Genomic DNA, 230686 nt, shown 5'->3' on the forward strand with positions numbered 1-230686 from the left:
TTAGAAATTCTGGCTTTTAATGCTTCAGGTGTAGTTTTGAAATTACTTAATCCTCTTTTTGCAGCTTCTGCTTCCCATTCTTCGCTATATCCGTCTCCTTCGAAAAGGATTTTTTTAGATTGTTTGATGTACTCTCTTAAAACATTGAAGATCGCATCATCTTTCTTCATGTCTTTAGAATCAATTAATGAATCAACCTCAACTTTAAAGTCTCTTAATTGTTTTGCAACAATTGCATTTAAGGTAGTCATTGCATTAGAACAGTTTGCTGTAGAACCTACCGCTCTGAACTCAAATTTATTTCCTGTAAAAGCAAATGGGGAAGTTCTGTTTCTGTCTGTATTGTCTAAAAGAACATCTGGAATTTTCCCTACTACATTTAGTTTTAAATCGGTTTTCTCTTCAGGAGATAATTTACCAGTAGTTACACCTTCTAATTCCGCTAAAACTTTAGTCAATTGTCCACCAATGAATACGGAGATGATTGCCGGTGGTGCTTCGTTTGCTCCTAATCTATGGTCATTACTTGCAGATGCTATAGCTGCTCTTAATAATGACTCATTATCATTTACAGCTTTGATGGTATTGATAAAGAAAGTCAAAAACTGTAAATTACTCATTGGTGTTTTGCTTGGACTCAACAAGTTGACACCAGTATCTGTAGCTAATGACCAGTTATTGTGCTTCCCTGAACCATTCACACCCTTGAAAGGTTTTTCATGAAACAACACTTTCAATTCGTGACGTTCGGCTACTTTTTGCATTACATCCATCAACAAACAGTTGTGGTCTACAGCCAAATTTGTTTCTTCAAAAATAGGAGCCAATTCAAATTGATTTGGTGCTACTTCGTTGTGACGTGTTTTTACAGGAATTCCTAACAACATACATTCTTGCTCCAAATCTCTCATGTAAGTCAATGCACGTGTTGGAATAGAACCAAAATAATGGTCATCTAATTGTTGCCCTTTTGCAGAAGTGTGTCCTAATAGAGTTCTTCCTGTCATAATAAGGTCAGGACGAGAATTTGCTAACGCTCTGTCTACTAAGAAATATTCTTGTTCCCAACCTAAAGTTGCGGTAACTTTTTTTACATTTTTATCAAAATATTTACATACTTCGGTAGCTGCATCATCCATGACCATAAGAGCACGCAACAAAGGTGTCTTATAATCTAAAGCCTCTCCAGTGTACGAAATAAAAACAGTTGGAATACATAAAGTAGTTCCAAAAATAAATGCTGGAGATGTTGGATCCCAAGCGGTATATCCTCTTGCCTCGAATGTGTTTCTAATTCCACCATTTGGAAAACTGGAAGCATCCGGTTCTTGTTGTACTAATTGAGCACCACCAAATTTTTCTACAGGATCGCTACCGTCATAAGATGTCTCAAAAAAAGCATCGTGTTTCTCAGCAGTTGTCCCTGTAAGTGGTTGAAACCAGTGCGTATAATGAGTCACTCCTTTAGACAAAGCCCACTCTTTCATACCCATGGCGATATAATCAGCTAATTTTCTGTCTATTTTAGTTCCATGCTGTACTGCATCGCGCACTCCTTTAAAAGCATCAGAAGTCAAAAATTGCTTCATTGCTTTGTCATTAAAGACATTTGAACCAAAAATAGTAGATTTTCTATCAGATTCTTCAAATTTAACTGGCTTTCTGGTCGATGCTTCTCTCAAAGCTTGAAAACGTAATGTTGACATAAAAATTGTTTTTAATTAATTAGACCCCTATTATTTTGATGCAAATATAATTTAATTATTACTTTTAGAAAATTTTGCCTCTAATTTTTATGGGCTAAAGACCGAAATTTGTGAAATTAATAAAAATATGTGCTTAAAATCACAACTTAGTAATTTTAAGGCCGTTATTTTCGAAAGTGACAGATTACACAAAAAATCAAAAAGAGTAAAAAGTCAGTAACTTTTCCTTAAAATTTCTAGTTAAGTTAAACAATCAAAAAGTATCTTTACGCAAAATATAAATACCTAAAATTTATGATTGTCTGGATTTCTTTTTTAACCGCTGTTTTGATTTTTCTAGCCCTTGATTTGGGAGTTTTTAATAAAACACCTCACATTATAAGTTCCAAAGAAGCAGGGAAATGGACCGCAATATGGGTTACATTATCTTTTATGTTCTCAGGAGTAATCTACTGGCTTTACACTACGGATTATATTGCCAATCCAGATTCTTTGAAACCTGCTGCCGCATCAATAAAGTTCATCACGGGCTATTTGATAGAATTATCCCTTAGTATTGATAACATTTTTGTCATCGCTATTATTTTTTCTGCATTTAAAATTCCACAAAAATACCAACATCGAGTATTGTTTTGGGGAATCTTAGGTGCAATTATATTTAGAGGTTTAATGATCTATTTTGGCGTTTTACTGATTAATAAATTTTCATGGATGACCTATATTTTTGGAGGTTTTCTAATCTACACCGCCATGAAAATGTTATTTAGTGGAGAGGACGAAAAATTTGAACCAAAGAAATCCTTCATTTATAAAGCGCTAAAAAAAGCCATGCCAATTTCTAATCACATCGATGGAGAGCATTTCTTTGTAAAAAGAAGACACATTACAGCTGCTACTCCTCTATTTGTAGCGCTAATCGTGATTGAAGTTATGGATGTCGTTTTTGCGATTGATAGTGTTCCTGCAATTTTAGCCATAACAAGCGATCCGTTTTTAGTTTTTAGTTCTAATATCTTTGCTATTTTAGGACTGCGCTCTATGTATTTCTTTCTGGCTCACATGCTAGACAAATTTGCTCATTTGGAGTACAGTCTTATTGCCATCCTAACTTTTGTAGGTATTAAAATGCTGCTCCATGATTATCTAAAACTGCCTGAATGGGTATCACTGGCTTTTATAGCAGTTTCCCTTATCGCAGGAATAGTTGCATCGCTTAGAAAGAGCAGTAAAGAAATGGTTTAAAACTAAAAAGCACACGCAATAAAAAAAGGAAATCTCTCGATTTCCTTTTTTTATTGCTAAAATTCCTCCTTACAAATTGATTTTCTTAATGCCACTCCCATCAACTTTCAATGCAGACATTACAGAGTCAATATTATTTTTATTAATTGTTTTAGCAAAACCATCTGGTATTACAACAATTCTAAAGGTTTGGTCTTGAGTCCAACTTGCTGGCAATGTATTAAAATTAAAATTTGCCGAAAGATAGATATTCACATTAAATCTAGAATAATCAAAATTGAAATCTAATGCTCCTCCATCATTAAAATAATACGTTTGAGGCATTAACTTCCAAACATCTTGTCCATTTACTACATCATATAAATGGTATACTAAAACAGAATCCGAGGAATAAATTGGCGGATCAAATACGACCAATCTACTATAATTATTATTGGAATTGAATGAAGTGGTAACTTCAAACACTTCATTTCTTGGTCCATTATCTACATCATCATATACTTCTGTTACTTCACAACTTTGTAGTGTCATCATCCCGATGAAAACTAAAAATAAGGTAATTTTTTTCATTCGATTTCGTTTTTATAATTTATATAAAAAACTCTATCCATGAATTGTGCCAAACTTTATTGTGAAGAATATTGTACTTTTGAATTATGGAAAAGGAACTTAAATTATACATGATAATGCTAGGCTGCGTGCCAGAAGGACGGTTTATAGAGCAGCATGATATTTTTTTTGGAATTGGTAATTCCTTAAAAGAATTGATTCCTCATATCAATCTTTTTTGGCCAGAAGCCAAAGGTAAAATTCATATTGATGTTTGGCGAGAAGTTTCTTTAGTTGATGACTTCGTTATTGAAATTGTTCCAAAAAATACTGAAGCACAAGTTACCCCAGAGCAATTATTTTTCATGAATTTAGGAGGGTATAAAGAAAATGAATTTGAAGAATACCATTATAAAATGATTACAGTTGCTGCTAGTTTAGCATTAGCATCTAAAAAATCAAGAAAAACTGCATTTTACAAACATTGTGGTTTCAAAGAAGCACCTTCGCATATTGACGATCAATACGGAATTGATATAGATGATATTTACAATGTTGCAGATATGCTGCCAGCGCATTTCAAAGCTTTATATTCGTTAAAAATCACAAAGTCAGAAATACAATTAGAGCAAAATCCACTGCATATAGGCTATTTGAAATTGAAAAAAATCAAAGAATAAACAAATAAAAAGGCCTTTCATAATTATCTACGAAAGGCCTTTTAAAATTATTATAAACACAAAGTCTATTTCAACACTGTAGCATTATTTTTTAAAATCTTGCTAAAAAACAGCACATGAGAAGGCAACGCATTTTCCCAGTATTCCCAAGTATGCGCTCCTGGACGTTCTGTGTAATCGTGAGCAACTTTACTATAAACAAGTCTTCGGTGTAACTCGCGATTGGATTCAATCAAAAAATCATCTACACCACAATCTATAATCAATTCCAGTTTATTGCTTTTTATTTTATCCACCATATTCAAAACCGCATTAGCTGCATATACTTCCTGAGGAGCACCTTCAGTTCCAAAAATAGGTTCCATTAACTTCGTAACTCGTTCCTTAGATTCCGGATTAATCATACTTCCCATATCTACCGCTCCACTCATGCTACCTGCGGCACAAAAAAGTTCCGGATGTCTTGTAGAAAGATATAATGCCCCATGGCCTCCCATGGAAAGCCCAGTAATTACGCGCCCTTTTCTGTCATTTATGGTTCGATACGTGTTATCTACTTTCGCAATAACTTCTTTCGTGATATAAGTTTCAAACTGGCTTCCTTTATTTACTGGACTATCTAGATAAAAACTGAATGTTTCCCCTTCTGGCATTACAATTATGATATTATATTGATCAGCTAAATTGTGTAATAAATTCTTATCCGGAGTTTTGGATAACCAATCATTAAAATGGCCATAAGCGCCATGCAATAGGTAAAGAACAGGATAATTAATTTTGCTTTTAGCATAAGAACTTGGTAAAACTACCGCAGCTTTATACGTTTTATTCATTGCCAAACTAGGAATTTGCAGCGTATCGGCTTTTGCCGCATAAGAATCGGCAACATAGCCAAAAAGAAAAAATAAGAATACAATTTGAAGTTTTTTCATTTGAACGTTTTTTAGATGATTGAAAAGTAAATATAATACTTTAGAATAAATAAAACTAAGCCACAATAATTACTAAAAAAAAGCCTCTCATTACTGAAAGGCCTTTTAAAAATATTTAATGCAAACTCTTACAACCCGAAAGCGGGATAAGCGATTCACACACTTTTTGCGTTGCAAAAAGTGGTTCTCTGCTTACATATTTCTTCTATACTGTCCACCTACTTCAAACAAAGCCGAAGTAATTTGTCCCAAAGAACAAACCTTCGTTGCTTCCATTAAATGTTCAAATAAGTTTTCGTTTTTAATGGCAGCTTCCTGAAGCGTATTTAAATGCTCATTTACTAAATCTTGATTCGATTGATGCAAATGGTTCAACATATCAATTTGGTATTGTTTTTCTTCTTCGGTGGCACGAATTACTTCGGCTGGAATTACTGTAGGGGAACCTTTGGAACTCAAGAACGTATTCACACCAATAATTGGGAATTCACCCGTATGTTTCAAAGTCTCATAATACAAACTTTCTTCTTGAATTTTAGAACGTTGATACATTGTTTCCATAGCGCCAAGAACGCCACCACGTTCCGTAATTCTATCAAATTCCTGTAAAACTGCAGCTTCCACTAAATCTGTCAATTCTTCGATAATGAAAGCTCCTTGAATTGGATTTTCATTTTTAGCCAAACCTAATTCTTTATTGATAATCAACTGTATCGCCATCGCACGACGTACGGATTCTTCCGTAGGCGTTGTGATTGCTTCATCATACGCATTGGTATGCAATGAATTACAGTTATCATAAATCGCATATAACGCTTGTAAAGTCGTACGAATATCATTGAAATCAATTTCCTGTGCGTGCAAAGAACGTCCCGAAGTCTGAATGTGGTATTTCAACATTTGCGCACGTTCGTTAGCTCCGTATTTATTTTTCATGGCTTTCGCCCAAATTTTACGTGCCACACGACCAATAACGGCATATTCCGGATCTACTCCATTCGAGAAAAAGAAAGATAAATTTGGTCCAAAATCATTGATATTCATTCCACGACTCAAATAATATTCCACATACGTGAAACCATTAGAAAGTGTAAATGCCAATTGCGTGATTGGATTTGCACCCGCTTCTGCAATGTGATATCCTGAGATAGAAACCGAATAGAAGTTTCTAACATTCTTGGTAATGAAATATTCCTGTACATCTCCCATCAATCGAAGGGCAAATTCAGTAGAGAAAATACAAGTATTTTGTGCTTGATCTTCTTTTAAAATATCCGCCTGAACCGTTCCACGAACTTGAGACAACGTTCTTGCTTTGATTTCGTCATACACTTCCAAAAGCAAAACCTGATCTCCGGTAACACCCAAAAGCATCAACCCTAAACCATTATTTCCATCGGGTAAATCGCCTTGATAATGAGGTCTTTCGACTCCTTTAGATGCATATATTTTGTTGATTTTTGTTTCAACTTCTTTTTCAAGATTATTTTCTTTGATGTAAAACTCACATTGTTGGTCAATCGCAGCATTCATGAAAAATCCTAACAACATTGGTGCTGGTCCATTGATAGTCATACTCACCGAAGTCATGGCGTGAACCAAATCGAAACCAGAATATAATTTTTTGGCATCATCCAAACAACAAATAGAAACTCCTGCATTCCCGATTTTTCCATAAATATCAGGACGCACATGTGGATCGTTTCCGTATAAAGTCACACTGTCAAAAGCTGTTGACAATCGTTTTGCAGGCAATCCCGCGCTCACATAATGAAAACGTTTGTTGGTTCTTTCCGGTCCGCCTTCTCCAGCAAACATACGAGAAGGATCTTCTCCTTCACGTTTGAAAGGATACAAACCAGCGGTGAAAGGAAATTCTCCAGGAACATTTTCCTGCAAACACCAACGTAAAATATCACCCCAAGCTTTATACTTTGGTAATGCAATTTTTGGAATTTGAGAATGCGAAAGTGACTCTGTATGCGTAGCCATTTTTATTTCTCTGTCACGAACTTTAAATGTATAAACTGGATTTTTGTACTTGTTTACTTTTTCGTCCCAAGTCAAAATGATTTCCCAATTGTAAGGATCCAAATCCATTTTTACTTTGTCAAACTGATTCAGTAAAAGATTCAAAAAGATTTTGTCCTCAGCAGCACCTGGTTTTTCAGATTCTAAAGCACTTGGCAAAACGGAATCATCATTAATTCCAGCTTTGTTTAACTCAGGAGTTTTTTTAGCTACGGTTTCAATCGTTTTGAAAATTCCATATAATTTCTGTGCAACTTGTTCTTGACTTACAGCCGTAACATCATATTTACGATTGCTTTCAGCAATTTCAGATAAGTAACGCGTTCTGTGCGGCGGAATAACGAAAATTTTCTCGCTCATTTCACGCGTGATTTGGAACGTAGATTTCAAATCAGAATTTGTTTTTTCATGGACTTTATCCATAATTGCTTTGTACAGCGTATTCATTCCAGGATCGTTAAACTGCGAAGCAATCGTCCCGAATACCGGAAGTGTATCTAAATTAGCATCCCAAAGATTGTGGTTGCGTTGGTATTGTTTTTTCACGTCTCTCAATGCATCAAGAGAACCGCGTTTGTCGAATTTGTTTATTGCTACCAAGTCGGCAAAATCAAGCATGTCGATTTTTTCCAATTGGGTTGCAGCACCAAATTCTGGTGTCATCACATATAAAGATACATCAGAATGGTCCATGATTTCCGTATCAGATTGCCCGATTCCAGAAGTTTCCAAGATAATGATATCATAATTTGCCGCTTTAATCACTTGAATCGCATCAGCAACATATTTAGACAAAGCCAAATTGGATTGACGTGTAGCCAATGAACGCATGTAAACACGAGGATTATTGATGGCATTCATTCGAATCCTATCTCCTAATAACGCACCACCCGTTTTACGTTTAGATGGATCTACTGATATTAATCCGATCGTTTTTTCTGGAAAATCAATTAGAAAACGACGCACTAATTCATCCACCAATGATGATTTTCCTGCTCCGCCTGTTCCTGTAATTCCAAGAACCGGAATCGTACTATTTTCATTCTTTTTTTGGATGGCTTCCAAAGTTTTAGCAGCAACATCCGGAAAGTTTTCTGCTGATGAAATAATTCTGGCAATTGCTTTTGAATTTTTTTCTTCTAAATGATTAATTTCATCCGTCAGCTTATCACCAACCGGATAATCCGATTTTTGTACCAAATCGTTTATCATTCCTTGTAATCCCATCGCACGGCCATCATCTGGAGCATAAATTCTGGTGATTCCGTACGCTTGCAATTCAGCAATTTCTGAAGGTAGAATTACACCACCACCGCCGCCAAATATTTTGATTTGGCCCGCTCCTTTTTCCTGAAGCAAGTCATACATGTATTTAAAATATTCGTTATGTCCTCCTTGATAGGAAGTTATCGCAATTGCATTCGCATCTTCTTGAATCGCGGTATTAACTACTTCTTCCACGCTGCGGTCGTGACCTAGATGAATCACCTCAACACCAGTAGATTGAATAATTCTACGCATGATATTGATTGCTGCATCGTGACCATCAAAAAGGGCTGCTGCGGTTACAATTCTTACTTTATTAACAGGGATATACGGTTTTACGGGTTCCATTTTATGAATATGATAATTTAAGTGTGCAATTTACAATTTTATTTTAAAAATTATTTGATGTTGCTGCTCGTTGTTAATAAATAAGGAAGAATTTTGTTATTTAGCCCCGATTGCAGCGACATCTCCCGATTTAGAAAAACAAGGCTTTTTTTTAGCCGTAGTTTTTATTTATCGGGAATACAGCGGAAAGCGGGACAAATCGTCATTAATACTACTAAACTTTGTGCTGCTAAAGAATAGTTGGCTTTGTTTTTGAATAAGTAGTATTTTTACAAATGCCGGAAGGCGAATTAATCAATAAACAATTTACGATGAAGAAAATTTTAGTTTTAGCAGTAGCAATTTCACTTTCCAGTTGTGCCGAAATGCAACAAGTTATGAATCAATTCCCGCAAACGCAAGGAATTGGCGGTGTTGATATTGCCGGCGGATTAAAGGAAGCACTGAATAATGGGATTTCAAAACAGGTGACCAAACTGACCGCTACCGATGGTTTTTACAGAAATGAAGCCGTAAAAATTTTATTGCCGGAAGAATTGAGAAAAGTAGACGCGGGTTTGAGAAGAATTGGATTGAGTTCTTTGGCTGACGAAGGTTTGAAAGTATTAAATCGTGCTGCCGAAGATGCGGTAAAGGAAGCTACGCCAATATTTGTTGACGCTGTTAGAAACATGACCTTTATGGATGCCAAAACGATATTGATGGGCAATGAAAGTTCGGCTACGAATTATTTACAAAACAGCACTTCAACGGCTTTATACGGAAAATTCAATCCGGTGATTAAAAATTCGTTTACTAAAGTTGGTGCCGATAAAGTTTGGACTAACATTATTACAAAATACAACAGCATTCCTCTTGTAAATAAAGTGAATCCTGATTTGACGGATTATGTTACAAATCAAGCGTTGAATGGTGTTTTCAAAATGGTAGCCGTTGAAGAGAAAAACATCAGAACGAATCTAAGTGCCAGAACTTCTGTTTTGTTACAGAAAGTTTTTGCAATGCAGGATTACAAATAGATTGAAATTTGGCTGTTTTTTTTCAAACATAAAACCGCCAAATTCAACTTTTTTATAAGTACAAATTCATCTAGTTTTGAAAAATACTATTCATTACTAAGAACAAAGCTGAAAACAGAACGCTAATGCAAAAAATTACAATCCTAATCCATTGCGAAGATCAGAAAGCAATTATTGCCTCCGTTACGAATTATATTTCGTCCATTGATGGCAATATTATTTATTTAGATCAACATGTTGATGCCGATGAAAATGTATTTTTCATGCGTTTAGAATGTGAATTCAGTGCTAAAAATTGGAATATTGAAGCCATTAAAACTGATTTTCAAGCCAAGTTAGCTTCTCCGTTTAAGATGTCATGGGAAATATATACACAAGATGAAAAACCAAGAATGGCTTTGTTTGTTTCTAAATACGACCATTGCTTGTATGATATTTTAGGACGTTACAGCGCCGGCGAATTGCCTCTTGAAATTCCTTTAATCATCAGCAACCATGAAGATTTGAAAGCAGTGGCAGAACGTTTTGCTATTCCGTTTCATTATGTTCCTTTCACGAAAGATATAAAAGCAGAGGGCGAACAAAAGCAGTTGGATTTATTGAAGCAATACAATATTGACTTTATTGTTTTGGCGCGCTACATGCAAATTATCACACCCAATTTGATTGCACAATACAAGAATCAAATTATCAATATTCATCACTCTTTTCTTCCGGCGTTTCCTGGGGCAAAACCGTATCATTCTGCTTTTAAACGCGGTGTGAAAATCATTGGTGCTACCAGCCATTATGTAACCGAAGGATTGGATGAAGGTCCGATTATCGAGCAGGATATTGCCCGAGTTTCGCACAGCCATTCGATAGAAGATTTTATTATGAAAGGGCGCGATCTGGAACGTATGGTTTTGGCCAGAGCAATAAAATTGCATGCCGAAAGAAAAACAATGGTTTATGACAATAAAACGGTGGTGTTTTTATAAATCCTCAGCACAGCACTCTCCAAGCCAAAGGGAGCAAAACCCGTCGAATTAAGGAATCTACGATATAAAAAAAGCTCACTTTTGGCGAGCCTTTTTTTACAAAAAATCGAAATTTTATCTTTCTAACAAATCAACATCAACTCCTAATCCTTCAGCAACTCCCGCTCCTATTCGGCCATCAACTCTATAAAAATGACTCAATTGTCGGTTAACAATTTCTTCTTTTTTGGGACCTTCGATACCTGACATGTGCGAAATGATATTATGTATCGTGTTCTGTTGCTGCTCAGGAGCCATGATTTTGAATAAATTTCCCGGTTGCGTATAATGATCGTTTTCTCCTTCGCAATTTCTGTCGTACCAATCCGCAAAATCACTGAAAACTTCCATTGGTGGTTCTTTATACGTTTGATCAATTTCCATGGAATCAAAACTATTTGGGAAATAATTCGGGTTACTGCCTCCATTTCCATCCACTCGCATTTGTCCGTCCCGTTGGTAATTATTAGTTGCAAATGGACAACGGTTGACTGGAATTTGCTCATAATTAGTTCCCAAACGATAGCGTTGCGCATCAGGATAGGACAACAATCTGCCTTGCAACATTTTATCTGGTGAATATCCAATTCCGTCAACAATATGTGCCGGTGCAAATGCCACTTGCTCAATGTCCTGAAAATAATTGTGTGGATTTTGATTTAATTCTAGCACACCAACATCAATCAGAGGAAAATCGGCGTGAGGCCAAACTTTAGTTACATCAAATGGATTTAAATAATAGTCTTGAGAATTTGCCTGTTCTTCGGTCATGACTTGGATTTGTAGATTCCATTGTGGAAAATTTCCCGAATCAATATTTTCAAACAAATCACGCTGTGCAAAATCCATATCACGCGATTTCATTTCGGCTGCTTCTTCATTGTTGAAATTTTTGATTCCCTGCGCTGTTATGAAATGAAATTTCACATAAGTGCGTTCATTTGCTACATTAATCATTGAAAATGTATGACTCCCAAAACCGTGCATGTGACGATATCCATAAGGTGTTCCTCGATCTGACATAAGTATCAATACCTGATGCAAACTCTCCGGATTTAATGACCAATAATCCCACATCATCGTTGGTGATTTCATATTGGTGTATGGATCTCGTTTTTGAGTATGGATAAAATCTCCGAACTTTTTAGGGTCTTTCACAAAGAAAACCGGTGTATTATTGCCCACCAAATCCCAATTCCCGTCCTCAGTATAAAACTTGATTGAAAAACCACGCGGATCTCTTTCGGTATCCGCTGAACCTCGTTCGCCTCCTACGGTAGAAAAACGCATGATTACTTTTGTTTCTTTTCCAATTTCAGAAAATAGTTTGGCTTTTGTGTACTTCGTGATATCGTGGGTTACGGTAAATGTTCCAAATGCGCCAGAACCTTTAGCATGAACCACGCGCTCCGGAATTCGCTCTCTATTGAAATGCGCCATTTTTTCGTGAAGAATATAATCTTGTAAAAGTAACGGTCCGCGTGAACCAACAGATTGAGAATTTTCGTTTTCTACAAATGGCCTTCCAGACGCTGTTGTAAGTTTTTCATGTGATTTCATATTAAGGTAATTTAATAGTTTTCATCAAGGAATAACAAAATACAAAACACCACTAAATTGATACTGCCTACAAAAGCAACATCGAAAAAGCAGTATTTTTCAACAGAAGAAAGTGAAATTTGAATAGGTAGAAATGGGGTAATTTCGAAATATATTCTGAAACAAAAAACGTTTCCAGAAACAACATATTAAAGTTAAAGAAACTTAACTTATGTACAACAAAGTAATAACAAAATCTTAACAGCAAAACGTTTCCTTAAGTGTGATCTTTGCAGAGTAATAAACTGGTTATTTATTATTTTGGTTTTGGTTAGTTAAAGAATTGCCTGCATGTAAATGCAGGCTTTTTTTATTTGGCCGTATTTATAAAAGAAAGTACCGCATCGTTAAAAGCATTAGGTTGTTCCACATTGACTACGTGTCCACATTTTTCTATCACAAAGAGTTTCGACGATTTATAATGATTCTCCACCACTTTACGAACCGATGGTAAAAACATATAATCTTCTTCACCCATCACATAAAGCGTAGGAATATTCAATTCGACTTGACGGAACCATTTCAGCACCGGGTTTATTTCGGCAGTGAGTTTAAACCATTTTATAAATTCTTTTTGGTATAATTTCTTGGCCTCGTTTATAAAAAGAACACGAGATTGCTTGTGACTTTTTTTAGGCATGATGACAAAGGCAAAAAACTTGTATAAAACGAGATAAGGCAATACATATTTAAACATATTTCCCAATCGCATCAATACTTGAGAACGGAAATTCATTTTCAGGATTGCACCGCCCAGAATCATACTTTGCACGCGTTCCGGATACATTTCGGCCAATTGTCTGATGAGGATTGTTCCCAATGAAATACCAACAAAATGTGATTTTTCAATTTTTAAATAATCTAGTACTTCCAGAATATCATTGGCCAAAGCCGAAAAAGTATATTTCTGTTTGAAAGCTGTCTTTAAAGTGGGCTTTGATTCTCCGTGACCTCGTAAATCCAATAACAATACATTATATTGTTTCTTGAAATCGCGAATTTGCTTGAACCAGATAGAAGAACTTCCGCCGGCACCGTGTACAAAAGTGACCCACTGCTCGGTGTTTTTATTTTCGTAAATGGTGTAATTGATCACGTATTTTTTTTGTAAAAATAGAACTTTAATTTTAAATCCCAATCTTAACAAAAAATATTGCTTGTTTTATAATTGTATGCAGTAAATTTGCAAAAAAATTACACCGATGATTGGATTATTGAAAGAGAAAAGTGAAATAGAAAAGCTTAAAAGAGAATACCAAATACTTGCTGAATTAAATTTCGACCTAGATAAAAACCCTTTAAAACCTGTTGTAGCTCAGGAAGAATTAATTTTAGAGGAATGCGAATTATAGTTTTTGATGCATTTTTTTAAAATAGTCAAACGCTTTTAACAGCCTACTTCCATACCAGGAAAACATTTCACCATCCACAAACACTGTCTTTGCATGATGCGTAAAACGACCTATCTCAAAAGCATCTTCTTCCTTGAAAGGATACGGCTCTGAGGATAGGAAAACCAAATCAGGATCGCCTTCCAGACGAATTTTTTTGAGTTCGATTTCCGGATAACGCCCCGAAGTTTGGTAAATATTCTGAAAATGGTTTAGTTTAAGCAATTCGTTGATGAAATTATCCGAACCAGCGACCATAAAAGGGTTTTTCCAAATAAAATACGCTACTTTTTGCTGCGGTTTATCTTTGATGAATTTTTTAAAATCGCTCAAGGCAAAAGACAATTTATCGTTCCATTTTTGGGCTTCAGTTCTGCAATTAAAGAGCTGACCAAAGTCGGTTATCATTTGAAAATTCTCTTCAATCGTGATGATATTTGTTACCCAAACCGGACAAATTTCACGCAATTCATCCACCATTTCAGCTGTATTTTCCTCTTTATTACAAATGATAATATCCGGTTGCAGCAATCTGATTTTCTCGTAGTGCACTTTTTTGGTGCCGCCAACAATTTTCTTGGTTAATTTAAAATGATACGGATGCACACAGAATTTTGTAATTCCGATGATTCGGTCTTCGAGACCTAGATCATAGAGTAATTCCGTTTGAGAGGGAACTAGTGAAATAATACGTTTTGGAGATGTTTCAAATGAATGAGTTATTCCTATTTGATCGATTAAAGTTTTTTGTTTCAAGTTTAGAGTTTAAAGTTGATAGTGTTAAAGCATCAATTTACCGCTTTTTTACCATTAAGAAATTAAGAAAAATTAAGTTTTTACAAATAAGCGCATTCTGAAAAAATAAATTGTTAAACATAAAAGTCATTTAAGTTTTTAATTTACAATTAATTTATGCAGTCAAATAGTTCATTTTAGAAAGTCATAGCTTTATAAAGAACGCTTTTAACTTATATACCTTCTTAAGTACTATTTAGCAAGCTAACATTCTTTAACTTACATGACTTATATGTTTCATAATTAAAGGCTTTATGTTTTATGTTTTGGTTACAACCTGAAACTTTAAACTTTAAACTTTAAACTCATAATTTGTTCCATTTCCTGTTGCATTTTCAACGCTTCGTCTCTAGCCTTTTGGGCAAAATCAGTTCTATTTGAGGCGTAAATAATTGCTCTGGAGGAATTGATTAATAATCCAACATTGGCATTCATTCCGTATTTGCAAACTTCTGAAAGACTTCCTCCTTGTGCGCCAACTCCCGGAACTAGTAAAAAACTGTCAGGAACAATTTTGCGGATTTCAGTAAAATATTCCGCTTTAGTAGCACCTACAACATACATCAGGTTTTCGCTGTTTTTCCAAGTTTTAGACGTTTCTAACACCTGTTTGTACAATTCTTTTCTTCCCGAAGCGTCGGAAACATTCAAAGTCTGAAAGTCGAATGCACCTTCATTGGAAGTCAAAGCCAACATAATCGTATGTTTATTTTCGAAAGCTAAAAAGGGTTCTACAGAATCTTTTCCCATATAAGGAGCAACAGTAACGCTGTCGAAATTCAAATCTTCAAAGAAAGCTTTCGCATACATTGATGACGTATTTCCAATATCTCCGCGTTTTGCATCAGCAATTGTGAAGATTTCTGGATAATTTTCGTTCAGATACTTAATTGTTTTTTGCAGTGACATCCACCCTTTTATACCATGAGCTTCATAAAAAGCAGTATTGGGTTTATAGGCGACAGTAAGGTCATGAGTTGCATCAATAATCGCTTTATTAAACTCAAAAATAGGATCTTCTGATTCTAATAAATACGATGGGATTTTTGTCAAATCAACATCTAAACCTACGCATAGGAACGATTTTTTTTGTTGAATTTGTTGGATAAGTTGTTGTGTTGTCATTTTTATGTAGTTGTGCGGCAAAATTACAAACATAGAATCAATATCAGTTACAATCCTACAATAAAAATTCAAATTTATATTCCGAAATCAAAACGCATTATTCCGGCATTACGTAAATTGAAAACACAGAAAACAGCTCTTAATCCAAAGCCAAAAACCAGTTAAAAACAGCATTTCATTACATAAAAAAGCAACTGAAAATAAAGATTTATAACGCTGAAAAAGCAGTTATATCCACGAATAATTTTTACGAATTGCCCAAAAAAAAGAACAATTTAATCTTAAAATATCTGTTAAAAAAATCACAAAATTAACGATTGTTGAACTTTTTTAAAATTCAACACCAATTAAATCCGAAAATTTTTCTATTTTTAAAAACCTAATAATCAAAACTAAACCTTTATGAATTAATTCAAATTTTGCATTAAAGTTCGAAAATCAGCTATTTCTGATTCTATAAAATGGTTTTAAGAAAATTTCAAAAATGAATTTGAAAGCAACCTTTTTATATCTTTACCGTTAAACAAAAGTCTTATGAAAGTATATTTAAAATTTGATTATGCTCAACTGACAAAAAAAATTGTTCAGGAAAAACTATCCGAATTGGGGTATAAATTTAATATTATCGGGTTTGGCGAATTTAATTTTTTAGAAAAAATACCTTCTTCAAAAGTAACCGAAATCACCGCTATTTTCAAAGAATATGGCATAGAAATAGTTGAAAATCAGAAAAGTGTTTTGGTCCAAAAAATAAAAGACGCCATCGTTGAAATGGTCAACAGTGATAAGCCGCTAAACATAAAAAGCTCCGTGTATATTGCGGACAAATTAAATCTTAGTTACGCCTATTTGTCTAATGTTTTTTCAGAAGTCACGTATACTTCTATTGAAAATTTTATTATTATTCAAAAAATAGAATTAGCGAAACAATTGATGATCAACACTCCACTTAATTTGACTGAAATTTCCATTCAATTGAATTACTCCAGCGTAGCACATTTGAGTACGCAATTCAAGCATACCACTGGAATGACGCCTTCTGCTTTCCAGCGCATTATTTCGAAACGAAGAGAATTATCCAATAAAAACAACAATTAAACCAATAGTATATGACTACTGATTTCATAAATATTTGCCTTGCAGACGATGACGAAGATGACAGATTGTTTTTTACGGATGCATTTGATGAATTAAAAATAAACACCAAAGTAAGTACCTTTAACGATGGTGTCGAGTTAATGGATTATCTGAACCATGAAGATTCTGTTTTGCCAAATGTATTGTTTCTGGATTTGAACATGCCAAAAAAGAATGGCGTTGAATGTTTATTGGAAATCAAAAAAAATGAAAAGCTAAGTGATATTGCCATTGCAATTTATTCCACCTCATCATCTGAAGAACATATTGAAGAAACCTTTATAAATGGTGCCAATATCTATATTAAAAAACCAAATGATTTCGAGGATTTAAAAAAAATACTTTCTGAAGTGGTGACCATCAATTGGCAATACCACACTTCTGGCTTGAACAAAGATAATTTTTTAATGAGAATGTAAAATGAAATATATTCAACTTCATAAATCACCAGTTTTTCTAAAAATAATTTTTGTTATCTCGGTAGCGATTATTTTTTTTATTGGCGGAATTACTTTTAAGCACATTACGGTTTTAAAAAAATCGTCCGCTTTTGTAAGTAACAGCCACGAGGTGAATGCTGAACTTGAACGACTTATTTCCTATATAAAAGATGCCGAAACCGGGCAAAGAGGTTACCTTTTAAGTAATGATAAAAGTTTTCTAACACCATATCATAATTCAAAAGATTTGGTGAGAAAATCATTTAAAAGAGTTTCTCGACTGACTGCACACAGCAGAACCCAACAAAGCAATTTAAAAAAACTGTTGTATTTTATTAATAAAAGACAAAACTACCTTTCTAAGTCACTTTATATGATTGAGCAGGGGAAATATGAAAAGAACATTCTTAAAAACAATTTAATTATTGGTAAACAAACAATGGATTCTATTCGTCACAAAGTAGAAGATATGATGATTACCCAGCAAAAACTTTTAAAAAACAGGCAAAAAGAGTATGAATTAACGATGAATTATACACCGTTACTGATTTATTTGACGCTTATAACAACATTGATTTTGATTACGATTGCTTTTATTAAAATGAATCGGGATTTAGTGTTACTAAAAATCACAATAAACACGCTCTCGGTAGCGAATGAAGCCAGTAATCTTGCGGAAATAGTGGGTGGTTTTGGAAGCTGGCAATTAAATTTCGAAACCAATACCTATACTTTCTCTGACAATGAATATCGATTGTTGGGTTGCGAACCCCAATCTTTTGTAGCCAGTTTAGAAGCGTATTTGAACTTTATTCATCCTGAAGATTTAGAATATGTAATCGAAAATACCAAAAGTATTCTTACTGATAATGACCTCGCTCCTTTTACCTACCGAATTATCCGAAAAGATGGTGAGATCAGACATTTTAGAACATTAGGCCGAACAGTTACAATTGCCTCCGGAGACAAAACCTTTATAGGAACCACGAGCGATGTTACCGAAGAAGTGTATGCTCAAAAATTTATCGAAGATCGTAACAGGGAATTAGAAAGCAATAATAAGGAACTTACCGCATTCAATTACATTGCCAGTCATGATTTGCAGGAACCTTTGCGCAAAATTGAAACGTTTCTTTCTCGATTAGTCAGCAAAGACTATGATAATTTATCGAAAGCGGGACAACAATACGTGTCCAGCATTCAATCATCAGCAAACAGAATGCGAATTCTAATTCAGGATTTATTGCAATTTTCAAGAACAAATAAAGCAGAGAAAGTTTTTGAAGAAGCGGATTTAAATTCTTTATTGGAAAATTCAAAACAAGAATTAGCTCAAATTATAGAAGATAAAAAAGCGTTAATTGAAAATAATGAATTGCCGATTTTAAACGTAATTCCGTTCCAAATTCAACAGTTGTTCACTAATTTAATCAGCAACTCCCTAAAATACAGCAAAGAAGATACAACTCCAATTATCAAAATCAACTGTTCGACGATTGTTGCAAATGAGGAAGAAATTTTACCAAGTAACAACACTAAATACCACAAAATCACTGTGGCTGATAACGGAATTGGTTTTGAACAGGAATATGCTAAAAAGATATTTATCCTTTTCAATCGACTTCATAACAAGAACGAATATGAAGGAACTGGAATTGGACTCGCTATTTGCAAAAAAATAGTAGAAAACCACAAAGGATTTATCTTTGCGAAAGGAACCACCAATGAAGGAGCGACTTTTACCATATATCTTCCTGCATAATTCAAAAGATTATTTTTAACCTATTTGGTACCATTATTTAGAATAAAAAGCTCCGAAACTGTTTAAAAATAAACACATAAAACATAGCAAAACAGAGTTGGATTTCCCTTTTTTGGTCATAACGCTTTGGTTTACAATTCTAAATTGAAACGTTTTAAAAGCAAAACCTACAAACTATGTTTCTATGTGTTTCAAAAAAATAAACTTGATTTACTTAATAGTTTATTCTTCACATTACAGATTCCTATTTGATTTCACGCAATATTCTTTCCTTGCGTTTTATAACTTTCCTTTATTTTCTCAATAGCAATAAAAGAATTAAGGTACACTAAACCCTATTCTGACGGGCATTATTTCAAGATTTTATAACCTCATATTTAAATTCTGTAACAATATTCGAAATTGATGTAACACGCAATAACTATTGCCATCGCATCTTTGTAAAACAAAAACAAACAATTAAAAAATATACAAAGATGAAAAATTTAAAGAGAGTATTAGCCGTTGTTTTAGTAACACTAGGAACTACAAATGCAATTCAAGCACAAGAAAGTGGCGCATCATTAGGAATTAAAGGAGGTTTGAACATGTCTAATTTATATACAGAAGATGTTGACGACCAAAATGTTTTGGCCGGTTTCAATATTGGTTTATTCGCACAACTTCCTATAACTTCAAGCCTAGCATTGCAACCAGAAGTTAGTTACACTACCAAAGGAGCGGAATTGCAATACGACAACGCATTTGCAGAAGGAACAGGAAAATTCAGGCTGAACTACATTGAAGTTCCTGTATTGTTGAAAGCAAATCTTACTAAGAATTTCAATGTGCAATTTGGTCCTTACGCAGCATTTCTAGTAGACTCAAAAATCACCAACGAATCAGCTAATGGATCGTACAACTTTGAAGAAAATGTTGATGAAGACGATTTAAATAAATTTGATTTCGGTGTTGCTGCTGGAGTTGGCTTTGATTTTGACAGCTTTGGAATCGGAGCCAGATACAATTATGGATTAAGCACTGTTGGAAAAGAAAGAACAGTTCTTGGACAAACCTACACGTTCCCAGATTCTAAAAATAGCGTTTTGAGTGTGTATGCAGCTATAAAATTTTAATAATTAACCACAAAATCAAAACATCATGTCAAATCTATTATACGCAGTTGCAGTGGTACTAGTAATCCTTTGGGCGTTAGGATTCTTCGTTTACAGCGTGGGCAGCATGATTCATGTTTTATTGATAATAGCAGTAATAGCCATTTTACTGCGAGTAATAAGAGGATAAATAATTTAAATTTTTAAAAAACTAAAGTCATGAAAAATAATAATGTAGCACTAGGATTACTTGGGGGATTAGCAGTAGGAACGGTATTAGGAATACTATTTGCTCCGGCGAAAGGTTGTGAAACCAGAAAAAAAATCGTTGATAAAAGTACGGACTTAGCAGAGTCGCTTAAAGATTCATCGGGTAAATTATCCAATGTGATTTCACAAACAATAAATGATCTAAAAAATGAATCCCAACAATTGTTAGGAAATACAAAAGAGATCATTAAGGCAGAAATTGCAAATGCAGACAACTTGAAAAACATTAATAAGCCAACGATTTAAGAGATAATTTCCGTTCAGCGGAAGTGTATAAAAAGTATAATTCAAAAATTAATCTCAAAAATTTATTAATTAAAAAACATTATTATGAAAAGTAAATTCGATATAAAAACAGTTTTCACAACGTTAGCTATCGTATTAGGAATAGCGACGACAAGTGCGCAGGAAGTACAAAATTACGATCAGGGATTTCGTCTTGGAGTTGGAATCAACGGAGGACTTCCTCTTGATAATCCGTACGATTTCAATTTGGGTGCCGATGCAAGACTTCAATATGATTTATCCCAAAAATACTCGTTAACCCTAACCACAGGATTCAGCAACATGTTTGTGTCAGGTGACAACAATGACTTGGGTTACATTCCTGCAAAAGCAGGTTTCAAAGCTTTTGTCCTTAAAGACCAATTGTATTTAATGGGAGAAGTTGGTGCCGCATTTGCAGTGACAAACGGATATAATGACACCTCTCTATTGTTAAGTCCAGCCATTGGATATGCAACAGATAAAATTGACATCAGTTTACGATACGAACATTTTAATGACTTTCCGGTAATTAAAAACGACGTTGTCAAAGATGGTTTAGGACAAATATCGCTACGATTAGCATACGGTTTCAAATTATAAGAAAAACCCAAAATGAAAAATTCAGTACTACTATTCGGTTTTTTTTTCCTGACAATCACTTTTACCTCGTGTAAAAGTGAACAGGAAAAGAAAGCCGAATTGGTTACCAATAAATACGTTCGCTTTATAGATTCTGTTACCCAAAAAACCACTGCTGATGCAGCGGCCAATTGGTCTACTATTGAAAAATATTTCGAAAAACAATCCACTGAACTCAATAGCACGATTGACGACTTAGAAGATACAGCGGACTTTGATGCCAAAATTGATTCAGCGACAGCCAAATATGAAGCGTTCAGACATTCTATTTGGCAACAAAAAGGAATTTTAAAAGGCGCAAACCTTTCAGAAAAATAATATTGGTTAGTTATGAATACAAAAAAACCAGCGGAAAGAAATTTTCCGCTGGTTTTTGTATGGTATCACATTCTGGTTTCTTAGAAAACCTCGCTTGCTTCTTTCAGTTTTTCCATGTTGTTGACTAATGCCAACTCATCTACAATTTTCTGAATGTCACCATTCATGATATTTCCTAAATCGTACAAAGTCAAACCTACGCGGTGATCCGTTACACGACCTTGAGCGTAATTATACGTACGGATCTTTGCAGAACGGTCACCAGAACTTACTTGAGACGTACGTGTTGTAGCATCTTCCGCTTGTTTTTTAGCTAATTCCTGTTCGTACAAACGGGAACGCAAAACGCCAAAAGCTTTATCTTTATTCTTGTGTTGTGATTTCTGATCCTGACATTGCGCCACCAAACCAGTTGGAATGTGTGTCAAACGAACCGCTGATTTCGTAGTATTTACAGATTGTCCACCAGGTCCTGACGAACAAAAGAAATCCACACGCACATCATTCATATCAATTTGTACGTCAAATTCCTCCGCTTCCGGAAGCACCATAACTGTCGCTGCAGATGTGTGAACACGTCCTTGCGTTTCCGTTTGCGGTACACGTTGCACACGGTGAACTCCCGCTTCAAACTTCAAAGTTCCGTAAACATCCTCACCCGTAACTTCAAAAATCACCTCTTTAAATCCACCCGAAGTTCCCTCGTTCATATCGACAACTGAAGTTCTCCAACCTCTGTTTTCACAATATTTCGTGTACATACGGAACAAATCCCCGGCAAAAATACTCGCTTCATCCCCACCCGTTCCGGCACGAATCTCCACCATGACATTTTTAGCATCTTCGGGATCTTTAGGAATCAACATAAACTTGATTTCTTCCTCCAGTTCCGGCAATCTTTCCTTCGCTTCTTCCAGTTGCATTTTGGCCATTTCGGTCATATCAGCATCACTGTTATCGGCAATTATTTCGTTTGCTTCATCGATATTCGCCATCAAAATAACGTATTCATCGCGCTTTTCAGCCAAAGCTTTTAAACTTTTGTACTCTTGATTCAATTGCACATAACGCTTCTGATCCGAGATAACATCCGGCTGAATAATCAAATCCGAAATCTCATCGAAACGTTGTTTTACTATTTGAAGTCTATCTAACATTTTCTTAGTCCTTTATTTAGACTACAAAATTACGAAAAAAGTATTCAGTTTGCAAGGCTCCCAATTGAGATTGTCATTGCGAACAATGAGGAAAGAATTGTTTGGCAATCAGGAGCTGTTTCCTGCTATTCGCTATATCTTTTTCTGGTCTGGTCTCGTCCCAAAAGACGAGACCAGACCAGAAAAAGGATGCCGCTTCTATCAGGGCTATGGCATTTGTGTTAAAATAACTGCGTTTACGGTTTTCCTTAAAATCACTGAAGCAAAAGAAGTTAGTTTTGGGCAGCCATTTAAACTTGATAATTTTTTATCAGTATTTTCGGAAGAAAGTTATATATTTGAAAATAACTAAAAACTTACGTTTGTAAGACCTATCGCTGAAAATTTGGGGTGATAGGTATTATTTTATCATACATATAAGTTAGTTAGCAACAATTCAAAAAAATGATAATGAGGATACCTTTAATATTTTTAAAATAATTCATGTGAAAAATTTAGAGTTCAAAAAAGCACTTAATCAAAAAGAGTTAGAGAGTATTTTGCGCAACCATGTTTATAATCTTAAAATTCCTACTGAAAGTTATGAAGTAAATCTTGACCTAGTTGGACTTCACAAAATCGTAGAGAATAAGCAACTAAAATGGGAATCATCGGATAATAGAGGAAATTTTTCCGAATCAATATCATTTTTTAACCAAGTTTTGAATACAATTGAGAATGTTGTAATTAATTCACAGCACACAGATAACAATAGCCACCACAACATTTTAAGTTCTCTCGCACAAGTTAACGATTATGTGTTTTTACCTGATTCACCGAAATCAATATTTCTGCAACATATTATTTTACACAACGATGTAGAGGAATTTCGCGGTGCATTCGCAGCCATCACTAGTACTTTAGACTATGGCCAACTTGGAAATAAAAATTATTTTAAAGGTGCATTTTTAGCAATTCAATTCGAAACAGCTGATGTTGATGTTGCAACCAGACGAGAAGCTGAAGAAAAATCTTTTTCACAGGTTAGAGCTGAATTTGAGCAGGAAATTTATCGCAATCTCACCAGCTTTGAAAACTTGGTTGATGACACTAAAAGCAAAAGTTCAGCAGAAGTAGAAAATTTGAGAAACGTCTCAAATATTTGGAACACGCAATTTGAAAAACAACTTATTGATTATAATTCTAAAGTAAAAGCTGAAATTGACAAGAGTCACATTGCAGGTGGAAATCTTTTAAAAAAATCGTTAGACAAAAAAATTCAACTTGAACAAGCGTATCGCGAACACATGAAATTTAAGGCACCAGCTGAGTATTGGAAGGAACGAGCATCTTTTCTTAATCTAGAAGGTAAAAAATTTATGAACTGGCTGATATCCCTGACTTTATTGGGTATCCTTATGCTCTTTTCATTACTTTGGTTAACTCCAGAGGATATGCTTGCAAACATATTTTCAAAAAAACCTGTTAGAGCAATTCGATGGTCAATCATTTTTATTACTCTAATTTCTCTACTTTTTGTTGGTATTCAAGCTCTCAAAAAAGCTATGTTTTCAAGTTTCCATTTAGCTCGTGATGCAGAAGAGAGAGAAAAATTAACAGTGTTTTATCTTTCGCTTATAAAAGATAGTACTATAACTCAAGAAGATCGTAGTTTGGTTCTTCAGGCTTTATTTAGCCGAGCAGATACGGGTATGCTCAAGGATGAAAGCGGTCCTACGATGCCAGGTATAATTGACAAATTAAAATAAAAAAAATTTTTGCTAACAGACGTTTGGAAGTATTTGGGTTTTATGCTTAATTTAAAATTTGTCTTGTATTTGTAAATTTAGCGATAAAACCAAAACAAATCTTAATTTAGTAATAATCCCGCTACAATACTAGAATGTAGGCAATTAAATAAAAAAAAAGAAATGAACGAAACTCTAATCACAGAAGTTCCATACAAAGAAATTGCACTTTTAATTTTAGGAACTTTAAGTACTTTTCTTATTTGGCGAATTCAACACCAAAAGGACAGAATCAAAGACATTGAAAATCTTGTATCTGAAAAAAAATACAGACTCTATTCTGAATTAATTTACATATTCTTTGACATCTCAAATGGAGAAAAACTTGGAAAGAAAATAACTGAACGTGAAATATTAAAACGAATTTTAGACATAAAAAAAGATATGTTTATTTACGCTCCAGACGAAATTTTTAAAATGTTTACTAATTGGACTTTAGAACTAAATAAAGAAAATGGTGCAATTAATCAATTCAAGACTTATTTTCAATTGATTAAACTTGTTAGAGCTGATATGGGACAAAGTAAAACTAAAATTGAACTTGACGATTTCATGTTATTCTATATGCAGAATGAAGAAGAATACGCAAAGTTTAAGCTAATTCATAATTGGTAAATCAACTGCCTAAAATGGCTATTACAACTGATATTTCTCCGTTAGAGCTAGCGTCCCGCTCGTAAACACAAACAAAAATAAATACATTATTAATTGTAATTAGCAAAAGAGGGCTACAGAAACATCAAGATAATTTTAAACTGAACCTTAACACTAAAAAAGAATGCATAATAAACAAAGACACGGATGCTTAACAGCTTGGTTGATTTATTTAATCATTGCATATTCATTTAGTGCTGTTTTCTATTTTTTCAAAACAGAGGAAATGTCCAACATTGCACAATACAATATTTCAGAAAACATGATGTTGCTTTATGGTTCATTTGCAATATTGGGCGTCATTTTCTCGATAATGCTACTTAAATGGATAAAATTGGGATTTTGGGGCATTTTAATTATCAGTGTGATATTATTTATAGTCCAATTACTAAATAGTGACAGAGTTATGTCTCCAATTTTTATTTTGCTTTGCTTAGTAATACTCTATGGTTTATTACAATTCAAAAAAGCGAATGTAACAGGTTGGAATAATTTAGAATAAACTTCACTCGTGAACACAAACAAAACAACAATATTACAGAAAATATTTTTTGTAGCTATTTTGCATTTACAAACAGAAAAACAGTAATCTTTGTGGACGCCCCGATCGCTCGTATATCCACAATGGTTAGCGCAGTTTTGCAAACTGTGCCCACAAAGGGAAGCAAATAAAATAATAGCCAAACTGGATGGGATTGCTTCGTTCCTCGCAATGACGCAACACAATCCCACTGTTGGCCCGAGCGTCCCGCTCTTGAACACAAATAAAAGCCAATGATAGTTTCCATCACTAAAATCGAGTTAAATTCATACTTAAAACTGGTTCCTTTTTTTAAGTTAAATGGACAAATCATAGCAGAGCTTCAACAAGCCAACTGCAAAAAAAACAAAGTAGCCGGCAGTTGGAACGGGAGAGTTTGGTACACTATGACGTTATGGGAAAATGAAAATGACATTAACGCTTTTTATCGCAATGGCACCCATCTGGCAGCGATGAAACAATCCGGAAAATTCTCCTCCAAAATTGAATCTCGTCGCATTCAGAACGAGGATTTGATACCTTGGAAAGAAGCAAAGAAATTGTTCGGTAATAATTAATCTTAAACCCGCACTTGCTTCCGATGCGTTTATTTTAATACTTTTATAAAACTAAAAATCCAATCGCTCTAATATCCACAATCGTTAGCTCAGTTTTGCATTCTGTGCCCACAATTAGGAGCAAATAAAATAATAGATAAACTGGATGGGATTGCTTCATTCCTCGCAATGAATTAAGCCTACCGCCAACAAATAAACCATAAAATAGCAAATAAACACTAAACCATTAAAAAACCAAACCAATGAAATTACTACTAACCACATTACTTATATTGTTCAGCTTTACAACATTTGCGCAATCGAATGGATTTGCCGGTGATTACAATCGTACACTTACTACGACAGAAAATGACATTTTAGACTATAAATTAACTTTAAGTCAGGATGGAACATTCGTATTTCATTATTATTCTAAAATTAAAAACGGAATTCCAACTGAAGTAAATAAATACGGAAAAGGAAAATGGACCGCGAAAGACAATGTGATTAGTTTCTCTTCGAACAAACAAGAAGACTTTGATGAAAAATACACATTGGATTTCAATACATCCAAGGCGAGATTTGTCACGAAAAATCCTAGAGATAAAAGTGACCGCATCATTAAGACCAAACTTACGTTTGTAGAATCAGAAATTCCCTGGATGCAAAGAATGGATGTTTTTAAGATATAAATTTGCATAATAGCTTACCCAGCTCTCCGAAGTGTGAATCAGTCGCAATAACAAAATAAAATCGTAATCGCTCTGCGAAGGTCACTATTCCAACAATCTACAAACACAGGAAAATAAAAGTTGCTAAAATAAGAATGGCATATAGTAATAGGTAAGAAGTCGGGAGACTTCGCACAGCACTCAATTAAATATTATGATTGCTTAACCAAAAAATCCCAACACAAACATTCTACACTAATACATAAACCCAAACAACCAAACTGGAATTATAGTCCCATACCCAATTTCTATCATATCTTTAGCAATGTATGAATCTGGAATATCTATAATTTGTTTTCTGGTTTTGTTTTTGCCTCCTATTTCGAAAGTGTACTTTTTATTGACCAGAAAATCGGATTGAGCAGACAGATTAATTTCGTGCAAATCTTTGAATTGATTTAGGAAGAACGTTTCTCTAACATTGCCAATATTGATATTCTCTTTTGCCAAAACATACATCAAATTGGTATTGTTCAAGAACAATTTTTCGGGTTTTGTCAAAACGCCTATTCCTGATGTGTCTTTGTACAATTCGTTGACTAATCCTGCACGGTCTAGAATTTTTATCGCCTGAATTAAGGTGTTTCTAGAAACGCCTACTTTTTCGCTTAACTTGGTAATATTGGGCGTAAATGGAGCACTCGTTGCAACAGTTATCAATAATTTTTTCAATTTGACCAAAGTTTCATAATTCAAATCTTCGACCGCATTAATATCTATTTCTATGATTAAATTTATAGTGTTGCGTAATTTTTGAGGATAATCATTCTCACTTTCTTTGAAATACGGATACGCTCCCATTTGCAAATATTTTGCAAAAAGAGGCAAGGGCTTCAGCTCTTCCAAAATTTTTGAAGCTATTTCGTTGTGATTACTCAGAATTTCTTCTAAAGAAAAAACGGGGAATTTTTTATTGGCATCCAACTCAATAAATTCCCGAAAAGATAGCTCTTTTAAGGTATAGGAAACCGCTCTTCGACTCAAATCTGATTCGGCTTTGTAAATTTCCAGCATTGAAGAAGAAGTAAAAACAATGCTTAAAGCGGGGAAATTGTCATAAATTAATTTTATCTCTCTAGACCAATTGGGATATTTATGCACTTCGTCCAATAACAAATGAGTGCCGCCAAATTTTACAAACAGCTTTGCCAAATCATATAATTTATTTTCAAAAAAATAAATATGATCCAAACTTACATATAGTGTGCTTTTTAGTGGTAATTTTCTTTTTGCAATTTGCAACAATAAAGTCGTTTTTCCTGAACCTCTAGCGCCTTTTACGGCAATTAATCGGTTATTCAAATCCATTCTATCAATCAAATACCGTTCGAATTTCAAGGATACAAAAGTGATTTTTTCTTGAAATTCTAAAATAAGATCTTCCATACTGTTGTTTTTAAACAGCAAATATAACTAAAATTGTTAAACATAAACAACAATTTTATATATTTTATGTTGTATTAAAACAACGTTTTTATAATTGTCTGAGAGAAAATTATCAGTAAATAATCATAAACGAAGTCATCTACTGTATTTTCTTTCGTTAATATGAAAATTGAACGAAATCTTTTAGCTCTGATGGAACCGGCATCCCACGCTTTTTCGCGTGGATACAGTGTACAGCAGGACGGTTCGTTATTGAAAAAATCGTTCTGCTCCTAAAAAACAACGCAACCTAGCCGTTCATAACTCCTACCGATTTATTTTTAATACCAATTTCTAAATTCCTAATTTGCGCCCTTAAATCAGAAGGAGAAAAATGAAGGTCTGTATTGCCGAGAAACCAAGTGTAGCCCGCGAAATCGCATCCGTTTTAGGAGCCAATACCAAGCACGACGGCTATTTTGAAGGCAATGGTTATCAGGTAACCTACACTTTTGGGCATTTATGTACCTTGAAAGAACCGAACGATTACAAACCGCACTGGAAAAGTTGGGACCTCAACAACTTACCGATGCTTCCCGAGAAATTTGAGACGAAAGTGGTGGAGAATTCAGGTATCCAGAAGCAATTCAAAATCATAAAAAGTTTATTCGACAAAGCCGAGATGGTCATCAACTGCGGGGATGCCGGGCAAGAAGGAGAACTCATTCAGCGTTGGGTCATGAACGAAGCGCAGTACAAAGGCGAGGTACAACGCTTGTGGATTTCGTCCCTGACCACCGAAGCCATCAAAGAGGGTTTCCTGAACCTGAAACCATCTGCCAATTATGATAATTTGTATTATGCAGGTTTTTCCAGAGCCATTGGCGACTGGTTACTCGGTATGAATGCCACGCGATTGTACACCGTAAAACACGGCGGCTACAAGCAGGTATTGTCTATTGGAAGAGTGCAAACCCCTACTCTAGCAATGGTCGTGGACCGTTTCAAGGAAATTGAAAACTTCAAACCGCAACCGTATTGGGAGTTGCAAACTTTATATCGAGAAACGCTTTTCAGTTATGAGGAAGGGCGTTTTTTGAAAAAGGAAGATGGTGAACTATTGGCCAATAAAGTAAAGGAAAGTGAGTTCGAAATTGTTTCTGTCGAAAAAAAGAATGGTAATGAGTTTGCACCAAAACTATTCGATTTAACAGGCTTACAAGTGTATTGCAATACTAAATTTGGCTTTACGGCAGACGAAACACTTAAAATTGTCCAAACTTTATACGAACAAAAAGTAGTCACGTATCCCAGAGTCGACACCACGTTTTTACCGAATGATATTTATCCAAAAGTACCGGGGATTCTGAAAAACTTGACAAATTATACTGCGTTGACGCAACCGCTTTTGGAAAAAAAGATAAAAAAATCACCCAAGGTTTTCAACGATAAAAAAGTAACGGATCACCACGCCATTATTCCAACGGGGATTCAAAGTAATTTGCAATACAATCAGCAGCAAGTGTATGATATTATTACAAAGCGATTTATTGCCGTGTTTTATGACGATTGTTTGGTTGCTAATACCACAGTAGTCGGGAAAGCTGCCGAAGTTTTATTTAAAACCACCGGAAAAGAAATCTTAAAAAAAGGATTTCGTGTAGTGTTTGAAGATCCTAATACAAAAGAAAAAGAAGCCGATATCTTGCCGAGTTTTGTTGTAGGCGAAAAAGGGCCACACCAACCTTCGTTTTTAGAAAAGGAAACCAAACCACCGAATCAATTTACCGAAGCGACTTTATTGCGCGCCATGGAAACCGCGGGAAAGCAAGTGGATGATGAAGATTTACGCGAATTGATGAAAGAAAACGGTATTGGTCGCCCGTCCACGCGAGCCAATATTATTGAAACGCTTTTTAGACGCCAATACATTGTAAGAAACAAAAAACAGGTTTTGCCAACACCTACGGGAATTAAACTGATTGATACGATTCAAAATGAATTGGTAAAATCGGCAGAACTTACCGGTTCTTGGGAAAAGCAGTTGAAAGATATTGAAAAAGGAACGTTTACCGCGGGTTCATTTATTAAGAACATGAAACACATGGTTGAAACTTTGGTGTATGAAGTACGAAGTGAAACCAGACGCGCCAATATCTCCCATGCTGGAACTATTCAAAAAGAAGTGGCAAAAGTCGAGAAAAAGAAAGCAGCCGGAATTTTGGCGGAAGCCTGTCCGAAATGTAAAAAAGGAACACTAATAAAAGGGAAGTCTTCGTTTGGCTGTTCCGATTATAAATCAGGTTGCACGTTTTTATTGCCATACACATTTGCAGAGAAAAAAATATCCGAGAATCAATACTTGCGATTGCTTCAAAAAGGATCTACCGTAAACTTAAAAGATTTCAAAACGGATGCTGGCGTTGTGGAAGGTTTACTTCGCTTTGACGAAAATTTCCAACTCAAATTAGAACCCAAGAAAACTTTGGTGAAAGCTATTCCGGATGAATTAACCTGTCCGAAATGCCAGAAAGGAACTGTGCTAAAAGGAAAAATGGCTTATGGTTGCAGTAACTATAAATCAGGCTGCGATTTTAAAGTGACTTTTGATAAGGTCAGATTGAAACTAAAAGATCAAATACCTACGAAGGAATTGGTTTATACTATTTTGAAAGCCAGTGTTTAATTTTTCACCATATAAGTCATATAAGAATCATTTAAGTTTGGTTTTAAAAGAAAGATTAATACCCTTTCTTAACTGAAATAACTAATATTTTTTTGATATTCAAAACATATAAGTCATGTAAGATTATTGAAGTTAGCTGCCAAACAATTGCTTATATGTCCATAAATAACTTATATGTTAATTTTTGAGAACGTTGTAATTTTTAGTAGAAGTTTGTATTTGATAATATCTATTACGATTTTAAGAATTACAAAACTAAAAATAAAACACACCTATTCTATTTTTTCATAATTTAGCTCCATATAAATAAACCAAAAAATCTAAGCTTATGTTTCAAAAAACGACCTTTATACTGCTTTTGCTTGCCTTGGTTTCTTGTAAAGATTCTGATGCAAATGAAAAAGAAAAAATCAAGGCTGCCAATTGGCTTTTGGGAAATTGGGAAAACAAAGCCGCTGATGGTACTCTGACCGAATATTGGAAAAAAGTAAACGACAGCACCTTTCAAGCGCAATCTTATTTCGTTAAGGAGAAAGACACATTGCATTTTGAATCGATCACCTTGCAGCAAAAAGGCGAAGTGCTAACCTATACTGCAACTGTAGAAGGACAAAATGATGACAAACCCGTTGCTTTCAAGTTGACAACTGCAACAGAAAAGCAAATGGTTTTTGAAAATCCAAAACACGATTATCCTCAAAAAATAAGTTATACCCAAATTACTCCTGACAGTTTAGTGGCTAAAATTTCCGGAATCCAACAAGGAAAACCAAGTTCCGAGCAGTTTTCGATGAAAAAAATCAAATAAACTTTAACATTTTATACTCCAATGACAACCTTGCTCGAAAAAGCAAGGTTTTTTTATGCTTCTAAGAAACTGATTTACAAGTTCATAAAAAATATTTTATTTTACTATCTATATTAAGTCTAAATAAGTTTTGTTAAAACAAAATGCACTTCTATATTTGCATTATTATTTTTACTTAATCTAAATAAATGAAAAAGTTACATACTATTTACCTGTCAGTTTTACTTTTTGGCGCAACTGTTAGCGCCCAAGAAAAAAAAGAGCAAGAAAAAGATTCTCTGAAAACGTTGAAAGAAGTTATTGTAAACTCCAACAAATACAAGTACAAAAGAGAAAAAAGTACTACCGTTTCCAGAATGCCATTAAACAATATTGAAAACCCACAAGTTTACAATACTGTAACCGCTGAGTTAATGAAAGAGCAATTAGTTACAAATTTTAATGATGCGCTAAAAAATGCTACTGGAATAACACGTCTTTGGGAATCAACCGGACGTGGCGGCGATGGTGCTGAATATTTTACAATGAGAGGTTTTTCGGTTCAGCCGACTATGATAAATGGTTTACCGGGAATTAATAACGGAAGTATTGATCCTGCAAACGTGGATAATATTGAAGTTATTAAAGGACCTTCAGGAACTTTATTTGGAAGTAGTTTGATTTCTTACGGAGGCTTGATAAACATTGTAACTAAAAAACCTTATTCCAGATTTGGCGGAGAAATCAGCTATAATTCCGGAACTTATGGAATGGACCGACTTACAGCCGATGTAAATATTCCATTGAATTCAGATGTTGCCCTGCGTATCAATACAGCATATCAAAAAGAAAATTCGTTTCAAGATGCCGGTTTTGGAAAATCATTTTTCTTTGCACCTTCCTTGAGTTACAAAGTAAATGATAAACTTTCGTTCTTGATAAACACCGAATTCACTAATAGAAATTCGTCAAATGCACCGATGCTTTTCTTGAACAGAAATTCGGCTCTATCTTTTGATTCGATGGAATTATTTGAAAGAAATTATAAAAAATCCTTTACTTCAAACGAGTTGTCCATCAGTAATCCAACATTTAGTTTACAAGCTCAAATGCTTTACAAACTCTCTGATCAATGGACTTCGCAAACGGTATTGTCCAGAAGTAATAGCAAAACTAACGGCTATTATTCCTATTTATTCGACGCTTCAAACGGAAACGATTTTACACGATACATTTCGAAAAGAAATGGAGAAACTTTCGCAACTGATATTCAGCAGAATTTCATTGGAGACTTTAAAATTGGAAATTTAAGAAACCGATTAGTCGCAGGTATTGATTATTACCAATCGAATATTATGAATGGAAGCACTGGTTGGGTTGGAAACGGAATTGTTTCATTAATCGATGGTGGAGATACTGGAGATTTAACCCAAGCGGGAGTTGATAAGTTATTAGTCGGTTCGTTTGAAGGAAACTCAACAGCCGAAGTGGAAGTTATCAGTGCATACGCTTCGGATGTGTTGAATATTACCGATAAATTTTCTGCGATGGCGAGTTTGAGAATTGACCATTTCAAATCGACAACCGCTACCGAAGAAAGAAGCCAAGCAGCCGTTTCACCAAAATTCGGTCTGGTTTATATGTTGATTAAAGATAAAGTTTCTGTTTTTTCCAATTACATGAATGGGTTTGTGAATGTCACGCCAAGAGAAGTTTCAGAAGTGGATGGTTCTAATCCGAGAATAAAATCTTTTGACCCGGAACAAGCCAATCAGTATGAATTTGGATTAAAAACAAACTTATACAAAGACATCATTTCGGCATCCATCAGCTACTATAATATTGATGTTAAAAACAGATTGATGACTGATCCAAACAATATCAACAACGCTATACAAGGCGGAGAAGTTAACAGTAAAGGTGTTGAGGTTAGTTTTACGGCAAATCCAGTAAAAGGATTTAACATCATTGCCGGATTCAGCAATAACAAAAGTGAAGTTACCAAAGACAATCCAGGAGATGGTTATTTAGGACTAAGACCCGAAGAAGCCGGACCAGAAACGCTTGTAAATTTATGGGCAAATTATACGTTGACTTCAGGAAAATTAAAAGGTTTCGGAATAGGATTTGGTGGAAATTATGCCAGCGAATACAAAACAATGAACAGAGCCAATATTGGAACCTTTGAATTGCCGAGTTATGCCATAGTAAATTCGGCTGTATCGTATTCAAATGATAAATTCAATCTTGCTTTGAAATTGAATAATGTATTCAACGAAAAATATTATTCAGGATGGTCGACAGTAACTCCACAGCGTTTGAGAAGTGTCACCGCCGGTTTAACCTATAAATTTTAAGTTTCATAATTGGTTTTTGTTTCACTAAACTCCTCATTTCGGTGGGGAGTTTTATTCTTTTTTTAAATGAAAAATAATAACATCAAAAAAGCAATCCGAAAAATCCATCTTTGGCTAGGTTTGTCCTCTGGATTACTCGTTTTTATAATCGCCATCACAGGATGTTTGTATGCCTTTCAAGAGGAAATACAAAACATCACAGAAGAATATCGTTTTGTGGAACCTCAAAATGAATCTTTTCTGCCTCCATCTCAATTGGAAACCATCGCCAGAAAAGAAGTCCCAAATAAAGTGCTTCACGCTATCAAATACAATGAAAAAAACAATTCCGTTGAGGCGATATTTTTTCATTACGAACCCAGTTATCATTATACGACTTACCTAAATCCTTACACTGGAAAAGTCCTGAAAACGATCAATAATGAGGAAGGTTTCTTTGCATTTATCCTCGACGGACATTTTTATCTTTGGCTGCCGCATGAAATTGGGCAAACTGTTGTGGCATCTGCAACTTTAATATTTCTAATCATGTTAATTTCAGGTTTTATTCTTTGGTATCCAAAAAATAAAAGTGCCGCCAAACAACGCTTTTGGTTCAAATGGAAAAAAGGCACCAAATGGAAACGAAAAAATTACGATTTACATAACATCACTGGTTTTTATGTACTCATCATCGGAATTATTTTTGCTATAACGGGATTAGTTTGGGGATTTCAATGGTTTGCGTATTCCTATTACACCTTGTCCGGTGGTGAAAAATCATTACTCTATGAAGAACCGCTTTCGAAAAAAAACCAGAAAACTACAACTAGTTTAACCGTAAAACCATTAGATGCAGTTTGGCTCCAAATGCAAAGAGAATATCCGTTGGCCAAATCCATTGAAATTCACCCTCCGGAAACGAATATGTCCCCAATAGCGGCAAATGCAAATAGCGATAAAGGAACCTATTGGAAAATTGACTATCGGTATTTTGATCAATACAGCTTGAAAGAGATGAGTGTTTCTCATATTTGGGGAAGAAAAACAGCCGATAAAATTGCTGATAACCTGATGAAAATGAATTATGATATTCATACCGGAGCGATATTGGGATTACCTGGAAAAATATTCGCCTTTCTTTGTAGTTTACTAATTGCGAGTCTTCCAATATCCGGATGCTACATTTGGTGGGGACGAAACAGAAAAAATAAAACAAGGGTTTTGAATTAAATCTATTTCTATAATTTCAAGTTCCTGCGTTAAACCTTTCCGACTGTTTGACATCTAAAGTAGTGGTAATTAAAAGATACCTTTTCAAATCATCTAGAGAAAGATCAAAATACAAACTTTATAATTCATTAAATATTTCCAGATAATTGAGTCCATAATAATTGGAATTATACTATTTATTTTTACATTTGTGTTATTTTTATTTATTCTAAATAACTTAAATAATTTTCTTTACAATAATAAGAACCTTTATAAAAAAATTATGAAAAAGAATCTTTTCATCTCTTTTGCCTTATTTGCCACTTTATTTGTGAGTGCGCAGCAAAAAAATACACTTTTGGAGCAATCTTTTTGGAAAACAAATCCGGATGTAAATGCTGTAAAAGCTGAAATAGCGAAGGGAAACAGTCCTTCAGCCTCCACTCCAAATGCTTTTGATGTCACTGTTATGGCTATTAATAATGATGCACCTGCAGCAACCATAGAATTCTTACTGGAACAAGCCGGGAATGAAGTCAATAAATTGACACATGACAATCGTATTTATTTACACTGGGCCGCCAATAAAGGAAATGTAGCAATTGTAGAATACCTTATCAGTAAAGGCTCATACCTTAATCTAGAAGACAGCAAAGGAGAAACTCCGCTAACTTTTGCGGCAGTTGGAGGTCAAAGCAATACCGCATTGTATGAGGCTTTTTTTAAAGCTGGAACTGATCCAAAGAAAAAGTATAAAGAGGGTATCAACCTGTTATTAATGGCGATTGCATCCGATAAAAACCTGACGCTTTCAAACTATTTCACGACCAAAGGAATGTCAATTAAGGATACTGATAGTGATCGAAATACTGCTTTTGATTATGCTGCGAAATCAGGCAACCTACCATTATTGAAATCCCTGTTAGAAAAAGGAGTAAAAGCTACTGACAATGCATTGCTGTTTGCAGCACAAGGTTCCCGTAGAGATGTGACTCCTCTTGAAACCTACAAATATTTAGTTGAAGATTTAAAAATCAAACCAACTGTTACAAGCAAATCGGGTGAAACGGTGCTTCATTTATTGGCAAGCAAAGCCAACCAATCCGAAATCATTACTTACTTTTTGTCCAAAGGCGTAGATGCTAACAAAGCCAATAACGAGGGAAATACAGCATTAATGGCAGCAGCCTCAGCTAGAGATATTGCCGCATTAGAACTGTTGTTGCCAATAGTAAAAAACAACAATGTTCAAAATCTAAAAGGAGAATCAGCATTGACAATGGCTGTAAAAGCTGGAACTCCTGAGGCAGTAACAGTACTTTTAAACAAAGGAGCTGATGCAAAAGTATTGGACAAAGACGGAAACAATTTAGGATATTACCTGATTCAATCCTACAGACCATCAGGACGCGGACAAGAGGCAACCACTCAAGATCCTTTTGAAACCAAAATAAAATTACTTCAGGATAAAGGTTTAAACTTGGCAACTCCTCAAAAAGATGGGAATACATTGTATCATTTTGCTGTAATTAAAAACGATTTGGCTTTATTGAAAAAAATCGCCGCTTTAAACATCGATATCAATGCCAAAAACAAAGATGGCTTAACGGCTTTGCACAAAGCTGCTATGATTTCAAAAGACGATGCTATCTTGAAATATCTTATTTCTATGGGCGCTAAAAAAGAAATTACCACTGATTTTGATGAAAGTGCATATGCTTTAGCCAAAGAAAACGAATCGTTAACAACTAACAAAATAGTTCTAGAATTTTTAAAATAATAGTATAAAATCGCCGTGATACAAAATCACAAAAAACAATAAAAAATGGCGCTACCATATTCCTTAAAAAACAAATATTATCTCATATGAAATCGATCCTAAAAATTAGTTTATCTATAGCGTTCCTATTCCTTTTGTCGTTTCAAGCTTCCGCACAATCCAGTAAATACAAATGTATGCTCCAAATGTCAAACTACATGGGCGAAGGCGCTTATATTGTAGTTTCACTTGTAAACGCTAAAGGCGAATATGTAAAAACACTGTATGTAATGGGTGACGATAAAAAATGGTACAAAACCCTTAAAGAATGGAACAAATTCTATTCTAAAAAACCAGAAAATATCAGTGCCAAAACTGGTGCTTCGGTAACTGGTGGCGACCGCAGCATCACTACAATAGAAATTGAAGATGCTAAAATCAACAAAGGATTTAAATTGCGCTTTGAAACTGCAGTAGAAGATCATAAATATTACACCACTGATTTAGAGATTCCACTGACAACAGAAGGAATAGCAGCAAAAACAGAAGGTAAAAACTACATTCGCTACGTAAGATTGAACAAAATCTAAAAAAACAGCTTTTACATTAAACCATATAAGTCATATAAGCTTTTACAAAACGTAAAACTTATATGACTTATATGTTAAAATTTATTACAAATGACTCTTTCTTTTTGGCGTTACGCACACTTGGCTTTGGCACTGTTTTCTGCAGCATTTTTAGTATTGGCATCCGTAACTGGTGTCATCCTTGCAGTCGATGCTATACAAGAGAAAACACCGCCATATAAAGTAGAAAATTTCGATAAAATAACCCTAGGAGAAACTTTGCCAATGTTACGCAAAACCTATCCTGAAATAACCGAATTGAGTGTAAACCACAATCAATTTGTAACCCTGCAAGGTATCGACCAGGAAGACAATGATGTCAATGCCTATATTGACGCAAGAACTGGAAAAATACTGGGAGAACCCATCAAAAAAAGTGAGTTTATCCAATGGACAACAGCGCTCCATCGTTCCTTATTCCTTAAAGAAACCGGGCGTTTTATTGTGGGCTTTATTTCCTTATTGTTGGTATTGATTTCTATTTCGGGTTTTGCTTTGATACTCAACCGCCAAAGAAGTCTTCGCAGTTTATTTTCTAAAATTGTGAAAGAAAATTTCGCTCAATATTACCATATTTTTTTAGGACGATTATCGCTGATTCCGATTCTGATTATTGCACTTTCGGGAACGTATTTAACCTTGGAAAAGTTTAATTTTTTCGTTGAAAAAAAAGATTCTGAAGGAAAAACCGAAATGGTTGCAACCGTACCTGTTTCAAAAAACGAGACTACTACTTCTGTTTTTAAAAACACGCTTCTTACTGATGTTCAAAAAATTGAATTCCCATTTTCTGATGACCCCGAGGAATATTATATCATTACATTAAAAGACCGAGAAATCGAAGTCAACCAAATTTCCGGAACGATTGTAAGTGAAACTCCTTTTCCGCTGCAGAATTTAGCATCGAATTTGAGTCTTGATTTACATACCGGTCGCAGCAGTATTTTATGGGCGATAATTTTAGGAATCGCGAGTTTGAATATTCTATTTTTTATCTACTCGGGTTTTGCCATGACGTTAAAACGAAGAGCGAGTCGCATTAAAAACAAATACAAACCTGAAGACAGCACATTCATATTGTTGATTGGTTCAGAAAATGGAAGCACACTATTATTTGCTAATGCGATTCAGAAGCAATTGCTTGCGCACGGAGAAAAAGTCTTCCTTACTGAACTGAATAATTATTCGGATTATCCAAAAGCAAAACATCTTATCGTATTTACTTCAACCCACGGATTAGGCGATGCACCATCTAATGCGAGCAAATTTATTTCGCTCATCAACAAAACGGAACAACAGCAAAAAATCAATGTTTCTGTAGTAGGATTTGGTTCTCAAGCATATCCAGATTTTTGTGGTTATGCACAGGAAATTGATGTGTTGTTAGCAAAGCAAAACTGGGCGGAACGTATAGTAGAATTACAAACCGTAAACGACAAATCTGCAGAAGAATTTGTAGGTTGGGTGAAATTATGGAGTGCCAAAACAGGAATTCAACTTTCGGCAACACCATCACTTTATAATGAAGTTCCGAAAGGTTTGGAAAAAATGACAGTACTTGATAAAACTGCCATTTCTGATACGGAGCATACTTTTTTACTGACGCTGCGTGCTAGTAGTAACGCTAAATTCACTTCGGGTGACCTCTTGGCAATTTATCCTGCAAACGACAACCAAGAACGCCTCTACTCTATCGGGAATCATAACGGCAACATACAATTAGTCGTGAAATTACATCCTTTAGGGTTAGGTTCCTGCTATTTATATACTGTAGAACCGGGATCTGTTTTTAAAGCACGAATCATTAAGAACCAGACTTTTCATTTCCCGAAAAAAGCATCTAAACTAGCGCTGATTTCAAATGGAACAGGAATTGCTCCTTTCCTTGGAATGATAGAACAAAATAAGAAAAAAACCGAAATTCATTTGTATTGCGGTTTTCGAAAAGCAACTGAAACTGTTTTAGGGTATGAAAAATTTGCTACTGAAATGATTCAAAAACAGCAACTTAAAAATTTTAATATAGCTTTATCTCGCGAAGCGAACCATCATTATGTAATGGATCTAATCAAACGAGATTCTGATTTTTTCATTGATTTGCTAACACAAGGAGGCGTTGTAATGATTTGCGGTTCGCTTGCGATGCAAAAGGATGTAGAAGCTGTTCTAGATATACTTTGTCTTGACAAAACTGGGAAAGGAATTGCTGATTATAAAACTAAAGGACAAGTGCTGACGGATTGTTATTAGTGGAATTATGTTATTTTGTCATTGCGAGGAACGAAGCAATCACATTAGTTGCTCAACTTATATGCTTATGCTAGTGCGATTGCTTCGTTCCTCGCAATGACTACTGATACTTTTATTATGAAATTCCAATTCCTGTTTTTCCTTTTACTAATTTGCGCTTTCACAAGCCACAGCCAAGTCTTACGAAAAAGAACCAGCTTACTTATGGGCGGTCGATTTGACATTTCCATCGTTGACAAAGATTCATTATCGGCAGAACAAAACATAGATGCAGTTATTAATGAAATTACCCGAATCGAAAATTTAATTTCCGATTGGAAACCAGACTCACAGGTTTCTGAAGTGAACCAAAATGCGGGTATTCGGCCAGTGAAAGTAGATAAAGAAGTTTTTGAATTAACGCAAAGAGCGATTCAGTTTTCTGAAATGACGAATGGTGGTTTTGACATCAGTTTTGCGGCAATGGATAAAATCTGGAAATTTGATGGTTCCATGACACAAATGCCTTCGGCGGAAGCCATTCAGAAATCAGTTGAAAAAGTGGGCTACAAAAATATAATCTTGGATAGCGTACAATCCACTGTTTTCCTGAAACTAAAAGGGATGAAAATTGGTTTTGGCGCTTTAGGAGAAGGATATGCTACCGATAAATGCCGCGATATGATGCTTGCAAAAGGCATTAAAGCCGGAATTATAAATGGTTCAGGTGATATGAGTACTTGGGGGAAACAGCCCAATGGAAAACCTTGGAATATTGGAATTACGAATCCCTTTCATCCTGAAAAACTCGTTGCAGTTGTACCATTAAAACAAGATGCTGTAACCACTTCGGGCAGCTATGAAAAATTTGTTGTTTTTAATGGCAAACGCTATTCGCATATTATTAATCCGGCAACAGGTTATCCTGCAACGGGATTATGTAGCGTGACGGTTTTTGGACCAAATGCTGAAACGGCGAACGGTTTAAGTACCTCCTTAATGGTTTTAGGTAAAACAGCTGGACTACTTTTACTCAACAAATATGCTGATTATAGCTGCATCATGATTACGGATGATGGAAAAGTGGTGAAATCAAAAAACTCCCGAATCAAGAAATTTAAGGCTCGACTTTAATTCTTCTAAGCTTAAACTTCCGAAATTAAATACTAGCTCCACAAATATAAACTTCCTATTTGTGGTGAGGAATATTTAATTATAATACTCCTTCTTTGATACAAATTTTACAAATCAGAGTTTACTATCAAAAATCTGTAGCATAAAAACGGTAACACACAACGCTCCTATTTGGATTACTCCTTTAACAAAAATTAACATAAAAGATATTCATAGTCTTTTTGGAGAAGAATTTTCATAATCTAGAAGTCAAAATAACCAAAAAACACTAGACAAAGGCCTAAAAAAGCATCTGTTATTTTAAAAAATGCTATTATAAACAAACACAAATAGCTAAACTATAATTAGTTAAATAAAAAATAAAATATTATTAATATTTAATCTAAATAAGTTTTGTCAAACCAAACTTGGGTTTTATATTTGCATCGTTATTTTTAATTATTCCAAATAAACACTCATGAAATATATTTTCCTTCCCACATTAACACTTTTATTTAGTTTGACTTGTTTAGCACAAGAATCAGTGAATACATCTGACGATAAAAATTTTGAAGATCCTTTCGAATCCATAACGGATACCATAAAAAACAAAAAAGGAGGAGTACTTAAAGAAGTTGTTATCACAGCCAACAAAGAGAAAAAGGCAGTTTCAGCATTAAGATCAGGATTAAAACCAATGGACACTCCGCAAAGTGTTCAGGTTATTGGAGCTGAAATAATCGAGCAACAACAAGCCATTCGCCTAAGTGAAGTTATCAAAAATGCCAATGGTATTTATGTAGGTTCCGCACGTGGTGGCGCTCAGGAATCATTTTTCTCAAGAGGATATGATATGTCAGCCAACAATATGTTTAAAAATGGTTTCCGTTATAATGCAGGTTCTATCCCGGAAATTTCAGGTTTAGAAAAAGTGGAATTTCTTAAAGGTGGTTCTGCCTTATTGTATGGAAACGTTGCTCCGGGTGGAATTTTAAATTTGGTTACTAAAACCCCTTCTTTCAAGAGCGGTGGAGAAATTACAATGCAAGCAGGTAGTTATTCCTACTACAAACCATCGATTGATTTTTACGGCCCTTTGAATAAACATATCGCTTATCGATTTAATGCTTCTTACGAAAACTCAGAAAGCTTTAGAGATGTTGTCAAAAATGAGCGTATTTATGTAAATCCTTCATTCCTTTTTAATGTAAGCGATAAAACTCAAATTACGGTACAAGGTGACTATTTAAGTGCCGATTGGACTCCTGATTTTGGGACTGGAATCATTGGTAAAACAATTTTAGATTTGCCCCGAAACACGTATTATGGAGCGCTATGGTCAACTGGTAAAACAAAATCATCTAGTGCTTCAGTATTGGTCAATCATGATTTCAACAACAACTGGAAATTAAGTTTTAATTCTTCTTTTCAGTCTTACAACAGAACTCAAAAATCGACTGCACAGTTAAGCTCGATTGATGTCAACGGGAATTGGAAACGTGGCTTGACACAAGCTGATGCTTCTGAAAAAATATTTGGAGATCAATTGAGTTTACAAGGAACCTTCAACACAGGAAGCATCAAACACCAAATATTTGCCGGAGTTGACTATGAAAATTCTATGGCACCGAGTTATACTTTTGGCTTTTATGCAACTCCAAATGGTACAACTGCTTTAACTACTGAAGCAACTGCCATAAATCTATTCAATTATGATTACAGCACACAAAGCTTAACAGCACCATATACAACTCGAGCCACACAACTGGCTACTACAGATACGCAACGTTTTGGAGTATATGCTCAAGATTTAATTTCGATTACTGATTATGTAAAGGTTTTGGCAGGACTGCGCTGGTCATGGCAAGAAAGTGAGGTTACAACCTCTAAAGAAGTAATAGGAAAAGTAAATGGTGTTGACACGATTACAACAACCCTTGAAAATGCAATTCCTACAACGGGAACTAAAACTTTGAACAGAGCTTATTCTCCAAAAGCAGGACTGGTAATTCAACCAAATAAAGATTTATCACTGTTCGCCAGTTACTCGAACTCATTTACTCCAAACACAGGAACAACGGTAGATTTACAACCATTAGATCCTTCTATAATAGATCAATTTGAGGTGGGTATCAAAAAAGATTTCTGGAAAGGTATTTTGAGTACCAATGTAACAGCATATCAAATCTCAAACAATAATTTAGCTCAAACTGTTTTGTTTGCGGCTGATGGTGTAACACCTAATGTAAATACCAATTTAAAAGAACTGGTAGGGGGAACAAAAGGAAAAGGAATTGAGATAGATGTTACAGCAAAACCAACACTTGGTTTGAACATCATTGCTGGATATAGCTTCAACGAAACCAAAATTTCTAAATCATCAGGGACAAGCGGAAGTCTTGTAGTAGGCGATATTTTAGCAAGAACACCAAAGCACACAGCTAATTTGAGTTTTTTCTACAAATTGCCTAACGGGAAATTAAAAGGACTAACTTTTGGAGCTATCGGGAACTATATTGGTGACCGCACAGGAGGTTGGAATGACCGTTATGTATGGACAGAAAACAAACCTGTAACTACTCCAAAAACATATACTGTGACTATTGAAGACCGTGACATTCCATTAGAAGGATATACAACAATTGATGTTTCAGCAGGTTATGAATGGAAAAAATTCTCCATATTGTGTAAATTATCTAATGTGACAAATGAGTTGAATTACACGGTACACGAAAATTACAGTGTAAACCCAATCGCTCCACGTCAAGTATTGACAAGCTTGAAATATAAATTCTAAAACCTTACAAAGGTTGTATTTTATCCAAAGTTTTTCTGCTTCTTTCCTTTTTTTGTAAAGCAGAAAACTTTGGATTTTTTAATTAAAAAATCCCATTTCCTTTTTGACAGGAAATGGGATTCTATATTTCTAAAAGAACTTAACTCTTACTTCAAACCTGCCAAACTGTGTTCGATAGTTTCAATTTTTGCCAAAGCATCCGCTTCTTTTTGTCTTTCATTTGCCAGAACTTTCTCTGGCGCACCAGCCACAAATTTCTCATTTGCCAGTTTGTTTTGTACTGATTTCAAGAAACCTTGCGTGTACACTAATTCAGCCGAAAGTTTAGTAATCTCGGCTTCTACATCAATGTTTCCGGTGATTGGAATAAAATATTCATTCGATTTCACACGGAATGATAATGCACCGTCTACTTTATCCGAAACATATTCTAATAAAGTGATGTTCCCTAATTTGGTCACAACCGAATCAAAATAAGTGGAAGCTTTATCATTGTTTACTACTTTCAGTTCGATGGTGTCTTTGAACGGAATATTCTTGTCTTTACGAATCGTTCTTATCCCAGAGATTACTTCAATTGTATTGTCAAAATCAGCAATTAAAGCTGCGTTAAACGGTTTCATTTCCGGCCAAGTTGAAACGATTAAGGCTTCTTCTGTAGTTCTTTCGGCAAGAATCTGCCAAATTTCCTCTGTCAGGAACGGCATAAACGGATGCAATAATTTCAAGTTATTTTCCAGCATTTCTATGGCTTTCGCCAAAGTTACGCTGTCAATTGGCTGTTGGTATGCCGGTTTTATCATTTCCAAAAACCAAGAACAGAAATCATCCCAAACCAATTTATAAATTGCCATCAACGCATCGGAAATTCTGTATTTCTCGAAATTGTCTTCAATTTCTAGAAGCGTTTGTTGCAATTTGGCTTCATACCATTCAATCGCTACTTTCGATGATTCCGGTTGCGGAATAGCATCCGAAACTTCCCAGCCTTTGATTAGTTTAAAGGCATTCCAAATTTTATTCGTAAACGCTTTTCCTTGGTTGCACAATTCTTCATCAAACATAATGTCGTTTCCTGCAGAAGCACTTAAAAGCAATCCCACACGAACACCATCGGCACCAAACTTTTCAATCAAATCTAAAGGATCAGGTGAATTTCCTAATGATTTAGACATTTTACGACGCTGCTTATCACGCACTAAACCAGTTAAATACACATTTGTAAATGGTTTTTTGCCTGTGTATTCATATCCTGCAATAATCATTCTCGCCACCCAGAAAAATAAAATATCCGGACCGGTTACTAAATCATTCGTTGGATAATAATATTTAAAATCTTCACTTTCAGGATCCATAATTCCACCAAAAACGGACATTGGCCACAACCAAGAAGAAAACCAAGTATCAAGAGCATCAACATCTTGCTTTAAATCTTTTGCTTCAAGTTTAAGGTTTAAAGTTTTCTCTCTCGCTAACGTTAAAGCGTCTTCAATGTTTTCAGCGACCACGAAATCTTCTTTTCCATCGCCATAGAAATATGCAGGAATTTGCTGTCCCCACCACAATTGACGCGAAATATTCCAATCGCGAATATTATTTAACCAATGTGCGTACGTATTATTAAAACGTGCAGGATGCAATTTGATTTCACCATCTTCCAAAACAGATTTGATTGCTGGTTTTACCAAATCTTCCATTTTTAAGAACCACTGATCAGATAAACGAGGCTCGATTACCGCTTTGGTTCTTTCAGAAGTTCCTACTTTATTTAAGTGTGTTTCTGTTTTTGCTAAAGCGCCAATAGTTTCTAATTCTTTGGCGACAGCCTCACGAACTGCGAAACGATCTTGTCCTTGATAGTGTAATCCAAAACTATTCAGCGTAGCATCTTCGTTGAAAATATCAATAATTTCCAGATTATGCTTCTCTCCTAGCGCTTTGTCATTCATATCGTGAGCGGGCGTCACTTTCAAACAACCAGTTCCAAATTCGATATCAACATATTCATCCTCGATAATTGGAATTACTCTTCCACAAATAGGCACAATCGCTTTTTTACCTTTCAAATGAGCAAAACGTTCATCATTTGGATTGATACAAATCGCGGTATCTCCAAAAATAGTTTCCGGACGTGTGGTTGCAATCGTAAGGAAATCTTCACTTCCTTCGATTTTATACTTTAAGAAATATAATTTTCCTTGTTGTTCTTCGTAAATTACTTCTTCGTCTGATAAAGTAGTTTTCGCTTCGGGATCCCAGTTTACCATTCGGTATCCTCTATAAATCAGTCCTTTGTTGTATAAATCTACAAAAGAACGAATTACCGACGCTGACATATCAGGATCCATCGTAAACTTAGTTCGTTCCCAGTCACAGGAAGCTCCCAGTTTTTTTAATTGGTCTAAAATTACACCACCATATTTGTCCGTCCATTCCCAGGCATGCGCCAAGAATTCTTCGCGAGTCAAATCATTTTTATTGATTCCTTCTGCTTTTAATTTGGCTACCACTTTTGCTTCAGTAGCTATTGAGGCGTGATCCGTTCCCGGAACCCAGCATGCATTGAAACCTTTAAGACGTGCTCTTCTAATTAACACATCTTGAATTGTATTGTTCAACATGTGACCCATGTGCAAAACCCCAGTAACATTTGGAGGTGGAATCACAATGGTATATGGTGTTCTATGATCCGGCTCCGAATGAAAATAATTATTTTTCATCCAGTAGTCATACCATTTATTCTCAATTGTTTTAGCGTCGAATTGTGCAGGAATTGTCATTTTATTGTGGATCATTTAATCGTTAAATTCAATTATTTGTTGGTTCCTTTGATTGGTTAACCAAATCAACAAATAACCTTTTAGACTTTGGTCTGATATTTGTAATTGTAATCTGGAACAAAAGTAAATAATTATGTAGACTATAAAAAGGGAAATAAAAATTTGTCCGTTAATTAAAACAAAGTATATTTACTTTAATGAATCTAAAAATTTCAAAATGAAAAAAACAATAGCTTTATTCGCATTCGCTTTAATCAGCAGTATCGGTTTTGCTCAAAATGGTCCTAAAATTGTGTTCTCTGCCAAAGACAACACAATCGATTACGGAAAGGTTACTAAATCAGAAAATGGATCCCGAGATTTCATCTTTACAAATACTGGAAACGCACCATTAATCATTACTAACGTTTTATCAACTTGTGGATGTACAGTTCCTACAAAACCAAATGAACCAATCATGCCGGGGAAAACAGGAAAAATTACAGTGAAATATAATATGGCTCCAGGACCAATCCGAAAAACAATAACTGTAGAATCGAATGCAGTAAATTATGAAGCAGGAAGAGTTGCTATTAAAATAAAAGGAGAAGTAATTTCCAACTAATACATCATCAAATTAAACTAAAAGCTTCTGAAAAATCATTCAGAAGCTTTTTTTATTACAAAATATCATCCAGTTTAAACCGGAATTTCAAGATTTCACTTTCACGTTCCACCTCAATAGTAATCCACTTATCATCTACTGACTTAAAAAGAGAATTGATTTCCTGTAATGAATATTTGTACGGAGTGTTGTTATTAATGGAAACAATTATATCCCCTTTTTGCAATCCTGCTATGGCCGCTGGCGAATTTTTGCGGACATGTGCTATTTCATAAATAGGTTTTAATTGAAATTTATATTTAAAATCAGTACTAACGGTGACTCCACCCTCATCATTGTATTTAGTGCTGAGCGGAACCGTTTGCATTCGGACAGTTTCCTGAACCCACTGCAGACCATTATGTTGTATTTCGACACCACTTTTATTATAGCTAAATAAAGCCTTGTAATCTCTGTTCTTTTTCAGATACATTTGTTCATTTTGATAATTGAAGACTACAGTAAATCGTTTCATAATCTCACCGCCTACTGAACCCATTCGGTCTGGGACCATGGTAACATTTCTAATCGAAATTGAGTCTGGAAAGGCCACCACGGGATTGATAAATTCAAAATCTGCCATCTCAAATTTTTGTATCCTGCCTCTTTTACCTTCAACGTCACCGCTAAATCCCTTGCCTAAAAAATCATCAAAGTTTTTCTCTGGAATTTTAATAAACTCTGATTTATCAGGAAACAACCAAACTGCATCGCTATTGCCAATGTCTATTAACAATTTGACTTCAACCTTGCGATTATCCTGATAGATAGTGCTTTTCAAATATGGTTTGGATTTTTCGATAGCAATAGGAACAGCGGTAAACTTTTTTTCAAATTTAGATCTGTTTTTAGCTGTGTCTTTATAAACAAAAACTTTCCTTTTCTGGTAATCAATTTCGACTAAATTATTTCGGAAAAATTGATACCCAATAATGCCGTTTACAGGAATCCCAATATTAGAAGACAAATTAAAATCTGGGTCTAAAACAATATAGAGCATGTGATTCTTATTTTTTAAACTACCAAATTCCAAAATATTATTAGTAGATTTTAATCCTTCAACAGCGACTTGGCTTCCCAAACCTTTTAATAATATTTTTTCAGCGTTAAAAAAACGGACTTCTTTTTTATCTTCCAAACTGAATAATATCGTTTCAGCAACACCAGTATCTAACAAAAAATTAAGTTCGATGCCATTGACTTTGATTGGTACAAAAACCAAATTATTAATCAATTTAAATGGCATGCTGACCTTATTCACCTCTTTTTCAAACTGAAATCCTTGCTGCGCAAAAACTACAGAAACGAACATACAAATGGGAAATAAAAAAAGTGGTTTTTTCATCATTTTACTTTTCCATAAAATTAATAAATAAATCACATCAAAATGCAGATTTAACAATATATACCGCTTTTGATTATAATAAATTCGGAAAAAAAATTGCAAATTTGCAATTCAATAATTAAGACTATGCCAAAAATATCAAACAAAGGCAGACAAATGCCAGAATCACCAATACGAAAATTGGTTCCCTACTCAGAAATTGCTAAGAAAAAAGGAAATAAAGTATACCATTTAAACATTGGGCAACCGGATATAAAAACTCCCGAAGTTGCGATGAATGCTGTTAAAAATATTGATTTAACTATATTAGAATACAGTCATTCTGCCGGAAACGAAAGCTACAGAAAAAAATTATCGGCTTATTACATCAATCAAGATATTTCAGTAAATATCGAAGACATTATTATTACTACAGGCGGTTCAGAAGCACTTATGTTTGCCATGGGTAGCACGATGGATCAGGGTGATGAAATTATTATTCCGGAACCATTTTATGCAAATTACAATGGATTTTCTACCGCATCAGGTGTTACCGTAGTTCCTGTAATTTCAACCATTGAAACCGGTTTTGCTCTTCCTGCAGTAGAAGATTTTGAAAAACTGATTACTCCAAAAACAAAAGCAATACTTATTTGCAACCCAGGAAATCCAACGGGTTATTTATATTCGAAAGAAGAAATTATGAAACTGGCTGCGTTAGTCAAAAAACATGATTTATTCTTGGTTTCTGACGAAGTATATCGTGAATTCACTTATGATGGAGATGTACATTACTCTGTGATGAATGTTCCCGGACTTGAAGAACACGCTATTATGATTGATTCTGTTTCAAAAAGATACAGCATGTGTGGCGCAAGAATAGGATGCATTGTTTCTAAAAATAAGGAAGTGATGGCTACTGCTATGAAATTTGCGCAAGCAAGATTAAGCCCGCCAACCATTGAACAAATAGCAAGCGAAGCAGCTCTGGACACTCCAAAAAGTTATTTTGACGAAGTAATTTCAGAATACAGAGAACGCAGAGACACTTTGATTGAAGAGTTAAATAAAATAGAAGGTGTTATTGTTAGCAAACCAAAAGGTGCTTTTTATTGTATCGCACAACTGCCGGTGGACAACGCTGATGCATTTGCACAATGGCTTTTAGAAAGCTATGACTTAGATGGCGAAACAGTAATGGTAGCGCCTGCAGCAGGCTTTTACTCTACTCCAGGAATGGGATTAAATCAGGTTCGAATCGCTTATGTTTTGAAGAAAGCCGACTTAATTAGTGCAGTAAGAATCCTTAAAGCAGCAATTCCTGTTTATAATGCATCCCTAACAAAAGCATAATTAAACAAGAAATTTTAGATTTACCATTCCAGTAAATTGATTTCTATATATAAAGGCAATAGCGAATTCGTTATTGCCTTTCTTTTTACTTAAAAAAAAAGGAATGATAAAGCCCTATAGAACCGATAAAGTAGTCTTAAATAGTGAGACCGATAGAAATTCTTAAATTTTTATTATTTATCTTTACCGCTTAAATATTTATACCAACAATAATAGTTGCTTTTAATGATAAAAAACGAAGAATTTCAAGACGAAATAGGAGATAATCATGTTAGTTTATCCGCAAAAAATCCAGTAAGAGATGATGCTTTTGACATTTCTGATGATGATAAAATTGAAAAAATAAAAAAAGATGTTGAGAGTATTCTAATTACACTTGGAATGGACTTGACTGATGATAGTTTAAAAGGCACGCCCAATCGTGTTGCAAAAATGTTTGTAAAGGAAATTTTTGGAGGTTTAAATCCTGCTAAAAAACCGAAAGCTTCTACATTTGACAATAATTATAAATACGGTGAAATGTTAGTTGAAAAAAACATCATCGTATATTCTACCTGCGAACATCATTTATTACCCATTATAGGAAGAGCACATGTTGCTTATATTTCTAGTGGAACAGTTATTGGCTTATCTAAAATGAACCGTATTGTTGAATATTATGCCAAAAGACCTCAGGTTCAAGAGCGTTTAACGATGCAAATTGTTCAGGAATTACAAATCGCTTTGGGTACAGAAGATGTAGCTTGCGTGATTGATGCCAAACACCTTTGTGTGAATTCAAGAGGAATCAGTGATATTGAAAGTAGCACTGTGACATCAGAATTTGGTGGAAAATTTAAAGATAGTGTAACTCGCAGAGAGTTTTTGGATTATATTAAATTAGAAACAAAGTTCTAAAATAGAAATAAATTTCATAGTACCGATAAGCCCTAGCCCTGATGGAAGCGGTATCCTTTTTATGGCTTTTTTTGTCATAAAAAGATTAAGCGTACAGCAGGAATAAGCTCCTAAAAAATAAAAAATGCCATTATATAGTAGCCAAAATCTAAAAATATACAATTCTCTTTCGGGAGAAAAAGAAATATTTACACCCATTCATGAAGGAAATGTTGGGATGTATGTGTGTGGACCAACGGTTTACAGCAATGTGCATCTTGGAAACGTGCGTACTTTTATGTCTTTTGACGTAATTTTCAGGTATTTTTTACATTTGGATTACAAAGTGCGCTATGTTAGAAACATTACGGATGTAGGTCATATTGTGGATGATGTGGATGAAGGTGAAGATAAAATTGCAAAAAAAGCACGTTTGGAGCAGCTGGAGCCGATGGAAGTTGTACAGCGTTACACTGTTGATTTTCATGATATTTTGAATGAATTTAACTTTTTGCCACCAAGTATTGAACCAACGGCGACGGGTCATATTATTGAACAAATTGAAATTATAAAGACTATCATTGAAAAAGGAATTGGTTATGAAGCCAATGGATCGGTTTATTTTGATGTGGTAAAATTTAATGAAACCAATCATTACGGACGATTAAGCGGCCGTAATATTGAGGACATGCTTGCCAACACCCGTGATCTTGACGGACAAAGTGACAAAAGAAATCCACAAGATTTTGCACTTTGGAAAAAAGCGGAAGCCCAACATATTATGCGTTGGCCTTCGCCTTGGAGCGATGGATTCCCAGGATGGCACTTAGAATGTACTGCAATGAGCACTAAATATTTAGGGAATCATTTTGACATTCACGGTGGTGGAATGGATTTAAAATTTCCGCATCATGAGTGCGAAATTGCTCAAAACGAAGCTTGTACCGGTCAAACTCCAGTTAATTATTGGTTACATGCCAATATGCTTACTTTGAACGGTAAAAAAATGGCGAAATCTACCGGAAATAATATTTTGCCAAGAGAAATATTGACTGGAGAGAATACGATTTTGAGTAAAGCTTTCTCCGCATCAGTTGCACGATTTTTCATGTTACAAGCACATTACAGAAGTATTCTTGATTTTTCTGACGACGCTATTGTTGCAGCTGAAAAAGGATACAAACGACTAATGGAAGCGATGAATTCATTAAAAGAAATCACTGCTGACACAAAAAGCACGATTGATATTTCTGGATGGAAACAATCCTGCTATGATGCGATGAATGACGATTTTAACACGCCAATTTTAATTGCGCAGTTGTTTGAAGGCGTACGTTTTATCAATTTATTAAAGGATGGAAAAGAAACTTTGAATACCGAAGACTTAAACAATTTTGCAAAAGCAATGCATGCTTTTGTTTTTGATGTTTTAGGATTGGAAGATGAAAAAGTTTCGGACAGCAATAACGATAAATTAGAAGGAACGGTAAATATGCTTATCGAAATGAGAAAACAGGCCAGAGATAATAAGAATTTTGCCTTGTCTGATCAAATTAGAGACCAACTGATTGCTTTAGGAATTCAGTTAAAAGATGGCAAAGAAGGAACAACATTTAGCATTTAAGTGTTAAGTAATCCGTTTTTAATGATTAGCGCAAAATTTCAAATAGAAACTAATAAAATATGATTTCTAAAATCCTCATATTTCCTTTTGTACTATTAGTTCGCTTTTATCAAGTTGCAATTTCTCCATTTACACCTTCCGCTTGCCGATTTGAACCGACTTGCTCTTCCTATATGATCCAAGCATTACAAATTCACGGTTTGTTTTATGGAGGATTTTTGGGAGTAAAACGCATTTTGAGTTGTCATCCTTGGGGAAGAACAGGCTATGATCCTGTTCCAAAGAAAACATGCACTCATAAAGATTAGATTTTTTAGTACGAATTTTACTTTTAATCTCTATTTTTACGACAAATAAAAAATACACAATATATGATACACGCTTTAAACATCGTTTGGAATCCATCAGAAGGAATTGATTTAGGCTTTTTTATCATTCGATATTACAGCTTAATGTTTGTAATTGCTTTTGGATTAGGCTGGTACATCATGAAAAACATTTTCGAAAGAGAAGGTGAATCGATAGAGAAATTGGATTCTTTGTTTATCTGGACTGTATTAGCCACCTTAATTGGTGCTCGTTTAGGTCACGTATTCTTTTACGATTGGGAATATTACCGCAATCATTTATTGGAAATCATTTTACCGTTTAGATTCAGTCCAAGTTTTGAATTCACAGGATATCAAGGTTTAGCAAGTCATGGCGCTGCAATTTCGATTATTATTGCCATGTATTTTTACAGTAAAAACGTGTTGAAAAGACCACAATTATGGATTTTAGACCGTGTTGTTATTCCTGTAGCAAGCGGCGCAATTTTCGTGAGATTAGGTAATTTTTTCAATTCGGAAATTATTGGTCATGAAACAACTTCTCGCTTTGGAATAAAATTCATAAAAGATCATTTTAGCCCGATGGATGCTGTAAATGCAACTCAAATTGCGAATCCTAAAGATGCTTATACGGCCATTGCAACAGATCCTAAATTTGCCGCTTTATTGGAGCAAGTTCCCTTAAGACATCCTACGCAATTGTATGAAGCATTTAGCTATATTTTCGTTTTTGCTATTTTGTTTTTCATGTATTGGAAAACAGAAAAAAGAAAATATACCGGTTTTATTTTTGGTTCATTCCTTGTTCTTCTGTTTACGGTTCGTTTTATCGTAGAATCTGTTAAGGAAAGTCAAGGAGGATTTGAAAGCGCTTTAGGCCTGTTTTCAACCGGTCAATGGCTAAGTATTCCGTTTATTCTGATAGGATTGTATTTTATTTTCACAGCCGACAAAGAACTAACTAATTAAAACAAAATAAGCACTTATACAAAAAGCGTTATCTACATCCAGTAGGTAACGCTTTTTTTATAGCGGGATTGAAACCCCAAAGTCAATATTTTTAGTGTTGTAACCCGAATTAGTTTTTTGCAATCCTGCATTTGATACATGACGAATATTTGGTCTTACATCAAAAGTTACTTTATTATATTTGAAAGTAAACCCTAAAGCTAAAACATCTGAGAAGGCAAAACCTTTGGATAAACGTTCGGTTTCGGTATCGGTAATCATTGGACCAACACTCCCAAAAACGTAGACACTGCATGATTTAAGGACCGGTTTCCTCATCAGAAAACCAATATTTAGTACATAGTCTCTAATATTCTTAAGCTTTGTAAATCGCTCCCGTTTAGCCAAATAATCCGGATCATCAGGTTCAATAAAATACAAATTTGTTAATTGATGTGTGCCGAAATTAAGTTCAGGTTGAAGTAAAAACTCATAGCTAAAGTTCCTTGTTGATTTTATTTTATAAAAAAGTTGCACCTTGAAATACTCATTAGTATAGGTGTAATTTCTATTCTTAAATTCATTTCCAAATCCGTATGCAAAACCAAATTCAAATTTACTGTGCTTGTCTTGCGCATAGAATGGAATTGAACCAAAAATAGCAACTACAAAAAGAAGTACTTTCTTATACATAGATTTAGATTTAAAACTCCACAATTCTTTATTACCAACTGTTAAATTACAAATAAAAACTCACATTGGATTACAGTCAAAAAAAAAGAGATTCAACTTTCGTTGAATCTCTTTTTAAAATATATTGAAAAGATTTACTCTTCTAAATGAGCTTTTTCTACTTTGTTTTTATCTGCTTTCGAGATGGTATCCACCAAAACCGGAGTTGCAATAAACAGTGAAGAATATGTTCCTACGATGATACCTACCAACATAGCAAATATAAATCCTCTGATAGATTCTCCACCAAAAACAAACATGATTAATAAAACAACAATCATTGTCAATGATGTATTAATTGTTCTTGACATTGTTGTATTAATAGATTGGTTTACAATTTCAGCAAAAGTACCTTTAGTTTTTCCGGCTAAATACTCACGAACCCTGTCAAATACAATAACAGTATCATTCATAGAATACCCAATAACGGTTAGAATCGCAGCGATAAAGTGCTGATCGATTTCCATTCCAAAAGGCATAAATTTGTAGCACAAAGAGTAAATACCCAACACAAAAATAACATCATGCGCAATTGCTGCAATCGCACCTAAACTATATTGCCATTTTCTGTAACTGATCATTAAGTATAAAAACACAATAGCCATTGCTCCAAGAACAGCCCAATATGCATTAGTCTTAATGTCTTCCGCTACAGTTGGACCCACTTTTGAGGCTTGTAAAATACCTAATTTTTTACCGTCATATGCATTTACAAATTTTTCATAAGTCATATCGGCAGTAAAATGTTGCTTTAAAGCGCCAAACAACAACTTATTCACTTCTTCATCCGCTTTAATTCCTGGCTCTTCAACTTTGTATTTAGTTGTTATTTTTAATTGGTCAGTACTACCAAAAACTTTTACTTCTGCACTACCGTCAAAAACTTTAGCTAATTCTGCTTTTACCGCTTCCGTTTCAATTGGTTTTTCGAAACGTACTTGGAATGTTCTTCCTCCTACAAAATCAACACCTTGATCTAAACCATTTGTTGCCAACGAAATTACGCTTATAATAACAACTATACTAGAGAATAAATAAGTCCATTTTTTCACTCCTAAGAAATCAAAATGAAAGTTGTTAAACATATTCTTAGAGAAACTTGTAACAAACGTCAAATTATTCTTTTTAGCGATATTCAAATCAATAAAGATTCGTGCAATAAAGATTGAAGTAAATAATGACGTTACGATACCAATCAATAATGTTGTAGCAAAACCTTTAATTGGTCCTGAACCAAAAATAAACAATACAGCTCCTGTTAAAATATGCGTTACGTTAGCATCCGTGATAGATGACATCGCACCTCTCCAGCTGTAGGAAGTTTTAACCGCTTCTTCCAGAGTTTTACCAGCACGTAATTCTTCTTTTGCTCTTTCATAGATAATGATATTCGCATCCACTGCAGTACCCATTGTAAGCACAATACCTGCAATACCCGGCAATGTAAGAACTGCTCCAAGACTTGCTAAAATTCCGAACAAGAAAAGTAAGTTAACCGCCAATGCAACATTTGCATACCAGCCCGCTCTTCCGTAATAAATCATCATCCAAAGTGATACTAAAAGTAATCCGATCAAAGCAGAGTTAGTTCCGTTATCAATCGCTTCCTGACCTAAGGATGGTCCTACCACTTCTGACTGAACGATATCAGCAGCAGCTGGCAATTTACCTGCTCTTAAAACATTTGCTAAATCTTTAGTTTGTGTAACATCAAAAGCTCCAGAAATTTCAGATCTACCACCTGAAATTGGGCCAGTAGAAACTCCCGGTGCAGAATAAACTATATCATCAAGAACGATAGCAATATTACTTTTTTGAGTATATGCTCTACCGGTTAATTCTTCCCAAGCTTTAGCACCTTGACCGTTCATTTGCATAGAAACAGCCGGTTTACCAGTTTGATCGAATGTATCACTTGCATCAGTAACTACGCCACCACTCATTGCAGGTACGTTGTCTCTGTTTCCTTTTAATGCATATAATTCTAAAACTTCGATATCTTTAGCTTTAGCATCTTTAATTGTAGTTGGAATTCCCCAAACAAATTTTGCATAACGTTGTTCACCTGACAATAAAATTCTGATGTCAGCTCTTTTCAAATAACCGTTGATAACTGCAGTATCTTTTGGAGAGAAAAGTCCTAAAACTGGACCTCCACCTTGACCAATGATTTTATCAAATAAAGGATTTTCTCCCTTTTTAGCTGTAGTTGAATCTTTAGTATCTGTTAGTAATGCACTTAAAGAATCTTTTACAACTGGTTTTACTTCAGTAGTTTTAATTTCAGTTTTTTTCAATGACTCGTTAGCAGCCATTAAAAAGTTTCCAATTTCTTCAATTTTATAGGTTTCCCAAAACTGTAATTGAGCTGTACTTGATAATAATTTTTTAGCACGATCCACATCTTTTGCTCCAGGAAGTTCAACAAGAATTTGACCTGAATTTCCTAGCTTTTGAATGTTAGGTTGCGTTACACCAAATTGATCGATACGTTTTCTTAAAACGCCAAAAGCACTTTCTACAGACTCATCTACTTTTCTAGAGATAACCTTTTTTACCTGCGCATCTGTCATTTGAAAATCTACTCCACCTTCACCTTGCAAACTTCTGTTTGCAAAAATATCAGGAGATGCTAATTTTACAGTTCCTTTTGAATTTGCTTCAAAAGCATCAAAAAATTTGTCTAAATATGATTTATTACCTTGTAAATCTGCAGAAGCATCAGCCAATGACTTATTGAATACTGGGTTTTTAGAATTATTAGATAATCCTTTTAAAATGTCTTTTACAGATATTTGAAGTATAACATTGATACCACCTTCTAAGTCAAGACCTTTGTTGATTTGTTTGTCACTAACTTCGTTGAACGTAAAATCGGTAAAACCAAGATTAAATACTTTCTCTTTACCAATAGAATCTAAATATTTTACTTCTTTGTCAGCATTTCCATTAGCAAAAGATTTTGCATCGTTTTTTACTTTACTTGCGACAAAAGTGAAAGAAAGTTGGTAAATACTTACCAATGCAAATAGAATTGCGAAAAATTTAATAAGTCCTTTATTCTGCATTATTACTAAAAATTAATTATTTTTATTTATTTATTTTTGCTTTAAACCCTATAGAATAACACTTTACATATATTCTTATATTAAAAAAAGAATATACCGAGTTACCTCATTTTTTTTAAACCGAGCAAATATATAATTAACGTTAAGATTAACCAATTTATTTATTGATTAATCTCAAGAAAAAGACTGCAATGATGCAGTCTTATCTTTTTATATGTAAATTTTTATACTAAAATCGATTTTAAAGCGTCATTCATTTGTCTGACAGCATCTGCACTTTTAGCAAATAAGGCTTTTTCAGCATCATTCAGTTTAATGTCAAGAATTTCTTCTACTCCATTTTTACCAATAATACATGGAACACCAATACAGATATCATTTTGACCATATTCTCCTTCAACAAAAACAGAACATGCTATCATTTTCTTTTGGTCATTCAAAATACTGTCTACTAAGAAAGCAACAGAAGCTCCAGGAGCATACCAAGCCGATGTTCCAAGAAGTCCTGTAAGTGTAGCTCCACCAACCATAGTATCTGCAGCTACTTTCTGCAATTCTTCTTCCGATAAAAATTGAGAAACTGGTATTCCATTATAAGAAGCTAATCTTGTCAATGGAATCATAGTTGTATCACCATGCCCACCAATAACCATTGCTGAAATATCATTAGCCGGTTTGTCCAAAGCTAAAGACAAATATGTTCTAAAACGAGAACTGTCTAATGCTCCACCCATCCCTATAATTCTGTTTTTTGGTAATCCCGTAGATTTCAATGCCAAATATGTCATCGTATCCATAGGATTAGAAACCACCACAATAATAGTATCCGGTGAATGTTTCAATACATTTTCAGCAACCGTTTTCACGATTCCTGCATTGATTCCTATTAATTCTTCACGCGTCATTCCTGGTTTTCTTGGAATTCCTGACGTAATTACAACTACATCACTTCCTGCTGTTTTAGAATAATCATTGGTAACGCCTGATACTTTGGTATTAAAACCTGTATTAGTAGCGCATTGCATAATATCTAATGCCTTACCTTCAGCAAAACCTTCTCTAATATCCAATAACACAACTTCGCTCGCAATTCCTCTATAAGAAATCACATCCGCACACGTCGCTCCTACATTTCCTGCTCCTACAATGGTAACTTTCATATTTTAAAGTTTATTCGGTTATTTGTTAATCTTTGTGGTTAATTATTTAATAGACCATTTACTAAGCGTCAATATTTGCGTAAACTGCATTTTTCTCAATAAATTCTCTTCTTGGCGGTACTTCGTCACCCATTAACATAGAGAAAACTCTATCGGCTTCCGCCAAACTGTCAATAGTTACCTGACGCAAAGTTCTGAAATTTGGATCCATTGTAGTTTCCCATAACTGCTCCGCATTCATCTCTCCAAGACCTTTATAACGCTGAATTCCTGCGCTTCCGCCCATTCTTTCATTCGCTTGATCACGTTGAACGTCATTCCAAGCATATTCTTTCTTATTTCCTTTTTTAACTAAATATAAAGGTGGTGCTGCAATATACACGTGACCTTCTTCGATTAATTCTTTCATAAAACGGAAGAAGAACGTTAAGATTAAAGTAGAAATGTGACTACCATCGACATCGGCATCACACATAATAATTACTTTATGATAGCGTAATTTTTCAATATTTAAGGCTTTACTATCTTCAGCAGTTCCTATTGTAACTCCTAGAGCAGTAAATATATTTCTGATCTCTTCATTTTCAAAAACCTTGTGATGCATTGCTTTTTCTACGTTCAAAATCTTACCACGTAAAGGCAAAATAGCTTGAAACGCACGATCACGACCTTGTTTTGCAGTTCCACCTGCAGAATCTCCCTCGACAAGGTATACTTCACATTTTGCCGGATCTTGCTCTGAACAATCTGATAATTTTCCTGGCAATCCACCGCCACCCATCACGGTTTTGCGCTGTACCATTTCACGCGCTTTTTTGGCTGCATGACGCGCTTGCGCTGCAAGAATTACTTTTTGAACAATGATACGGGCATCATTTGGATTTTCTTCCAAATAATTTTCAATCATTTCGCTCACCGCTTGACTTACCGGAGAAACAACTTCTCTGTTACCAAGTTTGGTTTTCGTTTGTCCTTCAAATTGTGGTTCCTGAACTTTCACCGAAATAATAGCCGTCAATCCTTCACGGAAATCGTCTCCTGAAATGTCAAATTTCAGTTTGTCTAACATTCCCGAAGCATCTGCATATTTCTTTAACGATCTTGTAAGACCGGTTCTGAACCCTTGCAAGTGCGTTCCTCCTTCATGTGTATTGATATTGTTTACGTAAGAAAAAATATTTTCCGTGTAACTTGTGTTATAAATTAACGCAACCTCAACCGGAATTTCTCCTTTTTCATGATCCATAGAAATTACGTGTGCAATAATTGGCTCACGGTTTCCATCTAAGTAACGGATGTATTCTTTTAAACCTTCATCAGAATGAAATACTTCCGAAACAAAATTCCCATCTTTATCCTTTTCTCTTTTATCTGTAAAAGTGATCGTGATTCCTTTATTTAGAAACGACAATTCACGCATACGAGCGGATAAAGTATCATACGAATACTCTATTGTTTGCGTAAATATGCTTGGATCCGGATAAAAAGTAACGATTGTTCCTCTTTTTGTCGTTTCACCAATTTGTTTAACTGGATATAAAGCTTTTCCTTTTTCGTATTCTTGTTCGTATATTTTACCATCACTACTGTGAACGGTAGCTCTCAAATGGTTTGACAATGCATTTACAACAGAAACCCCAACACCGTGAAGTCCTCCGGAAACTTTATAGGAATCTTTATCAAACTTTCCTCCGGCACCAATTTTAGTCATTACAACCTCCAATGCAGAAACACCTTCTTTTTTATGAATACCTACCGGAATACCACGTCCATTATCCTCAACCGAAACGGATCCATCTTCATTAATATCAACTATTATGGTATCACAATGGCCTCCCATTGCCTCATCGATAGAGTTATCTACAACCTCATACACTAAATGATGTAGTCCTCGAACACCCACATCTCCAATATACATCGAAGGACGCATTCTTACGTGCTCCATTCCTTCTAATGCCTGAATACTATCTGCTGAATAACTGTCCTTCTTGATTTCTTCGCTCATATATATTTTATTGTAAAAAATGTAATTTTTGTATAACACGCAAATATATAAAAACGCAAATTAGATAACCGTTAAAATCCCTTTTTAAGCCCTTAAGTTATTAACATTTGTTCATATAATTACAAAAAAAAAGCTCTCGAAATTGAGAGCGTTCTTCATTTATAAAAAATTCAAATTTTTGTTTCAAACCACAACTCCTGTTTTGGCAATTCCAATATCTGCCCGAACGTGAGCTGCATTGGCTCTTCCGCTTGGATCTAGGTTTTCTTGCCATTTTGGAATCCATTTCCTAACTGTTTGCGCGGCACTTATTTGCGGATAATATTTATTAAATATTGACCTATAAAAGTAGGCTTCTTTAGTGGTTGGTGAGTTATAAGGAAATTCGGCTGCAGCTCCGGCTAATTGCTCGTCCGTAACTTGCGTTGCACAATATTCAATCAATTGATCGATCCAATTGTATCCTACTCCATCCGAAAACTGTTCTTTTTGTCTCCATAAAACTTCTTCTGGAAGATAGGGATTATCCGGAGTATCAAACGCTTTTCTTAGAATGTATTTTTCTTTTCCATCATACGTTTTAGGCATCTTTTCTTCTGCTTTGATGCGAATTGACACATCTAAGAACGCTTTATCCAAAAACGGAACTCTAGTCTCTAAACCATGCGCCATCGTTGATTTATCCGCTCTTAACAAATCAGCCGTAAATAATTTCTGTACTCTTTCAATGGTTTCCTTTTGAAAATCCTCTGCCGAAGGCGCATTTCTAAAATACAAATATCCACCAAAAATTTCATCAGCTCCTTCACCTGAAAGCACCACTTTTACACCCAAATCCGTAATCGCTTTCGACAAGAAATACATTGGTGTACTTGCTCGTACCGAAGTCACGTCATACGTTTCTAAATGCCAAATTAGTTTCTCTAAAATTTCAATTCCTTCTTCGACAGTAAAGTGAATTTCATGATGCTCTGTGCCTAAATACTCAGCAACTTTTCTGGCTGCCGCAGCATCTGGCGCATCAGCGTTCAAACCAATTGAAAATGATTGTAATTTTTTGCCGCTTTCTGCCAATAATCGCGAAGCAATTGCTGAAGTCAACGAAGAGTCTAATCCTCCAGAAAGCAACACACCAATAGGCACATCGCTCATTAATCTTTTACGAGTCGCTTCGGTCAAGGTTTCTCTGATTAATTCCAAATCTAATTCTTGGTCGGCTTTTAAATAATCTTCATATTCCGGTTTGTAATATTTTACAAAACCTGTTTTTGCCGTATAATAATGTCCCGGAGGAAAAGTAGAAAATGTTTTACATTGATCTGCGATAGGTTTCATTTCGGAGGAGAAATAGATTCGCCCCCTTTCGTCCAAACCATAATACAAAGGCTTCACTCCCATTGGGTCTCTACCGGCAATAAAATCATCACCATCCACCACCACAAAAGCCCAGTCTCCGTCCAGCATATTGCAAAAATCGTATCCAAACTCCTCGTACAAATGCACAATAACCTCTGAATCTGATTTTGTTCTAAAAGTATGATCTTTCAAAAAACCATCTCTTAATTCCTGATGATTGTATATTTCGCCATTATGAACCATATAGGCGGTTTTTGTACCTTGTATCGGTTGTTTCCCGGAATGCAAATCGATTATCGATAGCCTTTCATGACTTAGAATATGCCCTTTTTCAGTAACATGCAAATCGCTTTCATCCGGGCCACGATGCGTCATTCTTTTTGAAAGTTCTCCAAACAATTGCTCCTCTTTTCCTCTTCCGATAATTGCTAATATTCCGCACATAACGCTGTATTTTTATTTTTTATCCAATTCTAACTCGACAAATATGCAATAGGAGTTACAAATACAAAACATAATCAGTTTATTTAGTTACTATTTAAAACAAAAAAATGAATTTTATCTTAAAAATGTAATTCAAATACCAATAATTAAAATATTCTATTACAACTGAAAATTATTGCTACATTATAAAATAAACAGCATTAATTTTAAACATATAAGTCATGTAAGTCTAAAAAAGTCAGTTTCTTAAATCGTGATTAAAAGGAAAAATAAGTTAAAAAAGTTTTTTGCAAGGCTATGTCACTTACTTAAATGAACTTTTAGTTTGATTTTATTCAAATTAAAAACTTATATGACTCATCTGTTTTAACAATGTATTATACAAAATGCTGTTATTTGAAGAATTAATCGTAAATTATAAAAGGCTGACAATTCAATTATTTTACTTTCTTCCCTTTTAAATAGGTGTTGGTAGGTTTCATTTTCACTATTTTATTTTCTTCCACTTTCATTAAATCCTGGTCGTACATTACAAAATCAGCCCATTTCCCTACTTCCAGACTTCCTTTTTCTTTTTCTTCGAAATTAGAAAAAGCAGCCCAAATGGTCATTCCTCTTAAAGTTTCGGCTCTGGTCAACGCATTTTCCATTTGGAAACCACCTTTTGGATATTCCTTACTGTCTTTTCTCGCAACGGCAGCATGAAAAGTCAGCATAGGATTCACTTCCTCCACAGGGAAATCAGTTCCAAGAGCTACCATTCCTGCTTTTTGAAGTAATTTTTTATAAGCATAGGCATTTTTAAGCCTTTCTTTCCCCAATCTGTCTTCAGCCCAATACATATCGGATGTAGCGTGCGTAGGTTGAACTGAAGGAATAATTCCAAATTTAAAATAATCAAAATCTTGTTCACGCAAAACTTGTGCGTGCTCTATTTTCCATCTTCTGTCTTTGGTTCCAGCCAAAACATCTCCGTAAATTTTCAAAATCACTGTATTTGCGGAATCCCCAATAGCATGCGTATTCAACTGAAATTTTGAAGCCGCAATTTGTTTTGCAACATCGTTTAACCCTGAAATTGGCGCCAACAAAGCACCATATTGGCCCGGCTTGTCAGAATACGGTTTGTGCATACAAGCACCACGAGAACCTAAAGCGCCATCACCGTACATTTTAAAGGATCTTACATTTAGATTATCCGTTTTGTAAATTCCTTTTTTTAGATATAAATCAATATTTTTCTGATTTGCGGTAATCATTGCATACACATTAAGCTTCATCACTTTTGCTTTTTGCAAACTATCCATCAAATGAATAATGTCTGGATCTAATCCTGCATCATTTACGGTTGTCAATCCATAATCAAACATCACTTTTTCAGCATCCAATAAAGCGGCAATTTGTATTTTACGCGTTGGTTTTGGAATTATCTTAAACACTAATTCCATCGGATTATCTACTAAAATCCCAGTTGGTTCCCCGTTTGCAATTTCAATTTGACCACCATCTGCTTTCGTATCTTTCGTGATTCCTGCTAATTTCAACGCTTTACTATTAACGATAATTGCATGCCCGTCAACTCTATTCAATACAACAGGAATATCAGGAAATGCGGCGTCTAAATCGGTTTTTGTAGGATACTTTTTTACTTTCCAATCGTTTTGATCCCAACCATTACCCACAATAAACGTTGGATTTTTATCTTTTTGAAAAGCCTTTAAACGAGTTATTATTTCGTCCATACTTTTGGTACCGCGTAAATCAGCTTCTTGCAAACTTAAACCATAGCTGTAGAAATGGCAATGCGCGTCAATTAATCCCGGATAAATGAATTTTCCTTTCGCATCTATTGTATTCTTGGATTCATATTTTTTTGAAATTTCGCCACTTGTGCCAATAGCCACAATTTTCCCCTTATCAATTGCCATAGCCGAAGCCGTTCCAAAAGAGTTATCTACCGAGTAAATAGTAGCATCGGTAATAATAGTATCAACGGTAACTTTACTTTTTTGATCACAGGAAACCAACAAAAACAAAGCAAGAAATAAAGTAATAGATCTCATAATAAACATTTTAGTTATGCTAATATAAAAAAACTGTACCGAATTATTTTAAACAAACAGAATTAAAAGGAAATTAAATTCTTAACTCGATTGTTTCTATCATTTCCATAAAAAAAACGCTCTCGAAAAGGAGAGCGTTTGTGTATTTGTAAAATCTTAATTAATTGTATTTATGCTTTGTCATATGCATCATCATGCACACTAGCTACTGCTCTTCCGGATGGATCATTCATGTTCTTGAATGCTTCATCCCATTCCAAGGCAATTTTTGTACTACACGCAACGCTTGCTTCTTGCGGAACACATAAAGCTGCTGCATCGCTCGGAAAATGCTCATGAAAAATAGAACGATAATAATATTCCTCTTTTGAAGTTGGCGTTTGCAGAGGGAACTTGTATTTAGCATTTGCTAATTGTTCATCCGAAATTTCAACCGCTACGACTTCTTTCAATGTATCAATCCAACCGTATCCTACACCATCACTAAATTGCTCTTTTTGTCTCCAAGCTACGCTTGGCGGCAACATATCTTCAAAAGCTTTACGAACGACCCATTTTTCCATTGGATGTTCTGCATTGATCATTTTATCTTGTGGATTAACTCGCATCGCCACATCCATAAATTCTTTGTCTAAAAACGGTACACGACCTTCAATTCCCCACGCTGCTAAACTTTTGTTGGCACGCAAACAGTCATACATGTGCAATTTACCTAATTTACGTACGTTTTCTTCATGAAATTCTCTTGCGTTTGGCGCTTTGTGGAAATACAAATATCCTCCAAAAAGTTCATCTGCTCCTTCACCCGACAATACCATTTTGATACCCATTGATTTGATAACTCTCGCCATTAACCACATAGGCGTTGATGCTCTAATCGTAGTCACATCATACGTTTCTAAGTTATATATTACGTCCTTAACCGCATCCAAACCTTCTTGGATAGTGAATTTAATTTCGTGGTGAATCGTTCCTATATGATCCGCCACAATTTGAGCCGCTGCTAAATCCGGAGAACCTTCCAATCCTACTGAGAAAGAGTGCAATTGTGGGTACCAAGCATCAGCAACATCTCCAGATTCAATACGTTTTTGTGCATATTTTTTGGCTACAGCCGAAGTAATAGAAGAATCTAATCCTCCAGAAAGTAATACTCCATAAGGCACGTCACTCATCAATTGTCTGTGAACCGCTGCTTCTAAAGCGACTTTAATTTCGTCAATGCTGGTTACGTTGTCTTTTACGGCATCATAATCAACCCATTCTCTTTTATACCATTGTACAAATTCGCCGTCTTTGCTGGTCATATAATGTCCTGGAGGAAACAATTGGATTTTTGTACAATAGCCTTCTAATGCTTTCAATTCCGAAGCCACATAAAAAGTTCCGTGTTCATCCCAACCTATGTATAATGGAATAATTCCCATGTGATCACGAGCAACAAAATATTCGTCTTTTTCTACATCATAAATAGCAAATCCAAAAATTCCGTTCATTTCATCTATAAAATGAGGCCCTTTTTCTTTGTAAAGTGCTAGAATTACTTCGCAGTCACTTTCTGTTTGGAAGTTGTATTTTCCTTCAAATTGTTTACGCAATTCTCTGTGGTTATAGATTTCACCATTTGCAGCTAAAACAAGTTGTTTATCTTCACTGAACAACGGTTGTTTCCCTGAAGCCGGATCAACAATTGCCAAACGTTCGTGAGACAAAATTGCTTTTTCATTACTAAAAATTCCACTCCAGTCCGGTCCACGATGACGGATAATTTTAGACATTTCTAATACTTGCGGTCTTAAAACTTCCGCTTTTTGTTTTAGGTCAAAGGCACATACTATTCCACACATAACTATATATTTTAAATGTTTTGTTTATTTTGATAAGGCAAAGATGGAGTTATAGTTCTAATTGAAAAACACAAATGCTGTTTTCAGTTATAAATTATAACCAAAAAATAGCATTTATGTTTAAAATGTAATTAAAAGAGAATAAAAAAGGAATCGAAGTTGAGAATTGTAAAATGCGACACAGATGAGACGGATGCAACCATCACAGATTATTAGGGATTTTTATTCAATAGTCTCCACCAAATACTTCGTACCGTTAATCTCAAAAGTAAAACCTTCTTGATTTCCCATAAGTTTATTTCCCAAAGGCGATTGTGGTGATAATGCAATAATATTGATTCCCTCGACATTGATCTTAGGAAGCGCCACACTCAGATACAAATAGATTCCGTTCGCTTTTACCAAGCTCCCTACAATAATCGTTTCAGCAATTGTAGTAGCGTCAATTTTATCCAAAACTGTTTTTTGATCCAATAGTTCTCTCAATTTACGATTGAGTTTTTCCTGCTCAATGTGCATCATTGATAAAGCGGTTTCATGTTTGTCTCCGGCAGAACCTTTGGCATCGTTCTTAGAATCCTCCGTAAGCGCCACAATCATGTCTTTGAAAACATCGATTCGATCCTGAACTAATTGTAAATAATGGGTATGTATTTTTTGTTTGAAAGTCATAATCTAAAGTTTAACCACAAAGTTCACAAAGAAAGCACAATGTTCACGAAGTTTTTTTAGTATATTTTCTGTATTTAGAAAAAGTTTAATCACAAAGAGAACAAAAGGTTGACTTACAATTTTTAATTATATTTTCTGTGATCTTTGTGCTTTCTTTGTGAACTTTGTGGTTAAGTAAAAATTAAAAATCAAATTTATAGTTTGCTCCTAAAATCACCTGAAAACCTTGAACTGGATAATTCAACCATTTTTGATAGGCATTATTAGTGATATTATTAGCTCTGACGAAAGCCGTCAATCGGTCACTGTATTTGTAGCCTACATTTGCATTGACATCAAAATAGGATTTCAAAGTCACAGGAGCAGCATTAGCCGCAAAGGCCGTATTCATCTGAAAATCTTTTCGCTCGCCTACATAAAACACATTTGCACCAGCAAACCATTTCTCTGTTATATTGAAATCAAGATTTGAATTTATTTTTATTGCTGGCATATTCCATGCTTCTTGCTGAAAATCATTAGTGAAACTGCTGAATGTTCCGTTGATTCCAAAAGTTACATCCTCAGAAAAATCAGCTTTAAGTTCTCCATAAAAACTTAATGTTTTCATATCATCGTACACCATTTGAAAGGAATTTCCAAAAGCATAATCTTCATTACCTGTATTTTCATTATAGTCATTGCTTCTAAACAAGGCTTTATTTCTTTCATTCACATACGAAGCTTTCACATTATAACTCACATTATTTGTCAATTTCCCTTTTAATCCGGCAAAAACATCATACTGCTGATCTGTTGGAGTTATGCTCAAAGTCGGAGATAAAAACGGATTTTCGTCTACAAAATCCTGATATGAATTTTGTTTTAAATTTCCTTCGGCACCCGCATAGAAAATCATCAAATCGCCAACAACTTTATACGAAGCATTGAATTTTGGATACACATAAAAGGAATTATTGCTGTTTTGATTATCCATACTGTAAAAAACAGCAGCACCAATATTCAATGTCCAATCTTCCTCCTGCATTACAAAACTTGGTGAGATTCCAAAATTTGTAAATCCGTATTTGATGGCTTCAATATTTGTATTTAAATAATTATTATCGAAACTTCCTCCGACATAATCTACCGTTAAATCCGTTTTCACTGCACTTTCCATCACGTCAAATTCAATGGTTGGTTTTGCATAGAATCGATTTTCTGAAGATCCTGAAGCATCTGAAAAATGACTGTATTTAAGACTTGTTTTATTTAAAACACTTTCATTAAAAGCTACATTTCCGCCCAGCGATATCGTTCTATACGTTTGCTGCGGATCAATTCCATTAATCAATATCACTTGATCCTGTGCTGACAAAGTACTGCCAAATTCCGACGGCAATCCGTACCAATTATAAATTTGGTTTTGATATCCTAAATCCAAATTCCAAGACACGTCTTTTTGATTGGAACCATACATTAAGTCTAAAGAAGTATCATAAAACCGATTTTCTAATGCTACATTTTTGATTCCGCCTTCTGACGAATGATGGCGAAACATTCCACCTACATAATCCGTATTATTTAAATCGTGATTCACGAATAACTCGCCAATAAAGCGTCCGTAATTCCCAACTCCAAAAGTCGCGTAATTTTTAAACAAATGTGCTTGTTTTTCCTTCTCCACTCCTTCTGCTTTTCCTTTAGATGGTGTAAATGTTGACGCTACAGGAAAAGAAAAAATGGAATATTTAATGATTTCTTTTTTGGCATTGCCTTCTTCATCCAGTTCTGGAATTTCTTTGACTTTGAAAGCATCAGAAATTTTTGGCGTATACGGTTTTACAACATTTACCGTTTCGGTTCCAATTTGCTCTTTCTTTTGTGCAAACGAAAATTGTGAGAGTAAAAGAAACAAAATCCCAACTCCAACGCGCCCTGAAGAGAATGGACCGGATATCGTTGTTACCTTATTTGTGAATGATTGTATGTTTAATTGTTTAAATGTCATGTTTTATTTTTTTACTTCTTATTTCTAATGCTTCTAATCTTATTTTTAAACTTCCCACTCGCCTTTTGCAATGAATTGCGTTTTTCCGCCAATATTTATATCAAAATGATTATTCTCTAATTTTCCGTCAAAATAAATTTGAGAAGGTCTGTTTATAAATTCTCCCTGATGATTGATTATTTGAATTTCTTGCACATTATATTTTAACAGAAAAGCCTGCAAACAAGTGCTTGCACTTCCCGTTGCTGCATCTTCAATAAGTTGATTGTTTTCTATACAAAGCATTCTACTGCTTAATTTCGTGTCTTCTAAACAAAAGAAATACAACGCTCTATGACTTGTTTTACAGTTTGCCTGCAACCATTCGTTCATTTTAGTTTTATCCAAAATCAAATTCTCTAAAATTTTTTTATTTTTGACAGGAACAATTACAAACGCGCTTCCTGTGGTTACTTCCTGAATGGGAAATGCATCATCAAAATCAGCACGGCTTAAATTGCTGAAGTTCAAAAAATCTTCTGCCGAAAAAGTATCCAGAAATTCCGGTTGAGCAGCCTGCAGCCAAACCAAATCTCCCGATTGATGCACCGGAATTTCACCTATAGGCACCGATAGTGTAATCTTTTCCGGTTGATGTTTAAAAATCTTATTCATCAAAACCCACGAAGTCCCAATAATTGGATGACCGGCAAACTTCATTTCGTGCTCCGGAGTAAAAATTCTAATTGTTGCCGAATTATTTTCAGCATTTAGCTTGGTTATAAAAGTGCTTTCCGCAAAGTTTATTTCTCGCGCAATTTCTTGCATCTGTTTGTCAGTTAAAGCATCGGCACCTGAGAAAACTGCGAGTTGGTTCCCAGCATATTTTTTCTCTGCAAAAACATCAACGATATAAAAAGATAGACTCATTCAATTTGTTTTTTGACTTTCGATTATTTAAAAATTTACGCTTGATCTAAGTTGTTTTCCAACTTTTAATCCTTGAATTTTATTTTGTAATCGATGAATTTGTTTTAGATTCTTCAGCTTTAATAGCGTTCAATTCTGTTTGTGCATCTGAAACGACATCCGGAAAATCAGTGAAATTCTGAATTACATTTTCTAAAATATAGGTTGCCTGATAACTGTCTTTTAGTCCGTAAAAGTTTTTAGCCATTACCACTAATCCTTTGGCTCCAAAATATTTATATCCGGAATAATTCTTCGCTAATTTTTGAACTGCAGTATTAGAGGCTTCAAATTTTTCGTCTTTATTTTTAAAATAAGCGTCATAATACAAGGCTTCGGCTGCTAATTCTCCTTTGGCAATCGTCATTAATTTTGCGTAGGCAACTTTCGCTTTCGCTTCATCACCGGTTTCAATTGCCGCACGTGCAATTATGATTTGCGCATCACTTTTTACATTATCATCCGTTTTTGGATTCATCAAAACCTTCTCGGCATACATACCTGAATTTGGATAATCTTTCTTATCGTAATACAATTTCATCAAATTAGATTGTGCAAATGTTTTATTCTGTGAAGTATCTGCTTCGTTTTCTAAACGGGTCAAAATTAGAATTGCTTTTTGATCTTCTTTGTTTTTAAGGAAAATTTGAGCCAATCGAGACAATGATTGTTCTGTGAATTCGCTTCTGGATTGTGCAATTACGTATTCGTAATTAGGAATCGATTTGCTCTCTAATCCTTCAGAAAAATACAATTGAGCTAGGTAATAATTAGCTTTCAGAGCGTGAATCCCACGAGGAAATTGGCTTACATAACCACTAAATCCTGCTATTGCCTGTTTTACATTATTTTGTTGAAATTGCTTTTCAGCAGCTTCATAGGTGTCATTATCCAATTCTGCATCCGTTACGGCAACAAAATCCAAAGTACGAACCCAAGTTGCATATTCATCCACTCTGCCATTGTCCACATAAATCAATCGAGCAGTCGCAACCGCTTCTAAAGCCTCCGGAGTTCGAGGGAAATCCGCTGCTACTTTTTTAAATTTCAACAATGCCTGATCATCTTTGTCCGTGTTATAATAAACCAATCCCTGACGCAAAATAGCTCTGGAAGTGAAAGAACCTTTTTTGAATTCCGTATTCAATCGGTCATACGTTTTTACGGCTAGGTCATTTTTATTCTCCGCAACGTATGTATTTGCCAGTTCAAAAAGTGCATCGTCTCTGTATTCTGATTTTGGATACAATTGTAAAAAAGCGTTTAGCTCTTCAATTTTCTTATCGTTTTTAGCTAAAAATCCATAGGAAATAGCTTTTTGGAAATAGGCATAATCCGCATCAACACTTTTAGATTCGATTACTTTCGTGTAGGCCTCCATTGCCGTACCGTATTTTGAAGTCACAAAACGACAATCCGCTAAACGCAAATACGAATCATTCAAACGTACTTTATCACTAGGCGCTTTTTCAATTTGGTTTTGGAAATAATTACCTGCTTGATCGTATTCTTTCAATTTGAAATAAGCGTATGCAATATTGTAATTACTGTTTTTAAATTCCGGTGTTTTAGGAGCTTGGTTGGCACTAACAAATTGCTTGAAACTTGTTACCGCATTTTTAAAATCATTCAAAACATATTCTGTTTCTCCTTGCCAGAACATAGCACGAGCAGTGAAAACAGGATCTTTTTGTTCGCTTAGTGATTTTGTGAACATCTTCAAGGATTCCGAATAATTTCCATCCGTATATAATTCTAAACCTCTATAAAAAAGCACTTTTTGATAGGCTAATTTATTTTCTGGAGATTTATTTTTTTCCAATAAAACTAAGGCTTCTTTATAGTTTTTTGAAGAAATATAAGAATCTATCAGTAATTTTTCAACTTCAGAACGGCTTGCATTATCTGGATATTTTTTCAAAAAAGCTTGTAAAACAGCTGGAACACTTTGATACGAATTACCTAATTCATAACTTAATTTGGCATAATTTAAACTGGCATCTTCTTGAATTGCAGCATCAAAACTCATTTCAGAAGCATTTTTGAAAGCATTCAAAGCTTGTTGTTTTTTATCGGTATTAAGATAACTTTCTCCCAAATGATAATAGGCATTTTGCGCTACGAAATCTTTTCCACCAATGATTTTATTGAACTGAGAAATTGCGTTTTCGTAGTCTTTTTGCTTGTAATACGCATATCCCAATTGGTAAAAATCCGTATTATTCCATTTCCCTTTTTTTCCTTTGTAAGCAACTAAAAATGGAATTGCTTTATCGTACTGTTTCAAATTGAAGTAGCTTTCGCCAATGATTTTATTCAGTTCTGATTTTTCCAAAGGAGTTGATTTAGCCATTGCTTTCTGTCCTAAATCAATCGCTTTTTGGAAATTCCCAAGTTTAAAATTCATATCCGCCTGATAATACGAAAGCTTTTCTTTGTACTTTTCTTCCCCTGAAACTTCATCAAAATACTTTGTTGCCTGTTTGTAATCGTCGCCTTCATACGCCATAAAACCTAAATAATATTTAGCTTGCGAACCATATTCAGCTGAGTTTACCACTTTATTCAAATAAACTGTAGCCTCTTTTTTGTTTTTGGCATTAAAAAAACTGTAGCCTTTTTGGAAATTGAATTTATCTTGATCCTTTCTGTTTAAACTGCTTTCGTCCACTTTATCAAACCATTGTAATGCTTGCGGATAATTCCCTTGATTAAAATGAAAATGTGCTACTTCAATGTATGCCTGATTTTGTTTTACGCTCGTAGGATAATCCGAAACAAATTTTTCCATTAATTCATCCGCATTGGATTGATTGGTTCTAATGGCGCAATTCGCAGCATAATAGGCACAATCTGATTTCAATTCTTCAGTTGCGGCAGTTTCCTTTACTTTATTGAAAATAAGTTGTGCCGATGCATATTGTTCATCTTTAAACAATGAAACCGCTTTATTGAAATCTTTGGAATCGTGAGTATAGATGGTCGATTTCTGTGCTGAAATCGCAGCAGTAATAAGAAAAAATGAGAAGAAATAGCCCCAGGAAAGTTTACGCATTGTGATTTTATTTTAAAAATTCAAATGTATTATATTCTGTCCTCTATAACGAATCACAATTGGCTTTTATTATGAATAATTTTATTACGCTTTAGAATTTAACCATCTTTTCTATAATAAAAGCCAAATCAAACATCAACACTTTCCATTATTTTTAAAAATATTGAAATTCTCCGTAATACAACAGAATTTATTTTGAATAGAACCGTTATCTTATTACTTTTACCCAATAAACAAACGCAAATTATGTCACAATCCGTCCTGTCTTTAAAAAATGTAACGATTTATCAAGAAGCAAAATCTATTCTAACAGAGGTAAACTTGGAAGTAAATCATGGTGAATTCCTTTACATCATTGGAAAAACAGGCTCCGGAAAAAGTAGCTTAATGAAGACTTTATATGCTGATTTACCTCTGACAGAAGGAGAAGGAAACATCGTAGACTTTGACTTGGCAACTTTAAAAGAAGATGACATTCCGTTTTTAAGACGAAAAATTGGAATCGTTTTCCAAGATTTCAAATTACTTCCGGACCGTACTGTAAATGACAATATGTTGTTTGTACTGAAAGCAACTGGCTGGACGGACAACGCAGAAATGCAAAATAAAATTGACGAAGTTTTAGCAAAAGTAGGAATGAGAGATTTTGGCAAAAAAATGCCGCATCAACTTTCCGGAGGAGAACAACAACGTGTGGCCATCGCCAGAGCTTTGCTTAACGATCCGGAATTAATACTTGCTGATGAACCTACAGGAAACTTAGATCCACAAACCAGCGCCGAAGTACTGGAAGTATTGAAGAAAATCAATGCGAACGGCAAAACCATCATTATGGCGACACACGATTATGCATTGCTAATGAAATTCCCTTCGAAAACATTGAAATGTGAAGATTCTAAAATTTTTGAAGTGATTCAGCAGCGAAACGCGTAATGCTTTCGATACTAATTCCGGTTTATAATTACAGTGTTTATCCGCTGATTTCGGAGTTGCAAAAACAATGTTTGGAAATAAACATACAGTTTGAAATTTTGTGCCAAGATGACGCTTCAAATTTATTTAAAATTGAAAACGAAAAAATTAACAGTTTGGAAAATTGTAATTTTTCAATAAACAATTTAAATGTAGGACGAGGAAAAAACATCAACTTTTTAGCCGAAAAATCTAAATATGAATGGCTCCTAATTATGGATTGTGATACTTTTCCAACGCAGAATAATTACATCCAAAAATATATTTCCCAAATAAACGAAGCTGAAAAAGTTGTTTTTGGCGGAATCAAATACCAAAAAGAAAAACCTTCAAACGACCAATTGTTGCGATGGTTTTATGGCAACGCGCGAGAATCAATTTCTGTTGAAAAGCGAAATACCAATCCTAACGGCAGCGCACTGACATCAAATATTATAATCCAAAAAAAGGTTTTTATCTCCAATAAATTTAACGATTCAATCACTAAATACGGCTACGAAGATTTAGTCTTTTTATCTGATTTGAAAAAAAAGGGGATTTTAGTAAAACACATCGATAATCCTACGTATCACTTGGGATTAGAAACTTCCGAACAGTTTTTAGCGAAGACAAAAATCGCTTTAGAAAATCTAAAATCAATTTCAGAAAACAATTCTATATACAATTCCGAAAGCAAGATTTTGAAGGTTTATAACGTATTGAAACAATTGTATTTGACTTCATTTATTTCTACTATATTCAAAAAAACCGAACGGAATTTAGAACACAACTTACTTTCTAAAAACCCATCTTTATTCCTATTTGACATGTACAAATTGGGCTATTATTGCAGTATCGCATCCCGATAATTATTTCGTTACAAGATTTTCGAAAAGGGATTTCCACTGATCCATGATGCATTCTAAATCATAAATTTTGATACTTTCTTGAGCCTTTTTCCCCATTTTTATTCTTAAATTTTCATCTTCAATAAGAAATTCAATTTGTTGAACAAAAGAATCTATATTACCGTTTTCAATGAGAAATCCGTTTTCATTATTTTGAATAATAGCTCTTGGACCGCACGGACAATCGTAAGCAACACAAGGCAAACTCATAGCCATTGCTTCAATAAGTACCATTCCGAATCCCTCGGTTCTAGAAGTCATCACCAGTATTGAGGCTTCTCGATATTTGTCATTAATATTTTTTACAGGGTCAAAAAAAGCAACATTAGTATCAATATTTAAAGTTTTGGAAAGTTTTTGCAATTCTTGATTTTGATTGGATTTCCCGTAAATTTCAAGAGTCCAATCTGGATATTTTTGAATGACTTTTTGCCAAATTTGCAACATTCTGTCCAATCCTTTTTCATAAGAATTACGGCCAACCGCAATCACTTTTTTAGCTTTTAAATCAGAAAAGGTTGTTGGTTCAAACCAAAGTGGATTTGGAATTACAGCTCCGTTTTTCACATTCCATTCTTGTAAACTCGCCTGAGACAACGCCACGTATTGGGTAAAACTATTGGCGAAAAACCCTTTGAAAAATGCTTTAATTTTTGTCGAAAAAAAATATTTTGATGGTTGATTTTCCTCAAGATATTTGGAACCGTGACACTCAAAAATAATTGGTGTATTTGTCTTTAAAATAAAAGGAATTAAATATGCCTTTAAACCATTATCACCAACAATAATAATATCAGGTTGTATATTTTTAATTTTATTTTTTAAACCTTTTGCAAAAGAATTAAAAAACTGTAAAAAGTTACCTTTCAATAGCAAATCGTGATAAATAATATTAGAATTAAAAGAATAAAATAAAGGAAAAAAACCTTCATTTTGAGTTAAAATATGGACTTCATATCCTGATTTTTCTATCCAATAATTCGTTTTCACCGAAAGCACTCTCGCTACACCGCCTTCGCTATTTATGTTGGGAACTATATAAAGAAGTCTCATTTTTTTGATTCCAAAAATGCATCAAAATCCCGAATATAATCGGCTTCTTCAAAAACATCCGAAGCCAAAACTAAGCAAACTGCTCCGGAGGAAAAATTTTGCAATTCTCTCCAAATCCCTGTTGGAATCAGCAAACCCATGTTTGGCTTATTCAGGATAAATGATTTTTTGACTAAACCATCTTGAACAACAACCTCAAAACTGCCGCTTAAAGCGATCAAAAGCTCTTGCTGAACAATGTGAGAATGTCCGCCTCTGTAAGCACTGCTTGGCACATCAAAAAGATAATATACGCGCTTGAATTCAAATGGTAAAAAATCCTTTTGAATGAATGCTAAATTCCCTCTAGTATCTTCAACAACGGGAACTTTTAAGAGTTGTACGCCTATAATGGTTGTTTTCATTTATTGATTTGTAAATAAGCTGATTTTCCTCTGTTCGCACTTTTTAGTGCTGTGTAAACTTGATTTATTTGTATTCTATTATGCTTTAGATCAAAAAAAAGTTTTAAAAAAATTAGTTTTTGATAATGATTATTGGCAACTCTGGTCAAAAATGCGCCCTGAATATAATAGCGTTGTTCAAAATTCAATTTATCATCTGTTGAAACCTCCGGATGTCTTGCGATAACCGTTGGTACGATGATTATATTTTGTTGCTGTTTTTTTAAATCAGACAAAAAAATAGCTTCTTCTCCCATCGAAAAGGAACTTCCAAGACCAAAATCAGTATCGAATTTAGTGTTGAATTGATGAAGTGACTTTGTTCTTAAACTTATTTCAATTGATAAAACACTAAAAATATCCAGATTATTCAGTTGCAATTTTGGTTTCTCAGGATATTTTTTGAACAAAAAACCTTTGGAATCTTCTATTGCTAAACAAATGCTGGTTGCTTCAGGATAATTGTTGTGGGCTTCCAGAATAGTACTTTCAAAATCTTCCTTGAAAACCTCATCGTCATCGGCCAGCAAAATAATTTTTCCATGCGCCTTTTGCAAACCTAAATTCCTACTTTTTGACAATCCTTTTTCAAATGAATTAACAATTCTGACAGAAGGAAAATCTGAAACCAACAGCTTATTTTCAGTCGTTTGATTGACAATTAAAATCGGAAATTCGGAAAAATGACAGAACGGAAACATGGGAATCAAAAAATCCAAAGAATCTCTATTCATCGTAGCCAGTACTATTTCCAGATCTCCTTTTTTAAATTCTTTTGTCAATTTGTTATTATATTTACACAAATATAAATAATTCCGCATTGTAAATGAAAATACTTTTGATTGGCGAATACAGTCGTTTGCATAATTCCTTAAAAGAAGGATTGGTGGCGCTGGGACACGAAGTAATTTTGTTGTCATCAGGAGATTATTTCAAAAAATTCGATACCGATTATTCCTTTCATTCCTCATTTTTATCCAGATATTGGTTGCCTCGAAAGATAAAAAATGTCATTCATAAACTCACTGGAATCGATTTACAAAAAGCTGAAAGAGGGCTTCGTTTTTATCTTTTATTGCCCCAATTACAAAATTTCGATCATGTACAGCTCATTAATTCTGACGCCATTGAAACATTTCCTTTTTTTTCCCGATTTCTCTATAAAAAATTATTCAAGAAAATTAAAAATCGGAGCTTATTGATTTGCGGTGATGAAACTCCGGTTATAGATTATTTGCTAAAAAGAGAAACTGATTACTGCATTTTGACTCCTTATTTTGAAGATAATTCTTTAGAAAAGCATTTTGAATATCCATTGAAATACACCTCCAAAAATTACCGAAAAACCTTTGATTGGTTGGCCGAAAACTGTCAAAACCTGATTGCTTCCGACTTAGATTATAAAATCCCGATGGAAAAAATGGGCTATTCGGTTCATTTTATTCCAAATCCTATTAACATTCAAAAAATCGACTTTCAAGGACAAAAAATCAATGATAAAATTGTTATTTTTCTTGGAATAAATCGCGCCAGTTACATCAAAAAAGGAATTCCGTACTTTGAAAAAGCATTGCAAATTATTCAGGAAAAATATGCTGAAAAAATTACTGTGATTATCAGCGAAAATCTTCCTTACAAGGACTATATAAATTTATACAATTCTTCACAAATCGTGTTAGACCAAATGTATGCTGATGATCAAGGATACAATGCGCTGGAAGCTATGGCAAAAGGAAAGGTAGTTTTTACTGGTGCCGGAAAAGCCTTTATGGAACATTATAATTTAACGGAAAAAGTCAATATTAATGCGCTGCCAGATGTAGACTATTTAGTGAATGAACTTTCCTTTTTGATTGAAAATCCCGAGTCCATTGTAGCTATCGGAAAAAGAGCAAGAGCGTTTATCGAAAGAGAACATGAATATATTAATATCGCGAGTCAGTATCTGGAAGCTTGGAACTCGAAAACAACTTCCTAAACATCCATAAAATTAAAATAAACAAAATTAAATTCGCACAAAAATAAGCCTGCAAAGCTCCTTCGAAAGAAAAAAGTGGCACTAAATAAAAAGACAATAAAAGATACGATACATTAAAAACTATTTCAAGAATAAAATATTTTTTAATACGGGCTTTGACTACGATTTGATAGCCAAACGCTAATGTCATTATCCTTAAAAAATCACCCAAAAGCTGCCAAATCAGCACTTCATTCACTTTTGAAAACGCTGCAGTAAAAGCGATATCCAAAATAATTCCTTTCAACAAATAGACGGCTACTAATGCAGTAAAAAACAGCGGAACGAAAACTTTAAAATAGGACTTCAATTCCATTTTAAAAGCTTCATCTGTAGTCAACGAAGCTAATTTTGGCATGTAGTATAAAGACAATCCTGAACTAAAAACCAACATGTAAAAACTGGAAAATTTATTGGTCGCATCCCAAATTCCCGCTTCTTGAATTGAGTGCGTTTCAATTATAAAATTTCGGATAACCATTAATGTTGCAGGAGCAATTACAGCGCTTAACAATGCCATCGAAGAAAATTTCTTGATAATATTCAGGTATTTCTTTTTTAAAATTTTTCGAAAACTGAATGTAAAATAATAGCTTTTGTCTTTTAAAACAAATGCAAAAGTAACTAATACCATCAGTAATTCGCCTAGAACAACGGCCAGTAATCCTCCGTTTATTGCTTTGTTCACTATTAAAAAAGCGGTGAAACCAAAAATCAGCACATTAGAAATAATTTGGAGAATTACAATTTTTTTATACTTTTCTAAGGCGTTATAAATTGCCATCCAAAATGTATTGATAACTATCAAAGGTAATAGCAATCCAAAAAAACGAATGTGATTCGCAAACGAATTGGTAAAAAATAAAAATTCGGAAATACTATTGGCAAATACTAAAACAAATAAAGCTAATAGCGCTGAAATTATTAGAAAAAACCAAAAAAAAGTAGCGTAAATAACTCCTAATTCTTCCTTATCATCTTTATTTTCAACGAATAATTTTATAAAGGAATTATTAATACCTAATGAAGCTACAGACTTCATCATTGCCGTGAAATTCCTGAAACTCCCTAACAATGCCATTCCAGAAGTTCCCAAATAAACGGATACAATTTTAGTAGCAAAAATTCCCAAAACAAAACTCACCGCTACCGAAATAGAATTAAAAGATACTACTTTTAAAAGTGCATTTTGTTTTAGGGATTTCAACATTATAAATTTCTTATGACTTTAGCTGGATTTCCTGCTGCAAATACATTCGCAGGAATGTCTTTTGTCACAATTGAACCACTTCCAATAACTGAATTTTCTCCAATTGTCACGCCTTTTAAAATTGTTGAATTATAATATATGGCAACATTTTTTTTAATAGTAATTTCAGCAGTTTTAGGAATTCCTGTCATTCTTTCTTGGGCACTTAAATCATGCCCGTCACTATCAATAATAAAACAATTAATTCCAATCATAACCTTATCTTCGATTGTAACTTTCGATTTTGCATAAATTGAGACTCCATTACTAAAAACTACATTATCACCAATTATAACTTCACTTTCCTGATCCATTGACAAAATATAATTGTAATTAGAATAGTAACATGAAGATTCTACGACGCCATTTTGAAAATTTTTACCAAATTGCACCTTCCCATTTCCCTTTAAAAGTAAGGGGAAATATAAGTTAGGTTTTCCCGAAACTCTTTTGCAATCGGAAAGGAATTTATATTTTTTGATTCGCAAAGTAACAAAGCAAAATTGTTTTATTCTACTGATTATTCCCATTTAATATTGATTTAAAATTGCAATAATATGACTCACTTCATCCATTGTCAAAACTGGACTTATGGGCAAACTCAATACTTCATTATGAATTTTTTCAGTAATTGGAAACGACAAATGATTCCAGTCAGATAATGCTTTTTGATTATGTGGTGGAACTGGATAATGTATTACGGTTTGAATCCCATTTTGCTGTAAATAGTCTTGCAAGTTCGTTCTATTCCGCGTTCGAATAACAAACAAATGAAAAACATGATTAGATTGCTTCGTTCCTCGCAATGACACTGTTGGAAGTATTATTTTTTCGTTTTTAATTTCAGACAAATACCGTTTGGCAATTGTTCTTCGCTTTTTATTATCAGCATCTAAAAACGGTAATTTCAAGTTCAAAAAAGCTGCTTGCAGTTCGTCTAATCTTGAATTTACACCAATATAATCATTGTAATATTTGGTTTCCGAACCATAATTTCTAAGTGACTGAATCACTTTGGCTAATTCCAAATCATTTGTGGTAACCGCACCGCCATCACCTAATGCGCCTAAATTTTTTCCCGGATAAAAACTGTACGCTACGCTTGATTTTTGATTGCTGGTTTCTGATTCTTGATTTCTGATTGCACCGTGAGCCTGAGCCGCATCTTCAACCACCAATAAATCCTTTGCCAAAGCAATTTTATGGATTGCCTCCATTTCAGCCAATTGTCCATATAGATGAACAACCAAAATCGCTTTAGTTTTTGAAGTAATCTTTTGAGAAATTAAATCGGGATTGATATTGTAAGTTTCTAATTTTGGCTCGACCAAAACAGGAATTAAATCTGCTTGTAAAATAGCGAGAATACTGGCGATATAAGTATTTGCAGGAACAATAACTTCATCTCCTTTTTGCAATTTACCTAACTGAATATAACCTTTGAAAATCAAAACTAAAGCGTCAAAACCATTTCCAACGCCTACACAATATTTGGTACCGCAATAGTTGGCAAAACTGGTTTCGAATTCCTTGACTTCATTCCCTAAAACATACCAACCATTATCTAAAACTAATTTCAATTTTTCTTGAAAAGCAGTTTCATACGGTTGGTTTATCTTTTTTAAATCAAGAAATGGTATCATATAAAGTTCATTTTATAAAAATCCTGACTGTAAACAGAGCATCCTAATTCTTCTTTTTGTTTCAAAAGTCCGGCATGATATCCTTTTTCGTTGTCCTCATTTACGATTCCCATATCAAAAAAAAGTTTGCCTTCGCTCTTGAATTTTTGAATCAAATTAATGAATAAGAAATCCAACGCACGCAACTCTTCCCCTTTTTTAGTGGTAGCTCCATATTGCGATTTCACAACAGTTTCCGTTTCGAAAAGTGTAATACCTGCAATAATAACGTCATCAAAATATACTGAAAACTGCTTGATATTCTCCGGAAATTTTTCTTTTAATAAGGTAATTTCTTGTAAAGTATGTACGGGTTTAGCATTATACTTTTCCAATAATCTTGGTTCTAAAACCAATTCCCAAAACGATTCCAAATGCTGTTCTTCGACCATTTCTAAATCGAGTTCTTCAATTTTCCTGAAATGTTTTAGCTTACCTTTTGAAATTGTCAAAGGCATGGCTAAATTGATACCGAGATTCATTTCTTTTTTATCCAAAAACGCTCCTCTTTTAAACAGAAAAAAATCTATTTCAGCATTGCCTTTTGAAGTGTAAAACAGCGGAATGGATTTAAAAAAGAACGATTGCACCTCATTTTCTTTAAAAAAAGACAAAATAGAATCCAGAATCTCTTCTACTTTTTCTCCGTTTAATTTAGGAGAATAAACCAATCCGCCATACGTTAAACCTTGATGGGAGTGAACGATGTCTCCTACCTTATTTGCTGGTAAAACAGCTACTAATTTTTCACTATCAAAAACCATCAACGAAAAATCCTCGAATCGATCTTTGTGGTATTCCATAAAATCTCGGTGAAATAAAAAAGTAGCATTTTTGGCCTGACCAATAAAGGCATTCCAATTCGCATAATCACTTTCCTGATATGGTTTGACAGAATAATTTTTCACTGTTAAATTTTAGACTCCGTGAAAGTAATCAATTTTTATTTATGTTCTAAAGTGGGCAAATACCATTTGAATTTCACGGCCATTAAACGAACCGAAATGATAACAATTGAAGTAGTCAAATACAGAATATCATTTTCTAAATTCAGTCTTCTAAGCAGAAAAAAGACAATCCCGCCCAAAATACAAATAGTAGCATAAATTTCTCTTCTGAAAATAACGGGGATTTCAGTACACAAAATATCTCGGATAACACCTCCAAAACAGGCCGTCATGGTTCCTAAAGCAATACAAATTACAGGATGAAGTCCAATATTGATTCCTTTTTCAAGACCAATCAATGTAAAAACCCCCAAGCCAATCGTATCAAATAAAAACAAGGAAGTTCGTAACCTATCGAATTTTTTTCGAAAAAGAATTGCCAAAACAAACCCGATGATGATCACATAAACGTATTTTAAATCCAGCATCCATCCTACCGGAGTTCGACCAATCATGATGTCTCGCAAGGTTCCGCCGCCAACCGCAGTCACAAATGCAATAATAAAAACCCCAAAAGGATCGAGTTTTTTACTCATAGCTGTCAATGCGCCTGACATGGCAAAAGCCATCGTACCGATGATGTCTAATAAATGAAACATTTGGATTGGGATTTTGACAAAAATAGAGAAAATACTCGTGAAATCAGCTTGAAACAACTACAATTAATGAAACTTATGCATCCAAAAAATATTCAAATCGGATTAGAAAACTGGATTTTCTCTATGTATCTTTGTTGCTACTAATTAAATAGTTGAAACTCTTGAAACAAATCACTTCGATACAAAACCCATATATCAAATCTTTAGTGCAATTGCAGGAAAAAGCGAAGGCACGCAAACAGTCCGGTACTTTTTTAATGGAAGGAAAACGCGAAATTTCCATTGCCATTAAAGGCGGTTACGAAATGGAAACGCTATTATTTTTACCAGAGATTTGTTCAGAAACGGATGCCAGAGCATTATCCAAAAATGCGGAACTGATTGAAATCAACAAAGAAGTGTATCAAAAACTGGCGTATCGTGATACCACCGAAGGAATTTTGGCTGTAGCCAAAACCAAATCGATGCAATTATCCGATTTGAAATTATCTAAAAATCCTTTGATTCTGGTTGCCGAAGCTCCTGAAAAACCCGGAAATATTGGTGCTCTGCTTCGAACCGCTGATGCTGCTAATCTGGATGCGGTGATTATTGCGAATCCAAAAAGCGATTTATACAATCCAAATATCGTGCGTTCCAGCGTGGGCTGTTTATTTACCAACCAAATTGCAACCGGAACTACATCAGAAATTATTGCTTTTTTGAAAGAAAGAAAAATCAATTTTTATTGTGCGACTTTACAAAATTCGACTTCCTATCACACGCAGGACTACACAACTCCAACGGCATTAGTCGTAGGAACGGAAGCCACAGGATTGACGGAAGAATGGAGAAAAGAAGCGACCCAAAATATTATTATTCCGATGCAAGGCGAAATCGACTCTATGAATGTCTCGGTTGCCGCAGCCATCTTAATTTTTGAAGCCAAAAGACAAAGAGGGTTTTAGATTTAAGATTGCAGATTAACGATTTTTGATAGCAGATTTAAAAACAAAAAATATGAAAAATAATTTATTCGTTGCAATAGCAGTACTTTCAACCACATTTTCTTTCGCACAAATTAGTCCGATTCAAGTGGATGAATTAGTCGATCGCACTTTAAAAACTTTCAATGTTCCTGGAATTGCAGTGGCAATAGTCAAAGACGGAAAGATTATTCATGCTAAAGGATATGGTGTGAAATCTATTTTGACTAATGAAAAAGTGGATGCGAATACGCTTTTTGGAATTGCATCTAATAGTAAAGCGTTTACAAGCGCCGCTTTGGCAATGTTAGTGGATGAAGGAAAAGTAAAATGGGACGATAAAGTCATCAAATACCTTCCTAATTTCAAGATGTATAATGACTATGTAACGAATGAATTTACGATTCGCGATTTATTGACCCATAGAAGTGGATTGGGCCTTGGCGCTGGAGATTTAATGATTTGGCCTGACGGAAGTAATTTTACAGCACAAGATATCATTCAGAATTTACAATATTTAAAACCGGTTTCGGCATTTAGAACGCAATACGATTATGACAATTTACTGTACATTGTTGCCGGAGAAGTTATTCGCGAAGCAAGCGGTTTGAGCTGGTGTGATTTTGTAGAACAGCGCATGATGAAACCTTTAGAAATGAAAAATAGCGCCGCTTCTTTTTTGCGTTTAAAAGACACCACAAACATCATTGCACCTCACGTTCCTATTGACGGTAAACTAAAAGTAATCAAACGTTACCAAAACCAACTTTTTGATGCGGCAGCCGGTATTTACTCTAGTGTAAATGATTTGAGTAAATGGACCATTATGCAAATGAACAACGGACAATATGGCGCTGATAACAAGCAATTATTTTCTAAGAAAGAGCATGCAGAAATGTGGCAATTACAAACCATAATTCCTGCGGCCACAAGACCTCCTTACAATACTCATTTCAGTGGTTATGGATTGGGCTGGTTCTTAAGCGACGTAAAAGGATACAAACAAGTAACGCACACCGGCGGATTAGAAGGAATTGTTACGCAAGTCACGCTTTTGCCGGAACTGAATCTGGGAATTATTGTATTGACCAATCAGCAATCAGGAGCCGCCTTCAGAGCAATTACCAATACAATAAAAGACAGTTATTTAGAAATCCAATCCGAGGATTATGTGACCAATTATAGTGCGAGTTTAAAAGAAAATGAAGCCTCTGCTGACAAAGTAACCGATGAAGTTTGGGCAACGGTAGCCAAGAACAAAAAGGACAAAATCAAAATCGATTTCAAAAGTTTTACAGGAACATACAAAGACAATTGGTTTGGAGAAGTAGTCCTTTCAGAAAAAAAAGGACGCTTACATTTTGCTTCAAAACGTTCTCCACAACTTACTGGTGAAGTTTTTTTCTACAAAGACACTAATTATGTGGTAAAATGGGATAACGCTTATTTTCATGCTGATGCCCATCTATTTTTTGAATGTGATGCCTCTGGAAAAGCCGTACGATTAACGATGAAGCCTATTTCTGAGCTAACTGATTTTAGTTATGATTTTCAGGACTTAGATTTTAGTAAAGTGCAATAATCAAGTTGAATGTCACATTTGTTATTTGCACCACGAAACCCTTTTTTACTTGCACATCTCCCAACTAATTTCTATTTTTAGAAAATGAACCATGCCGTTATGACAGAAATTGATATTGAAAAAGAAAATAAAGCAATTGCTCAAGAATACAAAGAATTACTTCGTATTAGCTACCAAACGTTAAGTGATGAAGATAAAAAACTCATCCGAAAAGCATTTGACGTTTCCGTAGAAGCACATAAAGAACAACGACGAAAATCCGGCGAAGCCTATATTTTTCATCCCATTGCTGTCGCAAAAATTGTTGCTTCAGAAATAGGTTTGGGTGCTACTTCCATTGCTGCTGCCTTACTGCACGATGTTGTCGAAGACACGCCCACTACTGTTCAGGATATCGAACGTTTATTTAATCCAAAAGTGGCTCAAATCGTTGAAGGATTAACAAAAATATCATTGGTACAAAAAGATCTGAATGTTTCCATGCAAGCCGAGAATTTCCGTAAAATGATATTGACGTTGAACGATGATGTACGCGTAATTCTGATTAAACTAGCCGATCGTTTGCACAACATGCAGACAATGGATTCGATGCAGGAAGACAAGCAAACCAAAATTGCATCGGAAACCTTATACATTTACGCTCCATTAGCGCATAGATTGGGCTTGTATAACATAAAAACCAAACTGGAAGACTTAGGTTTAAAATACACGGAACCTGCTGTTTATAATGATATTGTCAGTAAAATAAAAGAAACTAAAGAAGAGCAAGATGCTTATATCGAAGATATTTCTAATGTCCTGAAAGCCTCTTTAGATGCCGAAGGAGTTGAATATATTATAAAAGGACGTCCAAAATCTATTTATTCTATTCGCAGAAAAATGCAGGCGCAAAACGTAAGTTTTGATGAAGTGTATGATAAGTTTGCGTTGCGTATTGTATACAAAGCGACTCCACATGAAGAGAAATTCGTTGCTTGGAAAATATATTCAATAGTAACGGATCATTACCGACCGAGTCCAAGTCGTTTGCGCGATTGGATTTCTTCGCCAAAATCAACCGGTTACGAAGCGTTACACATTACCGTTATGGGACCAAAAGGGCGATGGGTTGAAGTACAGGTTCGAAGCGAACGTATGGATGAAATTGCCGAAAAAGGATATGCCGCACATTACAAATACAAGAACGGGGCTACTGAAGAAAGTGGTCTGGATGTATGGTTAAATTTACTAAAAGAAGCTTTAGAAAATTCCGAAACAAACGCAGTAGATTTTGTAGAAGATTTCAAAATGAATTTATATTCCAAAGAAATCTTTGTTTTTACTCCAAAAGGAGAAATAAAATCATTGCCAAAAGGCGCCACTTCTCTGGATTTTGCGTTCAGTATTCACTCCGAAATTGGAATTCGAACCAGAGGAACGCGTGTCAATGGAAAATTAGTCCCTTTGAATTTCGAATTAAAAAGTGGGGATCAAATAGAAGTTATTACTTCACAACATCAAAAACCAACCATTAACTGGCTGGATTATGTGACCACTTCGAGAGCGAAAACAAAAATTAAAAACGTTCTAAACGAAAACACCAAGAAAATTGGCGAAGAAGGAAAAGAACTGCTCACCAGAAAATTAAAACATTTAAAGATTACTTTAAGTGAACAAGTGATTAATGAATTAGTCAACTTTTTCAAACTAAAAACAAGCCTGGACTTATTCTACAGAGTGGGAATTGGCGCTATTGAAAACCAACAGCTCAAGGATTACGCTGCGCAAAAGAGCAATACTTTCATTAATTTTTTCAAAAATAAAATGAAACGCTCTCCAAGCAACACTTCGGATGAGGATATTCACAAACCAGTCATAAGCAGTAATTATGACATGCTCGTTTTTGGAAAAGAACACGACAAGCTGGATTATAAATTATCACCTTGCTGCAACCCAATTCCTGGAGATGACGTTTTTGGATTTGTAACAATCAATGAAGGAATAAAAGTGCATAAAAAAGATTGTCCAAACGCCATTGGCATGCAATCAAACTATGCATACCGAATCATGTCAGCAAAATGGATCGATTCATCGCAAGAAGAATTCAAAGCCATTATAAACATCACCGGTATGGATGTTCTTGGACTTACCAACCAATTGACAAAAGTGATTTCGAATAACATGCATGTGAATATACAGAGTATTTCTTTGAGCACCGATGCAGGAATTTTTCACGGTCAGGTAGCCGTAATTGTTCAAAACAATACAATATTGAAAAAGATGATTAATAACATCAAAAAAATTGATGGAATCGATAAGGTAACACGGGAGTATAAAACATAGAAAAGTGGTATTGTTTTTCGGAGTCCGTCTTTCAGATTTTTAAACGCAAACGTAATAAACTTCAAACTAAACAAACCGGAAACTTTAAACTTTAAACTAAAAAAATTATCTTTGCCAGCATATGACACTCATTTCCACAGACAACAACAAAAACCAAGAAATTGTAAAAAATGTTTTTACAATGTACCTTGAAAAAAAAGGACATCGCAAAACCCCTGAACGTTATGCTATCCTTCAGGAAATTTACGATAGCGAAGAACATTTTGATGTAGAAAACCTCTATATCAAAATGAAAAATAAAAACTATCGTGTGAGTCGGGCCACCCTTTACAATACGATTGAATTATTATTGGACTGTGCTTTAGTGCGCAAACATCAATTTGGACAAAATCAGGCACACTACGAAAAATCATACTTTGACAAGCAGCACGATCATATTATCATGACGGATACTGGCGAAGTAATTGAGTTTTGCGATCCAAGAATTCAAAGTATCAAGAAAACAATTGAAGAAATATTCGATATAGAGATTACCAACCACTCGTTGTATCTGTATGGAACAAAGAAACAAAAGAACAACTTGGACGAAGAAAATCGTTCATAAACATAAAAACTAACTACAAATAACATTCAGAATGACGGTAGATTTATTACTAGGATTACAATGGGGAGATGAAGGAAAAGGAAAAATTGTTGATGTTTTAACTTCAAATTATGACATTATTGCTCGTTTTCAAGGAGGTCCAAACGCAGGGCATACTTTGGAATTTGACGGAATAAAACATGTTCTTAGAACTATTCCTTCCGGTATTTTTCATAAAACTGCTGTAAACATTATTGGAAATGGAGTTGTAATTGATCCTGTAGTTTTTCAAAAAGAAATCGAAGGTCTTGAAAAATTTAATTTAGACATCAAAAGCAAATTAATCATTTCAAGAAAAGCGCATTTAATTTTACCAACGCACCGTTTATTAGACGCCGCTTCTGAAGCTTCTAAAGGGAAAGCAAAAATTGGTTCTACATTAAAAGGAATTGGTCCAACATATATGGACAAAACCGGAAGAAACGGACTTCGTGTAGGTGATATTGAATTAGAAGATTTTGCAGATCGTTACAGAGCTTTGGCTGACAAGCATGAAGCAATGATAAAATTCTACGATGTTGCTATCCAATACAATTTAGAAGAATTAGAAAAAGAATTTTTTGAAGCTATCGAAGAACTAAAAAAATTAGATTTTATTGATAGTGAAGAATATTTACATCAAGCTCAAAAAGCAGGTAAATCAATATTATGTGAAGGTGCTCAAGGTTCATTATTGGATGTTGATTTTGGAACGTATCCATTTGTAACTTCATCAAATACTACTGCTGCTGGTGCTTGTACCGGTTTAGGGATTGCTCCAAATAAAATCAAGGAAGTATACGGAATTTTCAAAGCTTACGTGACACGCGTAGGAAGTGGTCCGTTCCCAACGGAACTTTTTGACGAAGATGGTGCAACTATGGCACGTGTAGGAAACGAATTTGGATCTGTAACCGGAAGACAAAGACGTTGTGGCTGGTTAGACTTAGTAGCTCTGAAATATGCGATTCAGGTTAATGGCGTAACGCAATTGATGATGATGAAAGGTGATGTTCTTTCAGGATTTGAAACCTTGAAAGTATGTACAGAATACAATTATAAAGGAGAGAAAATTTCTCATTTCCCTTATAACATCGAACCAGAAAATGTAACTCCGGTTTATCAGGATTTCAAAGGATGGAAACAAGATTTAACAGGTATGACAACTTATGATGAATTACCGACAGAGTTGAAAGAATACATTGCATTCATTGAAAAAGAAGTGGAAGTTCCTATCAAAATAGTTTCTGTAGGTCCAGACAGAAAGCAAACTATTCTAAAATAAGATTACCAAACGTCCCGATAAATCGGGACGTTTTTTTTAGTTAAAAATCCAATCCAAGCGAATGAAAAATCCAACTATCAAAATACAAAAAACCGAATTGCTATCTGACAATTGGTATATCTTAAATAAAGTAACTTTTGACTATCAAAAAAAAGACGACTCGTGGATTACCCAAAAAAGAGAAGTCTATGATAGAGGAAACGGCGCTGCCATTTTATTATACAACACACAACAAAAAACAGTTATTCTAACTAGACAGTTTCGCCTGCCAACCTACCTTAACGGAAATGAAACTGGAATGATGATTGAGGTTTGTGCAGGACTTTTGGATGCAGACAATCCAGAGCAATGCATCATTCGAGAAACCGAAGAAGAAACAGGATATCGCATTTCTAAAGTCAAAAAGGTAATGGAAACGTATATGTCTCCAGGAGCTGTAACTGAAATTTTGTACTTATTTGTTGGTGAATACGATGAATCCATGAAAGTAAGTGACGGCGGCGGAGTTGAACATGAAGAAGAAAATATAGATGTGATGGAAATGTCTTTTGACGAAGCGTATGCTATGATTGAATCCGGTAAAATGCAAGATGCAAAGACGATTATGTTGTTACAATACGCAAAAATTCATAATTTGGTTTAATGAGCAATACTACTAAAGGAGTTTTGTTTGCCTTATTTGCTACCTTGCTATGGTCCGTAAATATGGTAATTGCCAGTGGCATACAAGGACACATCCCTCCTATTGGATTGGCTTTTTGGCGCTGGACAGTTGCTTGCACCGTTTTGGCTCCGTTTGCTATAAAAAGCACTATTGAAAATTTCAAAATTGTAAAGAAACACATTCGGTATCTTACGCTTACAGCAGTATTGGGCATCACTATTTTTAATACGCTGATTTACTTTGCAGGAAAAACAACAAGTGCAGTCAACTTATCTTTAATCGCCATTTCGATACCGTTATTTATTGTTGTCCTCTCCAGGATTATTTTTAAAGAGAAAGTGTCCAATATAAAAATAGTCGGAATTATAACCATAATCTCAGGAGTTTTAGTTCTTATTTCCAAAGGTTCATTAGAAGCATTACTTCATATCAACTTTACTATTGGGGATTTATTAATGCTCGTGGCTTGCTTCTTTTTTGCTTATTACACCATATTAGTTCGCAAAAAACCAGATGAACTAAGCCCAAAAGTATTTTTGTTCAGTGTTTTTGTAATTGGTACAATTTTACTGTTCCCTTTTTATATGTATGAAGAGATCTATTATAAAAAAGTGATTTTTGACACTAAAACAGTCTTGGTAATCACATACGTTGGCATTTGTGCTTCCTTAATTTCATTTTATTTATGGAACGAGGCTATTCGATTAATTGGGACTTCAAAAACAGCTTTAATTTATTATTTGATTCCTGTATTCAGTGGGATTCTGGCGTATTTTTTTCTTAATCAGGCCATTTTGCTCACCCAAATCATAAGCATGGGAATCATTATTTCCGGGTTATTAATTACCAATAAAAAGTAAAAAATATACTTTTTACAAAATAGAAAAGCAGAATGAAAAATAAATTCATTCTGCTTTTTTATTTATAAAGTATTCTAAAAATTTACTATTTATTAGGTTGCGGTGTCATTCTTAAATACGGTTTTACTCTTTCGTAGCCTTTTGGAAATTTAGCAGCAATATCTTCATCCTTAACCGAGGTCGAGATTACCACTTTATCCCCATCTTTCCAGTTGGCAGGTGTTGCTACGCTATATTTAGCTGTCAATTGCAAACTATCAATTACACGCAATAATTCATCGAAATTTCTACCGGTTGATGCTGGATACGTCAATGTTAATTTTATTTTCTTGTCTGGTCCAATTATAAAAACAGAACGAACGGTGAAACTCTCACTCGCATTGGGATGAATCATATCATATAATTCAGCAATATGCTTGTCTTCATCGGCAATTATCGGGAAGTTTACTGTTGTATTTTGAGTTTCATTGATGTCTTTGATCCATTCCATGTGCGAATCTACTCCATCAACACTTAATGCTATTACTTTTACATTTCGTTTTTCAAATTCAGGATAATAATTCGCAACTGTTCCTAACTCGGTGGTACAAACAGGTGTAAAATCAGCTGGATGGGAGAAAAGAACTCCCCAAGAATCTCCTAACCATTCATGAAATTTTATTTTTCCTTGTGACGTTTCTGCTTCGAAATCAGGAGCAATATCGCCTAATCGTAATGTTGCCATAGTAATTTAATTTATTGATTAGTAACACTGTAAGGTATTGAAATAAAAGCAATAAAGCAGAAAACTAATCTTAAAATTGTACTAATGTTTATGAAAAACAGAAAGCAATACTTCCCAAAAATGCAATGAGAAAACCAAATGTCCTAGCCCTGATCGCAACGGCATCTCCCGATTTAGAAAAACAAGGCTTTTTCAGCCGTAGTTTTTATTAATCGGGAATATAGTGCAGAGCAGGAAACAGCTCCTAAAAAGAAGTATTATTTTTTCTTTAAATTAGGTAAAAAGAGCGCTATAATCCCTATCAACGGCAAATAGGCACAAAGATAATACACGTACGTTATGCTGGTGTGATCGGCAAGATTTCCCAATAAAGCGGAACCTAAACCGCCCATTCCAAAGGCAAAACCATAGAAAAGACCCGAAACCATTCCGAGCTTTTTAGGCAATAATTCTTGCGCATAAACCAAGATTGCCGGAAATGCAGAGGAGATTATGATTCCAATTACAACCGACAAAACGCCTGTCCAAAACAAATCAACATACGGCAACAATAAAGTAAAAGGTGCTGCTCCCAAAACCGAAAACCAAATCACATATTTCCTTCCGAATTTATCGCCTAACGGTCCGCCAATTAATGTTCCAAGAGCACAAGAAGCCAAAAATAAAACCAAATGGAATTGCGCTTCCTGAACCGATAATGCAAATTTTTCGATTAAATAAAAGGTAAAATAACTGGACATACTGGCCATGTAAAAGAATTTTGAAAATATCAGAACCAACAAAATTCCCACTGAGATGACAATCTTTTTTTGGGATAAATTGGGCAAATCGATAACCGTTTTCTTTGCACTTCTTAAACTCAAATGGTTTTGGTACCACAGCGCAATTCTGCTCAAAACAATCAATCCGATGATGGCAACAACTACAAACCAAATGATATAATATTGTGAATTAGGAACCACAATTAAGGCGACCAACAAAGGTCCTATTGCCGTTCCTGCATTACCACCCAACTGAAAAATGGACTGTGCCAAACCACGCTTTCCACCTGATGCCAAAAAGGAGATTCGGGAAGCTTCAGGATGAAAAATGGAAGAACCAATTCCTACCAAAACCACCGAAATTATAATCATTTCAAAACTGGAAGCGTACGACAAACATACAATTCCGGATAAAGTAAAAAGCATTCCGAAAATTTGAGAAAAAGGCTTTGGTCTTTTATCCGTATACAAACCAACCAAAGGCTGCAATATAGAAGCTGCCAATTGATAAGCCAACGTAATTAATCCGATTTGAGTAAACGTTAAATTGAAATTTTCTTTTAAAATAGGATATGCAGCCGGAATTACTGACTGCAATAAATCATTCAATAAATGGGCGAACGCGATTGAAAATAGAATGGAATAAACAGTTTGCTGCGCAATAGGAGTTGTTTCTGTTTTAGAAACAGTATCAAGAGATGCATTCATATTTTATAAAACTTTATTACTAATTATTCGTTCAGATGGAGTCTTTAAAATTTAAACATACTGAACCACAAAATACCAAAATAACAAGGTGACAAACGATAATGGGATACCAAAACCAATCATCATACTGCTTAAACGAGGTTTTAAACCGTGAGAAGAGGCTAAAATACAAGCGGTAATCATTGGTGCCATCGCTGACTCCATTATAGCAACTTGAATAACTTTAGAATGCTGTTGCAAAATTACGACATACAACACGTAAATGAGAGCCGGAGTCAGTATTAATTTATACAAAAGTCCCAATCCTAAGAATTTCCAATGCTGGCTTTTTCGTTCAAAACGCAGCTGCAAACCAACAGAAAGTAAAGCCAAAGGCGTTACTCCACTTCCCAATTTTTGGAATAAAAGCTGCAAATATTCATGGAAATCGACATTAAAAACATTCATCAAACAGGCAATCAAAAAAGTTATAAATGGAGGGAAAAGAAGAATCTTCTTTGCGATTTGAAAACCATTTGGGTTACCACTGGAATATAAAGTTGCTACTAAAATTCCTAAGGTAGAAAGTACCACAAAAGAACCGGGTTGATCGACTAGAATAGCAGTTTTCAAACCTTCTTCTCCATATAATGCTTCAATTATTGGGAAACCCAAAAAGGAAGTATTTCCTAAACCTGCCGTTAAAATTAAACACCCTCTAAGTTTTTTAGACCACCCGAATTTGCTACCTAAAAAACTAAAAAATAAATAGGAAACAACAAAACCAATCCAGGCAACTCCAATTGGAAATAATAATTCATTACTCCATTTTATTTTTGGGATATAATATAAAGCCAAAGCTGGAAGACAGATATAAATAACAATCTTGTTTAATAGCTTGTAGATACTTACAGGAAACCCTTTTATATTTTGGAATACAATTCCAAGGAATAGGAAAACAAAGATTAGGATGAAGTTGGTCATAATACCGCAAAGATATTGACTAATGAGAAATAAAATGAATTCAAAAAAATAAAATTTGTGAAATATCCTTCGCAAAAGAGGAACCATCAAAATGAAATGACATTTTAAGAGAATGACCGTCTATTCATGATAGTTTTTATTATTTTTACTATTCTAAAAAATAGTTTTGCCAAATAAAAAACACCATCCAAGCGCCTTAAACGAAAAACCCGGAATTTCTGCTCCAGAAATTATCAGCGCCGTTGCTGTTGGGAATATTCAGCAATTTAGAAAAATACAACCTTCGACAAAAGAACTTTTTGAAGGGATTTTAGACGAAAATATTACTGCGCTGAGTCGTGCCATTACTTTAGTCGAAAGCACGAATGTCAATCATTTGGCTAAAGCCAATGAAGTAATTAATGCGTGTTTGCCTTATGCCAATAAATCCGTCAGAATAGGAATTACAGGCGTTCCAGGTGTTGGAAAAAGCACCTTTATTGAAGCTTTTGGAAAATACCTGACTGGTTTAGGAAAAAAAGTAGCAGTACTTGCCGTTGATCCCAGTAGTACCATATCGCATGGAAGCATTTTGGGTGATAAAACCCGAATGGAAGAATTGGTCAAAGATAAAAATGCTTTCATTCGTCCATCAGCTTCGGGGGAAACATTAGGTGGTGTGGCTAGAAAAACCCGTGAAACCATAACGCTTTGTGAGGCTGCCGGTTTTGATACCATCATCATAGAAACGGTTGGCGTAGGCCAAAGTGAAACCGCCGTTCACAGCATGGTTGATTTTTTTCTTTTATTAAAAATTTCTGGTGCCGGAGATGAATTGCAAGGTATCAAACGCGGAATCATGGAAATGGCAGATGCTATTGTCATCAACAAAGCCGATGGTGATAATATCAAAAGAGCCAATCTTGCCAAACTGGAATTCAATAGAGCGTTGCATCTTTTTCCTGCAAAGAAATCAGGTTGGACTCCTACAACTGCAGCCTGCAGCGCCATAACTCATGAAGGAATATCCGATGTTTGGGAAACCATTCAAAAATTCCTGGAGCTGACAAAAGGGAATAATTATTTCTTTGAAAAACGAAAAGAACAAAACCAATATTGGATGTTGGAAACCATAAACGAACAGTTGAAAACGAATTTTTACAGCAATCCGGAAATTCAAAAATCACTGGAATCAACTAAAAAAGCGGTGCAAAATGATGAAATTTCACCCTTTGCAGCCGCTCAAAAATTATTGGAAAAGTATTTTAAAAAAGACTAAAATATTATTTTATGATCTTTCTTTCTAAATAGGTTTCGTAACCGTATTTAATCATCATTAAGCCTAAGGCGATCTTAGCAAATTTCCCTATAACATACCCTATTGTATGCCCATAATTATAAGCATCACCAAAATTTCCATTAGAACGAATTTCAAAAGGCAAAAAATTAAAAACACCTTTAATTATAAGCAGTGAGCCATAAATAAACATGAAATACATAAATACATTTTTCATTTGAATATGAGTTAAGTAAAACAAAATATTAGTTACTCTTCGTAAAGTTTGATTTCTCGATCATAAAACTCATTCGCAAGAACGATTAATCCTTCCATTTCAGCATTTAATTCTGCCTCGTCTAGATCTTCAGCTTCTTCCATAAACTCTACCTCATCATCTTTAAGATTAATGATAAATCTTGGGTAATCAAGGTGTATGATGAAAATATCTTCGGGAAAATCAGTATTGTCGCCCAGTAAAAATTTTGGTAATTCCATGAATTTAATATTTAAGTAATTTATTATTTTATTTATTCTCGTTTTGCATCACCAACTTTCTTGTCAATCTCGCAAAGCGAATATACAAAAATAAAGCGGCAGCTGTTAATCCCGCTAAAAGTCCTATCCAAATTCCAACAGCTTTGAGTTCTGTATATTTTCCTAAATAATAGGAAATAGGAAAACCAATAACCCAATACGCCACAAAGGTAATATACATAGGGATTTTCACATCTTGCAAACCACGTAATGCTCCCAAAACAACCACTTGAATTCCATCAGAAATTTGGAAAATGGCCGCAATCAATAGCAATTTTGAAGTGATTAGGATGATTTCTTCGTTATCCAACATTTGAGTCGAATCGCTCATATTCAAGAATAGATGCGGTAAAAAATTATGAAATGCCACAAATATTATCGCAAAGATCGTTTCTAATATAATTGCCAAAAGAAAAATAGATCTTGCCACGACAATCAAGTTTTTATAATCGTTCATTCCTTTCGTGTGACTCACTCGGATCATTGCGGTAACACTTAATCCCATAGCTACCATAAAAGTTGAGGATGCCAGAATAAGTGCAATCTGATTGGCAGCCTGACTATTTTTGCCCAAGGAACCGGAAAGCCAAATCGCAGCGGTAAACAACGTTACTTCAAACAACATTTGCATTGCTGAAGGCATACCCAGATTAATAATTTTTTTCAAAATTGACTTGCGGATTTCTTTAAAACTGAAATTCTTAAAATATTTTTTCAATGCTGAGTTTCGTTTCATTAGGTAATGCATGAAAACCACCATCATTATTCTGGACAGAACCGTTCCCAATGCAGCTCCGAGAATTCCTAATTTTGGAAAAATCCAAATTCCGTAAATCAAAACATAATTAAAGAAGATGTGTACCACATTTGCCAAGAAAATAGCATACATCGAATATTTAGTTTTGGCTAAACCATCCGCAAATTGTTTGTAACCCTGATACATAATCACTGGAATCAATGAAAACGCCACCCAGTCAATATATGGAGCGGCCATATCAGCCACTTCTTTGGGTTGGTGCATCATATACATAATTTGTTTGGAAAGCACTGTCAATATAAATAATGCAACTCCTAATACCGTACATAAAAGCAAGCCGTGGTGAAAAGTAGTACGGATTTTTTGATCGTCTTTTTCGGCATCAGCCTCAGCAACTAATGGCGTTATTGCAGTAGAAAAGCCTATCCCTAAAGACAATGCAATAAATATAAAGCTATTTCCCAGCGAAACCGCAGCCAACTCAGTAGAACCTAACTTGCCTACCATGAAATTATCAACTATACCTATTAGTGTATGTCCTAGCATTCCTAAAACAACAGGATACGCTAATTTAATGTTATAAGAAAACTCTTTGAAGTATTTTGATAAATTCACTTTCTATCTTTTTTTGGGCAAATATAATTAGAAGCTTTCAATAGTATCGATAGTATTTCATTTATAACAATTGTTTTTTTTTGGGAAGTTCAACAAAACAAGGAATTCTATAACAAAACAACTTAATTCTATAACTTTTAAAAAACTTGGAGTCTTACTTTTGCACCGTTGTTTTCAACCAAACAAAACCCTTAAAAACAACAAAATATTAAAAAATACAATTATGAAAATCGCAGGAAAAATTAAATTCGCACTAGCACTTACAATCTCAATGATGTTTGCTAGCAATGTAGAAGCTCAAGAAACAAACAAAGCAACAAATTACGATCAAGGATTTCGTTTAGGATTTGGAGCAAATGCTGGATATTCAGTAAATGATCCTTACAAATTGGTATTAGGAGCTGATGTAAGAGGACAATATGATTTATCAAAAAGATACTCTTTGACGTTGACTACGGGTTACACTAATTTATTTGTAAGTAAATCTGATACGTTTCCTGGTCAAACAGAAGGAAAAGATTTAGGTATTATCCCAGCAAAAGCAGGTTTTAAAGCTTTCGTATGGAATGACCAATTTTACTTAATGGGAGAAGCTGGTGCAGCATTTGCTACAAGTAATGTAGACAATACCAGAGACAAAACTTCTTTATTGTTATCTCCAAGTATAGGTTATGCTACTAAATACATAGATATTTCTTTGAACTATACTCACTACAATCATTTTGATCGTTTAAACAGTAACGGTTCTCTTGGTAGAGGAGTTGGACAAGTTGGTGTACGTTTAGCTTATGGTTTCAAACTATAATCCACGAATAATTCCATAAAAAATGCGCTGAAATTCAGCGCATTTTTTTTGTCTATTCTTTTTTCAACATTTCTTTATACATCTCAAAATTAGCTTTTACTTTTTCGTCTAATTGCGGTTCTTTGATATCAGTATATTTTTGCATTTCTTCCCAAATAATTTTGGCCACAACGTAACGTGCCATTTCCTTATCATCAGCAGGAATAATATACCACGGTGCATTTTCAGTAGCAGTTTTATTAATTGCCTCCTCATAATACTGCATATATTCATCCCAATGCTCGCGCTCTTTCAAATCTCCAGGCGAAAACTTCCAGTGATGCTCTACTTCTTCTAATCTTCGCAGCAAGCGTTTGCGTTGCTCTTCCTTACTCAAGTGAAAATAAAATTTCAAAACAATAGTTCCGTTTTGCGTAATGTGTTTTTCAAAATTATTGATTTGCTCCAAACGGTTTTGCCAAAACTGAGGCGTAATATCTTCTACTTTTTCAATTCCAGGCAAATTTTCATTCAAAATATATTCCGGATGGACGCGTGTTACCAAAACATTCTCATAATGCGTTCTATTGAATACTGCAAATTTCCCTTTTTCTGGCAAAGCCAAATAATGTCTCCACAAGTAATCGTGTTCCAGCTCCGTTGAATTGGGTGTTTTAAAACTATGCACCTCAACACCGCGCGGATTAAATTCCTCAAAAACTTCCCGAATCAGACTATCCTTCCCTGAGGTGTCCATCCCCTGCAAACAAATCAAAACGCCGTATCGATTGTGCGCGTACATCACATCCTGCAATTCGCTCAACTTCGCCTGAACCTTATCCAGTTTCTCCTCTTTTGCGTCATCACTGGCGCCATTAAACAAGTTCGTTGGGATTTTGGCTAATTCAATTTTGCCAATCACTTTAAAATCATCAGGATTTATAGACTTCATAAGAAATATTTTATCTTTGTAAACTCAAATATAACAAATTATAAGGAGCATTTTCCAGCTATTCGTTTCAATCTTTTATTATTTTAAAGAAAAATAATAAAAGGATTTCCACTGCTATCTGGGCTAGGCACTCCTTTTCAAAACATATACTATGGAAAAATTCACACTCGAATTACTGTTTCAAATCATCGGAATTGGTTCTGCATCAGGACTCATTTATAAAGACAATTCCCTACTGATTATTGGGGACAACAGCGGTTTTCTTTATGAATACCACATGGATTCCAAAGATTTAAAACGCCATCCATTACTGGAAAACCCCACTGAAAACACACTCAAAAAAGACAAAGCAGATTTTGAAGCCATAACGCATTTCGGAGATAGTTTGTATGTTTTTGGTTCCGGTTCTACTGAGAAAAGAAACAAAATGATACAAGTCAATGCTACTGATAAAAAGATAATCGCCACAAATGACCTCACCGATTTATATGCCGTCATGCAAAATTTTGGAGAAATAAAATCCGAAGATTTCAACCTCGAAGGCGCTATCTATAATGGCGAAAGTTGGTTTTTATTGAATCGTGGCAACGGAAGTTCCAATAAGAATGTCCTTTTCACCATCGAAGGAAAAAATCTGACTAACGATTTTGCTATTCTATCAAACGAATACAAACTCCCAAAAATAAAAGGAGTACGCAGCAGTTTTACCGATGCAATATTAGTTGACAACAACATTTATTTTTTGGCCACAGCCGAAGATACCGAATCTACTTATGATGATGGTGAAGTTTTAGGAAGTCTTATTGGGAGCATTAACCTGAAAACCATGAAAATAGATTTTACCCAGAAAATTAGCAGTACCCATAAATTCGAAGGACTGACTTTATACACCAATTCAAAAGAAAAAATAGAATTCCTGCTCTGTGAAGACAAGGACACAGAAATCTTGGAAACAGATATTTACAAATTGACTTTAGACAAAAAATAATTTATATTTCAGTCAAAATAACAGAACGTTAAATTTAGATTAAATAGAAAATCAAAATAGATTTCAACCGTAAAACGCACTACTTTTACAGTAAACTAAGCCTTTATCGGCCTAAATAATATACAAAATGACAGATTTAAAAAATAAAAATGCCCTAATCACTGGCGCAGGAAAAGGAATTGGAAAAGCAATCGCTTTGGCATTAGCCAAAGAAGGAGTAAATATAATTCTAGTTGCCAGAACACAAGAAGAAATCGATAGTGTAGCGGCAAAAGTGCGTTCTTTGAGAGTAAAAGCACTGGCAATAACCGCTGATGTTGCTGATATTAATTCGGTAAACGCTGCCGTTGAGAAAGCTTTAGCCGAATTTGGAACCATTGATATTTTAATCAATAATGCCGGAATAGCTGCTTTTGGAAAATTCTTAGAATTAGAACCGACCGATTGGGAACGCATCATTCAGGTAAACTTAATGGGAACATATTATGTCACTCGCGCCGTTTTGCCAAATATGATCGAAAGACAAACAGGTGATATCATCAATATTTCTTCCACAGCAGGATTAAGCGGAAATGCGTTAACGAGCGCTTATAGTGCTTCAAAATTTGCTGTTTTAGGATTAACGGAATCATTGATGCAGGAAGTTCGCAAGCATAATATTCGTGTAACGGCATTAACACCGAGTACTGTTGCGACTGACATGGCCAAAGAATTAAAACTGACAGACGGCAATCCGGAAACCGTAATGCAAGCAGAAGATATGGCCGAATTAATCATTGCGCAACTGAAACTAAACCGACGCGTTTTCATCAAAAACAGTAGTATTTGGTCTACGAATCCATAAAATTTTCAACCATGTAAGTCATATAAGTTTTTAAAACCATTAAGGGATTAAGAAAATTAAGCATAAAACTTAATGAACTTAATCCCTTAATAATTTTCTAATCTTTTGCTTAGATGACTTATATGGTTGAAATAGTTTAAACTTACACAAAAGCCGAAACAAAATCCATTCGTACACTTCCATCTTCATCAATTTTCGTCAAATTAATATCATGCAACGTATTTACTAATTCTGGATTCCAAGGTGTTTTCACTTTCACATAATTTTCAGTGAAACCGTGAATATATCCTTCTTTATTTTCACTTTCGAACAAAACAGTTCTATTACTACCCAATTGGCTTTCGTAAAAAGCACGACGTTTTTTCACTGATAATCCTCTTAACATTTTGCTGCGTTTTGCTCGAACATTAGCAGGAACAACTCCTTCCATTGCAGCGGCTTCAGTATTATCTCGTTCCGAATACGTAAATACGTGTAAATACGAAATATTCATTTCATTCAAGAAATGGTAGGTTTCTAGAAAATGTTCATCTGTTTCGCCAGGAAAACCAACAATCACATCCACACCAATACAAGCGTGCGGCATTACTTCCCGGATTTTGTTTACTCTTTCAGTATATACTTCACGTTGGTAACGACGTTTCATCAACTTTAGAATTTCATTGCTCCCTGATTGCAACGGAATGTGAAAATGCGGAACAAATGTTCTACTTTTTGATACAAATTCTATCGTTTCATTTTTCAATAAATTTGGCTCAATAGATGAAATTCGTAATCTTTCGATTCCTTCTACTTTGTCTAATTCCTGAACTAATTCTAAGAAGGTATGCTCGTGTTTTTTATTTCCGAATTCTCCTTTTCCGTAATCCCCAATATTTACACCGGTAAGAACAATTTCTTTGATATTTTGTTTTGAAATTTCTGAAGCATTTTTCAATACATTTTCCAATTCATCACTTCTCGAAATCCCTCTTGCTAATGGAATAGTACAGTAAGTACATTTGTAATCACAACCATCTTGTACTTTCAAGAAAGCACGAGTTCTATCTCCTATCGAATAGCTTCCCACGTAAAAATCAGCTTCGGCAATTTCGCAGGAATGCACTTCGCCAAAATCATTTTTAGACAGATCATTGATATAATCTGCCAATTTAAATTTTTCAGTTGCACCAAGAACTAAATCCACTCCATCTACACTCGCTAATTCTTCCGGTTTCAATTGCGCATAACAACCCACGGCCGCAACAAAGGCTTTGTCATTCAATTTCATTGCTTTTCGCACGACTTGTTTGAACTGCTTATCAGCGTTTTCAGTAACTGAACAGGTATTAATCACGTACATATCAGCCACTTCTTCAAAATCTACGCGGTCAAATCCTTCGTCTTGTAAGTTACGGGCAATTGTAGAAGTCTCTGAGAAGTTTAGTTTACAGCCTAAGGTATAAAAGGCTACTTTTTTTCTGTTTTCCATAAGATAACTCAATTAATGAAATCGTTGTCAAAAAATTGAGTGTGCAAATTTACGAACTAAATTCTGGAAAATGAAATCAATAATTTCTATATCTTAGCATCTTCTTGACCAATAATTTACACTCTAATAGATGAAAAAAATAATTTCAATTACATTACTTTTTATTGCGGTTCAAATAAATGCTCAGAACAACATTGAATGGGATGGAAAATACCAACTGCAGCTTTCCGATTTTCAATCCAGCGCTACTCAAATTGGGAATGTGAAAATCAATAGTATTCATACCGCTTCAAGTCTTGATTTCGCTTTCCAAATGAGCAATATTGAGTTTATGTTTACCAAGAATTTTAATTCAAAAGTGAATTCTACATTCAAGCGTGATGCCGCATCCATTATAGCAATTGATAATAATACAGCAAACTATTTAGTGAATTTTGCACAATATGAATTTGATTTATCCGAACACTATGCCCGTAAATTGCGAAAAGAAATTTACGACCAAAAAGGGACTTTTTCTGACGCCAGTTTTTTACAAGTACTTTATGATGCCATTCAGAAACAATACACTGAGGAACATGCAATTGCTTCAAAAATAACGGACCTTGGACAAAATGAGAAAAAGCTATTAGAAATTAGAACTGAGGTTCTTAAAAGAATACAAGAATATCCTGATTTTTGTAAAAGTTGTAAACCTCCTAAAAAGATAAAATAAAAATCTTTAGCTAGTTCAAATTCTCGATAGCATCCACAAAAAAACCATTAAGAAATTAAGTGTATTAAGAACTGCTCTTAAACTACCTTAATTTCTTAATGGTCTAAATTATAATTTAACAAATCTTAATTCAAGATAAATCGTCTCACCACCTCAGCCACGCCGTGATTATTATTTGACGCTACGATAAAATCTCCTTTATCTCTCAATTCAGGATCTACATTATCAACCCAAACGCCCAATCCAGCATATTCAATCATGGTTAAATCATTCCCTGCATTTCCTACAGCAATAATTTCACTTTGAAGAATATTTAATTTTTCGGCTAAAAATTTGATACTGGCCCCTTTATCAATTCCGTTTTGAGCTACTTCAAGAAAAAAGGGTTTTGACATGCTCACACTAAGATGCGGCATAGCTGCTTTCAAATCTTTCTCTACTTCTTTTAAATAACTTGGCTCTTCCAATAAAATACATTTTACAGCTGAAGATTGCACTTCTTCTTTAAAACTAATTACTTTATTGTGTTCCAAACCTGTGATATTTTTTTCGATTTCAATATATTCAGAATCCGTTTCACTTATAATTTTCCCATTTACGTAAGTAATAATATGTGTCTTACTTTTCAAACTGTAATCATACAATTCATGGATTTGTTCTTGGGTTAACGTTTGTTCAAAAATGATTTTATCTTCCTTCAAATCTGTAATAACAGCACCATTATACGATATCATATATGAATTATCCAATTGTAATTCTTTGGCATATGCAGTCATCGCCGGAGTTGGTCTTCCTGAAGCCAAAACGATATGAACACCCAATTCTCTTGCCTTAGACAACATCACTTTATTTTCGTTTGAAATGGTATGATCGTCGTTCAACAAAGTATCATCCATGTCCAAAACCAACATTTTATATTTCATTCTATTTATTTTATTGTGAATGAGTTAGATACTCATTCTGAATTCTTCAATAACAGGGTTTACTTTTGCAAATTCGGTTTCTTGAACGAACAATTCAACCGCTAAATCCGAATTTCCAAATCCTCCCAATCGAGCCGATTGTATATTATTTTTTACTACCACATTTACACCAATAGCTTCAATTTTTTCTTGTAACGCCATTGCTAAAATTTCACTTCCCGAAAACACTTTCATTAATCCCATTTCACTCTTTATTTAATTATTTTGTACCGTTTTCTTCACCGCCTTCTAATTCCTCAAAATCCTCTTCTGCATCTGCCTCCAAGTTTTCTTCTTCCTCAAAATCTTCATCGTCTTCATCCTCATCTTCTCCATCAAAATCGAATTCATAAGGCTCCTCTAACATTTTCTCTGCAAGAACTTCTATTCGTTCCGTGAATTGTTCCGAAAAAATAATACGTTGGGTTCTCACAATACTATTCGAAATACGCATGATTTTTGTTTCATGACGCAATTTCAAGATTGGATCAGCATCATCCAAAATAAACATTTTCAATCGGTTTACGTTAAATCCAGCCGTAGTAAACATTTCACTCAACTTATTTGGAGTCCCAATCAAAACGTCAATTCCGCTGGAGATATAATTTTTATCGTATTCCATGTCCCCTTTGTCATGGACACCATAGACTTCTAAATTAGAATTCTTTCCGTATTTTTCAAAAAGCGATTCCATTTCCAATACTTTCGCTTTGTCTTCGACAATAATCAAAGCCCTTGGTGATTCTTCGGTTGCGCCTGCCAATCTCTGAATTACATTTAGCACAATTGTTGTTGATTTCCCGCTTCCTTTTGGTGCAATAATAATACAATCCGAACCACTTTTCAGTGTCGAAAATGTTTCTTTTTGCATCGCATTGGCTTCAGTCAAACCGTTTTCAATTAAGGCTAGTTGTAACTCTTCGTTTATTTTTTTTAGTTTCATTTTTTATGATTGAAAGATTAAAAATTAAAAGACTAAAAGATTAAAAGATTAAAACTATTACCAAATCTTTAAATCATTGAATTTTTAAATCATTAAATTAATTTTATTTCGACGCAAATAACTTCACATCATTCTCAGAAATTTCGCTTCCGCCAAGAATAATCAAGCGCTCCACCACATTTCGTAATTCACGGATATTTCCTGTCCAATCGTATTCCTTCAGTAAATTAATCGCTGCTGAAGAGAATTTTTTGACTGCATTTCCTTGCTCCGAAGCAATCTTGTCTGCAAAATGTGAAATCAACATTGGGATATCATCTCGTCTTTCATTCAAAGCCGGAACTTTTATCAAAATCACTGCCAAACGATGGTACAAATCTTCCCGGAAACGCCCTTCGGCAATTTCGACTTTCAAATCTTTGTTGGTAGCTGCAACCACACGAACATCGACTTTGATGTCTTTGTCCGCTCCCACTCTGGTAATCATACTTTCCTGTAAAGCACGCAATACTTTGGCTTGCGCCGAAAGACTCATATCACCAATTTCATCTAAGAAAATAGTCCCTTTATCCGCCGCTTCAAATTTTCCTGCACGATCTTTCACCGCCGATGTAAACGCTCCCTTTACGTGACCGAATAATTCACTTTCAATCAATTCAGATGGAATCGCAGCACAGTTTACTTCAATTAAAGGGAAATTAGCGCGTTCGCTTTTCTCGTGTAATTGATGCGCAACCAATTCTTTTCCGGTTCCGTTGGGTCCCGTGATTAAAACTCTAGCTTCAGTTTGTGCTACTTTCTCAATCATCACTTTGATGTGATTGATAGCTTCGCTTTCGCCAATCATTTCGTAATTCTTGCTGACTTTTTTCTTCAGAATTTTATTCTCAACTACGAGTTGTTTTTTGTCTAAAGCATTGCGAACCGTATTCAATAATCGGTTTAAATCGGGTGGTTTTGAAATATAATCAAACGCTCCCAAACGCATTGTATTGATTGCCGTTTCCATATCGCCATGACCAGAAATCATTACCATAGGAATTTCGGGTTTGATTTTTTTGACTGCTTCTAATACCTCAACACCATCCATTTTTGGCATTTTGATATCACACAAAACCAAGTCGTAATCGTTATTCTTTATTTTTTCAAGACCTGCAACACCATCTTCGGCTTCTTCAACCTGATAAGTGTCATTTTCTTCAGAGAGTATTTTTGTAAGTACTCTTCGAATTGCAGCTTCATCTTCTATGATTAGTATTTTACTCATTTTTGATAATTTGTTTAATCGTTAATTCGGTACTTTGTTTAATCGATTAAAAGAATAACTAAATAACCGAACTAATCTAAATTTAATATTTCAACCAGCGGTACATTTCACTCCATGTTGGTTTTTTGCCGTACATAAGTATCCCAATTCGGTACACTTTTGCAGCAAACCAAACGACGCCAAAGAAGCTTCCGAATAATAGCGTTACTGAAATGGCGATTTGCCACAAAGGTACGCCAAACGGAATTCGCATTAGCATTACGATAGGAGAAGTCAGCGGAATCATTGAAAAAACAACTGCAACTGTGCCATGTGGATCATTGATAACCGTAAAAAATCCAACGTAAACGCTCAACATTAACGGCATAATGATTGGCAACAAAAATTGCTGTGAATCCGTTTGATTATCTACTGCGGCGCCAATTGCCGCGTAAAAGGAACTGTACAGAAAATAACCGCCTATGAAATAAATCACAAATCCAATCAAGATACTTGCAATGGGTAAATTCCATAATTCCTTAATATACATTTGGGCAGTTCCGGTCATTTCTTGCTGTGCAGTCTGCATCATTTCTGGTGAAATTCTGGCTGTAGGCCCCACATTTACTCCAAAAAATACGGAGGCTGCAAACATTAATGATAGTCCGATTATTGCCCAAATAAGGAATTGCAACAATCCTGCTAATGAAGTTCCTATGATTTTTCCCATCATCAACTCAAATGGTTTCACGGAGGAAATTATGATTTCTACTATTCGGCTGGTTTTTTCTTCAATGACACTTCGCATCACCATGTTTCCGTAGATGATTATGAACATCATAATAAGATACCCAAATGCGCCACCAATCCCGATTTTGATTTCGTTAAGTCCTTTGACACTTTCTTCACCAGATGCTTTTGTCAAGCTAATATTCACTTTTGACTGGGCGTTTTTAATAGCCAGCGTATCTAAATGTGCTTTTTCTAAATTATTTTTGGTCAGTTTATTTGCAATTACATCCTGAACATTTTCAATGAATGAAATACTGGGACTGCTGTTTGAAATAAATTGGATTTTACTTTCGAATTCCTTAGTATTACTCGCCTTTGGGATATACAATAATCCTTCATAGCTTTCATTTGTGATACTGTCTTTGAGTAATTTTAAATCTATGAGAGACAAATCAAGGTATTTGTATTCCTCATTTTTATTGTTCTGCGACGTAAATTCCTTTACAAACATTCCCGATTCGTCATGAATGGCAATTCGCTTTGTTTCTGCTTTCATGGAACTTAAATACGCCACAAATGATGCAATTGCTACAAACAGTAACGGACTTAAAAAAGTCATAACAATAAAAGATTTATTCCGCACTTTGGCAATAAACTCTCTTTTTATGATTAATGTTATTATAGACATTTTAGATTATTATATTATTGGACATTTTAGACTGTTAGAATTATAAACCTTTAGATTTTCTAAAAATCTAAGAAGTCTAACCATCTATTGTGTTACTGTTTGAATAAAAATATCATTGACACTTGGAATTTTTTCTACAAAATGTGTTACTTGTCCACGTTGTGTGAGAATATTCAATAATTCATTTGGTGTGGCATTCCCGAGTTGGATTTCCAATTTTAATTCGTTGTTCAGTGATTTAAAATTAGCCGGACCAACAGTGAATTTTTGTGTAATTGCATACATTAACCCTTCTACATTGTCCGATAAAATGCCCACTTCAAAACTATTGGTTTTAAATTGTCTTTTGACATCATCCAATTTTCCTTCAATCAGTTTATTGGATTTGTGTATCAAAGCGATATGATCACATAATTCTTCAACGCTTTCCATACGGTGTGTAGAGAAAATTATGGTTGCTCCTTCTTCTCGCAATGCCAGAATTTCATCTTTGATAATATTGGCATTTACTGGATCAAAACCAGAAAAAGGTTCATCAAAAATCAACAGTTTAGGTTTATGCAAAACGCAAACTACAAACTGAATTTTTTGGGCCATTCCTTTAGAAAGCTCTTGGATTTTCTTGTTCCACCAGCCTTGAATTTCTAATCTTTCGAACCAATACTCGAGTTGTTTTTTGGCTTCAGCCTTAGAAAGCCCTTTCATTTGAGCCAAATACAAGCATTGTTCTCCCACTTTCATCGTGTTATACAATCCTCTTTCTTCGGGTAAATAGCCTATATATTGAACGTGTTTTGGTTGCAATTTTTCACCATCCAAAATAATTTCACCACTATCAGGCAATGTAATTTGATTTATAATTCGGATAAGTGATGTTTTTCCGGCTCCATTTGGACCTAAAAGTCCGTAGATACTTCCTTTTGGAACAGCTAATGAAACCTCGTTAAGCGCCACATAATCACCGTATTGCTTGACAACTTTATTCACTTCAAGAATATTACTCATGCTCATTTTTTAATTGGTGTAAAAGTAAATAATTAGTACCGAAATACTTAGAATAGTTACATAAAAAACCCATCCTTATTTTAACAAGGATGGGGAATATATTTTAAAAAGCATCGAAAAATTGTATCTCAACTTTTATTATGAAAACATGTCTTTCACTTTCTCAAAAAATGACTTGTCTGATTTTTCAGGATTTGGAATAAAATTCTCATCGGTAAGATTTTTTTCAAAAAACTGTTTTTGTTCTTTGTTTAGTGTTTTTGGAGTCCAAACATTTACATGCACCAATAAATCTCCGTTTCCGTACCCATTGATACTAGGAATTCCTTTTCCTTTTAATCTTAGAATTTTACCAGATTGAATTCCTTCTTCCAGTTTAATTCTCACTTTTCCGTTTATAGCTTCGATATCTTTAGAAATTCCAAGAACCGCTTCAGCAAAACTGATGTATAAATCGTAGTGCAAATTCTCTCCTTCACGTTTCAGGAACTCATGCTCCAATTCTTCAATTGCAACAATCAAATCTCCTGGAATACTGTTTCCCGGAGCATCGTTTCCTTTATTAGAAACTTTCAACTGCATTCCGTCAACAACACCTGCAGGTATTTTTATAGAAACTGTTTCATCTTCAAGAATCATTCCTTGTGAATCTGCTTCTGATGGTTTTTTATCTAAAATTTGGCCTGAACCACTACACGTTGGACATGTAGAAGCTGATTGCATTCTTCCCAAAATGGTATTCGTAACACGCATCACTTGTCCTTGACCATTACATGTAGAACATGTTTTATAAGTAACTCCAGGCGCTTGAACTTTACGTTTTACTTTTACTTTTTTCTCAACGCCATTGGCAATTTCTTCTAATGTCAATTTTACTTTGATACGAAGGTTGCTTCCTTTAGCACGACGAACTCCGCCGCCTCCGCCGCCTCCAAAACCACCAAAACCGCCACCGAAAATATCACCAAACTGACTGAAAATGTCATCCATATTCATTCCGCCATGACCACCTCCGCCAAAACCGCCTGAACCATCAAAAGCTTGATGCCCATATTGATCGTATTTGGCCTTTTTCTGAGGATCACTTAATACTTCGTAAGCTTCAGCAGCTAATTTGAATTTATCTTCTGCCGATTTGTCTCCAGGATTTTTGTCAGGATGATATTGTAAAGCATTTTTTCTATATGCTTTTTTAATTTCAGCAGCATCAGCATTTTTTGAAATGCCTAATATTTCGTAAAAATCTTTTTTCATTTTTATTTTTTCTTTTGTTGAAATGCACTGCAATGCGCATCCATGCGTGATATAAATACGCGATTAATCGCGAATCTATTACTGCCCTATTACAACTTTTGGAAAACGAATAATCTTGTCTCCTAATTTGTATCCTTTTTCAAGAACATCAACAATTTTCCCCTTCATCTTTGGCGCAGGAATCTGAGTGATTGCTTCAGCAAAATCAGCATCAAAAGCGTCTCCAGCTTTTACATCAACTTGCTCTAATCCTTTAGAAACTAAAGTACTTTTTAGTTTTTCATAAATAAGCTCCACTCCTTTAGCCAACAATTCGTCATCCGATTTGTTAATTTCAACCAAAGCTCTGTCAAAATCATCTAAAACTGGCAACATAGCCAATAAAACTTCCTGATTAGCGGTTTTGAATAATTCGATACGTTCTTTAGAAGTTCTTCTTTTATAATTTTCGAATTCAGCAAATAAGCGTAAATATTTATCTTTTTCTTTGGCTAAATCTTGCGTTAATTGCTCTTCTACACTTAATTCCTCAATAATCATTTGCTCCCCATTGGCATTATTTTCTAATGTCGCATCATCTAATTCTTGATCGATTTCTGTATTTTCAGTAGTCATAGTATTCGTATTTTTAAAAATATTCTTAAACTTCATTTTTATTCTTTTCTTTGGATTGCAAAAGTACTGCCAATTCTTTTAAAATGTCAAATTGTCACCTTTTTGTCGATTTGACTTTTCTTTTCAACATAACTACTAAAGACTTAAAATTTTAAGATTATTTTAAGATTATCTTGGCATTCTTTATCTAGCTTTGTTGCAACTTTTTATTTAGAACACTTTTAAAAGTTAAAAAACCCAGGGTTTTATTCTAAACAATTATTAATTCACCATTATTTTATATTAAAAAAGCTTCGTTTACCAAAACGAAGCTTTTTTTCTGCTTTTAAATTAAGAATCTGACAATGCATGTCTTACACCTTCAAAATCCAACGAAAGCTGTTCGCCCGTGATTAGATTTTTGAGAGAAAAAGTATTCGAAGCCAATTCCTGCTCTCCTACAATTACTGCAAATGGAATCCCTCTTTTATCAGCATGTTGAAACTGCTTTGCCACTTTAGCATTATCAGGATACATTTCTACTTTAATGCCTGAATTCCTTAATTCTTTTATCGCTTTCATCGCATAAAAAGCTTCTTTTTCACCATAATTGATAAAAAGCGCTTTAGAAGTTGCCGTAACTGTTTCCGGAAATAAATTGAGTTCCTCTACAACCAAATAAATTCGGTCTAATCCAAAAGAAATTCCCACTCCACTCATGTTTTTCAATCCGAAAATCCCGGTCAAGTCATCGTACCTTCCACCGCCGCCAATGGATCCCATTGCTACCGATTTTGGTGGAGCCACTTCAAAAATAGCACCTGTATAATAATTTAATCCTCGGGCCAAGGTTACATCCAAGTCTAAAATTGCTGTTGACAATCCTAGTTCCGTAACGTTGTCACAAATAAAACGCAGCTCTTCAACTCCTTTCATTCCTTCCTGTGATTCTTCAAGCAAAACCGAAAGCTGGTTTATTTTCTCCGAAATAGTTCCTGTGAAATTAAACAACGGTTGTACTTTCAGAATCGCATCTTCCGAAATTCCTTTCTCGATCATTTCTTTTTTTACGCCGTCCTCGCCAATTTTATCCAGCTTGTCCAGCGCTACTGTAAAATCAATCAATTTATCCGAAGCACCGATTACTTCCGCGATTCCGGATAATATTTTCCTGTTATTGATTTTGATGGTTACACCTTCTAAACCCAAAGTGGAAAAAACCGTATCATATAATTGTACCAATTCTACTTCTTGCCACAACGATTTCGAACCTACCACATCCGCATCACATTGAAAAAACTCTCTGAAACGTCCTTTTTGCGGACGATCTGCCCTCCAAACGGGTTGGATTTGGTATCTCTTGAACGGAAATTCAATATCATTTTGGTGTTGCACCACGTAACGCGCAAACGGGACGGTTAAATCGTAACGCAATGCTTTCTCAGAAATACTCGCTGTTAGTTTTGTGCTGTCTTTATTTTCCAAGTGCGTGGCGTTGGCTTTCACCAAATAATCTCCGGAATTTAATATTTTGAAAATCAAACGATCGCCTTCTTCCCCATATTTTCCCATCAGGGTTTCGGAATTTTCAAATGAAGGTGTTTCTATGGGTTGGAATCCGAATTTCTCGAAATTACTTTTTATAATCTGAATGATATAGTGACGTTTTGCCACCTCTGCAGGTGAAAAATCTCTGGTTCCTTTTGGAATGCTCGGTTTTGATGCCATTTTTTGATTATTGGATTTTAGATTTTTAGATTTAGGAATTCTTGAAAAACTCCAAATTCTAATTCTTTGCAAATATCTTATTTTTAAAATAAATCTGTTTACAAATTTTATCATTTTATTACCAGATGCCTAGCCCAGATTGCAGCAAAAATAGGGAAGTGAAAAATAACATTGTTTTCTTGCCTGAAAGAGCGACCAAAGGAAGCTCCTTTTAGGCAATTAAAAACAAATTATTTTCACTGACAGGTTGTAGCGAAAAGCTGGAAATAGCTCCTAAAAAATAAATTAGGATTTTTGAAAAGGAAATTTGTAACAAAAATTGTATTTTCGTGTCAAACGTATATGATGTTAAAATTATTCAAAGAAAATATTCGCATTGCACTAGGTTCTATCAGAACGCAATTGTTGCGAACGGTTCTTACGGTGATGATTATCGCTATAGGAATCACGGCTTTAGTCAGTATTCTTACGGTTGTTTCGGCACTTGAAAATACAATTTCCTCCGATTTTGCATCGATGGGAGCCAATACCTTCAACATTAAACAATACGAAAACACGACTAGAAATCGTGGCGGAGGCGAGCGCGAAATAATAAATCCTATTGTTTCGTATCCTGAAGCTGTAGCTTTCAAAAACAAATACAAATATCCTTTTACGGAAACTTCGCTTTCGTTTACCGCTACTTCTGGTGCTGAAGTAAAATTTGAATCTTCAAAAACGGATCCAGAAAATACAATTGTAGGTGTCGATGAATTTTTCATGACTAATTCTGGTTTAGAAACCAGTGCTGGACGAAATTTTACAGGATTCGATATTGACAACAATGCCTATGTGTGTGTTGTAGGTTCTGATTTTGAAAAAGGATTATTAAAAGATGTGAATCCCATTGATAAAATAATTTCAATCAGAGGAGCTAAATTTAAGGTTATTGGTGTGTTAAAAGAGAAAGGATCAACTTTTGGGAACAGCCAGGATTTACGGGTTTTAATTCCGATACAATTAGCACGTTCCTTATTTACGGCGCCTAATATCAATTATACGGTAAGTGTTATGGTTGGCAAAAAAGAATTGCTGGACCAAGCCATTGACAATGCTAACAGCACAATGCGCAGGGTTCGTAAATTAAGTCCCGTTGAAGACAATAATTTTGGAATCGTCCGCAGTGACGACTTAATTAACCGAATTTTAGGCATCACACAATATTTGGGACTTGCTTCTTGGTTGATAGGCATTATCACCGTTCTGGGTTCTTCTATCGCTTTAATGAATATTATGATTGTCTCGGTAACGGAACGTACTCGAGAAATCGGGGTCAGAAAAGCATTGGGAGCCAAAAAAACGACTATAGCTATTCAGTTTTTCATAGAAACATTGCTAATTGGTCAATTAGGCGGATTAGTGGGAATCATTTTTGGAATCCTAATTGGATTTGGTATTGCAACTGCAATGGATTTTGCATTCGTAATTCCGTGGGGAGCTATAATAGCAGCTTTCATCACCAGTTTCATCGTAGCCATTGCTTCCGGATTATATCCTGCCATCAAAGCCGCTGTATTAGATCCAATTGAAGCGTTGCGTTACGAATAATAGTAGTGTTCAAAATCATTGCATGAAATTTTTCAGGAAAAAAATTTGGGCGTGACCCTATTAAAAAAATGGGCTAATTAACTTGTATAGATAATTAGCCCATTTTCTTAATACGGTCTGGTCATACACGTTACAAGGTAACTAGCTCCTACCCCTCACGCAAACCACCTAAAACCAGAAATTTTAGAGGTATACAACCAAAATTAAATAAGATTCGCTTCGTTCCTAGCGATGACAACTAATCATGCGGTCATTCCCGTAAATATCCTTGCGCAATTCGATGTTTTTGAAATTCATTTTTTCGAGTAAATCAATCATTTCTTTTCCCAAATATTGATTGATTTCAAAATACAACTGACTATTTTCAGAACCATTTTTATGAGCTAATTCGGTTATTTTTTTGTAAAAAATTAATGCGTCGTTGTCCGCTACAAAAAGTGCCAAATGCGGTTCATTGTTCAAAACATTTTTCTTGATTTCCTCCTTTTCTAAATTCCTAACATAGGGCGGATTAGACACAATAACATCAAATTGTTGCCCTAAATCTTCTGTTTCAAGAATGTTCTGGTGGATAAAAGTGACGTTTACTTCATTTATTTCGGCATTTCTTTTGGCTGTAGCCAAAGCTTTTTCCGAAATATCAATCGCAAAAACCTGAGCATTTGGAAGATTCTTCGCCAATGAAATAGCGATGCAACCACTTCCTGTTCCAATATCAAGAATACGGATTTTTTTATTTTCTCCTTTTGACTTTTGACTTTCTAAAATCCATTCAACTAATTCTTCGGTCTCTGGTCTTGGAATTAAAACATTTTCATTGACTTCAAAATCCAAACCATAAAAACTGGTTTTTCCCAAAAGATATTGAATCGGAATCTCCTGTTTCAATTGTTCTAAAATCGAGTTCCATACTATAATATCAGCTTCTGAAAAAACTAAATCAGGATGTAAAGCCAAGTCAATTCTTTTTAATTGCTGTTTGTCCTCTAGAACCAAATAAAAAAAGCTCTCGGCCTCATCTGCATCGTAAATGGGTGTAAGTTGCTGAATAAACTGGCTTCTGTATTCTTTTATTTTCATTTTATAGTGGTATCGATGCTATGAATCAATTCGGCAATTCAACTTTTAAAACTTAAAGCTCTTTTAGCATCCAAACGGGACAACTAACATGACCGGTGCTTCCCATAGGGCCGGAAATATATTCAAAACCTGTCTTTTTGTATAATTTTTGTGCATCAAGCATAAATGGCATCGTTTCCAAATAGCATTTTTCGAAACCAAAATTCCGAGCACTTTGGATACAGACTTCCATCATTTCAGTTCCAATTCCAATTCCGCGTGTTTCAGGCAAGAAATACATTTTCTGCAATTCGCAAATGCTATCCGCCTCGTTTGCAAGTGGAGCAATTCCGGCTACACCTACAATTCTTCCGTTGTTCTCCACAACATAATAAACGGATTTTGGTTTATTGTACTCTTCATACATTAAATCCAAATACGGATCTTCATAAGCTGTCCCTACTTTTGGAATATCCAATTCATCAAAAACAGCACGAATTAATTGTGCAACTTCAGTATTGTCCTCTTTATTTATTTTTCTGATAATGTAGTTTTCCATTTTTTCAAAATCTGATTATACCTGCAAAAATAGAAATTGTTTACTATTATTTTGAAAAGTTTCAAACAAATCCAGACTCGCTTCCGAAGTTTCGATACGGGATTGGGGCTAACCTCAAAAATTACTACTTTTGTAATGTGAAAATACATGAAAAATACATAAAACGGTGCATTGAATTAGCCAAAAATGGTTTGGGAACAACGTATCCAAATCCCTTGGTAGGCAGTGTTATCGTTTATAACGATAGAATTATTGGCGAAGGCTGGCATAAAAAATCAGGAGAACCACATGCCGAAGTCAATGCTGTAAATTCCGTAAAGGACAAATCATTATTGAACAAAGCCACGATTTATGTGAGCCTCGAGCCGTGCAGTCATTTTGGAAAAACGCCTCCATGTTGTGATTTGATTATCAAAAATAAAATTCCAAATGTAGTCATAGGAACAGTAGATCCTAATGTAAAAGTAGCTGGAAACGGGATTAAAAAACTGATTGAAGCCGGAATACATGTCACCGTAGGCATCCTTGAAGAGGAATGTCATGAACTCAATAAAAGATTCTTTACTTTTCACGATAAAAAAAGGCCTTATATCATCTTGAAATGGGCCGAAAGTCAAGATGGATTTATTGCACCCAATGAAAAATTAGAAAAAAAACCGGTGTGGATTACCAATACTTACTCGAGACAATTGGTACACAAATGGCGTACGGAAGAACAGGCTATTTTTGTAGGAACCCAAACAGTTATTGATGACAATCCAAAACTAGATGCCAGAGACTGGTATGGAAACAATCCAATTCGAGTGGTTTTAGACCAAAATAACAGAATCCCAAAAGACAATCATATCCTTGATAATCAAGTTAAAACTATCCTATTTTCCAGATTTGAAACGGCTGTTGAAAAAGAAAATAGTATCTTTGAAACAATCGATTTTGAAAAAAATGTAGCGCAGCAAGTTATTCAATCGTTGTATAAACATAACATTCAATCCGTAATTATTGAGGGCGGAAGACAAACGATACAAACTTTTATTGATGCCAATCTTTGGGACGAGGCACGAATATTTATTGGAAAAGTCCAATTCAAAAATGGAATCAAGGCGCCTAATCTTGTTAATAAACAGTTCGAAAAACATTTGATTTGTGCTGACGAACTTATAATTTCTAGAAACCATGATTAATACTATAATATTTGATTTTGGAGATGTATTTATCAATTTAGATAAGCAAGCCACCATTAATGCTTTTGAAAAATTAGGATTAAAGGAATGGAATGAAGATCTAGATTTTTTGAATAAACAGTTTGAAACTGGGCAAATTTCCCGTGAAAACTTTCTTTTTGGCATTCAAAAACACATTCCCACTGCCAGCATAAAAGAAATATTGTCCGCCTGGAACGCGATACTTCTTGACTTTCCGTTGTATCGATTAGAATTTCTGCAAATGCTTTCTGAGAAATACCGTCTTTTCTTATTATCCAATACGGATGCAATTCACATCGAAAATTTCGAGCAAACGCATGGAGTTTCATTTTACAGGGATTTTTATCAATGTTTTGAAAAAGTTTATTTTTCATTTGAACTTGGCTTGAGAAAACCAAATCCTGAAACATTCAATCATTTGATAAACAACCATGAATTAGCTCCCAAACGCACATTATTTGTGGATGATAAAAAAGAGAATACAGATGCTGCACTCGCATTAGGATTTGAAGTTTGGAATTTACAAGTAGGAGAAGAAGATGTAATCAATTTACTGGACAAAAAGATAATTTGACAGCAATTACCTCAGCGATATAATTCTCATTTAAGTTTCACTCCCTTTTGTATTCAAATTGAAAGACACCTACCACACTATTGAAATCCCATCCGAGCAAATTCTATTTAAAGAAAAAAACAGCAAGTTTTTTGGTTATGCGTATCCAATCAAAACTGATGAAGAAGTAAAACCACTCCTCGAAATTTTGCGAAAGCAGCATCCTAATGCAGGACATTTTTGTTATGCCTACCAAATGGGCAGTGATGCGATAATTTACAGAGCAAATGATGACGGAGAACCAAGTAATAGTGCAGGAATGCCTATTTATGGACAAATTCAGTCCTTTTCGGTTACAAATGTATTGATAGTTGTGGTTCGGATATTTGGTGGAGTAAAATTAGGAGTTGGCGGATTGATTTCGGCTTATAAAACTACTGCGCAAATGGTTCTTGAAAGCTGCAACATTGTCGAAAAAACAATAGATATTCATTTTGAAATCACTTTTGATTACAAAAACATGAATAAAGTGATGCGCGTAATCAAGGAAAAAAAACTGGAAATTGTATCTCAGGAAATGGAAATAGATGAAATTACGACTCTTCCAATGGGTAAAATTGAACTAAAAACACGAAAAAAAAATGCCGAAATGATATTCGACATTTTCAATTCGATGTTTGAAATCAAAATAAATCGGCTTTAATTTCATTACAAAATTGCCTCTTTGGTAATTTATTCCATTGTTTTTAACAATTCCAAAATATAATCTGGAGGAGCCGTTGGACGACCCGTTTTTAAGGACACAAAAACCAGAATAAATTGGGCTGTTGTTAATAACTCATTCGACTCATTATAAATTGCGCAATCAAATTCAATCTTCACAGAAGTCTGACTTTTGAAAACCGTATGAACCGTCAGCAACTCATCATAGCGAGCTGATTTTTTATAATTTATATTCATGGAAACTATAGGCAACGCAATACCGCTTTCCTCCATGCTTTTATATGAAATCCCTTTGTTTCTAAGCCATTCCACCCTTCCTATTTCAAAATATGGAATATAATTCCCATGATAAACAACTCCCATTTGGTCTGTTTCGGAGTATCGAACCCTAACTTCTATTTGATGATCTTTCATTAATTATGAATTAAAAATTTAAACTTTGAACGGTGCCTTACAACAATAATTCGTAAAATTATTACCCTATATATTTTTTTTTACAGAAATTTGTTCACATATTTGTTACCCCGATAATAAATAACAAAACATCTTTTTTTTAGTAAGATAACAATTACCAATTAAAAACAATTTTATAGAATATATGAACAAAACTGCTCAATCAGTATGGGAAAACTGTTTGTCTTTCATAAAAGACAACATCCAAGACCAAGCGTACAAAACTTGGTTCGAACCAATCAAATCAGTTGAACTTACCGATAACGCATTATATATTCAAGTTCCAAGTAAATTTTTCTACGAATGGTTGGAAGAGCACTATGTAAAATTACTAAAAGTAGCCCTTACCAAAGAACTTGGAAAAAACGCTAAGTTACTTTATAAAATCAGAATGGAAAACACTTATGGCAATAAACAACCGTTTACGGAACAGTTGCCAAGTGCGAATAGAGTTCCTATGAAACCGCAGGAAGTTGATGCTCCATTTAAAAACTTAAACCCAGAATTAAAAAATCCTTTTGTTATTCCGGGGATTCGAAATCTAAAAATTGAATCACAATTAAATGCAAATTACAGTTTTGATAATTTTTTAGAAGGAGACTCCAATAGATTAGCACGTTCTGCAGGTATGGCTGTTGCCAATAAACCGGGTGGAACTTCGTTTAATCCTTTGTTGATTTTTGGAGGAGTTGGTCTTGGAAAAACACACTTAGCACATGCTATTGGTGTTGAAATAAAAGACAAATATCCTGAAAAAACGGTTTTATACATTTCTGCAGAAATTTTCACTCAACAATACATAGACTCGGTTAAGAAAAACAACCGAAATGATTTTATTCATTTTTATCAATTAATTGATGTTTTAATCATTGATGACGTACAATTCCTTTCCGGTAAATCTGGAACTCAGGATGTATTTTTCCATATCTTTAATTATTTACATCAAAATGGCAAACAGGTAATCTTGACTTCTGATAAGGCGCCTGTTGATATGCAAGATATTGAACAACGTTTATTATCCCGTTTCAAATGGGGATTGTCTGCAGAATTGCACCAACCGGATTATGAAACCAGAATTTCAATCCTGAAAAACATATTATACAGAGATGGTGTTGAAATCCCTGAAGAAATTATTGAATACGTAGCCCGCAATATCAAATCCAATGTTAGAGAACTCGAAGGAGCTATCATTTCATTAATAGCGCAATCGTCTTTCAATAAAAAAGAAGTGACACTGGAATTGGCTAAAAGTGTTGTGGAAAAGTTTGTGAAAAATGTAAAACGAGAAATTTCCATCGATTATATTCAAAAAATTGTCTCGGATTATTTCCAATTGGATTTAGAAACATTGCAGTCAAAAACAAGAAAAAGACACGTAGTACAAGCTCGTCAATTAGCCATGTTTTTTGCAAAGAAATTTACTAAAGCTTCTTTGGCTAATATTGGTTCCCAAATTGGAGATCGCGACCACGCAACGGTGTTACATGCATGTAAAACTGTTGACAATTTAGTGGCAACTGACAAACAATTCAAAAAGTTTGTAGAAGATATCAATAAAAAATTAACGTTGTAAACGCATCATGTCCGTAAAAATTCTAATGGTTTGTTTGGGAAATATTTGCCGTTCTCCATTGGCAGAAGGCATTTTGGCTTCAAAACTTCCTAAAGAAAAATTCACAGTTGATTCCGCAGGAACTGGCTCTTGGCATATTGGCCATTCACCTGATGAACGTTCTATTGCTGTTGCAAAAAAGAATAAAATCAGTATTTCAAATCAAAAAGGACGACAATTCAGCACAACTGACTTTGACTCCTTTGATTACATCTACGTGATGGATAATTCCAATTATGAAGATGTGGTTAAGCTTGCTGAAAACCAACAACAAAAAGAAAAAGTTGAACTTATTTTGAATGAATTATTTCCAAACGAAAAAGTAGATGTTCCAGATCCTTATTTTGGCTTACCTAATGGTTTCGAAATTGTTTACAACATGTTAGATGAAGTTTGCGAGATAATTGCAAAAAAACTAATAGCGAAGCACGCATAATTTTTCCGTGAAAAATTACTTTGGGTTTATAACACAATCCTGACCACGCCATAATACAAACACATCACTTTTAGGAACATAAATTACACCTATGAAACCAAACGCTGTTTTAGGAAAACTCTATTTAATCCCTACCACAATGGGCGATTGCGATCCTATGGATGTTTTGCCACAAACCATAAAAAGAAGTATTGACCTCATTGATTATTATATTGTTGAAAATGACAAGACGGCAAGAAAATCTATTAAAGAAGTCGATCCTGATAAGAAGCAATCCGAGTTGAAGCTTTTTGTTTTGAACAAACACACTGAAACTAAAGAACATTTAGACTTCATAAAACCTTTATTGGAAGGCTACAATATGGGTTTAATGAGCGAAGCGGGATGTCCCGGAGTGGCTGATCCTGGAGCTGTAATTGTAAAATTAGCCCATGAAAAAGGAATTCAAGTTATTCCTTTGGTTGGTCCTTCTTCTATTCTTTTGGCAATGATGGCATCAGGAATGAACGGACAAAGTTTTACATTTCATGGTTATTTACCTATTGAAAAAGATGAAAAGAAAGCCAGTTTTAAAACGTTAGAAAGAGTCTCTTTTGAAAAAAACCAGTCTCAAATTTTCATCGAAACTCCGTATCGCAACAACAAATTACTGGAAGATTTAGTGCAAACTTTACATCCCGAAACGCATTTATGCATCGCCACGGACATTACCTTGCCTACAGAATATATCAAAACCAAAAAAATTGCGGCTTGGAAAAAAGAAACCATCGATTTACACAAGCGTCCCACGATTTTCATCATTCACAAGATGTAAATTCGAAATGTTTTTTATTAATATTAAAGAACGAAATCAATAAAAATGATCGAACTTACAATTCGCTACAACAATAGTAAACTTTAAATTTTTTGACTCAAGAGAGTTAATAAAAGATAAAACAGTAGTTCTAATCATTAATTCTAATTATAAAAACCTATTTTTATAATTAGAATTAATGATTTTTTTTATGAGTAAACTTCCAAATATCAGCACGAGTATTTTTACGGTTATGTCAAAAATGGCTGCTGAATATAATGCCATCAATCTTTCTCAAGGTTTTCCAAACTTTCCAATTGATGAACGATTAACAGCAATTGTTGCCAAACTGGCCAAAGAAAATGTACATCAATACACGCCAATGTCTGGCTATCCACCGTTATTATCAAAAATAGCGGTATTAATTCAGAACTCTTATCAAAGAACAATTCAGCCTGAAACAGAATTGCTAGTTACCGCTGGAGCAACACAAGGCATTTTTACCACTATAACAGCTTTGGTAAAAAGCAATGACGAAGTGATTATCTTGGATCCAAGTTATGATTGCTATGAGGCGCCCGTATTATTATGCAACGCAAATCCGGTTCGGGTAGCACTGAATGATGATTACACTCCAAATTGGGAAACTATCGAAAAAGCGTGTACTACAAAAACTAAAATGATTATCATCAATAATCCGCATAATCCAACGGGGAAAATTTTAACAGAATCTGATTTTGAAGCCTTGGAAATACTGCTCGAAAAATATCCGGATATCGTACTTCTTTCTGATGAAGTCTACGAATACATCACTTTCGAGGAGAAACATATTTCAGCTCATACACGCGATAAACTATTAAATCGTTGTGTGAGGGTTTCTTCTTTTGGAAAATCATTCCATGTTACGGGATGGAAAATTGGTTATTTAGTAGCACCAGAATATTTGATGAATGAAATCAAAAAAGTACATCAATTTTTAGTTTTTAGCGTCAATAGCATTTGTCAGGTTGCCATTAGCGAATATTTAGATATTGTTTCTGTTTCTGAAATCGGGAAATTATATCAGGAAAAACGGAATTATTTCAGGCAATTATTAAAAGACAGCCGCTTCAAACTTATGCCCTGTGAAGGAACTTATTTTCAAGTGGTTTCGTATGCAGCTATATCAAATGAGAATGATGTTGATTTTTGCAAACGCCTCATTATAGAACATGGCGTAGCTGCAATTCCTATCTCTACTTTTTATACCGATGGAAAAGACCTGAAATTAATTCGATTTTGCTTCGCCAAAGACAATGCTACGCTTGAAGAAGCCGCTAAAAGATTGTGTGCCATCTAAAATCAGAATTGAAATTTATTTTTATTATGCATGCATACTATTTAATTTTATTATATTTACAATAAAAAAATATCGAAATATGAGCTATACAGATAAAATGTTACGCGACGATGCCCTAAAAGGCAAAGTGATTGTCGTAACCGGAGGCGGAAGCGGTTTAGGAAAAGCAATGACCAAATATTTCTTGGAATTGGGTGCGCAAGTGGCCATTACTTCCCGAGATTTAGAAAAACTGAAAAATACTGCTGCAGAACTGGAAACGGAAACCGGCGGAACTTGTCTACCAATTCAGTGTGATGTGCGTCATTATGAAGAAGTGGAAAATATGCTTCAAGAAGTTTTGAAAGCTTTTGGCAAGGTAGATGTTTTACTCAATAATGCTGCCGGAAACTTTATTTCTCCAACCGAAAGATTATCTGCTAATGCTTTTGATACTGTAATTGATATCGTTTTAAAAGGATCCAAAAACTGTACCCTAGCTTTTGGAAAACATTGGATTGACACCAAACAAAAATCATCTACCATTTTGAATATTGTTACAACTTATGCTTGGACAGGTTCTGCTTACGTGGTACCTAGCGCTACTGCAAAAGCAGGAGTTTTGGCAATGACACGAAGTCTCGCGGTAGAGTGGGCAAAATACGGAATTCGTTCGAATGCAATTGCTCCTGGACCGTTCCCAACTAAAGGTGCGTGGGACCGATTGTTACCTGGAGATTTAGCAGAAAAATTTGATATGGCTAAAAAAGTGCCATTAAAACGTGTGGGAGATCATCAGGAATTAGCCAATCTAGCGGCTTATTTAGTTTCTGATTTTTCAGCATATATCAACGGTGATGTCATAACAATTGATGGTGGTGAATGGTTGAAAGGGGCTGGACAGTTCAATTTACTTGAAGCAATTCCAGAAGAACTTTGGGATCAGTTGGAAATGATGATTAAAGCAAAAAAGAATAAATAATAGTTTTATATAAAATAAAAAGAGAGTCATTCACATGGCTCTCTTTTTGTTTCTGCTACTATTTAGTATTTCCTAAGGCAAGTAGAATTTCACTTTTCAGTAAACCACTTCCACCTCCATAATGCTGAACAATCCTAATATTTGGGTTTTTATTTTTGAAAAAAGCACACAATTCAGCTTCACTTTCTTCCTGAATTCCGGAACCCAACAATACAAGTGAAAAATCTTTTTTTAGAAAAATTTCCTTCGCTTCCTCATCATTCATAACGCCTACTCCATTCCAATTCTCGTTTGCATTTATCAATCGGACTACAGTTGCCAAAATTTCGGGATGTCTTCCTATGTATAAAATATTTGTGGTTCCCATCATTTCATCTTTAAAAAAACACAAACTTCAAATGAAATAATTCATTTGAAGTTTGTGTTTGTTTACTTTAAAATTATTGTTGTAAAAATTGCAATTCGATGTTCAAACGAACTTCTTCGCTTACTAAAACACCTCCTGTTTCAAGAGCCGAATTCCAGTTTAATCCCCAATCTTTTCTGTTGATTTTTCCTTCTAATGCAAGAGCCATTTTGGTATTTCCCCATGGATCTTTCATTAATCCTCCATAATCAGCAGCTAATTTCACTGATTTTGTAACGCCGTGTAATGTTAAATCACCAACCAATTCATATTCGCCTTCATTAATTTTGGTAAAAGAAGTAGCACTAAATTTAATTTCTGGAAACTGAGCAGCATCAAAAAAATCAGCACTCAATAAATGAGTATCTCTATCTGCGTTTCCTGTTGTTATAGAATCAATTGCTCCTGTAAATTCTATTTTCGAGTTTTCTAAATTGCTATCTTCTGCTTCAATCGTTGCATCAAATTTTGAAAATTTACCTGAAACATTAGTAAACATCATGTGCTTTACTTTAAAACCAATTTCTGAGTGTGTTGGGTCAATTACCCATTTTGTTGTTGACATAATTTTGATATTTATTAGTTATTTTTATTATTTATTAGATTACAATTGCATTGGAACCTCCATCAATAGGATCTCTGCTTTAGCTGAATTAGCGGTAATTTTAATTGAATTTGTGTCCCAAATCCCTAATCCGTCACGTTCATTTAAAGCGATGTTTCCTATTCTAAAATCACCTTTTAAAACAAAAGCATAAATTCCATTTCCCGGTTTTTTCAATTCGTACGAAGTAGAAAAATCCTTGTCAAACTTCCCAATATGAAACCAAGCATCTTGATGAATCCAAACCCCTTCGTCTTCTGGATTTGGCGACAAAATTTGCTGTAATTTATTGTGACGATCATTTAAATCTAAAGTAATTTGGTCATAACGAGGCGTTACATTTTTTTTATTTGGATAAATCCAAATCTGTAAAAATTTAACCAACTGATCTTTGTTTTTATTGTACTCGCTATGAAAAATTCCGGTACCAGCGCTCATCGCCTGAATATCACCTTCCTTGATTACGGTAGTATTTCCCATACTGTCTTGGTGTTCTAAATCACCTTCGAGCGGAATAGAAATAATTTCCATGTTATCATGTGGATGTTTCCCAAAACCCATTCCTTGGCTGACTCTGTCATCATTTAGAACGCGTAAGACTCCAAAATTCATACGTTCTGGATTTTGATAATTGGCAAAACTAAAGGTATGATAGGATTCTAACCAACCATGATTAGCGTGACCGCGAGTATTTGCTTTATGCAAAACGGAATGAGTAATTATGCCGTCTTTTATTTTATCTGTATTTTCCATTGTCTTGATCTTTAATATTATAATACAAAGTTGCGTCAAAAAAAAAGCGCTCGCATTGAACTAGGACAAGAAATGAAAAAAACTAGAATTTAAAGTTTAGCGATTTTAGTTCTTATTTTACTAAGAAACTCAGCTGAAATTCCCAGATAAGAAGCAATATAATGCTGGGCAACGCGCTGTGAAAGTGTGGGATAATATTCGAGAAACTCTAAATATTTCTCGGTTGCCGATTTAGAAATCGTATTAAATAAACGGTCTTGTGTAACGGCAAGACTTCGTTGCATCAGAATACGGAAAGCACGTTCAAACTTTGGGGCTTTCGAAAATAATTCCTCTTTTGTTTCAGGGCTAAACATAAAAAATTCACAATCTTCTAATGTTTCAATGTACACTCTACTAGGATTATCTTCATAAATACTAAAAGATATATCACTCACCCAAGCATTTTCGATGGCAAATTGCAGAATTACTTCTAAACCATTAGCGTCAATATAATATTTTCGGACACAGCCTTTGATGACAAAAGCTTCAAAATTGCACATTTCGCCTTCATGAAGTAAAATCGTTTTCTTAGAAACCGTTTTATGTTCCAATAAAGAATTGAAAATTTCTAATTCTTTTGGTTCAAAAGTGACATACCGACTTATGTTTTTATTGATTTGTGAATACAATGTTTTAAATTTTAGAAACTAAAGATAGAAAAATGTCAATTAATAACCCCTAAATAAATATAGCAATTTAGCAATATTTCTTAAAAAAAGAAAAACTGCTCCCGATTAAATTCCTATTTTTGTTCCGATAAAAACATAACAAAAAATTTATGCTCATTATAGGAATTGCAGGTGGTACAGGAAGCGGAAAAACAACCGTTGTACATCAGATTATGAATGAATTACCACAAACTGAAGTTGGTATTATTTCTCAAGACTCATATTACAAAGAAAATCACGGACTATCATTTGATGAAAGAGCATTAATTAATTTTGATCATCCTCGTGCCATTGATTTCCCGTTATTAGTGGCTCATCTCAAGGAATTAAAAGAAGGAAACAACATCCATCAACCCGTTTATTCCTTTGTCACACACAACAGAACGGACGATACCGTTTTTACACATCCTCGAAAAGTGATGATTGTCGAAGGAATTTTAATCCTTGCAAATCCAGAATTAAGAGAATTATTTGATGTAAAAATATACGTTCACGCCGATTCTGACGAGCGATTAATCCGACGGATGAAACGAGATATCGCGGAACGTGGCCGTGATATGAATGAAGTAATCAACAGATACCAAACAACATTGAAGCCAATGCATGAGCAGTTCATTGAACCAACCAAAGCATTTGCCGACATCATAATACCAAACGACAAATACAATACCGTAGCCATTGATGTGGTTCGTGCGGTAATAAATCAAAAAATTCTATAATTTAGTTGTAATTTTAATGCAATAATTATTACGAGCTATTTCCCGTCTCGTCCTGAAAACGAGATTGCAATCTTTTAGTAGGTGAATCTTCCTTCGTCAGAATCACCTACTAAAAGGATTTCCAGTTTAATCGGGGCTAAAAAAAATAAAATGACAAATCCGTATAAAGACAAATCTTGGTTTAAATTCCTGAGTAACAAATACGTTTGGGTTTTGTGTTTTTTTTGCGTTTGGATGATTTTCTTGGACAATTATTCTTACTTCGGTCATCGTATTTTGGATCAGCAAATTGAAGATTTAGAAGATAACGCAACCTATTATAAAGAAGAAATAAAAAAGGATCAGGAAAACATCAAGCAATTAAAAAATTCAGAACAAATAGAAAAATACGCCCGCGAAAAATACTATATGAAAAAAGATAGTGAAGATATTTATATCATCGAATTCGAAGGTGACACGATTGAAAAAAAATAAATAATTAAAATATTAATTATTCAAAACCATAATTTAATCAACCACAAAATGGCTACAAACCTTTTCGATGATTTCAATCCCATTTCCTCCAAACAATGGAAACAAAAAATCCAATTTGAACTCAAAGGTGCGGATTATAATGAAACCTTAGTTTGGAATTCTCCGGAAGACATTCAGGTAAAACCTTTTTATCACAAAGATGAATTCACTAAAGCTTTTCCTGTTTCTACAAAAGCAACTGAATTCAAAATTTGTCAAAATATATTTGTTTACGATGTTGAAAAATCAATAGAAAGAGCGCGCGACACATTGAGTCGTGGTGCGGATAGTATTCGGTTTACAATAGAAAACGAATCAATTGATATTACTAATCTTTTGGAGCAATTACCATTAGAAAAAGTTACCGTTTATTTTAATCTTGCATTTATTTCAATCGATTTCGTTAAAAAAATTGATGCTTTCGCAAAAAAAAATAATACTGTTATTTTTTGCAATCTGGATCCAATTGGACAATTAGCCAAAGACGGAAACTGGTTTACAACTAACGAAAAAAGTAATTTTGATACCCTGAATTTACTTTCGGAAGAAACAAAATCAGTGTCATTAATCAGTATAAATGCTGCTTTGTATCAAAATGCAGGTGCCAATATGGTGCAGCAAATTGCTTATAGTTTAGGACAAGCCAATGAATATTTCAATCGAATTGAAACCATAAACCAACCTATTGTTTTTGAAGTAGCCGTTGGTACAAATTACTTTTTCGAAATTGCAAAACTACGTGCGTTGCGATTACTTTTTAATCTGATAGCCAAGGAATACAACCACAATTTAGATTGTAACATTATTGTTTCGCCAACCAAACGAAACAAAACATTATACGATTATAATGTAAATATGTTGCGTACCACAACTGAATGTATGAGTGCAATTATTGGCGGAGCAGATGCTATTGCGAATTTACCGTACGATGCCTTATACCATAAAGACAATGAATTTGGCGACCGAATTGCCCGAAATCAATTGTTGATTCTTAAAAACGAAAGTTACTTTGACAAAGTCAATAATCCAGCTGACGGAAGTTATTATATCGAAAATCTCACCAATCAATTAGCCGAAAAAGCATTGGCTTTGTTCAAAGATATAGAGGCAAATGGCGGTTTCCTGAAACAACTTAATGACGGAATCATCAAAAGGAAAATTCAGGAAAGTGCTGACACAGCTCAGGAATTATTTGATTCTGGGAAAGAAATTCTATTAGGCACAAACAAACATCCTAATAAACAGGACAAAATGAAACATGATTTAGAATTGTTTCCTTTTGTAAAAGTCAAACCAAGAAAAACCTTGATTACACCAATAATCGAAAAACGTCTAGCAGAGAAAATAGAACAGGAAAGATTAGATCTTGAATAACATCCGGAAATTTCGGTTAATCAAAATTAAAAAATTCATCAGCATTCGTGTAATTTGGTACTAAACAAATGAAAAGAAAAAATTTACAACATATAAAATTAGAGAGCACAGCGTTGAAAGTGGAGGATGAAAAGTCTTTGGCTGAAGATTTTCTAACCGCAGAAGGAATCGAACTAAAACCAACCTATTCAGAACAAGATATTGAGCATCTTACTCATCTTGATTTTGGAGCTGGTTTTGCACCAAATTTACGCGGACCTTACGCCACAATGTACGTCCGCAGACCTTGGACTGTGCGTCAATACGCCGGATTTTCAACAGCCGAAGAAAGTAATGCTTTTTACAGAAGAAATTTGGCTGCGGGTCAAAAAGGACTTTCCATCGCTTTTGATTTACCTACACACCGTGGGTATGATTCGGATCATGAACGAGTTGTTGGCGATGTAGGAAAAGCGGGAGTTGCAATTGATTCCGTGGAAGATATGAAAGTATTATTCGACCAAATTCCGCTGGATGAGATGTCCGTTTCTATGACGATGAATGGCGCTGTTTTACCTATTATGGCTTTCTATATTGTCGCTGCCGAAGAACAAGGCGTAAAACCCGAGCTACTATCCGGTACGATACAAAATGACATTTTGAAAGAGTTCATGGTGCGTAACACGTATATTTATCCGCCAACGCCTTCGATGAAAATCATTGCGGATATTTTTGAATTTACCAGTAATAAAATGCCGAAATTCAACTCGATTTCAATTTCTGGATATCACATGCAAGAAGCCGGAGCAACTGCTGATATTGAATTGGCTTACACACTGGCCGATGGATTGGAATACATTAGAACTGGATTAGCGACCGGAATGAAAATTGATGAATTTGCTCCAAGATTATCCTTTTTCTGGGCGATTGGAATGAACCATTTTATGGAAATTGCCAAAATGCGTGCGGGAAGAATGATATGGGCGAAACTGGTCAAACAATTTGAACCAAAAGATGACAAATCATTAGCCTTGCGAACCCATTGTCAAACTTCGGGTTGGAGTTTAACGGAGCAAGATCCTTTCAATAATGTGGCACGAACCTGTATTGAAGCAGCCGCAGCTGCTTTTGGAGGAACGCAATCTTTGCATACCAATGCTTTGGACGAAGCCATTGCTTTACCAACAGATTTCTCGGCTAGAATTGCCAGAAACACGCAACTATATTTACAAGAAGAAACTAAAATCACCAAAACCGTCGATCCTTGGGCCGGCAGTTACTACGTAGAAAGTTTAACGAATGAGCTTGCAGAAAATGCTTGGAAACTTATCAAGGAAGTTGAAGAGCTAGGCGGAATGACCAAAGCCATTGAATCTGGAATTCCAAAACTTAGAATTGAGGAAGCGGCAGCAAGAAAACAAGCCAGAATAGACAGCGGACAGGATATTATTGTGGGTGTCAATCAATACCGATTAGAAAAAGAAGATCCTTTACAGATTTTGGATGTGGATAACCAAATGGTCCGCAAGCAACAACTGGAACAATTAGACCGAATCAAAGCAACCAGAGATTCTGAAAAAGTTCAGGAGTCACTGAAAAAATTAATCCTTTGTGCTCAAACTGGTGAAGGGAATTTACTGGAAATTGCCGTTGAAGCAGCTCGAAACCGAACTACACTAGGAGAAATCAGTGACGCACTGGAAACGGTTTTTGGAAGATACAAAGCACAAATTAAATCCTTTAGCGGTGTGTATAGTAAAGAAATAAAAGACGATAAAAGTTTTGAAAAAGCAAAACAACTGGCAGATGAATTCGCTAAAAAAGAAGGACGTCGCCCACGAATCATGATTGCCAAAATGGGACAAGACGGACACGATCGTGGTGCAAAAGTTGTGGCTACCGGTTATGCCGATGTAGGTTTTGATGTTGATATTGGCCCACTTTTTCAAACGCCAGCCGAAGCTGCCAAACAAGCAGTAGAAAACGACGTGCATATTTTAGGAGTTTCCTCTCTTGCCGCAGGACACAAAACATTGGTACCTCAAGTAATCGAAGAGCTTAAAAAGTACGGCCGGGAAGATATTATGGTAGTTGTAGGCGGAGTAATTCCGGCACAAGATTATCAATTTTTATTTGATGCTGGTGCTGTTGCCGTATTTGGACCCGGTACAAAAATTAGCGAAGCAGCTATTAAAATATTAGAAATTTTAATGGGAAGTTTCGAGTAAAAATAACTCATAAAAATTTTATACATACAAAGCATCAGCCGAAAGGTTGATGCTTTTTTTTGTTAAAACAATGAAAATAAATCATTTAAATCTTATTAAAAAAAATTGAAATTCTATCCTTTTATTAACATTGTTTATGGAATACGTTAACAGTCAGACCTTTAAAAAATAGGTAAATTTACATATACTTGTGATAATTTACATTTTAAATCATTGATAAACAGATAATTAAATATTTCAAAAAAAAAGGGGAAGAAAAGACAAGCCTTAGCATTCATTAGCGTAATACAAGTATTAAAACTCATTAATTAATTTAAAACTAAATATTATGAAATCACTTATTATTATCATTCTTTTAAGTTTTTCTTTCACAGCATTGGCTCAGGTGACGGAGAAAGGAAAAATCAAAATTGAGGAACTGCCTGGTGTAGTCATTAAAAGGGTTGGAACTGATTTTTCAGTTTATATCCCCGATAATAATCCGGATCAAAGGGTCAAAATGGTGGAAGAAAAATTCATCGCTTATGATTTAGGAAAAGATGCAGAGGGTTATGAAGAATATCTTGTGGTAATGGAAGCAAAAAACGGCTCTTTGACCGCTACTTATAATGAAAACGGAAAATTAGTACGCGTGGTAGAAAATTTTAAAAACGTAAGACTTCCCAGTGAAGTTATTTACTCCATTTACAGAACGTATCCTGGCTATTCTATTGTCAATGACAGTTTTTTATACACACAAGAGGACGGAGACATCATCAAGAAACAGTATAATGTTAAAATCAAAAAGGATAAGGAAGTCGTAAAATTATTAGTACGTCCAAATGGAGAAATTCTTAAAGCAAAATAATCCATTTATAATTAAACGGAAAGAGGCTGTCAAATTCATGACAGCCTCTTTTTTATTTAGCAGTAAAAATGATTAAATATTTTTCACTTTTGCATTGATATCGGCAACGATGAAAGAGGTATCATAACCTCCAAACATTTTCATATAAGATCGTATGGAACTTCCGTAAGCATCTCTAAAATTACGTTTTCCCTTGTGTTTAAAATATTTTTTAACAGATCCTGCGCCTCCTAAATGTGCCGCAGCTAAGATACCGGATTCTGTGATTTGAATGCCGTTTAATATTGTGCCCTCGTATTTTTCAATTTCCGTTTTCAACTCCCATTTATTTTTTGCTAAAAGCGCTAAAAATGCTTTTTCCTGCAATTCAGGACTATTCAAAAAAGCGGAGCGATTGTAAATACCAACTGATTTTAATGTTTCTATACCAAACTGGTATTTACCCATATAACCAAGAGAATTGATTTTTTTATATTTATTTTCAGATTCTCTATATCCGATGGCTTCTTTAAATCCAATAAAGAAGTTTCCGGTATAAGGGATGTTTAAATTAGTGTATTCTTCTTGTTCTTCCGATGGATATAAGTAGTGTGTTCCATCTTCTTCATTGATGAGAAACCATGGGTTGGTTTCTAAATTAAAAGGTCTAAAACCTGAGCTCAAAAAAACTGTAATTACAGTCAAACTTGCATAAAAATACCATTTCTTTATCATAAATTGTTTTTCTTCAAAACGCTGTCCCGTTATGAAATTTCTACGCGCAAAGATACAACAAAAATAATTATACTGATAATCAAGTAGTTAAACTTTTCTAAAAATAGATAAAGTGGTATTTTACCTCGTTGAAACGCACAAATTCGATGGTTGGTGCAGGAATTTTAACGGTATTAAAAACCGAAAAAACGGTCTTTAAAAAATGAGAATTGGTCTTAATTTTTGTTAAATCGACATCCAAACTAAGGTAAAATTGTCTAAATCGCCGTGGATTCGAAGCTAAAAAAGTGGCTGGATTTTCAGTTCTTCCAGTAATCATTCCTTCTGCTCCATAACCCAATGCTAAATTCAGCCATTTTGGTATTTTAGAGCCTTTTGCAAAAGAATGTAAATTAACCGAAAGCCAATACGTTTGTCCGTTATAATCTTTTAAAATTTGCTCCGAGAAGGAACTACCCAATACTTCCGGTCGTTCACTTGCATATTTAGTAGTATGAAAAGAGAATTTTGGTGTAATCCGTTGTTCGTGCCACATTAACTCTTGGGAAACGTACATAGCGGTTCCAGTAGCATTAGCAATTATATCGCCAGAAGAAGCGCCCCATTCAGAGGAATAACCGTCTAAAACCTCAACAGCGGTCAGAAATGCAAATCCGAGTCCAGCGCCGTAAAGCAACTGATTTTTTTTAGTAGCACCGCTCCACTGTAGCATTTCGGCACCAAACCGACCTAAATGATACGATGAAAATACATGGCCGGCTTTATCCATTTGAAGCCAATCAGAATTATCATTAATAAAATGAAAATCAGATTTAGGATAATCGGCGTACCAAAGTTGGTTCAAACCTGCTAAAGTTCCGGTCGCCAAAACAGCCTCCGAAATAATCACTGAATTTTGTCTTTTCCTATTTAAAGAATCGGACGGTTTAAAAAAGCTTTCTGCAGTATTTTGAGAATTTCCAATTTGAAATCCAATTAAGCATAAAAAAAGCAAAAGTGTTTTGTATCTCAAAACTATCTTTTCACTCCTTGACTGTTGATCCAATCGGAATATTTTTTGGCGTTTTTATTGTGTTCTTCTAAGGTCGCAGCAAACTCATGGTATCCAAAACGTTCCACACTGGCACAGAAATAGATAAAATTATTTTTCTCAGGATCTAAAACAGCTTCTAATGCGGTGATATCTGGCATAGCGATAGGTCCAGGAGGAAGACCCAAATTCATATACGTATTATACGGATGCGCCATCGTCAAATCATTGTAGAAAACTCTCTTAATAACCTGATTAAAATCATTCGATTTCTTTTTCATCGCAAAAATAACTGTTGGATCCGCTTGCAAAGGCATTCCAGCTCTCAAACGATTCAAATACACGCCTGCAATTCTTGGTCTTTCGTCTTTTTTCACGGATTCTTTATGAACAATGGAGGCCAAAATAGTAGCTTCAATTGGAGAAAGTCCTTGTTTTTGTGCTTTGGCAACTCTTTCCTTATTCCAAAAATTACGGTATTCTTTAATCATTTTATCGCGAAACTTTTCAGCGGTTGTGTTCCAATAAATCTCGTATGTATTCGGAATAAACATCACCAAAACGTTTTCTTCATTGAACCCGTTTTCCTTTAGAAAAATAGAATCTTTAAACGAATTCAATAACGATAAACTGTCGGCTTCAATTTGCGAACCTACGCGTCCCGCTAAATTTTCCACACGTTCCTGATTGTTGAAAGCTAACTTTACTGCCGAATTAAGTCGCAAAGTTTTCACCAGTTCATAACTGTTCATTCCTTTTGTCACTAAAAAACGTCCCGGAATAACATTATCAGAATATCCTCTTTTGCTGGCAACCATGTCAAATCGATCCATGTTTTCGACATAAGGTGCCATTATTTTTTTGACATCATCATATTTAGAATCCGTTGGAATATAAACATAGACTTCGTTCTCCGAAAATTTTGTGTTGGAGGAAAAAATCTGACGTAAAATAACCAATCCGTAAATCATTAATAATGATATTAAAATTACGGAAACTATAGTGATGATTTTCTTTATATTCATATGTGGTATTTTTTTATTGGAGTATTAGTATTTATAATCTTCCTTTTATCTTTAAAAGATTTGGAATTACAACTGTACTTTTTAAAATTTAGTATTAATTAATTGAAAAATAGCTTCGTCTTTGTATTTTCCGTTTACAAAAGTCCAATCTTTTTTGACGCCTATCATTTCGAATCCAAATTTAGTAAAAAGAGCTTTACTTGCTTCATTTTCGGTACCAATATTTGCATATAATTGGTGTAAATTAAGATTATAAAAAGCATATTCTATTAATAATGCCAAAGCTTCGGACCCAATATTCTGTTTTCGGTTTTCGTTATTTTGGATTACGATACCCACTCCTGCCCTGTTATTCTTTGGATCAAAATCAAATAAATCGATTAAACCTAAGGCCGGAAAATCCTGATCCTGACAAATAGCCAATCGCAATTGCTTGGCTTCATAAATATCCTGATGGGCATTTTCTAAATATTGTTTGACTAAAAATCGACTGTAAGGTGTATGTGTATTACTGACTTCCCAAATGCTCTGGTCGTTTTCTATCGCATAAACAAACTCCAAATCATTGGGTTCTAATGCACGTATATAGATGTTGTCGCCTTTTAATGTTTTCATTTTTGATTTAGAATTTATTTAAATCTCGATCGTTCCTTTAAATACAAATTCTGCTGGTCCTTTCAGGAAAACATTCGTAAATTTCCCTTCTCCTTTATCAAAAGAAACTACTAATTTTCCGCCTTCCACATTTAAATCAATGGAAGAAGAATCTGTTTTTCCCAACACATTCATCGCAATTGCTACTGCTGTAGCGCCTGTTCCGCAAGAAAGAGTTTCGTCCTCTACGCCTCTTTCGTACGTTCGTAGCGAAAAAGTGGTGTCGTCAATCTGTTTTACAAAATTGATGTTGCTTCCTGCTTTCCCGTATAAATCTCCGTATCGAATAGCGGCTCCGTTTTCCTTGACATTATAGTTTTCTAAATCGTCTACTAGTTGCACATGGTGCGGCGAACCTGTATTCATAAACACATGATCTGGACTTATTTTTACCGCATCAACATCAATCATTTGTAGTGCAACCAATCCGTCATCGCCAATTGTTGCGTGGTGTAAACCATCTGTGGCAATGAAAGTAGTTTCGTTCTCGATTACGTTCAGCTTTTTGGCGAAAGCCACTAAACAGCGTCCACCGTTGCCACACATAGAACTTTGATTTCCATCTGAGTTGTAATAGACCATTTTGAAATCGGTGGCCGTTGCGAGATTCGAAGCAATCGTGTCATTTTCCAATAAAATCAGCCCATCGCCTCCTATTCCAAAGCGTCTGTCGCATAAACGCTCAATAAGTTGTGTATTCTCTTTTGGAAAAAACTCCGAACGATTATCAATCATCACAAAATCATTTCCTGTTCCTTGGTATTTATAAAATTCTAGTTGCATTTTAATTTGTATTGAGTCCAACAAAAGTACGAACTATTAATGAAATGTTAATCATTGTTAAAGAGCGTTAAACTACATTTTCCGAATCAATTTTAGTTTTATTTTTACGAGTAAATATCTTAATAAACGAATTTAATTATGAAAAAATTTTCAACACTATTTATGGTTTCCCTGTTGAGCGGAGTAGTAACACTAGGTTCATACAAATTATTATTTGACACCAATGGATATTTTTCTAATGATAAAAATTCAGGAGTCACAACGGCATCCGATTCTTACGGAAAGAAAGTAGGATTATCATCGGATGTACTTGATTTTACTGAAGCAGCAGAAAAAACTATTCATACGGTTGTACACGTAAAAAACGTCTCCCGCAGAACGATTACAAATCCCATTTTAGAATATTTTTATGGGTATAAAGGCGGGCAATCCCAGGAACAAGTAGGAACAGGTTCTGGAGTTATCATTTCTGAAGACGGTTATATCGTAACCAATAATCACGTAATTAAAGGTGCATCAGAGATTGAAATTACCTTAAATAACAAAAAATCATATGTGGCAAAACTCATTGGAACCGATTCTAAAATGGATATTGCCTTATTGAAAATTGACGCAAACGAGAAATTACCTTATACTGTTTTTGCCAATTCTGATTCGGTGAAAGTGGGCGAATGGGTTTTGGCAGTCGGAAATCCATATAATTTGACTTCAACGGTAACCGCCGGAATTGTTTCGGCGAAAGCCAGAGATTTAGACACCAGCGGAATCCAATCTTTCATACAAACAGATGCTGCGGTAAATCCTGGAAACAGTGGTGGCGCCTTGGTCAACACGCGTGGTGAACTGATAGGAATCAACACGATGATTTCCTCTATGACCGGTTCTTATGTTGGCTATTCGTTTGCTGTTCCTTCGAATATTGCCCGAAAAATCATTGAGGATCTCATGGAATTTGGGAATGTACAACGTGGAATTCTTGGCGTTGAAGGTGGCGAATTGAACAGTATGACATCCAAAGAATTAGGAATTGGCCAAACACAGGGATTCTACATCAATAAAGTAACTAAAAATTCCGGTGCCGAAAAATCAGGATTAGGAAAAGGCGATGTCATCATCAAATTAGACGAACAAAATGTTGCTACGTTTGCGGATCTTTCCGGTTACATCAATACGAAAAGACCGAATGATAAAGTGCAGGTAACTTATATTAGAGATGGAAAAACTAGAGTGGTTCCAGTAGTGTTGAGCAAAAATGAATTTTTCAATGCGGAATTCAAAGGCATTGAGTTAGAAAACATTGAAGCTGCTGACAAGAAAAAATTCAAAATTGATTACGGTGTAAAAATCAAATCGATTACCAGCCAAAACTTGAAACAATATGAAGACGAGTTGATAGGAAATATTATTTTGAGCATTGACAATATCAAAGCTACCGATGTAGAAACGGTATCTAAACTTGTAAATAAAAAAGAGGAAAGCCAAACGGTTCGAATCGAAATGATAAATAAAAATGGAGAAGTAATGCGCGTCATTCTCTAACACGTTCGAAAAATTCACAACCTAAGCCATCTTGAAAAATCAAGGTGGTTTTTTATTTTATAAATAAATCATAAAACACACTACGAAATCGATTGAAATGGGTACTTTTGCGCAAATTTTAAAAAATACAATCACTTATTTTCATTAAATTTTCAACATGGCAACCACAACTTTATACGAAAAAGAAGTTTCTTTTCAAGCCGACAGGCGACGTGCAGGAGTAAAACTGATTAAAATCATCAGCGATTTATGGTATGACAAATCCATCGAGATGGTCTTATTCCGAAATCAATTAATTGATAGAAATGTCAGTGACATTATCAACCTGCATGAATATGCCGCTGAATTTGTAGGCAAACCCATTTCGGTATTTGATTCGGTTAAAATTGCAAAAGCTATTTTAGAATTGAATTTGCCGCCTGCAAAATTGGACATTGGAAAACTTACGTACGAATATGGTTTAGAAGAAGATAAATATCCAGACGCTAAATATTTCGTCATTGATAAATTGAAAAACGCCAAAAACTCGGAGGACATTCACCCAAAAGATGTCGTACTATATGGTTTTGGTCGAATTGGTCGATTATTAGCCAGAGAATTAATGTCGAAAACCGGAAAAGGAAGTCAAATGCGTTTGCGCGCTATCGTGACACGCGATAAAAATGATGCTACTTCTCTTGAAAAAAGAGCTTCTTTACTTCGTTACGATTCTATTCACGGTGATTTCCAAGGTTCAGTTACTGCTGATACTAAAAATAATGCTTTGATTATTAATGGAACAACCGTTCACGTGATAACTGCAAATGGTCCAGAAGAAATTGATTATACACAGTACGGAATTGATAATGCTTTGGTAATTGACAACACAGGCGCTTTTACGACCCACGAAGCATTGAGCCGTCATTTGGTTTCCAAAGGTGCCGACAAAGTACTACTTACCGCTCCCGGAAAAGGAGTTCCTAATATTGTTCACGGTGTAAACCATAACGAATACAATCCTGACGAAATCAACATTTTTTCGGCGGCGTCGTGTACTACTAATGCGATTACGCCAATTTTGAAAGCTGTTGAAGACACTTTAGGAGTTGTCAAAGGACATTTGGAGACCATCCATGCCTATACAAACGACCAAAATCTTGTGGATAATATGCACAAAAAATACCGTCGTGGAAGAGCTGCAGCCTTAAATATGGTGATTACTGAAACGGGCGCCGGAAGCGCGGTTGCAAAAGCATTGCCGTCATTGGAAGGAAAATTAACATCAAATGCGATTCGGGTGCCGGTTCCTAATGGTTCATTGGTCGTTTTGAATCTGGAAGTAGCCAAAAAAACATCCGTTAAGGACATCAATGCCATCATGAAAAAATACGCTTTGGAAGGCGAATTGGTGGAACAAATCAAATATTCAATGAATAACGAGTTGGTTTCATCGGATATCGTTGGTACATCGCAACCTGCTATTTATGATAGTAATGCCACAATCGTTTCCGCCGATGGAAAAAATATCGTGCTATACATTTGGTACGATAACGAATATGGTTACAGCCACCAAGTCATCAGATTAGCAAAATACATTGCAAAAGTAAGACGTTTCACGTATTACTAGCCTATAGATTACAGGTTGTGGATTTGAGGTTGTAATTTTTTTATTTTTAGTTTTTAGTCTGCTTAGTTTTAAATTTAATACAACCTTAACCCAGCCTGAATTAAATAGAAAATCCGTCGCGTTATCAAACGTGACGGATTTTTTTGTTTATATTTTTATGGCCTTAATACACCAAATTTAGCCACAGATGACACGGATCAAACGGATTTTTTCTAAAGTGTTACTTTCATTTTTGTACAGAATGGAACGGAGATAACGCACATTTTCACTGATTACCAAAAAAGTCTTTTTTGAAAATTCGATTTAACATCCGCAAATTCATCACTCATAATTCATCACTCATAATTCATCACTCATAACTCATAATTCATAACTCATAACTAAAAAAAACTACTCCTTAGCTTTTGTCAAATAATACACTGGAATACCAATCAGCATTATCAGAACACCCCAACCACTGGTGCTGGTTTTAGTATACAACAAAGCGATACAAATTGCCGTGGCAATAATTAGATACAATCCCGGCAAAAATGGATATCCAAAAGCCTTATATGGTCTTTCGGCATTTGGCATTTTCTTGCGCAGAATAAATATTCCTAAAATAGTCAAGATGTAAAATATCAAAACGATGATGACCACAAAATCTAATAAATCTCCGTATTTCCCAGTAAGACATAACGCCGAAGCCCAAATACACTGCGCCCAAATAGACCAAGCCGGAACACTGGCATGATTCAGTTCAGCGGCTTTCTTGAAGAAAACACCGTCTTGCGCCATTGTATAATACACTCTCGCACCTGCCATAATCAATCCGTTGTTGCAGGCAAAAGTCGAAATCATAATCATCACAGCGATTATTAATGTTCCCACCGAACCAAAAATACTTTGCGAAGCCACAACAGCCACACGATCAGATTCAGCTGTAGCAATATCATACAAAGGCACCACGGCCAAATACATGATATTAGCCAAAATATAAATCACACTCACGATTAAGGTTCCTAAAAACAAACTCAATCCCACATTGCGTTTTGGATTTTTAATTTCGCCGGCGATAAAAGTAACACCTTCCCAAGCCACACTGGAGAACATCGAACCTACTAATGCTGCCGAAATTCCAGATATCAAAGCCGTTCCACTGATGGGTAACCACGAACCCGTTTCTACATTTAGTGTTTGAGAAGTCCATGCATTCGTCCAGTTTGCATCCCAAACTTCCGCTTTGGCAGCCATAAAACCAAAAATAATCAAACCTGCCAACGATAGAATTTTGATAACCGTCAGAACCGTTTGTAAAATCTTAGAGTTTTTCACCCCGCGACTATTGATGTAACTCAACAAAATAATAGTAAAAATAGAAACAATCTGGGCCGCATTGAGTTTGAAATCCCCAATCTCATATAAAATATTCTTATCACTTAAAGGTGCATACAAGTAGGCGGCAAATTTGGCAAAAGCCACACCCACGGCAGCAATAGTACCGGTTTGTATCACGGCAAAAAAGCTCCAACCGTACAAGAAACCCACCAGTTTCCCATACGCTTCCTTAATGTACACATATTGCCCACCCGCTTTAGGAAACATCGCGCTCAACTCGCCATAACTCACGGCGGCAATCACTGTAATGGCGCCCGTAAGCACCCACATAGCAATCAACCAACCGGCAGATCCCAACTGGCGAACCATATCCGAGCTTACAATAAATATCCCGGAACCTATCATAGAACCCACCACAAGCATGGTTCCATCAAGTAATCCTAATTCTCTTTTAAAATCGTCTGGTTTTTGGTCTTCCATATTTTTTGGTTTTGGGGTTTTGGTTTTAGTTGGCTAAAGATATACTTTTTTTGGAAATTTCATAAAAAGGATGGGAAAAGTGAGATTGTTCCTTTGGGCGTGACCCTGCAGCAGCTTTGTCGTTCCTCCTCGCCACTTTGGGTAGAGCCGTAGGCTGTATCTTTTTTTTCTTAAAGAAAGAAAATAAAGGATGCCACTTCCCTCCCTCACGCAAACCGCAATAAAAATAACGTTTATTCTTTTCAAGAAAAATTGTAAGAAAAATTTAATATATTTGAGAAAATATAATAAGTCAATCAATAGTGACAATATAACTGACATTAGGTGTATATGCGCTATTTTGTAGCGAGTATATACAAGTCGGTACTAATTGTCAGACCAAATACACTTCATAGCAACAAAACTCAATGACAGATAATATTCAATTAAGAACAAAATTTTGGACAAACTTATGGGAAGATTTAATTTCAAATTTTCTAAAACGTTCTTACGGCCTAAACTTATATAGTCCAAACATTTTAGTTGATGATATTATAACAGAAATTGAAGAAAATGCTTTTAAAAATATCGATAATAAAAAATATTTTTATTCCAAACTGTGTTACTATCTTGAAAATGACTATGTAATAAAACAGCAATTTAATTCAAGTTTTAAAATCTTAAGAACCATATTTAACAGTGACCGAAATAATTACATTTTGGAAACAGCAAAAAGTATAAAAATTGAATTTGAAAAAGGGCTTTACTTTGATAACTGCATAGATTATTTAAAACAAGAACTTTGTAAAGATGAAAATATATCAATAGAATTTATCAATACTATAACTTACATTACCCAAAATTTAATTGTCGAATTTATTAAAAAAGGATATGATTTAGAAGATATTAAAAAGTTTGCAATGAAAGTATTTGACAATTACAATATTCAAAATATTGATAACACAGATTTTTTAACCACAGATTACCCGCATTCATTTAAACATGAAAATTATGGAATAAATGACGAATTCAACAGAGATAAATTTAACAGCGATATTTGTTCATTTATTGATAACCTAACTCTAGAGGATCGAATAAAATCACTTTCTTCATTTTTTTACAAGGAAAAAGAAAAAGTTAACTACATTTTTGTTGTTGAAGGGTTAAAAGGAAATGCGGACCTGAAGATAGGTGATGTCAATTTCTATTCTCTCGATAAAAAAAGATTTGTTGAAGAAAGAGAAAGTTTTGATGATGAAGATTTACAACGAAGAATATCGGATGATAAGGAAAAGTTTATACAAGCATCAGTTGAAATAAATTATCTACTCCCTAAATCTTCATTAGCCAATGCAATTACGAAATTAGAAAATACTTTGGATGTAATAACTAGTTATCATAACACAAAAACACAAATTAAAGTCAATGCATCGAACTATCTGATTTCAAAAAATGGTAAACTTATTTATTCGTCTTGGGGAAGCAATCGTAATGATATGTTTGTTAAGCATCGTAATTCTTTAAATATAAACGAGTTAGATAAAAGTCTAAATGATTTTAAATTTTTATGGGACGAAAATGATTCAAATAAAAGAACAAAGTCAAAATTAATAAACGCAATACACTGGTATAGTAAAGCAGAACAATCTTCAAAACAAGAGGATAAAATGCTTAATTACTGGATTGCTATTGAAAATTTATTTAATCTTGAATACGATATAAAAAATGATATTCTTAACAATAATAAAAAAGGCAAAATTCAATTAGTCCAGGAAGTTGTCGCTTCAGTTCAAATATTTATGTTTATATATGAATATGGTTGGGAATTATATTGGCACTATAACAATATTGTAGACAATCGTTTTTTTAAAAATGATAAATATAATTTCCCAGCGGAATTGATTGCTAAAGCAAATCTAAATCCTCAAGTTGGTGAAAGCATTTATCTTCAAAAATTTATTGAAAGTTTGGATGAAATAAAAAGTTACGAAACTGATTTATTTTTAATTCAAAAAATTGAAACTATAAGCCAATTCTATAATAATGCCATATCAACAAAAAAAATCATTGAAGAACAGATAAAACTTATCGAAAATGATATTTTAATGATTTATAGATTTAGAAATTTAATTGTTCATAATGCTCATTTTGACAATGCACTACTGCCATATCTTGTATGGAAAATAAGGGATTACTCAGGTGATTTGATTAGAAAATTGATTTTTGAGTATAATGAAAATAATGTTGAATTATCAAATCTTATGATTAACTTATTTTTGAAAAAAGAAAAATTCATCAATGATTTAGAAAGCGGAAAAGTAAATTTATTTGAGAAATAAGAAACAACTATTTCACCCCCCGCTCGTGATGAGTGTTAATGGATTAATATGATTTTAGTTTGTGTCAGTCATTAGATTTTTTTTTAAAATATAGTGAGATAATAATTGTGTTCACGAGCGGACGCTCGCGCCAGCAGAGAATCCGAAAAGAATTAAAGTAAAATGAAAGAAAAAACAGTTCGAATTTTTGGATGGATTTCAGTTATATTTTATTCAATAATGGCACTTATAATGTTTCTAATTTTAATTTATGAAACTCTAGAGATTACTGCATTCTTGACTTTAACAATATTTACAGGGATGGCTGTTACCGGCTGGAACGCCCGGAGATTTGGATTGAATGATTTTAAACATAAACTCATAATAAAACTAACAGCTATATTTTCATTGATTTTTGGATGTGTGTTTGCGATTCTATCGCCATTTATTTTTTCCAAGAGTTACGGCATTGGTGACTCATATGAGCCTATTGTCGTTTTGATTGTGATGTTTCTTCCTTCGATAATATCGTCATTAGCAATTCTGATAAAATATAAAGTTCAAATAAATTAAATCCCGACCGCGCTGATATACAACAATCGTTAACGCAGTTTTGCAAACTGTGCCCACAATGAGGAAATAATATAAATAACACTAAAAACTATGAATACATTAAAATTAGGATGGACAGGCCTTGGCAACATGGGAAACCCAATGGTGATGAACCTACTCAAAGCGGGTTTTGAAGTATCCGTTTTCAATCGCACCAAAGATAAAGAAGCGCCATTACTGGCTGCAGGAGCAAAATCAGCAAGCAGTTTACAAGAACTAATGAAAACTTGTGACGTAGTTTTGACGATGTTATCCAATGACGCGGCCGTAAAAGAAGTTTTTGAGGGACCAATGGGTTTATTGTCTAAAACCAATTCGGGCAAAACCATCATCAACATGAGTACCGTTGCTCCGGAAACCTCGCGTTATTTGAAGACCATTTGCAACCAACATAATGTACATTTTATAGATGCTCCCGTTTCTGGAAGTGTAAAACCGGCACAAGACGGAACTTTAGTTATTCTCGTGGGCGCTTCGAATGAAGATTACGAATTAGCCAAACCGATATTTGACGTTTTGGGTAAAATTGCGATTCACGTAGGTGAATCTGGCGTGGCTAGTTCAGCTAAATTAGCCATCAATTACTTATTAGGATTGAACCTTCAAGGAATAGCTGAAACGGTTTTATTTGCCGAGAAAAACGGCGTAAGTAAAGAAGACATGCTCAATATCATCAATCAAGGTGCTTGTGGCAACGGAATCACGAATATCAAAACATCTTCCATTTTGAATGATTCTTACCCGGCAGCATTTGCGCTGAAACATTTAGTCAAAGATTTAAGACTGGCCAAAGAAGCCGGACTCGATTCTCCGTTGATTCATCCATTGTATGACAGTTATGCTACAGCAGAACAAGAAGGATTAGGCGATCAAGATGTTATGGCGATTATCAGCAGTCTAAAAAATAAGTGATATTTGAATAGCAATACATCCAGCTAATAAACTATTATGTTTAATTGGTCTGAACAATAAACAAAAAAGCTACATCTTTAGGAATGTAGCTTTTTTTATTTAATCGAATCAGGAAACGATATTACTTTGTTTTCACTGGTGGCAAGTCAAATGCAGCTGATTCATGCTCAAAACCATTGCGGTGGGAACCATCACAAAAAGGTTTGTTTACGGATAATCCGCAACGGCAAAGACCTAGAGCCGTTCTTCCTTCTAATCCGTATGTTTTTCCTTCACAGTCTGTTATTTCAAAATCGCCTTCTATTTTTATAGATCCATTGCGATTGATTGTTAGTTTTGTCTTACTCATAATGCTTTTTAATTTTTTAGAGTTCAAAGATTGCAAAATATTTCAGGACCATTTTGCTTTGATGCTCTTTTTTATGATTCCAAAACGTAATTTACATTAATTCTATTTTATGTAACTCGATACCGAGGAAGTTTGATTGGGTAAGACTTTCCAGAAATACACTCTTTTCTGAACCAACAATCAGCATCAAATAATCAATCTACTAAACAAATAATTGACTATTTTTAGAACTTTAAATCAATTCATTAATCAAACTCTCATGACAAAGAAAATCGCAATCACCTTATTTTTAGGATTCCTAGTTGGAACAAGCTACGCTCAAAAAATGAACGTCGCCAAACTAGATAGTTTATTTCAGATTTTGGAAGCGAAAGATAAATTCATGGGAAGCATTGCCGTATCACAAAACGGAACGCTACTTTATTCGAAATCCATTGGAATGGATGACATAGAAAGCAATAAAAAAGCGAGTAATTTATCCAAATACCGTGTGGGATCGATTTCAAAAATGTTTACTTCAGCATTAATATTTAAAGCGATTGAAGAGAAAAAATTATCGTTGAATCAAACCATTGAAACTTTTTTCCCAACGATCGAAAACGCCAATAAAATAACCGTTGGTAATCTACTAAACCACCGAAGCGGTATTTATAATTTTACTAGTGCTCCGGAATACATGAACTACAACACCCAACCAAAATCTGAAAAAGAAATGGTGGAAATCATTGCAAAAGGAAAAAGTATTTTTGAACCCAACAGCAAAGCCGATTACAGCAATTCCAATTATGTTTTATTGAGTTATATTCTTGAAAAAACCTATAAAAAGCCATATAAAACCATTTTTAACGATAAAATTGTAAAACCATTAGGCTTAAAAAACACCTATGTAGGAAGCAAAATTAACATTCAAAACAACGAAAGTAATTCCTATTCATTTTCTGAAAAATGGAAAAAAGAACTGGAAACGGATATGTTAATCCCAATGGGAGCTGGCGCAGTGGTTTCTAATCCACAGGATTTGGTGCTATTTATTGAAAAGCTTTTCGCCAATGCCATAATTTCAGAAAGCAGTCTTAAGCAAATGACAACTTTACAAGACAACTACGGAATGGGGATTTTCCAATATCCGTTTTATGAGAAGAAAAGTTTTGGTCATACTGGAGGTATTGATGAATTCAGATCATCATTGTCGTATTTCCCAGAAGACAAATTAGCTGTTGCATTAACCTCAAACGGAAGAACTTATGACAATAATGATATCATGATTGCCGCTTTGAGTGCGTATAACAACAAACCGTTTACAATTCCAACTTTTAAAACTATTACACTAAAAAGCGAAGATTTAGATCCTTATTTAGGAGAATATTCAGATGCTGGATTTCCGATGAAAATCACCATTACAAAAGAAGACACCAAACTTTTTGCACAGGCAACAGGGCAATCTGCCTTTCCATTGGAACCTACTGAAAAAAACAATTTTGAATTTAAAATGGCAGGAATAAAATTAGAATTCAAACCAAATGAAAAGCAAATGATTTTGAAACAAGGCGGCGGAAAATTCACACTGACAAAAAAAAAATAATTCGGCAGAGAAAATCTTGATCATAATTCACAAATAGTAAATTTAAAAACAGGTTATTTTACACTTGACAACATAAAAATTATATTCAAGGCAAGAAACAGCGTTATTTCGATCTAAATTGTACATTTGTCTGTTACGGAAAACTTGTTTTGTAATACCAAAATATCATTCCGATAGTACACCGATTCATTTTTTAACAAAAAATCAATTCTTAATTCTATTATAAACGCATGAGTATCTTAAAAAAAGTAAATGTATTCCGAAGAATTGTAACGCATAACCTAACTAAAAATATTGGGAATTCACAAAAGAATCAAATAATCGATTTATCTCAAAAAATCGAAATCAAAAGGGTTTTAATTTCCAGACCCAATCACAGACTTGGGAATCTGTTACTTATAACGCCACTGGTACAGGATGTAATTGCTACTTTCCCTGAGTGTAAAATTGATTTGTTTGTAAAAGGAGGTTTGGCTCCAATTGTTTTTAAAAATTACACCAATATCAATTACATCATTGAACTTCCAAAAAAACCTTTCAAAAATCTAGTAGACTATTTCAAGGTTTGGGTAAAAATTAAAAAGCAAAAATATGACATTGTCATCAACGTGGATAAAAACTCCTCTTCTGGACGATTATCGGCACAATTTGCAGATGCCAAATATAAATTTTTTGGAGAACTGGATGAGGAAATGCAATTGAAACACACCGATTATGAGCATATTGCAAAATATCCCGTGTACGAATTTAGAAGTTTTTTGACCAAATTGGGGTTCCCAAAAAATGAAAATCCTGTTCCGTCACTAGACCTTAAATTGAGTGCTTCAGAAATTGCTGAAGGCCATACTATCGTTAAAGAACTGGTTAAAAATGACAAAAAGACCATTTGCATATTTACCTATGCGACTTCTGACAAATGTTATTCAGAATCTTGGTGGGAAGAATTCTATGAAAGACTGAATATAGAATATTCTGATTATAATATTATCGAAGTTTTACCCGTTGAAAACATATCCCAAATAGGATTTAAAGCAACCACTTTTTACAGCAAAGACATCCGTGAGATTGGTGCGGTCATTGCCAATACTGAACTTTTTATTGGCGCAGATAGCGGCATTATGCATTTGGCAAGTTCTGTACTAACTCCAACAGTAGGATTATTTTCGCGTCCAAATATAAACATGTACAGACCGTACAATAACAATAGCACAGCTATAAACACGAACATCGGTAACAAAGAAAATTGGATTCAAACCATAAATAACGTGCTGCATAAAAGATAATTAATCAGTATCGCATTTATAAATTTATCATTTGAAATAAAATATTAAAACAAATCGCAGCAACATGAAAACAAAATTTCTACTTCCGCTCCTATTTGCATTTTTTTGCACGGGAACACTTTGGTCACAAAACACTGAAACTTTTACTTTGAAGTTAGATCACATGGCAATTTCAGTGAAAGATCTGGATCGTTCTGTCGATTTTTATAAAAATGTATTGAAGTTTTCAGAAATCACCAACCTTACCAAAAAAGAAGGAATTAGATGGATTTCATTGGGAGATGGAAAAGAATTACATCTTGTGTCAACCATAAAAGAATCCGTTACCATAAACAAAGCGGTTCATGTGGCGTTTAAAGTCACTAATTTTGATGCTTTAATCACTAAGCTGCAAAACCTCAACATTACCTATTCCGACTGGCCTGGAACACTTGATAAGATTACGGTTCGAGCAGATGGAATCAAACAAATCTACATTCAGGATCCTGATGGATATTGGATTGAAATCAACAGTGTTGAAAAATAACCAACTCCAAATACTTACCTTTTAATTTAAATCCCATGGAAGTTGTAATTATTAAATTAACAGCTACTTATGCCATCAATATGTGAAAGATGAAACTTTTACTCTGAATTGTGTAATCCTTTTTACTGTTTTGTTTGCCAACTTTGTAAAAGAATTTACGGAGTCTAACAATCTAAATAAAACGTAGGATTATGAGTGATCAAGCAAACAAACATACAGTTGAAGGAATAGATAAACTAAAAAGTCTGGTTGAAGAAATCAACACTTGTCTTTTTTGTACCAATCTCAAAACGAATGATGGAGCAACCACCAGACCTATGGGAGCTGTAAAAGTATGCGATGAAGGAAATATTTGGTTTTTCAGTGAAAAAAATAGTGATAAAAACAAAGAAATAGAGCAAGATTCTAGTGTTCAATTGTTTTTTGCACATCCCGGAAAAGGAAGTTACATGGTTGTAAATGGTGAAGCATCAATAGTTATCGATCAGGAAAAAATCGAAGAGCTTTGGTCGCCCGTTGTAAATATATGGTTTAAAGAAGGTAAAAATGACCCTAATATTTCACTTATTAAAGTAAAACCAAGCAGTGCATACTTCTGGGACACTGATGGAAACCAAATGATTAACTTTCTAAAAATGGCGGCCTCAGTTGCTACAGGAACTAATTATGTAAGTGGTACTGAAGGTGAAATAAAAATCTAAAACACATAAAAAAACGCCCCAATTAAGGAGCGTTTTGAATATAAATATTTTTATTTTTTCTAAGAAATTATTGTAGCACTCTATTAATTTGAGAAAAGTTTTTTCGATAATATTTCTCTTTGGTTGATGATATTATGACTCCGTTGCTAACTGATGAATGAATGAATTTAATTTCATCTTCACAAACTTCAACGACCATCCCAACATGATTAATTTGGCTTCTACCGTTAGTTTTAAAGAAAATTAAATCACCTTTTTGAGCTTCTTCTGTATTAATTTTAGTTCCAATGCTAGATTGTTCACGAGATGTTCTTGGTAGTTTAATATCAAATGCGCCAAAAGTAGTACACATAAGCCCTGAGCAATCAAATCCTGATTTTGTGGTTCCACCGGTACGGTACCGTGATCCAATATTTTCAGAAGCACGTTCTATCAACTGATCTAAAAAATCATGACTAAAAGTTGGTTTCAAAGTGTTATTAAAATCAATTTTAGTAGTTTGAATATCCGTATTATTGCTAGCATCAGTACTTACAACTTCGCTTTCAGCAGGAACGGTATTCGCCAAAATATTTAATTTGTAGCCTACAGGAAGTCCGTTTTTAACCTCTGGATTTTGCTTTTCTAATTCATTAACGGTAATTCCGTATTGTTTTGCAATGGAATATTTAGTCTCTTTTGGCAAAACTTCACGGATAATCAGATGCGGTGAATTATTTAACGAAGTTTCATTTTGAGAAACCTGATTTACTGCTGTTTTTGACAAATCTGTAGTAATTTGTATAACGACAGCTTCTTCTGATTTTGGGGTGATGGTTTTCAATGAAGTAGCATTTTTTGAAGAAACCACTGGTAACTCTTTACTTTCTTGCGATGCTAAAACCGTTTCTGACAAAGGAGCCGCTGGAATATTTATTTTTTGACCAACTCTAAGTGCTTTTACGCCTATTCCTGGATTGGCTTCATCAAATTCTTTAATTGTAATTCCGTATTTTCTTGTGATGGAATATTTAGTTTCTTTTGGTAAAACTTCCCAACTAAATGTATCTGACTTGGTGGATATCGATTCAGTTGATTGAGGCAAAACAGCCACTTCGTTTTTTGATTCCGTTTGTTTTTTGGGTGCAATCGTCGCTATTTCAGAGGTGGTAGCGTTAGCTGGAATATTTATTTTTTGACCAATTTTTAATTCTGAAGAAGCGAGTGTCGGATTGACTTGGTTTAATTCTTTAACGGAAATTCCGTATTGTTTTGCAATTCCGTAAAGTGTTTCTTTAGCTTGAACTTCGTGTTCTTTAACGGAATTATTTATTGCAATCTTAGTTTTTTCTGTAGTCTTTTTTGTGGAAGCAATAGGAATTAATAAAACGGAATTGAGTTTTAAAAGATTCTTGGCATTGGGATTTAATTTAAAAATAGCGCTTTGTTTTACTTCATATTTCTCAGCGATACTCGATATTGTTTCCCCTTTTACTATAGTGTGTTTTGTGATTTTTTCTTGCGAAAAAAGAACGATACTATTTAAAAAAACTAATGTTACTATTACTCTAAAAGTCATATTCATCTATTTCAAATTACTTACCCCATTGTATTCTTCATAGCGATTTCGGGATATAATTATTAAATCTCGCTTAGGATTGCACTTTTACTATTTTCATTTAAAAAATTGTAAAAAAATTTCTCATCTCTTTGATAAAAGAGAGACTAATTTGTGCAATTATTATTTTGTTGATTTTTTGTTTTGATTGCAAAAGCAACTTAAACAGTAACGCAAGACAATTGTATGCTATTGTTGCGCAGAAAATAAAAATAGGTAGAGAATTGATTTAACTAATAATCAAAAAACTCAAATACAATTTTATTTTTCTTATTTGCTAATTTAAACTATAATATCAAAAAACCTTCCTTTTTTTTTAATTTTAACGTAGTTTAAACACAAACAACTCTTTTTTTTGATTTTTCTACACATTTTTACCGCAAATCTGACGCTTTTTTAAAAATTATTCACTCTTATCGTTGTTGCTACATCAGCCAATAATTTTAGTTTTGCTGACATAGCCCTGATGAAAGTGGAAAGCCTTTTGCAGCAGAATTGCCTATTTTTCCAGAGAAAAAAGAGCGACTGAAAGAAGCTCCTTTTTTATCTTGGAAAAAAGCAATTGTGCAAAAAAGCTTGAAACGGACAGCAGGAAACAGCTCCAGAAATAAAGTGTAATTGAAACAAAAAAACTCCCAAGTTTCCTTGAGAGTTTTTGAAATATAGTATTGAAATGCTTATGCTTTTCCAGCAGCAGCAATCAAGTTTAATGCTGAACCAGCAACGAACCAACCAATTTGTCCTTCGTTATAGGTATGGTTTGCCAAGATAACATCTTTGGTTCCATCAGCGTGAACGAATTCTAATGTTAATGGTTTTCCTGGAGCAAAATCAACTAAATCCGTGAAGTTGATGGTATCATCTTCCTGAATTTTTTCGTAATCCGCTTCATTAGCAAATGTCAATCCTAAAAGACCTTGTTTTTTAAGGTTTGTTTCGTGGATACGAGCAAATGATTTTACCAATACCGCTTTCACACCTAAGAAACGAGGCTCCATTGCTGCATGCTCACGAGAAGATCCTTCTCCGTAGTTATGATCACCCACAACAATTGAAGGAACACCAGCTGCTTTGTAAGCACGCGCTACAGCAGGAACTGCATCGTAAGTACCCGTCAACTGATTTTTCACTGTATTTGGTTTTTGGTTGAATGCATTGATAGCACCAATCAACATATTATTAGAAATATTATCTAAATGTCCACGGAAACGCAACCATGGTCCAGCCATAGAGATGTGATCTGTTGTACATTTTCCGAAAGCTTTAATCAATAATTTAGCTCCTGTAATATTTTTTCCGTCCCAAGGCAAGAATGGCGCTAATAATTGTAATCTTTCTGAAGTTTCACTAACCGCGATTTGAACACCTGAACCATCTTCTGCCGGTGCTTGAAAACCCGGGTCTTCCGCATCAAATCCGTTTTTCGGTAATTCGTCGCCTGTTGGCACTTCTAACATTACTTCTTCACCATCTTCGTTTATTAAAGTATCCGTCAACGGATTGAAACTTAAATCTCCGGCAATTGCCAAAGCCGTTACCAATTCCGGTGAACCTACGAAAGCCAAAGTGTTTGGATTTCCATCGGCACGTTTGGAGAAGTTACGGTTGAAAGAGTGAACGATTGTGTTGCGTTCTTCTTTTTCTGCTCCTTCTCTGTCCCACATTCCGATACATGGTCCGCATGCATTAGCAAATACCGTCGCACCAATCTTATCGAAAGTATCGATAAAACCGTCACGCTCGATTGTATAACGAACCACCTCAGAACCTGGAGTGATTGTGAATTTTGATTTTAATTTTAATTTTTTATCGGTGACTTGTTTGGCTATTGAAGCTGCGCGAGCGATGTCTTCGTAAGAAGAATTGGTACATGAACCAATCAAACCTACTTCAATTTTCAAAGGCCAGTTGTTTTTGATAGCTTCCTCTTTCATTTTAGAAATTGGAGTTGCTAAATCCGGTGTATAAGGTCCATTTAAATGTGGCTCTAATTCGTCTAAGTTAATTTCGATAACTTGATCAAAATACAATTCTGGATTAGCATAAACTTCCGCATCACCTGTTAAATATGGAGCAATTTTATCCGCTGCATCAGCAACATCAGCTCTATTTGTAGAACGCAAATAACGGCTCATAGAATCATCATAACCAAATGTAGAAGTAGTTGCACCAATTTCGGCACCCATATTACAGATTGTTCCTTTTCCAGTACAAGACATTGAAGTTGCTCCTTCGCCAAAATATTCAACAATAGCGCCTGTTCCACCTTTTACGGTAAGAATTCCTGCTACTTTAAGGATAACGTCTTTTGGAGCTGTCCAACCAGAAAGTTTTCCAGTTAATTTTACTCCAATTAATTTAGGAAATTTTAATTCCCAAGCCATTCCTGACATAACATCAACTGCATCAGCACCACCAACACCAATTGCTACCATTCCTAAACCACCTGCATTTACAGTATGAGAATCGGTACCAATCATCATTCCACCTGGAAAAGCATAATTTTCAAGTACTACTTGGTGAATAATTCCTGCTCCTGGTTTCCAAAAACCAATTCCGTATTTGTTAGATACCGAAGAAAGAAATTCAAACACTTCATTGCTTTGTGTTTTTGCTCTGGCCAAATCAGTTACTGCATCAACTTTAGCTTGAATCAAGTGATCACAGTGTACTGTTGTAGGAACCGCTACTTTAGATTTACCCGCATGCATGAATTGCAACAATGCCATTTGAGCGGTTGCATCTTGGCAAGCAACTCTATCCGGAGCAAAATCTACATAATCAGCACTTCTTGTAAAAGCCTTTGACGGCATTCCATCCCAAAGGTGATTGTACAATATTTTCTCTGTTAAAGTAAGCGGACGGCCAACTATTTCACGTGCTTTGTCAACACGAGAAGTCATGTTGTCATACACTTTTTTAATCATTTCAATATCAAAAGCCATATCTAATTATTTTCTGTTATTATATTTTAGAACCACAAGGTACAAAAAAAGGAAGAGCTATTAAAATAAAAAAAGCCTGAGTCTGTTGAAAGACTCAAGCTTTTTGATATAATTAACATAAATTAGTTATTATCTAACCAATAACTTATGAGATGGTGCAAATTGCGTTAGATTTATACCTTTTACCGCAGCTTTGTATTCTTCAATTGTTGGAGTTCTTCCTAAAATTGTAGACAACACAACAACTGGTGTCGATGAAAGTAACGATTCTCCTTTTTTACCTTCTGTATCTTCAACAACTCTTCCTTGGAAAAGACGCGTAGACGTTGCCATTACAGTATCTCCTTTTGCTGCTTTTTCTTGGTTACCCATACATAAATTACAGCCTGGACGCTCTAAATATAGAATATTTTCATATCCTGTACGTGCCACGCCTTTTGGAGCATTATCATCAAATTCGAAACCAGAATACTTTTGTAAAACTTCCCAGTCTCCTTCAGCTTTAAGTTCATCTACAATATTATACGTAGGAGGCGCCACGACAAGCGGTGCTTTAAACTCTACTTTACCATATTGCTCATCTATGTTTTTTAGCATTTGAGAAAGAATCTTCAAATCACCTTTGTGCACCATACAAGATCCAACGAAACCAAGATCTACTTTTTTCACACCGCCATAAAAAGAAAGTGGTCTAATTGTATCGTGCGTATAACGCTTAGAAACATCCGCATTATTTACATCAGGATCTGCAATCATAGGTTCAGAAACGATATCTAAATCGATTACAACTTCAGCAAAATATTTTGCATTAGCATCAGGAGTCAAAGCTGGTTTTTCACCTGATTGGATTGCTGCAATTCTATTATTAGCGATAGCGATTAATCCTTTTAAAACTTGCTTCTCGTTATCCATTCCTTTATCAATCATGATCTGGATTCTGCCTTTGGCAATCTCCAATGATTCGATTAAAGTATCATCCTCAGAAATACAAATAGAAGCTTTTGCTTTCATTTCTGCAGTCCAATCTGTAAAGGTAAAGGCTTGATCAGCAGTAAGTGTTCCTAAATGAACCTCGATAATGCGTCCTTGGAATACATTCTCTCCACCAAATTGCTTCAACATTTGAGATTGTGTCGCATGAACAACATCACGGAAATCCATATATTCTTTCATATCACCTTTGAAGGTAACTTTTACTGACTCCGGAATTGGCATTGAAGCCTCACCTGTAGCTAGTGCTAGTGCCACCGTTCCTGAATCAGCTCCAAAAGCAACTCCTTTTGACATTCTTGTATGAGAGTCACCGCCAATAATAATCGCCCACTCATCAACAGTAATATCATTAAGAACTTTGTGGATTACATCTGTCATTGCGTGGTAGTTCCCCTTAGGGTCACGAGCAGTAATCAAACCAAAATCATTCATGAACTTCATCAATCTTGGAATGTTTGCTTTAGACTTATTATCCCAAACTGATGCTGTATGACAACCTGATTGATATGCACCATCAACAATTGGAGAAATCACAGTAGCAGCCATAGACTCTAATTCCTGAGAAGTCATCAAACCAGTCGTATCTTGCGAACCTACAATATTTACCGTAACGCGCACATCAGAACCTGCATGTAAAACTTTACCTGGAGTTGAACCAACTGCGTTTTTATTGAATATTTTTTCTACTGCCGTAAGACCTTGTCCATCAATAGAAACTTCTTTTGACGGAGCAAATACCGGTACGATATCAATTCCTAAAGTTTTTGATGCAAAAGTTTGTAATTTTTTTCCAAATACAATAGCGTAAGACCCACCAGCTTTAATAAATTCCATTTTTTGAGGCGTAAATGCCTTAGAAATATCAATTAATTCTTTATCGCCGTTGTAAAGTTTTTTTGTTTTTGTATTAATAGTCAGCACTGTTCCAGTTGCAACAGAATAAACTTCTTCTAGAATAGGCTCACCGTTTTCATTACGCAGAACAGCACCATTTGCATCTGTTTTCTTTACCCAGTTTTGAAGATCAAGACCAATACCACCAGTAACATCAACAGTAGTAAGGAAAATTGGGGAAATACCATTAGTTCCAGCAACAATTGGAGCTATGTTTATGAATGGAACATAAGGACTTGCTTTTCTACCTGTCCAAAGAGCCACATTATTCACTCCTGACATTCTTGAAGAACCTACACCCATAGTTCCTTTTTCGGCAATCAACATCACACTTTTGTCCGGATGTTGCGCTTGAAGTGCTTTAATTTCATCTTGAGCTTCAGGAGAAATCAAACATTTTCCATGTAGCTCACGATCTGAACGTGAATGCGCTTGGTTACCCGGAGAAAGTAAATCTGTTGAAATATCTCCTTCACCAGCAACATAAGTAACAACCTTAATTTCCTCAACTACCTCTGGCAGCTTCGTAAAGAATTCCGCCTTAGCGTAACTCACTAGAATATCTTTTGCAATCTCATTACCGCTTTTAAATGCCGCTTCTAAGCGATCAGTATCAGCCTCATAAAGATAGACTTGTGTTTTTAAAACTTCTGCTGCCGATTTAGCAATTGCAATGTCATTTCCTAAAGCTAAGTCAAGCAAAACTTTGATTGACGGCCCACCTTTCATGTGTGATAACAACTCTAATGCAAATGCTGGCGTAATTTCATTTACCACTGTTTCACCAAGAACAATCTCCTTCAAAAAAGATGCTTTGACAGCAGCTGCAGGTGTTGTCCCAGGAACCGTATTATAAATAAAAAACGAAATTGAATCTTCGCGATTTGCGTTATTTGAATCCTTAATTTGAGTGATGATTTCGCTTAGTAAATCAGCGCTATCAATTGGCTTTGGGTTAAGTCCCTGAGTTTTTCTGTCTTCGATTTCCTTTAGATAATCGTTATAAATGTTCATAGTAAATTGTTTTCAATGTTAAAGGCTAATTATTTTAACTTACTCAAAATTACAGACCATAATAGCTGTATTTTTATTCACGACGCAAATTTAGCTCTTTAGGATGATATTTGAAAAAATTTAATAGATGGGGTTTTTTGAAATGATATTATTACTAAATACTGATTTTTACCCCTTAAAATTAATAAATTTTAAAAAATTTAACACTAAATTGATTAATCCCTAATTAATTAATTATATTCTAACGATTATCAAATTAGAAAAACCCTCAGAACTAAGAAAACGTTGTAGTAACTGTCAAAAATCAAGTTTAGAGCACCAAAAAAACGGTTATACCAACTTGGCAATAATCATTTCTTCTGTAATTCCTTCGGCATCGGCTTTGTAATTTTTAATAATTCGATGACGTAAAATCCCTGTCGCAACCGCTTTGACATCTTCAATATCAGGAGAAAATTTTCCATTAAAAGCTGCATTGGCTTTAGCCGCTAAAATCAAATTTTGCGATGCTCTTGGTCCCGCACCCCAATCAAGATAATTTTTCACAAACTCATTTGACAAAGGATTATCCGGACGAGTTTTACTGACTAATGTAACAGCATATTCTATAACATTATCCGCCACAGGAATTCGGCGAATAAGATGTTGAAAATCTATTATTTCCTGAGCGGTGAATAATGGATTTATCGTATTTTTTATATCCGAAGTAGTTTGTTTAACCACTTGAACTTCTTCTGCAAAAGAAGGATATTCTAATTTTATGGCGAACATAAATCGGTCTAATTGTGCTTCGGGCAAAGGATATGTGCCTTCCTGTTCAATTGGATTTTGTGTAGCCAAAACAAAATAAGGCAAGTCTAATTTATAATTTTCTCCTGCAATAGTAACAGAACGCTCCTGCATCGCTTCTAATAATGCAGCTTGCGTTTTTGGCGGCGTACGATTGATTTCATCTGCCAGAACAATATTCGAAAAAATAGGCCCTTTTATAAATTTAAACTGACGGCTTTCATCTAAAATTTCACTTCCCAAAATATCCGAAGGCATTAAATCCGGCGTAAACTGAATTCTCTTGAAATCAAGACCCAATGCTTGCGCCAGCGTATTCACCATCAAAGTTTTGGCTAATCCGGGAACACCTACTAACAATGCATGACCACCGGAAAAAATACAAAGCAAGATTTGATCTACCACAACATCCTGACCTACAATGATTTTCGCGATTTCTTTTTTTAGCTCATTCCTTTTTTGAACTAAATTATGTATTGCTGCTACGTCTGACATGTATGAAGTATTTTAAAATTAAAAAGAGTTAGCATTATGAAATCATAAAACTAACTCTTTTTCTTTATTTAACGAAAACTTTTTTATTACTAATCTATCCCGTGAAGGGCAAAATAGAAGACTATTTTTTAAGCCAATTGTTGGTAAAAGTACAATCTCTATATTCACCAATAATTTTCACATACGTTTCTTTTATTTTCTCATCAAACCATTTTCCAATCGCTGTAATTTGTTTGTTTTTAAGCGCCAATGCTTTGATCTTGATGTAATCTTTTGCATAATCAGCTGCATGCTCATCGATTCTATTTGTTACGGTAATTAATTTGAATTTTTTCTTTCCTTCTTCACCTTGGTCTAAGATTGGAGCTGAAATTTCATTTTCCTTCAAATTAGAAACTTGACTGTAAAAAGTAGGATCCATTTTAGTCAATTCAAAACGAGTATCCTGAGTTTGTGGATTGATTAATGCACCACCATTTGCTCTTGTTTCTTTTTCATCAGATAATGTTCTGGCAGCTTCCGCAAAAGTAATATCTTTATCCTCGATCCTTTTTTTGATTAAAGTAATCATTTCTTTAGCTTCCTTTAAAGCCTGTTCGGTTACTGTGGGTGTCAACAATATATGACGTAGTTCCCTCTCTTGCCCTCTTATTTTTTCAACTAAAATGATATGATACCCAAAAATTGTTTCAAATGGAGCAGAAATTTCTCCCTCTTGAAGGCTAAATGCTACTTCCTTAAATTCTTTAATAAAAGGCGTTTTACGGGTCATTTTGTAGTAACCTCCATTTGACTTTGATCCCGGATCTTGAGTATATAACACTGCTTTTGTAGAAAAACTTGCGCCTTCCTCAACTTCTTTTTTAAACTCATTTAATTTATCAATAACTTTTTTCTTATCTTCTTCCGAAACTTTCGGGGTAATAACAATTTGCGCTACTTCTAATTCCACTCCAAAGAATGGAAGATCTTCTTTTGGAATTGTTTTGAAATAATTACGAACCTCTTCCGGCGTAATTTCTACTTCATCAACAATTTTCTTCTGCATTTCAGAAGTTAACTTTCCTTCTTTTAAAATATCAGAGAAATAGGTTCTAAATTCTTCTTCAGAATCCTTTTTGTAATACTGCACTACTTTTTCCAAAGAACCAATTTGTCCTACCATATAGGCCAAACGCTCTTCTAACATTCCTTTTACCTCAGAATCTGTTACTACAATACTATCCTGAATAGCTTGATGCGCGTATAATTTATCCTCTAATAATTTCCCCAACATTTGGCATCTAGTAATATCTTTTATAGATCCGCCTCCCGCTGAAATTTCAAGATAAGACTTATCAATATCTGAATCTAAAATGATGTAATCTCCAACAGTTGCAATTACACCATCAATTTTTTGTTTACCAGATGATTGGTTTTTCTTGATTGGAACAATCACGGAGTCCTTAATAATTTCTTGTGCACTTGTTATAACACTTGTAAAAAGTAAAAGAAAAAAAGTAAGTGCAATTCTATTATTAATGGATTTCATTTCTATTTTATTTATTGGCATTATTCTAATTTGTATTTGTCGTAAAAATGTACTTATTCTATTGTTATTAAACCTTTTGATAGGTGCCAGAATAATTTTGGCAAATATACACTTTAAGAATCAACAACTGAATTGAAATTTTACAATACAATTCTTAAATATTCTTTAAATTTAAAACGAACAAAAATAGCAATTCAATTACATAATACAAGTTTCCTAACTACTATTAACAAAAAATTATAAACGCATTTATGTATCAGTTGATTTCGTTTGTAAACCATAAAGAAACTGAACGTTAGCAACTAAAAAATAATATAAATTCAGATTATATCTACTTCAATCGATAGTGATTATAATCATCATCCTTGTTTTCTCTTATTTCGCAACTATAATCAACTACCAGTGTTTATGATTATAGTACTTTTTCATTCCATCAAAAAAATCTTGTAATTACCAATAACTTCTCATTTTTGAGGTAAGAAAATCAAAAACACAATTATTAAAATACTCATTTTTAGCTCTCTATTTCAAAAGTTGTGAACACTACAACGTTTTCGTGGTTCATTAAAAAAAATCTGATGCGTATCGTGTAAGAATTTGTATAAATTAGCTAAAAAGTTGCTTTTTTATACAAAATACTAGTTCAAAAATAAATTTATATTATTTTTTTATACTATTTATTTTGATTTTAATAAAATACGTTTTTAAATAATTTTAAAATTTAAATCAAAAGAAAAAACAGCAACCAATCATTTCAATAATATTAATATCGCCCAAAATCTATTAATTAACCAAAATTACCTACTTTATGAAAAAACAAAATTTTAAAATTTGTTTATTATCCGCTTTACTCGTTGGCTTGTACTCGTGTAATTCAAATGATGATCTCGTAACCAATTCGACAGAAGCCGCTGCGCAATTCAAAGTGATTAATGTTACAAATCACGATGGACGTCCGTTCAGCACAGGAAAACAATCAAACACAACAGGCAGATACGTTGCAAATCCTGGTGGTGGTGTGATGATGCAGGCTTTTTATTGGGATGTGCCAGCAGGTGGAACTTGGTGGAATACTGTAAATGCAAAAATCACCGCTTGGTCAAATGCTGGAATTGGTTCTATCTGGCTTCCTCCAGTTTCAAAAGCTCAAAACGGACCATTTTCTATGGGGTATGATCCTACCGATTATTTTGATTTTGGAAACTACAATCAAAATGGCACAATAGAAACCCGATTTGGTTCTCGTACAGAATTAGAGAGTCTAATTACAAAAGTACATACAGAGAACATGCAGGTTTATGCTGATATGGTCCTAAACCACAACAGCGGCGGACAATTAGAAAGCAATCCATTTACAGGAACACAAACCTATACTAATTTTACCGGTGTCGCTTCTGGCAAATTCCCGAGAACGAGTGCTGATTTTTATAAAAACTCTTATGGAAATAATGACGAAGGAGCCTTTGGAGGATTTCCGGATTTAGCGCATGTCGTTCCTAATGTACAAGACTGGCTTTGGAAAAGAGCAGACGGAGTAGGTAAATATTATAAAAATACCATGAAATTTGATGGCTGGAGATTTGATTATGTGAAAGGTTTTGCTCCGTGGGTGATTAAAGATTGGAATGCAAATGTTGGTGGTTTTTCTGTTGGTGAATTATGGGATTCTAACGTAAACCTACTAAACGACTGGGCGAATAATGCCAATAGTTCTGTTTTTGATTTCGCCTGTTATTACAAAATGAATGATGCTTTCGACGGAAATAATCTAAATATTTTGAATGATGACATGATGTGGAAAAGAAATCCTTACAAAGCGGTTACATTCGTTGCCAACCATGACACCGACGAAATTTGGAAAAAAGAGCTTGCTTACGCTTACATCTTAACACATGAAGGATATCCAACCATTTTTTATCGTGATTATGAGGAATGGTTGAACAAAACAAAGATGAACAATTTAATCTGGATTCATAATAACAAAGCTACTGGAAACACCTCGATTTTATTTACTGACACTGACGAATATATCGCACGCAGAAACGGATACAACGGCAATCCTGGTTTGGTAGTTTACATTAACAATTCATCCACATGGCAAGAAAGATGGATTCAAACGAATTGGACAAACGCACAAATCAAAGACTTTACTGGAAATTCGACTTGGCTACCAACAACCCAAGGGGATAAATGGGTTAAAATTCAATGTCCGCCAAACGGCTATTCAATTTGGTCGATTAATATGTAACATAACAATACCCTCAAGGCTGTCTTTTCAGACAGCCTTCTTTTTTATAACTTATTAAATTGTCTCCATTTTTTATTAAATCAAAATCACATGAATTGCAACTTCAAAACCCACCTACTCCAATTAGCGGATACTATTTTTTTAATTGGCATTTATAAATAGTACTTTTGCAAACTATTTATACAAATATGGGCTTTTTAGAAGAAATACAACGCAGAAGAACCTTCGGGATTATCTCACATCCTGATGCCGGAAAAACAACACTTACTGAGAAACTCCTCCTTTTTGGTGGTGCGATTCAAGAGGCAGGTGCTGTAAAGAATAATAAAATCAAAAAAGGTGCTACCAGTGACTTTATGGAAATTGAACGCCAGAGAGGAATTTCGGTTTCTACTTCGGTTTTAGCATTCAATTATAAAGATAAAAAAATAAATATTCTTGATACTCCTGGACACAAGGATTTTGCCGAGGACACTTTTAGGACTTTAACTGCTGTTGACAGCGTTATTGTTGTAATTGATGTCGCTAAAGGTGTTGAGGAACAAACGGAAAAATTAGTGGCTGTTTGTAGATTGCGAAAAATTCCTATAATCGTATTCATCAATAAATTAGACCGAGAAGGAAAAGATGCTTTTGACTTGATGGATGAAGTAGAACAAAAACTAGGTTTAACGGTAACTCCATTAAGTTTTCCAATTGGAATGGGTTATGATTTTCAGGGAATTTATAATCTTTGGGAACAAAACATCAACTTATTTAGTGGCGATAGCCGTAAAAATATTGAAGAAACAATTGCTTTCTCTGATGTTCAAAATCCCGAATTAGAGAAAATTATCGGTCAAAAACCGGCTGACAGATTGCGTGAAGAATTAGAATTGATAGACGAAGTTTATCCTAAATTTGATCGTCAGGATTATTTGGACGGAAAACTACAACCTGTATTTTTTGGTTCCGCATTGAATAATTTTGGGGTTAGAGAATTATTGGATTGTTTTGTTGAAATTGCTCCGTCACCAAGACCTAAAGATTCAGAAACGCGATTAGTAGATCCAAAAGAAGAGAAAATGACAGGATTTGTTTTTAAAATCCATGCCAATATGGATCCAAAGCATAGAGACCGCCTGGCTTTTATAAAAATTGTTTCTGGAACTTTCGAAAGAAACAAACCGTATTATCACGTTCGTCAGAAGAAGAATTTAAAATTTTCCAGTCCTAATGCTTTCTTTGCTGAAAAGAAAGAAATTGTAGATATCTCGTATCCTGGTGATATTGTTGGTTTACATGATACCGGAAATTTCAAAATTGGTGATACGTTAACCGAAGGAGAAATCATGAGTTTCAAAGGAATTCCAAGTTTCTCTCCTGAACACTTCCGATATATTAACAACGCTGATCCAATGAAAGCCAAACAATTGGACAAAGGAATTGATCAGTTAATGGACGAAGGTGTAGCGCAGCTATTTACTCTAGAAATGAATAACCGAAAAATCATCGGAACAGTTGGAGCGCTTCAATACGAGGTTATCCAATATCGTTTAGAGCATGAATATGGTGCAAAATGTACGTATGAAAATTTCCCGGTACACAAAGCATGTTGGGTAAAACCTAATGATCCAAAAAGTGAGGAATTCAAAGAATTTAGGAGAATCAAGCAAAAATTCTTGGCACATGATAAATACGGACAATTAGTATTCCTAGCTGATTCTGATTTTACAATTCAAATGACACAAAATAAATATCCAAACGTAAAACTATTCTTTACATCGGAATTTGAGTAATATTTCAGTTAAAAAATGATTTCTGGATGACAATATGTAATCCAGAAATCAAAGTGAAAAATACATTAAAAAAAAAAACGCTAATTTAAAAATTAGCGTTTTTTTTATGTCTTATAAAAATGATTTTTGGCTTAAGCAACCATACTTTCCAAGTTTACTGCTTTTTTCAAAAAAGCTTTGATTAGTAAACGATTTGGCGCTGTACCTGAAGTAATAACTTGTTTTTTAGTATTAGTTCCTTCTGTAGATATTGTAGTGTTTGGATCTTGCTTAGAACCCATAAACCATAATACGAAGTTCATACTATTTGAAGATGAAACTGTAGAAACATTATCTTTTTTAGTGTTAGTATTAACCTCAATTGTATTTAGATCAGCTACATTTTTTGTAGTTTGAGCAAAAACAGCAGTATTAGATACTAAAATAAAAGCAACCATTAGGAAGCCATTCAACATGACTTTTTTACTTGCTTTTAAAGAAAAATATTTCATAACAATTCGTTTTTTATAATAGACAGAAAACATTTCTCTATCTCGAGAGCGAAAGTATATCATTTATAAACGGACGAAAAATATTTTCGATAAAGGACCAGAATACTCGTTTAAAGCACAAAATTGTTATAAACAACCTAGATTTAATAATGAGTTAATGTTAGCGCATGCAATAAACACGTTAACTTAAAGTAGTAAGATATTGCTAATGCTCAGGTGATAACAAAGCAAAAACCTGAAATCATTTCAATCACGGGTATGTCAAATTTAAAAAAGTTGGAAACTAATAGCAACTCCTCTTATTGAATAATAACTTATAAATAAAAAAGGCTCCATTTCTGGAGCCTTTTAAGAGTATTATGCTTGTCCCGCAGGACCAAAATTAAGCGGAATTGGTGCTTGTTCAGTGTCTTTTATTTCGCCATGAGCGACTTCAAAACGATGAATATTTTCTCCTATTGCTTTTAGCAATCTTTTAGCATGTTGCGGCGTCAAGACAATTCTTGATTTCACTTTAGCTTTAGGAATACCAGGCATGATGCTTACAAAATCTAAAACAAATTCTGATGAAGAGTGATTTATTATTGCCAAATTGGAATAAATTCCTTCAGCAATTTTTTCGTCTAACTCAATATTAATCTGTTCTTGTTGTTGATTAGAATTACTCATATCTTAGTAAATATATTCCTCTTTGTTAGCCATCATATCATTGTAATCTTCTTTCGAACCTACAATTGTATTGTCATATTCTCTCATACCTGTTCCGGCTGGGATTCTATGTCCAACAATTACATTTTCTTTCAATCCTTCTAAGTAATCGATTTTACCTGCAACAGCAGCTTCATTCAATACTTTAGTAGTTTCTTGGAAAGATGCAGCAGAGATAAACGATTTCGTTTGAAGTGATGCTCTTGTAATACCTTGTAAAACTGGTGTTGCTGTTGCAGTAACAACATCACGAGCCACAACAAGATTTTTATCTGTACGTTTCAATAAAGAATTTTCATCACGCAACTCACGAGGCGTAATAATTTGTCCTTCTTTTAATGCACTAGAATCTCCAGCATCCTCAACCACTTTCATACCGTATAATTTATCGTTTTGAACGATGAAATCTTTAGTGTGAATCAATTGATCTTCTAAGAATAAAGTATCACCTGGATCCTGAACTCTTACTTTACGCATCATTTGACGTATTACTACCTCAAAGTGTTTGTCGTTAATTTTTACCCCTTGTAAACGGTATACTTCTTGAATTTCATTAACCAAATACTGTTGAACAGCAGCTGGCCCTTGGATTCTTAAAATATCATCCGGAGTAATTGCACCATCAGATAAAGGTACACCTGCTCTTACGAAGTCATTTTCTTGAACTAGAATTTGGCTTGATAATTTAACCAAGTATTTTCTAATGTCACCAAATTTAGATTCGATAACAATCTCACGGTTTCCTCTTTTGATTTTTCCAAAAGATACAACACCATCAATTTCAGAAACAACAGCTGGGTTTGAAGGATTACGAGCTTCTAACAACTCTGTAATTCTAGGTAAGCCTCCTGTAATATCTCCTGATTTAGAAGAACGACGCGGAATTTTCACCAATACTTTACCTGCTTTAATTTTCTCCCCGTTTTCAACCATCAAGTGGGCTCCAACTGGTAAGTTATAAGAACGAATCAATTCATTGTCTTTACCGTAAACCAATAAAGTTGGAATTAATTTTTTAGATCTAGATTCAGAAATTACTTTTTCTTGGAAACCAGTTTGCTCATCAATTTCAACCATGAAAGATTGACCTTGTTCTAATTCTTCGTAAGCAATTTTACCGGTAAATTCAGAAACGATAACTCCATTATATGGATCCCATTTACAAATCACATCTCCTTTTACAACAGATTGACCGTCTTTAACAAAGATACTTGAACCGTAAGGAATATTGTTAGTACTCAATAAGATACCTGTTCTTTCATCGATTAATTTCAATTCAGTTGAACGAGATACTACAATATCAACTGCATTACCATCACTGTCTTCTCCTTTAACCGTTTTTAAATCTTCAATTTCCAGTTTACCGTTAAATTTAGTAATGATACTAGATTCTTCAGAAATACCACCCGCAACCCCACCTACGTGGAATGTACGTAATGTCAACTGTGTTCCTGGCTCTCCAATAGATTGTGCTGCAATTACACCAACTGCTTCACCTCTTTGTGTCATTTTACCAGTAGCTAAATTTCTACCGTAACATTTTGCACAAATACCTTTTAACGCTTCACAAGTTAATGGAGAACGAACTTCAACTTTCTCGATAGGAGAAGCATCAATTGCTTTCATTATAACTTCTGTGATTTGCTCACCAGATTTCACTAAAACTTCACTAGTCAAAGGATTGATTAAGTCTTGTAAAGCTACACGCCCTAAAATTCTTTCACCTAAAGTTTCAACTATCTCCTCATTCTTTTTCAATGCTGATACTTCAACACCTCTAAGTGTACCACAATCATCGATATTAACGATAACATCTTGAGATACATCATGCAATCTTCTTGTTAAATATCCTGCATCGGCCGTTTTCAAAGCCGTATCCGCAAGACCTTTACGCGCACCGTGAGTAGAAATAAAGTACTCAAGGATAGAAAGACCTTCTTTAAAGTTAGAAAGAATCGGGTTTTCAATAATTTCACCACCACCAGCAGTCGATTTTTTAGGCTTAGCCATCAAACCACGCATACCAGTTAACTGACGAATTTGTTCTTTGGAACCCCTCGCTCCAGAGTCAAGCATCATATACACTGAGTTGAAACCTTGTTGGTCTTCTCTAATGTTTTTCATTGCTAACTCTGTCAATTGAGCATTTGCTGAAGTCCAAACATCAATAACTTGGTTGTAACGTTCGTTATTGGTAATAAGACCCATGTTATAATTCGCAGAAATACCTTGAACTTGTTCTCTGGCGTCTGCTATTAATTTTGGTTTTTGATCTGGAATTCTAATATCACCAAGAGAGAATGACAATCCACCTTTGAAGGCAAATTTGTAACCCATGTCTTTCATGTTATCCAAGAAAGCCGCAGTTGTAGGTACATCAGTCGCGCTTAAAACGTGTCCGATAATATCTCTAAGGTTTTTCTTAGTCAATACATCATTGATATATCCAGCTGCTTCCGGTACTACTTCATTAAATAATACACGACCAGCAGTAGTTTTAATGATTTGGTACACTAAGTCACCTGCTTCATTAAAATGTTTTGCTCTAATTTTCACAGAAGCATTCAATTCTAATCTACCTTCATTCAAAGCAATATTTACTTCTTCAGCAGAATAAAAAGTGATTCCTTCTCCTAAAATTTTAAGCTCAGGAGTTGATAAACGTTCTTTGGTCATATAGTATAGACCCAAAACCATATCCTGAGAAGGTACCGTGATTGGTGCTCCATTTGCAGGATTCAGAATATTGTGTGAACCCAACATTAATAGTTGCGCTTCCAAAATAGCTTCTGGTCCTAAAGGCAAGTGAACTGCCATTTGATCCCCATCAAAATCCGCATTAAATGCCGTACAAACTAAAGGGTGCAATTGGATTGCTTTTCCTTCAATTAATTTTGGTTGGAATGCTTGAATACCTAATCTGTGCAAAGTAGGAGCACGATTCAGTAATATTGGGTGACCTTTAATTACATTTTCAAGGATATCCCAAACTACAGGCTCTTTCTTATCAATTATTTTCTTAGCTGATTTTACAGTTTTTACAATTCCTCTTTCTATCAATTTTCGGATAACGAAAGGTTTGTATAATTCTGCTGCCATATCTTTAGGGATACCACACTCAGACAATTTCAATTCAGGTCCAACAACAATTACCGAACGAGCAGAATAATCCACACGTTTTCCAAGTAAATTTTGACGGAAACGTCCTTGTTTACCTTTAAGGGAATCTGATAATGATTTTAATGGTCTGTTTGATTCTGTTTTTACTGCAGATGCTTTACGAGTATTATCGAAAAGTGAATCTACAGATTCCTGCAACATACGTTTTTCGTTTCTTAAGATAACTTCTGGAGCTTTAATCTCCATTAATCTTTTCAAACGGTTGTTACGTATAATTACACGACGGTATAAATCATTTAAATCTGAAGTTGCAAAACGACCTCCATCAAGTGGCACAAGCGGACGTAATTCTGGTGGAATGACTGGTACCACTTTCATGATCATCCATTCCGGACGATTCTCACGGTTCAAGTTAGACTCACGGAAAGATTCAACAACTTGTAATCTTTTTAATGCTTCGGTTTTACGTTGTTTAGACGTTTCATTGTTAGCATTATGTCTTAATTGGTAAGACAATGCATCAAGATCTATTCTTGCTAATAAATCCATAATACATTCAGCTCCCATTTTGGCAACAAATTTATTAGGATCAAAATCATCAAGATACTGATTGTCAGCAGGAAGTGTATCTAAAATATTTAAATATTCTTCTTCTGTCAAAAAGTCAAGTCTTTGCAAAGATTCACCTTCTGCATTTTTAGCAATACCAGCCTGGATAACTACGTATCTTTCGTAGTATATAATCATATCTAATTTCTTAGATGGAAGACCAAGGATATAACCAATTTTGTTAGGAAGAGAACGGAAATACCAGATATGAGCAATTGGCACAACAAGATTGATGTGACCTACTCTGTCTCTACGTACTTTTTTCTCTGTAACTTCAACACCACAACGGTCACAGATGATTCCTTTGTAACGTATTCTTTTATATTTACCACAAGCACATTCAAAATCTTTTACTGGTCCGAAAATACGTTCGCAGAAAAGACCATCACGCTCTGGTTTGTGCGTTCTGTAGTTGATAGTTTCAGGTTTCAACACTTCACCTCTTGACTCTTTCAAGATAGATTCAGGAGAAGCAAGTCCGATTGAGATTTTATTAAACCTTTTTACAGGGTTTTTATCTTTATTGTTATTATTTCTATTATTCATCATAGTTTTTACTATTGATTTATTTGCAATTAAAAAATTGATTCTCATCTAAGTCGAAAGTTTGAAAGTCTAAGGTCGAAAGTCATACGAGACTTTAAAACTTTATGACATTTGACTTGCGACTAAAAGATTACCTCGGATTACTTCTCTAAACTTCAACAAATTTTTGAAGTGCTAGTTATAAAATCTTTTGAGACTTTATAAAAAATCGGAACGGTTTACGGGTCTAAATCCTAAAAACTCTTATAAATGAGTAATCAGTTTTCAGGTATTGCTACCTAAAAACTGAATACTGAAAACTTTTTTTATTCTTCTAAACGAATGTCAAGTCCAAGACCTTTCAATTCATGCATCAATACATTGAATGATTCTGGTAATCCTGGTTCTGGCATAGATTCACCTTTTACGATAGCTTCGTAAGTTTTTGCTCTACCAATAACATCATCAGACTTCACAGTCAAGATTTCTCTAAGTGTACTTGATGCTCCATAAGCTTCAAGTGCCCAAACCTCCATCTCTCCAAAACGCTGACCTCCAAATTGAGCTTTACCTCCAAGTGGTTGTTGAGTAATCAACGAGTATGGACCTATAGAACGTGCGTGCATTTTATCGTCAACCATGTGTCCAAGTTTCAACATGTAGATAACTCCTACTGTTGCCGCTTGATGGAAACGCTCTCCTGTACCACCATCATATAAATGTGTATGTCCAAAACGTGGTATTCCAGCTTCGTCAGTCAATTCATTGATTTGATCCAATGTTGCTCCGTCAAAAATTGGTGTAGCAAATTTTCTACCCAAGTTCATACCAGCCCAACCAAGTACCGTTTCATAAATTTGACCAATGTTCATACGTGAAGGTACACCTAATGGGTTCAACACAATATCAACTGGTGTTCCGTCTTCAAGGAAAGGCATATCTTCATGACGAACGATACGAGCAACAATACCTTTGTTACCGTGACGTCCCGCCATTTTATCCCCAACTTTCAACTTACGTTTTTTGGCAATATATACTTTCGCTAATTTCAAGATTCCTGCTGGCAATTCATCTCCAACAGTAATAGTGAATTTCTCTCTACGTAATGCACCTTGTAAATCGTTCAATTTAATTTTATAGTTATGAATCAAATCATTAACCATTTTATTAGCTGCATCATCAGCAACCCATTGACCTTTACTTAAGTGAGCAAAATCTTCAACAGCATAAAGCATTTTTTGTGTGTATTTTTTACCTTTTGGTAAAACTTCCTCACCCAAATCATTCATTACACCTTGAGATGTTTTTCCGTTTACGATCAAGAAAAGTTTTTCTACTAATTTGTCTTTTAATTCAACAAATTTAACTTCAAACTCCATTTCAAGTGCTCCTAAAGCATCCTTGTCCTGAGTACGTTTACGTTTATCTTTCACTGCTCTTGCGAACAATTTTTTGTCTAAAACAACACCGTGTAAAGAAGGAGACGCTTTTAATGAAGCATCTTTTACATCACCTGCTTTGTCTCCGAAGATTGCACGAAGCAATTTCTCTTCTGGAGTAGGATCTGATTCTCCTTTTGGAGTAATTTTTCCGATCAAAATGTCACCAGGTTTAACCTCGGCTCCAATTCTAATCATACCATTTTCATCTAAATCTTTAGTAGCTTCTTCAGAAACGTTCGGTATATCGTTCGTCAACTCTTCGTTACCTAACTTAGTATCTCTAACTTCTAATGAATAATCATCCACGTGAATAGAGGTAAAAATATCGTCACGAACTACTTTTTCAGAAATTACAATCGCATCCTCGAAGTTGTATCCTTTCCACGGCATAAATGCAACTTTTAGGTTACGACCTAAAGCTAATTCACCATTTTGAGTCGCATATCCTTCAGATAATACTTGTCCAGGAACCACTCTATCCCCTTTTCTTACGATAGGTTTAAGGTTGATACTTGTACCTTGATTGGTTTTTCTAAATTTAATTAGATTGTATGTTTTTTCATCTGGCTCAAAACTTACCATTCTTTCTTCTTCAGAACGGTCGTATTTGATAGTGATGATATTTGCATCTACATATTCTATAACTCCATCTCCTTCAGCATTAATCAATACTCTAGAATCAGAAGCTACTTGACGCTCTAAACCAGTTCCAACAATTGGAGCTTCAGGACGAATTAATGGTACGGCCTGACGCATCATGTTAGATCCCATCAAAGCTCTATTCGCATCATCATGTTCCAAGAAAGGAATCAAAGATGCAGAAATCGAAGCAATTTGGTTAGGGGCAACATCTGTATAATCTACTTTTGATGGTTCAATTACTGGGAAATCACCTTCTTGACGTGCAATAACGTCTTCGGCAGTAATTTTACCAGTAGCATCCATTTGAATGTTTGCTTGAGCAATTAACATTCCTTCTTCTTCTTCAGCACTTAAGTAAACTGGAGTAGACTCTAAATCTACAACTCCGTTAGTTACTTTACGGTAAGGTGTTTCAATGAAACCCATTCCGTTTACTTTAGCATAAACACCAAGAGATGAAATCAAACCAATGTTTGGTCCCTCTGGAGTTTCAATTGGACATAAACGTCCGTAATGCGTATAGTGAACGTCACGTACCTCAAACCCAGCTCTCTCTCTCGAAAGTCCACCTGGTCCTAGTGCAGATAATCTTCTCTTGTGCGTAATCTCGGCAAGTGGATTCGTTTGATCCATAAACTGAGACAACTGATTTGTACCAAAGAAAGAGTTAATAACAGACGATAATGTTTTAGCATTAATCAAATCTATTGGTGTAAACACCTCGTTATCTCTAACGTTCATTCTCTCACGAATAGTTCTAGCCATACGCGCTAAACCAACACCGAATTGTTGAGACAATTGTTCTCCAACTGTTCTTACACGACGGTTTGACAAGTGATCAATATCATCAATCTCTGCTTTAGAGTTGATCAATTCGATCAAATATTTCACAATAGTTATGATATCTTCTTTGGTCAAGACTTGCTTTTCCATTGGAGTATCTAACCCTAATTTTTTATTAATTCTGTAACGACCTACTTCACCTAAGTTGTAACGTTGGTCAGAGAAGAATAATTTATCTATAATACCACGCGCCGTTTCTTCATCAGGCGGTTCAGCGTTACGTAATTGTCTGTAGATATGCTCAACAGCCTCTTTTTCAGAGTTTGTTGGATCTTTTTGCAACGTATTATGGATGATAGCATAATCACCTTGATTAGCATCTTCTTTATGAAGCAAAATAGATTTAACGTTAGAATCAATGATTTCTTCCACATTATCTTTGTCGATAATAGTATCTCTATCAAGGATTATTTCGTTACGTTCGATAGAAACTACTTCACCAGTGTCTTCATCTACGAAATCTTCATGCCAAGTATTCAATACACGAGCAGCTAATTTTCTACCGATATATTTTTTAAGTCCTGTTTTAGAAACTTTAATTTCCTCTGCAAGATCAAAAATCTCAAGGATATCCTTGTCTCTTTCGAATCCAATAGCACGGAATAAAGTAGTTACAGGTAATTTTTTCTTTCTGTCGATATAAGCATACATTACACTGTTTATATCCGTAGAGAATTCTATCCAAGAACCTTTAAAAGGAATTACTCGGGCAGAATACAATTTTGTACCATTTGCATGGAATGATTGACCAAAGAAAACACCAGGAGATCTGTGTAATTGAGAAACAACTACACGCTCAGCACCATTAATAACAAAGGTACCACTCGGCGTCATATAAGGAATTGTACCAAGATAAACATCTTGAACAATAGTTTCAAAATCTTCATGTTCTGGATCCGTACAATATAGTTTTAACCTTGCTTTTAAAGGCACACTATAGGTTAGACCTCTTTCTATACATTCTTGAATTGTATAACGAGGTGGATCAACAAAGTAATCAAGGAATTCCAATACAAAGTTATTTCTTGTATCAGTAATTGGGAAATTTTCCATGAAGGTATTGTAAAGCCCTTCGTCGCCTCTTTCGTCAGATTTAGTTTCTAATTGAAAAAAATCTTTAAACGATTTAACCTGAACATCTAGAAAATCTGGATAGTCAGGGATGTTTTTTGTAGAGGCAAAATTCAATCTTTCAGTCTGATTTGTTATCATCAATGGACAAAATTTTGATTAAAAAAGTAATTTTTTTGTACAAATATTGACTATTTATACTTTTCTTTTACAACCATTACATCTTTAAAAACCAATTTAAGATAACTACTTTCTTATTATCTGTTAATTTTTTTTCCTCGTAATGGGTAAAATGAATTTGATTTAAAAGACTAAACTTCAATTGCGCAAGCTAGACTTTTGTTATACGAAAAATGGTTTAGGTCATTGGGTGACTAAACCCAAGACCTAAACCTTATTCTTTAAACTGAGTTTAACTATTTAAGCTCAACAACAGCTCCAGCTTCTTCTAAAGATTTTTTAAGACCTTCAGCCTCTTCTTTAGAAACACCTTCTTTTACATTACTTGGTGCGCTATCAACTACATCTTTAGCTTCTTTCAAACCTAAACCTGTAAGTTCTTTAACTAATTTTACAACTGCTAATTTAGAAGAACCAGCTTCTTTCAATACAACTGTAAATTCTGTTTGAACTTCTTCAGCAGCAGCTTCACCACCACCTGAAACTACTACAGCTGCAGCAGCTGGTTCGATTCCGTACTCATCTTTTAATATTGTTGCTAATTCGTTAACTTCTTTTACTGTTAGGTTAACTAATTGTTCTGCGAATTGTTTCAAATCTGCCATTTTTTCTATCGTTTTAAAATGATTTGTAAAAATATAATTTATTTATTGTGCGCGTTTTTTAAATAAAATTAGAGTAAAACCCTATTTTCATTATGCTTCCACTTCTTCTGTAGCCTCTTCGCTTTTTGCGAATTGGTTTTGAAGAGCAGAAATAACTCTTTGTGCTGGTGACTGCAATAATCCAATAAGTTCGCCGATAAGCTCTTCTTTAGATTTAATAGTTGCTAGTGCATCTAATTGATCGTCTCCAATATAAACTTCAGAGTTAATATAAGCTCCCTTTAAAATAGGTTTAGCTGATTTTTTTCTGAAATCTTTGATAATTTTACCAGGAGCGTTTGCTATTTCAGAAATGAATATAGCGCTATTACCAGTCAAAACTGAAGGTAAATCTCCATAATCATTAGCTGAAGCTTCCATTGCTTTTGCAAGCAAAGTATTTTTAACTACTTCTAATTTTATACCTGCTTTAAAGCAAGCTCTTCTCAAGTTTGAAGTTGTTTCTGCATTCATTCCAGAAATATCAGATACATAAACAATGTTTGTACCAGCTAACTGTGCAGTTAAAACTTCAATCGCGATTGATTTTTCTTCTCTAGTCATACTAAAAATTTTTAACTACCAATTATACTGCTTTAGGGTCCAATGCAATTGCAGGACTCATAGTACTAGTTAGGTAAATACTTTTGATGTATGTTCCTTTAGCAGCAGTTGGCTTAAGTTTGATTAATGTTTGAATAATTTCGTGCGCATTGTCAACGATTTGCTCGCTACCAAAAGAAATTTTACCAATTCCTGCATGCACAATACCAGTTTTGTCAACTTTAAAGTCAATTTTACCAGCTTTAACCTCTTGAACAGCTTTTGCAACATCCATAGTTACAGTACCCGTTTTAGGGTTTGGCATTAAACCTCTAGGCCCTAATATACGACCTAATGGACCTAATTTACCCATAACAGAAGGCATAGTGATGATAACATCAACATCTGTCCAACCGTCTTTAATTTTTTGTAAATAATCGTCAAGACCTACATAGTCTGCACCAGCTGCTAAAGCTTCCGCTTCTTTATCTGGAGTAACTAATGCTAATACTTTAACGTCTTTACCAGTTCCATGAGGCAATGTTACCACACCTCTAACCATTTGATTCGCTTTTCTTGGATCTACACCCAAACGTACTGCGATATCAACAGACTCATCAAATTTTGCAGAAGCAACTACTTTTATCAATGCCGCAGCATCTTTAAGAGAATATAGTTTGTTCTTTTCAATTTTTGAAGCAGCCTCTTTTTGCTTTTTTGTCAATTTTGCCATGTCTTTCTCTTAATTAAAAAGGAGAATCTCCTGATACAGTTATACCCATAGACCTAGCAGTTCCAGCAATCATGCTCATAGCAGATTCGATTGTGAATGCATTTAAATCTACCATTTTATCTTCAGCGATTGCTTTGATAACGTCCCAAGTAACGCTTGCTACTTTTTTACGATTTGGTTCACCTGATCCTGACTTTAGCTTTGCAGCTTCCAATAACTGGACAGCAGCTGGAGGAGTTTTTACAACAAAATCAAATGATTTGTCTTTATACACAGTAATTTGTACTGGGCATATTTTGCCGGGTTTATCTTGAGTTCTAGCATTAAATTGCTTACAGAATTCCATGATGTTTACCCCAGCAGCTCCTAAAGCAGGTCCAACCGGTGGCGACGGATTCGCAGCACCTCCCTTAACTTGTAGTTTAACTACCTTACTAATTTCTTTAGCCATTTTTTAAAAAATTTAACATTACAATCATTGGAAGCGATCATAATGGATATTATAGATGTAACAAAAAATTATACTTTTTCAACTTGCATAAAACTCAACTCCAACGGTGTTTTTCTTCCGAAAATCTTAACCATCACTTCAAGTTTACGCTTTTCTTCATTTATTTTTTCAACAGTACCGTTGAAACCATTAAAAGGTCCATCAATAACCTTAATTGTTTCTCCGATATTGAAAGGAATTGAACGGGTATCTGTATTAACAGCCAACTCATCTACTTTACCTAACATTCTGTTTACTTCTGAAATTCTCAAAGGAACAGGTTCTCCACCTTTAATTTCACCTAAAAAACCAATAACGCTTGTTATAGACTTGATAATATGAGGTATTTCACCAATAAGATTCGCTTCAATCATAACATAACCAGGAAAATAAACTTTGTCTTTGATTATTTTTTTCCCTTCTTTCACAGTAACGACTTTTTCAGTAGGAACTAAAACTTGCGAAACATAATCACCCATACCTAACCTTGCGATTTCAGTTTCGATGTATGCTTTCACTTTGTTTTCCTGTCCGCTTACTGCTCTAACGACATACCATTTTTTAATACTATTATCTGCCATAACAAAAAAATTAAGCTTTTATCCAGTTAAAAAATCCAGCTAAAGCTTTTGCGAAAATTTCATCAACTCCCCAAGTTGCCAAGGCGAATAATACTGAAAAAACAGCAACAACAATCGTTAGACGTTGTACCTCAGGCCAAGCTGGCCAAGTTACATTTGACTTTAATTCCTCAAATGCTTCTGATATGTAATTTACAACTTTTGTCATTATGATTTATTTTTTTGCACGGGCGGAGGGATTCGAACCCCCATCAACGGTTTTGGAGACCGCTATTCTACCCTTGAACTACGCCCGTTAGTTAAAAGCCAGCGATTTTTCAGTTATGAAAATCAACTGGCTTTATATAATTTTTAGGATATTAACCTACAATCTCAGTTACTTGTCCAGCACCTACAGTTCTACCACCTTCACGGATAGCGAAACGTAAACCAACGCTCATTGCGATTGGGCTTAACAAAGAAACATTAATAGTTAAGTTGTCTCCTGGCATTACCATCTCTACACCTTCTGGTAAAGTAATAACTCCTGTTACGTCAGTTGTACGAACGTAAAACTGTGGACGGTAGTTATTATGGAATGGTGTATGACGACCACCTTCTTCTTTTTTCAAGATATAAACCTCAGCTTTGAAAGTAGCGTGTGGCTTAACTGAACCTGGCTTAATGATAACCATTCCTCTTTTGATAGATTCTTTATCAACACCACGCAACAATAAACCTACGTTATCTCCTGCTTCACCTCTATCAAGGATTTTACGGAACATCTCAACTCCTGTAATAGTAGAAGTTAATTTTTCAGCTCCCATACCAATGATTTCAACAGCATCTCCTGTATTAGCAATACCTGTTTCGATACGACCTGTAGCAACAGTTCCACGACCAGTAATTGTAAATACATCTTCAACCGGCATCAAGAATGGTTTTTCAGTATCACGAATTGGCTCTTCGATCCAAGAATCTACAGCAGCCATCAATTCAATAATTTTTGGCACCCAAACTGGATCATTGTTCAATCCACCCAAAGCAGAACCTTGAACAACTGGACAATTATCACCATCATATTCATAGAAAGACAATAAGTCTCTAATTTCCATTTCAACAAGTTCCAATAATTCCTCATCATCAACCATATCCACTTTATTCATGAATACAACCATTCTAGGAATACCAACCTGACGTCCTAAAAGAATATGCTCACGTGTTTGTGGCATTGGTCCATCAGTTGCAGCTACCACAAGAATAGCACCATCCATTTGAGCAGCTCCTGTAACCATGTTTTTTACGTAATCCGCGTGACCTGGACAGTCAACGTGAGCGTAATGACGATTAGCAGTTTCATACTCAACGTGAGATGTATTAATTGTAATACCTCTTTCTTTTTCTTCAGGAGCATTATCAATTTGATCAAATGATTTTGCTTGACAGTAACCAGCATCAGATAATACTTTTGTGATTGCTGCTGTTAAAGTAGTTTTACCGTGATCTACGTGTCCGATCGTACCAATATTTAAGTGTGGTTTCGAACGGTTAAAGGTTTCTTTTGCCATTTTACTTAATTTTAATCTTGTTATATATTAATTTTTATTTCCTACTTACTTGAGCCAACTACGGGAATTGAACCCGTGACCTCTTCCTTACCAAGGAAGCACTCTACCTCTGAGCTAAGTCGGCAGAACCCCTTATCAAAGAGCTTAAACCACAATGCTCAGACTATTAAATCTACCTATTGCAACCTAAGATTAATCTTAGTGGGGAGAGCAGGATTCGAACCTGCGAAGTTCACACAGCAGATTTACAGTCTGCCCTCGTTGGCCGCTTGAGTATCTCCCCTACTTTTTATATTATCAAACCTTTACAGTCTTGAGCCGGCGGAGGGACTCGAACCCACGACCTGCTGATTACAAATCAGCTGCTCTAGCCAACTGAGCTACGCTGGCGAATCAATAAAAAAAGTCCGCTATTTCTAACGGACTGCAAATGTAGAGATTTTATCTCTCAATCAAAACATTTTTTCGAAAAAATTTATATTAAATATGAGAACTTATCTTTTCTTTTCTTTTTACCAACATTCGTTCTAGAGATTCTGCAGAAAGTTCCACAGCTTCTTCAAAAGTTTTGCACTGTTTTTTTACTAAAAAATCATCTCCAGGAACATTGATTTTCACCTCTGCAATTTTATTCTCTTTATCACTTGTCTTTTCAACTTTCAAAAAAACATCCGCTGACACGACTTTGTCATAATACTTTTCCAACTTATCCAATCTTTCTTGAACAAAATCTACTAGCTTTTTGTCAACAGTAAAGTTAACTGCATGAACACTTACCTTCATAATCATCTTTTTTAATTGTTAAACACTAAATCATTTCTTTCCCCGCGGATGAGCATCTTTATATATAGTTTTTAGTTCCGCTAAACTGTTGTGCGTATATATTTGAGTAGATGCCAAACTGGAATGTCCCAATAATTCTTTCACCGAATTCAAATCTGCTCCATTATTTAATAAATGCGTAGCAAAAGTATGTCGTAAAATGTGAGGACTTTTTTTCACTTTTTCCGACACAGTACTAAAGTAAGAATTTATTAGACGATACACAAAGGATTCATTTAATTTTAACCCTTTTTTTGTGAGAAAAAAATAATCATTATCAACTATAGTCGACAACGAAGTTCTTTCTTTTACGTATAAAGAAAACTGATTTGAAATTATTGGCAACACCGGAATAATACGCTCTTTATTTCGTTTTCCTAAAACCTTAATTATATTAGATGATAAATCAACATTTTCCATTTTTAGATGAATCAATTCCGCCCTTCGAACTCCTGTGGTGTACAATAAATCAATTATAAGCTTATTTCTAATCCCTTCAAATCCGACCATGCTTTGCATTTGATCCAAAACTGCCGTCATTTCCTTTTCAGAAAAAGGAATCTGTATTATTTTAGGAATTTTGAGTGCTTTGTGTTTCAAAAGCGGACTAACTTCTATTTGTTTTGTTTTTAATAGAAATTTATAAAATGCTTTTAAGGATGCAATTTTTCTATTTACCGAAACATTAGACACTGAGTCATCAACTAATGAAACTATCCAATTTCTAATTTGGCCGTAATTCACTTGTTCGATATTATCCTGATCAAAATGAATTTTATTGAATGACTCAAAAGAATTAATATCGTTACAATAAGCTGTTATTGTATGAGGAGAATATTTTTTCTCCAAAGAGAGATAATCTCGAAATGCGTCTTTATTTGTGGACATAAAAAAACCGTTAGCATCAAAGTTATAAAATTTTGATGACTAACGGTATTTTATTTAATGGAATCGACTAACCCTCTAAGTTATCTCTCATATTTTGGATATAAGCCGCTTTTTGAATTTTGATTCTATTTGTTACTGAAGGCTTAATAAAAGCAGTACGTGCTCTTAGTTGACGAACAGTTCCTGTTTTATCAAATTTTCTTTTGTAACGTTTTAACGCTCTATCGATATTTTCTCCGTCTTTAATTGGTATAATTAACATAATATAGACACCCCCTTTCTTTAGACTGCAAAAGTAGGATAATAAAGTGAACTAACAAGTATTTGCATAATTTTATTTATTTTTACCAATAAAATCTAGTTTATGTGGTTTATTGTAATTTCTATTCTACTCCTTTTTGCAAGTACTTTACCCTATATGCCACTGACACACTGGTTCTATAGGTTTTTTGAGTTTGGGAAAATTCAAATACTTATTTTACAGATTACAACTTTAATCTTTAGCATTATCTTAATAGATGAATATGATGTTTGGATACGCATTCTTCAGGTATTGACTTTAATAAGCATTATAGGGCATCTTACAACCCTTTACAAGTACACTTCATTTCACAAGTCAGTACAAAAAGAACCTTGTGACATTTCTTCAGAAATAATTACAGTCATTTCGGCAAACGTATTTCAAGAAAATAAAGAATATGAACAATTTATAGCTCTGATTAATAAATACAATCCGGATATTTTTTTAACCATGGAATCTGATAAAAATTGGGAAAAGGCACTCTCAGTTTTGGATCACAAATACAAATACAATATCAAAGTAGCCTTAGACAATACGTATGGCATGCATTTATATTCTAAATTAAAAATAACAAATCAAAGTGTTCATTATTTTGTAGCGGATGATCTGCCCAGCATTGAAGCAAAAATAAGAACTGCAGACAATTTTGAATTCACTTTCTTTGCCGTCCATCCACCACCTCCAAGTCCTACTGAGGAAGAAAATTCCAAAGAGCGTGATGGAGAACTTTTGAGTATCGCAAAAAAAATAAAACAAAACGCTAATACTTGTGTTGTAGTTGGGGATTTTAACAATGTGGCTTGGGCAAAATCCTCCATCTTATTTAGAAAAACTAGCGAGACAATAGACGGAAGAATTGGCAGAGGATTTATTTCAAGTTTTCATACCAAATACTGGTTTTTAAGATTTCCTATTGACTTGATGTTTCACACGTCAGATGTATTTATTGATGAATTAAAAAGTTTAGAACATTTCGGATCTGATCATTTTCCGATATATGCAAAATTTTTCATCAACAAGAAAGCTTCTGAACAAGAACATTTAACAGAAAACTTAGAAGAGGGAGAACACGAGGTAGTTCAAGAAATAATCACAGAAGGCATAAATGAAAAAAGCGACAATCGTAACTGATTATCGCTTTTTTTTATGGTTTTAAAACGCTTGCGCTTCCAACAAATTTCTGTAAATCATTATTTTTTTAATTTCAGTAATTCCTCTCCGAAAAGAAATAATTTAGAAATTCTTCATTACGCGCAGTTCTTTATCTAAATTAATTATCGGTAAGCTATTATTTTACAGCTGGCTCATAATTTTGATTATCGATAATCATTTTTCCTAAAATCTCTTTAAGAATTTCTGAAGTTCCACCGCCTATTGGTCCTAAACGACTGTCTCTAAACAATCGTGCTAATGGATACTCCTCCATATAACCATAACCACCTAACATTTGTAAGCAACTGTAAATAGTATCATCTGCCACTTTTGTGGATTTCAGCTTAGCCATGGTAGCCTCCTTGACAACATATTCTCCTTTATCTAAACGAGCGACAGCGGCATAGTTAAACACTTTACAATGTTCTACCTCTGTAGCATGCTCAACAAGTGTATGTCTCAATGCTTGAAACTTGCTGATTTTTTTTCCGAACGCTTCTCTATGTGACATGTAATCTATGGTATAATCTATCGCATATTCAGCTCTAGCATGTGCGTTTATCGCCATAATTAAACGCTCCAAAGCAAAATGCTGCATGATATAAGGAAATCCTTTCCCCTCTTCGCCCATTAAGTTTTCAGCAGGGATTTCTACATTATCAAAGGCGATTTCAGCTGTATCTGATGCTCTCCAACCTAATTTATCTAGCTTTACAGCAGATATACCTTTTAAACCAGTATCCATCAAAAAGATGCTAATCCCTTTGTTACCGAGTTCAGGATTAGTTTTAGCCGCAACAATATAATAGTCTGCATAAACACCGTTTGTAATAAATGTTTTAGAACCATTGATAATATATTTGTCTCCTTTTTTCACGGCGTTAGTACGCATTCCCGCAACATCACTACCTCCAAAAGGCTCTGAAATACATAAAGCACCTATTTTCTTTCCAGCAATACTTGGCACTAAGTAGTCTTGTTTTATTCTTTCGTCACCCTCTGCATTCAAATGGGTCATCGCTAAATATCCATGAGCCCACATTGCAGCAGCAAAACCTGATGACTTAATTTTTTGTAATTCCTCCAGAAAAATAACAGTATAAAATAAATCTAGACCTAAACCGCCATAAGCCTCTGGATATGCAATACCAAAGTATCCCATCTCGCCAAATTTCTCCCAAATAAAGCGCTCTATCGTACCTGTTTTTTCCCATTTTTCAATATGCGGAACAACTTCTTTTTGCAAAAAATCTTTTAAACTTTCTCTAAATGCTTGGTGTTCTTCAGTGAAATAAATTGAATTCATATATTATATATTTTTTTTAACAAATAGTATTAATTGAAACATAATGATGCAGTCATGTTTCAGATTTATTTTTTTTTAAGGTTAAAATAATTAGTGAATAGAAAAGTAATACATCTATTTTAAAATACATTAGAATATTACTGTCAATAGCCAAAAATTTGACACTTCTAATTAAAGTCCAAATATAAGCCAATTAAATTTGCTTTATCAACAGGAAATCCCTTAATTTTTGTTAAATCCTCAATATTCTTAATATTTCCATTCATACTCCGGTACGTTACTATTTCCTTAGCCAGCGAGTATCTGAAATAATGAAACTGCGAAAGCTCCTTCAATGAAGCGTTATTGATTTCTATTTTTTTAAATCGAGGTAAAGCCAAAACTTTGAAATGGGTATTCAAATTTTCGATTACTTCTGGAGATAATCCCCATACCTCCTTCATTTGCTCCATGGAAACAAATCCTCCCAAAAATTCTTTTTGTTTTAAAATACGATTAGAAATAGCATCGCCAATCCCATATATTTTTACTAAATCCTCTTTCGTAGCCTCATTTATATCAATAAGAACAATTTTTTCTTTTTTGGCGAAAGCCTGATTTTGATACGATGTATATTCTTTAAATTTCGTATTCTGTTTTTTATTATTTACCCAATCCGGAAATTTGAAATAAGGAGCCATGACATTTAATAAAGAATCTGACACTTTAGTCACATTTTGAAATTCCTTAGCTGAATTCACATATTTGTTCTCTTTTCTAAAAGCCAGCAAACGATCAATTTCCTGAACGGACATTCCTAATTTATATCCTTTATAATCCGATATAAAATTCGGATTGAAAAGATATATATTCGGTTTGCTATTTTTAGCATCCATTTTAAGGGAATCCATTTCAGGCTGCAAAGAAAGCCATTTTTGTTTTTCAGGATATTCTTTACTCACAGAGCTAAAATCAACAAAAAAATAAACCAGTTGCAAAACGACAATAATTAGAAACAAAAAGAAAATACCTGTGCGTTGTTCCTTAGAGAACTTAAAATAAGTTTGAATCGTTTTGAAACTCATGTTGTACCGATGGTTTTGAACGTTGAAATAATGAGCCTAAAATTAGAAATAAAATTAAGATAAATAACTTTGTAAATAAAAATATTTTAAGTGAAAATCAATATTTTCAATAAGCCCTGTTCAACAAAAATATACGTAATCAATATAAAAAAAGGCAATTCATAACTTTTTACAACTTAAAATTCAATTATTGTTTTTATTTTTTATAAAAAACAATACATTTGGAGCTTAATAACAAACAAAACCATATAACCCATGTCAATTTGGAAAACTAAACCGCTTTCGGTATTGCTAAATGAAGCATCAGAATCTGAAAAAGGATTAAAAAGAACTTTGTCTTCACGTTCATTAGTAGCACTTGGAGTTGGAGCAATTATTGGAGCAGGATTATTCTCATTAACAGGTATCGCCGCTGCAGAACATGCAGGCCCTGCTGTTACACTTTCATTTGTTTTGGCTGCTGTAGGATGTGCATTTGCAGGACTTTGCTATGCTGAATTCGCATCTATGATACCAGTTGCTGGTAGTGCTTATACTTACTCCTATGCTACAATGGGAGAATTTATGGCTTGGATTATAGGATGGGATTTAGTCCTTGAATATGCATTAGGAGCCGCAACAGTTGGAGTGAGTTGGTCCCGTTATTTACTAGAATTATTAAACAAATACGGAATACACCTCCCCCATGATTTAATATGTTCACCCTGGGAAACCTTAAAACTAAGCGATGGAACCATTATAGAAGGCGGTATGATAAACCTTCCTGCTATTTTTATCGTTTCGATGTTGTCTCTATTATTGATAAGAGGAACGAAAGAATCTGCATCGATAAACAACTTCTTAGTTGTAGTTAAAGTAATCGTAGTAATTATGTTCATCGTTTTAGGATGGAGCTTTATTGACACTGCAAATTATACCCCATATATTCCTGAAAACACTGGTGTATTTGGAGAATTTGGATGGTCAGGAATTGCTGCCGGAGCTGGAACTGTTTTCTTTGCTTTCATTGGTTTTGATGCAGTTTCAACAGCTGCACAAGAAGCAAAAAACCCACAAAAAGGAATGCCAATTGGTATTTTAGGATCATTAGTAATCTGTACAATATTATACGTCTTGTTTGCACACGTAATGACTGGACTTGTACCTTACAGTGAATTTGCAGGAGATGCTAAACCAGCAGCAACAGCATTTGCCAGAACTGGATATACCTTTTTACAAACTGGATTAATTGTAGCAATTTTAGCGGGTTATACTTCTGTAATGTTGGTGATGTTAATGGGACAAAGTCGTGTTTTCTACACGATGAGTAAGGATGGTTTATTACCATCATTCTTTAGTGACATTCACTCAAAATTCAGAACTCCATGGAAAACAAATCTTTTCTTCATGGTATTTGTAAGCCTTTTTGCTGGTTTTGTACCGGTAAGTGATTTAGGACACATGGTGAGTATCGGAACATTATTAGCCTTCGTATTAGTATGCATCGGGGTTTTGGTAATGCGTAAAAAAATGCCAGATGCACCAAGATCATTCAAAACACCATTCGTTCCTTATGTACCAATTGCAGGTATTTTAATTTGTTTGGCTTTAATGTATTCATTACCAAATGAAAGCTGGGCAAGACTTGTTATCTGGATGGCATTAGGAGTTGCTATCTATTTTATCTACGGAAAGAAAAATAGCAAATTGAACAATCCTGATAAATAGATTCTTATCATAATTAAAAAAGGGCTTATAAAGTATTCAACTACTTTATAAGCCCTTTTTCTATTTAAAACCATTTACAAATCAAAAACAGAGGTGCGTTTGGCCCTTATCAAATCCTTTAGTCGAATCCAGAAAGCAAGCGTTAGATAAACGGCAAACCACAATCCAGCCGTAACAAACGATAAATAAATGAAAAATAATCGCACACTACTAGCACGCATTCCCAAAGTATCTGCCAAACGCGAGGAAACATGGAAACCGTGTTTTTCAAAAAAAAACTTGAGCTTGATAATTGCTGACATTATATGAGTTTTGAATAGTAAGCAAAATTACAAAATTATGCAATTGACACCTTAGCTAAACCACTAATTGTTTTTTGAGTAATTCTATTCCTATGCGGCACTCTAAACACTTACTTTTATTACAATATTCATTCTTGAGTTGAAGTAAGGATTGCGAATCAAAAGCACTTTTAGAAACGATTCCAAAAGAATGAAACTTATCAATAATTGCATTTTTTTCGGGTGAAACTTCATTTAAGAGTTGAATCAAATCCTCGGAGATTTCTTTTCCTTGACTTTTTGCGAAAGCAAACTGTAGCGGAATTATAGTATTTATCAGAATCAAATCTACAAATGATTTAGAAAGCGCTTTCTTTTTTTTTGGACTTTCTTTATCAAATTGATAATGATTCAACCAATACTCAGAAGTGGAAACTTGAAACAGCTCATAGGTGCTTTTTAAAGAATTCAAGGTGCTGATTTTCGAAAATAAATTCTGCTGACTGTGGTATAAATTAGCTAATTGAGAAAGCCGAATAGTTGGAAAATTGTCTGGACGATGCTTGAAAAACTGAACGGGTTCAATGCAACTTTTTTCCAATTGATATTTATGTAATAAATAGAAATACCTGAATTTTAAATCTTTAAAATAATTATCTTCCTTGTCAAAATCCAATAATCCAGCAGTTCCAAAAATCAAAGCTTCCAGATTCTCAACCTCGAAACTTTCTTTTCTAACAACAGAAAAAGGAATGTTTTGTGCGATTTTCAAAAAGATTTCACCATTGGTGTTTAATCCGAAATTTTTGGCCAAAAGACAAAATAACACCGCTTCCCAATCTTGGTTCGTTTGTTCCAATAAATCAAATATCGGCTTTGATTTTCTTTCCAAGCGTTCAAAAAACAAGCGCTCCTGCCAATTTTTGAATACAAATTCATCAACATGTTTGATTTGTTTTTCACAGAAAATCCAAGATTTTGGAGACATTAAAGATTGGTAGTTCTCAACGGTGCTTTTCTCCACGTATTTTTTGAGTTCTAAAACTGGAATTTCAATATTGTTTTTTCTGAAAATTTCCGTGTTGTGTTCCCATACCACATGAAGAATCACGTTTTCATAGGCTTCATCTCTTTCGTGATGATGCACGTACCAATCTGAAGATTTCAGATGAATTTCTACATTCCCAGCCCATTTTTGATTACCTATAGTTATTTGGGCATTAAAAAAATCAGGTCCGGCAAGTTCTAAATATTGTCCAACATTAATGATTGTAATTTCCTCTCCATTGAAGGTTTTCAAATTCAAGGTATCAAATTTCTTGAATTTCCACAGATAATGAAGGAAATCTTCTTTCATATTGAACATATTAGATTGAAGACTAATGTAGTAAAAAAAGAAACAGTAAATTATCTAAAATAAAAATTCAGAAATTTTTCTAGAAAAAGAGTATGGTAATTGGGAAATATAAGTGTTCCTATTTCATCAGATACAATTTAGCGCAAGCCCGAGCATCCGATAAAGCTTCGTGGTGATTTAAGGCAATGTTCATTTCCCGACAACAATCGCTCAATTTGGTTGGTCGCAATCCTTTGGCTCTATAAATTTTTACGGTGCATTCCCATCGGGAAGCGATATTCAAATCAGCGTAATCCAAATTATAAAGTGCCATTGATTTCGCCAAAACATTCCTGTCAAAACTTTCATTGTGCGCCACTACCACTCTGTTTTGGAGTCTTTTTTGAATTTCAGGATACACTTGTGCAAATGATTTAGCATTCACGGTATCGCGAGGATAAATTCCATGCACTTGAATCGTAAAAGGCGAATACAGATTATTTGGCGGTTTAATCAAGGTAACAAACTCGTCAACAATAATTCCGTTTTCGACGGTTACGATACCTACAGAACAAGGGTGATATCCAGTTGCAGTTTCAAAATCTATAGCAGTAAATGTCAATTTGATTCAGGATTAAGGGTTAGCGGTTTAGGTAATAGATTTACAAAAGTACTATCAATTATAGAAGTTCAAAGCATTCGACAACTTTCTTTTATTTCTTGTTGCAAATTTTAGGCTCAAAAATTTCTATATCAATTAACTGATTAACAAAAAATCCTGCAAGATTAAAAAAACCTTGCAGGATTATGTATAAAAAATAAATTCTTGTTTTGAATTTATTTTATTGAACCAATAATATCATATTTGGTAATAATATGGTGACTTCCATTTTCTAATTCCACTAAAACGGCTTCATTTTCTTTAGTGAATAATTTAGAAACTTCTTCAATAGGTGTTCCGTATTTCACAATTGGAAAAGGTTTCCCCATTACATCTTTAATTGGTTTATCGGCTACATCTTTGTTAGCGACGTAACTTTGAAACAAATCACTTTCATCAACAGAACCAACAAATCCTGTGATATCAATAACCGGAATTTGAGAAATTTTATACTTACGCATTCTTTCTATAGCATGCGAAACTAATTCTTCAGTACGAACCACAATCAATGGTTTATCGATATGATCTTTTATGACATCTTCGGCCTTTGTGATTTCTTCTTCCAGAAAACCACGTTCGCGCATCCAGTCATCATTGAACATTTTACCTACATAACGGCTTCCTGAATCATGGAAAAGCACTACTACAACATCTTCTGGTTTGAAATGTTCTTTAAGCTGTAACAATCCTTTTATAGCCGCTCCGGCTGAATTCCCAACAAATATTCCTTCTTCGAGTGCAATTTTACGAGTATATACCGCTGCATCTTTGTCGGTTACTTTTGTAAAACCATCAATTAGAGAAAAGTCTACATTCTTAGGTAAAATATCTTCTCCAATTCCTTCCGTGATGTAAGAATAGATTTCATTTTCATCAAAAATTCCCGTTTCATGGTATTTTTTAAACACTGAACCATAGGTGTCTATTCCCCAGATTTTAATATTTGGATTTTTCTCTTTCAAATATTTAGCTACTCCTGAGATTGTTCCTCCAGTACCAACACCAACAACAAAATGAGTGATTTTACCATCCGTTTGCTCCCAAATTTCCGGACCCGTTTGCTCGTAATGTGCTATCGCATTTGAAGGATTATCGTATTGATTTACATACCATGAATTAGGAGTTTCTTCTGCTAAACGTTTAGAAACCGAATAATAGGAACGCGGATCAGTTGGCTCCACATCTGTAGGACATACGACAACTTTAGCTCCAACTGCACGAAGAATATCCATTTTTTCTTTGGACTGTTTGTCTGAAATCACGCAAATTAGTTTGTATCCTTTTATGATGGCTACTAACGCTAATCCCATTCCAGTATTCCCCGAAGTTCCCTCGATGATGGTCCCACCAGGTTTTAAACGCCCATCAGCCTCAGCATCTTCAATCATTTTTACGGCCATTCTGTCTTTTACGGAATTTCCAGGATTGAAGGTTTCGACTTTTGCAAGTACCAAAGCCTCTACTTCGGCAGTTACTTTATTGAGTTTTACTAATGGTGTATTGCCTATTGTTCCTAATATATTTTCTGCGTAGCGCATTATTATTTTATTTTAAGATTGTGATTTGTTGTAAATATTGTTGCAAAGATAGTATTTTGTTATAAAATATTCTTGTTTACGGGATTCTGCGTTCGTGATAAAAGCGACATACTTTCCTTGCTTCTTTTTAAGCAAGAAAAGATATAGCGGATAGCGCGATAAAACGCCCAAGAAAAACGATTTGAAAATTTGAACTTTTAAAGAGTAATTAATTGAAGAAGTTCCAGATTAAACCAAATCGAATCGTTAAATCACGAGATGGATTGTTTGGGGAAGCATAAAAATTGTTACCAGTTAAGGCCGAATTAAAATGTTCTACTTTAAAATAAATTCTTGTTCGCTGCACTTTTGCATTGATGAAAAAATCCAGATTTGGATGATTACCAATTTGTTTGTCATTTTGCACAAAAAACTCTCCTATTACAGGATTATAATCATTGGCATAATACTTAGAAAAATAATTCAGTGAAATCCCGGTTTGAAGAAATAGCGCATTTTTGAACAAATAATTAGAATAATAAAACGTATTTCTAGTAACAATTTCAGGAACATTTAAAACAGCTTCGTCTTGTTCTGCTTTTTGATATAAAATTGTATTGTCCAAAGCAAAATTTCCAAATTTTAATTCTCTGCTGATTTTAATCGACAAATAATTGATAGTTCCATCGTATTGCGTTGGTGCCACAATTTGGGTTTTGGCAAGGATTTGCTCTGAATTTGAAATGTTACTAAAATATAAATGATCATTTAAAACTGAAAATTGTACCTCGGCATCAACCCAAGGGGAAACAGCATTTGCTTTGATTGTATTGATTTTTTCATTTTTGAAGTCATTTGACCAATTGTATTGTACAAAACTGCTTTGATGCAAATTATAATTATTATTGGGTAGTTTATTTATATTTTGATATTGAAATGCAAGTTGAATTTCATCATTAAGCTCGTATTGTAATTTAGCATCTAAATTAGACAGCGATTGTGCTGTTACCGATCTGGAGTATAAAAATTTACCATTCCACTTATTGCGTCGATATTCATACTGTCCTCCAGCACTATTGATTTGCTGACTAAAAGAACTAGGTATAGTTCGATTGTCAAAAAAAAGGATTTGATTGTAATAATAATTTGATCTGAAATCATCTACAAAAAACTGGAAAGTTCCCAAAGTAGTATTCTCATATATAAGACCAACTTTGTTATACATTTTGTTATAACGAGTTTGATCATTTATACCACTGTCCAAATAAGATTCTCCAAAACGGAAGACTGTCTCCGAACCTACTGTTGACGGGACAGTTTCCTGATTATATTCGAAAAACTTATTTTCGTAATTAAATTGATGTGTCAAGTACAAATTATTATCACCCTTTTTAGGATTAATCCTAAAATTGTGATCCAGAAAAATCCTTTTTCCTTTTAGAAATGATTTGGCATCATTGAAATAAACTTCAAATCGTTGTCGATTATTATAGTTTGGATCTTCACTTTCAAAATTCTCAATTGTAGTAATCCCACCATTCTCTTCATTCAAAATATCTTGAAAAGTGTAATGAACTTTCGCAAAATAGCTCTTATTTTTAGTGTTGTAATTGGTAGTAAATCTAAAATTACCGGTACTTGACAATTGATTAATATACTCACCCTCTGAACGCAATCCTTTGTAGGCTATAGAAAAATTAAGATTTTCAGAAGTGTTTAAAGTAATAAAAGCATCAACAGACTGCCCTTTTTTGACAGTAGTTTTAAAGTATAATTCGGTAACGGGTGTAGCAACAGAATAATAACGTATTTGATTTGCTTCTAAAAAATTAAAATGTTTTGCTTTAAAACCAAATTCCGGATACGGTGAAAAATCCGTTAAACTATATTGCAAGGTATTGTAGGTTTGTCCATCATTTGCAAACGGCAAGAGTCCAAAAATGTCTTTTCGCAAATAGTTATGGCTATATTCTTTTTGAATAGTAAGAGAAGTATCGATGTAAGTGGTATCGTTTTCTATTGTGATTACTTTGTAGAGATCGATGGTTGCTGTTTTTATGTTTTTGATAGAATCAGAAATTCTAAGCGGTTTGTTTTTTTCTACAACTTTGTCGCTTTTTGCTTGAGCAAAAAAAGTTAGTGGAATAGACAAAAAAAAGAAAAGAAAGATAATTCTCATTTGTGGGAATATATAATTATGCAATTATTAAAATCTTGTAATTGAGCAAAGGTATATCATTAAGAGTTATGAATAAAAAAAGAAGTACAAATATGAATTCAAAAAAAAATAAATTCACTTCATTTAATACTTACTAGGAAAAATTAATTAGACTGACAAAAAATTAAGTGTGATTTCAAAGAAGTAGTCATAGCTAATAAATATATTCTTATTTTTAAACGTCTCAGAGTAAATATTTAAAATTATGAATTTCGAAAAAAACCTAAAATACACTCAATTCGTATATTATTATAAAAAAGGTTTTACTATCAAATTTATAATTTTTAGTCATAAAGTATGCATCCAATAATTTTCTTTATTCATTCTCCGATGTATGAAAAAAATTTCTCCTAGACATTTCCACAATAAGAATCTAAATATAATTTATTTGATAATAAACCGCCAAAATAAAAAAACTCAAAACCCCTGTTTCCAATTAAGAATCAATACACGAACTACTTTAAAAATGGATTCATTAGAATCGATATATCATAAATTACACAAAACTTTTTTTTAGTAATAAGGCTGAATTTTATCAAAATTAACTTAACATTTGTTAATGATAGAATCAGAGATGAAATCTATTTTATACAAAAAAAAAAGAGTGTTTTGCCAATAACAAAACACTCTTTTTACTATTTAGAAAAACGCTTTACGGGTTTATTTCAAAAGTCGTTTTTTCTTCACATCCATATGCTCCAGTACCAGATGCATGTTTAATGATGGAGCAGTCTAATTTATAACTACCTTCATAAGTACCATCATTTTGTCCATCACAATAAATATCTTCCATGACAAGAGTATACTTACCGTTAGGTAAATTAATATTATGAGTATAAACTTTACCTCTACTAGCAGTAGATGAAGCAGGTCCATAAGTTCCAGGAGGTATTGATGCAACTACAGCTCCTGCAGCATTTACGATTTTCCAAGAAGTTTCTTCTGCGTAGGCATCAGTAGTTACAGTTAGCACAACATTATTACAAACTACTTTTTTATTATAATTTATAGTTGCAACATTGTTAAAAGCAGATCCACCAGTAGGAGCTACTAACTTTACAAGAAGAGCATAAGCTATACCATCCTGCAAAGAATTTGTATTTAGAGTTACATCTAAAGTTCCATCATAAGATCCCGCAGGAATATTTGCAACACCTATAGCGTAAGAAACAGCTGCACCAGTTGACTTTTCATCAGCTACCGCTTGATACGTTCTTGCCACATCTGAGATTGTAGTAACACTTACTGGTATAGTTACTTTTATACCCTCAGTAGGAACAGTAATATTATAACTTCTTGTAGTAAATTGAACCCCTTCTTGTCCATTTACATTATCAAATACTACACTTTCGCTTTCGCAACCTGCAATTACCCCTATAAAAAGGGCAATTGCGGTTATCTTTAATAAATATTTTTTCATAATAAAATAGTTAAATTAGTTATTATAACCAGGATTTTGTTGGTCTTTAATACCAGTGTTAGCACTAAGCTCTTGAAAAGGAATAGGCAAAGTAAATCTAAAATCAGTATTTGGTATAGTACAAGCATTGTAAATACTACAATCCGCTGGAGCTCTATCGATAGAAACACCCGCTTTAACACCCAAACGTTTTAAATCTAAATATCTGTGACCTTCAAAACACAACTCAATTCTACGTTGTTTCAAAATTTCAGCAAAAGCAGCTTGTTTACTAGCTGGCACTGCAATAACTGGAGCAGTTCCCGCAACAAAACGAGCATTAGTAACCGCTTGTAATTGAGCAGCAACACCAGTAAAGTTACTAGCCTCAGCAAGAGCTTCCGCTTTTAAGAAATACATTTCCGGAGTTCTAAAAATCTTAATATCATTCAATTGAACAATTCCTCCTGAACCAGGATATTTACCAATAACTAATCTGTTAGTGGCTGGATCTGACGAAGGACTTAAAAAAGCACGTCTTCTAATATCATTTGTATTGTTAAGTAAATTGTATAAAACAGTACTCATCTCATAAAAAGGAGAACCATTTACTGTACTATTAACAGATGCCCATGTTGCATTTATCAATCTATTTCCAGGAACACGCTCTAATTTGAAAATAACTTCATTTTGAGTAGCAGTAGGTATTGCTACATCTGTCCAGATATTCAAATATAAAGAGGTATTTTGATCTGCAACAGTTGCGGATCTAGGAGTCAAAGGATATGCAGCGATTAATTCATCCGCTAAAGCTGTAACTGCAGCATAATTACCTCTGTAGGCAGCCATTCTAGCTCTGAAAGCTTTCACAAAATCAGTTGAAACTAAAGTACGTGAAGGGTTAGCAGCATTAGTAGACAAAGACGAAACAAAATTTAAATCTTCATTTATCAATGCAAAAACTTCACCATTTGTATTTCTTGGCAACTGGTCAGTTACAAGAGGAACAAAATCAAGTTTGATAACACCTAGAGCACTATCACTAGTCAAATCAGTTGAGAAATGACTTAATAATACAAAATGTCCCCAAGCTCTTAAAATGTGAGCTTGCGCCAAAATATCTTTGTACCTAGCTTCATTAGCGGCAGTTGGAGTAACTAAAGCTGCTCCTGCTATAACTCTATTCGCTCTATTTATTAAAGAATAATTAGAATACCAAATATTAGCCGCGTCAATAGATGCTGCATTCAGGTTAAAAACATATTCACCACCATTCAAACCCTGGCCACCATTAGCAAAACCAATGGCAACTTCATCAGTAAAAACAGTACTAAAAGCTATCGGGTTCTCACCAGCAACAGCAGCGTAAACGCCATTAAGACCTAACTGTAAATCATCTACGGTCTGAAAAGTAACATCTGGTCCTAATTCACCAGGTTGAATAATATCGATTGCATCTTCACATGAAGAGAAAAATGACACGATCAATGCTAATAAAATAAAATTAATTTTTTTCATATCTTTTTTTTATTAAAATTCTAATTGTAATCCTACTGAGAAGATTTTCGGTGTAGGGTATTGGTATTGGTCAGCAGTACGTGGGCTTTCAGCATCCCAACCTCTCCACTTAGAAAATGTAACTAAATTTTCTCCTTGAATAAAAGCTTTCACAGTTTTGAATGGTGTTTTATCAAGTAATTTTTTAGGAACATCATATCCAAATGATGCAAATCTTAATCTTACATAAGAAGCATCAACTAAATAACGGTCTGAATTATTTTGCGCAGCATAGTTAGCAGCTCTCAATGAAGGAATATCAGTCACTCTATTATCAGGTGTCCAAGCATTCAACAAATCCGCAGAAACATTAAATACTCCAATGTTATTTGTTGGGTTCTGTAATCCTTGCAAATCATAATCAATTCTGTACACTTCAGCAGCATAAGAAAAATTAGTTGTAAGGAAAAAACCTTTATAAGTTGAATCAAAACCGAATCCACCTTGGTACAACGGAATACGAGACTTACCAGTAAGAACTCTATCACCAGTAACGTTAGGGTTTTCTGTTACTTCACCTGCAGCATTTAAGAAAAGTAAGTTTCCATTTGCTGGATTAACACCTTCGTATCTTGTAAGAAAGAATTCATCAATTGTTCTTCCTTCTTGAATTACTGTAGTACCATTATCAATTACCCCAGTAGTACCGGCAACGTCCAAAATGGTATTCTTATTGTAAGATCCATTAAAATTTAATGTCATATTAAAACCATCTGCATTAGTACTCTTAATTAAGTCATAATTCAGTGTAGCTTCAACTCCTTCGTTCTTTAAAGCTCCAAAATTAGCATTTATTCCATCGGCTGCATTAACACCTGATAATGGCACTCTAAGAAACAAATCTGTAGTTTTCTTTTGATATACGTCAAATGAACCACTCAATCTACTGTTAAAAACTTCAAAATCAAGACCGATATTAGCTTGAGCTGTTGTCTCCCAACGCAAATCAGGCACTGCCAATTGCGAAAGAATAAATGATTGAGAACCATTGTAACCAACACCAGCAACATATAACTCTCTAGTATTATTTAAAGCCAAATATGTTCCATTACTAATATCTTGATTACCTGAAGTTCCATAAGATCCTCTCAATTTAAGAGCATTAATTACTGAACCTTGCATGAAAGCTTCTTTGTCTATATTCCAACGACCACTAAATGAGTAGAAAGTACCCCATTGGTAATCATCCGCAAATCTAGAAGATGCATCTCTACGAATAGTTGCACCAAAACCATATTTGCTATCGTAGTCATAATCAGCAGTACCAAAATAAGAGAACAAACCCGTTTCTTGTTTAGCTGCAGAAACAGCTGGTACATTTCTATCATTAGTAGGCCCATCTATTATGTATCCAGTACCAGCTCCAGGAGAAGTAGTTTTAGGATTTAAACCTCTTTGTGTGAAAGTAAAAGCATTTCTATGTGACTTTATATATTCTATATATGCACCAGCATTAAGAGTGTGTTTTTCGTTAAAAGTACGGTTATAATTCAAACGAGTATTTGAAGACAAAGCTATATCTCTTTCAAAAAACTGATTTTCCGTATCAGATGCAGTAGCGGATGCCGGGAAAAGAAGCGTATTAAAACCTACAGGACTTTGCCAAGTATAAGAATTTCCTTGCGTGTAATCTACCGCTAAAGCCGTACCTACACTTAAATCTTTAGTGATTTTATAACCACCATCAAGATTAATTAAACCTTTAAGTTCATCTAATCTGTTTTCAAAAGTTTTTAGTTTATCAACAAGGAATAATGGAGTCAATAATAATGTTCCCCCTTGTGTTTGATAATCCAACAATAATTGCTGACTTGTGCTATAATCATTTGGTGAAATATATGGAGCACTATTGTTAGCACCAAGCACGTAATTCTGATTTACACCACCAGTACCAATACCATTTGCTTCATTTCTTCTAGAAAAATTGATTGATGTTGTAGTTGAGTATGTAAATTTATCATTATTTGATTTTCCAGTTATATTACTTCTAAAACTGAATCTTTTCAAATCAGAACCTTTTAAAATACCTTCTTGATCAAAATAACCAATCGATGTAAAAGAAGTCATATTTTTTCCCCCACCAGCTAAACTAACCACTTGATTTTGAGTAACCCCAGTTCTAAAGAAATAATCATTCCAGTTTGTATTTACTGCACTTGCAATTTGAGCATCAGTCATTGGACCACCATTTGGACCATTAGTAAAACCTCTACCTCTACCAAAAGTTCTCTCAGTAGCAAGTAATTCTTGAGAGTTCATCAAGTTATAATCGGTTTTTTGTAAAGTAGAAAAACCTGTAGTTGATGAATATTTAACACTTAGTGCTGAATCATAACCACCTTTTTTGGTTTTAACAATAATTACACCATTAGCACCTCTATTACCATAAATAGATGTCGCACCAGCATCCTTAAGAACCGAAACTGATTCGATATCATCTGGATTGATACTTCTAAAGTTGTCAGAATTCAAAGGAATTCCATCAATAACAAATAATGGCTCCACCTTACCATTGATAGAACCTGTACCTCTAATGATAATTTGGCTATTCCCACCTGGCTGCCCTGTTCCTGATGTAATATTCAAACCAGAAACTTGAGCCTGTAAAGTTTGGATAAAAGACGCATTAGGTCTTCCTTCAATAGTTTTAGAACTAACAGTTACAGAAGCAACATTTGATTTTGCTTTTGTTTTTGTAACGTTATATCCCTCAACAATAACATTTTCCAATACTGTAGTATCATCTTCAAGTTGAACATTAATTCTATTTTGTGCTCCAACCACAACAGTGACTGTTTTAGACCCTACAATAGAAATAACTAATCTTTCTCCTACGGAGGCTTTAATGGCAAATTCTCCATTAAAATCGGTTTGTACGCCACGACCAGTACCTTGAACTATGACATTTACCCCTGGCATAGTCATCTGATCAGATTTGGAAGTAACAGTACCCGAAACAGTTTTCTCTTGTGCAAAAGAAAACTGAATAAAAAACGCTAAACATAACGTAAGAATCCAAGTAAACTTTGATTTCATAAATAATTTTTTTGAGTTAGTTAAAAAACAAAACTATTAATTAATTATTAATTAACAAACATTTAATAGTTAATATTCTGAATATTTTTGTTGGAAGAAATTTGTATTCTGAAAAAAAACATCGGCAAACTAGCTTAATTATATGGAGATATTAGAGAATTTTAACAAAAATCATATCGACCCTCTTTAGTTTTTAATAATTTTCCAGCTGGATTGTTTGACACCTTGTTTAATTTTAAAAATATAAAAACCTGGCATTAGAGAAGTTACATCTACAGTATCCACAAAATTACTATTTTGACTATTAATTTTTTTAAATATCTGTCTAACTCCTAACAAATTATACACTTCTAGATACATGTCTTCCGAAATATCAGATTGTACGGATATATTAACCAAATCATCCATTGGATTAGGTGAAATATTAAAATATTTAAAATCAGAATCATTAGTTGACAAAGTATTTTCCTCTAATCCTGAAATTATTAAAGAAAAATCTTGGCTATTTCCACTCAAAATTCCTTTATGACTTACAGTTATGGTATAAAGATCCGAGGTTGGAAGATCAATTTCAACTTTTTCAATATTATCAACCTTGTTATCACCTTGTACTGCAGGTTGATTTCTCACATCATTCAATCTCCATGGAAAAAAAACTTCTGTATTTTTTGTAATTCTAATGTCTAAATCATTTACTAAAACTGGTGTCGTTAAATCTACGGTTCCATTATTTGCAAGACCAGCCTGATCCGTCCAGGAGATAGTTGCAACCAAAGGCTCGCTACCTTTTGCCTTAACTATCTTAGTATAAACACCACCTTGAAACAAAGGAGCTGTTCTGGAATCAAACTCTTGAATTATTACATTGTTATTTGTTTTGTAGGCATTCGAAATCAATCCAACTGCCTTCTCAGCATTCAGCAATCCCCAGCCAAACTTTGGATCAGGTCCTTTAGCATCACCTGCTTCATCTGCACTATGAACCATCAGGCCTCTTAAAGTAGCCGACCTCATAAATCCCGTCGTAATGTTTCTAAAATGTTGTTGAAGCAATAATAAAGCCCCAGTAACACCTGGTGCGGCCATAGAAGTTCCTGATATAGTGCCATACCCTTTATTGTTACCAGCATTAGTTGTCGAATATACATTCACACCTTTAGTTGCAATATCCGGTTTTATTCTATTATCATCAGTTGGACCCCAACTGCTAAAATTTGACATCACTACACTACTTGCATTTACATATCCGCCTGAATCTAAACCTTCAATTGCAGCTACAACAATTGCATTTTTGGCAGTGCTGAAATCTGTTAACAAATCATATCCGTCTTTTGATGCATTAATATTAGGAACCTTATTTCTATCATTCCCTGCAGCAATTACGGGTTGGTAATAAGGAGCGTCAAAAGCAATCTGATCTATATCTCTCGAATCAGCTCTGTAAGCTCCAAAAATAAATTCTGGAAAACTTGCACTTGTAGCAAGTAGTCCATAAGAATGATTAGACAATAACAATCCATTATTTGTTGCTAATTCTGTCATTTCTTCCAAATCCCTATTCCAATTACTAACGTAAGCATAAGCTTCATAGGCAATTCCCTTACCACTACCATTAATAGAATTTGTACCTGAACTAATCATAGTACCTGTTACATGGCTGGAGTGATACGATGTTGGATTAGTATTGTTATCATAAACAAAAGCTCTGCCTCCAAAATCCTCATGAGCTATAGTTGCATTGTCTTGATCCCAAACTCCAACAAATAAATCCTTACCCGTCAAGTTCAAGCCTAAACCTCCATTTGGCCTCAATCTAGCCACCCTAGATGTAAAAGCAGATCCTTCATTTCTTGTAACTCGATACAATGGAAATCCACTTTCAGTAACTTCTTTTAGTTCCGAGTAAGTTCCATCAGGGCTTGCAAATTTAATTGGCCAGCCATTTTGTTTAGCAAGAGCAGCCGCTTTATCGTACTTACTCATTTGACTTTTACCAAATTGGGACTTCAGTTTTTTAAGATTCGAGATATTTGTCTGACTTAAAATGACACTTTTTTCCTTTTCCGTTTGCGAATACGATGAAATAGAAAAAGTCATTACAAACAAAACTATTATTTTAAAAGTATTTTTTTTCATATTTAAAAAAATTAAATAAATTGTATTAAATGCTAAATTATAATAAAAATTAGTTTTTATATGTTAAAAAAACAGATAGCTACCATAATTATCTCCTATTCGAAGTTATTTAGAAACATTTCACAAATTACTTATCAAAATTCCATTTTAACAGAACTAACAACATGTTTCTCCTCCTGCAACCTTACAAACAGAAACTTAAATTAAAAATCCCTTATTAAAGTATAATATAAATTAGACAACACATTAAAAACAAAAAAAAGCTGCAAGAATAAATTCTTGCAGCCTTAAAAAAATTACATTAAATACAATCTTTTGGTTCTACATTCTAAATTTAGTAACCAGGATTTTGTTGTGCTCTTAACGTTGGATTAGAATCTAATTCTAATTGTGGTATAGGCCACAAAAATTTAAAGTTATCGTAAGGAATTGCATTAACACCCAAAGCTCCAGCGTACGGAGTACCTAATGCATATGCGGTTAAAGCAGTTGGACCACTTGAAAATCCGCCGTTAGCAGCTTTTGCAGGAACTCCATCAATTGGAAATAATGGATCTTTTTGTAACCTATGGATATCTGCCCAACGACGCCCTTCCATAAGAAATTCTATTCTTCTTTCTTTTAAAATAGCTCCAAGTAATTGAACATTTGAAGAAAAACTAAGCGCAGTATAAGCTTGCGTTGTTGGATCAGCTAAAGATCTGTTTCTTACTGAATTCAATCTTGCCAAACCATTTGTCACATCGTTATTTCTAGCATAAGCTTCCGCCATATTTAATGCTACCTCAGCATATCTAATAATTGGTGCCGCATCTGTTTTATTCACACCGTCTTTGTATTTTTTAGTGAATTTAGAATTAGGATAGTAACTTCCAATACCAGTTATAACCATAGTACCTTCAGCTCTTCTCTTGTCATCTGCTAACCAACTTGGATCTCTCCAAATAATTGGACTGATAGCTACTAAACCACGACCATTAGAGGCAGCAGGAATTGGAGGATGATACATATTAGCTAAAGCACCATTGGCACCTGGATTATTTGTAGCACCATTAGCTATAGAGAAAATAGATTCTGTATTTGAACTATTACTAGCAAATGGAGTATCAGGATTAGCCGTCATTGAATACAAACCATTTAATTTTGTACCTTCTGCAATTACACCATTCCAATTACGCATGTGCAAATGAACTCTTGTTTTGTAAGCTATAGCAGCTTCTTTGGTAATTCTTTCAATTTTTGCAGCACCAGCTCTAGCACTTTTTGAAAAAAGCAAAGTCTCAGCGTCATCTAAATCTTTAAGAATTTTAGTGTAACATTCAGCAACTGTATTTCTACCTTGAGCTAAACCAAGTTCAATATTTGCCGGAGTGTTATAAGGAATCTCTCTATAAGGAACTCCTAAATTTGCTCCATTATTATCTTGAAAAGGTTTTGCGAAAAAAATCAACAATTCATTGTGCGCAATAGCTCTAAAAAATTTCGCTTGTCCAATGTAGTCATTCGCTACTTCTTGAGTAATAACTCCACTTGCTGCAGCTTTTTCAACACCTTCAATAACAATATTTGTTCTATTTATTAAGCGATAAGCATCCGCCCAATAGTAAACGTTATTCGCAGTAGTTGGATCGTAAGTACCCGTGTAAGTTAGTTGATAAAATGCTGCTAAGTTAACTACATCTTCTCCTCTATTATCTCCTTGTTGAACGTAAGCCGCTCCAAAAACATACCCTCTGGCACCAGCACCATTAAAGTTACCCAATTGAGCACCATTATACATACCTGTTACCGAAAGATCGATTAAAGCAGGAGTCTCGAATGCAACATTTTCTGAGATACTATTAAAAGGACTTAACTCTATGGTACTTTCTTCACTACATGAAGTAAATAAAAGTGAGACCATCATTAACGGAACCGCAATTTTAGCGCTCCATAAGGATAAAAATTTATTTTTATTTTTCATTTTTTTCGTTTTAAAATTAGAAACCTACATTAAGACCAAGAGTAAATATTCTAGATCTTGGAGTACCATTTAAATCAATACCTGTAATTTCCATTTCAGGATCTAAACCTTTATAGTCAGTAATAATTAATAGATTTTGACCTTGTACAAAAAGTCTGAATTTATCTACTCCAATTTTTTCCAAAACTGTTCTCGGTAAATTATAACCTAAAGTTACGTTATCCAATTTAATATAGTCACCATCTTCAACAAAACGAGTAGATGCCTGATTCAAATTGATAAAAGTTTCTCTATCATCTCTCAATCTTGGAGTCCAGCCATCACCAGGATTAGCAGCACTTTGCCATCTACCTAATATTTCGGTACTGTTATTATTGAAATTCATAGTCAATGCATCACGTCTTGTTGAGTTGTGAATTTTATTACCACCACTAAAACGGAACATAAAGCCTAAATCAAAATCTTTGTATCTCATGTTAGAATTGAATGCTCCAAAATAAGTAGGAAGCACATTTCCTAAAATACTTTTATCCGATGTACTCAAAGAAGAAGCAACTGAAACATCCGTAGGATTACTTGGATCAAAAACTCTGTATGCTTGAGTATCTATATTTCCTTGAACTAATGAACCATCCGCTTTGTAATAAACTGGGTTACCATTAGCTGGATTCACTCCCCAATATTTAAAACCATATAATGCATAAGGAGACTCACCTTCTCTTAATATATTGTTTCCAGTATTAAAGTTATCTGCATCTACATAATTAATATCCTGTCCATTAACTAAAGTGTTCACTTTACTTTTAACCAAAGATAAATTAGCCGTCAATGTCCATTCAAAATTTTCAGATTTAACAGCTGACGCTTCAACAGAAATTTCATGACCAGAATTTTTCAATGAACCAATATTTTGTGATATTGAATTATTAGGAACTCCTAAAGATAATGGCTGAGGCACAGCTAAAATCAATCCATCTTGATTATTAATAAAATAATCATAAGTAAATTTCAAGCGATTATTAAAAAAAGCTAAATCTACACCATAATCAATTTTTTCTGAAGTTTCCCATTTTAATTGGTTATTACCAGCCTGAGAATATCCAATTCCATTGTACTCTGCATATTTAGAATTATTGTACAATCCTAAATAAGGATAATTACCAATATCAGTATTACCAACTTCAGCATAAGAAGCTCTTAATTTAAATTCAGAAATAACATTTTCTAAGGGTGTCATAAAAGATTCTTTGTTCACGCTCCAACCTGCAGAAACTCCAGGGAAAGTACCCCATTTGTTTGCAGAAGGCAATGATGAAAGACCATCTTTACGTAAAGATCCTTGAAGAAAATATTTTTCTTTATAGTTATACGTTAATCTACCTGCGTAAGAAATGATTCCGTTTTCAGATATCGAACCACCAGAAACTTGAGTAGCATAAGAACCAGAAATTAATCCTTGATTAAAGAAAGTATCAGATAAACCATTACCTCCACCAAAGAAAGAATTTACTTTTTGTTTTTGTGCTTCATAAATTGCAGTAGCTCCAATAGTATGAGCATCACCAAACGTCTTATTGTATGACAAAATATTTTGAACGTTCCAACGTGTCAAGTTTGCAAAGTTATTTCTAACTAATCCTGCTACACCAGCACCGTCTCCATTAATTGGATTTAAATATTGAAAACCTTCTGTACCAATTGCATCTACACTTCCTTGTGTTTTAAAATTCAAACTAGGTAAAATTTTAAAATCTGCAAACAGACTCACTAAAGATCTATCCACTTTTGATCTGTAAATATTATTGTCTAAAACATAAACAATGTTTGGTAAGTTATTACCAATAACTGACAAGTTTTCACCTTGACCTACACTTCCACCAGCTATATTATAGCCCGTTGGATGAGTTGCATCATATATAGGAGTATTAGGCAATTGACGCATAGCATTAAACATTAAACCTGATAATGAACCTTGTCCAATATTCAATCCATTATTCTGTGTTCTTGACAAAGCAGCATTTACACCAATGTTCAACCAGCTTTTCACTTTTTGGTCTACATTAGCTCTTATGTTATATCTCGTTTGGTCATTTGCTTTTGCAATACCTTCTTGCTCATTGTATCCAACAGAAAAATAATAGTTTGTTTTATCGGTTGAACCAGAAAGTGATAAGTTGTGATCCGTTTGAAAAGCATTAGAACGCAGCACCGCTTTTTGCCAGTCTGTATTAAATGTAGTTCCAGCAGCCCATGGTGAAGCAGCTCTGTTTGATCTTTTTTCGTTTTGAATTTTTACAAAATCATTAGTCCCTAACAAATCTAAGAAATCAATTGGTGAAGCAACTCCAGTGTACGTATTATAGTTCACTCTAAATTTACCACCTTTTCCTTTTTTAGTTGTAATTAAGATTACACCGTTTGCTGCTCTAGAACCATAAATAGCGGTTGCAGAACCATCTTTTAAAATCTCTGTTGACTCAATATCCGCTGGATTAATATCCCCTAAAGCATTTGTATTAGCATACCCTCCTACATCTCCAGTAAAAATCGGCACCCCATCAACAACAACCAAAGGATAACTTCCAGAAGAAATAGAACCTATTCCTCTAATTCTAATTCTAGGAGCTTGTCCTAAAACACCTGAATTAGAAGTAATTTGAACACCCGCAGCTCTACCAGCCAATTGAGATTCAAAACTAGGAGTTGCTAAATTTGCTATAGACTCTCCTTTTATTTGAGAAATTGAACCAGTAAGATTCTTTTTCTTTTGAGTTCCATAACCTACAACAACAACCTCTTCTAAAGTATTATCTGTTTGTTCCATTTTCATGTTAACAGTTGAAGATGCTCCAACATTTGCTGTCATTTCTTTCATACCCACAAAAGAGAAAACTAAAACTTCACCCGCACTAGCTTTAATGGAATATTTACCATCAAAATCTGTTTGTGCACTTCTATTTGTTCCTTTAACAACAACGTTTGCTCCTGGAATAGGTCCGGCAACATCTGAAACTGTACCTGTAACCGTTTTCTCCTGTGCAAACGCAAACTGCATTGACAACGCCAACAGCAACGAAAAAATCCATTTGAATTTTGATCTCATATTAATTTGTTTTGAATTAGTTATTCGGCAAAAATCATAATAATTTCTTAAAGAACCAACTATTTATAAAAATTAACACATTTTATTTTTAGCAATATTCTTTACCAAAACAAACAGAAACTATCAACTTTTAATTTCTATCATTAATTATAGCTAGTGAATTAGATATTTTACTATATTTTTGCCAAAATTAATTTAATGTTAAGTCCTTTCTTTTTAACACCCTATTTAGAAACAGGAACAGATGAAGCCGGTCGTGGTTGTCTGGCCGGACCTGTTACTGCTGCCGCTGTACTGTTACCAGAAAATTTTCAAAACGAGCTCCTGAATGACAGTAAGCAATTATCTGAAAAAGCGAGAGAAAAATTAAGACCTATTATAGAGCAAGAATGCATTTCATTTGCAGTAACCCATCTGGAACCTTTAGTTATTGACGAAATAAATATTCTGAATGCCTCCATAAAAGCAATGCAGGAAAGTATTTTAAAATTAAATCCTAGACCCCTACATATTATAGTAGACGGAAATAGTCCGTTCATTCCTAAAGGCGGAATTAAAAACCGTGGTGGAAAAATTTTTACGGATGCTGAAATTGAAATCTTAAATTCAATTCCGAATGCGAGTATTATTAAAGGAGATTCAAAATACATGAGTATTGCAGCCGCTTCTGTATTGGCAAAAACGTATCGGGATGAATATATGAATCGTATTCATGAGGAATTCCCAATGTATAATTGGAAACAAAATAAAGGCTATCCTACCAAAGAGCACCGAGAAGCAATCCGAATCTATGGGGTTACAAAATACCACCGAATGACCTTTAGATTGTTGCCTGAACAATTAAAGTTAGAAATTTAGATTTAAGATTTCTCAAAAGTCGCTTCAAAAAGGATGGAGAAATGTTTAAGGATTTTTTCTTTGACCTCTTCTTCATTAACTTTTTCTACTCCAAGTTCAACGTTTAATGAAGTTACTGCTTTACCACGAATCCCACATGGAATAATATTATCAAAGTAACCCAAATCAGCATTTACGTTTAAAGCAAATCCATGCATGGTTACCCAGCGGGAAGCGCGAACGCCCATAGCACAAATTTTTCTAGCAAATGGAGTTCCTGCGCCTAACCAAACTCCTGTTTCACCTTCGCTTCTGCCGCAAGCAATTCCATATTCATTAAGAGTAAGAATAATGGCTTCTTCCAGAAAACGCAAATACTTATGAATATCAGTAAAAAAATTTTCTAAGTCTATAATAGGATATCCTACAATTTGCCCAGGACCGTGATACGTAATATCCCCACCACGATTGATTTTGTAGAAAGTTGCTCCTTTCGCTTCCAATTGCTTTTCAGATAACAATAAATTAGTTAAATCACCGCTTTTCCCTAAGGTATACACATGTGGATGTTCCACAAAAAGAAAGTAATTTGGAGTCTCTAATTCAAGTTCTTCTCTGCGATTTCGAATTTTTAAGTCAACGATTCCTTTGAACAATTCTTCTTGGTATTCCCAAGTTTCTTTGTAATCTTTAGTTCCTAAATCTTGAAGTTGGATGGTTTTGTTCATTTTTAATGAGGCGCAAAGGTTTTGAGGAACAAAGGTACAAAGTTTTTAAGATAAGTTACAGACAAGAAAAGCTTCGAATGAATTACTCTAAAATCACTTCCAGATTGGTGCTCTCCGGATTTACTAAACAATCGGTTATCAGAAATTGCAATTCCAGTGATTTTTTGTCATCGCTTATTTTCGCGTTTGCGTTCGATACTGATTTTATTTTTCGAGGAAAATGATATTTGAAAATAAAATTTTGAACAACTTTAAACTTAGAGAAGCGTATTTTTAATCTTTCAATTTCTTCTTGTTGCTTTTTTAATTCTATTGCATCAGTAATTTTGACAATTCTTTTAAAAGTACTGCCGTCAAAAGTAAAGCTCACACTATAATAATGTTCTTCGGCAACCAATGCATAATTATTTTCGATGTCATCCGCGTATTCTTCGGTTTTGTATAAATCAGCCACTTCTGATATTGTAGAGAAATTTTGAGTTATTGTGGTGCGAAATTCTTTTTCGAATGAGCTTTTCTTATTGTGTACTTTTACCGTATTAAATTTTTGAAAAATGGCTTTTTCAAATGCCGGCAATCTGGAAAACGTTTCGGAATGCTTTGCTATTAAATCCTGAAAAACGTAGGTCGTATCCCGAAAAATTTCTTCTTTAGAATATTCCTCACCCATAAGCTGCATGTAACTTTGTTCTTCACGAAGTTTACTGATTTCAATTTTTCCGGTTCCGTCTTGGTTCAAATGAATGGTTTCTGTGACTTGGCAACTGCTTAGAAATACTAATAGAAATAACGCAATATATTTTTTCATTGGGATGTTTACAAATTGATTTGATTTCAAATATACACGATTTGTACTATTTTTCACGCTGTTTTGAAAATAAAAGTCGTAACATAGCCCCGATAGCAGCGGCATCCCACGCTTTTGGGCGTGGATACAGCGAATAGCGGGACAAATCGTCTTGAAAAAACGAAATATTATGCTCCAAAAAACGGTACATTTTAAACTTTAAATTTTAAAACTTATATAGTATCTTTGCGCTCTTAAAATCAGCATAAAATGGCATTATCCGAACAAGAAATATTACGCAGAGAAGCACTTACCGAGTTACGCAATTTAGGCATTGAGCCTTATCCAGCAGCCGAATTTATTACAACCGCTTACTCCAGCGAAATCCTAGCCGATTTCGAGAAGTACGAAGGAAAAGAAGTTGTTTTAGCAGGCCGTTTGATGGGTAAGCGTATCATGGGAAAGGCAAGTTTTGCGGAATTGAAAGATGCTGAAGGTCGTATTCAAGTGTATGTTTCGAGAGATGATATATCGACGGATGAGGAGAAAACAATGTACAATGTGGTTTTCAAAAAACTATTGGATATTGGTGATTTTATTGGGATTCGCGGTACGGTTTTCAAAACTCAGGTGGGTGAAATCTCAGTTCATGTTTATGGATTGACGGTTTTGGCAAAAGCCTTGAAACCACTTCCTGTAGTAAAAACGGATGCTGATGGAAAAACGCATGATGCTTTTGCTGATCCGGAACAAAGATACCGTCGTCGTTACGTGGATTTAACGGTGAACGATCACGTAAAAGAAACGTTTATCAAAAGAACTAAATTGTTTAATGCGATGCGTTCTTTTTTTAATGACAAAGGGTATCTTGAGGTAGAAACTCCTGTTTTGCAACCGATTCCCGGTGGTGCTGCAGCCCGTCCTTTTATCACGCACCACAACTCGCTTGACATGCCATTGTACATGCGTATTGCAAATGAGTTGTACTTAAAAAGATTGATTGTTGGTGGTTTTGATGGGGTTTATGAGTTTTCTAAAAATTTCCGTAATGAAGGAATGGACCGAACGCACAACCCGGAATTTACTGCCATGGAAATATATGTAGCCTACAAAGACTACAACTGGATGATGAATTTCACCGAAAACCTTTTAGAACATTGCGCGATTGGCGTAAATGGAACAAGTGAAGCGACTTTTGGAGAACATACGGTAAACTTTAAAGCGCCATATGCTCGCGTTACAATGACTGATTCTATTAAGCATTTTACTGGATTTGATATTTCAGGAAAAAATGAAACAGAGTTATTTGATGCAGCAAGAGGAATGGGAATTGACGTGGATAAAACCATGGGTAAAGGAAAATTAATTGATGAGATTTTTGGTGCTAAATGTGAAGGAAATTATATTCAGCCAACATTCATCACGGATTATCCAAAGGAAATGTCTCCACTTTGCAAGCAACACCGAGACAATCCAGAATTGACAGAACGTTTTGAGTTGATGGTTTGCGGTAAAGAAGTGGCGAATGCATACTCTGAATTGAATGACCCAATTGATCAAAGAGAGCGTTTTGAAGAGCAAATGCGCTTGTCTGAAAAAGGAGATGATGAAGCAACGGGAATTATCGATGAGGATTTCTTGAGAGCTTTAGAATACGGAATGCCACCAACATCTGGATTAGGAATTGGAATGGACCGTTTGATGATGTTCCTGACCAATAATTCTTCTATCCAAGAAGTATTGCTGTTTCCACAAATGAGACCAGAGAAAAAACAAGTAAAGATTGAACTAGAAGATGACGAGAAATTGATTGTTGTGTTATTGCAAACCAACAACAACCAAATGGAATTTGGCCTACTAAAAATTAATTCTGGATTGAGCGGTAAAAAATGGGATAAAGCCATGAAAAATCTATCTTCTTTGGGATTGACTGAAGTAGTTGTTGATGGAGATACTAAAGCGTGTAGATTAAAAGAATAAGTCTATTCGAGAAATATATTTATAAAAAAGGAGCTTCAATTGAAGCTCCTTTTTTTATTTCTAAAACAATATTGATGTTATTTCGGTTCAAACAAAAAAGTCGGCTCTAATCAAAGAGCCGACTTTTTTTTAAGAATATTTTAGTTTTAGAATCCTAAACCAACAGTCATTGCTGTAGCTTGAATATTCATATCGGAAACTTTAGTAGCTGCGCCAGTTGTCAAGTTAATACTGTACACTGATGTAACATTATTTACTTTCAATAAAGCAAATGCAGCAGCACTATTTCCACCGATATCAAATCCGCTATCAGCATCAACATTAATCCCTAAACTTCCAATAGCAACTAATGTCCCGTTGTTTGGTGGGTCTTGACGATACATCATATCTGTTTGTGAGTCAATTACAAATAAAGTAGTTGTTGTAGCTCCAGCTATATTATTGGTGTAAGCAGCTCCATTCACAAATGGTGTTCCAGGATTTAGATTACCATCAACTAATACTACTGTTCCTAAATCTGGGTGTAAACGTAAGTTTTGACCTGTATTACTCACCAACCTGATTCTATCTACTGTTGGATTAAAATCAAAACCAAAAGAAGTACCTGACAATGCCGTTAATAAAGGAGACCCAATTACTGTTAATGCTCCACTAGCTGTATTCACAGAAAACAATCTGCTTTGATTTGAAATAGCATATAAACCTCCATTTGCAGGTCTAAAATCTAAACCGACAATACTTTCGTTTGAAGCTAAACCAGTTAATGCAACAGAATTATTATTTCCGCTTGTAGGATTAAAGCGAACCAACATATTTCCGGAAGTTGTTGCATATGCAATTGGATTAGTTTTGAATGCTATGCTTATCACTGGAGCTGTGAATTTCCCTACATCAACAGCTTTTCCTGTTGCTAAATCAATTGTGTATAAAGTGGATACACTAGCATTATTTGTTACAGCAAGAGCAGTTGAATTATCTGCTAAAATATCCATGTCCCCTACACCTTGAAAGTTCACGCCTAAGTCACCAACAAGTTGAAGTCCACCATCATTTGGAGGTGTTTGCATATACAATTTATCTTGTTCGAAATCTATATCATACAACATCGTTGCTGTTGCACCAGCCATACTATTTGTATAAGCTACTGCACCAATTTTAGGATTTGTACCACCATTAATAACCCCATCAGTTGCTACAACAGTTCCTAGCTCCGGATGCAATCTTAAATTCTGACCAGATTCTGTTACCAAACGAATTCTATCTACTGTTGGATTAAAATCCAATGAAGCATTAGCTCCGGCAACAATAGGAGAAAACGTTCCAGCGCCTAATGCTGTTGCAGCTCCACTTTTCTCATTAATAAAATAGAGACGACTAGAAGAACCTAAGGCATATAACTGCCCTGTTGCTGGTCTGTAATCAATACTTACGATACTCTCTGATGTAGGTAAACCAACAATTGGAGTGGTCGTAGTTGGAGTAGCTAAATTTCTTGCATTGAATGTAAGAATCGTATTATTACTGGCTAATGCAGTAAAATTAACGTCAGGTGCCGATACAGGCATCATCATTTCATTACTATCATCATCATTACATGAAATTGCAGTAAAAGATAACAGAGCTAGTCCAATTATGGACGCAAATCCTAAATTTTGTTGTTTGTTTTTCATCGTTTATTTATTTAGTTATGTTAGTACATACGAAACGTACTTCATTATGGTTTTAAAATTTTAAAAAAAACTTACATAACTACTAAATCGTAACGTATAACAAGAGTGAAAAACACCTTCAACTTGTACGGTATAAGCGGACTCAAGTCATCTTGAGAACATAATACCAATAACTAAAAAACTTCAATAAACTTTTATGATTTTACAAACTATAATTCAAATTGACACTCCAGCGATAATTCGCTTCTACATTGCCGCCGGTAAGATTTTGATTGATGGGTAACATGGCATTAGCTCCAAAAGAAAGTCTGTCTTTACCAACCTCAAAACCAACTTTCCCGAAAAGAATATCTCCGTTTGTATTTCGTAATTTTTGATTGTACTGGTAATTACTTTCATAAACTTCACCAGCAAAACCCAGTTGTGGAACAATAGAAAAACTATTTTTCTCGTACAAATAGAAAAAAGTTCCAGCGTAATTCAACTGATTCCCAAAACGATAACTCTTTTGGTTTTCTGTTTTTATAACATAATTCAGCATCGAGTTTAAACCAAATTGTTTTCTTTTAACCACATATTCAGTTGCCAAAAGATAATCCCAACTTCCTGTTCCTACCTGAAAACTTGGATTTATACTTCCGGAATTTGCCTCATTAAATTTTCCGGTCGGCGCTTTTATTCCACCTCCCAATTGTAATGTATGTACGAAAAACGTACTGTCTTTATGGGTTTGATACAAACGATACATCGCCAAAACGGTGATGTCGCCAATTCCATTAATGCTTTTGTTACCTGTGGCGGTTTCTCTTTCATGAAAATGAAAGGGCAATAATGCCGAAACCTGAACCTTTTCACTAACCGGGATTCGGCCCCAAACCTGAACGGTGTTGAAATTTTCTTTGTACCAAGGCGAATTGCTGTACAAGCCATCCATGGATTTGTATTGTTGATTGAAATACCGAATCCCAACGAAATTAGAGTTCAACATCGAAGCGAATCCCATGCTTCCGCCGCTAGCGGAGCAACCGCAGGCATCGCAGAAATCCTCATCTTGAAGGAAGGAATGGTATTTTGTAAATGGATTTACGGTATTTAAACTGTCTTTTTCGGTGGCGTTTGCCAATTGAAAAAGAAGTACTAAAAGCAATGTGTATTTTTTCATGTTTGTTGTTTTAGCCCTGATGGAAACGGAAAGCCCACAGCGGAAAAAGCTTGTTTTTCTTGTCCTGAAAAAGCGACTGGAGGAAGCTCTTTTCAGGACATAGAAAAACGGCTTTTGTAGCGAGGACTTGCAGTGTACAGCAGGAAATAGCTTCTAAAATTAATATTCAGAAAAGCGCTTGTCTGTTAGGTATTGCGTGTCTGTCAATGTTTTTAGAAAAGCAATAATTTTTGATTTTTCTGTTGCTGTCAAAGGGATTCCGAGTGATCCGTTTTTATTCAAAATTGGGTCTAAAGTAGCTGAATTCACTATACCGGAATTGTAATGATCCATAACGGCTTCTAATGTAAATAAGCGTCCATCGTGCATGTAAGGCGCTGTTTTTTCTATGTTTCTAAGACTTGGCACTTTGAATTTGTACTTATCCTGAGGCAACTCCGTCACGCGAAAACGACCAATATCATTGTACGCGGGATCAATAGGCAAGCCATTGTTTCTAAAAGAATTGTCCGTAAACAAATCTGTGGCGTGACAACTGGAACATTTTTGGTTGAAAATGGCATAACCGTCCTTCTCGTCTTGCGTAAGTGTTCCACCGGATTCATTGCGACGGTACTTATCGAAACGGGAATTCGAGGACGTCACCATAACCATAAATTGTCCCAAGGCTTTGAGCATGTTTTCGGAATTTATTTGTCCATCCTTAAAAGCAACTTTGAATAGCTTTTGGTACTCGGAATCACCTTTCATCATAGCAATCGCTTTTGCAAAATCGCCATTCATTTCTATGGGACTCGTGAACGGAATAATAGGTTGCAGGTCTAAATGTGATGCTGCACCATCATACATAAAAGTGGTTTGATAAGCCAAATTCTGGATTGGTGGTGTATTTCGCGTTCCTATGGCGTCATCTACTCCATGACTCAAAGTATGGCCGTGATGCGTAAATGCATCTTCCTGAATGTGACAAAATCCGCAGGAAACAATCCCATCCGAGGCCAATCGGCCGTCATAAAAAAGTTTTTTACCAAGTTCAAATCCTTTTTCGGTGGGTGGATTATTCGCCAGATTGTATGCCAAAGGCGGGAAATTTGCAGGAACCTGAAAGTTCAAAGGAACGTCCTGATAGTCTTCGCTTTCATCAGTAGAACAAGACCACAGCAACGGAAAAATGAGCAATATGATATATTTTGCTTTCATTTTATATTTTTTTAAAAAGCGGTCGGAGATTTAATTTCCAACCGCTTTTTGATTAAAAAATTAATCGTTGTGAACGTGATCTATTTTGAACATAGAAGAAACGTTAGTAGTAACCAAAGCCAGTTTAGCACCACCCATAACGGTTGCCGCATCCGTAAGATTGATTTTATTAGTTCCATCTATAACTTGAGACAAATCAGTCATGATGTGCACCTGAGGCGTAATTGTAGTTCGTACCAAAGCATTTTCAGGAAAACTCAAAGTAACTTCAGCATAATTATAATCGGCTCCAGTTTGTCCGGTATGTACTTTAAACTCTTTTGCCGTTGTCACCGTAGGAGCTGTAAAAGTACCTTCGAAAGCCACAAACTTATAACCTGCACTCCAAGACCACATCATTCCGGCAGTTTGGGCTGTTGCCAAGAAATCTCCTTGACCCGTTGCTCCTGCTTCCCACTGCGTTTTATCTACTCCAATTCCGTATTTTACTTTAGTGTAATTTCCAGCAGGAATGTTTGAAAGATTCAATACTAATGTTGCAGGCGTAGCTTCATCTACAATAAAATAGCTTTGACTTTTTGGGTACGTAAATGTAGTTCCATCCTCTTTTGTCAAGACAATATTACTCACAATGTACTTCACTTTTGAAACCGCTACAACCTCAGCATTCGAATTGGTATAGTTCGTATTGAAAGCAAAATTAGCCGATTTATACACGTTGTCAAATTCTAATTTTAAATTTCCGTTTCCGGTAATCATTTCATTATCATCATCATTAGAGCAAGAAAACAAGGTAACTGAGATAGCCATTACAGCTAGTATATTTTTTAATTGAAATTTCATTTCTTAAAGTTTTTTATTTTGAATATAAGTACTGTTTCGCATGCCATATTTGGATTATTATTTCCAAAAAAAGCAAACAAATTTTCATCCGTTGTTTAGAACGGAAGAAATAAAGCATACTACATGCTTAAAAAATTTATGAAATGAAAGTGGGTGGGTGAAAAACAGAAGCACTATTCAAGCGAGCATATAAATTAGAATAATGCGGGTTTATTTTTTCTTTGGTATCAAAAAAAACTGTTGCAATTTCGAAAGATTTGATTTCCTCAAAAATGATTACATCAAGTATAGGAGCAGTTACTTTTTTATCGGAAGAAAGAGGCTTTTCAGCCTCAGAAGCTTTGGCTAATTCTTTCATCAAATGACATTTTCCGTTACATTGCATTTTAGGTTTGTCCTTATTGATACAAAGTACTTTTGAAATGTATTCATAATTCACGATATACTCTAAAACCGGAAGAACGGGTTTTATAAGCATGATCAATACAATTATAAATATGATTTTTTTCACCGTGCAAAATTACTAAATGATTGTTTGATAAAAAATAGTTTTGAATAGAATAATCATAAATAAAATCACTCTATTCAAAACCAAATACTTGAATGCTTTACGCCAATTTTAATTCGGGGATTTCAATCTCGTTTAATTCCAGTTTATACGAATTAAACTGACTGAAAATCTCATTTTTGGTGCTTTCGAAAAAAGGAGTTGCTGCAAATAAATGCTCATAATATCCGATTCCTGAGAGCAAATTATTTTTGAACGAATTCCATTTTTTAATTTGTCCCAATGTTATTTCTTCAGTAACCGCTGAGATTTCATTTTTCAGATAATCCAAATACATTTTTAACTCTTTGACAAATAGATTTGGTCGATTAGTAACCGTCAATACAGATGCGTTTCCATAAATGTGCTGCACCATTTTAGAAAGTGAAACTTCTTTATCAAAATATGCCATGTTGGGCCCCGGACAAATGATTACGCCTTGCGCCTGCCCTTTTATCTTAATGTCATTTTCAAGATACGAAGCATTTGCTAAACCCACACAAAGACAGGCTTTCTCCGTAATACTGTTTTTCTTTTTTTCGAAAATTTCAGCAGTTAAAATATCTTTTTGAAGCAGTAATTCTTCCAGCTTTAAATCTTGATATTTCTTGGAAGACGTACAAATTCCTTTAGCATCGTATTCTTTGCTTAGCGCCAAAAATCGTTTTGGACACGAACTTCCCGCTTTGCTTTCCTCAATTCGTTTCAATTTCAATTTTTCATTCGTCGTTCCTCGCAACGTATTGAAAGGAATTCCCAACGGCGAAATATGACTTAAATAAAGATCATCTTCTTTGGCTCCAGCCAATAAATCTCTGGTGTGCTCATCTACCGATGTGGCTTCAGGAACCAATAAAAAAGGCGAACCCCAACCCACAGAATCCACTTCATAATGATCCAATAGAAAATCGTGCTCTTCAGCAGTTCCTACGCCACCTTGAACCGTAATTTTTAAATCCAAAGGCTGTTCTGGAACATGCATTTCTTTTTGTCCCAATGCTTTCACCATCAACTCATGAGCGGATTGAATCAATTGCTCTTTTTTCTGTTTGAATTCTTCAAGAATTGGTCCCAACAAATAGCCTTCGGTTGCAAAAGCGTGTCCGCCGCAATTCAGTCCGGATTCGATTCGATATTCAGATACCCAAAGTCCTTTTTTAGCCAAAAAATTCCCTTGAATCATCGCCGAGCGAAAGTCACTTACTTTCAACGTAATTTTCTTTTTCAATGCATTATTCGCATCTGGAAAGAAAGCCGAAAAACTTTCGAAATAGCTGTATAATCTTGGATTCATCCCCGCCGATAAAACGACCGAAGACTCTAATGTACTGTTCACAAACCCACGTAGCGCAGCATGTGCGTCATTAAAAATAATGGGTAATTGTTCCTCTTTGATAAAATTATCCTTATCCAATTTGGTCATAATATTGATATCAATATCACCCGGATAAAGGTTTTTCTCCAGATAATTTTTGATGTTTTCTTTGAAAGCGAAACCGTCTTCCATCAAGTTTTGCAGGCCTGCTTTAATGGCTGATTTGTTGGGTAGCATCGCGATGTAATTTTCCAAAGCTGATTTGCTTTCGGATAATTCCGTTTTGAAGTTTTCGAATTTTTCCTTCACGATTTTGTCTACCAAATTCAGATAAGAAGTAATGCGTTCTGCGCGGTAATCATGTATTTTTTGGGTAATTTCCTGATACGGCAAATCGAATTTCTTGCTATAAAAAGCATTCATTTTTTCGATAAGTTCATCATCCATAATTGAAATCACGGACGAAATTCCATACTTTGCTACTCGTATCGGACTATCAATTGTATAAGCAAGTCCCATAACGGGAATATGAAAAGTATGTAGTGGTTTACGTGTTGTCATGTTAAAATGATTTAAATAAATAAACCACAAAAATCGAGAAACAAAACCGTATAAAAACTGATAAATATCATGCTTTCGCTAATGTAAGAATGACTTTGTTGCTGTTTCTGCGAAAAATAATTACACTTAAAAAACTACGGCGATTTTTGAAACAAAATGATAATCTTTTGTTAACGATTAAACTTTTCAGGTCTATTCCTATCTTATATCTATAAAACTTAAAACAATACAAATGAAAAAATTATTTATCGTTGCATTATTAGTTGTCGGAATGACAAGCTTTGCACAAGAAAGAAAAGCAAGACCGGAAAGAGCCAAAATGGAGCAAATGACTCCAGAGCAAAGAAATCAATTGCACTTGAAAAAGATGACTCTAGAATTAGATTTGAATGCTTCTCAACAAAAAGAAATGAGTAAAATCATTGCAGAACAAACTAATAAAAGAGAAGCCCGAATGGCGGAATGGAAAGCAAACAAAGATTCGGCTAAAAAACAACTTACCACTGACGAACGTTTTGCTAAAAAAAGCCAAATGTTAGACGAACAAATTGTGATGAAAGACAGAATGAAAAAAATTCTTTCAGCAGACCAATATAAAAAATGGGATGACATGAAAGGAAAAAGACACAATGGAATGAAAAAAAGAATGGCATACCATCAAAATAGAAAACCAGCAAAAATGGGTGATAAAAAATAATCCATTTACTTAAACTATTTCATCTTAGTTCATAAAAAAAGACCCAAATTTGGGTCTTTTTTTCGTTTAAAATGTTTTCGAAACTTTATCTATCGCTCGAATGGTAAAATCGAGATCCTCATAGGTTAAAGCATCAGTAATAAACCACGTTTCGTAAGCGGATGGTGCAATATAAATTCCTTCCTGCAACAATCCGTGGAAAAATTTCTTGAACGTTTCGTTATCGCCATTTGCAGCGGTTTTAAAATCAACAACCGGAGCTGCGTCAAAATGAACCGAAATCATTGAGCCAATAGTGTTGATTGTAAATGTGACATTGTTTGCTTTCAGCACTTTATCAATTCCTGCAGCCAAATATGCTGTTTTTTCTTCTAATCTTTGAAAAATAGCACGATCACTATCTAAAGCCTGTAACATCGCTAATCCTGCGGCCATTGCTAATGGATTTCCTGACAATGTTCCTGCCTGATAAACGGGCCCTAACGGAGCCAGATAATTCATGATTTCTTCGCGAGCGGCAAAAGCACCAACAGGCAATCCTCCACCGATTACTTTCCCAAAACAAACAATATCAGCCGTTATGTTAAGCAATTCCTGAACACCGCCAGCAGCAAGCCTGAAACCAGTCATTACCTCATCAAAAATCAACAGAATTCCATTATCAGTACATAATTGGCGTAAGCCTTCTAGAAAGCCTTTATTGGGCGGAATACAACCCATATTCCCCGCAACAGGTTCCACAATTATGGCAGCAATTTCATTTTTATTGGCTTCTATTAAAGTAGATACATTTTCTAAATCATTGTATTTTGCAAGCAAAGTATCTTTGGCTGTTCCTGCCGTAACTCCAGGGCTGTTTGGTGAACCAAAAGTAATGGCTCCACTTCCCGCTTGGATTAAAAACGAATCTGAATGACCGTGGTAACAACCTGCAAATTTTATTATTTTATCTCTTTTGGCAAACCCGCGAGCCAGTCGTACAGCACTCATACAAGCTTCGGTACCGGAATTTACAAATCTAATTTTATCAATATTTGGAACCATGGAAACAGCCAAAGCTGCAATTTGCGTTTCTAATTCTGTTGGCATTCCAAATGAAGTTCCTAACTTCGCTTTCTCAATCACGGCTTGTACTACCGGCTCGTAAGCGTGTCCTAAAATCATTGGTCCCCAAGAATTGATATAGTCAATCAAACGGTTTCCATCTTCATCGTACAAGTAAGCACCTTTGGCACTTTTGACAAAAATTGGAGTTCCTCCTACTGCTTTAAATGCTCTTACTGGTGAGTTTACACCTCCTGGTATTACTTTTTCTGCTTCAGCAAAAAGCTGACTACTTCTTTTATATAACATTTATGAATTATGAATTATCGTTATTTTTTAAGTTATTTTACTACCAATTTCTGTCCAATAGAAAGTGTATTGTCCGAAAGATTATTCTTTTGTTTTAAATCTTCTACCTTTAATTCGAATTTTTTCGAAATAGAATATAATGTATCTCCTTTTTGAACAACATAGGAAGCCAAACCGTTACTGGCTATATTTCTGTGTTCCAGCTTTAATTCCTCCACAAGCTGTTTTTCATTCGAAACATAATTGACATCTAAAACCTGATTGTCATATTGATCCAAATTGTAACGTTCAATGTATGAAATTAGTTTATCCGGATATTTTGGATCTGTAGCATAACCCGCAGCTCTTAATCCTCTTGCCCACGCTTTGTAATCATCTTTGGAAAAACCGAAAAGCTTAGCATACCTGCTTCTTCCGGTCAGGAACAAAGCATGATCCTTGAATGATTGCGATGGATTATCATACTTACGGAAACATTCTTGTGCTGAATCATCATCGTGTTTTACACTCTCACCAGTCCAACCTTCGTGGCATTTTATCCCAAAATGATTATTGGCATTTAAGGCTAAATCTCCTCTTCCTGCACCTGATTCTAAAATTCCTTGTGCCAAAATAATACTTGCAGGAATGCCATAATTCCTCATATTTCCCATGGCAACATCTTTATATTGAGAAATATAAACTCTGACAATATCATTAGTGACAACAGTTCTTGAGGTAGAAACAATTGTTTCTGTTTCGTTCTTTTTTTGTTCTGGTCTTGTGGGTTTTGAAATGATGGGTTTTGTGCTGTTACTGCTTACTGGATTCGTTTTTTTAACGGTTCTTACAACTTCTGATTTTGATTTTAAAGGTGCTTTTTTGGTTGTTACAATAACCGGCTTTGTGGCATTACAACCTATCAAAGTCAGTATTATAAAAATTAGTAGGATTTTTTTAAACATTGATATCTATTGTTGGTAATTGTTTGTTTTTTAATTTAATATTCATTCCCTGAATTCCCTGAATTCCACCCGTATGAATGAGCAAAATTTTTGATTCGGCAGGAAAATAATTCTTTTGTATCAAATCTATAACGCCAAAAACCATCTTTCCCGTATAAATAGGGTCTAAAGGAATTTGATTTTCAGTATAAAACTGATTGATGAACTCGATTAATGCTTCATTTACTTTTCCGTATCCACCAAAATGATAGTCCGTTAGTAACTCCCAATTCTCATTTTGGACAAAATTACAAATTTCCTCTTTTAAAAAATCACCTTTTAAAGCAGGAAATCCTAAAACTTTTTGGTGCGGTAAAACACTGTTAATGATTCCCGAAATAGTTCCGCCAGTGCCTATTGAACAACAAATATAATCAAAATCAGCATCTTCCGGAGTTAGTATTTCCTGACAACCTTTGATTGCTAAATCATTTGTCCCGCCTTCTGGAATCAGATAAAAACTACCGACGTTTTGTTTTAAATTTTCAATAAAAGACACTTCACTTTTTAATCGGTATTCTTCCCGAGATATAAATTCTAGTTGCATGCCGCAATTTTGAGCGAATGACAACGTGGGATTCTCAGTAACTTTACCTGCCAATTCATCTCCGCGAATAATTCCTATGGTTTTAAATCCATTCTCTTTTCCTGCAAAAGCCACTGCGGCAATATGATTCGAAAAAGCACCGCCGAAAGTCAACAGCGTATCGTGATTTTCTGTTTTCGCCTGAAGCAAATTGTATTTTAGCTTTCTGAATTTGTTTCCCGAAACAAAAGGATGTATTAAATCTTCCCTTTTGATTTGGACAGAAATAGCGTTCGGAAATGATGTTAGTACCTTTTGATTCAAACCATTTTATTTTTTACAAAGGTAAAATTAATCTATAATAAAAAATGCAACCTCTACAGATTGCATTTTTGGTGCTTTTTTTAATAAATTCTAGTTTTTAATAATCACTTTTTTACCAACAACCAATTTGTCTTTGGTACTCAATTTTACAATGTATATTCCATCTCCTAAACCGGAAGTTGAAAATTTATACGAGGCATCAACCCCTAAATCTTGTTTAACAAAAATCAATTTACCCGCTACATCGTATAAACCACAAGTCTCAAGATCCATCAATAAAGGATTATCGATTGTCAAATTTTTTGTTGAATTATTTTGAAAAATCACAAAACTTTGCTTGGCTGTTTCCTCTACTCCTAAAGTGCTGTTCGTTTTAAAAGTTATTTCAAACTGAGTATTATTTTCTCCTGCCGGCAATTCTAATTCATGAAAGTCATTTGTAATATCATAATATAAATCCCTTACTTTATCGTGTAAATAAACGGTGTTGGCAGCCGTGAAATTAATCATTTCCTGAACCGTAATTTTGTAATTGGCTGCTTTTGCATTTCTAAAACCAATTGGGATTTTTTTATCAATGTCAAAATTTACAGCATTAATCACAAAATCTGCGCCATCTAGAACAAAGTAAACATCAGCCGGAGTGCTGTCACTTGAAGACATCGCGTCCATCGCACGATCAATCCCATCAGTTGCTTCAGGAATCAACGCCAAAGCCAATTGACGCACCCCTTGATTATTCATCAACGTATTGAATTTTATTTGTGGCGTAGGTGCTAAACTTACTGTTGTGTAGTCAAATCCCGATACCGCTTGCACCGGCTCCATGAAACCAGTATTGTTTCTTGTTTTGGTAGATTTTATCATTTTTTCAGGTGCAGGACTGCTTACTGGCTCCTTGACAAACATTCGGTAACTGTTTTTCATCTCTACAAAACCGTTTGCGATGCCATCAATTAGAAAGCCCTGACCAATCGGTGAAAAACGTCTTTCATAAGTTCCTCCAGTTGCACCTGCACTGCCTTCATTTCCTGAACCATCATACGAATAAAAAGTGGCAGGAACATAAACTCCTGTGCTTCCCAAATTACCAGGGGCAAAAGTAGCATAACCTCCTTTATAATCCGCTATATAATGCGAATTCACAGTTTTATCCTGCTCCCAAAAATAAGCTATTCCGCTACAATTTGTTTGTTCAATTAAAAAAGCAGATAAATCGATTGCTGATGGATACGGATTCCCTGTCAATGTAAATTGCTCAATTGCAACAGGAATACTTATTGTTCCATCATTTGGTTTTCCTCTAAAATCATATCGTTGCTTACTTCCGGGATTATTTTGAACTCCGTTTATTGTAAATCCATTTGTTCCTGATGTGCCTTTCATTGTGAATCCTTCTCCAGCATTCAAACTAGAATTAGATCCTACCTGAATCCAACTTGAATATTGTGATGAAACTGTTAATTTATTAATCCAAAACGGTGCTATCGCTAATGGACTTGCCGAACCGTTATAATTATTCATTGGCAATATCGCAGGTTCATTAAAAGTTACTAAACCACTCACATCCTTAAGTTGAGTCACTCCAAAAGGAGAATTTCCAGCCACAGCAATATTTCCTCCCACTGGAGAACACCAATAGTCATATTGAAAATTATTAGTGTTCCCTTCTTGAAAAACAGACAAACTTCCCAGACCTTTATTTGCACCAGCTGAAGTTGAACCCTGCAACAACTGCGCATTTTCCCTTAGATAAAAATTGCTGGTTGCCGCATTTAACTCCAATTGTTGTTTTATAAAAACAACTTCATTACTGGCAAAAACGTAAGTGTTTGGACTTACATACATTTGTGCATTTACATTGCTCTGAATTAAAAAACCAGTCACAACTAGCAGTATTTTTTTTAGTATTTTTGAGTTCATAAGCGGTTGATTTAAATTAATTTGTAACCAATATTTTATTTATTAATCCTATATTTTTCCAATTATCATAAAGCATTTAAAAAACTTACTATGAATCTATTAGATGTAATTTTTTATAGTTTTTAAGCCTTTTTCTTCCCATTTTCAATGAAACCAATCGCATAATTGCTTTTATGGGTTAAATCTACGAAAAAAACACATTAGCAAACCGCATAAATACCGATAAAAAGTACAAATAATCGTTTAAATACATCTTTTTGTATTTAAAATATACAATTTCTTACATAATTAAATTTAAAAACAGAAGGAAATAATCCTAATTGTTAAACAGTGATTTTTTGTAAAAAAAGTGCTTTAAATTTGAAGTGATTGTCTTTTAAAAAAGAATAAAATCTAGCGCTTAGAAAAGCTTTTTTTTTGATTAAAAGAAAAAATTAGAATCTTCCAAGACAAAATTTCTTTTGTATGCAAAAGCTATTTTTTCAAAAACAAGTAGTTACAAAATTGAAAAATAGATCGGTTTTTTAAATAGTCTAAATTTGATTCATTCGAATACGCTTCTCGCTCGAAACTGATATTTCTATAAGCCAAATTTGCATTTTGATACTGAACCAAGCGAATAAGATATTCCATCAAATACCAAATAAAAAAAGGAAGAATTAATAACTCTAGCTGTTGGCGAAGATGGATTTTTTCGTGATTGACTAAAATTATATTTTGTTTGTCTTTAGGGAATTTTACCAATACAAAAGGAAATAGTGTCAATCCACGGAATCCTTTTGGAATTAAATATTTAGCAACAATCAGAAACATTCGCTATAAAATTTATAAATTTGTAATGATAAAATGGTTCTATTTAATGAAAAACTCAATCGTTTGAGTTGACGTTGATGAATCATAAAAACTAAATGAATTTTACAATAGAACATTCCCAAATATGATTGACCAAAGTAATGAAAATAAATTGATAGAAGGGGAAGATTTCTATTACACACCGGAAGGATATAAATGTTTTACCGAAAAACACCATTTAAAACGAGGATATTGCTGTAAAAGTGGTTGCCGTCATTGTCCTTATGGTTTTGATAAAAAAACAGGAAGTAATAAAAAGTAAGCAGTGTTAAAGCCGTATTATTCAGTTTCATTAATTGGATAAATGCGCATTTACAACAACACAATACACATCTAAAACATGACTTTTCAAGAACAAATACAACAGGGGATTCCTTCGGTTTTACCAAAACCAAAACCATACGAAACAGATATAAATCACGCACCAAAGCGCAAAGAAATACTTTCGATAGAAGAAAAAAAACTGGCTTTATGCAATGCCTTACGTTATTTTGAACCGCAACATCACGCCGAATTAATCAAAGAATTCTCGGAAGAACTGGAAACCTACGGCCGTATTTACATGTACCGTTTGCGTCCGGATTATAAAATGTATGCGCGACCAATTGCTGAATATCCTGGAAAATGCGAACAGGCAAAAGCGATTATGCTGATGATTCAAAACAACTTGGATTATGCCGTTGCACAACATCCGCATGAGTTAATTACCTATGGTGGGAATGGAGCCGTTTTCCAAAACTGGGCACAGTATTTATTGACGATGCAATACTTATCGGAAATGACCGACGAGCAAACATTAACTATGTATTCCGGTCACCCGATGGGATTATTCCCTTCCCATAAAGAAGCACCACGAGTTGTTGTCACTAACGGAATGGTCATCCCTAATTATTCTAAACCGGACGATTGGGAAAAAATGAATGCATTGGGCGTTTCTCAATACGGACAAATGACAGCAGGAAGTTACATGTACATTGGTCCGCAAGGTATTGTACACGGAACAACCATTACCGTTTTGAACGGTTTTCGTAAAATAAAATGCAGTCCAAAAGGCGGCTTATTCGTAACTTCCGGTTTAGGCGGAATGTCTGGCGCACAACCAAAGGCCGGAAACATTGCCGGTTGCATCACGGTTTGTGCCGAAGTAAACCCAAAAATAACACACATTCGCCACAGTCAAGGATGGATCAATGAAGTGGTAGAAGACGTGGAGGAACTCGTGAGAAGAGTCGCTTTGGCCCAAGCCAATAATGAAATTGTTTCCATCGGATATCTTGGAAACGTGGTTGATGTTTGGGAAAAATTTGACGAAGAAAACATCCATATCGATTTAGGCTCTGATCAGACTTCGCTCCATAATCCTTGGGCGGGTGGTTATTATCCAGCTGATCTTTCCTTTGAAGAAGCCAATGAAATGATGGCTAATAATCCTGATTTATTTAAAATAAAAGTTCAGGAAACATTACGCAGACACACCACTGCTATCAATAAACATACTGCCAAAGGAACGTATTTCTTTGACTACGGAAATGCTTTCTTACTGGAAGCTTCCCGCGCCGGTGCTGATATCATGGCGGAAAACCACATCGATTTCAGGTATCCAAGTTATGTACAGGATATTATGGGACCCATGTGTTTTGATTATGGTTTTGGCCCTTTCCGATGGGTTTGTGCTTCGGGAAAATCGGAAGATTTAGCCAAAACAGATCTAATTGCTTGCCAAGTTCTCGAAGAAATGGCAAAAACAGCTCCCGAAGAAATTCAGCAACAAATGCAGGATAATATTCATTGGATAAAAGGCGCTCAGGAAAATAAATTGGTTGTGGGTTCTCAAGCTCGAATTCTTTATGCTGATGCAGAAGGTCGCGTAAAAATTGCGGAAGCTTTTAATCAGGCTATTGCAAAAGGCGAAATAGGAACAGTCGTTTTGGGTCGCGATCACCATGATGTTTCCGGCACTGATTCGCCGTACAGAGAAACTTCAAATATTTATGACGGCTCCCGTTTTACAGCAGATATGGCGATACAAAACGTTATTGGAGATAGCTTTCGTGGCGCCACATGGGTATCCATTCATAATGGCGGAGGAGTTGGTTGGGGTGAGGTAATTAACGGTGGATTTGGTATGGTTCTTGATGGTTCAAAAGAAGCGTCAAAACGGTTAGCATCAATGCTTTTCTGGGATGTCAACAATGGGATTTCCCGAAGAAGCTGGGCTAGAAATGAAGGCGCATTATTTGCCATCAAAAGAGCCATGGAGACGCAACCTTTGTTGAAAGTCACCATCCCTAATATAGTAGCCGACAATTTGTTGGATTTTTAAAAATTTGAACGTATCTTTAATAACATTTAGTAATCTAATAATCAAGCCATGAAAGCAATTAAACTCCTCCCAGTACTTTTACTTTTCCTAGCTGCCTCTTGCAGTTCCGTAAAAGTATATTCCGATTATGATAACAAGGTAGATTTTAGTCAATATAAAACATACGCTTTTCATAAAAAAGGTATCGATAAAGTTGAGATTTCAGAATTGGATAAAAAAAGAATACTCAATGCAATAGATCGAGAATTAAGCTTAAAAGGGATGACCAAAAGTGAAAATCCAGATTTGCTTATCAATATACTTACCAAAGAAAGAGAACGAATTGACGTAAACCAATACAACGCCGGTTGGGGTTACGGTTGGGGATGGGGATGGAATCCTTATTTATGGGGAGGCCGCAGCACTTTTGTTTCCTCATCAACAGAAGGAACATTATACATCGATTTAATTGATGCTAAGAAAAAAGAATTGGTTTGGCAAGGAGAAGGCGTTGGTTATTTGACTGAAAATCGTAGTGAAAAAGAAAAACGAATCAACGAATTTGTAGCCAAAATTTTAGAGCAATTTCCACCTAAAGCAAAATAGTTTCCCATCAGAATCAATCATAAAAGTCTACCTTTGCGTAGGCTTTTTTTATACCAAATCATGACACCACAAACCGACATTACTACATTCGACGATATCAAATTACTGGTTGATACTTTTTATTCTAAAGTTCAAAAAGACGAATTTATTGGACCCATATTCAATGAAAAAATAGGCAATCGCTGGCCAGAACATCTGGAAAAAATGTATCGCTTTTGGCAAACTATTTTACTCGAAGTACATTCGTATTCCGGAAGTCCATTTCCGCCGCACAAACAGTTACCGGTTGCCAAAGAACATTTTGACCGCTGGATGGAAATTTTCACACAAACTACCGATAGTTTATTTGCAGGGCCATTAGCCGATGAAGCGAAATACCGCGCTAAAAACATGGCAGAAATGTTCAATTACAAAATTGATTATTTCCGCAATCTTGAAAAAAATCAAACGAACAATTCATAGTTTCTAAAGTGTTTTTTTAATCCAAAATCAGTTCCTTTTTGCAAACAGCAACACATTCCTTTATGCATAAATTATTATTTCTTGCAGTATTTCCAGCTTTTCTATTTTCTTGTTCCAATTTAAAACAAACCGTTGATAGTAAATCAACTCCCAGTTTAAAATTAGTCAGTTCAATTGAAATTCCTTTTGATGAAATGTTTCAGAATACAAAAGTGGGCGGATTATCCGGAATAGATTATGATGCAAAAAACGATTTGTATTACCTAATATGTGACGATAGATCTGTGTTTAACGATTCTAGATTTTATACAGCAAAGATTAATTTGTCCGAAGACAAGATAAAAAGTTTTGCTTTTCAAAACGTAACTTATTTGAAAGATCAAACCGGAAAAAGTTATGGCAATTGGAATACCAGTCCAACCACTTCAGCCGATCCGGAAGATATGCGATACAATCCAAAAACGAATTCTTTAATTTGGAGCAGCGAAGGCGCGCGAGTGATTACTGCCGATAAAGAAGTTTTACAAAATCCTTCTTTGAATTTCATGGATTTAAAAGGTGAATTTCTTGGCAATGTTACCTTACCTGAAAATTTAAAAATGAAAAAACTAGAAAAAGGCCCGAGAAACAACGGGACTTTAGAAGGAATTACTTTTGACAAAAAGTATAAAAATATCTATACCAACATTGAAGAACCCCTTTTTGAAGACGGCGACCAAGCCAATACCAGTAAAGGAGGTTTGATCAGATTTTATCAATTTGATGCCAAAACAAAAAAGAATACCGCTCAGTACGGTTATCAACTGGAACCTATTGCGCTTGAGCCCAATCCGAAAGGAGCTTTTGGAGTAAATGGCGTTTCGGCAATTCAGTATTATGGTAAAAATCAGTTGTTGGTAATTGAACGTTCCTACTCGACCGGAACACAAGCCTGCACGGTAAAAGTATTTTTGTGTGATTTAAAAAAGGCAACTAATGTGAAAAATTACGCTTCTTTACAAAACCAAAAATTAGAATTGGCTTCTAAAAAACTGGCCCTTAACATGGATGATTTGGGGATTTTTATAGATAATATTGAAGGACTTACTTTTGGACCAAAATTGGCAAATGGCAATCCATCCATCATTTTTGTTTCGGATAATAATTTTTCTGATAAGCAGAAAACGCAGGTTTTGATGTTTGAGTTGGTGAAGTAGTAAATCCAAAAAATAGCTATCAATCCTCTATCCAGTTCGCCAAAGAACATAATCAGTACCAACAAAAATGAGAATACACAATGTTTAATTTAGCGGAAGTCAATGAAACATAATTGGAGAATGTTTGAAATTATCCTATCTGGAATTCAGATTTGCCTCGGTATTTTAATATTGTTTTTTGTCTCTTTAACTTGTAATCAATATTATACTTTTTTGTGGAAAAATCCATTAATGGACCATCAGAGCATTGTTCAAATGGCTGTCAGAAAAAATATAACTGTAGTAATTCTATCACTTATTGCTATTTCATCAGCAATACTTTTAATCAAAAACCTATCGAAAGGCTGGGTGATGAGTGTTATAACTTGGATTATGCTTACAATAACATTGATTATTAACTCCTATCGATTAAACCAAAGCAAACCTAATGAGTTAGATTTAATTTCTATATTTATTATAGGAATAATTACAGTTGTATTTATAGCTATTGTATTCGCATTAAATAATATAGAATTCAAACGGAAATACAGCCCAACCATAAAAAACTGGATTTTCATAGCAATTTCTATTGTTGTACTGACAGCTTTAAAATTTTTATAAGCTTAAACGAGAGTGTGACGAACTGAGCAGAATTTGTAAGTGGAATGTATTGATGAGATTACTTCGTTCCTCGCAATGACTGAACGCAACTGAATTATGTTGAATTATCTAATCTCAAATTAAACCCCAACTCCCCTAACCCCGATTACAATGAAAAGCTTTTTGCGAAAGCCGTTTTGATTTTTCTTGTTTATAAAAAGCGACCAAAGGAAGCTCTTTTATGAACTTTTGAAAAATAAACGGGTTTGCAAAAACTTGCAATGAAAAGCGGGAAATAGCTCCTGAAATTCGTACTTTTGCAGTAGAACTACAACGTTTTCGATATGAACTCAACTATAGAAAGCAATCCGTTATTAGACCGATTGCCAAAGCACTTAAAACAATTCATTAAGCCTCAGGATTATAGTGATTACACGCCCATAAACCAAGCGGTTTGGCGTTATGTGATGCGCAAAAATGTAGATTATTTATCAAAAGTAGCACATAGTTCCTACCTCCAAGGGTTGAAAAAAACCGGAATAGAGATTGACAATATCCCGAGTATGTACGGCATGAACCGTATTTTGACCGAAATAGGCTGGGCTGCAGTTGCAGTGGACGGATTTATTCCGCCGAATGCTTTTATGGAATTTCAGGCCTATAATGTGCTTGTAATTGCTTCTGACATTCGCCAACTCGAACATATTGAATATACGCCTGCACCGGATATTATTCACGAAGGTGCCGGTCACGCTCCCATTATTGCCAATCCGGAATATGCGGAATATTTGCGCCGTTTTGGCGAAATAGGCTGTAAAGCGATTTCTTCGGATAAGGATTATCAAATGTACGAAGCCATCCGTTTGCTTTCGATTGTGAAAGAAGCCGAAGATACTCCCCAAGCCACTATTGATGCTGCTGAAAAAGCGGTCGAGGATTTGCAAAATAACATGGGTGAATTATCTGAAATGGCGCAAATCAGAAACCTGCATTGGTGGACTGTTGAGTACGGATTGATTGGAACTGTAGAAAATCCTAAAATATATGGCGCCGGTTTGTTGTCATCAATTGGCGAAAGTGCGCATTGTATGACCAATGAGGTAAAAAAAATTCCTTATGATATATCGGCAGCCAACCAGAGTTTTGACATTACAAAACTGCAACCACAACTGTACGTAACTCCGGATTTTGCTTATTTAAGCTTAGTTTTAGAAGAGTTTGCGAATAAAATGGCACTTAGAACAGGCGGTTTATCGGGAATAGAAAAATTAATTGATTCGAATGCGCTTGGAACAATTGAATTGAGTACTGGTTTACAAATTTCGGGTATTTTTAGTTCCGTAATTGAACATGAAGGTAAGCCAATTTACATACAAACTACTGGAAAAACGGCTTTGGCTTACAGAGAAAAAGAATTAGTAGGTCATGGAACTTTGACACATCCCGAGGGTTTTGGAAGTCCAATAGGAAAACTGGAAGGCATCAATCTTGCCATTGAAGACATGAGTCCAAAAGACTTGAATGCCTATGATATTCTGGAATCTAAAACGGTAAAACTAGAATTTGAAGGTGGTATCACTGTAGAAGGCGAAATTATAACAGGTTCCAGAAACTTACAGGGAGAAATTATTCTGATTCGCTTTAAAAATTGTACTGTAACGCACGGAGAAAAGATCTTGTTTCAACCAGAATGGGGAATTTATGATATGGCAGTTGGTAAAAAAGTGATTTCTGCTTTTTCTGGCCCTGCTGATGTGAATAGCTTTGATTTGATTTCGCATGTACCAACAAGCAAAACCATTAAGGCGAAACATACCGCAGAACGTGATGATTTAGAGGTTTTATACCAAACAATTCGGAACATAAGAGAAACGAAGGATACCGAAACTTCATTAGCTCCAATTTTTGATAAATTACGAACCATTCATCCAAACGATTGGTTGTTAGCTGTTGAAATTACCGAGCTTCTGAATGACCGAAAAGAACCGCAATTATTGCAGGAAATAATGGTTTATCTGGATCAATTGAAAGTAAAAAGACCCGAAGTAGCACATTTAATTACCGGTGGTTTGGATTTGATTTTCGACAAGGAGAAAGCTTAAAAAAAAGGAACCGCAAATTCACAAATTTTAGAAAACTCTAATAATTTGCGAATTTGCGGTTCATGTTTTAATTACAATTTTATTTTTTGTCCGAAATCTTTCTCGGTTTCGATAACTTTTCCTTCGTATTTTAAAGTCCAACCCAACTGACTCGTTGTGATTAATAGTTTAGACAACTCGCTGATTAATCGATTTTGAGCATTTGTTTTCAAGGTTGACTTCTCAATTTTCTTAGCCAAATTCGCTTTTACTGATTTGTTGATTTTATTGTAATCATCACCCGTAAACGGATTCAATTTACTTTGTTCGACATCATAAAACTGGATATCAGGGCTGATTTTTATTTCCTCTTTTGGAATGCTTACAATCGTGATGGTTTTATTTACCTCATCGATATCGTATTTCATTTTGTGCAAATCATACGCAACAGTTACATCGGCATTGACAACAACCAAAGCTTTTTTCTCGAAAGAGAGCATATCCAACAAATATTTTTGCTGATTTTTATAGGTTATCACTTCAGAGAAATGACCTTCGGTAACGACCAATTTACCTACGTTTAGGATTTGTTGCTGAATGAGATTTGTGTTGTACGTGATGTCTTCATCATCGTTTTTCTTAAAATCGCAATATTTGAACAATAAAAATATTCCTCCGATAACTGCTATTGCAATAAGTATTCTTCTAAGCATAATTAAAATTTCATAAATGAATATTGATTTTCCAATTTAGTGATTTTTTCTCTGACTTTGGACTGAAACTTTAAATGACTTTCAGAAATCGGATTAAAAGGCTTGTGCGAAAGACTTTTTTGGACATTCTCCACTTCATCCATCGTAGCAAAGGCAGTTTCAGAAATTCTAGTTTCTTTAAAACGTTTCCAAATATAATCGA

Annotated in this window: 195 protein-coding genes and 4 tRNA genes (2 of these 199 running past the window's edge); 86 read left to right on the top strand and 113 right to left on the bottom strand. The window is 34.6% G+C overall.

Annotation, left to right across the window (positions count from 1 at the left end; genetic code table 11):
• On the bottom strand, positions 1 to 1706 hold the 5' portion of the coding sequence (locus tag IWX80_RS01600; RefSeq protein ID WP_196851894.1) for a glutamine synthetase III family protein. Its footprint begins 484 nt before the window's first position; the window shows 1706 of its 2190 coding nt (coding positions 1–1706); it begins with the start codon at positions 1704 to 1706; its stop codon lies off the left edge, out of view.
• Positions 1707 to 2000: 294 nt separating this feature from the next.
• On the opposite strand from IWX80_RS01600, the gene IWX80_RS01605 reads away from it, so the two are divergent.
• On the top strand, positions 2001 to 2948 hold the full coding sequence (locus IWX80_RS01605) for a TerC family protein (RefSeq protein WP_196851895.1): 948 nt from the start codon (positions 2001 to 2003) through the stop codon (positions 2946 to 2948).
• Between the two features lie 69 nt (positions 2949 to 3017).
• Here the strand turns inward: IWX80_RS01605 and IWX80_RS01610 are convergent, their stop codons facing one another.
• Complete coding sequence (locus IWX80_RS01610) at positions 3018 to 3518, bottom strand: hypothetical protein (protein ID WP_196851896.1); 501 nt, start codon at positions 3516 to 3518, stop codon at positions 3018 to 3020.
• 86 nt (positions 3519 to 3604) lie between these two features.
• Between IWX80_RS01610 and IWX80_RS01615 the strand changes: the two genes are divergently transcribed.
• Positions 3605 to 4177, top strand: coding sequence for a DUF1543 domain-containing protein (locus IWX80_RS01615; protein ID WP_196851897.1), 573 nt, complete (start codon positions 3605 to 3607; stop codon positions 4175 to 4177).
• A gap of 65 nt (positions 4178 to 4242) precedes the next feature.
• On the opposite strand, the gene IWX80_RS01620 is transcribed toward IWX80_RS01615, so the two are convergent.
• Together IWX80_RS01620 and IWX80_RS01625 are read right to left on the bottom strand one after the other, a co-directional pair.
• Positions 4243 to 5109 carry an alpha/beta hydrolase gene (locus IWX80_RS01620; protein ID WP_196851898.1) on the bottom strand — a complete coding sequence of 289 codons (867 nt, stop codon included), beginning with the start codon at positions 5107 to 5109 and terminating at the stop codon, positions 4243 to 4245.
• Positions 5110 to 5301: 192 nt separating this feature from the next.
• On the bottom strand, positions 5302 to 8754 hold the full coding sequence (locus IWX80_RS01625; RefSeq protein WP_196851899.1) for a methylmalonyl-CoA mutase family protein: 3453 nt from the start codon (positions 8752 to 8754) through the stop codon (positions 5302 to 5304).
• A gap of 311 nt (positions 8755 to 9065) precedes the next feature.
• Here IWX80_RS01625 and IWX80_RS01630 point away from each other — a divergent pair, with 311 nt between their 5' ends.
• Both IWX80_RS01630 and purU read left to right on the top strand, forming a co-directional pair.
• Positions 9066 to 9773, top strand: coding sequence for a DUF4197 domain-containing protein (locus IWX80_RS01630; RefSeq protein WP_121364976.1), 708 nt, complete (start codon positions 9066 to 9068; stop codon positions 9771 to 9773).
• Positions 9774 to 9898: 125 nt separating this feature from the next.
• On the top strand, positions 9899 to 10753 hold the full coding sequence (purU, locus tag IWX80_RS01635; RefSeq protein ID WP_196851900.1) for a formyltetrahydrofolate deformylase: 855 nt from the start codon (positions 9899 to 9901) through the stop codon (positions 10751 to 10753).
• A 114-nt stretch (positions 10754 to 10867) separates the two neighbouring features.
• Here purU and IWX80_RS01640 read toward each other — a convergent pair whose 3' ends face one another.
• The gene (locus tag IWX80_RS01640) at positions 10868 to 12352 is read right to left on the bottom strand and encodes a catalase (protein ID WP_196851901.1); all 1485 of its coding nucleotides are present in this window, start codon (positions 12350 to 12352) and stop codon (positions 10868 to 10870) included.
• A gap of 349 nt (positions 12353 to 12701) precedes the next feature.
• Positions 12702 to 13487: an alpha/beta fold hydrolase gene (locus tag IWX80_RS01645; protein WP_196851902.1), complete on the bottom strand. Its 786-nt coding sequence runs from the start codon at positions 13485 to 13487 to the stop codon at positions 12702 to 12704.
• Between the two features lie 106 nt (positions 13488 to 13593).
• Between IWX80_RS01645 and IWX80_RS01650 the strand changes: the two genes are divergently transcribed.
• Positions 13594 to 13743, top strand: a complete 150-nt coding sequence (locus IWX80_RS01650) for a hypothetical protein (RefSeq protein ID WP_196851903.1) — start codon at positions 13594 to 13596, stop codon at positions 13741 to 13743.
• On the opposite strand, the gene IWX80_RS01655 is transcribed toward IWX80_RS01650, so the two are convergent.
• Positions 13738 to 14538, bottom strand: a complete 801-nt coding sequence (locus tag IWX80_RS01655; RefSeq protein ID WP_196851904.1) for an ABC transporter substrate-binding protein — start codon at positions 14536 to 14538, stop codon at positions 13738 to 13740. The genes IWX80_RS01650 and IWX80_RS01655 overlap by 6 nt on opposite strands.
• A 324-nt stretch (positions 14539 to 14862) precedes the next feature.
• Entirely contained in the window at positions 14863 to 15702 is an 840-nt protein-coding gene (pyrF, locus tag IWX80_RS01660) for an orotidine-5'-phosphate decarboxylase (protein WP_196851905.1), read from the bottom strand.
• Positions 15703 to 16236: 534 nt separating this feature from the next.
• On the opposite strand from pyrF, the gene IWX80_RS01665 reads away from it, so the two are divergent.
• From IWX80_RS01665 to IWX80_RS01700, 8 genes are all read left to right on the top strand, one after another.
• Positions 16237 to 16800, top strand: coding sequence for a helix-turn-helix domain-containing protein (locus tag IWX80_RS01665; protein WP_196851906.1), 564 nt, complete (start codon positions 16237 to 16239; stop codon positions 16798 to 16800).
• A gap of 11 nt (positions 16801 to 16811) precedes the next feature.
• A complete protein-coding gene (locus IWX80_RS01670) occupies positions 16812 to 17258 on the top strand; it encodes a response regulator (protein ID WP_113633515.1) in 447 nt (148 codons plus the stop codon).
• A 1-nt stretch (position 17259) separates the two neighbouring features.
• The gene (locus IWX80_RS01675; RefSeq protein WP_196851907.1) at positions 17260 to 19041 is read left to right on the top strand and encodes a sensor histidine kinase; all 1782 of its coding nucleotides are present in this window, start codon (positions 17260 to 17262) and stop codon (positions 19039 to 19041) included.
• A 476-nt stretch (positions 19042 to 19517) separates the two neighbouring features.
• Entirely contained in the window at positions 19518 to 20156 is a 639-nt protein-coding gene (locus tag IWX80_RS01680; protein ID WP_196851908.1) for a porin family protein, read from the top strand.
• A gap of 25 nt (positions 20157 to 20181) precedes the next feature.
• Positions 20182 to 20325 carry a lmo0937 family membrane protein gene (locus IWX80_RS01685; RefSeq protein WP_113633518.1) on the top strand — a complete coding sequence of 48 codons (144 nt, stop codon included), beginning with the start codon at positions 20182 to 20184 and terminating at the stop codon, positions 20323 to 20325.
• A gap of 29 nt (positions 20326 to 20354) precedes the next feature.
• Positions 20355 to 20651, top strand: a complete 297-nt coding sequence (locus IWX80_RS01690) for a YtxH domain-containing protein (RefSeq protein WP_196851909.1) — start codon at positions 20355 to 20357, stop codon at positions 20649 to 20651.
• Between the two features lie 84 nt (positions 20652 to 20735).
• Complete coding sequence (locus tag IWX80_RS01695; RefSeq protein WP_196851910.1) at positions 20736 to 21272, top strand: hypothetical protein; 537 nt, start codon at positions 20736 to 20738, stop codon at positions 21270 to 21272.
• 12 nt (positions 21273 to 21284) lie between these two features.
• A complete protein-coding gene (locus IWX80_RS01700; protein WP_196851911.1) occupies positions 21285 to 21629 on the top strand; it encodes a hypothetical protein in 345 nt (114 codons plus the stop codon).
• Between the two features lie 80 nt (positions 21630 to 21709).
• Here IWX80_RS01700 and prfA read toward each other — a convergent pair whose 3' ends face one another.
• Entirely contained in the window at positions 21710 to 22786 is a 1077-nt protein-coding gene (gene prfA, locus IWX80_RS01705; RefSeq protein ID WP_091174156.1) for a peptide chain release factor 1, read from the bottom strand.
• Positions 22787 to 22871: 85 nt separating this feature from the next.
• Between prfA and IWX80_RS01710 the strand changes: the two genes are divergently transcribed.
• The 6 genes from IWX80_RS01710 (at position 22872) to IWX80_RS01735 (ending at position 26996) form a co-directional block, all read left to right on the top strand.
• Positions 22872 to 23138, top strand: a complete 267-nt coding sequence (locus IWX80_RS01710; protein WP_196851912.1) for a hypothetical protein — start codon at positions 22872 to 22874, stop codon at positions 23136 to 23138.
• 133 nt (positions 23139 to 23271) lie between these two features.
• A complete protein-coding gene (locus tag IWX80_RS01715) occupies positions 23272 to 24534 on the top strand; it encodes a DUF6161 domain-containing protein (RefSeq protein ID WP_196851913.1) in 1263 nt (420 codons plus the stop codon).
• A gap of 162 nt (positions 24535 to 24696) precedes the next feature.
• The gene (locus tag IWX80_RS01720) at positions 24697 to 25188 is read left to right on the top strand and encodes a hypothetical protein (RefSeq protein ID WP_196851914.1); all 492 of its coding nucleotides are present in this window, start codon (positions 24697 to 24699) and stop codon (positions 25186 to 25188) included.
• 163 nt (positions 25189 to 25351) lie between these two features.
• A complete protein-coding gene (locus IWX80_RS01725) occupies positions 25352 to 25729 on the top strand; it encodes a hypothetical protein (RefSeq protein WP_196851915.1) in 378 nt (125 codons plus the stop codon).
• Positions 25730 to 26001: 272 nt separating this feature from the next.
• Positions 26002 to 26325, top strand: a complete 324-nt coding sequence (locus tag IWX80_RS01730) for a hypothetical protein (RefSeq protein ID WP_196851916.1) — start codon at positions 26002 to 26004, stop codon at positions 26323 to 26325.
• A gap of 242 nt (positions 26326 to 26567) precedes the next feature.
• The gene (locus IWX80_RS01735; protein ID WP_196851917.1) at positions 26568 to 26996 is read left to right on the top strand and encodes a hypothetical protein; all 429 of its coding nucleotides are present in this window, start codon (positions 26568 to 26570) and stop codon (positions 26994 to 26996) included.
• Between the two features lie 234 nt (positions 26997 to 27230).
• Here the strand turns inward: IWX80_RS01735 and IWX80_RS01740 are convergent, their stop codons facing one another.
• Positions 27231 to 28421, bottom strand: coding sequence for an ATP-binding protein (locus IWX80_RS01740; RefSeq protein WP_196851918.1), 1191 nt, complete (start codon positions 28419 to 28421; stop codon positions 27231 to 27233).
• A 373-nt stretch (positions 28422 to 28794) separates the two neighbouring features.
• Between IWX80_RS01740 and IWX80_RS01745 the strand changes: the two genes are divergently transcribed.
• The 9 genes from IWX80_RS01745 to IWX80_RS01785 all read left to right on the top strand — a co-directional run bounded on the left by IWX80_RS01745 (position 28795) and on the right by IWX80_RS01785 (position 43948).
• Positions 28795 to 31086, top strand: coding sequence for a DNA topoisomerase 3 (locus IWX80_RS01745; RefSeq protein WP_196851919.1), 2292 nt, complete (start codon positions 28795 to 28797; stop codon positions 31084 to 31086).
• Positions 31087 to 31414: 328 nt separating this feature from the next.
• On the top strand, positions 31415 to 31894 hold the full coding sequence (locus tag IWX80_RS01750; RefSeq protein ID WP_196851920.1) for a DUF6265 family protein: 480 nt from the start codon (positions 31415 to 31417) through the stop codon (positions 31892 to 31894).
• A gap of 188 nt (positions 31895 to 32082) precedes the next feature.
• The gene (locus IWX80_RS01755; protein ID WP_196851921.1) at positions 32083 to 34230 is read left to right on the top strand and encodes a TonB-dependent siderophore receptor; all 2148 of its coding nucleotides are present in this window, start codon (positions 32083 to 32085) and stop codon (positions 34228 to 34230) included.
• A 66-nt stretch (positions 34231 to 34296) separates the two neighbouring features.
• The gene (locus tag IWX80_RS01760; protein ID WP_196851922.1) at positions 34297 to 35442 is read left to right on the top strand and encodes a PepSY-associated TM helix domain-containing protein; all 1146 of its coding nucleotides are present in this window, start codon (positions 34297 to 34299) and stop codon (positions 35440 to 35442) included.
• A gap of 262 nt (positions 35443 to 35704) precedes the next feature.
• Positions 35705 to 37201: an ankyrin repeat domain-containing protein gene (locus IWX80_RS01765; RefSeq protein ID WP_196851923.1), complete on the top strand. Its 1497-nt coding sequence runs from the start codon at positions 35705 to 35707 to the stop codon at positions 37199 to 37201.
• 86 nt (positions 37202 to 37287) lie between these two features.
• Positions 37288 to 37770, top strand: coding sequence for a DUF2271 domain-containing protein (locus IWX80_RS01770; protein ID WP_196851924.1), 483 nt, complete (start codon positions 37288 to 37290; stop codon positions 37768 to 37770).
• Positions 37771 to 37860: 90 nt separating this feature from the next.
• Positions 37861 to 40059, top strand: a complete 2199-nt coding sequence (locus IWX80_RS01775; RefSeq protein WP_196851925.1) for a PepSY domain-containing protein — start codon at positions 37861 to 37863, stop codon at positions 40057 to 40059.
• 117 nt (positions 40060 to 40176) lie between these two features.
• Complete coding sequence (locus IWX80_RS01780; protein WP_196852923.1) at positions 40177 to 41172, top strand: FAD:protein FMN transferase; 996 nt, start codon at positions 40177 to 40179, stop codon at positions 41170 to 41172.
• Between the two features lie 457 nt (positions 41173 to 41629).
• Entirely contained in the window at positions 41630 to 43948 is a 2319-nt protein-coding gene (locus IWX80_RS01785; protein WP_196851926.1) for a TonB-dependent siderophore receptor, read from the top strand.
• Between the two features lie 146 nt (positions 43949 to 44094).
• On the opposite strand, the gene IWX80_RS01790 is transcribed toward IWX80_RS01785, so the two are convergent.
• The gene (locus IWX80_RS01790; protein WP_196852924.1) at positions 44095 to 46728 is read right to left on the bottom strand and encodes a valine--tRNA ligase; all 2634 of its coding nucleotides are present in this window, start codon (positions 46726 to 46728) and stop codon (positions 44095 to 44097) included.
• Between the two features lie 217 nt (positions 46729 to 46945).
• Between IWX80_RS01790 and IWX80_RS01795 the strand changes: the two genes are divergently transcribed.
• The gene (locus IWX80_RS01795) at positions 46946 to 47332 is read left to right on the top strand and encodes a DUF1573 domain-containing protein (RefSeq protein WP_121364654.1); all 387 of its coding nucleotides are present in this window, start codon (positions 46946 to 46948) and stop codon (positions 47330 to 47332) included.
• 55 nt (positions 47333 to 47387) lie between these two features.
• Here the strand turns inward: IWX80_RS01795 and IWX80_RS01800 are convergent, their stop codons facing one another.
• Entirely contained in the window at positions 47388 to 48773 is a 1386-nt protein-coding gene (locus IWX80_RS01800; RefSeq protein WP_334682182.1) for a retropepsin-like aspartic protease, read from the bottom strand.
• Positions 48774 to 48842: 69 nt separating this feature from the next.
• Between IWX80_RS01800 and IWX80_RS01805 the strand changes: the two genes are divergently transcribed.
• The 5 genes from IWX80_RS01805 to lgt all read left to right on the top strand — a co-directional run bounded on the left by IWX80_RS01805 (position 48843) and on the right by lgt (position 53846).
• Positions 48843 to 50048 carry a pyridoxal phosphate-dependent aminotransferase gene (locus tag IWX80_RS01805; protein WP_196851927.1) on the top strand — a complete coding sequence of 402 codons (1206 nt, stop codon included), beginning with the start codon at positions 48843 to 48845 and terminating at the stop codon, positions 50046 to 50048.
• A 225-nt stretch (positions 50049 to 50273) separates the two neighbouring features.
• Positions 50274 to 50945 carry a GTP cyclohydrolase I FolE gene (folE, locus tag IWX80_RS01810; RefSeq protein WP_196851928.1) on the top strand — a complete coding sequence of 224 codons (672 nt, stop codon included), beginning with the start codon at positions 50274 to 50276 and terminating at the stop codon, positions 50943 to 50945.
• Between the two features lie 124 nt (positions 50946 to 51069).
• The gene (gene cysS, locus IWX80_RS01815; RefSeq protein WP_196851929.1) at positions 51070 to 52548 is read left to right on the top strand and encodes a cysteine--tRNA ligase; all 1479 of its coding nucleotides are present in this window, start codon (positions 51070 to 51072) and stop codon (positions 52546 to 52548) included.
• Positions 52549 to 52607: 59 nt separating this feature from the next.
• A complete protein-coding gene (yidD, locus tag IWX80_RS01820; RefSeq protein ID WP_196851930.1) occupies positions 52608 to 52856 on the top strand; it encodes a membrane protein insertion efficiency factor YidD in 249 nt (82 codons plus the stop codon).
• A 63-nt stretch (positions 52857 to 52919) separates the two neighbouring features.
• A complete protein-coding gene (gene lgt, locus IWX80_RS01825) occupies positions 52920 to 53846 on the top strand; it encodes a prolipoprotein diacylglyceryl transferase (RefSeq protein WP_196851931.1) in 927 nt (308 codons plus the stop codon).
• A 57-nt stretch (positions 53847 to 53903) separates the two neighbouring features.
• Here the strand turns inward: lgt and IWX80_RS01830 are convergent, their stop codons facing one another.
• The 11 genes from IWX80_RS01830 to IWX80_RS01880 form a co-directional block, all read right to left on the bottom strand.
• The gene (locus tag IWX80_RS01830; protein WP_196851932.1) at positions 53904 to 54518 is read right to left on the bottom strand and encodes an acyloxyacyl hydrolase; all 615 of its coding nucleotides are present in this window, start codon (positions 54516 to 54518) and stop codon (positions 53904 to 53906) included.
• Positions 54519 to 54652: 134 nt separating this feature from the next.
• Positions 54653 to 57625, bottom strand: a complete 2973-nt coding sequence (gene secDF / locus IWX80_RS01835; protein WP_196851933.1) for a protein translocase subunit SecDF — start codon at positions 57623 to 57625, stop codon at positions 54653 to 54655.
• Positions 57626 to 57849: 224 nt separating this feature from the next.
• Positions 57850 to 58785 carry a malate dehydrogenase gene (gene mdh / locus IWX80_RS01840; RefSeq protein ID WP_073353918.1) on the bottom strand — a complete coding sequence of 312 codons (936 nt, stop codon included), beginning with the start codon at positions 58783 to 58785 and terminating at the stop codon, positions 57850 to 57852.
• A 61-nt stretch (positions 58786 to 58846) separates the two neighbouring features.
• Entirely contained in the window at positions 58847 to 60790 is a 1944-nt protein-coding gene (gyrB, locus tag IWX80_RS01845) for a DNA topoisomerase (ATP-hydrolyzing) subunit B (RefSeq protein WP_196851934.1), read from the bottom strand.
• Positions 60791 to 60973: 183 nt separating this feature from the next.
• Positions 60974 to 62590: an asparagine synthase B gene (gene asnB / locus IWX80_RS01850; RefSeq protein ID WP_196851935.1), complete on the bottom strand. Its 1617-nt coding sequence runs from the start codon at positions 62588 to 62590 to the stop codon at positions 60974 to 60976.
• A gap of 437 nt (positions 62591 to 63027) precedes the next feature.
• Positions 63028 to 64653, bottom strand: coding sequence for an amidohydrolase (locus IWX80_RS01855; RefSeq protein WP_196851936.1), 1626 nt, complete (start codon positions 64651 to 64653; stop codon positions 63028 to 63030).
• Positions 64654 to 64823: 170 nt separating this feature from the next.
• On the bottom strand, positions 64824 to 66500 hold the full coding sequence (gene asnB / locus IWX80_RS01860; RefSeq protein WP_196851937.1) for an asparagine synthase B: 1677 nt from the start codon (positions 66498 to 66500) through the stop codon (positions 64824 to 64826).
• Positions 66501 to 66722: 222 nt separating this feature from the next.
• Positions 66723 to 67172, bottom strand: a complete 450-nt coding sequence (locus IWX80_RS01865) for a hypothetical protein (RefSeq protein WP_196851938.1) — start codon at positions 67170 to 67172, stop codon at positions 66723 to 66725.
• A 181-nt stretch (positions 67173 to 67353) separates the two neighbouring features.
• Complete coding sequence (locus IWX80_RS01870; RefSeq protein WP_196851939.1) at positions 67354 to 69162, bottom strand: TonB-dependent receptor; 1809 nt, start codon at positions 69160 to 69162, stop codon at positions 67354 to 67356.
• Between the two features lie 45 nt (positions 69163 to 69207).
• Positions 69208 to 70071 carry a PhzF family phenazine biosynthesis protein gene (locus tag IWX80_RS01875; protein ID WP_196851940.1) on the bottom strand — a complete coding sequence of 288 codons (864 nt, stop codon included), beginning with the start codon at positions 70069 to 70071 and terminating at the stop codon, positions 69208 to 69210.
• Positions 70072 to 70150: 79 nt separating this feature from the next.
• Positions 70151 to 73165 (bottom strand): tetratricopeptide repeat protein, encoded by a 3015-nt coding sequence (locus IWX80_RS01880; protein ID WP_196851941.1) that lies wholly within the window; start codon positions 73163 to 73165, stop codon positions 70151 to 70153.
• 246 nt (positions 73166 to 73411) lie between these two features.
• On the opposite strand from IWX80_RS01880, the gene IWX80_RS01885 reads away from it, so the two are divergent.
• Complete coding sequence (locus IWX80_RS01885) at positions 73412 to 74098, top strand: cell division ATP-binding protein FtsE (RefSeq protein WP_113633550.1); 687 nt, start codon at positions 73412 to 73414, stop codon at positions 74096 to 74098.
• Positions 74098 to 74985: a glycosyltransferase family 2 protein gene (locus IWX80_RS01890; protein ID WP_196851942.1), complete on the top strand. Its 888-nt coding sequence runs from the start codon at positions 74098 to 74100 to the stop codon at positions 74983 to 74985. The genes IWX80_RS01885 and IWX80_RS01890 overlap by 1 nt, the downstream gene beginning before the upstream one ends.
• Here the strand turns inward: IWX80_RS01890 and IWX80_RS01895 are convergent, their stop codons facing one another.
• Genes IWX80_RS01895 through IWX80_RS01905 form a run of 3 tightly spaced genes read right to left on the bottom strand, consistent with a single transcriptional unit; the run spans position 74986 to position 77302 of the window.
• Positions 74986 to 76077, bottom strand: coding sequence for a glycosyltransferase family 4 protein (locus tag IWX80_RS01895; RefSeq protein ID WP_196851943.1), 1092 nt, complete (start codon positions 76075 to 76077; stop codon positions 74986 to 74988). It abuts the gene before it with no gap.
• Complete coding sequence (locus IWX80_RS01900) at positions 76074 to 76481, bottom strand: sugar 3,4-ketoisomerase (RefSeq protein ID WP_196851944.1); 408 nt, start codon at positions 76479 to 76481, stop codon at positions 76074 to 76076. The genes IWX80_RS01895 and IWX80_RS01900 overlap by 4 nt, the downstream gene beginning before the upstream one ends.
• Positions 76478 to 77302 (bottom strand): glycosyltransferase family 2 protein, encoded by an 825-nt coding sequence (locus tag IWX80_RS01905; RefSeq protein WP_196851945.1) that lies wholly within the window; start codon positions 77300 to 77302, stop codon positions 76478 to 76480. Before IWX80_RS01905 ends, IWX80_RS01900 begins: the two co-directional genes overlap by 4 nt.
• A 44-nt stretch (positions 77303 to 77346) precedes the next feature.
• On the opposite strand from IWX80_RS01905, the gene IWX80_RS01910 reads away from it, so the two are divergent.
• Positions 77347 to 78498 carry a glycosyltransferase family protein gene (locus IWX80_RS01910; RefSeq protein WP_196851946.1) on the top strand — a complete coding sequence of 384 codons (1152 nt, stop codon included), beginning with the start codon at positions 77347 to 77349 and terminating at the stop codon, positions 78496 to 78498.
• Here the strand turns inward: IWX80_RS01910 and IWX80_RS01915 are convergent.
• The 5 genes from IWX80_RS01915 to IWX80_RS01935 are packed head-to-tail and all read right to left on the bottom strand — an operon-like array spanning position 78446 to position 83014.
• Entirely contained in the window at positions 78446 to 79747 is a 1302-nt protein-coding gene (locus IWX80_RS01915; protein WP_196851947.1) for an O-antigen translocase, read from the bottom strand. The two genes, IWX80_RS01910 and IWX80_RS01915, sit on opposite strands and share 53 nt — an antisense overlap.
• Entirely contained in the window at positions 79747 to 80316 is a 570-nt protein-coding gene (locus tag IWX80_RS16945; RefSeq protein ID WP_334682183.1) for an acyltransferase, read from the bottom strand. The genes IWX80_RS01915 and IWX80_RS16945 overlap by 1 nt, the downstream gene beginning before the upstream one ends.
• Positions 80317 to 81429 (bottom strand): DegT/DnrJ/EryC1/StrS family aminotransferase, encoded by a 1113-nt coding sequence (locus IWX80_RS01925; protein WP_196851948.1) that lies wholly within the window; start codon positions 81427 to 81429, stop codon positions 80317 to 80319.
• The gene (locus tag IWX80_RS01930; protein ID WP_196851949.1) at positions 81426 to 82376 is read right to left on the bottom strand and encodes a FemAB family protein; all 951 of its coding nucleotides are present in this window, start codon (positions 82374 to 82376) and stop codon (positions 81426 to 81428) included. The genes IWX80_RS01925 and IWX80_RS01930 overlap by 4 nt, the downstream gene beginning before the upstream one ends.
• A gap of 35 nt (positions 82377 to 82411) precedes the next feature.
• Complete coding sequence (locus tag IWX80_RS01935) at positions 82412 to 83014, bottom strand: trimeric intracellular cation channel family protein (RefSeq protein WP_196851950.1); 603 nt, start codon at positions 83012 to 83014, stop codon at positions 82412 to 82414.
• Positions 83015 to 83175: 161 nt separating this feature from the next.
• On the opposite strand from IWX80_RS01935, the gene IWX80_RS01940 reads away from it, so the two are divergent.
• From IWX80_RS01940 to IWX80_RS01970, 7 genes are all read left to right on the top strand, one after another.
• Entirely contained in the window at positions 83176 to 83961 is a 786-nt protein-coding gene (locus tag IWX80_RS01940) for a TrmH family RNA methyltransferase (protein ID WP_196851951.1), read from the top strand.
• A 52-nt stretch (positions 83962 to 84013) separates the two neighbouring features.
• Positions 84014 to 85561 carry a serine hydrolase gene (locus tag IWX80_RS01945; protein WP_196851952.1) on the top strand — a complete coding sequence of 516 codons (1548 nt, stop codon included), beginning with the start codon at positions 84014 to 84016 and terminating at the stop codon, positions 85559 to 85561.
• 99 nt (positions 85562 to 85660) lie between these two features.
• Positions 85661 to 87883, top strand: a complete 2223-nt coding sequence (locus tag IWX80_RS01950; protein ID WP_121364628.1) for a RelA/SpoT family protein — start codon at positions 85661 to 85663, stop codon at positions 87881 to 87883.
• Between the two features lie 121 nt (positions 87884 to 88004).
• On the top strand, positions 88005 to 88487 hold the full coding sequence (locus tag IWX80_RS01955; protein ID WP_121364627.1) for a Fur family transcriptional regulator: 483 nt from the start codon (positions 88005 to 88007) through the stop codon (positions 88485 to 88487).
• 31 nt (positions 88488 to 88518) lie between these two features.
• Positions 88519 to 89790: an adenylosuccinate synthase gene (locus IWX80_RS01960; protein WP_196851953.1), complete on the top strand. Its 1272-nt coding sequence runs from the start codon at positions 88519 to 88521 to the stop codon at positions 89788 to 89790.
• Positions 89791 to 89851: 61 nt separating this feature from the next.
• The gene (gene nudK / locus IWX80_RS01965; protein WP_196851954.1) at positions 89852 to 90433 is read left to right on the top strand and encodes a GDP-mannose pyrophosphatase NudK; all 582 of its coding nucleotides are present in this window, start codon (positions 89852 to 89854) and stop codon (positions 90431 to 90433) included.
• Positions 90433 to 91314 carry a DMT family transporter gene (locus tag IWX80_RS01970; RefSeq protein WP_196851955.1) on the top strand — a complete coding sequence of 294 codons (882 nt, stop codon included), beginning with the start codon at positions 90433 to 90435 and terminating at the stop codon, positions 91312 to 91314. The genes nudK and IWX80_RS01970 overlap by 1 nt, the downstream gene beginning before the upstream one ends.
• Positions 91315 to 91399: 85 nt before the next feature.
• Here the strand turns inward: IWX80_RS01970 and IWX80_RS01975 are convergent, their stop codons facing one another.
• From IWX80_RS01975 to IWX80_RS01985, 3 genes are all read right to left on the bottom strand, one after another.
• On the bottom strand, positions 91400 to 92038 hold the full coding sequence (locus tag IWX80_RS01975; RefSeq protein WP_091164521.1) for a peroxiredoxin: 639 nt from the start codon (positions 92036 to 92038) through the stop codon (positions 91400 to 91402).
• A 257-nt stretch (positions 92039 to 92295) separates the two neighbouring features.
• Positions 92296 to 93507, bottom strand: coding sequence for an MFS transporter (locus IWX80_RS01980; protein WP_196851956.1), 1212 nt, complete (start codon positions 93505 to 93507; stop codon positions 92296 to 92298).
• A 51-nt stretch (positions 93508 to 93558) separates the two neighbouring features.
• The gene (locus IWX80_RS01985) at positions 93559 to 94470 is read right to left on the bottom strand and encodes an AEC family transporter (protein ID WP_196851957.1); all 912 of its coding nucleotides are present in this window, start codon (positions 94468 to 94470) and stop codon (positions 93559 to 93561) included.
• Between the two features lie 166 nt (positions 94471 to 94636).
• Here IWX80_RS01985 and meaB point away from each other — a divergent pair, with 166 nt between their 5' ends.
• Positions 94637 to 95728: a methylmalonyl Co-A mutase-associated GTPase MeaB gene (meaB, locus tag IWX80_RS01990; protein WP_442899810.1), complete on the top strand. Its 1092-nt coding sequence runs from the start codon at positions 94637 to 94639 to the stop codon at positions 95726 to 95728.
• A 4-nt stretch (positions 95729 to 95732) separates the two neighbouring features.
• Here meaB and IWX80_RS01995 read toward each other — a convergent pair whose 3' ends face one another.
• Genes IWX80_RS01995 through IWX80_RS02005 form a run of 3 tightly spaced genes read right to left on the bottom strand, consistent with a single transcriptional unit; the run spans position 95733 to position 97634 of the window.
• Positions 95733 to 95963 carry a hypothetical protein gene (locus IWX80_RS01995; RefSeq protein WP_196851958.1) on the bottom strand — a complete coding sequence of 77 codons (231 nt, stop codon included), beginning with the start codon at positions 95961 to 95963 and terminating at the stop codon, positions 95733 to 95735.
• A 32-nt stretch (positions 95964 to 95995) separates the two neighbouring features.
• The gene (locus IWX80_RS02000) at positions 95996 to 96223 is read right to left on the bottom strand and encodes a hypothetical protein (protein ID WP_091204000.1); all 228 of its coding nucleotides are present in this window, start codon (positions 96221 to 96223) and stop codon (positions 95996 to 95998) included.
• Positions 96224 to 96251: 28 nt separating this feature from the next.
• Positions 96252 to 97634: an MATE family efflux transporter gene (locus tag IWX80_RS02005; protein ID WP_196851959.1), complete on the bottom strand. Its 1383-nt coding sequence runs from the start codon at positions 97632 to 97634 to the stop codon at positions 96252 to 96254.
• Between the two features lie 223 nt (positions 97635 to 97857).
• Here IWX80_RS02005 and IWX80_RS02010 point away from each other — a divergent pair, with 223 nt between their 5' ends.
• Positions 97858 to 98439 carry a hypothetical protein gene (locus tag IWX80_RS02010; RefSeq protein ID WP_196851960.1) on the top strand — a complete coding sequence of 194 codons (582 nt, stop codon included), beginning with the start codon at positions 97858 to 97860 and terminating at the stop codon, positions 98437 to 98439.
• A gap of 52 nt (positions 98440 to 98491) precedes the next feature.
• On the opposite strand, the gene IWX80_RS02015 is transcribed toward IWX80_RS02010, so the two are convergent.
• Positions 98492 to 99370 carry a PPK2 family polyphosphate kinase gene (locus IWX80_RS02015; RefSeq protein ID WP_196851961.1) on the bottom strand — a complete coding sequence of 293 codons (879 nt, stop codon included), beginning with the start codon at positions 99368 to 99370 and terminating at the stop codon, positions 98492 to 98494.
• Between the two features lie 151 nt (positions 99371 to 99521).
• Here IWX80_RS02015 and IWX80_RS02020 point away from each other — a divergent pair, with 151 nt between their 5' ends.
• Both IWX80_RS02020 and IWX80_RS02025 read left to right on the top strand, forming a co-directional pair.
• Entirely contained in the window at positions 99522 to 100358 is an 837-nt protein-coding gene (locus tag IWX80_RS02020; RefSeq protein ID WP_196851962.1) for a DUF6929 family protein, read from the top strand.
• 127 nt (positions 100359 to 100485) lie between these two features.
• The gene (locus tag IWX80_RS02025; RefSeq protein ID WP_113665311.1) at positions 100486 to 101202 is read left to right on the top strand and encodes a 3-ketoacyl-ACP reductase; all 717 of its coding nucleotides are present in this window, start codon (positions 100486 to 100488) and stop codon (positions 101200 to 101202) included.
• A gap of 142 nt (positions 101203 to 101344) precedes the next feature.
• On the opposite strand, the gene mtaB is transcribed toward IWX80_RS02025, so the two are convergent.
• Positions 101345 to 102673 (bottom strand): tRNA (N(6)-L-threonylcarbamoyladenosine(37)-C(2))-methylthiotransferase MtaB, encoded by a 1329-nt coding sequence (mtaB, locus tag IWX80_RS02030; RefSeq protein WP_196851963.1) that lies wholly within the window; start codon positions 102671 to 102673, stop codon positions 101345 to 101347.
• 130 nt (positions 102674 to 102803) lie between these two features.
• On the opposite strand from mtaB, the gene IWX80_RS02035 reads away from it, so the two are divergent.
• A complete protein-coding gene (locus tag IWX80_RS02035) occupies positions 102804 to 103385 on the top strand; it encodes a hypothetical protein (protein ID WP_196851964.1) in 582 nt (193 codons plus the stop codon).
• A 125-nt stretch (positions 103386 to 103510) separates the two neighbouring features.
• Here IWX80_RS02035 and IWX80_RS02040 read toward each other — a convergent pair whose 3' ends face one another.
• From IWX80_RS02040 to hisS, 9 genes are all read right to left on the bottom strand, one after another.
• Positions 103511 to 104308 (bottom strand): Cof-type HAD-IIB family hydrolase, encoded by a 798-nt coding sequence (locus IWX80_RS02040; protein ID WP_196851965.1) that lies wholly within the window; start codon positions 104306 to 104308, stop codon positions 103511 to 103513.
• A 24-nt stretch (positions 104309 to 104332) separates the two neighbouring features.
• Positions 104333 to 104551, bottom strand: coding sequence for a DUF2007 domain-containing protein (locus tag IWX80_RS02045; protein WP_113633582.1), 219 nt, complete (start codon positions 104549 to 104551; stop codon positions 104333 to 104335).
• 16 nt (positions 104552 to 104567) lie between these two features.
• Complete coding sequence (locus IWX80_RS02050; protein ID WP_196851966.1) at positions 104568 to 105290, bottom strand: DEAD/DEAH box helicase; 723 nt, start codon at positions 105288 to 105290, stop codon at positions 104568 to 104570.
• Between the two features lie 103 nt (positions 105291 to 105393).
• Positions 105394 to 106557, bottom strand: a complete 1164-nt coding sequence (locus IWX80_RS02055) for a sigma-54-dependent transcriptional regulator (RefSeq protein ID WP_113665305.1) — start codon at positions 106555 to 106557, stop codon at positions 105394 to 105396.
• A gap of 82 nt (positions 106558 to 106639) precedes the next feature.
• On the bottom strand, positions 106640 to 107956 hold the full coding sequence (locus tag IWX80_RS02060; protein ID WP_196851967.1) for an ABC transporter permease: 1317 nt from the start codon (positions 107954 to 107956) through the stop codon (positions 106640 to 106642).
• Between the two features lie 84 nt (positions 107957 to 108040).
• Positions 108041 to 108961: an ABC transporter ATP-binding protein gene (locus tag IWX80_RS02065; protein ID WP_196851968.1), complete on the bottom strand. Its 921-nt coding sequence runs from the start codon at positions 108959 to 108961 to the stop codon at positions 108041 to 108043.
• Between the two features lie 138 nt (positions 108962 to 109099).
• Positions 109100 to 110215, bottom strand: coding sequence for a molecular chaperone DnaJ (dnaJ, locus tag IWX80_RS02070; RefSeq protein ID WP_091164593.1), 1116 nt, complete (start codon positions 110213 to 110215; stop codon positions 109100 to 109102).
• 78 nt (positions 110216 to 110293) lie between these two features.
• Positions 110294 to 110866, bottom strand: coding sequence for a nucleotide exchange factor GrpE (locus tag IWX80_RS02075; protein ID WP_196851969.1), 573 nt, complete (start codon positions 110864 to 110866; stop codon positions 110294 to 110296).
• Positions 110867 to 111160: 294 nt separating this feature from the next.
• On the bottom strand, positions 111161 to 112537 hold the full coding sequence (gene hisS, locus IWX80_RS02080; protein ID WP_196851970.1) for a histidine--tRNA ligase: 1377 nt from the start codon (positions 112535 to 112537) through the stop codon (positions 111161 to 111163).
• Between the two features lie 342 nt (positions 112538 to 112879).
• On the opposite strand from hisS, the gene IWX80_RS02085 reads away from it, so the two are divergent.
• Entirely contained in the window at positions 112880 to 114124 is a 1245-nt protein-coding gene (locus IWX80_RS02085; protein WP_167400528.1) for an ABC transporter permease, read from the top strand.
• Between the two features lie 225 nt (positions 114125 to 114349).
• Here the strand turns inward: IWX80_RS02085 and prmC are convergent, their stop codons facing one another.
• Positions 114350 to 115204 carry a peptide chain release factor N(5)-glutamine methyltransferase gene (prmC, locus tag IWX80_RS02090; RefSeq protein ID WP_196851971.1) on the bottom strand — a complete coding sequence of 285 codons (855 nt, stop codon included), beginning with the start codon at positions 115202 to 115204 and terminating at the stop codon, positions 114350 to 114352.
• 52 nt (positions 115205 to 115256) lie between these two features.
• Positions 115257 to 115742 (bottom strand): GNAT family N-acetyltransferase, encoded by a 486-nt coding sequence (locus IWX80_RS02095; RefSeq protein WP_196851972.1) that lies wholly within the window; start codon positions 115740 to 115742, stop codon positions 115257 to 115259.
• Positions 115743 to 115879: 137 nt separating this feature from the next.
• Between IWX80_RS02095 and ribD the strand changes: the two genes are divergently transcribed.
• From ribD to IWX80_RS02110, 3 genes are read left to right on the top strand one after another with little or no spacing between them, the layout of a single operon-like run.
• Positions 115880 to 116923, top strand: coding sequence for a bifunctional diaminohydroxyphosphoribosylaminopyrimidine deaminase/5-amino-6-(5-phosphoribosylamino)uracil reductase RibD (gene ribD, locus IWX80_RS02100; protein ID WP_196851973.1), 1044 nt, complete (start codon positions 115880 to 115882; stop codon positions 116921 to 116923).
• Positions 116916 to 117518 carry an HAD family hydrolase gene (locus IWX80_RS02105; RefSeq protein WP_196851974.1) on the top strand — a complete coding sequence of 201 codons (603 nt, stop codon included), beginning with the start codon at positions 116916 to 116918 and terminating at the stop codon, positions 117516 to 117518. The genes ribD and IWX80_RS02105 overlap by 8 nt, the downstream gene beginning before the upstream one ends.
• Before the next feature lie 58 nt (positions 117519 to 117576).
• Positions 117577 to 118200 (top strand): IMPACT family protein, encoded by a 624-nt coding sequence (locus IWX80_RS02110; protein WP_196851975.1) that lies wholly within the window; start codon positions 117577 to 117579, stop codon positions 118198 to 118200.
• A 29-nt stretch (positions 118201 to 118229) separates the two neighbouring features.
• On the opposite strand, the gene IWX80_RS02115 is transcribed toward IWX80_RS02110, so the two are convergent.
• The gene (locus IWX80_RS02115; protein WP_113665296.1) at positions 118230 to 118634 is read right to left on the bottom strand and encodes an acyl-CoA thioesterase; all 405 of its coding nucleotides are present in this window, start codon (positions 118632 to 118634) and stop codon (positions 118230 to 118232) included.
• A 184-nt stretch (positions 118635 to 118818) separates the two neighbouring features.
• Here IWX80_RS02115 and dnaA point away from each other — a divergent pair, with 184 nt between their 5' ends.
• The 5 genes from dnaA to IWX80_RS02140 all read left to right on the top strand — a co-directional run bounded on the left by dnaA (position 118819) and on the right by IWX80_RS02140 (position 123814).
• Positions 118819 to 120246 carry a chromosomal replication initiator protein DnaA gene (dnaA, locus tag IWX80_RS02120; RefSeq protein ID WP_035674283.1) on the top strand — a complete coding sequence of 476 codons (1428 nt, stop codon included), beginning with the start codon at positions 118819 to 118821 and terminating at the stop codon, positions 120244 to 120246.
• 7 nt (positions 120247 to 120253) lie between these two features.
• Positions 120254 to 120721, top strand: a complete 468-nt coding sequence (locus IWX80_RS02125; RefSeq protein WP_196851976.1) for a low molecular weight protein-tyrosine-phosphatase — start codon at positions 120254 to 120256, stop codon at positions 120719 to 120721.
• Positions 120722 to 120812: 91 nt separating this feature from the next.
• Positions 120813 to 121535: an SAM-dependent methyltransferase gene (locus IWX80_RS02130; protein ID WP_196851977.1), complete on the top strand. Its 723-nt coding sequence runs from the start codon at positions 120813 to 120815 to the stop codon at positions 121533 to 121535.
• Between the two features lie 190 nt (positions 121536 to 121725).
• Positions 121726 to 122853, top strand: a complete 1128-nt coding sequence (locus tag IWX80_RS02135) for a methionine aminotransferase (protein ID WP_196851978.1) — start codon at positions 121726 to 121728, stop codon at positions 122851 to 122853.
• 79 nt (positions 122854 to 122932) lie between these two features.
• Positions 122933 to 123814 (top strand): SDR family oxidoreductase, encoded by an 882-nt coding sequence (locus IWX80_RS02140; protein WP_165151789.1) that lies wholly within the window; start codon positions 122933 to 122935, stop codon positions 123812 to 123814.
• A 58-nt stretch (positions 123815 to 123872) separates the two neighbouring features.
• On the opposite strand, the gene IWX80_RS02145 is transcribed toward IWX80_RS02140, so the two are convergent.
• The 4 genes from IWX80_RS02145 to IWX80_RS02160 all read right to left on the bottom strand — a co-directional run bounded on the left by IWX80_RS02145 (position 123873) and on the right by IWX80_RS02160 (position 126248).
• Positions 123873 to 124184: a hypothetical protein gene (locus tag IWX80_RS02145; protein ID WP_196851979.1), complete on the bottom strand. Its 312-nt coding sequence runs from the start codon at positions 124182 to 124184 to the stop codon at positions 123873 to 123875.
• Between the two features lie 70 nt (positions 124185 to 124254).
• A complete protein-coding gene (locus IWX80_RS02150; protein ID WP_196851980.1) occupies positions 124255 to 124785 on the bottom strand; it encodes a YceI family protein in 531 nt (176 codons plus the stop codon).
• Positions 124786 to 124824: 39 nt separating this feature from the next.
• The gene (locus tag IWX80_RS02155; RefSeq protein WP_196851981.1) at positions 124825 to 125577 is read right to left on the bottom strand and encodes a pirin family protein; all 753 of its coding nucleotides are present in this window, start codon (positions 125575 to 125577) and stop codon (positions 124825 to 124827) included.
• A gap of 89 nt (positions 125578 to 125666) precedes the next feature.
• Positions 125667 to 126248 carry a Crp/Fnr family transcriptional regulator gene (locus IWX80_RS02160; RefSeq protein WP_196851982.1) on the bottom strand — a complete coding sequence of 194 codons (582 nt, stop codon included), beginning with the start codon at positions 126246 to 126248 and terminating at the stop codon, positions 125667 to 125669.
• A 149-nt stretch (positions 126249 to 126397) separates the two neighbouring features.
• Here IWX80_RS02160 and udk point away from each other — a divergent pair, with 149 nt between their 5' ends.
• The 5 genes from udk to IWX80_RS02185 all read left to right on the top strand — a co-directional run bounded on the left by udk (position 126398) and on the right by IWX80_RS02185 (position 131947).
• Entirely contained in the window at positions 126398 to 127006 is a 609-nt protein-coding gene (gene udk, locus IWX80_RS02165; protein ID WP_121364591.1) for a uridine kinase, read from the top strand.
• 150 nt (positions 127007 to 127156) lie between these two features.
• A complete protein-coding gene (locus IWX80_RS02170; RefSeq protein WP_196851983.1) occupies positions 127157 to 127480 on the top strand; it encodes an FtsB family cell division protein in 324 nt (107 codons plus the stop codon).
• Between the two features lie 48 nt (positions 127481 to 127528).
• A complete protein-coding gene (locus tag IWX80_RS02175) occupies positions 127529 to 128893 on the top strand; it encodes a methylmalonyl-CoA mutase subunit beta (RefSeq protein ID WP_196851984.1) in 1365 nt (454 codons plus the stop codon).
• Between the two features lie 68 nt (positions 128894 to 128961).
• On the top strand, positions 128962 to 131100 hold the full coding sequence (scpA, locus tag IWX80_RS02180) for a methylmalonyl-CoA mutase (protein ID WP_196851985.1): 2139 nt from the start codon (positions 128962 to 128964) through the stop codon (positions 131098 to 131100).
• A gap of 328 nt (positions 131101 to 131428) precedes the next feature.
• Positions 131429 to 131947, top strand: a complete 519-nt coding sequence (locus IWX80_RS02185; protein WP_196851986.1) for a hypothetical protein — start codon at positions 131429 to 131431, stop codon at positions 131945 to 131947.
• Between the two features lie 72 nt (positions 131948 to 132019).
• On the opposite strand, the gene IWX80_RS02190 is transcribed toward IWX80_RS02185, so the two are convergent.
• The 5 genes from IWX80_RS02190 to dapF all read right to left on the bottom strand — a co-directional run bounded on the left by IWX80_RS02190 (position 132020) and on the right by dapF (position 136153).
• Positions 132020 to 132661 (bottom strand): peptidoglycan-binding protein LysM, encoded by a 642-nt coding sequence (locus IWX80_RS02190; protein ID WP_196851987.1) that lies wholly within the window; start codon positions 132659 to 132661, stop codon positions 132020 to 132022.
• A 97-nt stretch (positions 132662 to 132758) separates the two neighbouring features.
• Positions 132759 to 133706: a DUF2279 domain-containing protein gene (locus IWX80_RS02195; protein WP_442899812.1), complete on the bottom strand. Its 948-nt coding sequence runs from the start codon at positions 133704 to 133706 to the stop codon at positions 132759 to 132761.
• Complete coding sequence (mltG, locus tag IWX80_RS02200; protein ID WP_196851989.1) at positions 133676 to 134716, bottom strand: endolytic transglycosylase MltG; 1041 nt, start codon at positions 134714 to 134716, stop codon at positions 133676 to 133678. Before mltG ends, IWX80_RS02195 begins: the two co-directional genes overlap by 31 nt.
• Before the next feature lie 81 nt (positions 134717 to 134797).
• The gene (locus tag IWX80_RS02205; protein ID WP_113665283.1) at positions 134798 to 135331 is read right to left on the bottom strand and encodes a GNAT family N-acetyltransferase; all 534 of its coding nucleotides are present in this window, start codon (positions 135329 to 135331) and stop codon (positions 134798 to 134800) included.
• 18 nt (positions 135332 to 135349) lie between these two features.
• Complete coding sequence (gene dapF / locus IWX80_RS02210) at positions 135350 to 136153, bottom strand: diaminopimelate epimerase (protein ID WP_196851990.1); 804 nt, start codon at positions 136151 to 136153, stop codon at positions 135350 to 135352.
• Between the two features lie 138 nt (positions 136154 to 136291).
• On the opposite strand from dapF, the gene IWX80_RS02215 reads away from it, so the two are divergent.
• Both IWX80_RS02215 and IWX80_RS02220 read left to right on the top strand, forming a co-directional pair.
• Positions 136292 to 137692: a S1C family serine protease gene (locus IWX80_RS02215; protein WP_196851991.1), complete on the top strand. Its 1401-nt coding sequence runs from the start codon at positions 136292 to 136294 to the stop codon at positions 137690 to 137692.
• A 157-nt stretch (positions 137693 to 137849) separates the two neighbouring features.
• Positions 137850 to 139298, top strand: a complete 1449-nt coding sequence (locus IWX80_RS02220) for a glyceraldehyde-3-phosphate dehydrogenase (RefSeq protein WP_196851992.1) — start codon at positions 137850 to 137852, stop codon at positions 139296 to 139298.
• Positions 139299 to 139688: 390 nt separating this feature from the next.
• Here the strand turns inward: IWX80_RS02220 and IWX80_RS02225 are convergent, their stop codons facing one another.
• Positions 139689 to 141095, bottom strand: a complete 1407-nt coding sequence (locus IWX80_RS02225; protein WP_091164695.1) for an APC family permease — start codon at positions 141093 to 141095, stop codon at positions 139689 to 139691.
• Positions 141096 to 141502: 407 nt separating this feature from the next.
• Between IWX80_RS02225 and IWX80_RS02230 the strand changes: the two genes are divergently transcribed.
• The 3 genes from IWX80_RS02230 (at position 141503) to IWX80_RS02240 (ending at position 144916) form a co-directional block, all read left to right on the top strand.
• Complete coding sequence (locus tag IWX80_RS02230) at positions 141503 to 143413, top strand: HEPN domain-containing protein (RefSeq protein WP_196851993.1); 1911 nt, start codon at positions 141503 to 141505, stop codon at positions 143411 to 143413.
• Between the two features lie 162 nt (positions 143414 to 143575).
• Positions 143576 to 143965, top strand: coding sequence for a hypothetical protein (locus IWX80_RS02235; protein ID WP_196851994.1), 390 nt, complete (start codon positions 143576 to 143578; stop codon positions 143963 to 143965).
• A 90-nt stretch (positions 143966 to 144055) separates the two neighbouring features.
• The gene (locus IWX80_RS02240) at positions 144056 to 144916 is read left to right on the top strand and encodes an NAD(P)-dependent oxidoreductase (protein ID WP_196851995.1); all 861 of its coding nucleotides are present in this window, start codon (positions 144056 to 144058) and stop codon (positions 144914 to 144916) included.
• Positions 144917 to 145037: 121 nt separating this feature from the next.
• Here the strand turns inward: IWX80_RS02240 and IWX80_RS02245 are convergent, their stop codons facing one another.
• Entirely contained in the window at positions 145038 to 145265 is a 228-nt protein-coding gene (locus IWX80_RS02245) for a CDGSH iron-sulfur domain-containing protein (RefSeq protein WP_132065763.1), read from the bottom strand.
• 259 nt (positions 145266 to 145524) lie between these two features.
• On the opposite strand from IWX80_RS02245, the gene IWX80_RS02250 reads away from it, so the two are divergent.
• The 4 genes from IWX80_RS02250 to IWX80_RS02265 all read left to right on the top strand — a co-directional run bounded on the left by IWX80_RS02250 (position 145525) and on the right by IWX80_RS02265 (position 149357).
• Positions 145525 to 146847 carry a serine hydrolase domain-containing protein gene (locus tag IWX80_RS02250; RefSeq protein WP_196851996.1) on the top strand — a complete coding sequence of 441 codons (1323 nt, stop codon included), beginning with the start codon at positions 145525 to 145527 and terminating at the stop codon, positions 146845 to 146847.
• Between the two features lie 230 nt (positions 146848 to 147077).
• Positions 147078 to 148130 (top strand): glycosyltransferase family 9 protein, encoded by a 1053-nt coding sequence (locus tag IWX80_RS02255; RefSeq protein WP_196851997.1) that lies wholly within the window; start codon positions 147078 to 147080, stop codon positions 148128 to 148130.
• 64 nt (positions 148131 to 148194) lie between these two features.
• Positions 148195 to 148656 (top strand): VOC family protein, encoded by a 462-nt coding sequence (locus IWX80_RS02260; RefSeq protein ID WP_196851998.1) that lies wholly within the window; start codon positions 148195 to 148197, stop codon positions 148654 to 148656.
• Between the two features lie 191 nt (positions 148657 to 148847).
• The gene (locus IWX80_RS02265; RefSeq protein ID WP_196851999.1) at positions 148848 to 149357 is read left to right on the top strand and encodes a pyridoxamine 5'-phosphate oxidase family protein; all 510 of its coding nucleotides are present in this window, start codon (positions 148848 to 148850) and stop codon (positions 149355 to 149357) included.
• 67 nt (positions 149358 to 149424) lie between these two features.
• Here IWX80_RS02265 and IWX80_RS02270 read toward each other — a convergent pair whose 3' ends face one another.
• From IWX80_RS02270 to IWX80_RS02290, 5 genes are all read right to left on the bottom strand, one after another.
• Positions 149425 to 150915 carry a LysM peptidoglycan-binding domain-containing protein gene (locus IWX80_RS02270; protein WP_196852000.1) on the bottom strand — a complete coding sequence of 497 codons (1491 nt, stop codon included), beginning with the start codon at positions 150913 to 150915 and terminating at the stop codon, positions 149425 to 149427.
• A gap of 716 nt (positions 150916 to 151631) precedes the next feature.
• Complete coding sequence (locus tag IWX80_RS02275; RefSeq protein WP_196852001.1) at positions 151632 to 153899, bottom strand: aconitate hydratase; 2268 nt, start codon at positions 153897 to 153899, stop codon at positions 151632 to 151634.
• 129 nt (positions 153900 to 154028) lie between these two features.
• Positions 154029 to 156800, bottom strand: coding sequence for a bifunctional aconitate hydratase 2/2-methylisocitrate dehydratase (locus IWX80_RS02280; RefSeq protein ID WP_196852002.1), 2772 nt, complete (start codon positions 156798 to 156800; stop codon positions 154029 to 154031).
• A 330-nt stretch (positions 156801 to 157130) separates the two neighbouring features.
• A complete protein-coding gene (locus IWX80_RS02285; protein WP_196852003.1) occupies positions 157131 to 158084 on the bottom strand; it encodes an AAA family ATPase in 954 nt (317 codons plus the stop codon).
• Positions 158085 to 158205: 121 nt separating this feature from the next.
• Positions 158206 to 159615, bottom strand: coding sequence for a peptidylprolyl isomerase (locus tag IWX80_RS02290; RefSeq protein ID WP_442899813.1), 1410 nt, complete (start codon positions 159613 to 159615; stop codon positions 158206 to 158208).
• 808 nt (positions 159616 to 160423) lie between these two features.
• Between IWX80_RS02290 and IWX80_RS02295 the strand changes: the two genes are divergently transcribed.
• Together IWX80_RS02295 and IWX80_RS02300 are read left to right on the top strand one after the other, a co-directional pair.
• Positions 160424 to 161863 (top strand): alpha-amylase, encoded by a 1440-nt coding sequence (locus IWX80_RS02295; protein WP_196852005.1) that lies wholly within the window; start codon positions 160424 to 160426, stop codon positions 161861 to 161863.
• Positions 161864 to 162051: 188 nt separating this feature from the next.
• Complete coding sequence (locus tag IWX80_RS02300) at positions 162052 to 163641, top strand: peptide chain release factor 3 (protein ID WP_131908667.1); 1590 nt, start codon at positions 162052 to 162054, stop codon at positions 163639 to 163641.
• Between the two features lie 131 nt (positions 163642 to 163772).
• Here IWX80_RS02300 and IWX80_RS02305 read toward each other — a convergent pair whose 3' ends face one another.
• From IWX80_RS02305 to rpsU, 18 genes are all read right to left on the bottom strand, one after another.
• Positions 163773 to 164132, bottom strand: a complete 360-nt coding sequence (locus IWX80_RS02305) for a hypothetical protein (RefSeq protein ID WP_196852006.1) — start codon at positions 164130 to 164132, stop codon at positions 163773 to 163775.
• 357 nt (positions 164133 to 164489) lie between these two features.
• Positions 164490 to 164801, bottom strand: coding sequence for a DUF3467 domain-containing protein (locus IWX80_RS02310; protein ID WP_073354716.1), 312 nt, complete (start codon positions 164799 to 164801; stop codon positions 164490 to 164492).
• Between the two features lie 3 nt (positions 164802 to 164804).
• Positions 164805 to 169118: a DNA-directed RNA polymerase subunit beta' gene (gene rpoC / locus IWX80_RS02315; protein WP_196852007.1), complete on the bottom strand. Its 4314-nt coding sequence runs from the start codon at positions 169116 to 169118 to the stop codon at positions 164805 to 164807.
• A gap of 302 nt (positions 169119 to 169420) precedes the next feature.
• Positions 169421 to 173233, bottom strand: a complete 3813-nt coding sequence (gene rpoB / locus IWX80_RS02320) for a DNA-directed RNA polymerase subunit beta (RefSeq protein ID WP_113637843.1) — start codon at positions 173231 to 173233, stop codon at positions 169421 to 169423.
• Positions 173234 to 173508: 275 nt separating this feature from the next.
• On the bottom strand, positions 173509 to 173877 hold the full coding sequence (gene rplL, locus IWX80_RS02325; RefSeq protein WP_091202326.1) for a 50S ribosomal protein L7/L12: 369 nt from the start codon (positions 173875 to 173877) through the stop codon (positions 173509 to 173511).
• A 90-nt stretch (positions 173878 to 173967) separates the two neighbouring features.
• Complete coding sequence (gene rplJ / locus IWX80_RS02330) at positions 173968 to 174480, bottom strand: 50S ribosomal protein L10 (protein WP_113637845.1); 513 nt, start codon at positions 174478 to 174480, stop codon at positions 173968 to 173970.
• A 22-nt stretch (positions 174481 to 174502) separates the two neighbouring features.
• On the bottom strand, positions 174503 to 175192 hold the full coding sequence (gene rplA / locus IWX80_RS02335; protein ID WP_039109061.1) for a 50S ribosomal protein L1: 690 nt from the start codon (positions 175190 to 175192) through the stop codon (positions 174503 to 174505).
• A 13-nt stretch (positions 175193 to 175205) separates the two neighbouring features.
• Positions 175206 to 175643 (bottom strand): 50S ribosomal protein L11, encoded by a 438-nt coding sequence (gene rplK, locus IWX80_RS02340; protein ID WP_035639405.1) that lies wholly within the window; start codon positions 175641 to 175643, stop codon positions 175206 to 175208.
• A 68-nt stretch (positions 175644 to 175711) separates the two neighbouring features.
• Positions 175712 to 176263, bottom strand: a complete 552-nt coding sequence (nusG, locus tag IWX80_RS02345) for a transcription termination/antitermination protein NusG (RefSeq protein WP_113637847.1) — start codon at positions 176261 to 176263, stop codon at positions 175712 to 175714.
• 10 nt (positions 176264 to 176273) lie between these two features.
• The gene (secE, locus tag IWX80_RS02350) at positions 176274 to 176471 is read right to left on the bottom strand and encodes a preprotein translocase subunit SecE (protein ID WP_066082297.1); all 198 of its coding nucleotides are present in this window, start codon (positions 176469 to 176471) and stop codon (positions 176274 to 176276) included.
• 17 nt (positions 176472 to 176488) lie between these two features.
• Positions 176489 to 176559: transfer RNA gene (locus IWX80_RS02355), tRNA-Trp, on the bottom strand.
• 63 nt (positions 176560 to 176622) lie between these two features.
• Positions 176623 to 177810 carry an elongation factor Tu gene (gene tuf, locus IWX80_RS02360; protein WP_113637849.1) on the bottom strand — a complete coding sequence of 396 codons (1188 nt, stop codon included), beginning with the start codon at positions 177808 to 177810 and terminating at the stop codon, positions 176623 to 176625.
• A gap of 52 nt (positions 177811 to 177862) precedes the next feature.
• A tRNA-Thr gene (locus tag IWX80_RS02365) sits at positions 177863 to 177934 on the bottom strand.
• A 78-nt stretch (positions 177935 to 178012) separates the two neighbouring features.
• Positions 178013 to 178093 (bottom strand) — tRNA-Tyr (locus IWX80_RS02370).
• A 33-nt stretch (positions 178094 to 178126) separates the two neighbouring features.
• Positions 178127 to 178200: transfer RNA gene (locus tag IWX80_RS02375), tRNA-Thr, on the bottom strand.
• A 90-nt stretch (positions 178201 to 178290) separates the two neighbouring features.
• Positions 178291 to 178593: a ribosome hibernation-promoting factor, HPF/YfiA family gene (gene hpf / locus IWX80_RS02380; RefSeq protein ID WP_121364962.1), complete on the bottom strand. Its 303-nt coding sequence runs from the start codon at positions 178591 to 178593 to the stop codon at positions 178291 to 178293.
• Between the two features lie 30 nt (positions 178594 to 178623).
• Positions 178624 to 179520: a tyrosine-type recombinase/integrase gene (locus IWX80_RS02385; RefSeq protein WP_196852008.1), complete on the bottom strand. Its 897-nt coding sequence runs from the start codon at positions 179518 to 179520 to the stop codon at positions 178624 to 178626.
• 67 nt (positions 179521 to 179587) lie between these two features.
• Positions 179588 to 179782 (bottom strand): 30S ribosomal protein S21, encoded by a 195-nt coding sequence (rpsU, locus tag IWX80_RS02390; RefSeq protein WP_196852009.1) that lies wholly within the window; start codon positions 179780 to 179782, stop codon positions 179588 to 179590.
• 102 nt (positions 179783 to 179884) lie between these two features.
• Between rpsU and IWX80_RS02395 the strand changes: the two genes are divergently transcribed.
• Entirely contained in the window at positions 179885 to 180952 is a 1068-nt protein-coding gene (locus IWX80_RS02395) for an endonuclease/exonuclease/phosphatase family protein (RefSeq protein WP_334682201.1), read from the top strand.
• A 157-nt stretch (positions 180953 to 181109) separates the two neighbouring features.
• On the opposite strand, the gene IWX80_RS02400 is transcribed toward IWX80_RS02395, so the two are convergent.
• Positions 181110 to 182279: an acyl-CoA dehydrogenase family protein gene (locus IWX80_RS02400; RefSeq protein WP_196852010.1), complete on the bottom strand. Its 1170-nt coding sequence runs from the start codon at positions 182277 to 182279 to the stop codon at positions 181110 to 181112.
• A 167-nt stretch (positions 182280 to 182446) separates the two neighbouring features.
• The gene (locus IWX80_RS02405; RefSeq protein ID WP_196852011.1) at positions 182447 to 183343 is read right to left on the bottom strand and encodes a ComEA family DNA-binding protein; all 897 of its coding nucleotides are present in this window, start codon (positions 183341 to 183343) and stop codon (positions 182447 to 182449) included.
• Positions 183344 to 183598: 255 nt separating this feature from the next.
• On the opposite strand from IWX80_RS02405, the gene IWX80_RS02410 reads away from it, so the two are divergent.
• On the top strand, positions 183599 to 185050 hold the full coding sequence (locus IWX80_RS02410) for an amino acid permease (protein ID WP_196852012.1): 1452 nt from the start codon (positions 183599 to 183601) through the stop codon (positions 185048 to 185050).
• Positions 185051 to 185124: 74 nt separating this feature from the next.
• On the opposite strand, the gene IWX80_RS02415 is transcribed toward IWX80_RS02410, so the two are convergent.
• From IWX80_RS02415 to IWX80_RS02465, 11 genes are all read right to left on the bottom strand, one after another.
• Positions 185125 to 185352, bottom strand: coding sequence for a PspC family transcriptional regulator (locus tag IWX80_RS02415; protein WP_066082307.1), 228 nt, complete (start codon positions 185350 to 185352; stop codon positions 185125 to 185127).
• A 55-nt stretch (positions 185353 to 185407) separates the two neighbouring features.
• Positions 185408 to 186688, bottom strand: coding sequence for a DUF2851 family protein (locus IWX80_RS02420; RefSeq protein WP_196852013.1), 1281 nt, complete (start codon positions 186686 to 186688; stop codon positions 185408 to 185410).
• A gap of 118 nt (positions 186689 to 186806) precedes the next feature.
• Positions 186807 to 187289, bottom strand: a complete 483-nt coding sequence (locus tag IWX80_RS02425; protein WP_196852014.1) for a 3'-5' exonuclease — start codon at positions 187287 to 187289, stop codon at positions 186807 to 186809.
• A gap of 215 nt (positions 187290 to 187504) precedes the next feature.
• Positions 187505 to 188866, bottom strand: a complete 1362-nt coding sequence (locus IWX80_RS02430; protein ID WP_196852015.1) for a pyridoxal-phosphate dependent enzyme — start codon at positions 188864 to 188866, stop codon at positions 187505 to 187507.
• 208 nt (positions 188867 to 189074) lie between these two features.
• The gene (locus IWX80_RS02435; protein WP_196852016.1) at positions 189075 to 191024 is read right to left on the bottom strand and encodes a putative porin; all 1950 of its coding nucleotides are present in this window, start codon (positions 191022 to 191024) and stop codon (positions 189075 to 189077) included.
• Between the two features lie 691 nt (positions 191025 to 191715).
• Positions 191716 to 192483: a hypothetical protein gene (locus IWX80_RS02440; RefSeq protein ID WP_196852017.1), complete on the bottom strand. Its 768-nt coding sequence runs from the start codon at positions 192481 to 192483 to the stop codon at positions 191716 to 191718.
• A 15-nt stretch (positions 192484 to 192498) separates the two neighbouring features.
• Positions 192499 to 193980 carry a RagB/SusD family nutrient uptake outer membrane protein gene (locus tag IWX80_RS02445; RefSeq protein ID WP_196852018.1) on the bottom strand — a complete coding sequence of 494 codons (1482 nt, stop codon included), beginning with the start codon at positions 193978 to 193980 and terminating at the stop codon, positions 192499 to 192501.
• Between the two features lie 12 nt (positions 193981 to 193992).
• A complete protein-coding gene (locus tag IWX80_RS02450; protein WP_196852019.1) occupies positions 193993 to 197055 on the bottom strand; it encodes a SusC/RagA family TonB-linked outer membrane protein in 3063 nt (1020 codons plus the stop codon).
• Between the two features lie 186 nt (positions 197056 to 197241).
• Positions 197242 to 199191, bottom strand: a complete 1950-nt coding sequence (locus IWX80_RS02455) for a S8 family serine peptidase (RefSeq protein ID WP_196852020.1) — start codon at positions 199189 to 199191, stop codon at positions 197242 to 197244.
• 334 nt (positions 199192 to 199525) lie between these two features.
• Entirely contained in the window at positions 199526 to 201154 is a 1629-nt protein-coding gene (locus IWX80_RS02460) for a RagB/SusD family nutrient uptake outer membrane protein (RefSeq protein ID WP_196852021.1), read from the bottom strand.
• Between the two features lie 16 nt (positions 201155 to 201170).
• The gene (locus IWX80_RS02465; protein ID WP_196852022.1) at positions 201171 to 204257 is read right to left on the bottom strand and encodes a SusC/RagA family TonB-linked outer membrane protein; all 3087 of its coding nucleotides are present in this window, start codon (positions 204255 to 204257) and stop codon (positions 201171 to 201173) included.
• A 198-nt stretch (positions 204258 to 204455) separates the two neighbouring features.
• Here IWX80_RS02465 and IWX80_RS02470 point away from each other — a divergent pair, with 198 nt between their 5' ends.
• A complete protein-coding gene (locus IWX80_RS02470; protein WP_196852023.1) occupies positions 204456 to 205115 on the top strand; it encodes a ribonuclease HII in 660 nt (219 codons plus the stop codon).
• Between the two features lie 2 nt (positions 205116 to 205117).
• Here the strand turns inward: IWX80_RS02470 and lipB are convergent, their stop codons facing one another.
• Together lipB and IWX80_RS02480 are read right to left on the bottom strand one after the other, a co-directional pair.
• On the bottom strand, positions 205118 to 205822 hold the full coding sequence (lipB, locus tag IWX80_RS02475) for a lipoyl(octanoyl) transferase LipB (RefSeq protein ID WP_196852024.1): 705 nt from the start codon (positions 205820 to 205822) through the stop codon (positions 205118 to 205120).
• A gap of 82 nt (positions 205823 to 205904) precedes the next feature.
• Complete coding sequence (locus IWX80_RS02480) at positions 205905 to 206630, bottom strand: hypothetical protein (protein WP_196852025.1); 726 nt, start codon at positions 206628 to 206630, stop codon at positions 205905 to 205907.
• A 249-nt stretch (positions 206631 to 206879) separates the two neighbouring features.
• Here IWX80_RS02480 and lysS point away from each other — a divergent pair, with 249 nt between their 5' ends.
• The gene (gene lysS / locus IWX80_RS02485; RefSeq protein WP_196852026.1) at positions 206880 to 208589 is read left to right on the top strand and encodes a lysine--tRNA ligase; all 1710 of its coding nucleotides are present in this window, start codon (positions 206880 to 206882) and stop codon (positions 208587 to 208589) included.
• Positions 208590 to 208735: 146 nt separating this feature from the next.
• Here lysS and IWX80_RS02490 read toward each other — a convergent pair whose 3' ends face one another.
• From IWX80_RS02490 to IWX80_RS02515, 6 genes are all read right to left on the bottom strand, one after another.
• Positions 208736 to 210259, bottom strand: coding sequence for a DUF4394 domain-containing protein (locus IWX80_RS02490; RefSeq protein WP_196852027.1), 1524 nt, complete (start codon positions 210257 to 210259; stop codon positions 208736 to 208738).
• A 202-nt stretch (positions 210260 to 210461) separates the two neighbouring features.
• On the bottom strand, positions 210462 to 211421 hold the full coding sequence (locus IWX80_RS02495; protein ID WP_196852028.1) for a transporter: 960 nt from the start codon (positions 211419 to 211421) through the stop codon (positions 210462 to 210464).
• Between the two features lie 159 nt (positions 211422 to 211580).
• Positions 211581 to 212621 carry a cytochrome-c peroxidase gene (locus IWX80_RS02500; protein WP_196852029.1) on the bottom strand — a complete coding sequence of 347 codons (1041 nt, stop codon included), beginning with the start codon at positions 212619 to 212621 and terminating at the stop codon, positions 211581 to 211583.
• 60 nt (positions 212622 to 212681) lie between these two features.
• Positions 212682 to 213464, bottom strand: a complete 783-nt coding sequence (locus IWX80_RS02505) for an MbnP family protein (protein ID WP_196852030.1) — start codon at positions 213462 to 213464, stop codon at positions 212682 to 212684.
• A gap of 136 nt (positions 213465 to 213600) precedes the next feature.
• Positions 213601 to 213942, bottom strand: coding sequence for a hypothetical protein (locus IWX80_RS02510; protein WP_196852031.1), 342 nt, complete (start codon positions 213940 to 213942; stop codon positions 213601 to 213603).
• Positions 213943 to 214072: 130 nt separating this feature from the next.
• A complete protein-coding gene (locus IWX80_RS02515; protein ID WP_196852032.1) occupies positions 214073 to 215887 on the bottom strand; it encodes a hypothetical protein in 1815 nt (604 codons plus the stop codon).
• Positions 215888 to 216119: 232 nt separating this feature from the next.
• Between IWX80_RS02515 and IWX80_RS02520 the strand changes: the two genes are divergently transcribed.
• Positions 216120 to 216584, top strand: a complete 465-nt coding sequence (locus IWX80_RS02520) for a hypothetical protein (RefSeq protein WP_196852033.1) — start codon at positions 216120 to 216122, stop codon at positions 216582 to 216584.
• Positions 216585 to 216650: 66 nt separating this feature from the next.
• On the opposite strand, the gene hemL is transcribed toward IWX80_RS02520, so the two are convergent.
• From hemL to IWX80_RS02545, 5 genes are all read right to left on the bottom strand, one after another.
• Positions 216651 to 217937, bottom strand: a complete 1287-nt coding sequence (gene hemL / locus IWX80_RS02525) for a glutamate-1-semialdehyde 2,1-aminomutase (protein ID WP_196852034.1) — start codon at positions 217935 to 217937, stop codon at positions 216651 to 216653.
• Positions 217938 to 217969: 32 nt separating this feature from the next.
• A complete protein-coding gene (locus IWX80_RS02530) occupies positions 217970 to 218881 on the bottom strand; it encodes a glucosaminidase domain-containing protein (protein ID WP_196852035.1) in 912 nt (303 codons plus the stop codon).
• The gene (locus IWX80_RS02535; protein WP_196852036.1) at positions 218874 to 219770 is read right to left on the bottom strand and encodes a 1-aminocyclopropane-1-carboxylate deaminase/D-cysteine desulfhydrase; all 897 of its coding nucleotides are present in this window, start codon (positions 219768 to 219770) and stop codon (positions 218874 to 218876) included. The genes IWX80_RS02530 and IWX80_RS02535 overlap by 8 nt, the downstream gene beginning before the upstream one ends.
• Before the next feature lie 90 nt (positions 219771 to 219860).
• Complete coding sequence (locus IWX80_RS02540; protein WP_196852037.1) at positions 219861 to 221693, bottom strand: T9SS type A sorting domain-containing protein; 1833 nt, start codon at positions 221691 to 221693, stop codon at positions 219861 to 219863.
• A gap of 474 nt (positions 221694 to 222167) precedes the next feature.
• A complete protein-coding gene (locus IWX80_RS02545; RefSeq protein ID WP_196852038.1) occupies positions 222168 to 222506 on the bottom strand; it encodes a hypothetical protein in 339 nt (112 codons plus the stop codon).
• A 124-nt stretch (positions 222507 to 222630) separates the two neighbouring features.
• Here IWX80_RS02545 and IWX80_RS02550 point away from each other — a divergent pair, with 124 nt between their 5' ends.
• The 7 genes from IWX80_RS02550 (at position 222631) to IWX80_RS02580 (ending at position 229792) form a co-directional block, all read left to right on the top strand.
• Positions 222631 to 222807, top strand: a complete 177-nt coding sequence (locus IWX80_RS02550; protein WP_167400549.1) for a DUF5522 domain-containing protein — start codon at positions 222631 to 222633, stop codon at positions 222805 to 222807.
• A 78-nt stretch (positions 222808 to 222885) separates the two neighbouring features.
• Complete coding sequence (locus IWX80_RS02555; protein ID WP_196852039.1) at positions 222886 to 224868, top strand: urocanate hydratase; 1983 nt, start codon at positions 222886 to 222888, stop codon at positions 224866 to 224868.
• Between the two features lie 48 nt (positions 224869 to 224916).
• Entirely contained in the window at positions 224917 to 225453 is a 537-nt protein-coding gene (locus IWX80_RS02560; protein ID WP_196852040.1) for a DUF4136 domain-containing protein, read from the top strand.
• 60 nt (positions 225454 to 225513) lie between these two features.
• Positions 225514 to 225915, top strand: a complete 402-nt coding sequence (locus IWX80_RS02565; protein WP_114754934.1) for a group III truncated hemoglobin — start codon at positions 225514 to 225516, stop codon at positions 225913 to 225915.
• A gap of 62 nt (positions 225916 to 225977) precedes the next feature.
• The gene (locus tag IWX80_RS02570) at positions 225978 to 227111 is read left to right on the top strand and encodes an esterase-like activity of phytase family protein (RefSeq protein WP_196852041.1); all 1134 of its coding nucleotides are present in this window, start codon (positions 225978 to 225980) and stop codon (positions 227109 to 227111) included.
• 120 nt (positions 227112 to 227231) lie between these two features.
• Positions 227232 to 227711, top strand: a complete 480-nt coding sequence (locus tag IWX80_RS02575; RefSeq protein ID WP_196852042.1) for a hypothetical protein — start codon at positions 227232 to 227234, stop codon at positions 227709 to 227711.
• Between the two features lie 323 nt (positions 227712 to 228034).
• Positions 228035 to 229792 carry an aromatic amino acid hydroxylase gene (locus IWX80_RS02580; protein ID WP_196852043.1) on the top strand — a complete coding sequence of 586 codons (1758 nt, stop codon included), beginning with the start codon at positions 228035 to 228037 and terminating at the stop codon, positions 229790 to 229792.
• Between the two features lie 71 nt (positions 229793 to 229863).
• Here the strand turns inward: IWX80_RS02580 and IWX80_RS02585 are convergent, their stop codons facing one another.
• Together IWX80_RS02585 and IWX80_RS02590 are read right to left on the bottom strand one after the other, a co-directional pair.
• Positions 229864 to 230484 (bottom strand): DUF4230 domain-containing protein, encoded by a 621-nt coding sequence (locus tag IWX80_RS02585; protein WP_196852044.1) that lies wholly within the window; start codon positions 230482 to 230484, stop codon positions 229864 to 229866.
• 2 nt (positions 230485 to 230486) lie between these two features.
• Positions 230487 to 230686: the end of a GSCFA domain-containing protein gene (locus IWX80_RS02590; RefSeq protein WP_196852045.1), read on the bottom strand. The gene runs 751 nt beyond the window's last position; the window shows 200 of its 951 coding nt (coding positions 752–951); its start codon lies beyond the right edge, outside the window; the stop codon is at positions 230487 to 230489.

Source organism: Flavobacterium sp. CAN_S2, from assembly GCF_015752255.1.
GTDB lineage: Bacteria > Bacteroidota > Bacteroidia > Flavobacteriales > Flavobacteriaceae > Flavobacterium.

Coding starts and splice junctions, on each gene's coding strand:
- IWX80_RS02420 (WP_196852013.1), bottom strand. CDS start 186,688: ATGAAAGAAGATTTCCTTCATTATCTGTGGAAATTCAAGAAATTTGAT.
- IWX80_RS02400 (WP_196852010.1), bottom strand. CDS start 182,279: ATGAATTCAATTTATTTCACTGAAGAACACCAAGCATTTAGAGAAAGT.
- IWX80_RS02060 (WP_196851967.1), bottom strand. CDS start 107,956: ATGTCTATAATAACATTAATCATAAAAAGAGAGTTTATTGCCAAAGTG.
- IWX80_RS01765 (WP_196851923.1), top strand. CDS start 35,705: ATGAAAAAGAATCTTTTCATCTCTTTTGCCTTATTTGCCACTTTATTT.
- IWX80_RS02240 (WP_196851995.1), top strand. CDS start 144,056: ATGAATACATTAAAATTAGGATGGACAGGCCTTGGCAACATGGGAAAC.
- asnB (WP_196851935.1), bottom strand. CDS start 62,590: ATGTGCGGAATATTAGCAATTATCGGAAGAGGAAAAGAGGAGCAATTG.
- IWX80_RS01605 (WP_196851895.1), top strand. CDS start 2,001: ATGATTGTCTGGATTTCTTTTTTAACCGCTGTTTTGATTTTTCTAGCC.
- rpoB (WP_113637843.1), bottom strand. CDS start 173,233: ATGATAACAAATCAGACTGAAAGATTGAATTTTGCCTCTACAAAAAAC.
- IWX80_RS01775 (WP_196851925.1), top strand. CDS start 37,861: ATGACTCTTTCTTTTTGGCGTTACGCACACTTGGCTTTGGCACTGTTT.
- IWX80_RS02225 (WP_091164695.1), bottom strand. CDS start 141,095: ATGGAAGACCAAAAACCAGACGATTTTAAAAGAGAATTAGGATTACTT.
- IWX80_RS01690 (WP_196851909.1), top strand. CDS start 20,355: ATGAAAAATAATAATGTAGCACTAGGATTACTTGGGGGATTAGCAGTA.
- IWX80_RS02310 (WP_073354716.1), bottom strand. CDS start 164,801: ATGAGTAATTCTAATCAACAACAAGAACAGATTAATATTGAGTTAGAC.
- prmC (WP_196851971.1), bottom strand. CDS start 115,204: ATGAAAATAAAAGAATACAGAAGCCAGTTTATTCAGCAACTTACACCC.
- rplJ (WP_113637845.1), bottom strand. CDS start 174,480: ATGACTAGAGAAGAAAAATCAATCGCGATTGAAGTTTTAACTGCACAG.
- IWX80_RS02045 (WP_113633582.1), bottom strand. CDS start 104,551: ATGGGATTAATGAAAGTGTTTTCGGGAAGTGAAATTTTAGCAATGGCG.
- IWX80_RS02065 (WP_196851968.1), bottom strand. CDS start 108,961: ATGAGTAATATTCTTGAAGTGAATAAAGTTGTCAAGCAATACGGTGAT.
- IWX80_RS02560 (WP_196852040.1), top strand. CDS start 224,917: ATGAAAGCAATTAAACTCCTCCCAGTACTTTTACTTTTCCTAGCTGCC.
- IWX80_RS02235 (WP_196851994.1), top strand. CDS start 143,576: ATGAAAGAAAAAACAGTTCGAATTTTTGGATGGATTTCAGTTATATTT.
- folE (WP_196851928.1), top strand. CDS start 50,274: ATGATAAAAAACGAAGAATTTCAAGACGAAATAGGAGATAATCATGTT.
- IWX80_RS01785 (WP_196851926.1), top strand. CDS start 41,630: ATGAAATATATTTTCCTTCCCACATTAACACTTTTATTTAGTTTGACT.
- rplL (WP_091202326.1), bottom strand. CDS start 173,877: ATGGCAGATTTGAAACAATTCGCAGAACAATTAGTTAACCTAACAGTA.
- IWX80_RS02255 (WP_196851997.1), top strand. CDS start 147,078: ATGAGTATCTTAAAAAAAGTAAATGTATTCCGAAGAATTGTAACGCAT.
- lgt (WP_196851931.1), top strand. CDS start 52,920: ATGATACACGCTTTAAACATCGTTTGGAATCCATCAGAAGGAATTGAT.
- IWX80_RS01740 (WP_196851918.1), bottom strand. CDS start 28,421: ATGGAAGATCTTATTTTAGAATTTCAAGAAAAAATCACTTTTGTATCC.
- IWX80_RS02490 (WP_196852027.1), bottom strand. CDS start 210,259: ATGAAAAACAAACAACAAAATTTAGGATTTGCGTCCATAATTGGACTA.
- udk (WP_121364591.1), top strand. CDS start 126,398: ATGCTCATTATAGGAATTGCAGGTGGTACAGGAAGCGGAAAAACAACC.
- IWX80_RS02040 (WP_196851965.1), bottom strand. CDS start 104,308: ATGAAATATAAAATGTTGGTTTTGGACATGGATGATACTTTGTTGAAC.
- IWX80_RS02020 (WP_196851962.1), top strand. CDS start 99,522: ATGGAAAAATTCACACTCGAATTACTGTTTCAAATCATCGGAATTGGT.
- IWX80_RS02150 (WP_196851980.1), bottom strand. CDS start 124,785: ATGTCAACAACAAAATGGGTAATTGACCCAACACACTCAGAAATTGGT.
- IWX80_RS02170 (WP_196851983.1), top strand. CDS start 127,157: ATGACAAATCCGTATAAAGACAAATCTTGGTTTAAATTCCTGAGTAAC.
- IWX80_RS02155 (WP_196851981.1), bottom strand. CDS start 125,577: ATGGAAAATACAGATAAAATAAAAGACGGCATAATTACTCATTCCGTT.
- mdh (WP_073353918.1), bottom strand. CDS start 58,785: ATGAAAGTTACCATTGTAGGAGCAGGAAATGTAGGAGCGACGTGTGCG.
- IWX80_RS01700 (WP_196851911.1), top strand. CDS start 21,285: ATGAAAAATTCAGTACTACTATTCGGTTTTTTTTTCCTGACAATCACT.
- IWX80_RS01855 (WP_196851936.1), bottom strand. CDS start 64,653: ATGAGATCTATTACTTTATTTCTTGCTTTGTTTTTGTTGGTTTCCTGT.
- yidD (WP_196851930.1), top strand. CDS start 52,608: ATGATTTCTAAAATCCTCATATTTCCTTTTGTACTATTAGTTCGCTTT.
- IWX80_RS02515 (WP_196852032.1), bottom strand. CDS start 215,887: ATGACAACACGTAAACCACTACATACTTTTCATATTCCCGTTATGGGA.
- IWX80_RS02495 (WP_196852028.1), bottom strand. CDS start 211,421: ATGAAAAAATACACATTGCTTTTAGTACTTCTTTTTCAATTGGCAAAC.
- cysS (WP_196851929.1), top strand. CDS start 51,070: ATGCCATTATATAGTAGCCAAAATCTAAAAATATACAATTCTCTTTCG.
- dnaJ (WP_091164593.1), bottom strand. CDS start 110,215: ATGAAAAAAGATTTTTACGAAATATTAGGCATTTCAAAAAATGCTGAT.
- lysS (WP_196852026.1), top strand. CDS start 206,880: ATGGCATTATCCGAACAAGAAATATTACGCAGAGAAGCACTTACCGAG.
- IWX80_RS02085 (WP_167400528.1), top strand. CDS start 112,880: ATGATGTTAAAATTATTCAAAGAAAATATTCGCATTGCACTAGGTTCT.
- IWX80_RS01755 (WP_196851921.1), top strand. CDS start 32,083: ATGAAAAAGTTACATACTATTTACCTGTCAGTTTTACTTTTTGGCGCA.
- IWX80_RS01610 (WP_196851896.1), bottom strand. CDS start 3,518: ATGAAAAAAATTACCTTATTTTTAGTTTTCATCGGGATGATGACACTA.
- IWX80_RS01925 (WP_196851948.1), bottom strand. CDS start 81,429: ATGATACCATTTCTTGATTTAAAAAAGATAAACCAACCGTATGAAACT.
- rplK (WP_035639405.1), bottom strand. CDS start 175,643: ATGGCTAAAGAAATTAGTAAGGTAGTTAAACTACAAGTTAAGGGAGGT.
- IWX80_RS01620 (WP_196851898.1), bottom strand. CDS start 5,109: ATGAAAAAACTTCAAATTGTATTCTTATTTTTTCTTTTTGGCTATGTT.
- IWX80_RS02275 (WP_196852001.1), bottom strand. CDS start 153,899: ATGGCTTTTGATATTGAAATGATTAAAAAAGTGTATGACAACATGACT.
- IWX80_RS01665 (WP_196851906.1), top strand. CDS start 16,237: ATGAAAGTATATTTAAAATTTGATTATGCTCAACTGACAAAAAAAATT.
- IWX80_RS02530 (WP_196852035.1), bottom strand. CDS start 218,881: ATGTTTAAAAAAATCCTACTAATTTTTATAATACTGACTTTGATAGGT.
- secDF (WP_196851933.1), bottom strand. CDS start 57,625: ATGCAGAATAAAGGACTTATTAAATTTTTCGCAATTCTATTTGCATTG.
- IWX80_RS02520 (WP_196852033.1), top strand. CDS start 216,120: ATGAAAAAATTATTTATCGTTGCATTATTAGTTGTCGGAATGACAAGC.
- IWX80_RS02410 (WP_196852012.1), top strand. CDS start 183,599: ATGTCAATTTGGAAAACTAAACCGCTTTCGGTATTGCTAAATGAAGCA.
- IWX80_RS02055 (WP_113665305.1), bottom strand. CDS start 106,557: ATGAGTAAAATACTAATCATAGAAGATGAAGCTGCAATTCGAAGAGTA.
- IWX80_RS02125 (WP_196851976.1), top strand. CDS start 120,254: ATGTCCGTAAAAATTCTAATGGTTTGTTTGGGAAATATTTGCCGTTCT.
- IWX80_RS01625 (WP_196851899.1), bottom strand. CDS start 8,754: ATGGAACCCGTAAAACCGTATATCCCTGTTAATAAAGTAAGAATTGTA.
- IWX80_RS01935 (WP_196851950.1), bottom strand. CDS start 83,014: ATGTTTCATTTATTAGACATCATCGGTACGATGGCTTTTGCCATGTCA.
- IWX80_RS02545 (WP_196852038.1), bottom strand. CDS start 222,506: ATGTTTCTGATTGTTGCTAAATATTTAATTCCAAAAGGATTCCGTGGA.
- IWX80_RS01680 (WP_196851908.1), top strand. CDS start 19,518: ATGAAAAATTTAAAGAGAGTATTAGCCGTTGTTTTAGTAACACTAGGA.
- IWX80_RS02025 (WP_113665311.1), top strand. CDS start 100,486: ATGACAGATTTAAAAAATAAAAATGCCCTAATCACTGGCGCAGGAAAA.
- IWX80_RS01780 (WP_196852923.1), top strand. CDS start 40,177: ATGAAATTCCAATTCCTGTTTTTCCTTTTACTAATTTGCGCTTTCACA.
- IWX80_RS02175 (WP_196851984.1), top strand. CDS start 127,529: ATGGCTACAAACCTTTTCGATGATTTCAATCCCATTTCCTCCAAACAA.
- IWX80_RS01985 (WP_196851957.1), bottom strand. CDS start 94,470: ATGACCAACTTCATCCTAATCTTTGTTTTCCTATTCCTTGGAATTGTA.
- IWX80_RS01745 (WP_196851919.1), top strand. CDS start 28,795: ATGAAGGTCTGTATTGCCGAGAAACCAAGTGTAGCCCGCGAAATCGCA.
- IWX80_RS02250 (WP_196851996.1), top strand. CDS start 145,525: ATGACAAAGAAAATCGCAATCACCTTATTTTTAGGATTCCTAGTTGGA.
- IWX80_RS01695 (WP_196851910.1), top strand. CDS start 20,736: ATGAAAAGTAAATTCGATATAAAAACAGTTTTCACAACGTTAGCTATC.
- IWX80_RS01980 (WP_196851956.1), bottom strand. CDS start 93,507: ATGAATGCATCTCTTGATACTGTTTCTAAAACAGAAACAACTCCTATT.
- asnB (WP_196851937.1), bottom strand. CDS start 66,500: ATGTGTGGAATAGTATGTGCCTTTGACCTAAAACAAAAAGCGGAAGTT.
- IWX80_RS01955 (WP_121364627.1), top strand. CDS start 88,005: ATGACACTCATTTCCACAGACAACAACAAAAACCAAGAAATTGTAAAA.
- IWX80_RS02035 (WP_196851964.1), top strand. CDS start 102,804: ATGAAAAAAATAATTTCAATTACATTACTTTTTATTGCGGTTCAAATA.
- IWX80_RS02505 (WP_196852030.1), bottom strand. CDS start 213,464: ATGAAATTTCAATTAAAAAATATACTAGCTGTAATGGCTATCTCAGTT.
- dapF (WP_196851990.1), bottom strand. CDS start 136,153: ATGCAACTAGAATTTTATAAATACCAAGGAACAGGAAATGATTTTGTG.
- mtaB (WP_196851963.1), bottom strand. CDS start 102,673: ATGGAAAACAGAAAAAAAGTAGCCTTTTATACCTTAGGCTGTAAACTA.
- IWX80_RS02140 (WP_165151789.1), top strand. CDS start 122,933: ATGAGCTATACAGATAAAATGTTACGCGACGATGCCCTAAAAGGCAAA.
- prfA (WP_091174156.1), bottom strand. CDS start 22,786: ATGTTAGATAGACTTCAAATAGTAAAACAACGTTTCGATGAGATTTCG.
- hpf (WP_121364962.1), bottom strand. CDS start 178,593: ATGAAGGTAAGTGTTCATGCAGTTAACTTTACTGTTGACAAAAAGCTA.
- hemL (WP_196852034.1), bottom strand. CDS start 217,937: ATGTTATATAAAAGAAGTAGTCAGCTTTTTGCTGAAGCAGAAAAAGTA.
- IWX80_RS02295 (WP_196852005.1), top strand. CDS start 160,424: ATGAAAAAACAAAATTTTAAAATTTGTTTATTATCCGCTTTACTCGTT.
- IWX80_RS02480 (WP_196852025.1), bottom strand. CDS start 206,630: ATGAAAAAATATATTGCGTTATTTCTATTAGTATTTCTAAGCAGTTGC.
- pyrF (WP_196851905.1), bottom strand. CDS start 15,702: ATGACAACACAACAACTTATCCAACAAATTCAACAAAAAAAATCGTTC.
- IWX80_RS02470 (WP_196852023.1), top strand. CDS start 204,456: ATGTTAAGTCCTTTCTTTTTAACACCCTATTTAGAAACAGGAACAGAT.
- rpoC (WP_196852007.1), bottom strand. CDS start 169,118: ATGATGAATAATAGAAATAATAACAATAAAGATAAAAACCCTGTAAAA.
- IWX80_RS01630 (WP_121364976.1), top strand. CDS start 9,066: ATGAAGAAAATTTTAGTTTTAGCAGTAGCAATTTCACTTTCCAGTTGT.
- IWX80_RS02575 (WP_196852042.1), top strand. CDS start 227,232: ATGTTTGAAATTATCCTATCTGGAATTCAGATTTGCCTCGGTATTTTA.
- IWX80_RS02280 (WP_196852002.1), bottom strand. CDS start 156,800: ATGAACATTTATAACGATTATCTAAAGGAAATCGAAGACAGAAAAACT.
- IWX80_RS02455 (WP_196852020.1), bottom strand. CDS start 199,191: ATGAAAAAAAATACTTTTAAAATAATAGTTTTGTTTGTAATGACTTTT.
- scpA (WP_196851985.1), top strand. CDS start 128,962: ATGAAAAGAAAAAATTTACAACATATAAAATTAGAGAGCACAGCGTTG.
- IWX80_RS02015 (WP_196851961.1), bottom strand. CDS start 99,370: ATGAAGTCTATAAATCCTGATGATTTTAAAGTGATTGGCAAAATTGAA.
- rplA (WP_039109061.1), bottom strand. CDS start 175,192: ATGGCAAAATTGACAAAAAAGCAAAAAGAGGCTGCTTCAAAAATTGAA.
- IWX80_RS01910 (WP_196851946.1), top strand. CDS start 77,347: ATGAAAATACTTTTGATTGGCGAATACAGTCGTTTGCATAATTCCTTA.
- IWX80_RS02445 (WP_196852018.1), bottom strand. CDS start 193,980: ATGAAAAAAATTAATTTTATTTTATTAGCATTGATCGTGTCATTTTTC.
- IWX80_RS01915 (WP_196851947.1), bottom strand. CDS start 79,747: ATGTTGAAATCCCTAAAACAAAATGCACTTTTAAAAGTAGTATCTTTT.
- IWX80_RS02105 (WP_196851974.1), top strand. CDS start 116,916: ATGATTAATACTATAATATTTGATTTTGGAGATGTATTTATCAATTTA.
- purU (WP_196851900.1), top strand. CDS start 9,899: ATGCAAAAAATTACAATCCTAATCCATTGCGAAGATCAGAAAGCAATT.
- IWX80_RS02075 (WP_196851969.1), bottom strand. CDS start 110,866: ATGAAGTTTAAGAATATTTTTAAAAATACGAATACTATGACTACTGAA.
- IWX80_RS02300 (WP_131908667.1), top strand. CDS start 162,052: ATGGGCTTTTTAGAAGAAATACAACGCAGAAGAACCTTCGGGATTATC.
- IWX80_RS01640 (WP_196851901.1), bottom strand. CDS start 12,352: ATGAAATCACATGAAAAACTTACAACAGCGTCTGGAAGGCCATTTGTA.
- IWX80_RS02115 (WP_113665296.1), bottom strand. CDS start 118,634: ATGAAAGATCATCAAATAGAAGTTAGGGTTCGATACTCCGAAACAGAC.
- IWX80_RS02565 (WP_114754934.1), top strand. CDS start 225,514: ATGACACCACAAACCGACATTACTACATTCGACGATATCAAATTACTG.
- mltG (WP_196851989.1), bottom strand. CDS start 134,716: ATGAATATAAAGAAAATCATCACTATAGTTTCCGTAATTTTAATATCA.
- IWX80_RS02245 (WP_132065763.1), bottom strand. CDS start 145,265: ATGAGTAAGACAAAACTAACAATCAATCGCAATGGATCTATAAAAATA.
- IWX80_RS02270 (WP_196852000.1), bottom strand. CDS start 150,915: ATGACTTTTAGAGTAATAGTAACATTAGTTTTTTTAAATAGTATCGTT.
- lipB (WP_196852024.1), bottom strand. CDS start 205,822: ATGAACAAAACCATCCAACTTCAAGATTTAGGAACTAAAGATTACAAA.
- IWX80_RS02395 (WP_334682201.1), top strand. CDS start 179,885: ATGTGGTTTATTGTAATTTCTATTCTACTCCTTTTTGCAAGTACTTTA.
- hisS (WP_196851970.1), bottom strand. CDS start 112,537: ATGGCATCAAAACCGAGCATTCCAAAAGGAACCAGAGATTTTTCACCT.
- IWX80_RS02260 (WP_196851998.1), top strand. CDS start 148,195: ATGAAAACAAAATTTCTACTTCCGCTCCTATTTGCATTTTTTTGCACG.
- IWX80_RS01750 (WP_196851920.1), top strand. CDS start 31,415: ATGTTTCAAAAAACGACCTTTATACTGCTTTTGCTTGCCTTGGTTTCT.
- IWX80_RS02130 (WP_196851977.1), top strand. CDS start 120,813: ATGAAACCAAACGCTGTTTTAGGAAAACTCTATTTAATCCCTACCACA.
- gyrB (WP_196851934.1), bottom strand. CDS start 60,790: ATGAGCGAAGAAATCAAGAAGGACAGTTATTCAGCAGATAGTATTCAG.
- IWX80_RS01995 (WP_196851958.1), bottom strand. CDS start 95,963: ATGAAAAATGTATTTATGTATTTCATGTTTATTTATGGCTCACTGCTT.
- IWX80_RS02190 (WP_196851987.1), bottom strand. CDS start 132,661: ATGATAAAGAAATGGTATTTTTATGCAAGTTTGACTGTAATTACAGTT.
- IWX80_RS01865 (WP_196851938.1), bottom strand. CDS start 67,172: ATGACTTTCAAACAAAAAATACATACCCATTATTTACAATTAGTTCAG.
- tuf (WP_113637849.1), bottom strand. CDS start 177,810: ATGGCAAAAGAAACCTTTAACCGTTCGAAACCACACTTAAATATTGGT.
- IWX80_RS02580 (WP_196852043.1), top strand. CDS start 228,035: ATGAACTCAACTATAGAAAGCAATCCGTTATTAGACCGATTGCCAAAG.
- IWX80_RS02305 (WP_196852006.1), bottom strand. CDS start 164,132: ATGAAATATTTTTCTTTAAAAGCAAGTAAAAAAGTCATGTTGAATGGC.
- IWX80_RS02555 (WP_196852039.1), top strand. CDS start 222,886: ATGACTTTTCAAGAACAAATACAACAGGGGATTCCTTCGGTTTTACCA.
- IWX80_RS01805 (WP_196851927.1), top strand. CDS start 48,843: ATGCCAAAAATATCAAACAAAGGCAGACAAATGCCAGAATCACCAATA.
- IWX80_RS02510 (WP_196852031.1), bottom strand. CDS start 213,942: ATGCTTATAAAACCCGTTCTTCCGGTTTTAGAGTATATCGTGAATTAT.
- IWX80_RS01670 (WP_113633515.1), top strand. CDS start 16,812: ATGACTACTGATTTCATAAATATTTGCCTTGCAGACGATGACGAAGAT.
- IWX80_RS02385 (WP_196852008.1), bottom strand. CDS start 179,520: ATGTCCACAAATAAAGACGCATTTCGAGATTATCTCTCTTTGGAGAAA.
- IWX80_RS02450 (WP_196852019.1), bottom strand. CDS start 197,055: ATGAAATCAAAGTTTACTTGGATTCTTACGTTATGTTTAGCGTTTTTT.
- IWX80_RS16945 (WP_334682183.1), bottom strand. CDS start 80,316: ATGGGAATAATCAGTAGAATAAAACAATTTTGCTTTGTTACTTTGCGA.
- IWX80_RS01960 (WP_196851953.1), top strand. CDS start 88,519: ATGACGGTAGATTTATTACTAGGATTACAATGGGGAGATGAAGGAAAA.
- IWX80_RS02465 (WP_196852022.1), bottom strand. CDS start 204,257: ATGAGATCAAAATTCAAATGGATTTTTTCGTTGCTGTTGGCGTTGTCA.
- IWX80_RS02205 (WP_113665283.1), bottom strand. CDS start 135,331: ATGAAAACATTAAAAGGCGACAACATCTATATACGTGCATTAGAACCC.
- IWX80_RS01795 (WP_121364654.1), top strand. CDS start 46,946: ATGAAAAAAACAATAGCTTTATTCGCATTCGCTTTAATCAGCAGTATC.
- IWX80_RS01900 (WP_196851944.1), bottom strand. CDS start 76,481: ATGAAAACAACCATTATAGGCGTACAACTCTTAAAAGTTCCCGTTGTT.
- IWX80_RS02010 (WP_196851960.1), top strand. CDS start 97,858: ATGAAAATCGCAGGAAAAATTAAATTCGCACTAGCACTTACAATCTCA.
- IWX80_RS01830 (WP_196851932.1), bottom strand. CDS start 54,518: ATGTATAAGAAAGTACTTCTTTTTGTAGTTGCTATTTTTGGTTCAATT.
- IWX80_RS02000 (WP_091204000.1), bottom strand. CDS start 96,223: ATGGAATTACCAAAATTTTTACTGGGCGACAATACTGATTTTCCCGAA.
- IWX80_RS02500 (WP_196852029.1), bottom strand. CDS start 212,621: ATGAAAGCAAAATATATCATATTGCTCATTTTTCCGTTGCTGTGGTCT.
- IWX80_RS01725 (WP_196851915.1), top strand. CDS start 25,352: ATGCATAATAAACAAAGACACGGATGCTTAACAGCTTGGTTGATTTAT.
- IWX80_RS02285 (WP_196852003.1), bottom strand. CDS start 158,084: ATGTCAGACGTAGCAGCAATACATAATTTAGTTCAAAAAAGGAATGAG.
- IWX80_RS02460 (WP_196852021.1), bottom strand. CDS start 201,154: ATGAAAAATAAAAATAAATTTTTATCCTTATGGAGCGCTAAAATTGCG.
- IWX80_RS02415 (WP_066082307.1), bottom strand. CDS start 185,352: ATGTCAGCAATTATCAAGCTCAAGTTTTTTTTTGAAAAACACGGTTTC.
- IWX80_RS01650 (WP_196851903.1), top strand. CDS start 13,594: ATGATTGGATTATTGAAAGAGAAAAGTGAAATAGAAAAGCTTAAAAGA.
- IWX80_RS02570 (WP_196852041.1), top strand. CDS start 225,978: ATGCATAAATTATTATTTCTTGCAGTATTTCCAGCTTTTCTATTTTCT.
- IWX80_RS02550 (WP_167400549.1), top strand. CDS start 222,631: ATGATTGACCAAAGTAATGAAAATAAATTGATAGAAGGGGAAGATTTC.
- IWX80_RS02050 (WP_196851966.1), bottom strand. CDS start 105,290: ATGAAACTAAAAAAAATAAACGAAGAGTTACAACTAGCCTTAATTGAA.
- IWX80_RS02215 (WP_196851991.1), top strand. CDS start 136,292: ATGAAAAAATTTTCAACACTATTTATGGTTTCCCTGTTGAGCGGAGTA.
- IWX80_RS02220 (WP_196851992.1), top strand. CDS start 137,850: ATGGCAACCACAACTTTATACGAAAAAGAAGTTTCTTTTCAAGCCGAC.
- IWX80_RS01870 (WP_196851939.1), bottom strand. CDS start 69,162: ATGACATTTAAACAATTAAACATACAATCATTCACAAATAAGGTAACA.
- IWX80_RS01895 (WP_196851943.1), bottom strand. CDS start 76,077: ATGAGACTTCTTTATATAGTTCCCAACATAAATAGCGAAGGCGGTGTA.
- IWX80_RS01875 (WP_196851940.1), bottom strand. CDS start 70,071: ATGAGTCTATCTTTTTATATCGTTGATGTTTTTGCAGAGAAAAAATAT.
- IWX80_RS01615 (WP_196851897.1), top strand. CDS start 3,605: ATGGAAAAGGAACTTAAATTATACATGATAATGCTAGGCTGCGTGCCA.
- dnaA (WP_035674283.1), top strand. CDS start 118,819: ATGAACAAAACTGCTCAATCAGTATGGGAAAACTGTTTGTCTTTCATA.
- IWX80_RS01890 (WP_196851942.1), top strand. CDS start 74,098: ATGCTTTCGATACTAATTCCGGTTTATAATTACAGTGTTTATCCGCTG.
- IWX80_RS01950 (WP_121364628.1), top strand. CDS start 85,661: ATGACAGAAATTGATATTGAAAAAGAAAATAAAGCAATTGCTCAAGAA.
- IWX80_RS01770 (WP_196851924.1), top strand. CDS start 37,288: ATGAAATCGATCCTAAAAATTAGTTTATCTATAGCGTTCCTATTCCTT.
- IWX80_RS02540 (WP_196852037.1), bottom strand. CDS start 221,693: ATGAACTCAAAAATACTAAAAAAAATACTGCTAGTTGTGACTGGTTTT.
- nudK (WP_196851954.1), top strand. CDS start 89,852: ATGAAAAATCCAACTATCAAAATACAAAAAACCGAATTGCTATCTGAC.
- IWX80_RS01675 (WP_196851907.1), top strand. CDS start 17,260: ATGAAATATATTCAACTTCATAAATCACCAGTTTTTCTAAAAATAATT.
- IWX80_RS02135 (WP_196851978.1), top strand. CDS start 121,726: ATGAGTAAACTTCCAAATATCAGCACGAGTATTTTTACGGTTATGTCA.
- IWX80_RS01880 (WP_196851941.1), bottom strand. CDS start 73,165: ATGCGTAAACTTTCCTGGGGCTATTTCTTCTCATTTTTTCTTATTACT.
- IWX80_RS02405 (WP_196852011.1), bottom strand. CDS start 183,343: ATGAGTTTCAAAACGATTCAAACTTATTTTAAGTTCTCTAAGGAACAA.
- IWX80_RS02585 (WP_196852044.1), bottom strand. CDS start 230,484: ATGCTTAGAAGAATACTTATTGCAATAGCAGTTATCGGAGGAATATTT.
- IWX80_RS02430 (WP_196852015.1), bottom strand. CDS start 188,866: ATGCGCTACGCAGAAAATATATTAGGAACAATAGGCAATACACCATTA.
- IWX80_RS02095 (WP_196851972.1), bottom strand. CDS start 115,742: ATGGAAAACTACATTATCAGAAAAATAAATAAAGAGGACAATACTGAA.
- IWX80_RS01710 (WP_196851912.1), top strand. CDS start 22,872: ATGAGGAAAGAATTGTTTGGCAATCAGGAGCTGTTTCCTGCTATTCGC.
- nusG (WP_113637847.1), bottom strand. CDS start 176,263: ATGGCAGATAATAGTATTAAAAAATGGTATGTCGTTAGAGCAGTAAGC.
- secE (WP_066082297.1), bottom strand. CDS start 176,471: ATGACAAAAGTTGTAAATTACATATCAGAAGCATTTGAGGAATTAAAG.
- IWX80_RS01720 (WP_196851914.1), top strand. CDS start 24,697: ATGAACGAAACTCTAATCACAGAAGTTCCATACAAAGAAATTGCACTT.
- IWX80_RS01970 (WP_196851955.1), top strand. CDS start 90,433: ATGAGCAATACTACTAAAGGAGTTTTGTTTGCCTTATTTGCTACCTTG.
- IWX80_RS01945 (WP_196851952.1), top strand. CDS start 84,014: ATGAAAAATAATTTATTCGTTGCAATAGCAGTACTTTCAACCACATTT.
- IWX80_RS01730 (WP_196851916.1), top strand. CDS start 26,002: ATGATAGTTTCCATCACTAAAATCGAGTTAAATTCATACTTAAAACTG.
- IWX80_RS01685 (WP_113633518.1), top strand. CDS start 20,182: ATGTCAAATCTATTATACGCAGTTGCAGTGGTACTAGTAATCCTTTGG.
- IWX80_RS02290 (WP_442899813.1), bottom strand. CDS start 159,615: ATGAAATCCATTAATAATAGAATTGCACTTACTTTTTTTCTTTTACTT.
- IWX80_RS02185 (WP_196851986.1), top strand. CDS start 131,429: ATGAAATCACTTATTATTATCATTCTTTTAAGTTTTTCTTTCACAGCA.
- IWX80_RS02230 (WP_196851993.1), top strand. CDS start 141,503: ATGACAGATAATATTCAATTAAGAACAAAATTTTGGACAAACTTATGG.
- IWX80_RS02440 (WP_196852017.1), bottom strand. CDS start 192,483: ATGAAAAAATATTTATTAAAGATAACCGCAATTGCCCTTTTTATAGGG.
- IWX80_RS01885 (WP_113633550.1), top strand. CDS start 73,412: ATGTCACAATCCGTCCTGTCTTTAAAAAATGTAACGATTTATCAAGAA.
- IWX80_RS02435 (WP_196852016.1), bottom strand. CDS start 191,024: ATGAGAATTATCTTTCTTTTCTTTTTTTTGTCTATTCCACTAACTTTT.
- IWX80_RS01975 (WP_091164521.1), bottom strand. CDS start 92,038: ATGGCAACATTACGATTAGGCGATATTGCTCCTGATTTCGAAGCAGAA.
- IWX80_RS01760 (WP_196851922.1), top strand. CDS start 34,297: ATGAAAAATAATAACATCAAAAAAGCAATCCGAAAAATCCATCTTTGG.
- IWX80_RS02145 (WP_196851979.1), bottom strand. CDS start 124,184: ATGATGGGAACCACAAATATTTTATACATAGGAAGACATCCCGAAATT.
- IWX80_RS01735 (WP_196851917.1), top strand. CDS start 26,568: ATGAAATTACTACTAACCACATTACTTATATTGTTCAGCTTTACAACA.
- IWX80_RS01790 (WP_196852924.1), bottom strand. CDS start 46,728: ATGACAATTCCTGCACAATTCGACGCTAAAACAATTGAGAATAAATGG.
- rpsU (WP_196852009.1), bottom strand. CDS start 179,782: ATGTTAATTATACCAATTAAAGACGGAGAAAATATCGATAGAGCGTTA.
- IWX80_RS02265 (WP_196851999.1), top strand. CDS start 148,848: ATGAGTGATCAAGCAAACAAACATACAGTTGAAGGAATAGATAAACTA.